The sequence below is a fragment of the Ruegeria sp. AN6 genome (assembly GCF_056540425.1).
On sequence record NZ_JBQFWR010000009.1, the window covers coordinates 1 to 197850 of the forward strand.

General features: G+C 55.9%; 193 protein-coding genes, 4 tRNA genes and 1 pseudogene. 74 read left to right on the forward strand and 124 right to left on the reverse strand.

The features are described from left to right. The coding region (locus tag ACR0MQ_RS14400; protein WP_480608939.1) for an IS6 family transposase at positions 1 to 343 on the reverse strand (343 nt) is incomplete at its 3' end. Here ACR0MQ_RS14400 and ACR0MQ_RS14405 point away from each other — a divergent pair. Continuing rightward, entirely contained in the window at positions 342 to 539 is a 198-nt protein-coding gene (locus ACR0MQ_RS14405) for a recombinase family protein (RefSeq protein ID WP_480608942.1), read from the forward strand. The genes ACR0MQ_RS14400 and ACR0MQ_RS14405 overlap by 2 nt on opposite strands. A gap of 413 nt (positions 540 to 952) precedes the next feature. Here ACR0MQ_RS14405 and ACR0MQ_RS14410 read toward each other — a convergent pair whose 3' ends face one another. Continuing rightward, a complete protein-coding gene (locus ACR0MQ_RS14410) occupies positions 953 to 1363 on the reverse strand; it encodes a hypothetical protein (protein WP_480608946.1) in 411 nt (136 codons plus the stop codon). A gap of 372 nt (positions 1364 to 1735) precedes the next feature. Beyond that, positions 1736 to 1825: transfer RNA gene (locus ACR0MQ_RS14415), tRNA-Ser, on the reverse strand. Between the two features lie 204 nt (positions 1826 to 2029). Between ACR0MQ_RS14415 and ACR0MQ_RS14420 the strand changes: the two genes are divergently transcribed. The 8 genes from ACR0MQ_RS14420 (at position 2030) to ACR0MQ_RS14455 (ending at position 9602) form a co-directional block, all read left to right on the forward strand. After that, positions 2030 to 3331, forward strand: a complete 1302-nt coding sequence (locus ACR0MQ_RS14420) for an SPOR domain-containing protein (RefSeq protein WP_170775745.1) — start codon at positions 2030 to 2032, stop codon at positions 3329 to 3331. A 19-nt stretch (positions 3332 to 3350) separates the two neighbouring features. Beyond that, positions 3351 to 4517 carry a D-alanyl-D-alanine carboxypeptidase family protein gene (locus ACR0MQ_RS14425; protein WP_480608949.1) on the forward strand — a complete coding sequence of 389 codons (1167 nt, stop codon included), beginning with the start codon at positions 3351 to 3353 and terminating at the stop codon, positions 4515 to 4517. Then, complete coding sequence (gene tmk / locus ACR0MQ_RS14430; RefSeq protein WP_480608952.1) at positions 4514 to 5140, forward strand: dTMP kinase; 627 nt, start codon at positions 4514 to 4516, stop codon at positions 5138 to 5140. Before ACR0MQ_RS14425 ends, tmk begins: the two co-directional genes overlap by 4 nt. 7 nt (positions 5141 to 5147) lie before the next feature. Beyond that, a complete protein-coding gene (locus ACR0MQ_RS14435) occupies positions 5148 to 6269 on the forward strand; it encodes a DNA polymerase III subunit delta' (RefSeq protein WP_480608955.1) in 1122 nt (373 codons plus the stop codon). Continuing rightward, on the forward strand, positions 6266 to 7072 hold the full coding sequence (locus ACR0MQ_RS14440; protein ID WP_170775736.1) for a TatD family hydrolase: 807 nt from the start codon (positions 6266 to 6268) through the stop codon (positions 7070 to 7072). Before ACR0MQ_RS14435 ends, ACR0MQ_RS14440 begins: the two co-directional genes overlap by 4 nt. Further along, the gene (locus ACR0MQ_RS14445) at positions 7069 to 7866 is read left to right on the forward strand and encodes an MBL fold metallo-hydrolase (protein WP_170775734.1); all 798 of its coding nucleotides are present in this window, start codon (positions 7069 to 7071) and stop codon (positions 7864 to 7866) included. Before ACR0MQ_RS14440 ends, ACR0MQ_RS14445 begins: the two co-directional genes overlap by 4 nt. A 44-nt stretch (positions 7867 to 7910) precedes the next feature. Then, a complete protein-coding gene (locus ACR0MQ_RS14450) occupies positions 7911 to 8843 on the forward strand; it encodes an AEC family transporter (protein WP_170775732.1) in 933 nt (310 codons plus the stop codon). Between the two features lie 72 nt (positions 8844 to 8915). Next, complete coding sequence (locus tag ACR0MQ_RS14455) at positions 8916 to 9602, forward strand: CbiX/SirB N-terminal domain-containing protein (protein ID WP_170775730.1); 687 nt, start codon at positions 8916 to 8918, stop codon at positions 9600 to 9602. Positions 9603 to 9613: 11 nt separating this feature from the next. On the opposite strand, the gene ACR0MQ_RS14460 is transcribed toward ACR0MQ_RS14455, so the two are convergent. From ACR0MQ_RS14460 to ACR0MQ_RS14480, 5 genes are all read right to left on the reverse strand, one after another. Beyond that, the gene (locus tag ACR0MQ_RS14460) at positions 9614 to 10612 is read right to left on the reverse strand and encodes a GGDEF domain-containing protein (protein ID WP_170775729.1); all 999 of its coding nucleotides are present in this window, start codon (positions 10610 to 10612) and stop codon (positions 9614 to 9616) included. Continuing rightward, positions 10609 to 11196 carry a heme NO-binding domain-containing protein gene (locus ACR0MQ_RS14465; protein WP_170775727.1) on the reverse strand — a complete coding sequence of 196 codons (588 nt, stop codon included), beginning with the start codon at positions 11194 to 11196 and terminating at the stop codon, positions 10609 to 10611. The genes ACR0MQ_RS14460 and ACR0MQ_RS14465 overlap by 4 nt, the downstream gene beginning before the upstream one ends. Before the next feature lie 123 nt (positions 11197 to 11319). Next, entirely contained in the window at positions 11320 to 12879 is a 1560-nt protein-coding gene (locus ACR0MQ_RS14470; RefSeq protein ID WP_010442744.1) for a trimethylamine methyltransferase family protein, read from the reverse strand. Between the two features lie 120 nt (positions 12880 to 12999). Continuing rightward, the gene (locus tag ACR0MQ_RS14475) at positions 13000 to 13692 is read right to left on the reverse strand and encodes an HAD family hydrolase (RefSeq protein WP_480608960.1); all 693 of its coding nucleotides are present in this window, start codon (positions 13690 to 13692) and stop codon (positions 13000 to 13002) included. Between the two features lie 19 nt (positions 13693 to 13711). Further along, entirely contained in the window at positions 13712 to 13996 is a 285-nt protein-coding gene (locus tag ACR0MQ_RS14480; RefSeq protein ID WP_170775723.1) for a DUF3572 domain-containing protein, read from the reverse strand. Positions 13997 to 14085: 89 nt separating this feature from the next. On the opposite strand from ACR0MQ_RS14480, the gene ACR0MQ_RS14485 reads away from it, so the two are divergent. Then, complete coding sequence (locus ACR0MQ_RS14485) at positions 14086 to 15486, forward strand: diguanylate cyclase (RefSeq protein WP_480608963.1); 1401 nt, start codon at positions 14086 to 14088, stop codon at positions 15484 to 15486. 4 nt (positions 15487 to 15490) lie between these two features. Here ACR0MQ_RS14485 and ACR0MQ_RS14490 read toward each other — a convergent pair whose 3' ends face one another. The 4 genes from ACR0MQ_RS14490 to ACR0MQ_RS14505 are packed head-to-tail and all read right to left on the reverse strand — an operon-like array spanning position 15491 to position 17374. Then, the gene (locus ACR0MQ_RS14490) at positions 15491 to 15964 is read right to left on the reverse strand and encodes a periplasmic heavy metal sensor (RefSeq protein ID WP_170775719.1); all 474 of its coding nucleotides are present in this window, start codon (positions 15962 to 15964) and stop codon (positions 15491 to 15493) included. Further along, a complete protein-coding gene (locus ACR0MQ_RS14495) occupies positions 15961 to 16305 on the reverse strand; it encodes a hypothetical protein (protein ID WP_170775717.1) in 345 nt (114 codons plus the stop codon). The genes ACR0MQ_RS14490 and ACR0MQ_RS14495 overlap by 4 nt, the downstream gene beginning before the upstream one ends. Beyond that, positions 16298 to 16912 (reverse strand): RNA polymerase sigma factor, encoded by a 615-nt coding sequence (locus ACR0MQ_RS14500; protein WP_170775715.1) that lies wholly within the window; start codon positions 16910 to 16912, stop codon positions 16298 to 16300. Before ACR0MQ_RS14500 ends, ACR0MQ_RS14495 begins: the two co-directional genes overlap by 8 nt. 6 nt (positions 16913 to 16918) lie before the next feature. Beyond that, positions 16919 to 17374, reverse strand: coding sequence for an EF-hand domain-containing protein (locus ACR0MQ_RS14505; protein ID WP_170775713.1), 456 nt, complete (start codon positions 17372 to 17374; stop codon positions 16919 to 16921). Positions 17375 to 17595: 221 nt separating this feature from the next. Between ACR0MQ_RS14505 and ACR0MQ_RS14510 the strand changes: the two genes are divergently transcribed. Beyond that, entirely contained in the window at positions 17596 to 17994 is a 399-nt protein-coding gene (locus tag ACR0MQ_RS14510; protein ID WP_170476512.1) for a DUF983 domain-containing protein, read from the forward strand. Continuing rightward, entirely contained in the window at positions 17991 to 18692 is a 702-nt protein-coding gene (locus ACR0MQ_RS14515; RefSeq protein ID WP_480608969.1) for an NUDIX hydrolase, read from the forward strand. Before ACR0MQ_RS14510 ends, ACR0MQ_RS14515 begins: the two co-directional genes overlap by 4 nt. Here the strand turns inward: ACR0MQ_RS14515 and ACR0MQ_RS14520 are convergent. From ACR0MQ_RS14520 to ACR0MQ_RS14680, 33 genes are all read right to left on the reverse strand, one after another. Then, the gene (locus tag ACR0MQ_RS14520) at positions 18689 to 20356 is read right to left on the reverse strand and encodes a ribonuclease J (RefSeq protein WP_170775709.1); all 1668 of its coding nucleotides are present in this window, start codon (positions 20354 to 20356) and stop codon (positions 18689 to 18691) included. The two genes, ACR0MQ_RS14515 and ACR0MQ_RS14520, sit on opposite strands and share 4 nt — an antisense overlap. Then, a complete protein-coding gene (locus ACR0MQ_RS14525; RefSeq protein ID WP_170476518.1) occupies positions 20353 to 21132 on the reverse strand; it encodes a type III pantothenate kinase in 780 nt (259 codons plus the stop codon). Before ACR0MQ_RS14525 ends, ACR0MQ_RS14520 begins: the two co-directional genes overlap by 4 nt. Before the next feature lie 11 nt (positions 21133 to 21143). After that, a complete protein-coding gene (locus ACR0MQ_RS14530) occupies positions 21144 to 21893 on the reverse strand; it encodes a biotin--[acetyl-CoA-carboxylase] ligase (RefSeq protein WP_170775707.1) in 750 nt (249 codons plus the stop codon). Positions 21894 to 21946: 53 nt separating this feature from the next. Next, positions 21947 to 23389, reverse strand: coding sequence for an NADH-quinone oxidoreductase subunit NuoN (gene nuoN, locus ACR0MQ_RS14535; RefSeq protein ID WP_170775705.1), 1443 nt, complete (start codon positions 23387 to 23389; stop codon positions 21947 to 21949). A gap of 15 nt (positions 23390 to 23404) precedes the next feature. Then, on the reverse strand, positions 23405 to 24949 hold the full coding sequence (locus ACR0MQ_RS14540) for an NADH-quinone oxidoreductase subunit M (RefSeq protein WP_480608972.1): 1545 nt from the start codon (positions 24947 to 24949) through the stop codon (positions 23405 to 23407). Then, positions 24949 to 27111, reverse strand: coding sequence for an NADH-quinone oxidoreductase subunit L (nuoL, locus tag ACR0MQ_RS14545; protein WP_480608975.1), 2163 nt, complete (start codon positions 27109 to 27111; stop codon positions 24949 to 24951). The genes ACR0MQ_RS14540 and nuoL overlap by 1 nt, the downstream gene beginning before the upstream one ends. A gap of 6 nt (positions 27112 to 27117) precedes the next feature. Further along, positions 27118 to 27423 (reverse strand): NADH-quinone oxidoreductase subunit NuoK, encoded by a 306-nt coding sequence (nuoK, locus tag ACR0MQ_RS14550; RefSeq protein WP_005984024.1) that lies wholly within the window; start codon positions 27421 to 27423, stop codon positions 27118 to 27120. Between the two features lie 4 nt (positions 27424 to 27427). Continuing rightward, entirely contained in the window at positions 27428 to 28030 is a 603-nt protein-coding gene (locus ACR0MQ_RS14555) for an NADH-quinone oxidoreductase subunit J (protein WP_170775699.1), read from the reverse strand. Next, complete coding sequence (locus ACR0MQ_RS14560; RefSeq protein ID WP_480608977.1) at positions 28027 to 28437, reverse strand: carboxymuconolactone decarboxylase family protein; 411 nt, start codon at positions 28435 to 28437, stop codon at positions 28027 to 28029. Before ACR0MQ_RS14560 ends, ACR0MQ_RS14555 begins: the two co-directional genes overlap by 4 nt. Then, entirely contained in the window at positions 28434 to 28928 is a 495-nt protein-coding gene (nuoI, locus tag ACR0MQ_RS14565) for an NADH-quinone oxidoreductase subunit NuoI (protein ID WP_039524264.1), read from the reverse strand. The genes ACR0MQ_RS14560 and nuoI overlap by 4 nt, the downstream gene beginning before the upstream one ends. A 1-nt stretch (position 28929) precedes the next feature. Next, on the reverse strand, positions 28930 to 29967 hold the full coding sequence (gene nuoH, locus ACR0MQ_RS14570; protein ID WP_010442763.1) for an NADH-quinone oxidoreductase subunit NuoH: 1038 nt from the start codon (positions 29965 to 29967) through the stop codon (positions 28930 to 28932). After that, positions 29960 to 30175 carry a hypothetical protein gene (locus ACR0MQ_RS14575; RefSeq protein WP_010442764.1) on the reverse strand — a complete coding sequence of 72 codons (216 nt, stop codon included), beginning with the start codon at positions 30173 to 30175 and terminating at the stop codon, positions 29960 to 29962. Before ACR0MQ_RS14575 ends, nuoH begins: the two co-directional genes overlap by 8 nt. Then, entirely contained in the window at positions 30172 to 32193 is a 2022-nt protein-coding gene (nuoG, locus tag ACR0MQ_RS14580; protein WP_480608981.1) for an NADH-quinone oxidoreductase subunit NuoG, read from the reverse strand. The genes ACR0MQ_RS14575 and nuoG overlap by 4 nt, the downstream gene beginning before the upstream one ends. 3 nt (positions 32194 to 32196) lie before the next feature. Continuing rightward, positions 32197 to 32601 carry a DUF5333 domain-containing protein gene (locus tag ACR0MQ_RS14585; protein WP_029622146.1) on the reverse strand — a complete coding sequence of 135 codons (405 nt, stop codon included), beginning with the start codon at positions 32599 to 32601 and terminating at the stop codon, positions 32197 to 32199. 98 nt (positions 32602 to 32699) lie between these two features. Beyond that, positions 32700 to 33056, reverse strand: coding sequence for a hypothetical protein (locus tag ACR0MQ_RS14590; protein ID WP_010442767.1), 357 nt, complete (start codon positions 33054 to 33056; stop codon positions 32700 to 32702). 75 nt (positions 33057 to 33131) lie between these two features. Continuing rightward, positions 33132 to 33635, reverse strand: coding sequence for a DUF3291 domain-containing protein (locus tag ACR0MQ_RS14595; protein ID WP_480608984.1), 504 nt, complete (start codon positions 33633 to 33635; stop codon positions 33132 to 33134). Continuing rightward, the gene (locus ACR0MQ_RS14600; RefSeq protein WP_170775690.1) at positions 33632 to 34048 is read right to left on the reverse strand and encodes an MAPEG family protein; all 417 of its coding nucleotides are present in this window, start codon (positions 34046 to 34048) and stop codon (positions 33632 to 33634) included. Before ACR0MQ_RS14600 ends, ACR0MQ_RS14595 begins: the two co-directional genes overlap by 4 nt. A 5-nt stretch (positions 34049 to 34053) precedes the next feature. Then, positions 34054 to 35352, reverse strand: coding sequence for an NADH-quinone oxidoreductase subunit NuoF (gene nuoF, locus ACR0MQ_RS14605; RefSeq protein WP_480609185.1), 1299 nt, complete (start codon positions 35350 to 35352; stop codon positions 34054 to 34056). A gap of 12 nt (positions 35353 to 35364) precedes the next feature. Next, a complete protein-coding gene (locus ACR0MQ_RS14610) occupies positions 35365 to 35586 on the reverse strand; it encodes a DUF5337 domain-containing protein (RefSeq protein WP_010442771.1) in 222 nt (73 codons plus the stop codon). Positions 35587 to 35616: 30 nt separating this feature from the next. Continuing rightward, positions 35617 to 36717 (reverse strand): NADH-quinone oxidoreductase subunit NuoE, encoded by a 1101-nt coding sequence (gene nuoE / locus ACR0MQ_RS14615; protein ID WP_480608986.1) that lies wholly within the window; start codon positions 36715 to 36717, stop codon positions 35617 to 35619. Beyond that, positions 36717 to 37940 carry an NADH-quinone oxidoreductase subunit D gene (locus ACR0MQ_RS14620; protein WP_010442773.1) on the reverse strand — a complete coding sequence of 408 codons (1224 nt, stop codon included), beginning with the start codon at positions 37938 to 37940 and terminating at the stop codon, positions 36717 to 36719. Before ACR0MQ_RS14620 ends, nuoE begins: the two co-directional genes overlap by 1 nt. Continuing rightward, positions 37940 to 38065, reverse strand: a complete 126-nt coding sequence (locus ACR0MQ_RS14625) for a hypothetical protein (RefSeq protein WP_256368965.1) — start codon at positions 38063 to 38065, stop codon at positions 37940 to 37942. The genes ACR0MQ_RS14620 and ACR0MQ_RS14625 overlap by 1 nt, the downstream gene beginning before the upstream one ends. Then, positions 38065 to 38238: a hypothetical protein gene (locus ACR0MQ_RS14630; RefSeq protein WP_010442775.1), complete on the reverse strand. Its 174-nt coding sequence runs from the start codon at positions 38236 to 38238 to the stop codon at positions 38065 to 38067. The genes ACR0MQ_RS14625 and ACR0MQ_RS14630 overlap by 1 nt, the downstream gene beginning before the upstream one ends. Beyond that, positions 38238 to 38843, reverse strand: coding sequence for an NADH-quinone oxidoreductase subunit C (locus ACR0MQ_RS14635; protein ID WP_170476545.1), 606 nt, complete (start codon positions 38841 to 38843; stop codon positions 38238 to 38240). Before ACR0MQ_RS14635 ends, ACR0MQ_RS14630 begins: the two co-directional genes overlap by 1 nt. 12 nt (positions 38844 to 38855) lie before the next feature. Further along, complete coding sequence (locus tag ACR0MQ_RS14640; RefSeq protein ID WP_010442777.1) at positions 38856 to 39389, reverse strand: NuoB/complex I 20 kDa subunit family protein; 534 nt, start codon at positions 39387 to 39389, stop codon at positions 38856 to 38858. Then, positions 39380 to 39745, reverse strand: a complete 366-nt coding sequence (locus ACR0MQ_RS14645) for an NADH-quinone oxidoreductase subunit A (RefSeq protein ID WP_480608989.1) — start codon at positions 39743 to 39745, stop codon at positions 39380 to 39382. The genes ACR0MQ_RS14640 and ACR0MQ_RS14645 overlap by 10 nt, the downstream gene beginning before the upstream one ends. A 182-nt stretch (positions 39746 to 39927) precedes the next feature. Beyond that, positions 39928 to 40710, reverse strand: coding sequence for a crotonase/enoyl-CoA hydratase family protein (locus ACR0MQ_RS14650; protein WP_480608991.1), 783 nt, complete (start codon positions 40708 to 40710; stop codon positions 39928 to 39930). A gap of 2 nt (positions 40711 to 40712) precedes the next feature. Beyond that, positions 40713 to 41567 carry a hydroxymethylglutaryl-CoA lyase gene (locus tag ACR0MQ_RS14655; RefSeq protein WP_480608993.1) on the reverse strand — a complete coding sequence of 285 codons (855 nt, stop codon included), beginning with the start codon at positions 41565 to 41567 and terminating at the stop codon, positions 40713 to 40715. A 79-nt stretch (positions 41568 to 41646) separates the two neighbouring features. Beyond that, the gene (locus ACR0MQ_RS14660; RefSeq protein ID WP_480608996.1) at positions 41647 to 43578 is read right to left on the reverse strand and encodes an acetyl/propionyl/methylcrotonyl-CoA carboxylase subunit alpha; all 1932 of its coding nucleotides are present in this window, start codon (positions 43576 to 43578) and stop codon (positions 41647 to 41649) included. Positions 43579 to 43581: 3 nt separating this feature from the next. Beyond that, positions 43582 to 44007 (reverse strand): ASCH domain-containing protein, encoded by a 426-nt coding sequence (locus ACR0MQ_RS14665; RefSeq protein ID WP_170775683.1) that lies wholly within the window; start codon positions 44005 to 44007, stop codon positions 43582 to 43584. A gap of 1 nt (position 44008) precedes the next feature. Continuing rightward, positions 44009 to 45616 (reverse strand): carboxyl transferase domain-containing protein, encoded by a 1608-nt coding sequence (locus ACR0MQ_RS14670; protein WP_170775680.1) that lies wholly within the window; start codon positions 45614 to 45616, stop codon positions 44009 to 44011. After that, positions 45613 to 46077, reverse strand: a complete 465-nt coding sequence (locus ACR0MQ_RS14675) for a lysozyme inhibitor LprI family protein (RefSeq protein ID WP_170775678.1) — start codon at positions 46075 to 46077, stop codon at positions 45613 to 45615. Before ACR0MQ_RS14675 ends, ACR0MQ_RS14670 begins: the two co-directional genes overlap by 4 nt. Next, positions 46074 to 47600 (reverse strand): AMP-binding protein, encoded by a 1527-nt coding sequence (locus ACR0MQ_RS14680; protein WP_480608999.1) that lies wholly within the window; start codon positions 47598 to 47600, stop codon positions 46074 to 46076. The genes ACR0MQ_RS14675 and ACR0MQ_RS14680 overlap by 4 nt, the downstream gene beginning before the upstream one ends. A 136-nt stretch (positions 47601 to 47736) precedes the next feature. On the opposite strand from ACR0MQ_RS14680, the gene ACR0MQ_RS14685 reads away from it, so the two are divergent. Beyond that, the gene (locus ACR0MQ_RS14685; protein ID WP_480609002.1) at positions 47737 to 48342 is read left to right on the forward strand and encodes an OmpW/AlkL family protein; all 606 of its coding nucleotides are present in this window, start codon (positions 47737 to 47739) and stop codon (positions 48340 to 48342) included. Positions 48343 to 48388: 46 nt separating this feature from the next. Here the strand turns inward: ACR0MQ_RS14685 and ACR0MQ_RS14690 are convergent, their stop codons facing one another. The 3 genes from ACR0MQ_RS14690 to ACR0MQ_RS14700 form a co-directional block, all read right to left on the reverse strand. Further along, positions 48389 to 49552 carry an isovaleryl-CoA dehydrogenase gene (locus ACR0MQ_RS14690; RefSeq protein WP_480609005.1) on the reverse strand — a complete coding sequence of 388 codons (1164 nt, stop codon included), beginning with the start codon at positions 49550 to 49552 and terminating at the stop codon, positions 48389 to 48391. A gap of 163 nt (positions 49553 to 49715) precedes the next feature. Further along, positions 49716 to 50906 (reverse strand): DegT/DnrJ/EryC1/StrS family aminotransferase, encoded by a 1191-nt coding sequence (locus ACR0MQ_RS14695; protein WP_480609008.1) that lies wholly within the window; start codon positions 50904 to 50906, stop codon positions 49716 to 49718. A gap of 39 nt (positions 50907 to 50945) precedes the next feature. Beyond that, the gene (locus tag ACR0MQ_RS14700) at positions 50946 to 51617 is read right to left on the reverse strand and encodes an HAD-IA family hydrolase (RefSeq protein ID WP_170775670.1); all 672 of its coding nucleotides are present in this window, start codon (positions 51615 to 51617) and stop codon (positions 50946 to 50948) included. Between the two features lie 134 nt (positions 51618 to 51751). Between ACR0MQ_RS14700 and glmU the strand changes: the two genes are divergently transcribed. From glmU to ACR0MQ_RS14715, 3 genes are read left to right on the forward strand one after another with little or no spacing between them, the layout of a single operon-like run. Then, positions 51752 to 53104, forward strand: a complete 1353-nt coding sequence (glmU, locus tag ACR0MQ_RS14705) for a bifunctional UDP-N-acetylglucosamine diphosphorylase/glucosamine-1-phosphate N-acetyltransferase GlmU (RefSeq protein ID WP_480609011.1) — start codon at positions 51752 to 51754, stop codon at positions 53102 to 53104. A gap of 3 nt (positions 53105 to 53107) precedes the next feature. After that, entirely contained in the window at positions 53108 to 54931 is a 1824-nt protein-coding gene (gene glmS / locus ACR0MQ_RS14710; RefSeq protein ID WP_480609014.1) for a glutamine--fructose-6-phosphate transaminase (isomerizing), read from the forward strand. 6 nt (positions 54932 to 54937) lie between these two features. After that, a complete protein-coding gene (locus tag ACR0MQ_RS14715; RefSeq protein WP_170775664.1) occupies positions 54938 to 55621 on the forward strand; it encodes a DNA alkylation repair protein in 684 nt (227 codons plus the stop codon). Here ACR0MQ_RS14715 and ACR0MQ_RS14720 read toward each other — a convergent pair. Further along, the gene (locus ACR0MQ_RS14720) at positions 55609 to 56025 is read right to left on the reverse strand and encodes a hypothetical protein (RefSeq protein WP_170775662.1); all 417 of its coding nucleotides are present in this window, start codon (positions 56023 to 56025) and stop codon (positions 55609 to 55611) included. The genes ACR0MQ_RS14715 and ACR0MQ_RS14720 overlap by 13 nt on opposite strands. 91 nt (positions 56026 to 56116) lie before the next feature. On the opposite strand from ACR0MQ_RS14720, the gene moaA reads away from it, so the two are divergent. Together moaA and ACR0MQ_RS14730 are read left to right on the forward strand one after the other, a co-directional pair. Continuing rightward, positions 56117 to 57124 (forward strand): GTP 3',8-cyclase MoaA, encoded by a 1008-nt coding sequence (moaA, locus tag ACR0MQ_RS14725; protein ID WP_010442795.1) that lies wholly within the window; start codon positions 56117 to 56119, stop codon positions 57122 to 57124. A 1-nt stretch (position 57125) separates the two neighbouring features. Beyond that, positions 57126 to 58421 carry a 3-deoxy-D-manno-octulosonic acid transferase gene (locus tag ACR0MQ_RS14730; protein ID WP_480609018.1) on the forward strand — a complete coding sequence of 432 codons (1296 nt, stop codon included), beginning with the start codon at positions 57126 to 57128 and terminating at the stop codon, positions 58419 to 58421. Positions 58422 to 58498: 77 nt separating this feature from the next. Here ACR0MQ_RS14730 and ACR0MQ_RS14735 read toward each other — a convergent pair whose 3' ends face one another. The 5 genes from ACR0MQ_RS14735 to ACR0MQ_RS14755 are packed head-to-tail and all read right to left on the reverse strand — an operon-like array spanning position 58499 to position 65037. Continuing rightward, positions 58499 to 59662: a M20 aminoacylase family protein gene (locus ACR0MQ_RS14735; protein WP_170775658.1), complete on the reverse strand. Its 1164-nt coding sequence runs from the start codon at positions 59660 to 59662 to the stop codon at positions 58499 to 58501. Positions 59663 to 59679: 17 nt separating this feature from the next. Next, complete coding sequence (locus ACR0MQ_RS14740; protein ID WP_170775657.1) at positions 59680 to 60843, reverse strand: M20 aminoacylase family protein; 1164 nt, start codon at positions 60841 to 60843, stop codon at positions 59680 to 59682. Between the two features lie 14 nt (positions 60844 to 60857). Beyond that, positions 60858 to 62024, reverse strand: coding sequence for a M20 aminoacylase family protein (locus tag ACR0MQ_RS14745; RefSeq protein WP_170775656.1), 1167 nt, complete (start codon positions 62022 to 62024; stop codon positions 60858 to 60860). A gap of 20 nt (positions 62025 to 62044) precedes the next feature. Beyond that, positions 62045 to 63211, reverse strand: a complete 1167-nt coding sequence (gene argE / locus ACR0MQ_RS14750) for an acetylornithine deacetylase (protein WP_170775655.1) — start codon at positions 63209 to 63211, stop codon at positions 62045 to 62047. A 5-nt stretch (positions 63212 to 63216) separates the two neighbouring features. Beyond that, on the reverse strand, positions 63217 to 65037 hold the full coding sequence (locus tag ACR0MQ_RS14755; RefSeq protein WP_170775654.1) for an ABC transporter ATP-binding protein: 1821 nt from the start codon (positions 65035 to 65037) through the stop codon (positions 63217 to 63219). Positions 65038 to 65322: 285 nt separating this feature from the next. On the opposite strand from ACR0MQ_RS14755, the gene ACR0MQ_RS14760 reads away from it, so the two are divergent. The 3 genes from ACR0MQ_RS14760 (at position 65323) to ACR0MQ_RS14770 (ending at position 69101) form a co-directional block, all read left to right on the forward strand. After that, positions 65323 to 67029, forward strand: a complete 1707-nt coding sequence (locus ACR0MQ_RS14760; RefSeq protein ID WP_010442802.1) for a peptide ABC transporter substrate-binding protein — start codon at positions 65323 to 65325, stop codon at positions 67027 to 67029. Between the two features lie 91 nt (positions 67030 to 67120). Then, positions 67121 to 68128 (forward strand): ABC transporter permease, encoded by a 1008-nt coding sequence (locus ACR0MQ_RS14765; protein ID WP_010442803.1) that lies wholly within the window; start codon positions 67121 to 67123, stop codon positions 68126 to 68128. Beyond that, positions 68121 to 69101 (forward strand): ABC transporter permease, encoded by a 981-nt coding sequence (locus ACR0MQ_RS14770; RefSeq protein WP_170775653.1) that lies wholly within the window; start codon positions 68121 to 68123, stop codon positions 69099 to 69101. The genes ACR0MQ_RS14765 and ACR0MQ_RS14770 overlap by 8 nt, the downstream gene beginning before the upstream one ends. A 6-nt stretch (positions 69102 to 69107) precedes the next feature. On the opposite strand, the gene ACR0MQ_RS14775 is transcribed toward ACR0MQ_RS14770, so the two are convergent. The 9 genes and pseudogenes from ACR0MQ_RS14775 to ACR0MQ_RS14815 form a co-directional block, all read right to left on the reverse strand. Continuing rightward, entirely contained in the window at positions 69108 to 70244 is a 1137-nt protein-coding gene (locus ACR0MQ_RS14775) for an MFS transporter (RefSeq protein ID WP_170775652.1), read from the reverse strand. Positions 70245 to 70313: 69 nt separating this feature from the next. Continuing rightward, the gene (locus ACR0MQ_RS14780; protein ID WP_480609023.1) at positions 70314 to 71591 is read right to left on the reverse strand and encodes a DUF3422 family protein; all 1278 of its coding nucleotides are present in this window, start codon (positions 71589 to 71591) and stop codon (positions 70314 to 70316) included. Positions 71592 to 71697: 106 nt separating this feature from the next. Continuing rightward, positions 71698 to 72054: pseudogene (locus ACR0MQ_RS14785) on the reverse strand (VOC family protein). 308 nt (positions 72055 to 72362) lie between these two features. After that, positions 72363 to 73208: a hypothetical protein gene (locus ACR0MQ_RS14790; RefSeq protein ID WP_217354360.1), complete on the reverse strand. Its 846-nt coding sequence runs from the start codon at positions 73206 to 73208 to the stop codon at positions 72363 to 72365. A 76-nt stretch (positions 73209 to 73284) separates the two neighbouring features. Further along, positions 73285 to 74931: an arylsulfatase gene (locus tag ACR0MQ_RS14795; protein ID WP_170350277.1), complete on the reverse strand. Its 1647-nt coding sequence runs from the start codon at positions 74929 to 74931 to the stop codon at positions 73285 to 73287. Positions 74932 to 75480: 549 nt separating this feature from the next. Then, on the reverse strand, positions 75481 to 76770 hold the full coding sequence (locus ACR0MQ_RS14800) for a hypothetical protein (RefSeq protein WP_480609026.1): 1290 nt from the start codon (positions 76768 to 76770) through the stop codon (positions 75481 to 75483). Positions 76771 to 77418: 648 nt separating this feature from the next. Then, on the reverse strand, positions 77419 to 78873 hold the full coding sequence (locus ACR0MQ_RS14805; RefSeq protein WP_170476605.1) for an NAD(P)(+) transhydrogenase (Re/Si-specific) subunit beta: 1455 nt from the start codon (positions 78871 to 78873) through the stop codon (positions 77419 to 77421). A gap of 13 nt (positions 78874 to 78886) precedes the next feature. Beyond that, positions 78887 to 80458 (reverse strand): Re/Si-specific NAD(P)(+) transhydrogenase subunit alpha, encoded by a 1572-nt coding sequence (locus ACR0MQ_RS14810; RefSeq protein WP_480609030.1) that lies wholly within the window; start codon positions 80456 to 80458, stop codon positions 78887 to 78889. Between the two features lie 132 nt (positions 80459 to 80590). Next, positions 80591 to 81040: a methyltransferase family protein gene (locus ACR0MQ_RS14815; RefSeq protein WP_170775648.1), complete on the reverse strand. Its 450-nt coding sequence runs from the start codon at positions 81038 to 81040 to the stop codon at positions 80591 to 80593. A gap of 218 nt (positions 81041 to 81258) precedes the next feature. Between ACR0MQ_RS14815 and kynU the strand changes: the two genes are divergently transcribed. Further along, positions 81259 to 82452: a kynureninase gene (kynU, locus tag ACR0MQ_RS14820; protein WP_170775646.1), complete on the forward strand. Its 1194-nt coding sequence runs from the start codon at positions 81259 to 81261 to the stop codon at positions 82450 to 82452. On the opposite strand, the gene ACR0MQ_RS14825 is transcribed toward kynU, so the two are convergent. Then, on the reverse strand, positions 82445 to 83023 hold the full coding sequence (locus ACR0MQ_RS14825; RefSeq protein WP_170775644.1) for a TetR/AcrR family transcriptional regulator: 579 nt from the start codon (positions 83021 to 83023) through the stop codon (positions 82445 to 82447). The genes kynU and ACR0MQ_RS14825 overlap by 8 nt on opposite strands. 99 nt (positions 83024 to 83122) lie before the next feature. Between ACR0MQ_RS14825 and ACR0MQ_RS14830 the strand changes: the two genes are divergently transcribed. Together ACR0MQ_RS14830 and ACR0MQ_RS14835 are read left to right on the forward strand one after the other, a co-directional pair. Further along, on the forward strand, positions 83123 to 83587 hold the full coding sequence (locus tag ACR0MQ_RS14830; RefSeq protein ID WP_170775642.1) for a (2Fe-2S)-binding protein: 465 nt from the start codon (positions 83123 to 83125) through the stop codon (positions 83585 to 83587). A gap of 3 nt (positions 83588 to 83590) precedes the next feature. Beyond that, positions 83591 to 85831, forward strand: coding sequence for a xanthine dehydrogenase family protein molybdopterin-binding subunit (locus ACR0MQ_RS14835; protein WP_480609033.1), 2241 nt, complete (start codon positions 83591 to 83593; stop codon positions 85829 to 85831). Between the two features lie 39 nt (positions 85832 to 85870). On the opposite strand, the gene ACR0MQ_RS14840 is transcribed toward ACR0MQ_RS14835, so the two are convergent. The 3 genes from ACR0MQ_RS14840 to ACR0MQ_RS14850 all read right to left on the reverse strand — a co-directional run bounded on the left by ACR0MQ_RS14840 (position 85871) and on the right by ACR0MQ_RS14850 (position 89467). After that, positions 85871 to 86650, reverse strand: coding sequence for a gamma-glutamyl-gamma-aminobutyrate hydrolase family protein (locus tag ACR0MQ_RS14840; RefSeq protein WP_029622151.1), 780 nt, complete (start codon positions 86648 to 86650; stop codon positions 85871 to 85873). Between the two features lie 135 nt (positions 86651 to 86785). Then, complete coding sequence (locus ACR0MQ_RS14845) at positions 86786 to 87211, reverse strand: GlcG/HbpS family heme-binding protein (RefSeq protein WP_010442816.1); 426 nt, start codon at positions 87209 to 87211, stop codon at positions 86786 to 86788. A gap of 81 nt (positions 87212 to 87292) precedes the next feature. Next, positions 87293 to 89467, reverse strand: a complete 2175-nt coding sequence (locus tag ACR0MQ_RS14850) for a malate synthase G (protein WP_480609037.1) — start codon at positions 89465 to 89467, stop codon at positions 87293 to 87295. A gap of 205 nt (positions 89468 to 89672) precedes the next feature. Between ACR0MQ_RS14850 and pepN the strand changes: the two genes are divergently transcribed. From pepN to ACR0MQ_RS14880, 6 genes are all read left to right on the forward strand, one after another. After that, a complete protein-coding gene (gene pepN, locus ACR0MQ_RS14855) occupies positions 89673 to 92225 on the forward strand; it encodes an aminopeptidase N (protein ID WP_480609040.1) in 2553 nt (850 codons plus the stop codon). A gap of 38 nt (positions 92226 to 92263) precedes the next feature. Beyond that, positions 92264 to 92650, forward strand: coding sequence for a hypothetical protein (locus ACR0MQ_RS14860; RefSeq protein WP_260022846.1), 387 nt, complete (start codon positions 92264 to 92266; stop codon positions 92648 to 92650). A gap of 126 nt (positions 92651 to 92776) precedes the next feature. Then, the gene (locus tag ACR0MQ_RS14865; RefSeq protein WP_480609042.1) at positions 92777 to 94030 is read left to right on the forward strand and encodes a hypothetical protein; all 1254 of its coding nucleotides are present in this window, start codon (positions 92777 to 92779) and stop codon (positions 94028 to 94030) included. 77 nt (positions 94031 to 94107) lie between these two features. Further along, positions 94108 to 95619 carry an Asp-tRNA(Asn)/Glu-tRNA(Gln) amidotransferase subunit GatB gene (gene gatB / locus ACR0MQ_RS14870; RefSeq protein ID WP_480609045.1) on the forward strand — a complete coding sequence of 504 codons (1512 nt, stop codon included), beginning with the start codon at positions 94108 to 94110 and terminating at the stop codon, positions 95617 to 95619. A 152-nt stretch (positions 95620 to 95771) separates the two neighbouring features. After that, positions 95772 to 97010 carry a peptidase T gene (gene pepT / locus ACR0MQ_RS14875; protein WP_480609047.1) on the forward strand — a complete coding sequence of 413 codons (1239 nt, stop codon included), beginning with the start codon at positions 95772 to 95774 and terminating at the stop codon, positions 97008 to 97010. A 98-nt stretch (positions 97011 to 97108) separates the two neighbouring features. After that, positions 97109 to 97540 (forward strand): DUF4177 domain-containing protein, encoded by a 432-nt coding sequence (locus ACR0MQ_RS14880; protein ID WP_480609049.1) that lies wholly within the window; start codon positions 97109 to 97111, stop codon positions 97538 to 97540. A 199-nt stretch (positions 97541 to 97739) separates the two neighbouring features. On the opposite strand, the gene ACR0MQ_RS14885 is transcribed toward ACR0MQ_RS14880, so the two are convergent. Next, positions 97740 to 97815: transfer RNA gene (locus ACR0MQ_RS14885), tRNA-Thr, on the reverse strand. A 179-nt stretch (positions 97816 to 97994) separates the two neighbouring features. Between ACR0MQ_RS14885 and ACR0MQ_RS14890 the strand changes: the two genes are divergently transcribed. After that, on the forward strand, positions 97995 to 98870 hold the full coding sequence (locus ACR0MQ_RS14890; protein ID WP_480609051.1) for a hypothetical protein: 876 nt from the start codon (positions 97995 to 97997) through the stop codon (positions 98868 to 98870). A 10-nt stretch (positions 98871 to 98880) separates the two neighbouring features. Here ACR0MQ_RS14890 and ACR0MQ_RS14895 read toward each other — a convergent pair whose 3' ends face one another. Beyond that, positions 98881 to 99147 carry a DUF2312 domain-containing protein gene (locus tag ACR0MQ_RS14895; protein WP_170686114.1) on the reverse strand — a complete coding sequence of 89 codons (267 nt, stop codon included), beginning with the start codon at positions 99145 to 99147 and terminating at the stop codon, positions 98881 to 98883. 147 nt (positions 99148 to 99294) lie between these two features. On the opposite strand from ACR0MQ_RS14895, the gene ACR0MQ_RS14900 reads away from it, so the two are divergent. Further along, positions 99295 to 99513: a hypothetical protein gene (locus ACR0MQ_RS14900; protein WP_170775064.1), complete on the forward strand. Its 219-nt coding sequence runs from the start codon at positions 99295 to 99297 to the stop codon at positions 99511 to 99513. Positions 99514 to 99522: 9 nt separating this feature from the next. Here ACR0MQ_RS14900 and ACR0MQ_RS14905 read toward each other — a convergent pair whose 3' ends face one another. Then, positions 99523 to 99738 carry a hypothetical protein gene (locus ACR0MQ_RS14905; protein ID WP_010443250.1) on the reverse strand — a complete coding sequence of 72 codons (216 nt, stop codon included), beginning with the start codon at positions 99736 to 99738 and terminating at the stop codon, positions 99523 to 99525. Positions 99739 to 99980: 242 nt separating this feature from the next. Between ACR0MQ_RS14905 and ACR0MQ_RS14910 the strand changes: the two genes are divergently transcribed. From ACR0MQ_RS14910 to ACR0MQ_RS14925, 4 genes are read left to right on the forward strand one after another with little or no spacing between them, the layout of a single operon-like run. Further along, entirely contained in the window at positions 99981 to 100844 is an 864-nt protein-coding gene (locus tag ACR0MQ_RS14910) for an MBL fold metallo-hydrolase (protein WP_480609055.1), read from the forward strand. Positions 100845 to 100871: 27 nt separating this feature from the next. After that, the gene (locus ACR0MQ_RS14915) at positions 100872 to 101300 is read left to right on the forward strand and encodes a YeeE/YedE family protein (RefSeq protein WP_170775069.1); all 429 of its coding nucleotides are present in this window, start codon (positions 100872 to 100874) and stop codon (positions 101298 to 101300) included. Next, positions 101300 to 101731 (forward strand): DUF6691 family protein, encoded by a 432-nt coding sequence (locus ACR0MQ_RS14920; RefSeq protein WP_170775071.1) that lies wholly within the window; start codon positions 101300 to 101302, stop codon positions 101729 to 101731. The genes ACR0MQ_RS14915 and ACR0MQ_RS14920 overlap by 1 nt, the downstream gene beginning before the upstream one ends. Before the next feature lie 9 nt (positions 101732 to 101740). Next, complete coding sequence (locus tag ACR0MQ_RS14925; protein ID WP_170775077.1) at positions 101741 to 102169, forward strand: TIGR01244 family sulfur transferase; 429 nt, start codon at positions 101741 to 101743, stop codon at positions 102167 to 102169. 5 nt (positions 102170 to 102174) lie between these two features. Here the strand turns inward: ACR0MQ_RS14925 and ACR0MQ_RS14930 are convergent, their stop codons facing one another. The 5 genes from ACR0MQ_RS14930 to ACR0MQ_RS14950 all read right to left on the reverse strand — a co-directional run bounded on the left by ACR0MQ_RS14930 (position 102175) and on the right by ACR0MQ_RS14950 (position 108087). Continuing rightward, positions 102175 to 103269 carry a FliM/FliN family flagellar motor C-terminal domain-containing protein gene (locus ACR0MQ_RS14930; RefSeq protein ID WP_480609059.1) on the reverse strand — a complete coding sequence of 365 codons (1095 nt, stop codon included), beginning with the start codon at positions 103267 to 103269 and terminating at the stop codon, positions 102175 to 102177. A 77-nt stretch (positions 103270 to 103346) separates the two neighbouring features. Continuing rightward, positions 103347 to 106028: an ATP-binding protein gene (locus ACR0MQ_RS14935; protein ID WP_170476646.1), complete on the reverse strand. Its 2682-nt coding sequence runs from the start codon at positions 106026 to 106028 to the stop codon at positions 103347 to 103349. Further along, positions 106016 to 106336, reverse strand: coding sequence for a hypothetical protein (locus tag ACR0MQ_RS14940; RefSeq protein WP_480609062.1), 321 nt, complete (start codon positions 106334 to 106336; stop codon positions 106016 to 106018). The genes ACR0MQ_RS14935 and ACR0MQ_RS14940 overlap by 13 nt, the downstream gene beginning before the upstream one ends. Continuing rightward, on the reverse strand, positions 106333 to 106713 hold the full coding sequence (locus tag ACR0MQ_RS14945) for a response regulator (protein ID WP_170775084.1): 381 nt from the start codon (positions 106711 to 106713) through the stop codon (positions 106333 to 106335). The genes ACR0MQ_RS14940 and ACR0MQ_RS14945 overlap by 4 nt, the downstream gene beginning before the upstream one ends. Before the next feature lie 78 nt (positions 106714 to 106791). Further along, positions 106792 to 108087: a helix-turn-helix transcriptional regulator gene (locus ACR0MQ_RS14950; protein WP_170775086.1), complete on the reverse strand. Its 1296-nt coding sequence runs from the start codon at positions 108085 to 108087 to the stop codon at positions 106792 to 106794. Between the two features lie 176 nt (positions 108088 to 108263). Between ACR0MQ_RS14950 and ACR0MQ_RS14955 the strand changes: the two genes are divergently transcribed. From ACR0MQ_RS14955 to aat, 4 genes are all read left to right on the forward strand, one after another. Further along, positions 108264 to 108800, forward strand: a complete 537-nt coding sequence (locus tag ACR0MQ_RS14955) for a helix-turn-helix domain-containing protein (RefSeq protein WP_010443260.1) — start codon at positions 108264 to 108266, stop codon at positions 108798 to 108800. Positions 108801 to 108950: 150 nt separating this feature from the next. Then, a complete protein-coding gene (gene accB, locus ACR0MQ_RS14960) occupies positions 108951 to 109448 on the forward strand; it encodes an acetyl-CoA carboxylase biotin carboxyl carrier protein (protein WP_170775088.1) in 498 nt (165 codons plus the stop codon). Positions 109449 to 109457: 9 nt separating this feature from the next. After that, positions 109458 to 110807, forward strand: a complete 1350-nt coding sequence (accC, locus tag ACR0MQ_RS14965) for an acetyl-CoA carboxylase biotin carboxylase subunit (RefSeq protein WP_170775090.1) — start codon at positions 109458 to 109460, stop codon at positions 110805 to 110807. A gap of 48 nt (positions 110808 to 110855) precedes the next feature. Beyond that, positions 110856 to 111488 (forward strand): leucyl/phenylalanyl-tRNA--protein transferase, encoded by a 633-nt coding sequence (aat, locus tag ACR0MQ_RS14970; protein ID WP_480609067.1) that lies wholly within the window; start codon positions 110856 to 110858, stop codon positions 111486 to 111488. On the opposite strand, the gene ACR0MQ_RS14975 is transcribed toward aat, so the two are convergent. The 6 genes from ACR0MQ_RS14975 to ACR0MQ_RS15000 all read right to left on the reverse strand — a co-directional run bounded on the left by ACR0MQ_RS14975 (position 111452) and on the right by ACR0MQ_RS15000 (position 115314). Beyond that, complete coding sequence (locus tag ACR0MQ_RS14975) at positions 111452 to 111811, reverse strand: DUF2155 domain-containing protein (protein WP_170775094.1); 360 nt, start codon at positions 111809 to 111811, stop codon at positions 111452 to 111454. The genes aat and ACR0MQ_RS14975 overlap by 37 nt on opposite strands. Beyond that, positions 111808 to 112260 carry an outer membrane lipid asymmetry maintenance protein MlaD gene (gene mlaD / locus ACR0MQ_RS14980; protein ID WP_010443265.1) on the reverse strand — a complete coding sequence of 151 codons (453 nt, stop codon included), beginning with the start codon at positions 112258 to 112260 and terminating at the stop codon, positions 111808 to 111810. The genes ACR0MQ_RS14975 and mlaD overlap by 4 nt, the downstream gene beginning before the upstream one ends. Positions 112261 to 112263: 3 nt before the next feature. Further along, complete coding sequence (locus ACR0MQ_RS14985; RefSeq protein WP_010443266.1) at positions 112264 to 112647, reverse strand: NADH:ubiquinone oxidoreductase subunit NDUFA12; 384 nt, start codon at positions 112645 to 112647, stop codon at positions 112264 to 112266. 79 nt (positions 112648 to 112726) lie between these two features. Continuing rightward, the gene (locus ACR0MQ_RS14990; RefSeq protein WP_170777120.1) at positions 112727 to 113089 is read right to left on the reverse strand and encodes a RidA family protein; all 363 of its coding nucleotides are present in this window, start codon (positions 113087 to 113089) and stop codon (positions 112727 to 112729) included. A 191-nt stretch (positions 113090 to 113280) separates the two neighbouring features. After that, complete coding sequence (gene clpX, locus ACR0MQ_RS14995) at positions 113281 to 114546, reverse strand: ATP-dependent Clp protease ATP-binding subunit ClpX (RefSeq protein ID WP_170775098.1); 1266 nt, start codon at positions 114544 to 114546, stop codon at positions 113281 to 113283. Between the two features lie 135 nt (positions 114547 to 114681). Further along, positions 114682 to 115314, reverse strand: a complete 633-nt coding sequence (locus tag ACR0MQ_RS15000; RefSeq protein ID WP_010443269.1) for an ATP-dependent Clp protease proteolytic subunit — start codon at positions 115312 to 115314, stop codon at positions 114682 to 114684. A 295-nt stretch (positions 115315 to 115609) separates the two neighbouring features. Here ACR0MQ_RS15000 and ACR0MQ_RS15005 point away from each other — a divergent pair, with 295 nt between their 5' ends. Both ACR0MQ_RS15005 and ACR0MQ_RS15010 read left to right on the forward strand, forming a co-directional pair. Further along, positions 115610 to 115951, forward strand: coding sequence for an ArsR/SmtB family transcription factor (locus ACR0MQ_RS15005; protein ID WP_480609072.1), 342 nt, complete (start codon positions 115610 to 115612; stop codon positions 115949 to 115951). 188 nt (positions 115952 to 116139) lie between these two features. Beyond that, the gene (locus tag ACR0MQ_RS15010; RefSeq protein ID WP_010443271.1) at positions 116140 to 116277 is read left to right on the forward strand and encodes an entericidin A/B family lipoprotein; all 138 of its coding nucleotides are present in this window, start codon (positions 116140 to 116142) and stop codon (positions 116275 to 116277) included. Between the two features lie 884 nt (positions 116278 to 117161). Here the strand turns inward: ACR0MQ_RS15010 and ACR0MQ_RS15015 are convergent. Continuing rightward, a complete protein-coding gene (locus ACR0MQ_RS15015) occupies positions 117162 to 117404 on the reverse strand; it encodes a hypothetical protein (RefSeq protein ID WP_480609075.1) in 243 nt (80 codons plus the stop codon). Between the two features lie 249 nt (positions 117405 to 117653). On the opposite strand from ACR0MQ_RS15015, the gene ACR0MQ_RS15020 reads away from it, so the two are divergent. Next, positions 117654 to 117866 (forward strand): hypothetical protein, encoded by a 213-nt coding sequence (locus tag ACR0MQ_RS15020; RefSeq protein ID WP_170775100.1) that lies wholly within the window; start codon positions 117654 to 117656, stop codon positions 117864 to 117866. A gap of 241 nt (positions 117867 to 118107) precedes the next feature. Continuing rightward, entirely contained in the window at positions 118108 to 118917 is an 810-nt protein-coding gene (locus ACR0MQ_RS15025) for a hypothetical protein (protein WP_480609078.1), read from the forward strand. Positions 118918 to 119386: 469 nt separating this feature from the next. On the opposite strand, the gene ACR0MQ_RS15030 is transcribed toward ACR0MQ_RS15025, so the two are convergent. The 13 genes from ACR0MQ_RS15030 to ACR0MQ_RS15090 all read right to left on the reverse strand — a co-directional run bounded on the left by ACR0MQ_RS15030 (position 119387) and on the right by ACR0MQ_RS15090 (position 134911). Beyond that, complete coding sequence (locus ACR0MQ_RS15030; RefSeq protein ID WP_480609081.1) at positions 119387 to 122527, reverse strand: efflux RND transporter permease subunit; 3141 nt, start codon at positions 122525 to 122527, stop codon at positions 119387 to 119389. 4 nt (positions 122528 to 122531) lie between these two features. After that, positions 122532 to 123659: an efflux RND transporter periplasmic adaptor subunit gene (locus tag ACR0MQ_RS15035; RefSeq protein WP_170775106.1), complete on the reverse strand. Its 1128-nt coding sequence runs from the start codon at positions 123657 to 123659 to the stop codon at positions 122532 to 122534. Between the two features lie 1093 nt (positions 123660 to 124752). Beyond that, the gene (locus ACR0MQ_RS15040) at positions 124753 to 126642 is read right to left on the reverse strand and encodes a TniQ family protein (protein WP_480609084.1); all 1890 of its coding nucleotides are present in this window, start codon (positions 126640 to 126642) and stop codon (positions 124753 to 124755) included. Next, complete coding sequence (locus ACR0MQ_RS15045) at positions 126596 to 127597, reverse strand: TniB family NTP-binding protein (RefSeq protein WP_170512582.1); 1002 nt, start codon at positions 127595 to 127597, stop codon at positions 126596 to 126598. The genes ACR0MQ_RS15040 and ACR0MQ_RS15045 overlap by 47 nt, the downstream gene beginning before the upstream one ends. After that, positions 127594 to 129855: a DDE-type integrase/transposase/recombinase gene (locus tag ACR0MQ_RS15050; RefSeq protein ID WP_480609087.1), complete on the reverse strand. Its 2262-nt coding sequence runs from the start codon at positions 129853 to 129855 to the stop codon at positions 127594 to 127596. The genes ACR0MQ_RS15045 and ACR0MQ_RS15050 overlap by 4 nt, the downstream gene beginning before the upstream one ends. A 5-nt stretch (positions 129856 to 129860) precedes the next feature. Continuing rightward, a complete protein-coding gene (locus ACR0MQ_RS15055; RefSeq protein ID WP_480609089.1) occupies positions 129861 to 130532 on the reverse strand; it encodes a hypothetical protein in 672 nt (223 codons plus the stop codon). A 1290-nt stretch (positions 130533 to 131822) separates the two neighbouring features. Further along, positions 131823 to 132386 (reverse strand): hypothetical protein, encoded by a 564-nt coding sequence (locus ACR0MQ_RS15060; protein WP_170512590.1) that lies wholly within the window; start codon positions 132384 to 132386, stop codon positions 131823 to 131825. Further along, on the reverse strand, positions 132383 to 132604 hold the full coding sequence (locus tag ACR0MQ_RS15065) for a hypothetical protein (protein ID WP_480609093.1): 222 nt from the start codon (positions 132602 to 132604) through the stop codon (positions 132383 to 132385). The genes ACR0MQ_RS15060 and ACR0MQ_RS15065 overlap by 4 nt, the downstream gene beginning before the upstream one ends. Next, positions 132597 to 133373, reverse strand: a complete 777-nt coding sequence (locus ACR0MQ_RS15070) for a hypothetical protein (RefSeq protein WP_480609096.1) — start codon at positions 133371 to 133373, stop codon at positions 132597 to 132599. The genes ACR0MQ_RS15065 and ACR0MQ_RS15070 overlap by 8 nt, the downstream gene beginning before the upstream one ends. Beyond that, the gene (locus ACR0MQ_RS15075) at positions 133373 to 133570 is read right to left on the reverse strand and encodes a hypothetical protein (protein ID WP_480609099.1); all 198 of its coding nucleotides are present in this window, start codon (positions 133568 to 133570) and stop codon (positions 133373 to 133375) included. The genes ACR0MQ_RS15070 and ACR0MQ_RS15075 overlap by 1 nt, the downstream gene beginning before the upstream one ends. After that, positions 133554 to 134288 carry a hypothetical protein gene (locus ACR0MQ_RS15080; RefSeq protein WP_480609102.1) on the reverse strand — a complete coding sequence of 245 codons (735 nt, stop codon included), beginning with the start codon at positions 134286 to 134288 and terminating at the stop codon, positions 133554 to 133556. The genes ACR0MQ_RS15075 and ACR0MQ_RS15080 overlap by 17 nt, the downstream gene beginning before the upstream one ends. A 3-nt stretch (positions 134289 to 134291) precedes the next feature. Beyond that, complete coding sequence (locus ACR0MQ_RS15085) at positions 134292 to 134798, reverse strand: hypothetical protein (protein ID WP_480609105.1); 507 nt, start codon at positions 134796 to 134798, stop codon at positions 134292 to 134294. A 19-nt stretch (positions 134799 to 134817) separates the two neighbouring features. Then, a tRNA-OTHER gene (locus ACR0MQ_RS15090) sits at positions 134818 to 134911 on the reverse strand. A gap of 618 nt (positions 134912 to 135529) precedes the next feature. Here ACR0MQ_RS15090 and ACR0MQ_RS15095 point away from each other — a divergent pair. From ACR0MQ_RS15095 to ACR0MQ_RS15150, 12 genes are all read left to right on the forward strand, one after another. Then, the gene (locus ACR0MQ_RS15095) at positions 135530 to 136204 is read left to right on the forward strand and encodes a GntR family transcriptional regulator (protein ID WP_480609107.1); all 675 of its coding nucleotides are present in this window, start codon (positions 135530 to 135532) and stop codon (positions 136202 to 136204) included. A gap of 288 nt (positions 136205 to 136492) precedes the next feature. After that, on the forward strand, positions 136493 to 137530 hold the full coding sequence (locus tag ACR0MQ_RS15100; RefSeq protein ID WP_170515330.1) for a TRAP transporter substrate-binding protein: 1038 nt from the start codon (positions 136493 to 136495) through the stop codon (positions 137528 to 137530). Positions 137531 to 137536: 6 nt separating this feature from the next. Next, the gene (locus ACR0MQ_RS15105; protein ID WP_170668275.1) at positions 137537 to 138136 is read left to right on the forward strand and encodes a TRAP transporter small permease subunit; all 600 of its coding nucleotides are present in this window, start codon (positions 137537 to 137539) and stop codon (positions 138134 to 138136) included. Then, positions 138129 to 139472: a TRAP transporter large permease gene (locus ACR0MQ_RS15110; protein ID WP_480609109.1), complete on the forward strand. Its 1344-nt coding sequence runs from the start codon at positions 138129 to 138131 to the stop codon at positions 139470 to 139472. Before ACR0MQ_RS15105 ends, ACR0MQ_RS15110 begins: the two co-directional genes overlap by 8 nt. 10 nt (positions 139473 to 139482) lie before the next feature. Further along, complete coding sequence (locus tag ACR0MQ_RS15115; RefSeq protein ID WP_170668273.1) at positions 139483 to 140301, forward strand: SDR family oxidoreductase; 819 nt, start codon at positions 139483 to 139485, stop codon at positions 140299 to 140301. Beyond that, a complete protein-coding gene (kce, locus tag ACR0MQ_RS15120) occupies positions 140298 to 141260 on the forward strand; it encodes a 3,5-dioxohexanoate:acetyl-CoA acetone transferase (RefSeq protein WP_480609111.1) in 963 nt (320 codons plus the stop codon). Before ACR0MQ_RS15115 ends, kce begins: the two co-directional genes overlap by 4 nt. Positions 141261 to 141304: 44 nt before the next feature. Beyond that, the gene (locus ACR0MQ_RS15125; RefSeq protein ID WP_480609113.1) at positions 141305 to 142243 is read left to right on the forward strand and encodes a 3-hydroxyacyl-CoA dehydrogenase; all 939 of its coding nucleotides are present in this window, start codon (positions 141305 to 141307) and stop codon (positions 142241 to 142243) included. Positions 142244 to 142297: 54 nt separating this feature from the next. After that, positions 142298 to 143824, forward strand: a complete 1527-nt coding sequence (locus ACR0MQ_RS15130) for a UxaA family hydrolase (RefSeq protein WP_480609115.1) — start codon at positions 142298 to 142300, stop codon at positions 143822 to 143824. 72 nt (positions 143825 to 143896) lie between these two features. Further along, positions 143897 to 144412, forward strand: coding sequence for a gamma carbonic anhydrase family protein (locus tag ACR0MQ_RS15135; RefSeq protein ID WP_480609117.1), 516 nt, complete (start codon positions 143897 to 143899; stop codon positions 144410 to 144412). A 25-nt stretch (positions 144413 to 144437) separates the two neighbouring features. Next, on the forward strand, positions 144438 to 145574 hold the full coding sequence (locus ACR0MQ_RS15140) for a DUF4147 domain-containing protein (protein ID WP_480609119.1): 1137 nt from the start codon (positions 144438 to 144440) through the stop codon (positions 145572 to 145574). Between the two features lie 431 nt (positions 145575 to 146005). Next, on the forward strand, positions 146006 to 146572 hold the full coding sequence (locus ACR0MQ_RS15145) for a hemerythrin domain-containing protein (RefSeq protein ID WP_480609121.1): 567 nt from the start codon (positions 146006 to 146008) through the stop codon (positions 146570 to 146572). 10 nt (positions 146573 to 146582) lie between these two features. After that, positions 146583 to 147602, forward strand: coding sequence for a glutathione S-transferase C-terminal domain-containing protein (locus tag ACR0MQ_RS15150; RefSeq protein ID WP_480609123.1), 1020 nt, complete (start codon positions 146583 to 146585; stop codon positions 147600 to 147602). A 218-nt stretch (positions 147603 to 147820) separates the two neighbouring features. On the opposite strand, the gene ACR0MQ_RS15155 is transcribed toward ACR0MQ_RS15150, so the two are convergent. The 3 genes from ACR0MQ_RS15155 to ACR0MQ_RS15165 form a co-directional block, all read right to left on the reverse strand. Further along, positions 147821 to 148321 (reverse strand): GNAT family N-acetyltransferase, encoded by a 501-nt coding sequence (locus ACR0MQ_RS15155; protein ID WP_480609125.1) that lies wholly within the window; start codon positions 148319 to 148321, stop codon positions 147821 to 147823. Positions 148322 to 148513: 192 nt separating this feature from the next. After that, positions 148514 to 149005, reverse strand: a complete 492-nt coding sequence (locus tag ACR0MQ_RS15160; RefSeq protein WP_480609127.1) for a P-loop nucleotide/nucleoside kinase family protein — start codon at positions 149003 to 149005, stop codon at positions 148514 to 148516. Positions 149006 to 149021: 16 nt separating this feature from the next. Continuing rightward, the gene (locus ACR0MQ_RS15165; RefSeq protein ID WP_480609129.1) at positions 149022 to 149921 is read right to left on the reverse strand and encodes a LysR family transcriptional regulator; all 900 of its coding nucleotides are present in this window, start codon (positions 149919 to 149921) and stop codon (positions 149022 to 149024) included. A 96-nt stretch (positions 149922 to 150017) separates the two neighbouring features. Between ACR0MQ_RS15165 and ACR0MQ_RS15170 the strand changes: the two genes are divergently transcribed. Then, the gene (locus ACR0MQ_RS15170; protein WP_475200916.1) at positions 150018 to 150665 is read left to right on the forward strand and encodes a class I SAM-dependent methyltransferase; all 648 of its coding nucleotides are present in this window, start codon (positions 150018 to 150020) and stop codon (positions 150663 to 150665) included. A gap of 346 nt (positions 150666 to 151011) precedes the next feature. On the opposite strand, the gene ACR0MQ_RS15175 is transcribed toward ACR0MQ_RS15170, so the two are convergent. Then, positions 151012 to 151812 (reverse strand): glutathione S-transferase family protein, encoded by an 801-nt coding sequence (locus ACR0MQ_RS15175; RefSeq protein WP_170780967.1) that lies wholly within the window; start codon positions 151810 to 151812, stop codon positions 151012 to 151014. Between the two features lie 4 nt (positions 151813 to 151816). Then, positions 151817 to 152260 carry a cupin domain-containing protein gene (locus tag ACR0MQ_RS15180; RefSeq protein ID WP_260023636.1) on the reverse strand — a complete coding sequence of 148 codons (444 nt, stop codon included), beginning with the start codon at positions 152258 to 152260 and terminating at the stop codon, positions 151817 to 151819. Positions 152261 to 152372: 112 nt separating this feature from the next. Here ACR0MQ_RS15180 and ACR0MQ_RS15185 point away from each other — a divergent pair, with 112 nt between their 5' ends. Further along, complete coding sequence (locus ACR0MQ_RS15185) at positions 152373 to 153305, forward strand: LysR family transcriptional regulator (RefSeq protein WP_170780965.1); 933 nt, start codon at positions 152373 to 152375, stop codon at positions 153303 to 153305. Between the two features lie 440 nt (positions 153306 to 153745). Here ACR0MQ_RS15185 and ACR0MQ_RS15190 read toward each other — a convergent pair whose 3' ends face one another. Both ACR0MQ_RS15190 and ACR0MQ_RS15195 read right to left on the reverse strand, forming a co-directional pair. Continuing rightward, entirely contained in the window at positions 153746 to 154024 is a 279-nt protein-coding gene (locus tag ACR0MQ_RS15190) for a hypothetical protein (RefSeq protein WP_480609132.1), read from the reverse strand. A gap of 321 nt (positions 154025 to 154345) precedes the next feature. Next, positions 154346 to 156628, reverse strand: a complete 2283-nt coding sequence (locus ACR0MQ_RS15195; RefSeq protein WP_480609134.1) for an adenosylcobalamin-dependent ribonucleoside-diphosphate reductase — start codon at positions 156626 to 156628, stop codon at positions 154346 to 154348. Between the two features lie 114 nt (positions 156629 to 156742). Between ACR0MQ_RS15195 and ACR0MQ_RS15200 the strand changes: the two genes are divergently transcribed. Then, positions 156743 to 157174: a DUF1489 family protein gene (locus ACR0MQ_RS15200; protein ID WP_480609136.1), complete on the forward strand. Its 432-nt coding sequence runs from the start codon at positions 156743 to 156745 to the stop codon at positions 157172 to 157174. Here ACR0MQ_RS15200 and hisG read toward each other — a convergent pair. From hisG to hisS, 3 genes are read right to left on the reverse strand one after another with little or no spacing between them, the layout of a single operon-like run. Beyond that, a complete protein-coding gene (gene hisG, locus ACR0MQ_RS15205) occupies positions 157171 to 157860 on the reverse strand; it encodes an ATP phosphoribosyltransferase (protein WP_480609138.1) in 690 nt (229 codons plus the stop codon). The two genes, ACR0MQ_RS15200 and hisG, sit on opposite strands and share 4 nt — an antisense overlap. Beyond that, positions 157857 to 158945 carry an ATP phosphoribosyltransferase regulatory subunit gene (locus tag ACR0MQ_RS15210; RefSeq protein ID WP_170476681.1) on the reverse strand — a complete coding sequence of 363 codons (1089 nt, stop codon included), beginning with the start codon at positions 158943 to 158945 and terminating at the stop codon, positions 157857 to 157859. Before ACR0MQ_RS15210 ends, hisG begins: the two co-directional genes overlap by 4 nt. A gap of 3 nt (positions 158946 to 158948) precedes the next feature. After that, a complete protein-coding gene (gene hisS / locus ACR0MQ_RS15215) occupies positions 158949 to 160436 on the reverse strand; it encodes a histidine--tRNA ligase (RefSeq protein WP_170775114.1) in 1488 nt (495 codons plus the stop codon). Positions 160437 to 160561: 125 nt separating this feature from the next. Between hisS and ACR0MQ_RS15220 the strand changes: the two genes are divergently transcribed. Continuing rightward, the gene (locus tag ACR0MQ_RS15220; RefSeq protein ID WP_480609140.1) at positions 160562 to 160756 is read left to right on the forward strand and encodes a SlyX family protein; all 195 of its coding nucleotides are present in this window, start codon (positions 160562 to 160564) and stop codon (positions 160754 to 160756) included. 4 nt (positions 160757 to 160760) lie between these two features. Here the strand turns inward: ACR0MQ_RS15220 and ACR0MQ_RS15225 are convergent, their stop codons facing one another. From ACR0MQ_RS15225 to dnaE, 3 genes are all read right to left on the reverse strand, one after another. Further along, positions 160761 to 161129 (reverse strand): hypothetical protein, encoded by a 369-nt coding sequence (locus ACR0MQ_RS15225; RefSeq protein ID WP_480609142.1) that lies wholly within the window; start codon positions 161127 to 161129, stop codon positions 160761 to 160763. Between the two features lie 5 nt (positions 161130 to 161134). Then, positions 161135 to 161344 carry a YMGG-like glycine zipper-containing protein gene (locus ACR0MQ_RS15230; RefSeq protein ID WP_010443296.1) on the reverse strand — a complete coding sequence of 70 codons (210 nt, stop codon included), beginning with the start codon at positions 161342 to 161344 and terminating at the stop codon, positions 161135 to 161137. Between the two features lie 86 nt (positions 161345 to 161430). Beyond that, complete coding sequence (gene dnaE, locus ACR0MQ_RS15235; RefSeq protein WP_480609144.1) at positions 161431 to 164931, reverse strand: DNA polymerase III subunit alpha; 3501 nt, start codon at positions 164929 to 164931, stop codon at positions 161431 to 161433. A 344-nt stretch (positions 164932 to 165275) separates the two neighbouring features. Here dnaE and xdhA point away from each other — a divergent pair, with 344 nt between their 5' ends. The 7 genes from xdhA to ACR0MQ_RS15270 all read left to right on the forward strand — a co-directional run bounded on the left by xdhA (position 165276) and on the right by ACR0MQ_RS15270 (position 174686). Further along, positions 165276 to 166637, forward strand: a complete 1362-nt coding sequence (xdhA, locus tag ACR0MQ_RS15240; RefSeq protein WP_170775121.1) for a xanthine dehydrogenase small subunit — start codon at positions 165276 to 165278, stop codon at positions 166635 to 166637. Beyond that, entirely contained in the window at positions 166634 to 169036 is a 2403-nt protein-coding gene (gene xdhB, locus ACR0MQ_RS15245) for a xanthine dehydrogenase molybdopterin binding subunit (protein ID WP_480609146.1), read from the forward strand. Before xdhA ends, xdhB begins: the two co-directional genes overlap by 4 nt. After that, a complete protein-coding gene (gene xdhC, locus ACR0MQ_RS15250) occupies positions 169036 to 170001 on the forward strand; it encodes a xanthine dehydrogenase accessory protein XdhC (protein WP_480609148.1) in 966 nt (321 codons plus the stop codon). Before xdhB ends, xdhC begins: the two co-directional genes overlap by 1 nt. Further along, positions 169998 to 171515, forward strand: coding sequence for an ABC transporter ATP-binding protein (locus ACR0MQ_RS15255; RefSeq protein WP_170476697.1), 1518 nt, complete (start codon positions 169998 to 170000; stop codon positions 171513 to 171515). Before xdhC ends, ACR0MQ_RS15255 begins: the two co-directional genes overlap by 4 nt. Before the next feature lie 63 nt (positions 171516 to 171578). Beyond that, positions 171579 to 172661, forward strand: a complete 1083-nt coding sequence (locus ACR0MQ_RS15260) for an ABC transporter permease (RefSeq protein ID WP_480609150.1) — start codon at positions 171579 to 171581, stop codon at positions 172659 to 172661. Next, a complete protein-coding gene (locus ACR0MQ_RS15265; RefSeq protein WP_170476699.1) occupies positions 172661 to 173581 on the forward strand; it encodes an ABC transporter permease in 921 nt (306 codons plus the stop codon). Before ACR0MQ_RS15260 ends, ACR0MQ_RS15265 begins: the two co-directional genes overlap by 1 nt. A gap of 31 nt (positions 173582 to 173612) precedes the next feature. Next, positions 173613 to 174686 carry a BMP family ABC transporter substrate-binding protein gene (locus ACR0MQ_RS15270; protein ID WP_170476701.1) on the forward strand — a complete coding sequence of 358 codons (1074 nt, stop codon included), beginning with the start codon at positions 173613 to 173615 and terminating at the stop codon, positions 174684 to 174686. A 64-nt stretch (positions 174687 to 174750) separates the two neighbouring features. Here the strand turns inward: ACR0MQ_RS15270 and ACR0MQ_RS15275 are convergent, their stop codons facing one another. The 3 genes from ACR0MQ_RS15275 to ACR0MQ_RS15285 form a co-directional block, all read right to left on the reverse strand. Next, positions 174751 to 175557, reverse strand: a complete 807-nt coding sequence (locus ACR0MQ_RS15275) for a class I SAM-dependent methyltransferase (RefSeq protein WP_480609153.1) — start codon at positions 175555 to 175557, stop codon at positions 174751 to 174753. A 161-nt stretch (positions 175558 to 175718) separates the two neighbouring features. Then, entirely contained in the window at positions 175719 to 176951 is a 1233-nt protein-coding gene (locus ACR0MQ_RS15280; protein ID WP_170476706.1) for an HlyD family secretion protein, read from the reverse strand. Between the two features lie 3 nt (positions 176952 to 176954). Beyond that, on the reverse strand, positions 176955 to 177380 hold the full coding sequence (locus ACR0MQ_RS15285; RefSeq protein ID WP_480609155.1) for a hypothetical protein: 426 nt from the start codon (positions 177378 to 177380) through the stop codon (positions 176955 to 176957). Between the two features lie 179 nt (positions 177381 to 177559). On the opposite strand from ACR0MQ_RS15285, the gene ACR0MQ_RS15290 reads away from it, so the two are divergent. The 3 genes from ACR0MQ_RS15290 (at position 177560) to ACR0MQ_RS15300 (ending at position 179684) form a co-directional block, all read left to right on the forward strand. After that, positions 177560 to 178627 carry an NAD(P)/FAD-dependent oxidoreductase gene (locus tag ACR0MQ_RS15290; protein WP_170775126.1) on the forward strand — a complete coding sequence of 356 codons (1068 nt, stop codon included), beginning with the start codon at positions 177560 to 177562 and terminating at the stop codon, positions 178625 to 178627. After that, positions 178624 to 179277 (forward strand): DUF938 domain-containing protein, encoded by a 654-nt coding sequence (locus ACR0MQ_RS15295; RefSeq protein ID WP_480609157.1) that lies wholly within the window; start codon positions 178624 to 178626, stop codon positions 179275 to 179277. The genes ACR0MQ_RS15290 and ACR0MQ_RS15295 overlap by 4 nt, the downstream gene beginning before the upstream one ends. A 71-nt stretch (positions 179278 to 179348) precedes the next feature. Then, complete coding sequence (locus tag ACR0MQ_RS15300) at positions 179349 to 179684, forward strand: carboxymuconolactone decarboxylase family protein (RefSeq protein WP_170775129.1); 336 nt, start codon at positions 179349 to 179351, stop codon at positions 179682 to 179684. 66 nt (positions 179685 to 179750) lie between these two features. On the opposite strand, the gene ACR0MQ_RS15305 is transcribed toward ACR0MQ_RS15300, so the two are convergent. From ACR0MQ_RS15305 to ACR0MQ_RS15320, 4 genes are all read right to left on the reverse strand, one after another. After that, complete coding sequence (locus ACR0MQ_RS15305; RefSeq protein ID WP_480609160.1) at positions 179751 to 182258, reverse strand: GcvT family protein; 2508 nt, start codon at positions 182256 to 182258, stop codon at positions 179751 to 179753. Between the two features lie 138 nt (positions 182259 to 182396). Next, on the reverse strand, positions 182397 to 183641 hold the full coding sequence (locus ACR0MQ_RS15310; RefSeq protein ID WP_170775133.1) for a hypothetical protein: 1245 nt from the start codon (positions 183639 to 183641) through the stop codon (positions 182397 to 182399). A gap of 111 nt (positions 183642 to 183752) precedes the next feature. Continuing rightward, positions 183753 to 185150: an FAD-linked oxidase C-terminal domain-containing protein gene (locus ACR0MQ_RS15315; protein ID WP_170775135.1), complete on the reverse strand. Its 1398-nt coding sequence runs from the start codon at positions 185148 to 185150 to the stop codon at positions 183753 to 183755. 27 nt (positions 185151 to 185177) lie between these two features. Further along, positions 185178 to 186164: a 2-hydroxyacid dehydrogenase gene (locus ACR0MQ_RS15320; protein WP_170775137.1), complete on the reverse strand. Its 987-nt coding sequence runs from the start codon at positions 186162 to 186164 to the stop codon at positions 185178 to 185180. 136 nt (positions 186165 to 186300) lie between these two features. On the opposite strand from ACR0MQ_RS15320, the gene ACR0MQ_RS15325 reads away from it, so the two are divergent. Next, entirely contained in the window at positions 186301 to 186822 is a 522-nt protein-coding gene (locus ACR0MQ_RS15325) for an SH3 domain-containing protein (protein WP_411353642.1), read from the forward strand. A gap of 28 nt (positions 186823 to 186850) precedes the next feature. Here the strand turns inward: ACR0MQ_RS15325 and ACR0MQ_RS15330 are convergent, their stop codons facing one another. Beyond that, on the reverse strand, positions 186851 to 187360 hold the full coding sequence (locus tag ACR0MQ_RS15330) for a ferritin (RefSeq protein ID WP_170476722.1): 510 nt from the start codon (positions 187358 to 187360) through the stop codon (positions 186851 to 186853). Positions 187361 to 187724: 364 nt separating this feature from the next. Between ACR0MQ_RS15330 and ACR0MQ_RS15335 the strand changes: the two genes are divergently transcribed. Further along, positions 187725 to 187799 (forward strand) — tRNA-Gln (locus ACR0MQ_RS15335). Between the two features lie 279 nt (positions 187800 to 188078). Here ACR0MQ_RS15335 and ACR0MQ_RS15340 read toward each other — a convergent pair. Genes ACR0MQ_RS15340 through ACR0MQ_RS15350 form a run of 3 tightly spaced genes read right to left on the reverse strand, consistent with a single transcriptional unit; the run spans position 188079 to position 190422 of the window. Next, complete coding sequence (locus ACR0MQ_RS15340) at positions 188079 to 189755, reverse strand: recombinase family protein (RefSeq protein WP_480609164.1); 1677 nt, start codon at positions 189753 to 189755, stop codon at positions 188079 to 188081. Next, positions 189752 to 190189, reverse strand: a complete 438-nt coding sequence (locus tag ACR0MQ_RS15345) for a DUF2924 domain-containing protein (RefSeq protein ID WP_480609166.1) — start codon at positions 190187 to 190189, stop codon at positions 189752 to 189754. The genes ACR0MQ_RS15340 and ACR0MQ_RS15345 overlap by 4 nt, the downstream gene beginning before the upstream one ends. Next, positions 190189 to 190422 carry a DUF3489 domain-containing protein gene (locus ACR0MQ_RS15350; RefSeq protein WP_480609168.1) on the reverse strand — a complete coding sequence of 78 codons (234 nt, stop codon included), beginning with the start codon at positions 190420 to 190422 and terminating at the stop codon, positions 190189 to 190191. Before ACR0MQ_RS15350 ends, ACR0MQ_RS15345 begins: the two co-directional genes overlap by 1 nt. 511 nt (positions 190423 to 190933) lie before the next feature. Between ACR0MQ_RS15350 and ACR0MQ_RS15355 the strand changes: the two genes are divergently transcribed. Beyond that, on the forward strand, positions 190934 to 191521 hold the full coding sequence (locus ACR0MQ_RS15355) for a PACE efflux transporter (protein WP_480609170.1): 588 nt from the start codon (positions 190934 to 190936) through the stop codon (positions 191519 to 191521). Positions 191522 to 191778: 257 nt separating this feature from the next. Here ACR0MQ_RS15355 and ACR0MQ_RS15360 read toward each other — a convergent pair whose 3' ends face one another. Continuing rightward, positions 191779 to 192186 (reverse strand): hypothetical protein, encoded by a 408-nt coding sequence (locus ACR0MQ_RS15360; protein ID WP_480609172.1) that lies wholly within the window; start codon positions 192184 to 192186, stop codon positions 191779 to 191781. Between the two features lie 568 nt (positions 192187 to 192754). On the opposite strand from ACR0MQ_RS15360, the gene ACR0MQ_RS15365 reads away from it, so the two are divergent. Next, positions 192755 to 193744, forward strand: coding sequence for a hypothetical protein (locus ACR0MQ_RS15365; RefSeq protein WP_480609174.1), 990 nt, complete (start codon positions 192755 to 192757; stop codon positions 193742 to 193744). A gap of 296 nt (positions 193745 to 194040) precedes the next feature. Here the strand turns inward: ACR0MQ_RS15365 and ACR0MQ_RS15370 are convergent, their stop codons facing one another. The 4 genes from ACR0MQ_RS15370 to ACR0MQ_RS15385 all read right to left on the reverse strand — a co-directional run bounded on the left by ACR0MQ_RS15370 (position 194041) and on the right by ACR0MQ_RS15385 (position 197635). Continuing rightward, positions 194041 to 194553, reverse strand: coding sequence for a hypothetical protein (locus tag ACR0MQ_RS15370; RefSeq protein WP_480609176.1), 513 nt, complete (start codon positions 194551 to 194553; stop codon positions 194041 to 194043). Between the two features lie 16 nt (positions 194554 to 194569). Next, positions 194570 to 195691: a calcium:cation antiporter gene (locus tag ACR0MQ_RS15375; protein ID WP_480609178.1), complete on the reverse strand. Its 1122-nt coding sequence runs from the start codon at positions 195689 to 195691 to the stop codon at positions 194570 to 194572. 8 nt (positions 195692 to 195699) lie between these two features. Further along, positions 195700 to 196959, reverse strand: coding sequence for an MFS transporter (locus ACR0MQ_RS15380; RefSeq protein WP_480609180.1), 1260 nt, complete (start codon positions 196957 to 196959; stop codon positions 195700 to 195702). A 70-nt stretch (positions 196960 to 197029) separates the two neighbouring features. Further along, on the reverse strand, positions 197030 to 197635 hold the full coding sequence (locus ACR0MQ_RS15385; RefSeq protein ID WP_480609182.1) for an SdiA-regulated domain-containing protein: 606 nt from the start codon (positions 197633 to 197635) through the stop codon (positions 197030 to 197032). Between the last annotated feature and the right edge of the window lie 215 nt (positions 197636 to 197850).

The following is a 197850-nucleotide window of genomic DNA, read 5'->3' on the forward strand; positions in this document are numbered from 1 at the left end:
GTTTGGTAACGATTGCTTCCAGCACTTCGCCCTCATGATCGACGGCCCGCCAGAGGTAGTGTCTCTTGCCATTCACCTTCACGAAAACCTCGTCCACGTGCCACTTCCATTTGGAGTAAGCTCTCAATTGCTGAACACGCTTTCTTCGGATCTCTGACGCAAACATTGGGCCAAACCTGTTCCACCGATACCGGACAGTTTCGTGGCTCACGTCGATGCCTCGCTCGTGTAACAAGTCTTCGACATTTCGAAGCGAGAGTGGGAAACGGATGTAAAGCATCACCGCAAGGCGGATGATCTGAGGGCTGGTTTTGAAATACTTGAAAGAGGCAGGTCTGGTCATGGACAAAAGCTACGCAACCACCCTGCCCGCCTCAAGACAAGTTCTTCTGACAAGACACTATTACCTGTTGCGCAACCCGGTTTATCTCGGAAAAGTCCGCCACAAGGACAAGATCTGGGGCGGACAACATCCGGCGATCATCGACCAGGAAATCTGGGACCGGGTACAGGAGAAAATGCGCCAAGCGTCGCTGTGATCCCGTGCAGACCCTACACCCAATGAGCGCCAACACTCCACTGACCCCTGGGCCTGGCTCACCGGTCTGCTGCAGGACGAAACTGGTGATCGATTGACGCCGACCCACACCACGCGCAAAGGCCGACGGTTGAGCTACTAAATCTCCAATCGACTGATCTAGGGTGGCAAGGATATCTCTGGCTGGCGACTGCCCGGCCTGGCGCTGGAACACGCGGTAATGAATGTCATCGTCAGACACCTGCAAGACGCCGCAATCACGCATCGAGTTCTGGCGCAGCCGGAGGCGGGGTCAGCGGAGGCGGTTCAGACTTCAGTTGCGGATTTAGTAACCCGCTTCAACGCCAAGCCGGTCAGGTAGGCGATGACATTCTGGCCACCGGCAGAATTGCACGAGGACAAATTGACCTCGAATTAAATCCCAAAACTCTGGCAAGCACGCTTGGCATCTCTGCCGATCATCTGCACCCGGATCTCACGCACATCACCGCATCCTTCGATCTGCGCCGCCGCGGCGTCGAGGCCAAGGTCATCGCCGGAGACATGGCACCCCAACCCGATCCCCACCTCCGGTCCATGCTGATCCGCGCCGATGGCTGGGCGCGCGATCTGAAAGCCGGGGTTCAACTGATGGAAATCGCACGCCGCGAAAGCGTCCCCGGCGCCTTCATCCGCACCCGTGCTCAGCTCGCCTTTCTCTCCCCGAAGATTCAGGCAGCGATTCTCGACGGCACACAGCCTCCCGAACTCACACTCAAGCGTCTGGTCAGCGTGACCCACCCAGTTGATTGGTCCGAACAGGAACGCCTCTTCGGCTTCTGACATCTCCAGATCCTACGTCCCTGATACGGGGTTTGCTCTCCCTGATCCGTCGGCACAATTCCCTGTTCCAATGAGAGAATTCCCTGTTCCACGTTTTAGGGAATTTGCAGGATAAACCTCTGTAAAATACTTAGTTCTGACCCGAGAAATGACGGAACTTAGACCCTTTTCGCGAAATTTCCCTGTAAATTGCAGGGTATCAGGGAAATTCGCCCCAAAGCGACCCCGCCAAAATGCGCCACTGAGACTGCGGCCGGAATTGCGCTCTGAGTGTACGATCTACTCCGTCTCTGATTGAACGCGCATGCGCCAACTCGCGGGAATTGCGGCACAATTCCGGGTCAGAAAACACAACTGAAGTGAGACGGGTATGAGTGGCGGGGAGACAGGGATTCGAACCCTGGGAACGCTCTCACGTTCAACGGTTTTCAAGACCGCCGCATTCGACCACTCTGCCACCTCCCCGCGTGCCGCAGGGTCTAAGCTGTGTTTCAGGCAGAGGCAAGCCATAAAGCGGGAAATCTTGCCTAAGCTTCAGCAGCAGTCTTTCCTTAGCCCCGTGCCCGCGTTATCATTCGCGGACAAGACCGCTAGAGACTGGCAAGAAGAACCAGCAATCACGCGGTGGGGCGCGGCCAATATGGCTTTGTCAGGCAAGGGATTGAGACAATGGAGCGAGCTACGGGCACACGCTTAGGGCCACAACGGCTGGCAATTCTGGTCGTGGGTTTGGCCGCTTTGGCTGGGTGCGAAGAAGGGTTCAGCCTGCAAGAGGCCCCTGAAGAGGAAGTTGCGACCGAAGAGGCAGACAATACCAACAGGTTCGAGTTGTTCCCGGATGCGGCACCTGCGAACCAGCGTGATGTTGAGGCACCCGATGTATTTCAGGTGACCGAAGCCGGACTTTGGGATGGACGCCCCTCTCTGGGTGGAATTTGGGTGGCACACCCTGATGTTACTCAACCCGAGCGGGTGCGGATCAAGAACACAGCCAACAACAAGACAGTTACGGGCGCATTGTTCCGTCGCGAGCGGGCTTTACCTGGACCTGCGCTACAGGTCTCTTCCTCGGCCGCAGAACAGCTCGGTATGCTGGCGGGGGCCCCAACCAAGGTTCAAGTCGTGGCGCTGCGCCGTGAGGCGATTGAAGTGCCCCCTGCCCCTGAAGAGACAGAGGCGACCGAGGACGGAGAGGTTGCGGAAGGAATCGAAGCGGCTGCGGAAACAGCTGAAGGCGAAGCGGTCGAACAGCCCGTTAAACGTAAGTGGTGGCAGAAAAAACCAACCAATGACACGAATGCTGGTGCTGCAGTCGTTGCTGGGGCAGCCGCTGGCGCCGTCGTCGCATCTTCGGACGATGAGTCGGCCCCCGCCGAAGTGCAAAGCACCGAGGTTGCCGATGCAGATCCACAAGCCACTGAGCAACCAGTCAAACGCAAATGGTGGCAGAAAAAACCAACGGATGAAGCCAACGCTGCGGCAGCAGGAGCAGCTGCTGCCGCCGTCACAGAGGCTGATGCCGCCCCGACCGAGGTGCAGTCGGCGGCATTGTCAGACCCAGAGATAACACCGCCAACTGAGAAGCCCGCTAAGCGCAAGTGGTGGCAAAAGAAAAACCCTAACGAGATCACCGAAACGCCATTGGACCCGATCGCAGGTGCTGCGGCAGCAATTGAAGCATCCGAACCGACCGCTGCAACGGCACCGGTGGCAGCAAGCACTGCAACGGCAGGAGGCTTATCCAAGCCGTATGTTCAGGCTGGAACTTTTGGCGTTGAATCCAATGCCAAGAGCGCAGCGGAAAAGATACGTCGGAATGGGATGAATGCTGACGTGTTTGAACTGAAAGGTGAAGACAAATCAGTATGGCGCGTTCTGGTTGGACCTGTTGCAACACGCAGCGAACGCCGGGCATTATTGAATGACGTCAAAGACCTTGGGTTTACTGATGCCTTCACGTCCAAGAACTGACTGAACTAGGAGGCGAATGATGCTTTCCGCTTTACGATCAACCTCTCTTGCCATTGGGCTGGCACTAACTGCGCTGCCGGCCCATGCGTTCGACACCACCGCGCGCGCTGCTTATGTGATCGATCAGAAAACCGGCACTGTGCTGTTGTCGAAAGACGCTGATCAGCCTCTGCCCCCGGCTTCTATGTCGAAACTCATGACGCTTTATGTCGCGTTTGAAGCGCTGCGCGATGGTCGCCTTACGCTGGACGAAACTCTGCCCGTATCTGAACACGCCATGAGCTATGGTGGCTCGACCATGTTCCTGAACACGCAGGACCGTGTGCGGGTCGAAGACCTTCTACGCGGGATCATTGTGCTATCTGGAAACGACGCCTGCGTCGTGATTGCCGAGGCATTGAGCCCCGACGGGACCGAAGCCGGGTTTGCCCGCTTTATGACCCAGCGCGGGCAACAGATGGGTATGAACAACTCGAACTTTGCCAATTCTAATGGCTGGCCTGCTGCGGGGCACATGATGTCTGTGCATGATCTGGCAGTTTTGGCCGATCGATTGATCACTGATTTCCCTGAATACTATCCCCTCTTTGCGGAAGAGGTTTTCGAATTCGACGGTCGTGCCCCGTCGAACGCACGCAACCGTAATCCTCTACTGAAACTGGATATCGGGGCCGACGGTCTCAAGACCGGTCACACGCAAGAAGCAGGATATGGTCTGGTTGGTTCGGCCAAACAAGGGGATCGCCGGGTTGTCTTTGTGCTCTCCGGGCTCGACAGCGTCGGCAAACGGGCAGAGGAGGCTGAGGCCGTGGTTAACTGGTCGTTTCGAAATTTTGTCGAGAGGACAGTTGCCAAATCGGAAGAACCGGTAGCGCAGGCCAAGCTTTGGATGGGTGCGGAAAAAACTGTGGGTTTGGTGCCCGAAGGTGATCTGACCCTGCTGTTTCCAGTCCTGGGCAACAAGGACATTCAGGCCGAAGTCGTCTACGAAGGCCCGATCAATGCGCCGGTCAGCAAAGGCCAACAGCTGGCTGAGTTGGTGATCAAACCCGAAGGCCTGCCGGAAATCCGCCGCCCGTTGGTGGCAGACAGGGATGTACCCCTCGGCGGGTTTGTCGTCCGCATGATGACAGTGGGCGGCATCGTTCTAAAAGACGTGATCAACAATCCGCTGGAGCAAATGTGACGGCGCGCGGCACGTTTCTTACCTTCGAAGGCATTGACGGATCAGGCAAGTCTACACAGGCCCGCCTGCTGGCCGATCACCTGCGACGTGAAGGCCGCGATGTCATTCTGACTCGGGAACCGGGTGGGTCTGCCGGCGCCGAAGAAATTCGCAATCTGGTTTTACAGGGCGACCCGGATCGTTGGTCGGCCGAAACGGAAATTCTGCTATTCACTGCAGCCCGGCGTGACCATCTGGAACGCACAATCGAACCCGCACTGGCCGCTGGAAAAGTGGTCATCTGCGACCGATTTGCCGACAGCACTCGCATGTATCAGGGGATGTCGCGTGGCGATCTTCGCAACCTCGTGGATCAGCTGCACAATTTGATGATCGAGCGCGAGCCTGACCTGACACTACTGATCGATATGGATCCGGAAACCGGTCTATCACGCGCTAAGGGTCGGCAAGGTGCCGAAGAACGGTTCGAAGATTTCGGTGTCGATCTTCAACTGCAGATGCGTGCAGGTTTTCTCGCTCTGGCGGACGAATTCCAGGATCGTTTTCGAGTGGTGAACGGCAATAGGGACATGGACAGCGTCGCGCAGGATGTGACAGACATTGTTATGACTTCTCTGCGATAGACCAGACATGAGCGACGACACCCCAACTCCGGATCAGGCCCCTGGCGCCCCACATCCGCGAGAAACCACCCGGCTTATCGGGCAGGACGCAGCACAACAGGCCTTTCTGACCGCGTACAATTCGGATCGATTGCACCATGGTTGGTTGCTGACCGGTCCTCGTGGAGTGGGCAAAGCAACACTAGCATGGCGGATCGCGCAGTTCTTGCTGGCCACGCCGCCATCTGATGATGGCGGGCTGTTCGGCGCTCCACCTCCGCCTGACACTCTGGACATCGACCCGGAACACCCGGTCGCCCATCGCATTCTTGCCGGGGCCGAACCCGGCCTTGCCGCAATTACCCGCTCTGTCAACGATCAGGGACGGCTGCGCAATGAAATCGTTGTTGATGACGTCCGCAAACTTGGGCGGTTCTTCGGCTTGTCCTCTGCTGATGGAGGGCGGCGGGTTGTCATCGTGGACTCGGCGGATGAAATGAACGTCAGCGCCGCAAACGCGCTGTTGAAAATGCTCGAAGAGCCCCCCGCGCGCACAACCCTGCTGCTGATTTCGCACCAACCCTCGCGCCTGCTGCCAACCATCCGGTCGCGTTGCCGCACACTACGGCTATCCCCTCTCTCGCCTGACGATATGCAGGCTGCGCTGTCGCAGACCGATACGGAAATTCCTAACCAGACTGACCATCTCGCAGCGCTCGCCGCCGGATCAGTGGGTGACGCCGTTCGCTTAATAAACCTCGGCGGGCTGGAACTTTATGCCGAACTGATCGCTATTTTAGGCACCCTGCCCCGGCTTGACCGCCAGCGCGCTCTAAAACTGGCCGAAACGGCTGCACAGCGTGGGGCGGCCGAACGGTTCGATCTGCTGCTTTCATTGATAGACGTGGTGCTCGCGCGCCTGGCTCTGACTGGTGCGACCGGCACCGCACTGATGCCCGAGGCCGCTCCGAATGAGGCCGAAACTTTATCGCGTCTCTCCAGCTCACCGCAAAAGGCCCGCCAATGGGCCGAAATCGCCGCCCCCATCACGGCGCGTGCGCGGCATGGGCAGGCGGTGAACCTTGACCCTGCCTCGCTTGTCCTAGATACGCTGTTCAAGATACAGGAAACCGCCGGTCACAACAGATGAGCCCCACTCCCGAAATTACCGACAGCCATTGCCATCTGGATTTCCCGGATTTTGACGGTCAGCTGGAAGAAATCGTTTCACGCGCTGCCGTCGCTGGCGTGACCCGCATGGTGACCATCTGCACACGGTTGCGTAACGAGCCCACGGTACGCGCCATCGCTGAGGCTCATGCCCCTGTCTTTTATGCCGCAGGCACCCACCCGATGAGCGCCGCTGACGAGCCGATGGCAACAGTCGATGAACTGCTCGCATTCGCCAAGCATCCGAAATTCGTGGGCATTGGGGAAAGCGGGCTTGATTATCACTACACCGCTGAGTCGGCGGATGTGCAAAAGCGTTCGCTGCGTATCCATATCGAAGCGGCGCAGCGGACCGGATTACCCCTGATTATCCATGCACGTGCCGCGGATGAGGACATGGCACGTATCTTGGCGGATGAGCATAGAAACGCTCCGTATTCCTGTGTCATGCATTGTTTTTCTTCCTCAGCCGAGCTGGCCCGAGCCGCCCTTGATCTTGGTTTCTATCTGTCCATGTCCGGCATTGCAGCATTCCCCAAAAGTCAGGAGCTGCGTGATATCTTCGCCGCCGCACCCATCGATCGTATCCTGGTTGAAACCGACGCGCCCTATCTGGCGCCGCCGCCCTATCGCGGCAAACGAAACGAACCGGCCTACACCGCGCATACAGCGCGCAAAGGGGCCGAAGTATTCGGTTTGGAGTACGCCGATTTCGCCGCCCAAACACAGGCCAATTTTGACCGGCTGTTCACCAAAGCCGCTTGCTACAAGGCCGCTGCATGAGCGAGCTGCGCTTTACAATACTTGGCTGCGGTTCGTCCGGAGGTGTACCGCGACTTGGGGGGCATTGGGGTGAATGCGATCCGGAGAACCCCAAAAACATCCGGCGTCGCTGCTCACTGTTGGTCGAACGCGATGGGTCAGAGGGTACAACCTCGGCATTGATCGATACGTCTCCTGATATGCGCAGCCAATTGCTGGGCACCGGAACAGGGCGTTTGGATGGCGTGATCTACACCCATTCCCATGCCGATCACACCAATGGCATCGACGATCTGCGGATGATTGTTTTCAACATGAAAACCCGCGTGCCTGTATGGGCGGACGGCGATACCCAGAACGATCTACTCGGTCGCTTTGGTTATGCGTTTGTTCAACCCGAAGGCTCACCCTATCCGCCCATCCTGGACCTAAAGACAATCAATGGCCCGTTTGAGATTTCCGGCCCCGGCGGCCTGATCCCCTTTCGACCATTCCGTGTGAACCATGGGTCGATTGATGCACTTGGCTTCAAGATGGGAAATCTCGTTTATCTGCCTGATGTTGCGGAGCTTTATGATGAGAGCATGGCTGAGCTTTCAGACCTCGACTGCCTGATCATCGACGCCCTGCGCCGATCCCCGCACCCAACCCATGCCCATCTGGAGAAGACACTGGGCTGGATTGAGCAATTGAAACCAAAACGTGCCGTTCTGACCAACATGCATATCGATCTGGATTATGCCACGGTTGATGCGGAAACACCGGATCATATTACACCTGCTTTTGACGGCATGGTGATCCGGCAACCGCTGTAGGGCAAGACGCTGTTCGCGCGCGCGATACCGTCGATGGCAGCGACATGTTCCAAAGCCTGATCGATGTCATCCTGCCGGTGTTTTTGGTCATCGGCGCCGGGTATACGGCAACCCGGTTCGGATATTTCCGCGAAGATCATATCGACGGGTTGATGAAATTCACGCAGGGCTTCGCCATTCCCTGTTTGTTGTTTCTGGCCATCGCCAATCTCGATCTCAGCGCAAGCTTCGACCCCAGACTATTAACCAGTTTCTATTCGGCAGCTGGCCTCTGTTTTGTCGCCGGAATGGTTGGCGCTCGCCTCATATTCGGACGCGAGTGGGAGGACTCGATCGCGATTGGCTTTTGCTGCTTGTTCTCAAATTCAGTGCTTTTAGGGCTGCCCATCACGGAACGTGCCTACGGACCGGACAATTTGACGGGAAATTTTGCGATCATCGCCTTCCATTCACCGTTTTGCTATTGCGTTGGTATCACCGTGATGGAGATCTTTCGAAACCGTGGCCATGGTGGGACGCGGATGGTGAAATCCGTATTGTCCGCAATGTTCAAGAATGCGTTGATACTGGGCATCTCACTGGGCTTTGTTGTCAATCTTACCGGGCTTGTAATACCGGGCGTGGTTGATGACGCGTTGAACCTGATCACGCGCGCGGCCCTACCCGGCGCACTATTCGCATTGGGGGGCGTACTGGTGAAGTACCGACCCGAAGGCGATTTGCGCGCCATTATCTTCGTCTGTTGCATCTCGCTGTTGCTACATCCAAGCCTCGTATGGCTATTCGGAACTTCACTAGCGCTACCGCAAGATCTGTTTCGCTCAGGTGTTCTTACCGCTGCGATGGCTCCGGGCTTCAACGCCTATATCTTTGCAAATATGTATGGGCGCGCCAAACGGGTTGCTGCATCTTCAGTTTTGATCGGCACCGCATCATCCATACTGACTGTCTGGCTTTGGTTGACCCTACTTGGATAGCCAAATCAAAAATCCTGCATTGACTCTGCGAACAAGCAGGACATCTTTCGCAGCACCATCTCGGAGCACCGCATGCCACACGCCGTTATCGTCGCACATGGACAACCGTCAAATCCGGCACCCGCCGAGGCGGCGCTTGCGCGCTTTGCCAGGCAAATAGATTCACTGTGTCATCGGGTCTCGGTTCATTCCGCCACTTTGGCTGCACCTGACACGCTTGAGACGTGCCTTGACGAATTGCCCGGCGACATAGCGATCTATCCGTTGTTCATGGCGAAGGGTTGGTTTGTGACCAAGGCTTTACCTAAGCGACTTGGTTCTCGGTCGGTCAGAATTCTGGATCCTCTGGGTATCGACCCGCAGATGCCATTTTTGGTTAAAAGCGCCCTGGATCAAAAACTTGAAAATCTAGGATGGTCAGCACCTGACACTGATCTGGTAATCGCAGCCCATGGTTCAGGGCGCAGCAATAACCCGGCAACGGTGGCCCATGGGTTTGCAGATACGCTGGGCCAATTGGTAACATTCAAAAGCACCCGAACCGGCTTTGTTGAGCAATCTCCAAGCATTGCCGAGGCTGCATCAGGATGTGGTGAAAAGGCGCTTTGCCTGCCCTTCTTTGCCTGCACTGGAGGCCATGTGCTCGAAGATGTGCCGCAAGAATTGGCCCGCGCAAACTTCGCCGGCCAAGTTATGCCAGTCATTTCTGAGCTACCCCAAGTCGAACAACATATCGCTGCGACATTGGAAGCCATTTAGGCAAGCGCATTCTATCCGGATTGTTGTGCATTCGAAAACTCGCAGTAGAACCGGTGGCAAGATCGTCCGTTTCGTTTTGCGGCGTATAGCGCTAGGTCAGCAGCATGCAGTACATCCTGCGCTTTTGGCATTTCGAACTGGGTCGACAAAGCAGTACCAACGCTCGCTGATACACTGCAGGCCGCCCCCTCGAATTTCATCGGCTGGCAAAGTTGCGCGATCAGGCGTCGGGCAATGCTGTCGAGTTTTTTCTGGTCGGTCATCCCTTTGATAATCAAGACAAACTCGTCCCCGCCGACACGAGCGACCGTATCATCACTCCGCGTTTCATCAAGCATGATCATTGCGGCTTGCTGCAGCACATAATCCCCTGCGGCATGGCCAAGACGATCATTGACCGATTTGAAAAAATCCAAATCCAGATGCATTAGTGCAAATGACGATTTCGTTGATATCAAATGCCCGAGTATATGGTCCATTGCACGCCGGTTTTTTAGCCCGGTCAGCGTGTCTGTATAGGCCTGCTCCTCAGCTGCCAGCTTTGCACCTTGCAGACGCAGGTTCAATGATCTGGAAGCCTCCATCGCGGCAGATTTAGCTTCGACCAAATACAGCAATTCGATCGACAAATCGGTGCCTGAGAAATCTGCGCTTGTCAGTGCATAGTCTCGCACCGCATCCAATATTGAAATTCCGAATGACAGGTTAACAACCGATGCACCCTTGCCAGAAAGTGGCGCGATCAGGCCCTTAAAGGCTGTTTGCGGTTGGTCTTGGAAACGAAGACGTAACCGCCCGCCTGGCGTCGAAAGCAACGTCGGAAACTCAGTGACTGAACGCGGGCGCTGCAACTCAAAGACGTCAAGAAAACGCCGCCCTGCCATGGGTTGCTCCGGGCGCAGTTTCTGCACTGTGGGGCCCACTTGAACAATTCGCCCCTCATCATTGATAAGAACATACATGGGGCAAAAAGTATCGAGAAGGGAAGCCAGATCTTCGGTTTCGATCATGATTTCCGCGCCCCAAGCTCAAAATGACGCCCTTCGGCAAAGGCGCTTTCGATCAGTGTAATCGAAATGAGCTCTGACCCATTTCGACGCTCTTCGTTCGAAAGAACAACAAGTGCGCCGTAGTCATCCGCCATAGCCCGCAAAACACCAGTCATAACACTGGAAAATCCCGGCAGCCCGGGAGAGCAATATAGTTGGTATTCCGCTGATGAATGTTCCTGCAATTCAAGGTCCGGCAGCGTGAGATCCGAAACAGCAAGGCGCACTCGATCAGACAAATCATCTAGCGAGTGCAAAAACTCGACATACGTTACGCCCCCGAAACGCAGCAATCGCCTTAGGTCCTCCATATTCGCATGTGATACGAGGTAGGTTCCCAAGTCCTCAAGAAACTCGGATTTTCGACGGTTCAATTCGGTACAAAGCACGTCCAGCACACGATCTGAAACCTCTGCCTCATAGATCAGCATCGCCTCGAATTCGACGAAATCCAATCCTGCGGCTTGGGTCGCCTGCAGCCAGCATTGGCGCCCATAAGTGGCACAAACGAATGATTGGATCGCCCTGTTAATCAGCCCATGCATGAAACAACTCGAATTGGATATCTGCTTCAGGTGACCCCAGAAAACTTAACAAACACCCAATATCCTGGCCGAGATCATGAGAATGTTAGACATTCATGACCTAATCCCCGTGGTACGGTTAGGTCAGAAATCTGTCGGCGCGCCCCCTTCAGCCTTGCGGCGGGCAACAAAGTCTTCAAGCTCTTCGCGGATCGCCTCGTCCAACGCCGGAGCTTCAAAATTGTTAACGATTTCTTTGAACATTCGATGGGCCCGTTCCGCAGTCCAGATACCGCCAGCGACCTCCCAGGCCTCAAAGTTTTTCCAATCGCTCAGAAACGGCTGATAAAACGCCGTGGTATAGCGATCCTGTGTGTGTTGAATGCCAAAGAAATGCCCGTCATTTCCCACTGAACGGATTGCTTCAAGGGCGATCTCGTCCGGTCCTGTTGCTGTCAATTCCGGCTGCATATATCGCTGAATCTGTTGCAGGATTTCGCAATCCATGATGAATTTCTCAGGACTCGCGATCAGACCGCCTTCAAGCCAACCAGCCGCGTGATAGACCATATTTGTTCCAGATTGAACAGCGGCCCACAGTGAATTTGATGTCTCCCAAATGGCCTGGCCATCTGGCACATTCGCAGCGCACACACCCGAAGAGCGCATCGGCAATCCATAGAACCGCGCCATTTGTCCGGTCATCTGCGTCGAGCGCATGTATTCCGGCGTCCCGAACGCGGGTGCTCCGGACTTCATATCAACATTCGAGGTGAACGTCCCAATCACGCACGGAATGCCGGGCCTGACATATTGGAACAGCGCAATCGCACACAATGCCTCAGCCAGCGATTGGGCGACCGCACCCGCCATCGTCACTGGGGCCATTGCGCCTGCCAGCGTAAACGGAGTTACTACGATCGCTTGCCCGCGCCGCGCCAACCTCAGACAACCATCGATCATCGGATGGTCGTGCTTGAGCGGTGAGGTCGAGTTGATGTTGGTATACATCCGAGGCGATGCCTCAAACTCTTCGTGACTCAAACCGCCTGCGATACGGACCATTTCCATCACATCTTCGACACGTTCCTTACCCAGTGAGTAGGCGTGCATCGCCTTGTCAGTCAGCGTGAGCTTGTCATAAAGCACATCAAGATGTCGGACGCTGGCATGGATATCGACAGGTTCAACCGGATAACCTCCGGCAAAATGGATGCAGTTGAAATACTGCGTCAGTTTCAGCAAATCCTGACACATCCGTCGGGTGCCGGGTACTTTTTTACCAATTTCCATGTCCCAATAGTTCGGCGGTGAAGAAACATTGCCGAACAACATGGTTTTGCCTCCAACCTCGATCTGACGGTCCAAATTGCGTGGCGTTATGGTGAATGAGCTTGGGGCTTTGCGCACCATTTCCATGACAAAGTCCCGCCCCATACGGACGTTATCACCAGAGATCGTACAGCCAGCTTCGCGCAAAATGCCAAGAGCTTCCTGATTATAGAACTCGATACCGATCTCTTCGAGGATGCGCATAGCTCCTTCGTGGATCGCCTCAATCCCCTCTGATCCCAACGGTTCTGTTGGCCGGTCTAAGTTCACAGGCGGATTCCACGGCATCTGATCGATGACTTCACTTCCGCGACGGGTGGCTGCACCAGCGCGGCCGCCGCTGCGGCGTCTGCGTGTCCTGCTGTCTTCCATAGCTGTCCTCCTGGCGCTCTCTTTCTCAAGAAAGCCCCGAAGAATTAGCTCTGGCCGCTCTATCTGCGACAAGTGGTGTCGGTTTTGTCGTTCAAACTGGCGTTTCAGAACACCGAACAATCAGATTTCTGACAACCAGCCGGGAATATGGCCGATGTCGGGTAAAACTACATCTGCCAAAGGTTCGAGCGTTTCTGTTGTGGCCAGCCCCGTAAGAACACCAATCGTCACCATGCCTGCGGCGCGACCCGCTTCAAGATCATGAAGACTGTCACCAACCATGGCGACGCGCGACGGATCAACATCGACATGTTTGGCAAATGCCAAAAGCTGTCCTGGACCGGGTTTGAAGCCATGGCCACTGTCATACCCTGCAACAAAATCGAAGTGGCCCCGAACTCCGACCGATTCGAGATGACGCAGCGCCGGTATCTCGGCGTCATTGGTCGCAACACCCAGTTTAAGCCCGGCCTTTCGCATATTTTCAAGAAAAGGTGCGAGAGGAACAGCAGGCATTTGCTCTGACGCTGCGGATGCGTCATTGAGAGTTTCGACGATTTGATGCTGAGCGATGCCAGCCAAGTGCGGCGTCAGAGCACGCGCAATTTCATCGACGGTTCCCGCAATAACGATACTTTCAGGGCTATATCTCTCCTCGGCATAATCAAAACCGATGACCTGGCCAAGTTCAGCCGCGCGCTGTGTATCACCGTCGGATAGGCGTTCAAGTGCGATACGTCCGAACGCACCCCATGTAGACGCAAAGTCAAAAAGCGTGCCGTCCTTGTCGAAGACGAGGGCGTCAATGTTCATGAAATTAGGCTCCTATTGGTCAGGTCCAGTGCATATCAGAAGTGCCGGATAACACGGCGCGGGCACGGTCCGGTTCTTCGTAGGGCACGGAATGGGCGTCACAAAAGGCGATCACCCAGGAATCGTCAAGCACCAGAAAGTCCAGTACTGAACCCAAAAACTCGCTTTCTCCTGCCCGAGAGCGCAAATCCTCTATGGAAGCGCCGGTTGCACCCAGAAAAACTGGGAGCAACTCATCATTTCCAACCAACCAATTCAGCACCCTCAGGGCCAATGTTTCAGCAGAATGGACAGAGATCGGCATTATCTGGCCCCGACGACGCTCTTGGAAAGGGTTTGTTAACCAGACTCATAAACACTTTGGTAGCGCATGCAATCTAACGGTGAACGGCAATGTCTGTACAGGGTACCATATTGGTCCTCGACGGGGTCTCGACCAATCGCATTATGCTTAAGGTCCAGCTCACCGCGGCTTGGTATCATGTTGTACAAGGGGAAAAGCTGGCCGGGTTGGGTGCTTTACTAAGGCGCACGCGTCCTGACTTGATTTTGACCGCCCAAACCTTGCCCGACGGGACCGCCTCGGATGTTAAGAAGTTAATGGCGGTTGATCCCAATTTGGCTGATATACCGATTGTTGCCATCACACCGCAAAATGATAGGGCGGCGCGATTAAAGGCCTTATCGGATGGTTTAGACGACGTGCTGGGTTACCCATTTAAGGATACTTTGCTTCTCGCGCGTGTTCGCAGCCTGTTGCGCTCACGTGCCGATCGGCAGGAACTGAGTCTTAGGGACGCCAACCAATCCATTGGTTTTGGTGAGGCGGCACAGACACCGCTTGCGCCACCTGCGATCGCGCAGATTGCGCTGTTGACCCAGACCCCACGCGCCGGAGCGCTATGGGGTAGTGCGTTGGCACAGCAAACACGATACCGCCTGTCCAATTACACTTTACCCGATCTGCACGGCGTTTTCTCTGAACCTGCTCCTGATGCCATTGTCGTCGAGCTTGCGCCCGGCGGATCAGGAGGGCACATCCTGGCCGATCTAAAATCCCGAAGCGCCACCCGAAACACCGTATTAATCGGCGTTCTGTCAAACGAGGATGCGACCCTCGCCGCCGAGGCTTTGGATAAAGGGGCGGATGCAAGTTGCATGGGAGGGTTCCACCCGGACGAAATCTCGCTCCGACTCGATACCCAGATCGCCCGCAAAACCCGCGACGACAAATTGCGCGCGTCGATACGTAAGTATCTGTCCGAATCGCTGACCGATCCCCTGACAGGGTTACACAATCGTCGTTTCGCCATGAGGGCACTTGATCAGATCGCCCACCAGGCCTTGAAAACAGGGCGTGGGTTTGCACTGATGCTGGCGGATTTAGATCACTTCAAGGCGATTAATGATCGTTTTGGTCACGCTGGCGGTGACATCGTTCTGACAGAAACAGCGCGCAGGCTTCAGGCAGCAACAGGAAAGGCCGGCTTTGTCGCACGCATTGGTGGAGAGGAATTCATGATTGGGCTTCCTCATTGCTCGGCAGAGCAGGCGTTAAAACACGCGGACATGATCTGCGAAAGCATTTGCAACAAACCGTTTTGCCTGCCCGACGAATCCGTATTGACCTCGGTCACGATCAGCGTAGGCGTAAAATGGTGTTCCTCACCTGATCTGAATATTGCAGATCGCGGAAATGCCGTCGGTCAGTTGTTCCGTTCAGCCGACCAAGCTCTTTATGCGGCGAAAAATGCGGGTCGCAACCAGGTGCATATCCGTAGTTCAGCAGCCTGACGAGTTAGTTTCGTTTCTTGTGTTTACCAGGGCCACGTCTGACGACCTCCTCCAGCCGATCTGCATATTTGACCCGCTCTTCCGCGCTCATTTGCGTGACTTGCGCAAGCCATTGCTGGTGCAGCGCTGTTTGCAGTTCTGCCGTAGCCTGCGCCTGCTTCTCAAGCAAATCTTCAACCGCAGACGGATCAAATGGCATGGCTCGCAAGGCCTGGCTAAGCGCACCAAAATCCTGTTTGCGTCGATGCGATCCTTTGCCACGCAGATCTGACAATTCACCTTTGAGAGATTTGCGATCAGATTTGGGCAGGGCATAATACAATGCTGGGCCAAATCCTGGCGGTATGGCGGCACGATCACTGCCTTTGAAACGCAAGGCTGTACCCAGGACGACTCCTGCAATCAGCAGGTTCAGAGCAAGCGAAGCGATCAGCAGAACAGGCATCCATTTGCGTTTGGGTGCAGGATTATCGCTCATTCCGCGTCCTCCAGATAGTTTTCATCTAAGTTGAGATCAGCCATCAGATAGGTTGCATCCTGCGAGACAAAATAGTCTGCAGGGTCAGGTAGAAAAGCAGGCGCAGAAAACCCGATCCAGATGCCAGCTGCACTTGCGGCCACAAGGCCACTTACCCCATGCCAGCCGCCGATGACATTCATCCGGTCCCGCCATGTTCGACGCCGTTTGCGTGCGGATCGAGCCAACCGAACCGCCTCTGCATCGGTTTCAATTCGGACGGCAAGATTGTCCGGGAACGCATCCCGAGCGTCGCGCGCTTGCGCAAACAGGTGTTCGAGTTTTTTGTCATGATCAGCCATGTTCGTACCCCAGTTCATCCCGACGCCCCGCAAGTAGTGCGGCCAGTGATCGTTTTCCACGCGCAGTCAGGCTTTCAACCGCCTCAACCGAGATATCCATAATCCCTGCGATTTCAGGGTTGGACAACTCTTCGATATGCCGCAGAACTACCGCTTGCCGTTGCCGATCCGGCAACTGATCCAATGCCGCCTGCAACGCATCCTTACGCTCGGTATCTTGCATCCGATCAACCACGCTGGCGGATTCGTCTTCTGGCTCGGCAACATTTTCGAGCGCATCAGGCCGATTTCTTCGGCGCAGATCCAGGCACAGGTTCAATGTCACACGATAAAGCCAGGTCGAAATCTGCGCCTGTCCCGGCACCCAGTCGGGCGCCATCTTCCAAAGACGCATCATCGCCTCTTGTGTCACATCTTCGGCTTCCGCCTGATTTCCCAACATTCGCAAGGCCACGGAATAGCTGCGCGGTCCAAGCCGTCCGGTCAGCAGACGGGCCGCAGCCGCATTGCCACCAGCAAACCGGCCCAACAACTCCTCGTCGCTGGGCTCGGGCACAGCAGAAAAACCGCCGTGCGCCTCGTTTGGGTAAGAGGTCAGATCCTCCATCCCGTATCAGTTGTTGTCTGTGTCCGACTTCTGGTGCCGCTTGTGTTTCCGACCCATCCTGTCTTTCGCATCCGCATATTCCTGTTCTGATATCGATCCGTTCCCATCGGCGTCGATACGCTCGAACATCTTGGAGGCACGGCGCGGTTTCGGCAATTCATCTTCGCTGAGGAAACCATCGGAGTTAGCATCGTGCTTCTCAAACATCTTAGAGACACGCTCGCCGGCTTTCGCCTGTGTTGCTGCCTGCATTTCCTCAACGCTCAGCTGCCCGTCTCCGTCCGTGTCCGCGGTCGTGAACTTCTGGTTGCGATGCGCCGCGATCTCGGCCTGCGTTACCTGCCCGTCTCCGTCGGCATCCAGTTCCTGAAACGTCGGACGCGGCCCTTTGGCCAGTGCTGAGCTGCCGGATACTGCAACTGCCGCAAGAACGATGGCGGAGATGAAAGTTTTGGTTTTCATTACAAAGTTCCCTGAATTTCGCGGCACCTTGCCGCTGTTGATACTTCTTAAAACGCAGCCCGGGCAGCTTTCCGTCGCATCGCGCACAACTTTTTTCGTCATGTTTGAAATTCGATCAGTTGCTGATACGCTGTCAGGAGTCGCCACAAAGCGACGCACCCCCCTTTTCCGACGGGTTCGAAACGGCCTATATCGCCCGAATAGAAAAGCGCGAGATTTAAATGACTGATCAGACTATCGACACTGCGGTCGAGGACGACCGCCCGACCAAACCCGCACTGATCCGTGGGTTTCGTTGCAAATGCCCGAATTGCGGGGAAGGCAAACTGTTGCACAGCTATCTCAAGGTGAATGATAGTTGCTCGGAATGCGGTCAGGAATTGTTTCACCACCGTGCCGATGATGGCCCGGCCTATCTTACCATTTTGATCGTCGGGCACCTTCTGGCACCTGCGCTGCACGTCTCATACGTACACTGGCGGCCTGACCCTTGGGTCATGGCAATTGGCTTCTCGATCGCCTGCGTTGCCCTCTCGCTGTACCTTCTGCCCCGCTTGAAAGGGGCTGTGGTCGCATATCAATGGGCGCGTCGGATGCACGGGTTCGGCAAATCTGCATGAGCGCGGACAAAACCGCCATTCGCAATGCCGCGACCGTCATCGTTCTGCGCGACAGGCTCAGCGATCCCTCGATCCTGATGGGGCAGCGTGGTGCGAAAGCCGCGTTTATGCCAAACAAATTTGTCTTTCCCGGCGGTGCAGTCGACCCTGAAGACGCGCACGTTCCACTGAGCACTCAGTTACCCGATCTCTGCTCCGAACGTCTGTCACAGCGATCCGAACCAGGGTTGCAGAATGCACTGGCGGCTGCCGCGATCCGTGAATTGTGGGAAGAAACCGGATTGATCCTTGGGCAACCGGGCGAATGGCAGGGTGAGGCCTCGAACGACTGGCAGAGCTTTGCCGCTATGGGTTACCAACCTTCCGCAGAAGCGCTGCAATTCGTGTTCCGGGCGGTCACGCCACCCGGTCGCTCACGCCGGTTTGATGCCCGGTTCTTTTTGGTCGATGCAAAAGCGATTCAAGGCGATCTGGATGACTTCACTCATGCTTCGGACGAGTTATCGCATTTGCAGTGGGTCAAAATCAGCCAGGCGCGCGAATTCGATCTGCCTTTCATCACCGAAGTCGTTCTGGCCGAAATCGCCGTGCGCGCTGCAGACCCAAGCCCGCCGGACGCAGTGCCTTTTTTCCTCAACAACGAAGAAGCCAGCCTGTTCCTGCAATTGCGCGGCTTTCCAATGCCCTACACGAGCTAACGCATCCGGCTGACGACTACCGTCACCTCGGGTTTTTTGCCGATCTCAGCTTGGGCGGTCTGGCGCGCAATCCGGCGCAACCCCTCTTCCAGCTTGTCGTCATCGCGCAGCGTTTTTGCGCCAGCGCGCATCAGGAACTGGTTCAAATCTTCTTCCAACACCTCGACCAGACCGGCACGGGACGATCCGATCTCGGGCAGTCCCATCGTGTCGCACCATGGCTCGCCCAACGGTTCGTCTTCTTCGTCCAGAATGACTGTGATTGTGATATGGCCATTCAATGCCATGCGGATACGGTCACGCACAACACCATCCAATGCGCCTATCTTGACCGTACCATCCAGATAGGTCCGGCCCGTCTCGATGTAGTCTACCACTTTCGGAGCATTTCCGGTCAGGTCCAACATGGTGCCATTCACGGCCAAAATTCCGGTCCTGCCACCCGCCTCGGCCAGTTTGGCATGTTCACGCAAATGGCGGTGCTCGCCGTGCATCGGGATGACCATTTGCGGATCAACCAGAGCATGAACCTTTTCCAGATCAGGCCGGTTCGCGTGACCCGAGACGTGATACAGCCCTGAGCTGTCATCGACCACATCCACGCCCTTTTCACTGAGCTGGTTCATAATGCGGATCACACCGCGTTCGTTTCCTGGGATAGTCTTGGACGAGAACAGGAACAGATCCCCCTCTTTCACCTCAAGCCCGCGATAGTTACCGCGCGCCAGTTGGGCGCTGGCCGCACGGCGTTCTCCCTGACTGCCAGTCACAATCAGCATCAGGTTTGCGCGCGGGATATCCAGCGCCTCTTCCGCGCTTATGACTTTCGGGAAGTCGCTGAGAATGCCCGTTTCAGTCGCCGCCTCGATCATCCGGCGCATCGCACGGCCCAGCAATACGACCGAACGCCCAGCCTTCTGGCCAGCCTCGGCAAGCGTTTTCACGCGCGCCACGTTCGATGCAAATGTGGTTGCGATAACCATGCCATTGGCATCCTGCACCAGCTGCGTGATTTCAGGTCCGACCTCGGATTCCGAGCGGCCGGGGTGGGATGAAAAGACGTTAGTACTGTCACACACCAACGCTTTGACACCCGACTTGGCCACCTCGGACCACAAGTCAGGATCAAACGGCTCACCCACAATTGGGTTGGCATCAAGTTTGAAATCACCTGTGTGCACAACGCGTCCAGCCGGAGTATCGATGACCAGCCCCGCACTTTCCGGGATCGAATGCGATACCGGCAAGAAACCAACTGTGAATGGTCCGGCATTGATCTGTTCGGGCCACGGAGATGCTGTTCGCACCGTCTTGGTCGGATGACCATGCTCCTCCATCTTGCGGCGCGCAATATTCGCCGTGAAGGCACGCGCATAAACAGGGGCACCCAGTGCCTCATAGCAATGCGCGACCGCTCCGACGTGGTCCTCATGCGCATGAGTGACAAAGACCGCTTCAAGCTGATCGGCACGCTCCTTCAGCCATGTGATATCGGCAAAGATAAGATCAACGCCGGGCGAGGTATCCATGTCCGGGAAAGCAACCCCGAGGTCCACCAGAATCAACCGCTCTTGTCCTGGTTTGCCGTAGCCATAGACATAGGCATTCATGCCGATTTCGCCTGCGCCGCCCAGCGGCAGATAGATCAGTCGTTCACTGCTCATGTTGAGCCATTTTCCTTGTTATAGCGATGGATCACGGTCAATCCGTGCATCGTCAGATCGTCCTCAAACTCGTCGAACAGGTCAGCGGCTTGCTGAAACAGGGGCGCAAGACCCCCGGTCGAGATTACTTTCATAGGCACCCCGGCCTCGGCTTTAATACGCTCGCAGATCTCGCGCACCAGGCCGACATAGCCCCAGAAGACACCGGATTGAATGCACTCTACCGTGTGGGTCCCGATCACCTTTTGTGGCTTCGATATGTCTACATGTGGCAGCGCGGCGGCTGCGAGGTGCAGTGCCTCAAGGCTAAGATTGACGCCAGGCGCGATAACTCCGCCAACATAGGCGCCGTCATGAGCGACGACATCAAATGTCGTTGCCGTACCGAAATCCACCACGACCAGATCGCCGCCAAAGCGGTCAAAGGCCCCTGCTGTATTAACCAGACGGTCCGGTCCGACTTGCGTGCCTTCGTCGACACGAGGGTAGGCGGGCAGCAGGCAGTCGGGTTTACCAACGACCAGAGGGCGGCACCCGAAGAAACGGTCTGCAAAGACCCGCAGGTTGAAAACAACACGTGGCACAGTCGAAGAGATGATGACATCTGTAATGTCCACCTCAATTCCGTAGTGCTTTACCAATGTCGAATACCACGTGAAATACGCATCGGCAGTTCGCGCGTGGTGGGTTGAGGTGCGCAGGGTGCACAGAAATTTCTCGCCATCCCAGATCGAGAAAACGGTGTTGGTATTGCCGCAATCAATCGCCAGAAGCATTTGTGCCCCCTTTAGAAATAGACGTCCGCGGCAGGAATGCTGACACGGCCCTTGGCGGTGTTTAGGACAAGGCTGCCACCCGCGTCTACCGTTTCGAAGGTTCCTACCGTCTCGGACGTTGCGGTACGCGCGGTAATAACCTCGCCCAGCCGTGCTGCGCGAGAGAGCCACGCGGTGCGGATCGGATCGAACCCATACGTCATGAACTGGGTTTCATAGTGGGCATAGGCCGAAGCCAGTTCTGCCAGAAAATCCTCAGGCGTGACATGGGAACCGGTTTCCGACAGCAACGACACCGGCCGCACGGCGCCGGGTTCGACGCTGCCAGCGGTGGGAGCCTCGGACAGATTGACGCCAATGCCGATTGCCAGATGCGAAACACCTCGTCCCTGCCCAGTGCTTTCCAGCAAGATGCCAGCCAGCTTGCCACCGTTGAGCAACACATCGTTAGGCCACTTCAGTGACAGACCCGCCGCTCGACCGGTCACCGCGACGCAGGCATCGTAAAGTGCGAGGGCCGCGACGAAACTGCGAAGCGCGGCTTGTTCCGGATCTCCAGGCGGTCGCATCAGCAAGGTCGCGGCCAGATTGCCCTTGGGGTTGGTCCAGGCACGACCACGCCGACCGCGCGCTGCGGTCTGGCGATGCGCCAAAATCCAGACGGGTCCCGAGGCGGTCGGCGCGAGTCGCGCGGCTTCGTTTAGGGTGCTGTCCACCTCCTGCAGTACATGCAGCCCGTATCCTTGCGGCCAATCACTCATGTCAAAAAGGCCCGGTACAGTGACCGAGCCCCTTTCTGTTTACGGAACCAAGATCAGTTGACAAGCGTTGTCGCCGCCGCAGCTGCAGCGCCTTCGATTCCGAACTGATAAAACACACCGATCAGCATCAGCGCGGCAGACCCCATCAGAGCGCCCCACAGAACTGGTGACGATCGCGTTTCGATCGGGTCCTCGTTCTCAGCCCCGAAATACATGTAGAACACGATCCGCAAGTAATAGAACGCACCGATGACCGAAGCGATTGCCGAGGCAATAACCAGACCGGTCAACCCGGCCTCTACACCAGCTTGCCAGACGCCAAACTTGGCGAAAAAGCCCAGCATCGGGGGCACGCCCGCAAGGCTGAACATCAGGATCAGAACAGCCAGAGCTTTCCCGGGGTCACGTTTTGAATACTGACGCAATGCATCGATATCCGTCACTGGCTTGCCATCACGCTCCATCATCAAGATGAAGGCGAATGTGCCGATGTTCATCGTCACATAGATTGCCAGATACATCAGCATGGCCTTGACGCCCATCTCGGTACCAGCGGCCAGACCAATCAGGGCATAGCCCATATGTGCAATCGAAGAGAACGCCATCAGGCGCTTGATGTCACGCTGCCCAATCGCCGCGACCGCACCCAGCAGCATCGACAGGACTGACAACAGAACGATCACCTGCTGCCAGTCTTTGACAACCCCGCCAAAGGCATCGTGCAAAACACGCGCGAACAGGGCCATCGCGGCCACTTTCGGGGCAGTGGCGAAGAACGCGGTAATGGGTGTCGGTGAGCCTTCATACACATCCGGTGTCCACATGTGGAACGGCACGGCAGAGACTTTGAATGCAAGGCCCGATATCAGCAAAACAAGGCCAAATAGCAGGCCGAGTGATACGTCGTCGTGATGCACGGTCTGGATGATGCCCGAGAACAAAGTCGTTCCGGTAAAGCCATAGACCAGCGACGCGCCGTAAAGCAGCAGGCCAGAACTGAGCGCGCCCAGAACAAAATACTTCAGTCCCGCCTCGGTCGATTTGGCACTGTCCCGACGCAGCGCGGCTACAACGTAAAGTGACAGCGATTGCAACTCGAGGCCCATATAAAGCGACATCAGATCGCCCGCGCTGACCATCATCATCATGCCAACAGCGGCCAGAGCCACAAGAAGCGGATATTCAAAACGCAACAGACCACGGCGTGCCATGTAATCCTGACTCATCAGCAGGACTGCGGCTGCAGAGAGAAGGATTGCAACTTTTGCAAACCGGGCAAATCCGTCATCCACGAACATGCCGTTGAAAGCAATGTTCGTGCCATCGCCATTGGTCGCGATCCAGATCGCCAACAACGCCATAAGCCCTGCCGTTGACCAGACCAACACCGGTGCCAGCCCATCTTTTGTTGTGTAGACAGCCCCGATCAGCGCCGCCATCGCATAGATCGCCAGAACGATTTCCGGCAGGATAATTGTCAGATCAGCCTGGATCATGTCTCCAAAGCCTCCTTAATGCGATGCGGCTGTCTGGTTCACGGCCTCAGCCGCGGCCAGAGCCGTGTCATAGTTCGAAATCAACGCAGCCGTCGAGTTGCCGATCACATCGGTCACCAGCGAAGGATAAACCCCCAGCAGAATGGTCATCACGATCAGTGGCGCAAAGATCAGCCGCTCGCGCGAGCTCATGTCGGTGATGGCCTTTAGGCTTTCCTTGATCAGGTCGCCGAATACCACACGGCGGTACAGCCAAAGTGCATAGCCGGCCGAGAAGATCACACCGGTCGCGGCCACAGCCGTTACCCATGTGTTGACCTGGAAGGTGCCCATCAGGGTCAGGAATTCTCCTATGAATCCGGACGTACCCGGCAAGCCAACATTTGCCATGGTGAACAACATGAAGACCAGCGCATAGGCGGGCATCCGGATTACCAAACCGCCATACGCCTCAATATCGCGGGTGTGCATTCGGTCATAGATAACGCCGACACACAGGAAGAGTGCGGCCGAGATGAACCCGTGGCTGAGCATCTGGAAGATCGCGCCGTCAATGCCCTGCTGGTTCGCTGCAAAGATACCCATGGTCACAAAGCCCATATGTGCGACCGAGGAATAGGCAATCAGCTTTTTCATATCTTCCTGCACCAGCGCGACCAGAGAGGTGTAGACAACCGCTATCGCCGACATCCACAGCACTACGTCCGTCATCACAGCCGAACCCACCGGGAACATCGGCAGGCTGAACCGCAGGAAGCCATAGCCGCCCATCTTCAGCAGGATCGCAGCAAGAACGACAGAGCCTGCAGTCGGAGCCTGAACGTGCGCATCCGGCAGCCAGGTATGCACCGGCCACATCGGCATCTTCACCGCGAACGACGCGAAGAAGGCTAGGAACATCAGCGTCTGCATGCCGCCGACGATATAGAATCCCAGCACGCTGAACCCTTCCGACGAGAACTGATGGCTCATCAGCGCCTCGATATCCGTGGTGCCCGCATCCGCATACATGGCAACCATCGCCACCAGCATCAGCACCGAGCCAAGGAAGGTGTAGAGGAAGAACTTGAAGCTGGCATAAATCCGGTCTTTGCCACCCCAGATACCAATGATCAGGAACATCGGGATCAGGCCCGCCTCGAAGAACAGGTAGAACAGCACCAGGTCCAGCGCCATAAACACGCCCAGCATAAGCGTTTCCAGCAGCAGGAAGGCGATCATGTATTCTTTGACTCGATCCGTGACGTTCCAGCTGGCAAGAATGGTCAGCGGCATGATGAAGGTGGTCAGCAGTACAAACAAAACGCTGATTCCATCCACACCCATCTTGTATTTTAGGCCCAGCAGCCACTCGCCCTCTTCCACCATCTGGAAGCCGGTGTTGGACGGATCAAAGCCGGTATAGATGCCGATCGAAACCAGGAAGGTCACGGTTGTGGCAACCAGCGCGACCCATTTCGCGTTGCGTTGCGCGGCTACGTCCTCACCATGCAAGAACAGGGCCAGAATGCCTGCTGCAATCGCGGGGATGAAGGTGACAATAGATAGGATATTGTCCATTAGTGAGCGCCTCCGCCGATAGACATCCAGGTGACAAGAGCGGCGATGCCCAAGACCATCCAGAAGGCGTAAGTAAAGATGTAACCGGTTTGAGCTTTCCCGGCGAGGCGCGTGAAGAAGGGCACAACGCCCATCGCGACCCCATTCAGGAAGCCGTCAATCGTGTTGCCGTCGCCGCGCTTCCACAGGAACCGGCCAAGCGCCACGGTGGGCTTGACGAAGATCGCGTCGTAGATCTCGTCAAAGTACCATTTGTTCAACAGGAACAGGTAGAGCGGACGCTGGTTCGCGGCCAAACGTGCAGGCAACGAGGTGTTCGCGATGTAGAACCAGTAAGCCACGATGAACCCGAGTAACATCGCTACAAAGGGTGAGACCTTGACCCATTTCGGGGCTGCGTGCGCATCGTCCAGCACATGGTTGTCGGGTGCCATATAAAGCGCACCTTCACCCGGTTCTCCGGCAAAGACATAGTGGTGATCGCCGCCATGCGAGTCCTTCTCACCATGCCCGTCATCCACATGGGCGGTATCGGCATGGCTATCGTCTGCGTGGCTGTCGTTCGCGTGGCTATCTTCGCCATGCGAATCCGCTTTGCTGTGATCGCCCGCCTCTGCATGCTCTGATGCCTCGGCCACTGGAATTCCGTAGAACTTGCCCACCTTGTCCGCATGGCCAAAGAAATTGCCGTACCAGATCATCCCGGCAAACACTGCACCCAGCGACAGCACGCCCAGCGGTACCAACATGGTCATCGGGCTTTCATGCGCATGTTCATGAGTATGCTTGTCGCCACGCTCCTCGCCATAGAAGGTCAGGAAGATCAGGCGCCAGCTGTAGAACGAGGTGAACATCGCAGCGATGACCAGCATCCAGAAGGCATATCCTGTGCCACCGGCATACGCGCTTTCGATAATTGCGTCTTTCGACAGGAAACCGGCGAAGCCGAAAGTGGTCAGCGGAATACCCACGCCAGTAATCGCCAGAGTGCCGATCATCATCGCCCAGAACGTATAAGGTATCTTCTTCCGCAGGCCACCATATTCGGTCATTTCCTGCTCGTGATGCATTGCATGGATGACCGAGCCTGCACCAAGGAATAGCAGCGCCTTGAAGAATGCGTGTGTCAGCAGGTGGAACATCGCTGCTGAATACATGCCGACGCCAGCGGCCACGAACATGTATCCCAGCTGAGAACAGGTCGAATAGGCGATGACGCGTTTGATGTCGGTCTGAACCAGACCCACAGTCGCAGCGAAGAACGCGGTCGATGCACCAAGGAAAGTGATGAACCCGGTCGCGCCCGGAGCGAACTCCATCAGCGGCGACATACGGCAAACCAGGAACACACCCGCAGTCACCATGGTCGCCGCGTGGATCAGCGCCGATACAGGCGTTGGACCTTCCATCGCGTCGGGCAACCAGGTGTGTAGGATCAACTGCGCCGATTTACCCATCGCGCCGATGAACAGCAGAACACAGATCACTTCGATGGCGGTCCACTCCCCCCACAGGAAGTGCAGCTTCTCTTCTGCCAACGTAGGAGCGGATGCGAAGATGTCCGAGAAGTTGATGCTGTCCGTCAGGAAGAACAGCGCGAAAATCCCGAGCGCAAAGCCAAAGTCACCGACACGGTTGACGATAAACGCTTTCATTGCAGCGGCATTGGCCGACGGCTTACGATAGTAGAAGCCGATCAACAGGTATGAGGCGACGCCCACGCCTTCCCAGCCAAAGAACATCTGCACCAGATTATCCGCCGTCACCAGCATAAGCATGGCGAAGGTGAAGAAGGACAGATAGGCAAAGAAACGCGGCTTATAGCTTTCGCCTTCGCGCCACTGCGGATCATGATCCATGTAGCCGAAGGAATAGAGGTGAACCAGCGCCGAAACAGTCGTCACCACGATCAGCATGATCGCCGTCAGACGGTCCAGACGAATAGCCCAGCTTGTCGACAAAGATCCGCTCTCGATCCAGCGCATGATCTCGATCTGTTGCGTAACCCCGTCGAACGCGAAGAATACGATCCACGACAGCAGACAGGCCAGAAGCAGCAGGCCAGTTGCGGTCCACATGGCGGCTTTCTCGCCGATAAAGCGCCAGCCAAACCCGCAGAGCAGCGCGCCCACCAGCGGGGCAAAGAGGATGGTGGTTTCCATGTTCTCTTACCCCTTCATCATATTGACGTCTTCAACCGCGATGGTGCCGCGGTTGCGGAAGAAGCAGACCAGAATGGCCAGCCCGATCGCTGCCTCGGCCGCCGCCACGGTCAGCACGAACAGTGTAAACACCTGCCCGACCAGATCGCCGAGGAAACTGGAAAATGCCACAAGGTTGATATTCACCGCCAGCAGCATCAGTTCGATGCTCATCAGTAGGATGATGACGTTCTTGCGGTTCAGGAAGAGACCGAAGATGCCGATGACAAACAGCGTCGCCGCGACCGTAAGATAGTGTTCAAGTCCGATCATCGTCTTATAGCCCCTGCCCTGGTTTCACGTCCTTTAACTCCATCGCTTTGGCCGGGTCGCGCATCATCTGGCCGATGATGTCCTGACGCTTGATGTCCTGACGGTGGCGCAGCGTCAGCACGATTGCGCCGATCATGGCCACCAGCAGGATCAGCCCCGCCAATTGGAACAGAAGGAAGTATTGATCATAGAGGATGACACCCAGCGCCTCGGTGTTGTGGCGGTCGATCGGGACCGGCTGCACCAGATTGGCCGCCGCGCCCTGAGCGCTATCCCATGCGCCAAAGGCCATGACGAACTGCATCAGAATGACCAGACCGATCAGCAAGGCCAACGGCATATAGCGCGCCATCTCGGCCTTCAGCTCGGCAAAGTCCACGTCCAGCATCATAACCACGAAGAGGAACAGCACCGCGACCGCGCCCACGTAGACGATGATCAGCAGCATCGCCACGAACTCGGCCCCCAACAGCACGAACAGCCCAGCCGAGGACAGGAAGGACAGGATCAGCCAAAGCACCGAGTGCACCGGCTGACGGCTGATCACAGTGAACAGTCCGCCGGTGATGGCGCTGATGGCAAACAGATAGAAGGCAAAGACGGTCATTGATCCTCATCCTCGTTGTCGCCCATGACCTCTTGCGCCAGATCCAGCGCACGGGTCATGGCCGGGATGCCGGCAAAGACCGACATCTGACCGATCGTTTCTACGATCTCTTGTTTCTTTGCGCCCGCTTCCAAAGCGTGGCGCACTGTCTGGCGCACCGCCGAATCCGCCTGAGCGCCCTGACAGGTCAGCCCGGCCAGCGTCAGCAGCAGGCGGGTCTTGGCGTCCAGACCGTCTTTGTTGACCGTGTTGCCGAACATCATCTCCATGACCTCTTTCGGCATGGTCGGCCACAGCGCCTCGAACCCTTTGGGCGAGAAACTCTCCATCGCCGGGTTCATCGCCTTGGCCATGTCCTGAGCCTGCTTCATCATCAGCTCAAACGGATTTTTCGGGCTATCGCTCATCGGTACGGCGCGTCCATTTCCAGATTGCGAGCGATCTCGGCTTCCCAACGTTCGCCGTTGTCAAGCAGTTTTTCCTTGTCGTAGAACAGCTCTTCGCGGGTTTCCGTGGCGAATTCAAAATTCGGGCCTTCGACGATGGCATCGACCGGGCAGGCTTCCTGACAGAAGCCGCAATAGATGCATTTGGTCATGTCGATGTCATATCGCGTTGTGCGGCGGCTGCCGTCTTCGCGCGGTTCGGCGTCGATGGTAATGGCTTGAGCCGGGCAGATCGCCTCGCAAAGTTTGCAGGCGATGCAGCGTTCCTCGCCATTCGGATAGCGGCGCAGGGCGTGTTCACCCCGGAAACGCGGCGACAGAGGTCCTTTTTCGTGCGGATAGTTCACGGTGGCTTTGGGGGCGAAGAAATACTTTAGCCCCAGCTTCATACCGACCCAGAAGTCCTGCAAAAGGAAGTATTTGGCAGCGCGGGTGTAGTCGATTTGTGTCATATCAGCCTCCTACGCTCCAACGGGCGAACGCACCCCAGAACCAGTCGAATTTCGCTGCGAAGGCCACGAAGACCACCCAAGCCAGTGAGAACGGCAGGAATACTTTCCAGCCCAGCCGCATCAGCTGGTCATAGCGGTAGCGGGGGGTAATGGCCTTGACCATCGCGAAGATGAAGAAGAAGAACGCCATCTTAGCGACCATCCACAACACGCCATCGGGCAAGCCCGGGATCGGCGACAGCCAGCCGCCGAAGAACAGCAGCGTGGTCAGGGCGCACATCAGGAAGATAGCGATGTACTCACCGGCCATGAACAGCAAGAAAGGTGTGGCTGAGTATTCGACCTGGTAACCGGCAACCAACTCCGATTCCGCTTCGGGAAGGTCGAAGGGTGGCCGGTTGGTCTCGGCCAGCGCCGAGATGAAGAACAGGAATACCATCGGGAAATGCGGCAACCAGTACCAGCTGAAGAAGCCAAACGAGCCATCCTGCGCGCGAACGATATCACCGAAGTTCATCGAACCGGTCGAAATGATGATGCCAATGATGATCAGGCCGATGGACACTTCGTATGAAATCATCTGCGCGGCTGAGCGCAGCGATCCCAGGAATGGGTACTTTGAGTTCGACGCCCAACCGCCCATAATAACGCCATAAACTTCCAGCGAGGACACGGCAAAGACATAGAGTATGGCGACATTGATATCCGACAGAACCCAGCCATCGTTGAACGGAATCACCGCCCAGGCGATCATCGCCAGAACAAAACTGGTCAATGGTGCGAGGATAAACACCGTGCGGTCGGCACCGGCGGGTATAACAACCTCTTTGACCACATATTTTAGGGCATCTGCCACCGATTGCAGCAATCCGTAGACGCCCACCACGTTGGGTCCACGGCGCATCTGGACCGCTGCCCAGATCTTGCGGTCGCCGTAAACGAGGAACAACAGCGAGATCATCACAAAGGCCACAACTGCAAGCACTTGCGCCAGAATAATGATGGCTATTCCGCCTGGGGTGTTAAAGAATTCAGCCATTGGTCCTCACACCGTGGGTATTCCGTTTTCCGCGTGCGATGCAAAGGCCAGTTGCCTGCGCAATCTGCGGCTGGGTCGGCGCGTTGGTGTAAACAGCATCTGCCGTCTTTACGCCACCCTTAATCTTCAATTTCACACGCAATTCCGGCGCGGCTAACTGCCACCCGGGCACCGCGTTTGTCTGCGATATGAAACGTGTCTGGTTCATTCCGCCGCAATCTTCTCAGTCTTGCGGGCCTGCGCTTGTGCCGATAGCTCGGCCATCAGTTGCGAGGCGCGTGCTATCGGGTTGGTTAGATAGAAATCTTTGACGGCATTGCGGAATGTCGCCTTGCCCAACGGGCCTGCGTCCAGAGCCCGAACGTCATTCTCGATCACTTCATCGATACGCGCCAGATGCGGAACCGCTTCGATCAGAACAGTGCGCAGTTGCGCCAGAGAGTCGTAGGGCAGTGTTGCACCAAGCTCGGCAGAAAGGGCACGCAGGATGGCCCAGTTCTCCTTGGCCTCACCCGGGGCGAATCCTGCACGCATCGCGAGTTGAGGTCGACCTTCCGTGTTGACGAACAGGCCGTTTTCTTCTGTGTAAGCCGCACCCGGCAGTATCACATCGGCGCGGTGCGCTCCACGATCGCCGTGACTGCCCTGATAGATCACAAATGCGCCCTCGCCGATCTCGACCTCATCGGCGCCGAGATTATAGATCACATCGGCCGCGCTTACCGCATCCATGCCGCCTTCGCTGGTCGCATCCACATCCATGGCACCCACGCGCGATGCTGCGGTGTGCAGAACGATAAGCCCACTTTCGGTATTGCTTGCAATGGTTTGTGCGGCGGCCAGAACGGCAGAGCCATCAGCCTCTTGCAGCGCGCCTTGCCCGACGATGACCAGAGAGCGCTTGCTCTTGATCTCATCATTGCCACCCATATCAACGACGGTTTGCAGCGCAGCACGGTCGTCGCCTACATGGTGATACTCGTAGGTCAGATCGATGGCGGGCCCGACCAAGGCCACCTCGGCACCGTGTGCCCATGCCTTGCGGATGCGGGCGTTCAGAACCGGCGCTTCATCACGTGGATTGGTGCCAACCAGAAGGATACGCTCGGCGCTGTCGATATCTTCAATCGCGGCTGTACCGGCATATGCCCCACGGTTACCCGCCGGCAGCTTGGCACCATCGGTGCGACATTCGACAACACCGCCCTGCCCTTCGATCATCTGTTTCAGCGCGAATGCGGCCTCGACCGGGGCCAGATCGCCCACGATGCCTGCAGGTTTATCAGCCCCTTTCAGCGCCTCGGCGGCTTTGTTCAGTGCCTCTGGCCACGACGCCGGGCGTAGTTTGCCGTTTTCCCGCACGTAAGGCCGATCCAGGCGCTGACGGCGCAGACCATCCCAGACAAAGCGGGTCTTGTCGCTGATCCATTCCTCGTTCACACCATCATGATTGCGCGGCAAGAAGCGCATCACTTCACGGCCTTTGGTATCCACGCGGATGTTCGAGCCCATGGCATCCATGACATCGATGCTTTCGGTCTTGGTCAGTTCCCAAGGGCGGGCGGTGAAGGCATACGGCTTCGAAGTCAGCGCCCCGACAGGGCACAGATCGATGATGTTGCCCTGCAGGTTCGAGTCGAGAGTCTGGTTTAGATACGACGTGATCTCGGCATCTTCCCCTCGCCCGGTCTGGCCCATTTGGGTAATCCCAGCAACCTCGGTTGTGAAACGCACGCAGCGGGTACAGCTGATGCAGCGCGTCATTGCGGTGCCAACCAGCGGGCCAAGGTCCAGATCATCCACGGCACGCTTGGCTTCTTTGAAGCGTGTGCCTGACAGACCATAGGCCATCGCCTGATCCTGCAGGTCACACTCACCGCCCTGATCGCAGATCGGGCAATCCAGCGGGTGGTTGATCAGCAGAAACTCCATCACCCCTTCGCGGGCCTTCTTGACCATGGGTGAGTTTGTCTTGACCACAGGTGCCTGCCCTTCCGGACCCGGACGCAAGTCGCGTACCTGCATCGCGCAGGAGGCCGCAGGTTTCGGCGGGCCGCCAACGACCTCGACCAGACACATCCGGCAGTTCCCGGCAATCGACAGACGCTCGTGATAGCAAAAGCGCGGCACCTCGACCCCGGCCTGCTCACAGGCTTGGATCAGTGTCATCGCGCCATCGACTTCGATTTCCTGTCCGTCGATATTGACTTTGCGGAGGTCAGACATGGTCTAGTTCGCCCTCAAATACACGCCGATGGCGCTGTTTCTTTCAATTTCCTTCTTGCCCAAAGCGCAGAAGGTTTTGGGATTTTCGTAAGATACGCCGTTCTGCGCCAGATAGCTCTCGCCCTTGGCGCGCATACGATCTTTTTCAGAATCCGAATCCACATAAGCCCGGATTTCCTTGTCCGAATATCCAAGTTTGTTCGCTTTCGAGCGCAAATCCCACATGACACCAATCGCCTTGAGCCGACGCCCGCTTATTGACGGACAATACTCCGAAATCTCGTTTGCGATCGCGATGTAATAGAGTTCGTTGTCGATCTCTTTGACTTCGCGCAAGGGTGGCTTCGCCTCAGCCAGAACCGGGAAAGATATTACGCAAATCGCGGCGACCAGTCGTATCAAAGACATAACATTTCCTTTCGTCTTGGGATTCCCAAGACGATGGTCGACGCGCTTGCTATGCAATAACAAGCCACCGGTCCTGCCGTGATATGCGATACGGTTGCTCATGGTCGTTGGCAGCGTCCGGCAAAGGTCAGTTTATCGTTCTCAATACGCAGGTTTTGCGGTTCCGTATCCGGTCCAACCTTCCAGGCAATCCTGGAAGAACCAAAATTCTGCACGCAGAACTTGGTGGCTTCGTAGCGGCCAGCTTCACGCGCACCGTCGAACGATTGCGAAACGCCGTTTACTGTCACGGTAAACTCGGAAGGTGTGGTTCTCTTGTCCACGTGTTTCGCGCTGGCCCTGAAATAAATGCCGTCAAACGCAACCCGCGTCGCCTGTGATGGCGCCTCTCCGCAGGCGGAGAGCAGTGCCCCCACCAAAACCGACATCACCAAAATTCCTCGTTTCGCCATCATGACCACTCCTGCATCGTGGCTGGCGCATGCGGTATCTGCCGGTGCGTCTGGGATATCGTGTCCATCACCATCCCCTTACTCTGCCGCGACCTGAACGCAACGGTGGTCGCGCCACTTGCTGGCCAGTTTCAATTCTGCCCATCCAAAGGCACTTTCGCTCGCACCTTTTGTGCGCAACGTCTCTAGTCGTGCCAGCGCTTCTTCCAAACTAGGCTGGTGACCTTTGGGCACCCACCACATGACAAAATGTTGCTCGCCGAGTATTTCGAACCATTCTTGCCGACGTTCGTAGAACTGCTTGTGGATGGTACCCCAAACAAACTTCTCAAGGCTGGCGACATCTTCCCAGACCGTTAGATTTGCGACGAACTGCGGATCGCTTCCGATGCTGTTTTCGGTATTTCCGGTTCCTGGTTCACCTGAACCTTCCATCATCCAGACAAAGCCCGGCATCCGCTTGCCGAGTCCGTTAACGCGGTCCAGGTTGGCCATAAACTCGGCCACGCGTGGATCGTCGGTAGGTGCCAACAGACGACCAACATTCAATTCGGCCAAGTGATATCCGTCGGGCTGGATCAAAACGCAGCCACCAATGCCATAAGGCCGAGAACGGCCATGCAGGCCCACCCAACTACATAAGACACAGAGCGAACCCCGCTATGCGGTTTGCCGATCCCGCGCAGGTGGATCACCAGCATGGCCACCCGTGCTAACAGCGCGACCGAGGCCAGCAGGTTCACCCAGAACGGGCTGACACCCAGCAGGATTGCCGCCACTGTAACGGTCAAAAACGCAGGCAGCGTTTCAGTACCGTTCAGATACGCGCGGTTCAAACGATAAGCCTTGTCAGAATAGTCCTGATCCGGGGTCGCCCCTGGTGCCAACCCCTTGCCGGCTTTTGCGAGCGCCGAAAACGGCGACATGAACAATACGATCAGGGTGAAAATCACCAATGACGCAATTGCGTGGGAATATTCGGCGTAGGCTTCCATCAGGTTTACTCCGCTGCCATCGCACCCATACGGCCCGATTTCTGAGCCTTAATGCGGTCTTCGATCTCTTCCCGGAAATTACGGATAAGGCCTTGGATTGGCCAAGCGGCGGCATCGCCAAGGGCGCAGATTGTGTGGCCCTCGACCTGTTTGGTGACGTCGAACAGCATATCGATCTCTTCCAGCTCGGCTTCGCCACGTACAAGACGATCCATCACACGCATCATCCAGCCAGTGCCTTCACGGCAAGGCGTGCACTGACCACAGCTCTCGTGCTTGTAGAATTTCGACAACCGCCAGATCGCCTTGATGATATCCGTGGACTTGTCCATCACAATCACAGCGGCTGTACCCAGACCCGAACCCAATTCTCCGCGCAGATAATCGAAATCCATGATCGCATCGCGCATGTTCTCGCCACGTACGCACGGCACCGAAGACCCGCCAGGGATCACCGCCAGCAGATTGTCCCAACCGCCACGAATACCGCCGCAATGGGTCTCGATCAGGTCTTCAAAGGAGATCGACATCGCTTCTTCGACGACACAGGGGTTGTTCACATGGCCCGAGATCGCAAACAGCTTTGTGCCCGCGTTGTTCTGACGGCCAAAGCCTGCGAACCAGTCGGCGCCACGCCGCAGGATGGTCGGCACAACGGCAATCGATTCCACATTGTTCACCGTGGTCGGGCAGCCATAAAGGCCCGCGCCAGCCGGGAACGGAGGCTTCATCCGCGGCATGCCCTTCTTGCCCTCGAGGCTTTCAATCAGAGCTGTTTCCTCGCCGCAGATATACGCGCCCGCCCCGTGATGCAGGAACAAGTCGAAATCCCAGCCGGAACCAGCGGCATTCTTGCCAAGCAGACCCGCGTCATAGGCTTCGTCAATCGCGGCCTGCAGAGCCTCACGCTCGCGGATGTATTCGCCGCGCAGGTAGATATAGCAGGTATGCGCGTTCATCGCGAAAGAGGCGATCAGGCACCCCTCGATCAGCGTGTGCGGATCATGACGCATAATCTCGCGGTCTTTGCAGGTGCCCGGCTCGGATTCATCTGCGTTCACAACCAGATAGGCCGGACGTCCGTCGCTTTCTTTGGGCATGAACGACCATTTCAAGCCGGTAGGGAAGCCCGCCCCGCCGCGACCGCGCAGCCCCGAATCCTTCATCGCCTGGATGATCCAGTCACGGCCATTTTTGATCAGGCCAGCTGTGCCGTCCCAATGCCCGCGGGCTTGCGCGCCTTTCAGCGTGCGCTCATGCATCCCGTAGATGTTGGTAAAGATCCGGTCCTGATCCTTCAGCATCATGTCTTACCTTCAGCTGTCCTGACGCATGCGCCAGAGTTGAAATATGTTCACACCTGCATAGATGAATCCCGCAAGAGCAGCGAAATCAAACAGCAGCGCATAGCGCCCCGGCAAACCCATTGCGGGGCCTATGAACAAGGTCATGCCAAGCCAAAGCACCATCGTCACGGCGATGACGATGCCTATGTGACGACCCTTGCGGGCTATGGCGTGTTCCCTGTCCTTATCCATCTCGTCCTGGTGCCCCGCATGGGCACCTGCTTAGTCCTCGTAAGTGCCATCTTCCTTGGCACGTTTAGCGAACTCAGTTTCCTCACCAGCCGCCAGTTTTGCAGCCTGTTCGATCCATCCGTCACGTTCGATCCGGCCTTTGAACTTCAGGCGCGCATCGACCCAGGCCACATGCTCTGATGTCCATGCGGCAATCTGATCGAAGTGGAAAAAGCCCAGCTCGTTCAGGGTTTCTTCCAGCTTTGGACCTACGCCCTTCAGCATTTTCAGATCATCAGGCTTGCCATCCCGCGCACCAGACAGCGTTTCGGGCTGTTCCTCTTTCGCTGCTTTCGCCTCAGCGGCCTGTTTCACTGCGGGTTTCGCCGGCGCTGGTGCTTTTGGCGGTTTCGGAGCAGCTTTGGTTGCAGCAGCTTTGCCATCCTTGTCCAGCCACGGGGTTAGGATTGGAACCTCGGTTCCATCGATACGCTTGACGGTATCGCCCAGTTCGCGCGCAAGCTGAACACTGGCGTTGTATTGCGTCCGGCCACTGTCATACTCCGTCAGGCTGGTCAGCGCTTTCAGAGGTTCCGCCGCATACCGACCATTCTGCGGACCCGGAGTTGGCACTTTACCCGACACCAGATCATCAATTATCTTGCCAAAACTCTCAGTGGTCAGGTCTTCGTAATAATCCTTGCCGATCTGAGCCATCGGCGCGTTGGTGCAGGACCCGAGGCATTCAACCTCTTCCCAGCTCAGCTTGCCGTCATCGGACAGTTCATGCGGCTTTGCAGCGATCTTTTCCTTGCATACCGCAATCAGGTCTTCCGCACCGCAGATCATGCAGGAGGTCGTGCCACACACCTGAATATGAGCGACCGAGCCAACCGGCTGCAGTTGGAACATGAAGTAGAACGAAGCAACCTCAAGCACGCGGATATAGGCCATACCCAGCATGTCGGCGACGGATTCAATCGCCGGACGGTTTAGCCAGCCCTCTTGTTCCTGCGCGCGCCACAGCAGCGGGATGACCGCGCTGGCCTGACGGCCCTCGGGGTATTTGGTTATTTGCGCTTCGGCCCATTGCTGGTTATCAGCGGTGAAGGCAAAGCTATCGGGTTGTTCGGCGTGAAGACGGCGGAGCATTAGCGGTCAATCTCTCCAAATACGACATCCATGGTGCCGATAATCGCGGCGACGTCGGCCAGTTGGTGGCCTCCGGCAACGTGGTCCATGGCTTGTAGATGCAAGAACCCCGGCGCGCGCAATTTAGCGCGATAGGGTTTGTTGGTGCCGTCGGCGACCAGATAGACGCCGAACTCGCCCTTGGGGGCTTCAACGGCGGCATAGACCTCGCCAGCGGGGACGTGGAAGCCTTCGGTATAAAGCTTGAAGTGATGGATCAGGCTTTCCATCGAAGTCTTCATGTCAGACCGTTTCGGCGGAGTAATCTTGCCGCGTGCCAGAACGTCGCCTGGGCAATCGCGGATTTTGGCGATGGCCTGACGGATGATCAGCAGCGACTGGCGCATCTCTTCCATGCGCACCAGATAGCGGTCATAGCAGTCACCGTTCTTGCCGACGGGGATCTGAAACTCGAACTCGTCATAGCATTCATAGGGCTGCGCGCGACGCAGGTCCCATGCAAGACCCGAGCCACGGACCATCACGCCCGAGAAGCCGTATTTTTGAATGTCATCCTCGGTCACCACACCGATGTCGGCATTACGCTGTTTGAAGATGCGGTTTTCGGTCAGCAGCCCGTCAATGTCGTCCAGAACGGCAGGGAACTCGTGGCTCCAAGCTTCGATATCGTCCAGCAGCTCGGGCGGCAGGTCTTGGTGCACCCCACCGGGGCGGAAATAGGCAGCGTGCAGACGGGCACCGCAGGCACGCTCATAGAACACCATCAGCTTTTCACGTTCTTCAAAGCCCCAAAGCGGTGGGGTCAGCGCGCCGACGTCCATGGCCTGAGTGGTCACGTTCAACAGGTGGTTAAGAATACGACCAATCTCGGAATAGAGGACCCGGATCAGAGAACCGCGACGCGGCACTTCAACCCCGGTCAGCTTTTCGATGGCCAGACACCACGCATGCTCCTGGTTCATCGGCGCCACGTAATCCAGCCGGTCGAAATACGGCAGGTTCTGCAGATACGTCCGGCTTTCCATCAGCTTTTCGGTGCCACGGTGCAGCAGGCCGATATGCGGATCACAACGCTCGACGATCTCGCCGTCTAGCTCAAGCACTAGACGCAGAACTCCGTGCGCCGCAGGGTGTTGCGGGCCGAAGTTGATGTTGAAGTTGCGGATCTTCTGTTCCCCGCTCAGCGCGTCCGTGCTGCCGTCATCGTATCTTGAGCCGTCCATCAACGCCCTCGTTTCTTCTTCGCATCGGCCCGAACCCGGACCTTTTCCGCCTCAGCCGCCTTAGCAGCAGCCCCGGCCAGCAGAACCCCCAGCGCCCCCAACGCGATCAGCTCCCCCAGACCCATCAGCGACGCTCCAGCTCTTGCAGTTTAAGCCCGACCCACCAGAGCAACGCGATCGTGCCAAAGGGAACCAGACAGAGCAGGCACCAGTATTTGTTGATCCCGAAAAACGGCAATATCTTCACCATCGGAATGATGGTCAGTGCAGACAGGATCAGCCACCAGATGCCACCCATTATTCAGTCTCCTGTTTTTCATCCCCCGGAAGAATGTAGTTCGCACCTTCCCACGGGGACATGAAATCAAACTGACGGTATTCCTGCACCAGCGACACAGGTTCATAGACCACGCGCTTTTGCGCCTCGTCGTAGCGAACTTCGGTGTAACCGGTGGTCGGAAAATCCTTGCGCAGCGGATAACCGCGGAACCCGTAGTCGGTCAGGATGCGCCGCAAATCGGGATGACCCGAGAACAAGATGCCGAACATGTCGAACACCTCACGCTCGAACCAGTTGGCCGAGGGGTGAACGTCGACAATTGAAGGCACCATATCTTCTTCACGGATCGACACCCGCAGGCGGATGCGCTGGTTCTGGTACATCGACAGAAAGTGATAAACCACATCAAACCGCTTGGCGCGTTCGGGGTAGTCGACACCGGTAATGTCCACCAGCGTTGAGAACTGGCAACTGCGGTCGGACTTCAGGAATTCGATGAATTCCACAAGATTCGACGGCGCCACATCGACGTTCAGCTCACCATGCGTCACGTCCCAGGACAAAACGCAATCGGTTCGTTTTAGCTCCAACTGCGCGCCGAGTTCTTTGAGTGCTTCGCTCATCTGCCCTCTCCCTCAGCGAACAATCGTGCCGGTGCGGCGGATTTTGCGTTGCAGTTGCATCAACCCATAAAGTAGCGCCTCTGCGGTCGGAGGGCAGCCGGGCACGTAGATGTCCACCGGAACAACCCGGTCACAACCGCGCACGACAGAATAGGAATAGTGGTAATAACCACCGCCATTCGCACAGGAGCCCATTGAGATCACATAGCGCGGTTCCGGCATCTGGTCGTAGACCTTGCGCAGCGCAGGGGCCATCTTGTTGGTCAGGGTTCCGGCCACGATCATCACATCCGACTGACGCGGGGACGCGCGGGGCGCAATACCAAACCGTTCCGCATCGTAGCGCGGCATCGACGTGTGCATCATCTCAACCGCGCAGCAGGCCAGACCAAAGGTCATCCAGTGCAAGCTACCGGTACGGGCCCAGTTGATGATGTCTTCGGTCGAGGTCAGCAGGAAACCTTTGTCCTGCAACTCGGCATTCAGGGCCTGGGTGGCGACTTCTTTGTCGACGCCCGCGGTGTTTGCGCCCGTCATCACTCCCATTCCAGGGCCCCTTTCTTCCATTCATAGGCAAAGCCGATGGTCAGCACCGCCAGGAACGCCATCATGGACCAAAACCCAACATCGCTGATGTCTTTGAAGCCAACGGCCCAGGGAAACAGGAAGGCGATTTCCAGATCGAAGATGATGAAGAGAATCGCGACCAGATAGAATCGGACGTCGAATTTCATCCGCGCATCGTCGAATGCGTTAAAGCCACATTCATATGCACTGACTTTTTCAGGGTCTGGATTGCGGACGGCAAGCACTACAGCAGCGAGAATCAAGACGATTCCAAGGCCTACAGCGACGGCCAGAAACACCAGGATCGGGAGGTACTCCCGCAACAGGTCTTCCACGTATAGCTCCTTTCCTGCGCATGTCCCAAAAGGGTGCGCCGTCAATTGGCGAGTTGACTGGACATTCTCTATCCCTGTGGGGTCAGAGGGTCAACCGAACAGAAACGCGCAGATGGGCATTATTACAATCGCCCAGCAGGCTATGGCTTAGAATACCTTGCAACGGCCCGACGCGGCTAAACCTACCTATTCCATGCAGGTTTTCGTTTATCGAAGAAGGCCCTGATTCCCTCTTGCGCCTCGTCGGTTTCCCAACGCGTTACCAACTGTCGAATGGTGTGGTCGATCACAGCATCGTCAATGCGTGGTCCCAACGATTGGATCAATTGCTTTGCCGAAGAAACAGCGCCTGGCGCGCAGGACAGATAGGGACGCACTTCGGCCTCGACCGCCTCTGCCAAGGCATCAGCGGGCACCGCGCGCGCCAACAAGCCCAACTCGACAGCCTCCGCTGCATCAAAGAGGCGTGCGGACATGAAGACCCTCCGCGACCTTGCCCCACCCATACGAGCAATAACATAGGGGCCAATCGTGGCCGGGATCAGGCCAAGTCGCGTTTCGGTCAGGCCCATCTTCAGGCTATCCACCCCGATCGCCACATCACAGACCGAGGCCATTCCCACTCCACCACCAAACGCATTGCCCTGCAATGCGCCAATCAGAGGCTTGGGCAGCGTATTCAGGGCATTCAGCATCTCGGCCAGCTTGCGCGCCTCGGTGAAGCGCGTATCGGGATCGGCGGCCATCTGCGCCTGCATCCAACCCAGATCACCCCCGGCGCAAAAGCTTTTGCCTGACGCGGCCAGAATCACCACCCGGACAGCTTCATCACTGGCCAGTTGCCCGGCGGCTTGTGTCAGTTCAGCAATCATCTGCGCCGACAGCGCATTGTGCTTCTCTGGTCGATCCAGCGTTAACGTGGCTACGCCGCGACCATCTGTCTTTAAAGTTATCGTTTCGTACATTTCTATTCCGCTCGCATAGCCCGCGCCATGTCTGCAGCTTCTTCCAGCACAGACGCGTCCAACCCGGTTTCATATCCCAACCGTTCCAGATGCGCGGCCACCGCTTCGGTTGCCACATTACCCGCTGCACCTGGCGCATAGGGGCAACCCCCAAGCCCGCCGACGGCGGCATCAAACACCCGTACACCCAGCGCCAAAGAAGCATCGATATTGTCGATCGCCCGCCCGTTGGTGTCATGGAAATGCCCAGCAAGCCGCGTGACCGGGACCCGTTCGCGCACTGCCAACAGCATATGCGCGATCTTGTCCGGGGTCCCTTGCCCAATCGTATCGCCCAGCGAAATCTCGTAGCAGCCATGCGCGAACAATGCGTCCGCCACCTCGGCCACCTTTTCGGGCGGGGTCGGGCCGTCATAGGGGCAATCAGTCACGCAGGACACATAACCACGCACGGGCAAATCGATATGCCGCGCGGCCTCAAGGATCGGCACGAACCGTTCGATGGATTCGGCGATGGTCGCGTTAATATTTGCCTTCGAAAATCCTTCGGAGGCCGAGGCAAACACTGCAATCTCATCCGCCTTGGCCGCCAACGCGTCCTCATACCCACGCATGTTCGGCGTCAGAGCCGCATAACGAACGCCTTCTGCCCGCTTGATCCCGGCCAGAACCTCACCGCTGCCTGCCATTTGCGGCACCCATCTCGGTGATACAAAGCTTGCAACCTCAATCCGGTTGAACCCGCCACGGCTGAGGCAATCGACCAAGGCGACTTTCTCGGCCACCGGGATCTCGCGCTGTTCGTTCTGCAGGCCATCCCGCGGACCGACCTCGAAAATCTCGACCCGTTCTTTCATCAGCGCATCCCTTCCCGGTTTCTTATCGTTTCAATTACGGATGGCCCGACTGTGCCACGCAATCCACAGGCCGAACAGATCAATCCTCGGCCAACCGAACCAGCGCTGCCCCGGCCTCGACCTGTGCTCCCGCTTCGGCCAGCACTTCTGCGACCACGCCATCGCGGGCGGCCAACAGTGAATGCTCCATCTTCATCGCTTCCAGAATGGCCAGCCGATCGCCTTCTTTCACCGCCTGCCCCGCTGAGGCAAAGACGGCTTTGACCAGACCTGGCATCGGCGCCTCGATCACATTGGTGTCACCCGCCGCGCTTGCGTCGCGGTCCAGAGGGTCAACAACCTCAAACGCCTGCCCATAGTCGTCGAATACAGTGACCTGGGACCCAGCCATGACAACATTGGGCATGGGTGTCCCATTGATGGTCCAGCCAGCGCCACGGCGTTGCGCGATTAGCTGCGTGCATCCGATCTCCCAAATCTGACGATCCGGGCCTTCGACCTGGACATCCAGATCAACAACCTCTCCTTCCCGCAGCAATTGCACAGCGCGATGTAACGGCGCCCATAGCGTAAAGCCCGTTTCCGAGACCGTCTCGGCCAGACCCAACGCCGTCATCGCTGCAGCCACGGCTGATGCGTTGCTTGCACCAGCTTCCTGCACCAGATCGTCAAGATCCCGTCCGATCAGCCCGGTATCCACGTCGCCCGACGCAAACCCGCTGTGCCGCGTCAGAGCACCAAGGAAGGCGAGGTTTGTGACAGTCCCGGCGACCTCGGTCTGGCGCAGGACGCGGTGCAGGCTTTCCAAAGCAACCGCACGCGTCGGGCCATGCACCACCACCTTGGCGATCATGGGATCGTACCAAGGGCTGATCGTATCTCCGGCCCGGACGCCACTATCGGCACGACACTCTTGCGGAAACTGCAGATGCGTCAGCGTACCCGTCGCGGGCAGAAAGCCCTTGGGCACATCTTCGGCATAAAGCCGCGCCTCAAAGGAATGCCCGCTGATCGACAAATCACCCTGCTGTTTCGGCAGGCTTTCGCACGCAGCTACCCGTAACTGCCATTCGACCAGATCGACACCCGTAATTGCCTCGGTCACCGGATGTTCGACTTGCAGGCGCGTGTTCATCTCCATGAACCAGAACCGATCAGGCCGCAGCCCGTCCGAGGCATCGACGATGAATTCAACCGTTCCTGCTCCCTTGTATCCAATCGCCTCTGCCGCACGTACCCCCGCCTGCCCCATCGCTTCGCGCATTTCAGCGGTCATGCCTGGGGCCGGAGCTTCTTCGATCACTTTCTGGTGCCGCCGTTGCAACGAACAATCGCGTTCAAACAGATGCACCGCTTGGGTGCCATCCCCAAAAACCTGCACCTCGATATGACGTGGTTTGGCGACGAATTTCTCGACCAGTACCGCATCATTACCAAAGGCCGTCTTGGCCTCACCGCGCGCGCTGTCCAAAGCAGCCGAGAATTCCTCGGGTTTCTCAACCAACCGCATCCCCTTGCCGCCGCCACCTGCAACGGCCTTGATCAGAACAGGATAACCAATGGTATCCGCCGCGCCTGCCAGGTGTTCGGGGTCTTGATTGTCGCCATGATAACCGGGCACAACCGGAACGCCTGCATTCTCCATCAACACCTTGGCCGCGTCCTTAAGGCCCATCTTTCGGATTGCGTCCGCCGATGGGCCGATGAAGGTCAGGCCTGCTGAATCAACCGCATCCACGAAGTCTGGATTCTCGGACAGAAAGCCATAGCCCGGATGGATCGCTTGCGCGCCAGTATCCAGCGCCGCCTGAATGATCAAGTCACCTTTCAGATAACTGTCACCCGGGGCCGCTCCACCGATATGCACCGCCTCATCTGCCATCTGGACATGATTGGCCGAGGCATCGGCATCCGAATAAACTGCCACGCAGGATACGCCCATCTTCTGAGCCGTTTCCATCACACGGCAAGCAATCTCGCCTCGGTTGGCAATCAGGATTTTGTTGAACATAGCTTACCCCTCTGCCGCCAGATCTTCGACAAGGCGGAACCGTTCGCACAGCAATTCCATCTCGGAATCAAATCCGCCATTTCGTTCGAAATACCGGCGATGATCCTCGCGCCAGCCCTCAAGCGTTTCATTCTCGCCCTCGGCCAACGCGAAGTCTTCGGTTACATCGCAATATCGGTAGATCGAGACCTCGACCGTTTCGATCACCAAGGCCGGGCGATCATCCCATTCCAGCGCAATATCCTGCCGCCCAACAATGGGGGTATCAGCACGGCCATCAGGGTAGTCACGCAACGCACCACAGGTTGCCGTTTTTCGGCCTGATCGCACCAACGCCAGCAGCTCAGCACTCAGCGATGCGTTGTCACCAAACTTGAAAGTCTGAGCACCCGGATAGCGGGCCATGACGTCATTCAATGAAACGCTCATCTTACATCCTGAACACGCCGAAACGTGTCTCCTCAATCGGGGCGTTCAGTGCAGCACTCAGCGACAAGGCCAACACGTCGCGGCTTTTGCGCGGGTCGATGATGCCGTCATCCCACAGCCGGGCTGAGGCATAAAGCGGGTGCGATTGCTCCTCGAACATCTCCAGCGTCGGGCGCTTGAATTCGGCCTCTTCTTCGGCGGACCACGTGCCACCCTGCCGTTCAATCCCGTCACGCTTGACTGTGGCAAGAACGCCCGCAGCCTGCTCGCCCCCCATCACCGAAATCCGCGAGTTCGGCCAGGTCCACAGGAACCGAGGCTGATAGGCGCGTCCTGCCATGCCGTAGTTTCCAGCTCCGAAAGAACCGCCGACCAGCATGGTGATCTTGGGAACGCTCGTCGTCGCCACCGCCGTAACCATCTTGGCCCCGTGGCGCGCGATGCCTTCGTTTTCGTATTTGCGGCCAACCATGAAGCCGGTGATGTTCTGCAGGAATACCAGCGGTGTTTTGCGCTGAGAACACAGCTCGACAAAATGCGCGCCCTTCTGCGCGGCCTCGGAAAACAGCACGCCATTGTTGGCGATGATCCCAACCGGGCAGCCTTTAACAAGGGCGAAACCGGTCACCAGCGTCTCACCAAAACGCGGCTTGAACTCATCAAACCGGGAGCCATCGACCAGACGCGCAATCACCTCCCGAATGTCATAGGGGGTTCTCAGATCAGCAGGGACAACGCCAAGTACCTCTTCTGGGTCGTAATCTGGCTCCTCGGATGCTTCAAACTGTAGGCGGGGCTTCAGCCCGGCACCGCCTAACGACCCCACCGCGCGACGGGCCAAGGCCAGTGCATGCGCATCATCCTCGGCCAGATAATCCGCCACACCCGACAGGCGCGTGTGTACATCACCACCGCCCAGATCCTCGGCGCTGACGACCTCTCCTGTCGCCGCCTTGACCAGAGGCGGCCCGGCCAGAAAGATTGTCCCCTGCTCTTTCACGATGATCGTCACATCGGACATCGCAGGCACATACGCCCCGCCCGCCGTGCACGACCCCATGACAACCGCGATTTGAGGGATGCCCTTCGCGCTCATCCGCGCCTGGTTATAGAAAATGCGGCCAAAGTGATCGCGGTCGGGAAAGACCTCATCCTGATTGGGCAGGTTCGCACCGCCGCTATCGACCAGATAGATGCAGGGCAGATGGTTTTCCTCGGCGATCTCCTGCGCCCGAAGATGTTTCTTGACGGTCATTGGATAATATGTGCCGCCCTTCACGGTGGCATCGTTGCACACCACCATGACCTCGCGTCCCTGCACCCTGCCAATCCCGGCGATCACCCCGGCACAGGGCGCTGCATCACCATACATTCCATGCGCCGCCGTCGCCCCGATTTCCAGAAACGGAGAGCCCGGATCAAGCAGGTTCGCTACCCGACGTCTGGGCAGCATCTTGCCCCGTGATTCATGCCGCGCGCGGGATTTCTCACCGCCACCCATGCGGGCGGCTTCGGCGGCCTCAGAGATATGTGCCAGCGCATCCAAATGTGCGGCTCGGTTCGCCTTGAACCCCTCGGAGGTTGGTATGGCTTTGGATTTTAGTTTCATTCCATCTTCCCCAAGTCGCGCAATTCCACAGCGCGTTCAGCGGTTTCGGTCAGCAAGCAATTTGCGGCTACAATCGAGCGTATCGTTCCATCAGACCATAAGACGTAGGCCAGAGCACATTCAGCATCCCGAAACCCGATCCATGCGCGTTGAGCATCTCGCAACTGGTCCGAAAGTTCGGGGCTTTGTTCAGCCAGTTCCGCTCTACGCAATTTATACTGTTCGTTCAGAAATGAATCCCAAACTTGGGTTTCGGCTTGAATACATTCGGTAATGCCAATGGTTGTTTCATTTCCCGGTATCGTTTGGCAGGTATTGGCAGCTGCGCCGAGACATAAGGACAAGCTATCGCCCTGCTGCGACTGGGAAAAACACTGTTGAATGTACGACTGGTCTACCCAAGTGCCCTGAGCGGAAACAAGCGATGGAACCAGCATCGCAGCAACTGCAATTCGCATCATGTAATTGCCTCCCCTGCAGCCCGCGCCTTCAACTCCTTGCGGATCACCTTCCCCGTCACCGTCATCGGCAACTCGTCCAGAAACGCCACCTCGCGCGGATAGGAGTACTGAGCCAGACGGTCCTTGACCCAATCCTGCAACTCCTGCTCCACAGCCTCAGCGCCCGGTTTCAATACCACATAGGCCTTCACGATCTCGGTCCGCAGCGGATCAGGCTTACCGACCACGCCCACCGTTGCCACCGCCGGGTGGGTAAGCAGGCAATCCTCGATCTCAGCGGGTCCGATGCGGTATCCGGCCGACGTGATCACGTCATCATCGCGGCCGACAAAGCGAAGATAGTCTCCCTCCCACACGCCGCGGTCTCCGGTGATCAGCCAATCACCACGGAACTTCTCAGCGGTCGCATCGGGCCGGTTCCAGTATTCCAGCATCATCGAGGCCGAGCCGCGCCGGATAGCGACGTCGCCCTCTTCATTGGTTGGCCGGCCGTCGCCATCAATCACCGCAACTTCATGCCCGGGCACCGGCTTTCCGATACAGCCGGGGTGCACTGGGAAATCCTTGGCACAGGAGGACACGACCATATTGCATTCGGTCTGGCCGTAAAATTCGTTGATCGTCAGGCCAAACGCCTTTTTACCCCAAGCCAACATCTCGGCCCCCAGAGGCTCCCCTCCGGACGCGACCGAGCGCAAACCGGGGATCGTCTGGTCCGCAGCTTTCAACATACGAAGGGCGGTCGGCGGGAAGAACACATTCCGTACCCCGCCACGCATGACGAGATCAGTGCAGGCCTCGGGAGTGAACTTATCCAACCTCGCCGCAACGACCGGTACACCCAGCGCTAGACCGGGCATCAGCACATCGAACAGACCGCCGATCCAAGCCCAGTCTGCCGGTGTCCACAGACAATCCCCCTGACGCAGATGATTGTGGCTGATCGATACGCCCGGCAGGTGACCTGTCAGCACCCGGTGCCCGTGCAGTGCCCCCTTTGGGCTACCGGTGGTGCCTGAGGTGTAGATCAATACCGCTGGGTCCTCGGGTCTGGTGTCGGCAAACGGGACAGGTGGTCCCTCTTGCCCGATCTGATCGGCAAGAACTGGTTTGGCCAGATCATCAACAAGCGCGGCCCCTTCGGGATCTGTCAGAACAAATTTTAAGCCCGCGTCACCGACACGCGATGATAGCGCATCGTGTTTGAACAACTTGAACAGTGGTACCGAAATCGCGCCGATTTTCCAGATCGCCAAATGTGCCGCCGCACACCAGGGCGACTGGCTCAGCAACACACCCACCCGATCACCGGGTCGGACGTCGTTGATCAGAGCACGCGCAATACCATCTACCATTTCACCCAAATCGCCGAACGTAACTTCACGCGGATCAGAGGCCGTCAGGTCCAGTATCGCAACCTGTTCTGAAGGCTGAGAAAGGCACTGTCGCGCCATATTCAATCGATCCGGTATGGCCCAGCATTGATCACCGCGCAGACCCGGTATGACCCTAGCAGGAGACACTCAGATTCTCCCTTATTTTACTGGCAGTTGACCCATGCTTCATCGGCGCAATTTCGATGCGAAATTGATGCAGATCAGAGTTTGGCGGCCTCGGCCCATCCACAAGGTCCATATTAACGCAACCAAAGGCATGAATATGACAAAGAAACTCGCCGCTTTGACCCTTTCCACCGCGCTTGTCGCGCTGGCTGCTCCGGTGTTCGCCCAATCTCAGGGAGATTGGACTGTTGGTGTAGGTGTCGGTTATCTGGATCCCAAATCCGACAACGGCTCGCTCGCTGGGTTTGACGCCGACGTTGACTCGGACACGCGCCCCATCTTCACCGTCGAGTACTTCGTTCAGGACAACCTCGGGATCGAACTGCTGGCCTCGACCCCCTACAAACATGACGTCACTCTTGGTGGCAGCGTTGATGCCGGAAGCGTCAAACACCTGCCGCCCACCCTTTCGCTGAACTATCATTTCCCGACCAATAGCGCATGGAAACCCTATGTCGGCGCGGGTCTGAACTACACCATCTTCTTCGAAGAGGACTCGCCCCTGGGCGATTTGGATCTGGACAATTCCTTCGGCGTCTCGCTGCAGGCCGGTCTGGACTACATGGTCACCGACAAAGGCGCTGTGCGTCTGAACGTGCGTTGGTTCGACATCGACTCGGACGTCACTTTGGACGGCAACGACATCGGCAAAGCCGAAATCGATCCCTTCCTTATTGGCGTGTCCTACGTCCATACGTTCTGATCCAATCAACAAAGCCCCGGAGTTCCTAAAACTGCGGGGCCTTCCCTCACAGCATTTCGTTCATCATCTCACGGCCGATCAGCATCCGACGGATTTCGCTGGTGCCCGCGCCGATCTCCATCAGCTTTGCATCGCGGAAGATCCGACTGACCGGCGCATCGGAAAGGAACCCGGCCCCGCCCAGCGCTTGCACCGCTTGATGCGCCTGCACCATCGCCTGTTCCGAGGCATATAGGCAGCACGCTGCCGCATCCTGTCGGGTCACATCTCCCCGATCACAGGCCTTAGCGACTTCGTAGACATAAGCCCGCGCCGAATTCATCGCGGTGTACATATCTGCGATCTTACCCTGCATCAGTTGGAAGCTGCCGATCGGCTTGCCGAACTGTTTGCGCTCGGCCAGATAGGGCATGACCTCGTCCAGACAGGCCGCCATGATACCTGTCCCGATCCCAGCCAGCACAACACGTTCGTAATCCAGACCGGACATCAGGACGGCAACGCCCCTGCCCTCTTCGCCCAGAACATTCTCAAACGGCACCTCGACGTCTTCAAAGATCAACTCAGCCGTATTCGACCCACGCATTCCCAGCTTGTCGAAATGAGGCGAGGTCGAGAATCCTTTCATCTCTTTCTCGATCAGGAAGGCTGTGATCCCTTTCGATCCGGCCTCGGGGTCTGTCTTGGCATAAACGACCAGAGTATCGGCGTCCGGCCCATTGGTGATCCAATATTTGTTGCCATTCAGGCGGTAGTGATCATTCCGCTTTTCCGCGCGCAACTTCATCGAGACCACATCCGATCCGGCCGAGGGTTCGGACATTGCAAGCGCGCCCACATGATCGCCCGAAATCAGGCGCGGCAGGTACTTCTGTTTCTGCTCATCCGTCCCATTCAGCTTGATCTGGTTCACGCACAGATTCGAATGTGCCCCATATGACAACGAGACTGAGGCCGAGGCGCGCGCCACCTCTTCCACTGCAATGGTATGCGCCAGATACGACATTCCCGCCCCACCATAATCTTCTGGCACTGTGACGCCCAGCAGGCCAAGGTCGCCCATCTCTTTCCACAGCTCATTCGGAAAGGCGTTCGAGGCATCAATCTCGGCCGCCATCGGCTTGACCCGTTCCTGCGCCCAACGGTGGACCATCTCACGTAGGGCGTTCACGTCCTCGCCCAGATCGAATTGCATTGTGGCCATAAACATGCAGGGCTCCTCCGATTGCATTAATGAACAAGTGTTCAATAATCAAATAGCAGCGATTCCCCCTTCGGTCAACGACGACGCGCAGGCCAACGCAAAACGCCGCCCGGCAAGGGACGGCGTATTCAAATAAATCGAGCGTGCGCTGAAAGCGCACTCCGTTGGATTACGACTGATAGACCGCGCTGACCTCAGCCCGGATTATGCGCGCGATTTGGCTACAATCCTCTAGCGAGAAGGTCAGCGGAACGCGCATATCCATGATCCCGGCCAATATCCGATCACTGACCGGCATAGGGGTACTGTCAGCATAGCGCCAACTGTCATAGCGTGAGGTAAAGCCCGACGGCTCGGCCCCTCCGAACCACTTCAGTTCAACCCCGCGCGCGGCACAGCGCTGGATGACCTCGGCAATACGCTCGGGCGTCCAGTCCAGCAACAGGAATTGGATCGACGAACCGACATAGGTCTCAGCATCGGGCCGTTCTACGATTTTCAAACCGGGTGTTCCCCGCAGACCATGCTCGATTTCATCATATCGTTCATTCCAGCGCTGAACCTGCCGGTCCAGATCGCGTAACTGAGGGCGTAAGATCGCCGCGCGCAGATTGTCCATCCGGCCCGAGACATTGGGGGTGGTGTATTTGATCTGCTCGAACACCTCCGGCCCGGGTGCTGCCAGATGGCGTTCATACAGCATATAGGACCCGGACAACATCGTAGCCTTGGCCGCCAGTTCCGGATCATCCGTGATCAGCAAGCCGCCCTCGCCCGAATTGACATGTTTATATGTCTGGCACGAGTAACATCCGATGGCCCCCGGCCGCCCAGACAGCTGCCCGCGCCACGCGGCACCCATAGTATGCGCGCAATCTTCGATCACGATCACACCCGCCGCATCACACATCTGCATCAGGCGATCCATATCGCACAAATGACCTCGCATGTGGCTGAGCATCAGTACCTTCGCCTGATCCAGCTTGGCCTCAAGATCATCCAGATCGATAGTCAGTGCTTCGGTCACACCAACAAAGACCGGCTTTGCGCTTACCGACGCAATCGCCCCCGGCACCGGGGCCAGAGTGAATGCGTTGGTCAGAACCGGATCACCCGGCTTTACGCCAACTGCCCGCAACGCTGTGGCCAGAGCGTAGCCCCCCGATGAGACCGCCAGACAGTATTTCGCCCCCATCTGGGCGGCGAATTCCTGTTCCAACAGCGCAGTTTCGCTCAACTCGCCAGGTGCAACGTTGTAACGATGCAACCGACCATGGCGCAGGACGGCCACGGCAGCCTCGATGGCGTCTTCGGGGATGGGCTCTTGCTGGGTGAAATTACCCGTGAATGTCTCGGTCATAGGTCTGTTTTGGTGCGGAGTCTCAAGCGGGTCAAGGGATCACGCGGCCGCTCCGATCAAATCGGAGACCAGTTTCGGTAAATCATCAAAATGATGCAGCAACGCCTCGGGCTCCAGCGCGGCCATTTCATCGCCTGACGGGCCGAAAGTCACCAGAACCGAAGGCACGCCTGCAGCCCGCGCCGTGTTCCGGTCGGTATCCGAGTCGCCGATCAGCACGCAATGATCGGGATGCCCCCCGGCGCGGCGCGCTGCTTCACGCAAAGGCTCAGGATCAGGCTTGCGCACTGGCAACGTATCGGCCCCTACCAGCGAAGCGAAACGATCGCGCGCGCCCATCCGGGACAGCAGCAGATCAGCAAGGCCTTCGGGCTTGTTGGTGCAGATACCCACGCCATAACCTGCACCTTTCAGTGCTTCGACGGCTTCAAGCGCACCGGGATAGAAATAGGTATGCGTATCGATCGCTTGCCCATAGACGTCCAGAAAGATCGGATAATAGGCTTCGACGACGTCCGCGTCATAGGCGCCGACCCGCTTCAATCCATGGGACAACATCAAGCGTGCACCGCGTACCGAAACAGCCGCATCAAGCTCGGGCATCAGTACATCCCCATGACCCATCTCGCGAAAACAGTGGTTTGCAGCGGCCAGCAAATCACCGGATGTATCCGCCAAAGTTCCATCCAGATCAAAGATTACCGTACGCATGTTTATCTCCTGAACCGGCGGGATTCCGCCATGTCGTGTTGCAAACGGCAATCTTCTTTGATGCCCGAACCGCTTGCGCCTTTGACCACAGCGGATAAAACGGGCCACAACAAAACAAAAGAGAAAATGATTTCATGAGCAATGCCCTTGTCATTCTTGCCGCCGGAAAAGGCACAAGGATGAACTCTGATGTTCCCAAAGTCCTGCATCCGATTGCCCAGGTGCCGATGCTGGTTCATGCCATGCGTGCCGGTGCTGTCCTGTCTCCCGAGCGCACCGTGATTGTTACCGGCCACGGCACGGAAGCCGTTGCACGCGTGGCTGAAGCCGAAGATGAAAACGCCAGCATTGCGGTGCAGGAAGAGCAGCTTGGCACCGCCCACGCGGTTGCGCAGGCGCGTGCCGCGCTGGATGGTTTTCAGGGGGACGTGGTCGTCCTCTATGGCGATACCCCGTTTCTGCAGCCCGACACCCTGCAGCGAATGATTGAAGCGCGCACAAAAAACGATCTGGTCATTCTTGGGTTCGAAGCTGCAGATCCCGCCCGTTATGGTCGCTTGGTCATGGATGGTGACTCGCTCGAGCGGATTGTTGAATTCAAGGATGCTACTGACGAACAACGCGCCATAACTTTCTGTAACTCAGGCCTTTTGGCGTGTGACGCTGAAACCCTTTTCTCACTGATCGATGCGGTTGGAAACGACAATGCCTCGGGTGAATATTATTTGACCGACGTCGTTGAGATAGCCCGCGACAAGGGTCTGAACGTAACTGCCGTGGCCTGCGATGAAGCGCAGACATTGGGTGTGAACTCCCGCGCGGATCTGGCGGCAGCGGATGCAGTGTTCCAAGAACAGGCGCGCTCCGAACTACTTGATCTGGGGATCACTTTGATGGCACCTGATACGGTGTATCTGGCAGCAGATACCGTGATTGGTCGCGACACTGTCATTGAACCAAACGTGGTTTTTGGCCCCGGTGTAACCGTGGAAAGCGGCGCAACGATCCGGGCGTTTTCGCATCTCGAAGGCTGCCATGTCAGCCGAGGTTCCGTGGTCGGACCCTATGCCCGCCTACGCCCGGGTGCAGAGCTGGCTGAAAACGCGAAAATCGGCAACTTTGTTGAGATCAAGAACGCCGAGATCGCAGAAGGCGCAAAGGTGAATCACCTCAGCTATATCGGCGACGCTTCGGTTGGGGCGGCTACAAATATCGGTGCTGGAACCATCACCTGCAACTATGACGGCGTGATGAAGCACAAAACGACCATCGGGGAAAACGTGTTCATCGGATCGAACACGATGCTGGTGGCCCCGGTCACTCTGGGTGACGGCGCGATGACCGCCACGGGGACCGTAGTGACCAAGGATGTTGAGCCAGACGCATTGGCCGTGGCGCGTCCCAAGCAAGAGAATAAGCCCGGCTACGCGCGCAAATTGTTTGAAATGTTGAAGGCGAAGAAGGCTCGCCGCGACAAAGGAGCCTGAATTATGTGTGGAATTGTTGGTGTTCTGGGCAGCCACGAAGCCGCCCCTATTCTGGTCGAAGCACTGAAGCGACTTGAGTATCGTGGCTATGACAGTGCGGGTATCGCTACAGTTAATGATGGCACGCTTGGGCGTCGTCGGGCTGTCGGCAAGTTGGTGAACCTGAGCGACCTTTTGGTGCATGAACCATTGGCCGGGAAATCCGGCATCGGTCATACCCGCTGGGCGACCCATGGGGCGCCATCAGTGAACAACGCGCACCCACACAAGGCGGGACCTGTCGCTGTTGTGCACAATGGTATCGTCGAAAACTATCGCGAACTGCGGGCTGAGTTGGCTGAACATGGTGTTGACTTCGTCACGGACACTGACACCGAGACCGTTGCCTTGATGACAGAACGGTACATGTCCGAAGGACAATCGCCGGTTGACGCCGCGTTCAAAACCATCGATCGGCTCAAAGGCGCATTCGCGCTCGCCTTTCTGTTCGACGGGCAAGAAGATCTGATTGTTGCGGCGCGCAAGGGCTCGCCTCTGGCGATAGGTCATGGCGATGGCGAAATGTTTGTCGGCTCGGACGCAATCGCGTTGGCATCTTTGACCGATCGCATCACCTATCTTGAAGAAGGCGATCGGGCGGTCCTGACCCGCACTTCGCTGGAGATTCGAACCGAAACCGGTGAGCTTGCCAACCGCGAAGTCCGGCAAATTCAAATCGATCAGACCCGTGCCGACAAAGGCGGCCACAAGCACTATATGGCCAAGGAAATTGCCGAGCAGCCTGTTGTGGTGGCCGAAGCCATCCGCTCGTATCTTCCGACCGGAGGCGATCAGGTGGTGTTGCCCGGTGACGATCTGGATTTCACCAAGCTGGACCGTCTGACCATGGTGGCCTGCGGTACTGCATTCTATGCCTGCCTGACGGCGAAATACTGGTTCGAACAGCTGGCCAAGATGCCAGTTGAAGTCGATATCGCCAGCGAGTTCCGCTATCGCGAGCCTCCGATCTCGGACCGGACGCTTGCGCTGTTTGTCAGCCAGTCAGGCGAAACCGCCGACACGCTTGCTGCCCTGCGCTATTGCGAAGGCAAGGCAGACAAGATCGTCTCGGTCGTCAATGTCGCCGAAAGCTCGATTGCGCGCGAAAGCGATATGGCGTTACCAATCCATGCGGGTGTTGAGATCGGTGTTGCCTCGACCAAGGCGTTCACCTGTCAGCTTAGCGTGTTGCTGATGCTTGCCCTCAAAGCCGCTGCAGATCGAGGCACGCTGAACGATGAAGAGATCGCCGATCACGCGGCCGCCCTTCGCGGCTTGCCGACAGTTCTGAATGCAGTGCTGGATCAGAACGACGCTATTCGCCAATCTGCCCAACGTCTGTCCGAGGCGCGCGACGTGCTGTTCCTGGGCCGTGGCCTCATGTACCCTCTGGCTATGGAAGGTGCGCTGAAGCTCAAGGAAATTAGCTACATCCACGCCGAAGGTTACGCTTCGGGCGAGCTGAAACACGGCCCCATCGCCCTGATCGACAAGCATATGCCGGTTGTTGTCATGGCACCGCGCGACGCAGTTTTCGACAAGACAGTTTCGAACATGCAGGAGGTGATGGCGCGTAAGGGTAAGGTTATCCTTGTCTCGGATGATGACGGTATCGCAGAGGCTGAAGATGGGGTTTGGGGTACGATCCGTGTGCCACATGTGCACACCAGCCTTGCCCCGATCCTCTATTCGGTGCCCGCGCAACTTCTAGCCTACCACACGGCGGTGGCTAAAGGTACAGATGTGGATCAGCCGCGCAATCTGGCAAAATCCGTCACGGTCGAGTGACGGCACATGCAGGCCTATCTGGATCAGATCAAAGCACATGCCGATCCTGAACGCGCAGAACAGGTGGCGGCCTATCACAAGGTTGATCGTCCGTATCTGGGTGTTCCGAATCCGGTGCTCAACGATCTGACCAAAGAGTGGCGGCGTGAACTCGAAATCACTGACCGCGTCGCCGTCGCCGACAGTTTGTGGCAGACCAACATCCATGAAGCACGGGTCGCTGCGGCAAAGCTGTTGACCCAAGCCCGAATCCACCCCGATGACGCGGTATGGGATCTGTTGCAAAGCTGGTTGCCAGAATTCGACGCCTGGGCAGTGGCTGACCATGCCAGCATGGCAATGCAAAAGCGCCTGAAAGCCGATCCGACGCGGCTGAATCAAGTCGAACAGTGGACCAAATCAAATCATATGTGGACTAAGCGTGCGGCACTGGTCGCCACCTTGCCCTGGACCAAACAGAACCACCCCAAACCGGAAGAGCTGGAGTGCCGCGACCGTATTCTTGGTTGGACTGCCAGCTATGTCCCTGACCAGGAATGGTTCATCCAGAAAGCCATCGCATGGTGGCTGCGCGAATTGTCAAAGCACGATCCACAGCGCGTCGTCGCATTTCTTGAAACGCACGGCGCAAACATGAAACCTTTTGCCCGTAAAGAAGCGGGCAAATACCTGCGCGCTCAGTCGGAATAGACTTCCAGTTCTACCAACTCATCAAACGGTACAAGCAATGCGCGCATTGCCTCTAGTGACAAACGGCTACCACCGCCTTCAGGCCCCGGCGCGGGGATAAGCGCAACATAGGCCTGCGCGCCTGTACGCGGTACAACGATACGACCATTGATTTCGGTCTTAACCAGGGGCGTCTGCAGCCAACGTCCCGGCGTATTCGGATCGCCAAGTCCTGCGACCGTCGTTTTTGCACCCGCCCAACCGACCGTAGCGACGACAGTTTCGGGCACCTCCTCAACGGTCTCTGGTGCGGCAGGCGCGGTCACAGGCGCGGTGGATGACCCACTAAACACTCGGTCCGTGGCGGACCGAACGGCATCGCAGCCAGCGACAAAAACACAAACCAAAACCAAAGCATATTTCATACTGAAAACCCTATTCTTCTAAGCTTGACTGTTCCAGCCCAAAACGCAGTTCGCCCTTGCCGTGGCCGGGCCTCCGCTTTACCTATGAGCCATGACAGCTCCGCTAATCGACCCATTTGCCCGCGCCATCACCTATCTCCGCGTCTCCGTCACGGACCGCTGTGATTTTCGCTGCGTCTATTGCATGTCCGAGGATATGAAGTTCCTCCCCAAAAAGGACCTTCTGACGCTGGAAGAACTGGACCGCATGTGCACCACGTTCGTGAACCTGGGCGTCGAAAAGCTGCGCATCACCGGAGGAGAGCCTCTGGTGCGCCGGAACATCATGTCTTTCTTCAACAGCATGACACGGCATCTGGATAGCGGCGCCCTGAAAGAGCTGACACTGACAACCAATGGTTCACAGCTGCATCGTTTCGCCGAAGAACTTTATGCGGCGGGTGTGCGACGTGTGAATGTATCGCTGGATACTCTGGACGAGGACAAATTCGCTAAGGTCACCCGCTGGGGCCGCCTCAAACAGGTACTGAACGGCATCGACGCGGCGCAAAAGGCCGGGCTGCGTGTCAAGATCAACGCTGTTGCGCTTAAAGGTTTCAACGAACCGGAACTGCCCAAGATCACTGACTGGTGTGCCGAGCGCGACATGGACCTGACCTGGATCGAGGTCATGCCCATGGGCGATATCGGCAACGAGGACCGCCTAGATCAATATTGGTCGCTCAAAGACGTCCGCAAGGAATACGAAAACCACTATGCCGTCACCGATCTGGCTGAACGCACCGGCGGTCCGGCGCGCTATGTGAGACTAGAGGAAACGGGTCAGAAAATAGGGTTCATCACACCCCTTTCGCATAATTTCTGCGAAAGCTGCAATCGCGTGCGCCTGACCTGCACGGGCGAGCTGTATATGTGCCTGGGTCAAGAAGACATGGCGGATCTGCGCGGTCCTCTGCGCGACCATCCCGATACGGAGCAACCGCTTGAAAAGGCGATCCGGGCTGCTATTAACCTCAAGCCCAAGGGTCATGACTTCGATTACTCAAGGCAGTCTATCGACGGCCAAATGAGCCGTCATATGAGCCATACAGGCGGCTGAAATGCCCGAAAGCCCACAGCCTACTCTGCTGTACAAATTGTACTGCGGCCTGATGACGACCGCCGAACCGCTGGTCTGGCGTAAAGTCCGTGGAAAACTGCAGGCTGCAGGCGTCTCCAATACTCGCCAGCAGGAACGGCTGGGCCATGCCAGTCTGCCTCGCCCGCAAGGGCAACTGATCTGGTTCCACGCCGCCAGTGTAGGTGAAAGCCTTTCGGTTCTAAGCCTGATCAATCGATTGGGAAATCGCTTGCCGGAAGCCGAATTTCTGATCACCTCAGGTACCCCGACTTCCGCGGAACTGCTCGGGAAACGCCTTCCTGCGCGCACCCGCCATCAATACCCACCGCTGGACAGCGCGGCTCCGGTGCGCCGGTTTCTGTACCATTGGCAGCCCAGTGCAGGCATCTTCGTTGAAAGCGAAATCTGGCCACGATTGATTGTTGAAGCCACCAACAATGGCGCGCCACTGGCACTGCTCAATGCCCGTCTGTCAGACAAATCAGCCACCGGATGGAAAAATCGCCCCAAAACCGCGCGCTTCATTCTGGATCAGTTCAAGCTGTTTCTAACTCAAAACACCAAAACAGCCGACAACCTGATTGCCATGGGCGCTGATGCTGATCGCGTCCAACCCGGCACAAACCTCAAAGCCATGTCTGATCCGCTGCCCGTCCACCAGGAAACACTAGACGCGATCAAGTCACAGATCGCCGGACGCCCAATGTGGATCGCCAGTTCGACGCATTCAGGTGAGGAAGAAATCGTTCTGGCGGCTCATAGGTTGTTGTTGCAGCGTTGGCCTGATCTTCTGCTGCTGCTGATCCCGCGCCACCCTGAACGTAGGGATGAGGTCATTAAACTCGCAGGCGATGCCGGCCTGTCGACTGCTCAACGCAGCACGGATCAGCCGATCAGGTCAGACACTCAGGTTTATGTCGCAGATACATTAGGCGAAACCGGAACCTGGTACGCACTTTGCCCGATCGTTTTCCTAGGTGGCTCGCTGAAGGAGATCGGAGGCCACAACCCTTTTGAACCTGCGCAAGCCGGGGCCGCAGTAATCACAGGTCCGGGCTTCTTCAATTTTGCCGAAACATTTGCACCCTTGATCGAAACCGGCGGCGCGGTCTTAGTCAATTCTGCCAGTGACCTTTCAGATTCGGTCGCCCTATGGCTGTCGGAAAAGGACGTTCTTGCCGCGGCGCAAACCGCAGCCCAATCCTGCGTCAACACGCAAAAATCCGCGTTGGATGAGGTGATCGACACACTGTGCAACCGCCTTTCACTCCACTGACCTTGGGCACCGATCCCGCTTCTTCTGGCTAAAAATATCCCGGGGAGCGCGAGGGGCTGGCCCCTCGCCTCTCATCTTCAAGCCGCAGGCATCCGTTGTTCAACAATCTCTGCCCACCAGCTGCATCCTGCAGGAATGGCTTCGTCGTTGAAATTGTACTCCGGGTGGTGAACCATCGCCGTGTCGCCATTGCCCACCAGAATATAAGCGCCCGGACGTTCTTCGAGCATAAACGCGAAATCCTCACCACCCATAACCAGAGGGGCCTCATCACAGCTTCCCGAGACCGACTTCGCCACCTCGGCAGCAAAATCCGTCTGTTCGTCGCTGTTCACCATGACCGGATACCCGCGAATATAGGTCACATCTACCGTTCCACCGAACGTTGCCGCGACACCATTGCAAATCTCATTGATCCGCTTTTCCGCCAAATCACGCATCTCTTTGCTCATGGTACGCACGGTACCTTTGATCTGCACCGTTTGCGGAATCACGTTGAATGCCTTCGAAGACGTCTCGAACGACGTCACCGACACTACAACCTGATCGATCGGGTCTGCATTGCGCGAAGCAATCGTCTGCAACGCCAACACGGCCTGAGCGGTCATGACGGTCGTGTCGATGGTCTCCTGTGGCTTCGCGGCATGGCCACCACGGCCCTCAAAGGTAATGTCGAACTGATCGGTCGCCGCAAAGAACGAGCCTGGACGGATAGCAAAACTACCGACCGGGCGGCCCGGCCAGTTGTGCATGCCGTAGACCTCTTGGATATTCCAACGCTCCATCATGCCGTCTTCGCACATCTCACGACCGCCGCCGCCACCTTCTTCGGCAGGTTGGAAAATCACAACGACTGTGCCGTCGAAATTGCGCGTCTCCGACAGATATTTCGCTGCACCAAGCAGCATTGCTGTATGACCATCATGACCACAGGCATGCATCGCCCCATCGGTTTTTGAGGCATAATCCAGCCCCGTCGCCTCATGAATCGGCAGCGCATCCATGTCCGCCCGCAGACCGATGACCTTTCCGTTGGAATCAGATTTGCCCTTGATCACACCAACAACGCCGGTGCGCCCGATCCCAGTGACGACCTCGTCACAGCCGAATTCTTTCAGCTTTTCCGCGACCAGGGCGCTGGTGCGGTGAGTTTCAAACAGAATCTCAGGGTTTTCATGAATATCACGTCGCCATTCGGTGATTTCATCCTGCAATTCTGCAAAGCGATTCTTAACTGGCATCTTTTCTCTCTCCTAATTCAAGCCGCCGGCATCCGGCGCTCGACCATTTCGGCAAACCATGAGCATCCCATCGGGATGATCTCATCGTTGAAATTGTATTCGGGGTGGTGCAGCCCGGCGCTGTCGCCATTGCCCAACACGATAAAGGCGCCGGGGCGTTCTTCCAGCATGAACGAGAAATCCTCGCCCCCCATTACCATCGGTGCTTCACCACAGTTGCCGCCTACGGAAATAGCGGCCTCAGTGGCATAGCCCGTCTGTTCCTCGGCGTTGATCGTTACCGGAACACCGCGCGTGTAGGTCACTTTGACAGTGCCACCGAAGGTGTCGGCAATGCCCTGAGCGACCTCGGTCAGCCGCGTCTCGATCAGGTCGCGCATTTCGTTCGAATGCGTCCGCACCGTACCGCGCACCTGCGCCGATTGAGGGATCACATTGAACGCTTTGGATGAGGTCTCGACCGAGGTCACAGACAGAACCGCCTGTAAGATCGGGTCCGCGTTGCGCGATACTATGGTTTGCAGCGCCACAATCAGCTGCGACAACATCACTGTCGTATCAATGGTTTCATGGGGTTTAGCCGCGTGCCCCCCCCGGCCTTCCAGATGAATGTCGAACTCATCCGCAGCCGCCAGCAGTGGTCCGGACCGGATGGCGAACTGACCCGTCGGCACACCGGGTACATTGTGCATGGCATAGACTTCCTGAATGCCGAAACGGTCCATCAGACCGTCCTTGCACATTGCCTCGGCCCCGTTGCCGCCCTCTTCCGCCGGTTGGAAGATCACGATGGCTGTGCCATCGAAATTCCGCGTCTCCGATAGGTATTTCGCCGCCCCCAGAACCATCGCGGTATGGCCATCATGCCCGCAGGCATGCATGGCGCCATCAGTCTTCGACGCATAGTCGAGACCAGTCTGCTCTTGCATTGGCAGCGCGTCCATATCGGCTCGCAGCCCGATCACGCGGCCCTGCGTGTCGGTTTTACCCTTGATCACGCCAACAACACCGGTCCGGCCAATGCCGGTCACGACCTCATCGCAACCGAACTCCTTCAGCTTTTCGGCCACCAAGGCGCTGGTGCGGTGGGTGTCATAGAGGATCTCGGGATGTTGATGGATATCCCGCCGCCAACCGGTGATTTCTTCGTGCATTTCGGCAAGTCGGTTCTTGATTGGCAACTGATCCTCCCAAATCAGGCGACGGGCATTCGTCGTTCCACCAGCTCTGCAAACCAACTGCAACCGGCGGGTATGGCGTCGTCGTCAAAATTGTATTCTGGGTGATGGCACATGGCCGTGTCCCCATTCCCGATAAAGATGTAGGCTCCGGGCCGTTCTTCAAGCATGTAAGCGAAATCTTCTGATGGCATGATCGGATCGGTACTGTCGTTGATCTTACCTGAGACCGCCTCTGCGGCTTCAGCAGCAAAAACCGTTTCAGCCTCCGAGTTCACGGTCACCGGATACCCTGGTGTCCATGTCATTTTCGCGGTTGCCCCAAAGGCCGAGGCCGTATCTTCAGCGATCCGTCGCACGCGCTCTTCCGCGATCTTGCGATATTCGGGATCAAGCGTACGAACCGTGCCTTGCAGACGTACCGTATGGGCGATCACATTCGAAGCAGCGCTGTCGGTTTCAAATGTTCCGACGGTCAGCACGACACGTTTGATCGGATCGACGGTACGCGACACAACCGATTGCAGTGCAACGACAATATGCGATGCAACCAGCGTCGTATCCACCGCATCATGCGGGGCAGCAGCATGGCCGCCTTTGCCAGTCACCACAATTTCGAACTCGTCTGATGAGGCCAGCAATGCGCCTGGGCGGATGGCGAATTCCCCAACCGGCATCCCGGGCATATTGTGCATCCCATAGACTTCTTGGATGCCCCAACGATCCATCAGCCCGTCCTGGCACATCGCCAGACCACCTGCCCCGCCTTCCTCGGCAGGTTGAAAGATCAGAACCACGGTGCCATCGAAATTCCGCGTCTCAGCGAGATATTGCGCCGCCCCCAGCAGCATCGAGGTATGCCCGTCATGGCCGCATGCATGCATCTTGCCCGTAACGGTCGAGGCATAATCAAGCCCGGTCGCCTCTTCGATCGGCAGAGCATCCATATCGGCACGCAGTCCGATAACCCGACCCTTCGTATCTTCGCGCCCTTTGATCACCGCGACAACACCAGTTTTGCCGATGCCGGGCGTGATGTCATCGACTCCGATCTCGCGTAGACGATCAACGACAAAACCCGCCGTTTCTTCGACATCGTACAACAACTCTGGGTGCATATGCAGATGGCGGCGCCACTTGGTGATTTCACCATGCATTTCGGCAAGCCGATTCTTGACGGGCATCTTAGATCTCCCTTCAGGTGTTATTTGCAGAGGCGCTGGACCAGACGCTCCATGAACTTGTGACCCGCATTGAACTGAGAAACTTCTATGAATTCATTTGGTTGATGCGCTTGCGCTATATCGCCGGGGCCGCAAATTACCGCCGAGTACCCGGCCTCTTGGAATTGTCCCGCCTCTGTGCCGTAGCTGACGACATGAGTCGCGTTGTCGCCAGTCAGAGAGCGTACAAGTATCTCAGCCTCACCTTCGGTTTCAGGCACCAATGCAGGCACAGCGAAATGATCGGACACGTCTATGCGTGCTTCGGGATGAACGGCCTGAATCTGCACCTCAGCCTGCCGAACCTGATCAAGATAGGCGTCGCGCCATTGTGCAGCTTGTTCGCCGGGCACAACCCGGAAATCCATCATGAACCGGCAATCCTTGGCGGTGATGTTATGCGCTGTGCCACCCTCGATCATGCCGACATGACATGTCGTCCACGGCGGGTCGAATACGGCGGCAATGTCTGATGGTTCCGCCGCCATATTTTCAGCGTTGCGCTGATTGGCCCAATCGATCAGCGGTGCGGCCGCCATGATCGCATTAACACCGGTATGCATGATCGAGCTGTGAACTTCGAACCCCACCACATGTGTGTCGTAGCCGAACCCGCCTTTGTGTCCGGTAACGGCCTGCATCGTTGACGGCTCGCCCACGATCACTGCCGAGCCCTTGGGTAAGACCTTCTGCATAGCCTGAATCATCGGCGGCGCACCTGTGCATCCCACCTCTTCATCAAAGCTCAGCGCCAATTGCAGGGGGCGTTTCACATCAGCGTATTGCGCCTCAACCAGAGCCCAAATCGCCAGTGCGTCAAAGCCCTTCATATCGCAGGTGCCACGCCCGTAATACTTTCCGTCTTTCTCGGTTACGACAAAAGGATCTGTATCCCAGGGTTGGCCATCGACCGGCACAACATCCGTGTGCCCCGACAGCACGATAGCACCCTCTTCCCAAGGGCCGACATGCGCGAAAATTGCCGCCTTGTGCGGCTGGTCCGGATCCGGCCAGCGATGGGAGTCGATTCCATGGCTTTGCAGATACCGCTCGACCCAATCCACCAGCGGAAGGTTTGTGTCGCGGCTGACCGTTGGGAACGAAATCAGCCGGGCCATGATTTCAAGCGGCGTCAGGCGTTCGGCCATGGGAATTAATATCCGCTGTCAGTCGTCAACACGAAGTGACCGGGCTCGACCTCATTGTACTCCGATGGCTCCGGCTCGTAACCGATTGGATGAATCGGGGACGGAATAGGCTTGAAGTTCAGATCTTTTTCAGACTTGCGCTTGTTCGGGTCCGCAATCGGAACCGCTTTCATCAAGGCTTGCGTATATGCATGCTGCGGGTTTTCGAATACGCGGGCACGCGGACCCAGTTCGACAATACGCCCCAGATACATCACACCGACATGGTGACTGACTCGCTCGACCACTGCCATATCGTGGCTGATGAACAGATAGCTGAGGCTAAGTTCGGATTGCAGCTCCATCATCAGATTCAGCACCTGTGCCTGAACCGAGACGTCCAGTGCCGATACAGCCTCATCCGCGATGATCAATTTGGGGTTCAGCGCCAGTGCGCGGGCGATCGCGATCCGTTGCCGCTGACCACCGGACATCTCATGCGGGAAGCGGCGCATGAAGCTGCGCGGTAGCTGCACTTTATCGAAAAGTTGCGCCACGCGGTTCTGCAATTCGGATCCTGACGCAACGCCATAGTTGCGCATCGGCTCGGCCACCTGATCGACCAACTGCATCTGCGGATTGAGCGAGGCGAACGGATCCTGAAAGATCATCTGCATGTCCAGCCGCGCTTTGCGCAGCCCGGCCTGATCCAGCTTCATGATGTCGACCCCGTCCAGATCAACCTCACCCGCCATCGGTTCGACCAGCCGCAGGATCGAGCGCCCTGCCGACGACTTGCCGCACCCAGATTCGCCCACGAGGCTGAGGGTCTGCCCCCGGTTCAGCGTGAACGAGACATCTTCGACCGCATGCACGTTCGAGATGGTCCGGCGCAGCAATCCGCCTTTCACCGCAAAGCGCGTGGTCAGGTTCTTGACCGTCAGCAGAACCTCGTTGGTGCCCGGGATCGGCGCGATGGTCTGGCCTTCCTCACCCAGCAGTTTCATTGGCTCAGGTGCGGCTTTGCCTTGCATCTCACCCAGTTTCGGAACCGCCGCCAACAGTGCCTTGGTGTAGTCGTGCTGCGGGTTCTCGAAGATTTCTTTGACCGTGCCTTCCTCGACCTTGTTGCCGCGGAACATGACCACAACACGATCCGCCATCTGTGCAACCACAGCCATATCGTGCGTGATGAACATCACCGCTGTGCCGGTTTCGCGCTTGAGGCGATCCATCAGCGCCAAAATCTCGGCCTGAATGGTCACGTCCAGTGCCGTTGTGGGCTCGTCCGCGATCAGAAGGCGCGGCTCACATGCCATCGCCATGGCGATTACCACGCGTTGGCGCATACCGCCGGACAGTTCATGCGGATATTGTTTCAGGCGCCGTTCGGGTTCAGGGATTCTTACCTGCCGCAGCAGCTCCAGCGCGCGGTCCTCAGCCTGCGCTTTGTTCATGTCCTTGTGGATTCGTAATCCTTCAGTCAATTGCCGTCCAACGGTGAACACCGGGTTCAAGGCCGTCATCGGCTCCTGAAAGATCATTCCGATCTCGTTTCCGCGAATCTGTTTCATCAGATCCTGATCGGCACCGGCCAAATTCATCTCTTCGCCATCTCGGCGGTCGAACAGCAATTGCCCACCTGCAATTTCGCCTCCGCCGAACTCGACCAGGCGCATCAACGACAAGGATGAGACAGACTTGCCCGACCCCGATTCGCCTACGATACAGACGGTTTCGCCCGGATTGACCTCGAACGAGACATCCTCGACGCCCACCACCGGGCCATCTTTTGTTTGGAATTCGACCCGTAGTTTTTTGATCTGGGCAATTGGCTGATCCAGCACGCGCGCTCTCCCCTTGGCGGCTTTTCGGATTGAGTGCCAAACGCTAAGGCCGAGGGATGTGAAAAGTCAAACCGATTGGTCAAAATTCGCACGGCAAGGCTTGCAATTTTCCAAAACTCTGTTTCGATACGCCGCGTAACCGTTTTGGGGAGAGGACGGAAAACTCGTGAGCGAAACTATCGTTTTCGTTTGATTCCATGTTCTTACCCCCTTTGACGGCCACGCCAAATCCGCGGGCATCGTGGAGATAATCGAGACACGTATGTGTCCAACATGGAGTGTATGATGAAAATCAAAACCCTTTTGCTTGGTGCGATTGCAAGCACGGCAATGGCCCCGATGGCCATGGCCGAGCGCGGATCGGACGGCAATGTCAGCATCATTTATTGGCAAGCACCGTCAATCCTGAACCCGTTCCTGTCGGGTGGCACCAAGGATGTGGAATCAGCTTCTTTGGTGATTGAGCCCCTGGCCCGGTACAATCAAGACGGCGAGATGGTTCCGTTTCTGGCATCCGAGATTCCAACGGTTGCAAATGGTGGCGTCAGCGAAGACCTGACCTCAATCACCTGGAAAATCGCGCCGGGAATTACTTGGTCAGACGGCACACCGTTCACCTCAGCTGACGTTGTGTTTACCGCAAATTATTGCATGGACCCAGAAGGCGGTTGTGCGCAGGTGACCAAATTTGAAGGCGTCACCAACGTTGAGGCTGTCGACGATCTGACTGTCAAAGTCACATTCGATGCGCCGACTCCGTTCCCCTATGGCCCGTTCGTGGGTGGCGAAAGCCCGATCATCCAGGCGGCCCAGTTCGCGGATTGCATGGGGGCCAAAGCACCCGAATGCACCGAGCAGAACTTTAACCCGATCGGCACCGGCCCATTTGTTGTCACCGAATTCAAGCCCAATGACGTGATCACCTTCAAGGCTAACGACAACTATCGCGACCCGGCGAAACCAGCCTTTGCAACCGTGACCTTCAAAGGCGGCGGCGACGCGACAGCAGCTGGCCGTGCGGTGATGGAAACCGGCGAGTTTGACTATGCCTGGAACCTGCAGCTGGCACCTGAAGTCATCGCGCAAATGCAGGAAGGCGGCAAAGGTACTCCGGTAGCAGGCTTTGGTCCGCTGGTTGAACGCATCATGCTGAACCAGACCAACCCATCGCCAGATCTGCCGGAAGGCGAGCGTTCAACTGCAACGCATCCGCATCCGTTCCTGCAGGATCCGGCCGTATATAAGGCGATGTCGCTGGCCATCGACCGGCCACTGCTGGTTGAAATCGGATACGGTCAGGCCGGTAAGGTCACCTGTAACTGGGTTCCCGCACCTGCGGCGGTGAATTCCGACACCTTCAGCTGCGACACGCAGGACATAGAAGGCGCGAAAAAGCTGCTGGATGATGCCGGCATCGTCGATTCCGATGGCGACGGCGTTCGTGAAAAAGACGGCGTGCCACTGAAAGTGGTCTATCAGACCTCGACCAACGCCGTCCGTCAGGACTTCCAAGCGCTGATCAAAGAGTGGTGGAGCCAGATCGGCATCGAAACCGAGCTGCGCAATATCAACGCATCTGTCTTCTTCGGCGGTGATCCGGGCTCGCCCGATACCTTCCAGAAGTTCTACGCAGACGTTGAGATGTATGCGAACACCTTCAATGGCACCGATCCGCAGTCCTATCTGGGCAACGGCCTCTGCGATAAGGCGCCCAAGCCGGAAAGCCAGTGGCAGGGTGAGAACATCAGCCGTTTCTGCAACGCAGACTATGACAAGCTGCACGCACAGCTGGCCGAAACCGCTGGCGCGGATGAGCGCGCGCAGATCGCGCGTCAGCTGAATGACATCATGGTCGAAAACGGCGGTATGATCCCGCTGGTTCACCGCGGCCGTCTGTCGGCGCACGCAAACACTCTGGGTGGTGTTGTCCTGAATGTTTGGGACAGCGAGCTGTGGAACATTGCGGACTGGTACCGCAAGACAGGTTCCTAAGCGTTAGCCTTGCAAAACCGCGCCCCGAACTTCGGGGCGCGGTCATTTGCAGACCACTCCAACAAGAAGACGCATATAAAGGCGCCTCTTAATGCTCAACTTTACCATTCGACGACTGGTGCTGGCGGTTCCGACGCTTCTGTTCATCAGCCTCGTCATCTTCCTGCTCCTCGAACTCGCACCTGGCGACCCGATGGCGCAGGTCCCGCTCACCGTTCCCCCCGAAGTCAAAGAGAAGATGCGCGAGGCGCTTGGCCTCGGTCAGCCGATGCATATCCGGTTCTGGAAATGGATCGTGCAATTCTTCTGGATTGAACCGCAGGTGCTAATCGATGCGATGTTTGGCACGACCTTTTCCGAAGGTGATCTGCGTGTGATTTCGTGGCAGACGCGTTCGCCTGTTATGGACATCGTCGTTCAGCGTATCCCGCAGACCCTGTGGGTTGTTGGCACCGCCTATGTGGTTGCCATCCTGATCGCCCTGCCCATCGGCATCTATTCCGCGTACCGCCAGTATTCCTGGTTCGACCAAATGGGCACATTCGTGTCAATGGTCGGCTTCTCGGTTCCGCCCTTCTTCTCGGGCGTGCTGGTGATCGTAATCTTCTCGGTCCAGCTGGGCTGGTTCCCGTCGATCTATGACACCACCCTAGTGGTCAACAGTTGGGACAGTTTCATGTTGCAACTTAAACAGATGATCATGCCGGTCATGGTTTTGGCGTTGCAGATCACCGCACAACTCAGCCGGTTCATGCGCGCTTCGATGCTGGACAATCTCAATCAGGATTACGTCCGTACCGCGCGTGCCAAGGGCCTCAGCGAGTACACCGTGGTCATGGTCCATGTCCTGCGCAACTCGATGATCCCCGTGGTAACCGTGATTGCACTGGGTATCCCGGCCATCTTCGGCGGCGCCATCATCACCGAGCAGGTGTTCAAGGTGAACGGTATCGGCCAATTGCTGATCGGGGCCATCCAGGCCAATGATCTGCCGATGGTGCAGACGCTAACCTTCATCTTTGCGGTGCTGATCGTGCTGTTCAACCTGATCGCCGATGTGCTCTACGGCATTCTGGACCCGAGGATTCGCTATGACTGATCATGATCGTACCGATACGCTGGTCCCGGACGAAGGACTTGCGCCCGCCTCGACCGCTCTGCCAACCACTGACGTTATGGAAGAGCTGACTACGCCACCCCGCAGCCAGTGGCGCGATGTCTGGGACCAGTTCAAAACCCACAAAGGCGCGATGATCGGAGCAATCCTGTTCATCTTCATCGTCGCTGGGGTTTATCTGGGCCCATTTCTTTGGAGCATTGATCCGACGCAAATCGACATTCGCGCGCGGAACCAAGGCCCCAGTTGGGCACATCCCTTCGGGACCGACCAATTGGGCCGCGATATTCTGGCGCGGATGATGTCGGGCGGGCAGACCTCGGTTTCAGTGGGCATCACCGCGATGCTGCTGGCGCTGTTCCTTGGATCGTTGATTGGGGTTGTTGCCGGATTCTTCAAACGCCTTGATGGGCCGCTGATGCGCCTGACCGATTTGTTCCTGGCCCTGCCTCTGTTGCCCTTGTTGCTGGTGATGATGCTGCTGTTCCGCGAGCCTTTGTCCGCTGCATTCGGACTGGAACGCGGGATCTTCATCCTGATCGTCTGTGCGATTGGTATCACCTCATGGATGCCCACCGCCCGGATCGTGCGCGGCGATGTGTTGGCAATCAAGGAACGTGAGTTCGTTCTGGCTGCACGGTCCATCGGCACCAGCAACACGCAGATCATCACGCGGCATATCCTGCCGAACGTGTTGTCTCCAATCATGGTGTCTGCAACCTTGGGTATCGCGACCGCGATCATCACAGAAAGCGCTCTATCCTTCCTCGGCCTCGGCTTCCCGCCGGACTTCCCGACATGGGGTCGCCTGCTTTTCGACGGCGTCGACTATTTGCAGCAATACCCCGAGCGCGTGTTCTGGCCCGGACTTGCAATCTCGCTGACCGTGTTGAGCGTGAACTATCTGGGCGACGGACTACGCGACGCGCTCGATCCGCGTATTCGCGGACGCTAAGCAACTTCAGTCGGCGCGCTTCAGCGCGCCGGCTAGTACAATGATCAGGACGGCCAGCGGCAACAGAACCGCAAACGCCAATCTCAAGGTCATCAATTCCGCCAAGAACCCGATCAGGGGCGGCCCGATCAACAACCCTCCGTACCCCAAAGTCGCAACACTGGCGATCGCCTGCCCCGGTGGGACACGCGGATCATTTGCGGCACGACTAAAAGCCAAAGGCATGATCACAGCATAGCCGAGCCCCATCAGGGCGAACCCTGCCAGAGCGAGCCCTGCCTCACTGGCTGATACCACGGTATACACACCCAGTGCAGCGCAGATGCCGCCAAAACGTGCCGTCGCCACGGGTCCAAATCGGGAAATTACAAAACCGCCCGCCAATCTAAACAGCACCATTGTTACCGAGAAAACAGCATAACCTAGCGCTGCAATGCTCTCAGCGGCGCCTGTCACGTCACGCAGGAAGATCGCACTCCAATCTGCCACCGCGCCCTCACCCAAAGCTCCACAGAGTGCCGTAAATCCAACCAGCACCAAAGCACCGGAAGGCAATGCAAAAACTGATCCTTTCTTGGCTTCCGACCGACGAGACGTCCATTGCACCCAGGACAAAGCCAATGCCAGCCCCACAACGATGCCCCCTGCCAGCAGGAAATGCTGAACCACGCTCAGCCCCATTTGAACCGCTGCATAGCCGCTGAGAGCCCCTAGCCCTGCGCCGAGGCTCCACATTGCATGGAACGATGACATGACTGGTTTGTCATAAGCCTGCTCAACTTCGGCGGCCCAAGCGTTCATGGCTACGTCCATCGAACCGTGAAATGCACCAAATACGAACAGGAACGCGGCCAGCGCCCAGAACCCATTCGCAAACGCCAACAGGATCAGCGAGGCAGTATAAAGAACCGCGATAATCCGCGTGATCGCCACAGCCCCAAACCGATCCGTCAGTTTCCCGGTGATAGGAAAAGAACAAACCGCTCCTGCTGCCATAAACAGTAGGCCATACCCTAGTGCCTCGTGACTTAGTTCCAGCCGGTCGCGTACCGCTGGAATGCGCGAGGCCCAAATGCCAAACAAAGCACCATTTAGGATGAACATGGCGGCGACTGCGCGCCATGCGGCCAATATACCAATCACGGATTACCCTCGAGAATTTTGCCAAATTATGACGGTTCTACAGGTCCTCCGGCATTTGGCAAATACCGTCTATTCCAACCGCTTGCGAATTTGACGTACGGCAAGCCAAACTCCCAGTACGACCGGGACTGTCACCACTGCTGTCAGGATCCCCTTGCTGATCCCGATCTTCGTCAGTGGATACAGAAAGTAGCTAACAAGCGAGACCGCATAATAGCTGATTGCCACCACTGAAAGCCCTTCGACGGTGTGCTGCAACCGCAACGCCAGATCGGCGCGTCGGTCCATGCTTTCCAGCAAGGCCTGGTTCTGCGCGCTACGCTCAACATCCACCCGGGTCCGCAACAGCTCACCCGCCCGAATGGCGCGGTCGGATAAGGCTTGCAGGCGACGTTCGGTGGCTTTCACAGTTCGGATCGCAGGGTCATACCTGCGCATCATGAAGTCAGCAAAGTTCTGACGACCCTGAAACCGTTCCTCGCGCAGAACTGTTATCCTCTGGTTGACGATCGCCTCATAGGCTCCGGTCGCCCCAAAACGGAACGAACTGCGCGCGGAAATAGTTTCCAACTCGGTCGAGGTTGACAGCAATTGCAACAACAGATCGTCGGGGGCTGCGGATTCATCGGTCATCTGGACCATCAGATCAGACAGTTTCTTATCAAGTTCACCGATGCGCGGCATCAGGTCTTTGACGCGGGCGAAGCCAAGCATGGACATCGCTTTATAGGTTTCGATTTCGCAAAGACGCTGGAGAATTCGACCTGTTCTGCGTTGACCGGCAAATTTCGAAACAAACAGCGCAAACCGCATGTGACCGGCCGGGTCGATACGAAAATCGCTGGCGCAAATCGCCGAGTCATCCAGAACGCTAGCCACAGCCAGGCTCTCAGGCTCGAACCAGTCCGACAGCGCTTGCGTGACCAGGGCATCCTCTGACCGCTCGACCACACGCATCATGATCGAGGTGATCCGCCGCCCCGGGCTAGCCATCAGCCAATCGGGCGGGAACACTTCGAAATCCGCGGGATTAAAAGCCCGATCACTGACATTCTGCGCAATGGCCGTGTATGTCACAAACTCGGTATGCTGCTCCCATTTCAGCCAATGGCGCCCGATTTGACCAGCATAATGCGTCGCGCCTGGCTGCGGGTGCTGCGCACCATGGCGATTCAGCAAGTCGATCAGATGCGCCATATCCAGATTGCGATCCCGGGCCGCTGCGGCATCCGTTTTCTTGATCGCCAGAAATACCACGGTGCAGGGTGCTGAAGCCACCGGAAAGGGTCGCGCATGCAGTTCATTGGCCAGCGCATAGCGCAGCGGATGGTCATCTATCGGAGTCATGGATCATTCCCCAAGGCTTCCGGCACTATACGCAGCTCACGGAATACATCAATTATCTTTTTATTTCATATAGTTACGAGGATACAATGGTATACAACCCGCTATGTCATTGATTTGGCTGCCAGAGCTCGATGGGGTTCCCCTCGGGATCGTGAATGCGTGCGAATTTGCCAACCTCGCTATCCCAATCAGGATGCGTATCAACCGTGATTCCGGCGCTCTTTAGCTGAGCAATCATGGCATCCAAATCATCGACACGAAAATTGATCATCCATTGCTGATCAGCCCTGCCGAAATAGTCGGTATCGTGCGCAAACGGCGCAAACACGGTATAGCCTTCACGCTGTTTCCAGGGGACGGGGTCGTAGTGATTAACTCCCAGATGCTACTCATACCACGCACTCAGAGCCTCCGGATCTTTAGCGCGAAAAAACACGCCACCTATGCCATTCACTTTCTGCATCTGAATCCTCCCAACAATCGCCCAACGTCACCGTGATACCATATCCGCTTGCTTCATCTGGCCCCAAATACTCCAGGGGGTCCAAGGGGGCAAAGCCCCCTCAATCAAAAAAGAAAAGGGCGCCCCAAGGCAAGGCCCTATAGGTAAATGTTGAAAGAGGCTGAGAGTTCAGCCTCTTTTTCTTTTTTTGCTCCGATTGAGACGATGGAAAATTGACACCAACTAACTTGCATTGGATTTTGGTGCAGCGAAAGACCTCACAACGCGAGAGCGGAAGACATGGAGGTAGTTGGAAAAAGGCATTACCTTCAAAATTGAGTATTGAAGCCAGCAAAGATCTGCCATTTTGCCTGCCCTGGCCCTTTGCTCGCAACTGAGTACTGCGGTTCGACAAATACGTTGTAGGTGATGTCCTTCTTTTTGAACACTTGCCCGATACCCAAGCCGATTGGCACATTATAGCTGTCCGATTCAAAATCGTAGGTCATTATTGGCGCTGACCTTAGGTATGTCCCTCCACCGAGTTGGTAGAACAGAAAAGGTTGAAAAGCTCCGATATTTACATCCTTTGCATCACTGTCTCCGGCAAAACTGGCTTGCCAAGTCAGAAGGTAACCGTATTGGAACTTCGGTGACGACGCATTGAACAATACGTTCGCGATACCGGCTGACCATCTTTCAGATCCAGACCCATCCGTCGAACCTGTTGGCGCGGTTAATTGAGGACCAACACCAAAGCTAACAGCCGGTTTTCCAATATCTATTAGATAAGCAGCAAAAACGTTGAGGTCACCAACGCCAGTCGTTTTCCCACTTTGTGCCGGGAATGAATTTAAAGGCAAAGAGGCCCTTATAACCCAATTTGTGTTCCCCAAGCTCAAAGGTTGCGCATACCTGAGCCAAAACTGATTGCCAGTTTGGTCCGTTCCGGAAATATCGCCAATATAGTAGTTCTGAACGTTGACCGCTTTGAAATTTGCCAGCGGATTATTCGCTTGAGCTGCTGCTGTGGCCGCGTCGTTCTCCTGTGCAACCACAGAATTGCCTGTTGCCGTAGATACTCCCAGAAAGACGAGAAGGCTAAAGAAGAACCTAGCAAGGAAATTCCGGGTCGAAGTTAAATTTGTACCTGAAGCCTTCAGATTGGTCTGCACCTTGCCACTCCTTGACCCACTCGACTGTGTCATCGAAGTGTCGAGGCGCCGCATAACGACGCCTCAACCATTTGCATCAATTCCCGGTTGGAAGGCTTAGCGAGAACCCGTCTTTTTCCAGCTGGTCTCGCACAGTCTTGAACCGGTGATACTCGGTAAGAGTAATCGGACCAGAATATGACTCGCTCTGAACTGGACGCGGCGGATACTCAATGTAGGTTTTTACCACACGTTCAAGTTCCCCCATCAGCGTTGGAACTGTCCAAGTGTTCTCACGCCCGGTTGTCATGAAGATGTCATACCGCTCCATGGGGTCTTCCCACAGGTTGAACACCTGCGGAACGGTGGCAACGTACTTTTCAGCACCGCGCCAACCCAATTCGGCTGCCGGGGCTTCAGAACCGGCCCGCGCACCGTTGTCGCCACGCATGTTGAAGACAGCTTTCCATTCGTTAACGCGCACCGCGCCCGGCGAAAGTTCATTTTCTGTAAAGTATGCCCAGGAGTTGCGCTGCGGATCAGCCTCTCCAAACAGGACTGGAGCCATATCGATGCTGTCAAAGATCGTCGGTTGACCTTCCCGGTCTTCGGTCGGCAACGGCACTCCTGCAAGGCTCGCAAAGGTGGCCATCAAGTCAGTACCACCGGTAATGTCGCTCGACTTCGAATCCGGCGCAATTTTACCTGTCCATTTGGCGAAGAACGGTACGCGGTACGCTCCTTCCCGGTCGGTTCCCTTAGTTCCGCGAAACGGTGTCATGCCAGCATCAGGATGCACATCCTGCCAGGCGCCATTATCAACAGTGTAAATGATCAGGGTATTTTCCCCAATTCCAAGATCTTCCACCTTGTCGAGGATTTGACCAGTGTGGAAATCAAGCTCGACCACCTTGTCACCGTACTTGTTCTTTACCGCCGACTTACCCACGAAATCAGGCGACGGCAGGTTGGGCTGGTGGTTTGCAGCCCAGTTGATCGACATGAAGAACGGCTTGTCCAGACCAGCAAGACGCTCCAGTTCCGCCACTGCCTTTTCTGCACCAACCTTGTCCAACGCAGCTAGATCTGCGGTTGTCATGTCTTCAATGGTCAGCACTTCTTTGGCAGGCTCACCAGCTACACCTTCAAATACGCCAGTGGTGTTCTCTTTATAAAATGCCCGCTGATCATCGGACATCTGCACATTCCAGTCGTCCAGAGCATAAGTGTACGCGTTCAAGTGATAGAGGAATGTATTCTCCATCTTGTCATAACCATGGGCAATTGGCATGGCGTAATCCGCTTCACCGAGATGCCACTTACCCATGAAGTAAGTGTTGTAATCAGCCTGTTTCAAAACAGACGCAATCGTCCATTCTGCCGCCGGCAGTCCACCGCCTTGGCCCTGAAAGGCGACCGTCGTCATGCCCGAGCGGTTCGGGTAACGCCCAGTCTGCATTGCTGCACGTCCGGGTGTGCAGGAAGATTGAGCGTAGAAGTCCGTGAACATCATCCCCTGCTTGGCCATTTGATCAAGGTTGGGGGTGTCCATGCCACGCGCTGCGCCACCATGATAGGCACCAAGGTCCCAATAACCAGTATCATCAGAAACGATCAGAATGATGTTGGGTTTGCTCCCGTAGGTCGATAGCGATGTCGGATCGAAATCCTGAGCCGTCGCGGAGATCGCAAAAGTACAAAAGAAAGCAGCCAAAGGCGTGGCAACTTGGTGAGGCTTAATCATGTTAGTCTCCTTCTCGGGAAAAGCATCAAAGTTAAGAAATAGCGCCCTTTTAACGGTCCATATACCGTGCAGGACACAACGCGCCTTGGGCTATTCCGAATAGCTTCCTATTCTTGTGGGTAGATCAGACTTTCGCAGCGCCGTTTAATCACCCTAAAAAACTAGACGATGCTTCGACTGCCTTTAGATGTTCCTGATGATCGTTTTCGGGAACTTCTTGCGTCGTTTTAATGTCCAAACCAACGATCCACTTATTTGATCGATCTAGCCCACGAATAGGGCTTGTTTTTCCCGCAAACGAGTTTGACCGCCTCATCTTAACCGAAGGTTGTCAGTGGAAAGCGGTTAAGAACCGACAACAAAGATTACAATATTTCGATTCTAGAATTTGTCAAAAAATTCCTCTTGTACGAACCCAGAAATAGACTTCGTCAAACGTGGAGGAGAAAGAACTGGGCCCACTACTACAAAAAGCGGAGAGAGATATTGGTACGAAAATTTTCGACCGCTCAAATGCTAAAGTAAACAGCGGCTTTGCGCTTGCCAAGTTCAGAAACTGAAGAGATCCCGATCATACACAAAGCCCTTCGCAATACCGAGTTTCATAGCTGGGCTTTTGTGTTCTTTTACCATGAGGTCGGTGTAGTTATGGGCAAACCTCAAGATGTCCACCAGCTTCATAACCATCACCGGATTGTAGTACTGCTTGTAGTACCAAAGACTTCTACGGCCCGAGGTTGCCAAGCCACGCTCAAATCCCATGACCTTAGTTCGTGCCCGAGCGTGATACATGTCCACCGGATGTGTTCCCGCCCGAACCGCGAACTGGGCCATGTGGGCAAAGTCTAATCGTGTTGGGTCAGTGCGGAAAATCACCCGCTTATGCGGCTCATTGATGAAGTGGAACGGATAGTGAATGCCGGCCGTTTCAGACTGACCGGTATGATCCATTAGGAGCGCCCTGATATCGGAGAGTGCCATATTGCCGAAGGAAGCTTCCAAAAGGTACTCCATGGCGCCGTCCTGTGGTCTGGGGACAGCCTGATCACCGTCTCCAGGCAAGAACCCTGCCTGACGCATCAAATACTCCACGCGCTCTAATTCCCTGTTACCATCAGCCACAAACCCCAGGCGCCGCGGATGGCTTTCATTCTTTGCTATGGTGACGTCTGCAATCCGCACCACTCTCTTCTGCACTTCATTTTTGAACACAGCCAAAAAGGCTGAAGAGACACCCGTATCGCGGTCGACTGAAAAGTTCAGCAGTCGATACTTCCGACCGATCTTCTTCTTGAGCAGCATGATATGCGCAAACTCGGCCGCGTCTTGTCGAACCCTAGCGGCCATCTCAAGGAGCCTGATATCGTCATCAAGCTCTCTCGGTTTTTTGTTACGATGCCACCTACTTGATTTTGGGTTGGTCGCCTCGTGTCGTTTGCAAATGTACTCGATGTACTCACTGGCAAACCAAATCCGAGCGTTCTCCCGCATAGAACGAGGTTTTTCTTTGTCTCCGATAATATCCATCGCCTTTTCGACGGCAAGCGGGTGAACGTCAGGATCAACATCTGTTGTAGACGCAATGACATACTTGCTGTCGCTGTGGACGGTACACATGTGGCGCACTTCTACCAGTTTACGAATACCTTTGTCGGGCCAGTTCACCTGAAGGATTTGTGTGTCCGTGGCGAAGTGAGGACAGTCACCTTCAAAAACTTCGGGCAGTCGTTTCTCCCGATCTGCTGCAAACGCTTGGCATTGCTCGTGGATGAAGTCGATCTTCGAATAGACTTCCGGAAGTGATGTATCGAGTAATCGTGAGATAGCTGAAAGCGTCACGCCATTAACCAGCGATCTAAAGACTTTACCATTTAGGTCGCTACGCTTATGTCGCCTCGTCGAGCGACCAATCGAAAAGGTCTTCTTACACGCTTTGCATTGATATCTTGGTCTCCTTTGGCCGTCTTACCGAACTTTCGATACCGGCTCGGCATAAGCTCAACGGTCGCTCCATGATTGATACATGCAACACTCGGACAACTTTCACGTTTTGTTCTTCTATTCAGGCGAGAGAGCCTTGCGTATTCTTCCGCCAGAGCCTTGTTGGACTTGAGGATGCTAGACCGTCCGCAACTTGGGCAAACATAGGTGCGTTCATCTCCAGAACCGGAGACCTTGCCCCGCGCCATGTTCGAACCAGGAGTAGCTGGTCGACCGCGCCCATCTCGTGGGTCAGGTAATACGCCGTAAAGGTCACAAATTGGATTGCGGCAAAAATTGACTGAGAAACCTCCAGGCTGGCGAGGAAGCCGAGTTCTCATTTTGTTCGCAGATTTTTGCGAAGCCTTCTTGGGTTTCGGCACGTCACAAGCTCTTATTTCTAAACGAAAACGACCAACACCCTAAATGCTGGTCGATAGCTCGTCAACATTTACCTATAGTGGCTTGGCCCCAAGGCGCCCTTTGCAATTTGGTCATGTCCCGTGATCAGTCGATCATTGGCAACAGCTTGTCCAAGGACGCCTTGGCATCGCCATAGAACATGCGGGTGTTTTCCTTGAAGAACAGCGGGTTTTCGATACCCGAATATCCGGTGCCCTGACCGCGTTTCGACACAAACACCTGTTTGGCTTTCCAGCATTCCAGAACCGGCATCCCGGCGATCGGGCTGTTGGGGTCCTCCTGCGCCGCAGGGTTCACAATGTCGTTCGAGCCGATGACGATGGCGACATCCGTGTCAGGGAAGTCATCATTGATCTCGTCCATTTCCAGAACGATATCATACGGCACCTTTGCCTCGGCCAGCAGAACGTTCATATGGCCAGGCAGACGACCAGCAACTGGGTGGATCGCAAAGCGCACGTTCTTGCCTTTGGCACGCAGCTTACGGACCAGTTCACTGACCGATTGCTGCGCCTGCGCCACGGCCATGCCGTAACCGGGGATGATGACGATGCTATCGGCGTCGTTCAGAGCCGCAGCCACGCCGTCAGCTTCAATCGCTACCTGCTCGCCTTCAACAGCCATCTGTTCACCCTGAGGGCCGCCAAAGCCGCCCAAAATCACGCTCACAAAGTGACGGTTCATCGCCTTGCACATGATGTAGGACAGGATCGCACCAGACGAGCCCACCAGCGCACCAACCACAATCAGCAGGTCGTTGCCCAGCGAGAAACCAATGGCCGCCGCTGCCCAGCCCGAATACGAGTTCAGCATCGACACAACCACCGGCATGTCGGCACCACCGATGCCCATGATCAGGTGATAGCCGATAAACAGCGCCGCCAGCGTCATCAGGAACAACGGGAAGAAGCCACCGGTCGAGGTGTACCAAACCAGGCAGATCAGCGAGAGACCCGCAGCCGCCGCGTTCAGCGCGTGACCGCCGGGTAGCTTGGTCGCAGCCGAAGTCACCTTCCCGGCCAGCTTGCCATAGGCCACGACTGAGCCAGTAAAGGTGATCGCACCAATAAAGATGCCCAAGAACAGTTCTACGTGCAGGATCGCCAGCTCGGCCGATGTTTTCTTAGCAATCAGCTTGGCAAAGGCGCCCAGATTGGACAGGTCCGCTTCTTTCGCGCTGTCAGCAATAGCCATGACTTGCGCCACGTTGCCAATCTCAAAATGCGCATTGAAACCCACGAACACAGCCGCCAGACCGACCAGCGAGTGCATCGCCGCCACAAGCTGCGGCATCTCGGTCATCTGGACGCGCTGCGCCACGTACTGACCGATCAGACCGCCGCCGACGATCAGCAGCAGCGACAGCAACCACAGGCCGGACCCCGGGCCAACCAGCGTGGCAAAGACCGCCAGCGCCATACCGACGATGCCGTACCAAACCGCGCGCTTAGCGCTTTCTTGGTTCGACAGACCGCCGAGCGAAAGGATGAACAGAACAGCCGCAACAACGTAGGCGGCAGTAGTGAAGCCAAATTCCATTTGCCCGGCCTCCTTAAGATTTCTGGAACATGGCAAGCATGCGCCGGGTTACGAGGAAGCCGCCGAAGATGTTGATCCCGGCCATGAAGACGCTAAGCGCTGCCAGCAGAATGACAAGGAAAGATCCCGATCCGATCTGCATTAAAGCCCCAACGATAATGATCGACGAGATCGCGTTGGTGATCGCCATCAGCGGAGTGTGCAAACTGTGCGAGACATTCCAGATCACTTGGAAGCCCACGAAGATCGCCAACACAAAGACGATAAAATGCTGCATGAAGCTCGCCGGAGCAACCAACCCGACCAGCAGCATCAGCGCACCACCGACTCCAAGCAGGGTGAATTGTTGCTTGGTTTGCGCCTTGAAGGCCGCGATTTCCTGCGCTTTTTTCTCTTCAGGGGTCAGTTCTTTGACTTCAGGCTTCTTCTGCGCCGCAATTGCCTGCACCTTGGGCGGTGGCGGCGGGAAGGTGATCTCACCCTCATGGGTCACGGTCGCGCCGCGGATCACGTCATCTTCCATGTCGTGATTGACTTTGCCGTCCTTCTCGGGCGTCAGGTCGGTCATCATGTGTCGGATGTTGGTCGCATACAGCGAAGAAGACTGCGCTGCCATCCGGCTGGGGAAGTCAGTATAGCCGATGATGGTCACGCCGTTGTCGGTCACGATCTTCTCATCCGGCACGGTGAGCTTACAGTTGCCGCCCTTTTCTGCAGCCAAATCAACGATGACCGAACCCGGCTTCATCGCCTCGACCATGTCCTTGGTCCAAAGCTCGGGTGCTTCGCGGTTTGGGATCAGCGCAGTGGTTATGACGATATCCATTTCCGGAGCAAGCTCGCGGAACTTGGCCAGTTGTGCCTCGCGGAATTCTTCAGACTGGACCGAGGCGTAACCACCGGTCGCCGCTCCGTCTTGCTGTTCTTCCTCGAAGTCCAGATAGACGAACTCGGCCCCCATGGATTCGACCTGCTCGGCCACTTCCGGGCGCACATCAAACGCATAGGTGATCGCACCTAACGAAGTCGACGTCCCGATCGCCGCCAGCCCCGCCACGCCAGCGCCTACGATCAGCACCTTGGCAGGCGGAACTTTACCGGCCGCCGTCACCTGACCGGTAAAGAATCGGCCAAAGTTGTTGCCCGCCTCGATCACCGCGCGGTAACCGGCGATATTGGCCATCGAAGACAGCGCGTCCATCTTCTGCGCGCGCGAAATACGCGGCACCATCTCCATCGCGATGACAGTCGCGCCCTTGGACTTTGCGGCCTCCATTCCCTCTTCGTTGCCGGCAGGGTTGAAGAAAGAAATCAGGGTCTTGTGTTTGTTCAGCCGCTTCAGCTCGGTGGCATCAGGCTGACGAACCTTGGCAATGATATCTGCCGCCTTCCAAAGCGAGGCTGCGGTCTTCATGACCTCAACGCCTGCAGCTTCATAAGCGGCATCCGAAAACCCCGCAGCAGCGCCCGCGCCTTTTTCGATCAGGCATTCAAAACCCAGTTTCTGCAACTGCACGGCCGAGTCCGGAGTCATCGCGACCCGGTTCTCGCCCTTATACGTTTCCTTTGGCGTCCCAATTTTCACCAGTCGGTTCCCCCTAATTTTAGATTCAGGCCAGGTGGGTGTTCAGCATAGAATGACAAGCAGACATGTATCCTGCGCAAGATTATTTCGCAAGCGCAGCAATTGTAGTGCTGTGTCATGATGACCACACCCTTAAATCCATCGCCGTGTTTTGCGTTCGTAGCGCGCGAAATCGGCGCGGAATGTGCGGCGCAACCGGTCTTCCTCGGGAATGATAAAACGGCGCTCCAAAAGCCAGACAAAGATCGGAAGCAACACCAACGACAACACCGCGTCGAAGCGCAAGATCAATCCCGCCAATATCAGCACATCGCCCAGATAAATCGGGTTGCGGCTGCGTTTATAGATACCGGATTGAACCATCGCCGACGGCGTTTCATGCGGAAGAACTGTGGTGCGGTGACGGCGGAATTCGACCACAGCCATGATCGCAAGAAGAATGCCGCCTCCGACAAGAATGCCGCTGAGCAAATCCGTCACCGCCCCGTTCAAAGACAGCCCCATCGGCAGCACGCGCGCTTGCACCCAAGCCAACGCGGCAAAACCCACAAGCCAAACAGGTGGAAGATCGATCCAGCGCATGGCCTTCCCCAAAGCGGTGACACACACCCACGCATGTCGTTTCTGGGCGCTGTGTTATCGCTTTCTGACTTTGAAGGCAAAAGCAAAGGTTGTCGCATCCTGAAAAGTAGGCGCACGTTCAAGCCAGCAAGGCACGAGGTGCCAAGAATGGACAGGTTGGTTCAGATCAGATAGGCCAAAGTCAAACATCCGAACCAAAGCTGTAGAAAAGAAAATCCATGACCGATTTCGCCACAACCAAATCCATGTTCAATCTACCCGAAGGCGTGTTGTATCTGGACGGCAACTCCCTGGGTCCTTTGCCGAAATCAGCGGCGAACCGCGTCGAGAGCATGTTGAAGGATGAGTGGGGGCAGATGCTCATCACCGGGTGGAACAAGGCCGGATGGATGGGTATGCCGACCGGACTGGGCGACAGGATCGGACGGCTGATCGGTGCTGAGCCTGGCAGCGTTGTGGTGGGCGATACTCTGTCGATCAAGGTGTATCAGGCGGTTGCCTCAGCGCTAGAACTGAACCCTACTCGCAGAGTAGTCCTCTCTGACAACGGCAATTTCCCGTCTGACTTATACATGGCCGACGGTCTGCTGCGGTCACTGGGGCCCGACTATGAATTGCGCGTGGTCGACCCTCAGGATGTTGCCGAGCATATCACCGAAGAGGTCGCGGTTCTGATGCTGACCGAAGTCGACTACCGCTCGGGTCGTATGCATGACATGAAAGCACTGACCGAACTCGCCCATGCCAATGGCGTCGTGACGGTTTGGGATCTGGCACACTCTGCGGGGGCCGTCCCGGTTGATCTGTCCGGCTGCAATGCGGATTTCGCCGTTGGCTGCACGTACAAATATCTCAACGGTGGCCCGGGTGCGCCCGCCTTTATCTATGTGGCCCCACGCTTGTCTGGAAAAGTGCGCCCGGCGCTTTCGGGCTGGTTGGGGCATGAAGCCCCCTTTGCTTTCGATCTCGACTATCGCCCCGGTGCCGGGATCGAGCGGATGCGAGTCGGCACCCCACCGGTCATCCAGATGGCCGCCTTGTCGGCGGCGATGGACATCTGGGATATGGCCGAAATGGCCGATGTGCGTGCCAAATCCATCGAATTGACCGAGTTGTTCATCGCTCGCGTCGAAGCCACCTGCCCCGACCTATGCCTGGCGAGCCCCCGTGATCCTGCCCAGCGCGGCAGTCAGGTCTCGTTTCATTTTGATGAAGGTTACGCTGCCATGCAGGCCTTGATCGCGCGGGGTGTGATCGGTGATTTCCGAGCGCCCGATATCATGCGTTTCGGCTTCACGCCGTTGTATATCGATGAAAGTGATGTGGAACAGGCCGCCCAAATTCTTGCCGACATCATCACCAACAAATTGTGGGACAAGCCGGAATACAAAATCCGTCAGCGCGTTACCTGATCTCAAGTGCCGCGCCCAACAGCGTGGCCAATTGCGAAATGCCCTGCTCGAATTCTTCAGCGCTGGAGGCCGTCATTTTGATGCCCTTCAGCGATGTTGTTATCGTTTTTGCGGCCTCATCCGGACCAACCGGCAAATGCGCACGACCAGCAGAGTTTTCACGACGCAACCAATCCGCGTAAAGACGCGTTAGTTTAGCCTCACCCTCCTGAACGATGTCGGCCGACATGGACTTTGTTGCATCGAGCATTTCAAGCCCATGTGGCGATGCCAAAATCTCGGCCATCCCTTGGGATTGTGCTTGGACGGCGCCTGCAAGAATTTCCGGCAAAGAGCCTTCACCGGCCAATGCCTCAGCCACCAGTATGACTTTTTCGTCGTAGTAATACTGAGTCAGCTCGCGGACGATGGCCTCTTTATTTTTGTAATGCAGATATACTGCGGGCCGCGACATCCCTGCCCCTTTGGCGATGTCATCCATGGACGTCTTGCGAAACCCATAAGCTGCGAAGGCTCGAAAAGCCGAACTCAGAATGGCCGCAGTCTTGGATTCTTCATTTGCACTCGTCATGAGAGAACCTCTGACATTTCTTGTATATTTTGTCAATTGACAAGCTGACACTTTCCATTAAATATGTCAGAGACCAGCCAAAGCTAAGAGAGGTGCGCCATGGCGACGGCCCTAAAGATCAACGGAAAGACCCATCAGGTTGATCTGCCTGATGATGTGCCCTTGCTGTGGGTGCTGCGAGATGAGGTTGGACTGACCGGCACTAAGTTCGGTTGCGGCGTGGCCGCCTGCGGTGCCTGCACAGTTCATATTGATGGTGAGGCCGTGCGGTCCTGCCAGGTGGCACTTTCGGATGTTTGGGGAGATGTCACCACGATCGAAGGGCTTGGTACGCCTGACGCCATGGCAACGATCCAGAAGGCCTGGGTTGATCACCAAGTGGCCCAATGCGGCTATTGCCAATCGGGCCAGATCATGCAGGCCGCGGCTTTGCTGGCCGAAAATTCAGCGCCAACTGACGCTGATATCGACGACGCTATGCAGGGCAACCTGTGCCGCTGCGGAACCTATCCCCGCATCCGCGCTGCCATCCACGACGCCGCATCCAAGCTGAAGGAGGCCTGATCCATGGCAAGCATCGGAAAAATCCTGCGCCGCACCTTCCTGATCGGATCAGCTGCCATTGTCGGTGGCGTGGCCTTTGGCGCCTATTATGTCACTCGTCCTGCCGCGAATCCGCTGAAGCCGCGTGAAGGTGAAACCGCGCTCAGCCCCTTTGTTCTGATCGACCAGCAGGGCGTGACCCTGTTCGCGCCGCGTGCTGAGATGGGTCAGGGCGTGATGACCACCTGGGCGGCGCTGATCGCCGAAGAATTGGATGTCGAACTGGACGATATCCGCGTGCTGCACGGTCCTGCTGCTGCGGCCTATTACAACCACGCCCTCATGGGGGAAAGCCTGCCAAACAAAGGTTATGACGTCTCGGATTTCCAGCACAATCTGGGTGAGGCACTGGGTGTTTTGGGCCGAACACTCAGCCTGCAGGTCACCGGTGGCTCGACATCGATGAAAGACGGATTCGAACGGATGCGGATGGCTGGAGCCACCGCGCGCGAGACGTTGAAACAGGCCGCAGCGGACCAGCTGGGCGTTGATCGCGACCAGCTCAAGACCAAAAATGGCGCTGTGGTCGCGCCGGACGACACCCGCATACCCTATACCAAATTAGCAGAATCCGCAGGCCTGATTGAACTACCTGAGGTCTCCTTGCGCGACCCGTCCGAGTGGCGTTTGATCGGCAAGGCCCTCCCGCGCGTTGATATTCCGGGAAAGTCCACTGGCACCGCAACCTTTGGTATCGACGTACGGCCTGAGGGGTTGAAATTCGCCTCGGTCCGCATGAACCCCAAACTGGGCGGCACCATGAACGGCTTTGACGCCAGCGCGGCAGAAACCATGCCCGGGGTCGAAAAAATCGTTGATCTGGGCACAGGTGTTGCAGTGATAGCCAACAATACATGGCTTGCCATTCAGGCGGTCGAGGCGATCGACGTAGATTGGGGCGACGCCCCCTATCCTCCCGAAACCGATGCATTGTTTGAAAAGATCGCCAAAGCGTTTGATGACGATCCGAACTCGACCATGCGCGATGATGGAGATGTAGATGTTCTGCCCGAAGGAGCCACCGAAATCACGGCGGACTACACTGTTCCTTATCTGGCCCACGCCACGATGGAACCAATGAACGCCACCGCGCTCTATACCGGCAGCAAGCTGGACCTGTGGTGCGGCAATCAGGCCCCGACGCTGATCCAGATGCGGGTGGCCAACACCGCCGGGCTTGAGACCGAGGCAGTTGAGATTCACACCACCTATTTGGGTGGTGGCTTCGGCCGTCGGGGCGAGCTGGATTTCGGCGAGATTGCAACCAAAATCGCCATGGCGATGCCCGGCACCCCGGTTCAGACCACCTGGAGCCGTGAAGAGGATATGCGCCACGATTACTACCGTCCAGGTGCGATAGCCCGAATGCGTGGTGCGGTGAAGGACGGCAAAGCCGTTCTGATCGACGGCAAGGTCGCCTCCCAATCCCCAACCCAGCAAGCCGTGAAGCGATATACCGGCTTTTCCGGCGGGGGACCCGACAAAGTCCTTGTCGAAGGTTTCTTCAACCAAACTTACGCCGTTCCGAATTATCGCATGAGCGGCCACATCGCTGATCTGGCCGTACCGGTTGGTTTCTGGCGCTCGGTCGGCAACAGCCACAATGGTTTCTTTCACGAGACCTTTTTGGACGAGATGGCCCATGCCGCCGGGCGTGATCCGCTGGACTTTCGGATTGAACTGACCAAGACCGAATTCGCCCCAGCTGCGGGATGTCTTGAAGCCGTCAAGGAGATGTCAGGTTGGACCGGCAAGACCCCAAATGGTGTCGGACGTGGCGTGGCGATGACTTACAGCTTTGGGACCCCGGTCGCGCAGGTGATCGAGGTGGTGGACGAGGATGGAACCATCCGCATCCGCAAGGCCTGGATCGCCTGCGATGTCGGCCTCGCGCTCGATCCGGCAACAGTTGAGGCGCAGATGATTGGCGGCATGATCTATGGCCTTTCGGCCGCGACCTCAGGCGAGATCACCTTCTCGGATGGTGAAGTCGAACAACTGAACTTCCCGGACTATGACGGGCTTCGGATGCATAGCACTCCGGTAACAGAAGTCCGGGTACTCGAAACCCAGAAACATCTGGGTGGTGTCGGTGAGCCGGGTACTCCTCCCTCGATGCCCGCTTTGGGGAACGCGTTGTTTGATCTGACCGGAGAGCGCGCGCGCAGCCTGCCGCTGAACAAACAGTTCAACTTAATGGTCTAAGAACGATTTGGTCCGGCGCCGCGTCGGGCCAATTCACCTTCAGGCCGTGCGCTGGAAACGAGCCGCTTCATTCCCTTCGGCCCAAGCGTGAACAGCGCGTCCGAACGCCTGGAACAGCGGCCGTGAGACCGGGTCATTCGCCGCATCCCACTCAGGATGCCACTGGACCGACAGGGTAAATCCGGGCGCGTCCTTGACATAAATCGCCTCGGGCGTTCCATCAGGGGCGTGGCCGTCAATCACCACATTCTCGCCCAATGTTTTGATCCCCTGCCCGTGAAGTGTGTTGGTCATCACTTCAGCCGCACCCAACAAGCGGTGGAAAACTCCACCTTCGGTCATCTTCACGACGTGCCGCAGGGCAAACTTTTCCTCCAACGTGCCATCGGGTGGCATGCGGTGGTTCTGGCGCCCAGGAAGATCACGAATTTCAGGATAAAGCGTGCCACCCAAGGCGACGTTCACTTCCTGAAATCCTCGGCAGATCCCAAAAAACGGCTGCCCCCGCTCGGCACAAGCCCGGACCAGAGGCAGCGTGATCGCATCCCGCGCACGGTCGAACTCACCATGCGCTTCGGTTGCGGGCTCGCCATATTCCTCAGGATGAACATTGGGGCGCCCGCCTGTCAGCAAAAAACCGTCGCAAACCTCTAGCAATTCGTCGACCGATACATAGCGCGGATCAGCAGGTATCAGCAGAGGCAGACAATCCGATACATTGGACACCGCATCAGAATTCATCGTCCCGCCCGCATGCGTCGGGTACTGATCATTCATCAAGTAAGAGTTGCCGATAATTCCAACAACAGGGCGCGCCATTCCAAGTCCTTTGTTTCGCAGGTATTCTGCAAAACCTATCGGCAGCCCGAGCCGCGCGCAACGACACAGACCCTGCATGGCAGCGCAAGCGCGTGTTCAGCCGCGCACATCACCTGTAAAATCGATCCGAGGGTTTTAGATCTCGCCCACGAGCCCGGCACCCTCAATGCCAACTAGCGCGGCTTGGGCGTCATTGTCGGACGTGTCGCCAGTGACGCCCACGGCACCAATCACTGCACCCTTACGGTCACGCACCAGAACTCCGCCTGGGACTGGTACAACCTGACCGCCGTAAACCCCGTTCACCGCCGCCATGAAATAGGCCTGCCCTTCGGCGCGCTGCATCTGCGCAGTACCCGCCATGCCCAGCATCACCGATCCGTATGCTTTGCCATGCGCAATTGCAAACCGCCCCGGCGCGGCACCGTCTTCGCGTTCAAAAGCGATCACGTGACCGCCCGCATCCAGAACCACAACCGAGAGGGGCTTCAGCTCCATCTCACGCCCTTTTTCCAGCGCTTTTCGAATGATGGTCCGCGCTTTGCGCAATGAAATAACCATGCCCGATCCCTTTCATCTGGCCCAAAATATCCTCGGGGGAGCGCGAGGGGGCAGACAGCCCCCTCGTTCCCGCCCCTACCCTTAGCGCAAGCTTGCCTTCAGTTCTAACCGGCGCGCGTGCAGCACCGGTTCAGTATATCCTGAGGGCTGCACTCGCCCACGGAATACCAGATCACACGCCGCCTGAAAGGCGATCCCGTCAAAACCCGGCGCCATCGGCTTATAGGACGGATCATCCGCATTCTGCCGATCCACTACAGCAGCCATTTTCTGCAGCGCTGCCATCACCTGCTCCTGACTGATCAGATCATGATGCAACCAGTTCGCCAACGCCTGAGACGAAATCCGGCAGGTCGCGCGGTCTTCCATCAGACCAATGTCGTTGATATCCGGCACTTTCGAGCAGCCGACGCCTTGATCGACCCAGCGCACAACATAACCCAATATGCCCTGAGCATTGTTCTCGATCTCACGGGTAATCTCCTCAGCGCTGAGATTGCGGCCACCCAACAGTGGCACCGTCAACAGATCATCCAGCGTCCCCCGAGCAGCGCCAGCGGCTAACTCGTCCTGACGCGCCAGCACATCGACCTTGTGGTAATGCGTTGCGTGCAAGGTTGCGGCAGTGGGCGAAGGCACCCAGGCGCAGGTTGCGCCCGCTTGAGGGTGACCGATCTTGGCCGCCAGCATATCCTCCATTCGATCCGGCATTGCCCACATGCCTTTTCCGATCTGTGCCTTACCCTTGAGGCCACAGGCCAATCCGATATCGACGTTGCGATCCTCGTAGGACGCAATCCAAGGCGTCTCCTTGATATCGCCCTTGGGCAGCATCGGACCCGCCTCCATCGAGGTGTGAATTTCATCCCCTGTGCGATCAAGAAAGCCAGTATTGATAAATGCCACGCGTGACTTCGCGGCGCGGATGCATTCCTTGAGGTTGGCCGAGGTGCGACGTTCCTCATCCATGATGCCCAGTTTTACGGTGTTCCGTGGCAGGCCCAGAATGTCCTCGACCATGTCAAAAATCTCGACCGCGAACGCGACCTCTTCGGGGCCGTGCATCTTGGGTTTGACCACATAGACCGAGCCGGTGACAGAGTTGCCGCCCTCACGCTTCAGATCATGCATGGCGATCAGCGTGGTGCAGAGCGCGTCCATCAGACCCTCACCAATCTCGCGCCCTTCGGCATCCAGAACGGCGGGGTTGGTCATCAGGTGGCCCACATTTCGCACCAGCATCAGCGAGCGGCCTTTCAGCACGGCTTGATCGCCGCTGGCAGTGGTGTAGCCCACATCACCCGCCAATTTGCGGGTGAAGGTGTTGCCGCCCTTGGTGACCTCTTCGGTCAGGTCACCTTTCATCAAGCCCAGCCAGTTGCCGTAGGCCACAACCTTGTCCTCGGCATCGACACAAGCGACTGAGTCTTCGCAGTCCATGATCGTCGACAGGGCGGATTCCAATCGTACATCCGCGATGCCCGCAGGGTCAGACGCACCAATGATACTGGACGGGTCGATCACTATTTCAGCGTGGAGGCCATTCTTCTCTAACAAGATCGACGACGGCGAATCCGGGTCGCCTTTGTAGCCTACAAAACGCCCCGCCCCATGCTTTTGCGATCCATATATGTACGCTCTTTCGTCATCGTCCATTGTGACGACTAGGTCCCCGTCCTCGACGGAAAAACCTACAACACTTGACCAATCGTCAATCGCTGGCGTGCAGAATAAGCCAAGATGGTGTTTGGCCCACGCAATCACCCTTGCGCCACGTTCTGCGTCATAGCCTTTGCCAGCAGGCAGATCGCCCAACGCATCGGTGCCATAAAGCGCATCATACAGACTGCCCCAACGGGCATTCGCCGCGTTCAGCGCAAAGCGTGCATTGGTGATCGGCACAACCAACTGCGGGCCTGGTGTCAGAGCGATTTCGGGGTCAACATTGGTGGTTTCGATTTCGAAATCCTCGCCTTCATCAACCAGATACCCAATCTCACGCAGGAAAGACTGGTACTCGCTGGCATTGATGGGCAGGCCGCGCCGCGCCGCATGCCAACCGTCGATACGCCCCTGAATGTCGGCACGCTTTTCCAACAGCGCGCGGTTCCTCGGTCCCAGCTCATTCACCAAACGCTCCAGACCCGACCAGAACTGATCAGCCGTGACCTTTGTGCCCGGCAGTGCCTTCTGTTCGATGAAGTCCACCAGAACCGGGTCGATCTGCAGCCCGCCGCGGATCTCTCTGCTGCTCATGTTCCGAATCCCCTACGATTGTGTGCCATTGTATGCGACCATCAATTAGGTGGTTTGTTTCCGATAGGCAACTTGTGCCCATAGGTTCAGTTTTTTCGGCCAAGCACGAAACTGTTTCAAATCTATCTGGACAATTGCCCATTGGTTGCAGCGCCAGCGCGAAGCCCCTAACGTCACGCCAGATTCCCAGATGATGAGGCCCCCGATGCGCGACGCCGCCCCCACCACGATCTATCTGAAAGACTACACCCCGTTTGGTTACCTGGTGGACAGTGTGCATCTGACTTTTGATCTGGCCCCAAATGCCACGCGCGTGACCTCTCGGATAAGATTCCGTCCGAATCCCGAAGCCACGGACCGCACATTCTTTCTGCACGGGGAAGAATTGAACCTGATCCGAGCTGCGATTGATGGCGAAGTGATTACGCCCGAGATCACCGCAGAAGGCCTCACCGCTACAGTGCCTGACGCGCCTTTCATCTGGGAGGCCGTGGTCGAGATTGATCCCGCTCACAACACCGCGCTTGAAGGTCTCTACATGTCGAACGGCATGTACTGCACCCAATGCGAGGCCGAAGGCTTTCGCAAGATCACCTATTACCCTGACCGCCCGGATGTGATGTCCACCTTTACGGTGCGCATCAACGGAGACCTGCCGGTGCTGCTGTCCAACGGCAACCCCTCGGACAAAGGGGAAGGCTGGGCGGAATGGGTCGATCCGTGGCCCAAACCCGCCTATCTGTTCGCGCTCGTCGCCGGAGAGCTTATCGCCTACCCTGGCCAGTTCACCACCAAATCCGGTCGCGACGTTGAATTGAACCTCTGGGTTCGTCCCGGAGATGAAGGCAAATGCGCCTTTGGCATGGAAGCGTTGAAGAAATCCATGAAATGGGACGAGGATGTCTATGGCCGCGAATACGATTTGGACGTGTTCAACATCGTCGCGGTCGACGATTTCAACATGGGCGCGATGGAGAATAAAGGGCTGAACATCTTCAACTCCTCCGCCGTTCTGGCAAGCCCAGAAACCTCGACCGATGTGAATTTCGAACGGATCGAGGCGATTATCGCGCATGAGTATTTCCACAACTGGACCGGCAACCGCATCACCTGCCGTGACTGGTTCCAGCTGTGTCTGAAAGAGGGGCTGACGGTGTTCCGCGACGCGCAGTTCACCTCGGACATGCGCTCGGCCCCGGTAAAACGTATTCACGACGCCATCGACCTGCGCGCGCGACAGTTCCCCGAGGACAACGGGCCTTTGTCGCACCCGGTGCGGCCCGAGAGTTTTCAGGAAATCAATAACTTCTACACCTCAACCGTATATGAGAAAGGCGCTGAGGTAATCGGTATGCTGAAATGTCTGGTGGGTGACGAGGCCTACTCAGAGGCGCTGGACCTCTATTTCGACCGCCATGACGGACAGGCCTGCACGATCGAGGACTGGCTACAAGTGTTCGAAGACACCACTGGTCGCGATCTAAGCCAGTTCAAGCGCTGGTACAGTCAATCGGGAACGCCAAGGGTCTCGGTCGCTGAAGATTGGGCCGATGGCACCTACACCCTGACCCTCAGCCAACGCACCGAACCGACGCCGGGACAAGAGGACAAGCAGCCTCAGGTCATTCCTGTCGCCGTGGGTCTGCTCGGCCCGAACGGCGATGAGGTACGCGTAACCGAAGTGTTGGAACTGACCGAAGCCGAACAGACCTTTAAGTTCACCGGTCTCGCCGCGAAACCTGTGCCTTCGATCTTGCGGGGTTTCTCGGCTCCGGTGATCCTGGAACACGATTCAACGAATGCAGAACGCGCATTCCTACTTGCTCATGACACCGACCCGTTCAACCGCTGGCAAGCGGGAAGGTCGCTGGCCGAAGACACCCTTCTGCGCATGATCACCGAGGAAGCAACACCAGAGGCCGACTACCTCGACGGTTTGTTGTCAGTCCTTCGCGATGAAACGCTGGACCCTGCTTACCGGGCGCTCATGTTGGGTCTGCCAACGCAATCAGAACTGGCTGCGGCGCTGCATGAAAAGGGGATCACCCCCAATCCGATGGCGATCTGGAGGGCAGTTGAAACCTTGCGTCAAGCCACGGCGCAACATGTACAAGACCTGCTGCCCCGGCTTCACAGTGAAACGCTGGTGGATGCGCCCTACCAACCGGACGCCGAACAATCTGGAAAGCGCGCCTTGGGCAGCGCAGCGCTGGCTCTGACTTCGCGCCTGGATGGAGGTATCAAGGCGGCCGAGGAGTATGCGCGCGCCAACAACATGACCCAGCAACTCACCTCTTTGTCCTGTCTGCTGCGCGCGAGTAAAGGTGAGGCTGAATTGGCCGCATTCTATGATCAATGGCGACATGATCGGTTGGTGATGGACAAATGGTTCGCCCTGCAGGTTTCGATGGCCGGTCCAGAAACTACGGTCGAAACCGCGCGCAAACTGACTGAGCACCCGGATTTCAATTGGAAAAACCCCAACCGCTTTCGAGCGTTGATGGGATCTCTGGTCGGAAACCATGCGGGGTTCCATCAGACCGATGGCGCAGGTTATGCATTGCTGGCAGACTGGTTGATCCGACTCGACCCGGTGAACCCGCAAACCACCGCCCGGATGTGCAGCGCGTTCCAGACCTGGAAACGCTATGACGCGAACCGTCAGGCCCTGATCCGAAAACAACTGAACCGCATCGCCGAAACTCCAGGCCTGTCTCGGGACTCAACCGAAATGGTCTCGCGCATCCTGGGCGCATGACCGCTTTCACATTCACACGACAGAACCGAAATCCGCGCATGGTTTTGATTCTAATCGGCATCTATGCGGTTCTGACCGGGCTGATCGTCCTGTTCGATGCGGTCTGGTGGCTGATAGGCCTGCTGGCCCTGACTACTCTGCCCGCGCTTTGGGATGTACTCCAAGATACCAGCGCGGGGATGGAACTGTCAGATGGCACTTTACGCTGGCATACAGGTCAGCGTCGGGGCACGCTGGATCTTTCTACAGTGAAACGCTTTCGGTTCGACACGCGATGGGACTTTTCGGTGCGGGTCTCTGCGATACTGAAATCCGAAAAACGACTGCGTCTGCCAGATGAATCACTTCCTCCGCACAAACAGCTTGAAGAGGTTCTGCAGCAGGCGGGAATCGCCGTTGAACGTCATCATTTTAGAGTATTTTGAAACGATTCATCGAATCTGAACACGATTGGTGCCTGAAATACCGGCTTGAGGTAGTGTCTCTTTGAATTGAACACAATTTTTGGCAAACTGAACGCGTTACTAATTTGTTCCAGTTCGAGTTCTGCCATGTTTTGGTCTATCAAGGCTTTTGCCGCCCGTTTTTTCGGTTCCTCCCCTTCAACGCCCCTGCCTGCGTCAGTCGCTGATGCCACCGCCTGGCTTGTCGCATCGGGCCAATTGAATGTCCCTATCGTCGAAACGGACGAACAGGATGCAAACGGACATCACGTGATTGAACGCGGTCGCTATCTGGCGCGGCAGGATATGTGGGCCGAACTTTCGCAAGAGATGCGCGCTGCAGATCAGGCACGCAAATCCACGCCCTGCGGACAGCCCATAACAGACCTGTTGGCCTTTGGCGCCCGTTCAGATGTCGTGCTGGCTGTCGAGCACGCGCTGTCAGATGGCAAGGCGATGTCAGACTACGATCTGCTGGGTGGAATTTTCGAGCTGGAAGGCGAGATCCAAAACCATCCCAACGATCCGATGATCACGCTGGTCGTTGCACTGGCCCATATTGATCTTGCCTGGGCATGGCGCGGCGATGCGCATCCAGAGGCGCTGCCTTCATTGCATCAATCTCGCTGTGCGGCGCATTTCGACCGTGCGGCAGCATTGCTGCCACTTTGCCGTTCTGCAATGCCAGACAGCCCTGCGATTGCCGCAGCCGATTGTGCTTTGCTGGCAGGTCACGTCGATCCGCGCACCCGTGTGGCAGATAAGTATGAACACTTGATCACTCTAGACATTCAGAACCATCGCCATATGCGCGCGATGGGCAGCCACCTGCTGCCGCGCTGGTTCGGGAGCTATGAAGAGCTTGAAGTTCAAGCATTGCGCAACGCGGCGCGGACCCAGAAAACATGGGGCGCAGGCGGATACACTTGGGTCCAGTTCGACGCCATCGCATTGGATGACGAGGCCTGCGCACGGGTGGATGTGGAATATTTCCTTGAGGGTCTGCGGGATATCGTAGCGCGTCGCCCGGATCAGCAAACTATCAACTTACTCGCGGCCTATTGCGCGATCACCCAGCAGAACCGAATGGGGCAAAACCCTCAGGCGGATATCGCCCGCAAACAGATTTGTGAGGCTGCCAATTGGCTGATCCGCGACCACCTGACCGAACTGCACCCACTGATATGGGCCCATGCAGCAAACGGGTTCAACAATAGCCTTCGCGTCAACTCATCCGAGCGATTTGCTGCACGCGGTCGCCGCGATGCGTTAAAGGCCATCGCCAACCTGTTACGCGAAGAACTGCGCAGCGGGCAAAGTGTGACGTTCACTCCCTCAGGGCTGCAGTTCTCGGGGAACTAAACCGCCATTGCCCCTTGCCCCTTCGGCGCGCCGGGCCTAATACGCAGGCTTAGACTTCTGCGGAAATGAGGCGCGCCATGCTCGACCTGACATACGAAATGCCCAAACCCAAAACCATTGCCGGGGCCAAGCACGATTGGGAACTGGTGATCGGGATGGAGGTGCACGCTCAGGTCTCATCCAATGCCAAGCTGTTCTCGGGCGCGTCTACCCAATTCGGGGCCGAGCCGAATTCGAACGTGGCGTTTGTGGACGCCGCGATGCCGGGGATGCTGCCGGTGATCAACGAGTATTGCGTTGAACAGGCCGTGCGCACCGGGCTGGGATTGAAAGCGGATATCAACCTGAAATCGGCCTTTGACCGTAAGAACTATTTCTATCCTGACCTGCCACAAGGGTACCAAATTTCCCAGCTTTATCAGCCTATTGTGGGTGAAGGGGAAGTTCTGGTCGAGATGGGTGACGGCACTGCGCGCATGGTTCGGATCGAACGCATCCACATGGAACAGGATGCGGGCAAATCGATCCACGACATGGACCCGCATATGTCTTTCGTCGACCTGAACCGGACCGGTGTCTGCCTGATGGAGATCGTCAGCCGCCCCGATATTCGTGGCCCGGAAGAGGCAGCCGCCTATATCGCCAAGCTGCGTCAGATCATGCGCTACCTAGGAACCTGCGACGGCAACATGCAGAACGGCAACCTGCGGGCGGACGTGAATGTCTCGATCTGTTTGCCGGGTGCTTATGAGAAGTATCAGGAAACACAGGACTTTTCGCATCTGGGCACGCGCTGTGAGATCAAGAACATGAACTCGATGCGCTTTATCCAGCAGGCGATTGAGGTCGAGGCCCGCCGTCAGATTGCCATTGTCGAAGCGGGTGGGACCATCGATCAGGAAACCCGCCTGTATGATCCGGACAAGGGCGAGACGCGGTCCATGCGGTCGAAGGAAGAAGCGCATGATTACCGCTATTTCCCCGACCCCGACCTGCTGCCGCTGGAGATCGAGCAGGCGTGGGTCGATGATATCGCTGCCAAGCTTCCGGAACTGCCTGACGACAAAAAATCCCGCTTTATCAGCGAGTTCGGACTGACCGACTATGACGCATCGGTGCTGACCGCCGAGGTGGAATCGGCTGCCTATTTCGAAGAGGTCGCTAAGGGCCGCGGCGGCAAGCTGGCTGCAAACTGGGTGATCAACGAGCTGTTTGGCCGGTTGAAGAAAGAAGACCATGACATCACCGAGTCTCCAGTGTCTCCCGCTCAGTTGGCGGGAATCATTGATCTGATTTCGTCGGATGCAATCTCGGGCAAGATCGCCAAGGACCTGTTCGAGATTGTCTATACCGAAGGCGGCGATCCAGCACAGATCGTCGAAGAGCGCGGCATGAAACAGGTGACCGATACCGGCGCCATCGAGGCTGCTTTGGACGAGATCATCGCCGCCAATCCGGCGCAAGTTGAGAAGGCCAAGGTGAACCCTAAACTGGCGGGCTGGTTCGTCGGTCAGGTGATGAAGGCCACCGGCGGCAAGGCCAATCCGAAGGCCGTTAACGAATTGGTCAGCAAGAAGCTGGGTTCGTAAATCTTCCAAGTTGAACAAACCCCGCACAGGGGTTTGTTCAACTTGTACATAACGAAAAGTTAATTTCAGGCTGCTCAAAACGGGCAGGCCTTCAGCTTGACTCCCCGACCGAATGAGCATTCTTCTTCCCGCAACGCGGAGAGGAAGCAGACATGAAAAATCGGTTTGATCAGGAACTGGAAACCCGGCTGGTACGCTACGCAGCCATCGACAGTCAGAGCGATGAGACCTCGCCCTCGACCCCCAGCACCGAAATCCAGTTCGACATACTAAACCTGCTGCGGCAAGAGCTGACCGAGATCGGTGCGCAGGATGTCGAGATGACCGGTGACAGCGTTGTCGTGGCAACCATCCCCGGCACGGCCGACGGACCAACGATCGGTTTTCTCGCGCATGTGGACACGGCCCCTCAGTTCAACGCAACCGGGGTCAAGCCGCGGGTGATCAAAGGGTATAATGGTGGCGAGATTACCTTCCCCGATGATCCCGATCTGGTGCTGTCACCCGAAGAACATCCTTATCTGGCCGAGAAGATCGGGCATGATCTGATCACCGCCTCGGGCACCACCCTGTTGGGGGCTGATGATAAGGCAGGCGTTTCGATCCTGATGACGATGGCGAGGCACTTGCTGGAGAACAATGACATCCCCCACGGTCCGATTCGCATCGCCTTTACCCCGGATGAAGAAATCGGGCGCGGCGTTACCGAACAGCTGCCCAAGGATCTGGGCGCGGATTTTGCCTATACGCTGGACGGACAGGAACTGGGTGAGATCGAATACGAAAGCTTCTCGGCGGACCGAGCCGTGGTCAAGATCACCGGCGTGTCGATCCACCCCGGTTTGGCCAAGGACAAAATGGTAAACGCGGCGCATCTGGCGGCAAAGATCGTGCAGACACTGCCTCAGGCGACGATGACGCCCGAGGTCACCGACGGGCGTCAGGGGTTCATCCATGTCACCGATATGAATGGCGGTTCGTCCGAGATGGAGATCAAGCTGATCCTACGCGATTTCGAAATGGAAGCGTTGGAAGCCCAGCGCGAAATTGTCCGTCAGGTCTGTGCTGCCGTTCAGGCCACCGAACCGCGCGCGACCATCACCTGCGACATCTCCCATCAATACCGCAACATGCGCTATTGGCTGGAAAAGGACATGACCCCTGTCGATCTGGCGCGCGAAGCCTGCCGCGAACAGGGGATCGAGCCCGTTTCAGTGCCGATCCGAGGTGGCACCGATGGCTCGCGCCTAACCGAATTCGGCACACCCACACCCAACATATTTACGGGCATGCAGTGTATTCATGGTCCACTGGAGTGGATCTCGGTGCAGGACATGGCGATCGCAACCGAAACCTGTCTGTCGCTTGTGGGCAAAGCCGCGCGGAGCTAAAGCCACAGTGCGGGCCGAAATTCGCCAATGCGTGATCTTGGCTTTCACCCGCCTGTCAAAATGTTAATTTGCCCGGGTTACGCAATTAGGACCAATTGATGCAGCGCTACGAATATAAAGTTGTCCCCGCTCCGCAAAAGGGAACCAAGGCGAAGGGCGTGAAAACACCCGAGGGCCGGTTCGCCACCTCAATTGAGCAGTTGTTGAACCAACTGGGCCAAGAGGGTTGGGAATATCAGCGCGCAGAATTGCTGCCCAGCGAGGAACGCACAGGTTTGACGGGTTCAACCACCAACTGGCGAAATGTGCTGGTATTTCGCAGGGTGCTCGCTCCAGATGAGCCGGATTCGAAAAACCCGGTTGAAGAAGGCGCCACCCCGACCGCGCGCCCGGTTCCCGGACCTGACGATGGACTGACAGAACCTCCGGCCGCCCCTGCCCCGATCTCAGAAGAGCCGGAAGACCCGCCATTGTCGCTGAAGCCCTCGGATGAAACGGCAGAAAAAGATCAGACCGGGCCTTCGCGCTAGCGTGACTTCGAGAGTTCTAATTGGCTGGCTTGCATTGAATGTGATCAGCTCTACCAATGATATTTGTGCGCGATCAGGATAAATCCACATCAACCCTGACACATCGCGCCAACCTCTTGCGATGAGCCCCAACCGGATGTTCGAAACTGTCTGAATTCGTACGAACGAAGTGGTGGATGTGGTCGCACCTAGGTTTGAATGGTGCCCCCACACGGACTCGAACCGCGGACCTACTGATTACAAATCAGTTGCTCTACCAGCTGAGCTATAGGGGCACTGGGTGTCGATTAATCGCTCGGAACAGGGACTGCAAGCCCGAATTTTCGCGTCGCCTTAACTTTGTGATGGTTTGCCTTAGGATAACCTAATAATTAGGCCTCATCCAAATTTGACTGCGCCGGGGACAGGTTGTAACCCAAGCGATAATTTCGCCCGAGGCAAGGACAATTCCAATATGCAGATGGTCATCCAAGCCGGAGCACACTTTACCGACCACGACCCGCTGCTCAATCTGCTTCAGGCGAACGTCCAGCTTGTCGCTGAGAGCCATGCGGCATTTTGGGGGATGCGTCCGTTCAGAAAGATCTTTCGGCCAGCACTGAAGCCTGCGGCTGACCGCCCTTCGCACCAAGATACGCGGGCAAGGTTTCAGAAATTAATGCCTCAGGGGCAACAAGTTGATCGAGCGATCCTGTCAAGTGCGCTGTATCTTGGTGAACGGGCATCAATCATCATGGATGGGCAGTTCTATGCGGATGCGGGTCAAAGGATGTCCTATATGGACCACCTGTTCAGCGATTCGTCTGTCGAACTGTTTGTGGGGCTGCGCAATCCCGGCAGCTTTATTCCGAAGGTATTGATGTTGCTATCGGCCCCGGAGCGCGAACATATAGTTGCGACGACCGATCTGAGTTGCCTGAGTTGGCTTGCGATGGTTGAGGACATTCGCGATCTTGCTCCAGACGTCAAGATCACCTTGTGGAGTAACGAGGATTCTCCTCTGATCCTTGGTGACATTGCGCGCGCACTTGTCGGACTACCCGCGGACACGCAGCTTGATCAGGAATACGCGCTGCTATCCTCGCTCATCTCGGATCTGGGTAAGCAGGAGCTGCAAAGGTTGATGGAACAACAACGCCCACCCAACGATCCCATTCTCAGAGGAAGGTTAGCACAGATCTTTCAGCAGCATGCGCTGACAGAGGCGATCGAGGAAGAGGTGGAACTGCCCGGCTGGAGCGAAGACATTATCGCGGCGTTTACCGAACTTTATGAGCAGGATCTAGCACGGCTTCGGACCATGCCAGATCTCCGTTTTTTGGACCCGTAAGCGGCTGAAGTTACATCCCCAGCGCTTCTTTGTACATTTCAAGAACCGCTTCTTCCTCGGCAATATCGTCCTTGTCGCGCTTGCGCAGGGCGACGACCTTGCGCATGACTTTGGTATCGTAGCCACGGGCTTTGGCCTCGGCCATGACTTCTTTCTGCTGGTCGGCAATATCTTTCTTTTCGGCTTCAAGACGCTCGAAACGCTCGATGAACTGGCGCAACTCGCCTGCGGTCACTCGGTAATTTGCTGCGGCCTGATCTTCGGTGATGTCTTCCATCTGCGTCTCTCCCAAGGGCTGAAAATAAGCAGCCGGATACATCGGCACCGACCCGATCGCAAGCAGACAATCCATACGGCGGGCTTGTCTGAATGGTATCGATCCGCTAAGCGCAACGACGGGTTCAACGGGTGAGCGTAAACAACTATGTTCGACATTATCGTCTGGGGCGGTGCCGCCCTGTCCATGGCCGGGCTGATCGGTCTGGTCTGGTGCATCTTGCGGGTGATGAAAGCGCGCAAAGCTAACCTGACCGATGAGGAACTCCGCGTTGCGGTTCAGGGCGTATTACCCTGGAATCTTGCATCCCTTTTCCTGTCGGTTCTGGGGCTAATGATGGTTATCCTCGGAATTTCTTTTAGTTAACCGAACAGATCACACGGGCATATTGTCGAACCGCGCCTCTAACGCATCTTCGCACAGCGCCGCATCTAACCGCCGCAAGCGCGAAGGTATCTGAACACGCTGCGCGCGCATTTTATCCAGAACCTGACTGACACGGGGCTGAAGAGCCAGCCGAGTCTCCAAGCATGCACCATGTAGCCTTTCTTCCAGCCGTTCCGCCTCTGTATAAAGATCCTGAGCAGTCATTTGCATCCTCCCATACAATGCCAGTCTGCCTGATATTGGTAACAAGATTAAGACCAGCACGAGACCGGGCCAAAACACCGCGGAATCTTGCCTGTGAGGGCCAAATACCGTCAATATGACCTTGGTCGCCCAAAACATATGCTCAATTCGCGAGATTTGCTTTGACAGACATCAATTCGTGATTTGGCACTTTAATCACATTCCAGTATTGATATATGAGATAGAGCCGAACGGAGGATCCCATGACGCCCATAGTGAAAGCTTTTTTTGACCCTCAGACCTTCACAGTCTCATATGTGGTGCAGGAGCCCGAAGGACAGGCCTGCGCCATCATCGACAGCGTTTTGGATTTTGATCACGCCTCGGGTCGCACTGACACCAGTTCGGCCGATCAGATTGTCGAATATGTGACCGACAACGGGTTGAAGGTGGAATGGATACTGGAAAGCCATGTCCATGCCGACCACCTGTCAGCAGCGCCCTATCTGCAGGAAAAGCTAGGGGGAAAAATCGGGATCGGTGAGAATATCGTAGTCGTGCAGGACACATTCGGCAAAGTGTTCAACGAAGGGACCGAGTTCCAGCGTGATGGCAGCCAGTTCGATGCTCTGTTTACGGAAGGGGCCAGCTTTCACATCGGCCAGATGCGCGGGGACGTCCTGCATACGCCGGGTCATACTCCGGCCTGCATGACCTATGTGATCGGCGACGCAGCATTCGTTGGCGATACATTGTTCATGCCGGATTTTGGAACCGCACGCTGCGATTTCCCGGGCGGATCTTCGGAGGATCTATTTGCCTCAATCCAAAAGATTTTAGCATTACGCGACGAAACACGGGTATTCGTAGGGCATGACTATAAGGCACCCGGACGAGATGAATTTGCCTGGGAAACGACGGTAGGCGAACAGAAGGCGTTAAATGTCCACATCGGACAAGGCCGAAGCGTTGAGGAATTTGTCGAGATGCGCGATGCGCGGGATGCGACCTTGGCAATGCCACGTCTGATTTTACCCTCTCTGCAGGTCAATATGCGGGCCGGTCAGATGCCACCGGCGGATGAACAAGGTGATGTTTTCATGAAAATTCCGGTCAACAAGCTTTGACACGGAATATCGGGTGAGGAACTAGAAATGAATGTGGAGTGGATGTGGGGTCTTGCGGGTGGCCTGCTGATCGGGCTGGGTGCCGCTGTATATCTTCTGTGCAATGGTCGGATCATGGGAGCCAGTGGCATTCTTGGCGGATTGATTGAGCGCAGCGACCGCAGTGCAATGACGGAACGTTTAGCCTTTGTTGTTGGGCTGATCGGGATGCCTTTCTTGCTGCGCCCTTTGATTGCACCACAGACTCAGACTCATCTGACCCCGGATTTAGCAATTGTGATCCTGGCCGGGTTACTGGTCGGTGTGGGCACGCGGATTGCAAATGGGTGCACCTCGGGTCACGGCGTCTGCGGGATTTCTCGCTTCTCCCTGCGCGGGATTGTCGCCACGGTTTTCTATATCCTTGCTGGCGGGTTAACGGTTGTTCTGTTTCGCCAAGTTCTGGGGGTGATCTGATGCGCTCAGTATTTGCTTTTCTCGCCGGAGGTTTGTTTGGTATCGGGCTGCTGATCTCGGGCATGACCAACACCACCAAGGTGCAGGGATGGCTGGATGTGTTCGGCAACTGGGACCCGACGCTGGCCTTTGTCATGGGCGGGGCGATCCTGCCCATGTTGGTGGCGTGGCAAATGACCCGGAACCGAACGCCGCTGGTAGGTGGCAAATTTCCTGCTCCACCTCGTGTTGAGCTGGATCGTCGGCTTATCGTTGGTTCGGTTCTGTTCGGGGTTGGCTGGGGGTTGGCAGGTCTGTGCCCGGGCCCGGCGATGGCCTCGCTCAGTTATGGTGGTGTTGGCGGAATTGTGTTCCTGATCGCAATGATTGCGGGCATGTTGGCCGCGCCAAAACTGGGCGCACAACTGGACAGGATGGCTGACGCGGCCTAATCAGTTGTCATGGAGATTCGACCGATTACCCCCCGCTATGCCGTCTCACCCCAGATCACGGTTGAGGACGTGCCAGCCATCGCCAAGGCAGGTTTCGTCAAGGTGATTTGCAACCGTCCTAATACCGAGGTGCCGCCAGATCAGCAGTCTGATGCCATCGGGCAGGCCGTGCGCGAGGCCGGAATGGAATACGAGGTATTGGAACTGACGCACCAGACTATGACGCCAGAGAATGTCGCCCTGCAGCGCGATCTGGCCGAAAGCTGCCGCGGGCCTGTCCTGGCCTATTGCGCATCCGGTACCCGTTGCTCGGTTGTTTGGGCGCTGGGACAGTGCAACCGGCTAAGCACGGATGAAATTCTGGACGCGACGGGTAAGGCTGGCTATTCGCTCGACGGGCTTCGCCCAGCGCTGGAGCAGTTGCGCGCACAGGACTAAGCCACCTAGTACGGCCCATCGCCCTCAGGCGCTGGCAGTCCAGCAAGATGTGAAATCTCGGCAACGCGTTGGTCAGGATTCGATGGCAAAATATCATCCGGGTTAAGCAGAGTATCATTCATTGCCTGTTCGCTGGTCACAATTTCTTCGTCCAGCAACGCTGACTTTTCGTCATCGTCCAGTTTGGAAACTGGGCCAGACTTGCGAGCCAGAAAGGACTGTTCGTCCTTCGTTGGCAATGTCGCGACCGGATTGTGTTCATTTATCCGAACCGCGCGCATCCCACCGCATTGGCCCAACCGACCAATCGCTATACGGGCACGGTCGATTGACAGAACTTCAACCCGATCCACACGCGCGCCTTGCAACGGAAGGACGTCGCCAACAGTCAACTCTGACAGAGCAGTCAACGGCAGTGAAATACGGCTGATTACAGCGTTCAGTTCAGCGCGCATCACGCCGGATGCCTGATCGAGGTTCTTACCCGCAAGACTGTTTTCCGCCTCCTGCTCCGCATCAGATAGAGGTCGGTCAGGCAACAACACGCAAACTTCCCCCTGTCGGCTACCGCCAGCCAACTCGACTGTCAGATCGAATACACGATATGCCTCATCCACCAGCGCCAGTGTCAGGCTGCGCCGATCTTCAGCCCGCGATGTGAACTCAAACCCCGACAGGCTGGCCATATCCGCCGCGGATTCGACCAGCTTCTGCGCCCGGCCCAGCATATCCTCGATTAAGGGGGCGACCATGGCGGCGTCAGTATCCGTAAACATTCGCTCCGACGGTGGATCAGAGGTGACAATTGCGATCGTTTGCTGCTGAATCACGGCCGACACGCATCCCGGGTCCAGACATACTGCCGCCATGCTACCTTGATCCGAGCCAAAGAGCAGCATCAACCAACCCTGTTTCAATCGCGCGGTCGCGTCCTCCTGCGCACGCAACGCCTGTTTGGCCCCGATGACTGCCAGCGCTAGCCCCATGCCATCACCTGCCGCCCGCGCCAAACCAAGCCGCAGGGCACATAGAATTGAACGGGGCGTATCAACTTCACCCTGCCTCGCCGATAGTTTGCGTGCCAATGCTGATTTGGTCATCGCCCCGCACTGCCGTCTTAGAATACACCTAGGAATTGTGTAACCCGCAGATCGTTACAAATATCTTTATGACATCCTCATTGCGCGGCCTGCCGATAAGCAAGAGGCAGACTGACACGGAAGGCGGCTCCTGCCTGCCCCGGCAAATAGGCGACTTCGCCCCCTAGGCGCTGCATGATCTCGCGACAAATCGCCAAACCCAACCCGGCCCCACCCGCCTTGTCCGAGCCAACGCGGGCAAATTTCTCGAACACCAGCGATTGCGCCTCAGTCGGGATGCCGTCGCCATTGTCGATGAAATCAATCACCACCTGCCCGCCAACGTCATGCGCCGATATCGTCAGCACCGGTTCATCAGCGTCGCAGTATTTCTGAGCATTCGAGATCAAATTTATGAAAACCTGCCCCAGCCGATCCAGATCAGTGTAGAGCGGGATGCGTTCGTTGGCGCGCACCCGCCGCACACCAATCTTGCGATCACTGCCTGCCAGAGCGCTTGAGACAGCGCGATCCAATACCTCGTTCAGCGTTGCGTCATCCATATTCAGGCTGACCTGCCCGCTTTCCAGGACGCTCAAATCCAGCAGATCGTCCAGCAGCCGGGTCAGACGCAGCGACTCGTCATGAATGATCGCAGCATAGCGGGTCTGCTCATCTGCGCTCAGGCCCTCGGCGTCGCGCAGGATTTCGGAAAATGCGCGGATCGAGGTCATCGGCGTGCGCAATTCGTGGCTGACCTGACTGAGAAAGGCGTCTTTCTGCTTTGATACTTGGGTGAGCTTGGCGTTGGCCTCCCTTAACTGGCGCGCAGTGCGGCTGAGTTCAGCCGATTTCGCTTCGAGCTGGCTGGAGTATTCCAGCATCTGAGCGGATTCGTCGGCTACGGCCAGCAGGTCCTCGACCGAAACAGACGCACCACCCACGATCTGACCAATCATCGCATGGGCGGTTGCGGCACCTACCGAACCGCTGAGTTCACGTTCCAGCCGTTCCAGAAACTGCGGAGTTGGTTCGGGGAGACGTCCAGGCCGGCCATTCTGCCGTTCCGCTTCGGCCTGAAAGAATTCCTGCGCGGGTATGGTGCCCAAAATCCGCTGGGTCATGATCATCAGATCTTCGCTTTGCGCGACTGACCCGGTCCAGCCGCGCGCCGAAACCGAGTGGTCGAAGACATTGACGAATTGTGCACCCTGCAGGCGTTCCAGCGGGCTTGGAAAGCTGAGCATCGAAGCGACGCAGAAGGCGATTGTGTTCAATGACAGCGACCACATGACCGTATGCACCATAGGATCAATTCCTTCGATCCCAAAGAGCGCTTGCGGGCGTAGCCAACCCCAGCCGAAAGGTCCGTTTTCGATCACCGACGCCGGGATGATACCACCTTCCATGCCGGGCAGCAGCAGAGTGTAAATCCACAGGAAGAACCCAACACTGAGCCCCACCAACGCCCCGGTTCTGGTCGCACCGCGCCAGAACAAACCACCCACCAGAGCGGGCAGAATCTGAGAGATCCCGGCAAAGGCCACCAGACCGATTGAAGCCAGTGCAGCCCCGCCACCTGACAAGCTATAGTAGAAATAGCCCAGTGCCATGATCACAGCGATCGAGACACGGCGGGCCATCAGAACGATGGTCCGGACATCACCGGATACCGAGGCGGTGCCTTCCTGCGTATTCAGCCAGATCGGCATGACCACGTGGTTCGAGACCATGGTCGACAGCGCCATGGCCGTGACGATCACCATCGACGTAGCCGAGGAGAACCCGCCGATGAAAGACAGCATCGCCAGCCAGTCATTGCCCTGCGACAGCGGCACGGTCAGCACAAACAGGTCCGGGTTCGATCCCTCAGGCATCAGGTCCAGCCCGACCACCGCAATCGGCACCACAAAAAGGCTCATAAGTAGCAGATAAAGCGGAAAGGCCCAGGCTGCAGTGCGCAGGTGGCCTTCGTCATCATTCTCGACCACCATGACCTGAAACATCCTTGGCAGGCAGACAAAAGCCGCTGCCGAGAGGAAGATGAAAGTGGTCCAGCGCCCGGCATCCACATGCCACTGACCAATCTCAGACGCGTCGATCTGGTCCATCATCGGCCCCAGCCCCCCCGCGACGCCCCAGACGACAAAGATACCAACCGCCAGAAGCGCAAAGAGTTTAACGACTGATTCCAAGGCAATAGCCGTGACAACGCCGTGGTGGCGCTCATTTGCGTCCAGATTGCGAGTGCCGAAGAGGATCGCAAAGACCGCCAGACCGGCAGCGACCCAGAATACGCTGGATCCCTCGCGGTAAAGGCCGGTTGGGTCAGCCTCGGCAAAGATCGAAAAGGACAGCGTGATCGACTGCAATTGCAGCGCGATATACGGCGTGCCACCCAGCACCGCCAAGATCGTCACGCAAACCGCCAGGGTGTTGGACTTACCGTAACGCGACGAGATCAAGTCAGCGATGGAGGTCACGCGCTGGCTGCGTCCGATACGAACCAACTTGCGCAGGCCCCACCACCAGCTGATCATTACCAGAGTTGGACCCAAATAGATGGTCACAAATTCCAGTCCAGAACGCGCGGCGTTGCCGACCGCGCCATAGAATGTCCAGGCGGTGCAATAGATCGACAGAGACAGCGTATAGATCAGCGGGGACCGAAGCCATTTCCCACCTCCGCGTGCCGCAACCCGATCAGCGGTAAAGGCCACGCCGAACAGCAGCACCACGTAGCCCAGACAGACCAGGATCAGGACATTCAGCGTCGCCATGACTCGGCCCCGGGCTCGGCGCTCTCGCGTGCTGCCATACGCCTGGCAGCAATGCCAAAGACCACACTGATCAGAATCAGAACCCCCCAGCAGGCAAAGATGTAGAACATGGCTGAGGAAAGCGACAACGCCTCGGCACTTTCACTTTCATCAGGCCACAGAAGCGGTAGCGCAAGCAGGGCGGCCCCCAGAAATGGCAGCAGCCGCGCCGCATCAGCCAGTCTGCGCCGACGATAACCCTGCCGCTCGAGAAACAGAGACGGTCGGGCCGGCGAGGGCCGGTCTTTGCCGTCGTCCGGGGAATTCATGACTGTGACGCCTGCGCATGCAGGTCACGCACCGCCGTCAAAACCTCGGTATTCGAGAACGGCTTGGTCATGAAACGACTAACCCCGGCCTGTTCGGCCATCTCCCGGTCACGGGATTGCCCGCGTGCGGTCAGCATCAGGACGGGCAATGCCTTCATCTCCTCATGCTCGCGCAGATCACGCAGCACATCCATTCCGCTTTTACCCGGCAACATCACATCCAGAATCACCAAATCGGGCTGAGCGGACAGGATTATCTGCACCGCGTCCGTTCCCTCGGCATGCGTTTCAACCTGCCACCCTTCACGCGTCAGCAAAAAACGGATCGCCTCGGTGATATTGGGTTCATCCTCGATCAACAGAACCTTACGGCTCATATTTGTACTTCCTCCCCAGGACCGGTTGCACGTCCGGCCACCTGTCCAGACCAGCTTAAGCGCAGCGTCACGAAACTGTCAAAACCCTTCGCTCAAGATCGACGGTTCCCGACGTGCGCCGCAATCTCGTTTGGGGCAAATCCGACAACTGACCCCGACTTGCGCCGCGTTCTCCGTCGGCCGCACGGTGTCTTCAACCGGCAGCACCAACATGACCGAACGGTAGACCGGCTCGGCTCCGAACGCCTCGGCCGGTTGGGGGGAGGCGATGGCGAAACATTCAAACTGGGCGGCGGTGCGGCCAAGCTGCACGACGCGCTTGCGGATCGGCACCAGAGGACGGTTCAGCGCCGTGAACAAAGGCCAGAGCGGGCACGCCTCGCCATGGCGCGGCAGGGCAAAGCCCGGCGCAGGCTTATAGAAAAGAACGCTGCCCGAGGCGTCGCAGATCACCAGCCCTGCAGGACGTGCCAGCGTGCCTTCGGGCAGAAAGGCCAACCGTCGCAGCACCGTAACCAAATCCACCGAAAATGCTGCCGCCAGGGCCAGCGGGTCAGGATCTGTTGTATCAAGCGCGGAGCGCACCTGATCCAACGGCATGGCCAGCGCATCGGCTGCGTAAAGGTTCAGCAAGCCCGAGGCTACGGCGTTGGCGGCGGAGGACTCGAGCCCATCCAGCAGCACATCGGTTAATTCCCCTCCGGCTTCGAGTTCCGGGAAATGATATCCCTGTTCAGCAAAAAAGGCCTCGACCGCATCAAGGGGGATGCCACGCAGATCGCGTTGCCCGTCACTGTCATCAAGATAGGCCACAAGCGCTTTGGAGCTTTCAGCGAGCCGCTCGGCATCCTGATGCAGATTGCGATGGAAGCGGTCGCGCCATTCGGCCTCGATCTCTCCGGGTTCGGCCAGAATCGCGGCAGTTGAGCGGATGGCGGCAGCGGTCGACAGCACCTCATGCATCGAAGCGGCCAGATGTGGGTCATGGGTCAAACGATCCGAAAGGGTTTCGACTGTACGTTCCAATGTCACTACGCGGCGATGCATCTGTGCCAGAACACCGGACCAGCCAGGAAAACGCCCGGCGAATTCTTCGAGCCCGTCAACCTCGGCCTTTTGACCAACCGAATCTGCCGCCGCCTCGCGCAGGGCAGAGATGAGCGTATCTTCTATCCCTTGCGTCAGCAGCGATGGTTCCACTGACAATGCCGCCGCAATATCAATCAGAAGCTTGCCACCAATGCGGCGGCGATTGTGTTCGATCAGGTTCAGATACGATGCCGAAATCCCCACCTGCCGCGCCAGTTCCGCCTGTCGCAACCCAGAGATTTGCCGCCTTTCGCGTATCCGGCTGCCGGTAAGGGTATCTCGCATCTTGTTTGTATCCTTGACGACTGCAAACTGATTTGCAGAATAACTTCATGATTTTTAACCCTTGGCGAAGAATTATCAAAGAAGATTTACAACTTTGACAGAGACAACAGAAAGAAACCCACCCTTTCCCGCCACCTGCTCTTCTAATTCAACGCAATACCCGTCACGATAAGTACATGAGCGATCCCGCCTTCGAATACGCCCCTATCGGCCTTGTTGAGCTTGAGAACCGGATCATCCGGCGGTGCAATTTGCAATTTGCGCGGACCTTTGGCGGGGATGAAGCTGATTACCGCAACATGCCCTTGCTACATCTTTATCCCTCGGTTGCCGACTGGGAGCGGATTGGAGCACGCAGCCTGCAAGTGATGCGCGACACCGGGTACTATACGGATGAACGAGTTATGCGGAGGCGCGACGGGGACCTGTTTTGGTGCCGTGCACGAGGGCGGTCCCTTACGCCCGACGATCCGTTTCGTCACGGGATATGGAGCTTTTCGGATATCTCTGAAGAACGCCCACTTGTGCAATTGACCACCCGCGAACGCGAAGTCGCCATCCTGTCCTGCCGCGGCCTGTCTGCAAAAGAAATCGGAGTGGAATTGGGGCTGAGTTATCGCACAATCGAGGCCTATCGCGCTCGTCTTCTAGAGAAATATGGCGCTCGAAAGCTGCCCGAGTTGGTGGCAAAACTGTCAGGGACGCCGCTGTAATTGCAGCGCCCCTCGAACTTGAAGCGAAAACCCCTATTTAACGGGCTCAGTCGACGCTTTTCATGGGCGTCTGCATAGCTTATAACCCTGCGTAATCAGACCAAGCCCGCAGGGAACAGACGGGCCATAGGGGAACCTTCGAGGACACTCATGACAGATACCAAACACGAAGCGGATGTCGCGTTTATCAAGGCACTGGCCGAACTGCTGCGCGAAAACGACCTGACCGAACTGCAGGTCAAACGCGAATATGGCGATGACGACAGCCTGAATGTCCGCGTCAGCCGTATGTCGCAGACTGTTGCCGCTCCGGTTCAGGTGGCGGTTCCTGCGGCAGCACCCGCAGCCGCACCTGCTGCTGCACCCGCACCAGCCGCAGAGGCGCCTGCTGCGATGGACGATCCCGCCAGCCACCCCGGCGCGGTGACTTCGCCCATGGTCGGCACCGTTTACATGCAGCCCGAACCGGGCGCGCCTGCATTTATCTCGATTGGTGCGTCGGTATCCGAAGGCGACACGCTGCTGATCGTCGAAGCCATGAAGACCATGAACCACATCCACGCACCCAAGTCGGGCACCATCAAGCGCATTCTGGTCGGCGATGGTGATGCCGTGGAATTCGGCACGCCTCTGGTCATCGTTGAGTAAGGCGGGCCCATGTTCGACAAAATCCTGATTGCCAACCGAGGCGAGATCGCCCTACGCGTGATCCGTGCTGCCCGCGAGATGGGGATCAAGACGGTCGCCGTGCATTCCACCGCCGACAGCGACGCGATGCATGTGCGCATGGCGGACGAATCGGTCTGCATTGGCCCACCGCCCGGCCCGCAAAGCTATCTGTCCGTGCCCGCGATCATCTCGGCCTGTGAAATCACCGGCGCGCAGGCGATCCATCCTGGCTATGGCTTCCTGTCCGAGAATGCCGAATTTGTGCAGATCGTCGAAGATCACGGCATCACCTTCATCGGACCCACCGCGGAACATATTCGCGTCATGGGCGATAAGATTACCGCCAAGGACACGATGAAGGAACTGGGCGTGCCTTGCGTTCCCGGCTCCGATGGCGGCGTTCCCACACTGGAAGATGCCAAGCGCATCGGCGAAGAGTTCGGCTATCCCGTCATCATCAAAGCCACCGCCGGCGGCGGTGGTCGCGGCATGAAAGTCGCGATGACCGCAGATGAGATGGAAAGCGCCTTCATGACCGCGCGCGCCGAAGGCAAAGCAGCCTTTGGCAATGATGAGGTCTATATCGAGAAATACCTGACGACGCCGCGCCACATCGAGATTCAGGTCTTTGGCGACGGCAAGGGCAAGGCGGTTCATCTGGGCGAGCGCGACTGCTCGCTGCAGCGTCGCCACCAGAAAGTGTTCGAAGAGGCCCCCGGCCCATGCATCACCCCTGAAGAACGCGCCAAGATCGGTAAGGTTTGCGCCGACGCGGTGGCCAAGATCAACTATATCGGCGCTGGCACCATCGAGTTCCTCTATGAGAATGGCGAGTTCTACTTCATCGAGATGAATACCCGTCTGCAGGTGGAACATCCGGTGACCGAAGGCATCTTTGGCGTCGATCTGGTACGAGAGCAGATCCTTGTCGCCGCTGGTGAGGACATGTCGTTCGGTCAGGACGATTTGGAGATCAACGGTCACGCCATTGAGGTTCGTATCAACGCGGAAAAACTGCCGAACTTCTCGCCTTGCCCCGGTAAGATCACGGCCTATCACGCGCCGGGTGGTCTGGGTGTGCGGATGGATTCGGCGCTCTATGATGGCTACTCGATCCCGCCGTACTACGACTCGCTGATCGCAAAGCTGATCGTGCAAGGCCGCGACCGAGCTGAAGCATTGGCCCGTCTGGAACGCGCGTTGGGAGAGCTAATCGTCGACGGCATCGACACCACCGTGCCGCTGTTCCACGCGCTGTTACAGGAACCAGACCTGCATAGCGGTGACTACAACATCCACTGGCTGGAGCACTGGCTTGCGGAGAACATGGCCCAATAGGAAAACGGGATCAGAGGGCTACGGCCCTCTGGTCCCGGGGCACCCGGCATGAGCCTTTCCCCTGAACTTCTGCTGCATGGCTACTCCATCGGCATCTTTCCGATGGCAGAGCACCGCGATGACCCCGAGCTGTTCTGGGTCGATCCGAAGATTCGCGGCGTGTTCCCGCTGGATGGCTTTCACATCTCACGTAGTCTGGCGCGTCGCTTGCGGGCGTGTGGGTTCACGATAAGCATCAATCGCGATTTTGCGGGCGTGGTGGATGGTTGCGCCGACCGATCGGAAACCTGGATCAATCCTGAACTGCGCCGCCTGTATCAGGAACTACATCGGGCAGGCCGCGCGCATTCCCTCGAAGTCTGGGAGGGTGCTTCGCTGATTGGCGGGGTCTATGGTGTGGTTCTGGGCGCAGCCTTTTTTGGCGAAAGCATGTTTTCGCGCCGCACGGACGCATCAAAGATCGCACTTGCCTATCTGGTGGATCGGTTGCGCCAAACCGGGTTCACGCTGTTCGATACGCAGTTTTTGACCGCGCATCTGGCCTCATTGGGCGCGATCGAAATCCCGCGTGCAGTTTATCACAGCGAGTTGAAACAAGCGATTGATCTAAAAGCGGATTTCACCACTGATCTGCAGCAGACGCCTCAGGGTGTGATACAGCGGATCACCCAGACATCGTAACGCGCATGGTCCAGCGCGTTCAGCGCGGGTGAGGTCGCGATCATCCAGCCATCAAATAACTGCTGCGCCTTGCCCTGTTCCCAGATAGTCAGATAGGCAAAGGCGTCGCCTGTGGGGTTGTCAGCCGGGTAGCGGCAATCGCCCAGTGCAACGTCCAACCCGAACACGGTCGCCGTCTGTCCGTTCTGAACCTCGATATCCAAGGTCTGCCCGCTAACCTTATCCAGCCCGCGCAGCATGGCGCCCGGACCGGATTCTACCTTTTGCTGTGCAGCCGCAGCAGTCACGGTGACCAGCAGCGCAGCGAGGGCCGCACGGATCATTCGCTGCCGTCCCCTGCAACAAACTTGACCAACAATGAGATCAGGCTGACCGCGCCCTGCGTGTCCTCGATCTCATCACCCGGCTCAAAATAGAACGGAGAGCCGCCGGGCATCACCTCAACAAAATTGCCTCCCAGCAAACCTTCTGAGGAAATTACAACTGCGCTGTCATCCGGGATCAGAATGCCATCCGCCACAGAAAATTGTGTATCGGCACGGTAGGTGTCAGAATTCAGTGTAACGCCCGTTACTGTACCGATTTTCACACCGGCTAGGCGCACATCAGTTCCAACGCCGACACCTTCAAGAGAACGAAAAGACGCGCCCAGCTCGTATCCTGCGCTGGACTGGGACAGGCCAGTGGACTGGCTGGCATAGACGCCAAAAGCAATGGCGCAGGCCAGCACGGCACCGCCGACAATAACTTCGGTCTTGGTATGAGCTGACATTGCTTATTCCGGGCTCCACGCCTCGTAATCCGAGCGCTCTACCGGATCAGCACGGCGCAGCGACCCTGCCGGAGCATAGGCCAGCGCGGTTCCCGTCAGGTTTTCCTGATGCGGTTTCTCCCAGGATTTGTGGGCCAGAGGTTTGTCGGTTGGCGGTTCATCCCAAGTGCGATGCAGCCATCCATGCCAATCAGGGTCAATCCGGCTGGCCTCGGCCTCACCATTGAAGATCACCCAACGTTTGCTGTCGTCTGCGTTACGATAGAACACGTTGCCTTCATCGTCTTCACCGACCTTGATCCCTTTGCGCGCAGTGTAGAACTGCGTGTTCAGGGTGGCTCCGTTCCACCAGGTCACGGCCCGCAAAAGACTGTTCAGGATTCCCATCGGCTGCCTCCGGCATTTCTGTCCCCGAAGATATGGACCAAAGGCACGCTGAGGTCCAGTGCCACCGGGCTTGCCTGCGTCATTCCGGCAGAATAGCGGTAACTTCAATTTCAATCCGGTATTTCGGATCGATCAACCCGCATTCAATCATCGTGGCTGCGGGAGGGTTCGCGCCAAACGTCTCGGCCAAAACAGGCCAGCAAGGCTCAAACTCGGTGCGATCCGGCAACATATAGGTGACGCGCACGACGTCTGAGAATGATGAGCCAGCCTCGATAAGCGCATTTTCGATAATCGACAGAGCCGAGCGACATTGGTCAACCACCGTGTCCCCCTGACCTACAGTCCCCGCGACATGAACCCAGCCTCTAGTGACAACTGCGCGGCAATAGCCGGCCTTGGCCTCGAATTCGCCGCCAGAAGATATCCGTTTGATTGCCATGGTCGCCTACTAAAATTGCCTCAATGACCTCAAAGCCGATTCAATGCGAGGCTCTGCCTCGCGCTCCGAAGCATTTATAGCCAGATGAAGAGCGGACCCCTGCTTCATCTGGCTATAAATACCTCGGGGGGTCACCCAACGGCGACGGGGACAGAGCCCCCTAACCAGTGCCGCGGGCAATCAGCCTCGGCTCAACCAGCGGAAGCAGATTCAGCTGTGTCAGCGTAGATGATCAGCGGTTGCGACTCTGACGTCACCGCCTCTTCGTTGACCACAACTTCGGTCACATTCTTCATGCCCGGCAGCTCGAACATCGTATCCAGCAGGATATCTTCGAGGATCGAGCGCAAGCCACGTGCGCCGGTTTTGCGTTCAATAGCCTTCTTGGCGATGGCTTTCAGCGCGTCATCGGTAAAGCCCAGTTCGGCGTCTTCCAGTTCGAACAGGCGCTGGTATTGCTTGACCAAAGCGTTCTTGGGGCTGGTCAAGATGGTAACCAGCGCATCTTCGTCCAGATCTTCGAGTGTTGCCAGAACCGGCAGACGACCAACAAATTCAGGGATCAGGCCAAACTTCAGCAGATCCTCGGGTTCAAGATCCTTGAAGATCTCGCCCACACCTCGTTCGTCATTGTCGCGGACATCAGCCCCAAAGCCCATAGCCGAGCCCTTGCCGCGCTGCGCAATGATCTTGTCGAGGCCTGCAAAGGCACCACCACAGATAAACAGGATATTTGTGGTATCCACCTGCAAGAATTCCTGCTGGGGATGCTTACGGCCACCCTGCGGCGGAACGCTGGCCACGGTGCCTTCCATCAGCTTCAGCAGCGCCTGCTGCACACCCTCACCCGAGACATCGCGAGTGATCGATGGATTCTCGGACTTACGAGTGATCTTGTCGACTTCGTCGATATAGACGATGCCGCGTTGTGCGCGTTCGACATTGTATTCGCTGGCTTGAAGCAGCTTAAGAATGATGTTTTCGACATCCTCACCCACGTAGCCGGCTTCCGTCAGCGTGGTTGCGTCCGCCATCGTAAACGGCACATCCAGAATCCGTGCCAGCGTTTGCGCCAGCAAGGTCTTTCCGCAACCGGTGGGACCGATCAACAGGATGTTGGATTTGGCAAGCTCGATATCACTGCCCGCTTTCTGGGCGTGATTCAGACGCTTGTAGTGGTTGTGTACCGCAACCGACAGAACCCGCTTGGCGGTGGCCTGACCGATCACATAATCATCCAACACTTCGCAGATATCCTTGGGCGTTGGCACGCCGTCCGAGGATTTCAGGCCGCTGGCCTTGGTCTCTTCACGGATGATATCCATGCACAGCTCGACACATTCGTCGCAAATGAACACGGTCGGGCCTGCGATCAGCTTACGCACCTCATGCTGGCTTTTGCCGCAAAAGCTACAATAGAGCGTGTTCTTGCCGTCACCGCCTGAATTCGTCGCCATGCTTTACCCCTCGGGCTCCGTCTCAGCAGCCCGTCTCGGGGCCGCGCTTGCCGTATATGCCTGCAGCTTAGGCCAGCCCTCTGGCAGCTACAATCTCAAAATCAATCCTCACGCCTGACGCGCGCGGATTTGAACCTAGGCGTCGTCGCCGTCCATTTTGGCGCGGTTTTCGACGATCTCGTCGATGTGACCCCACTCCTTGGCCTCTTCCGGGCTCATAAAATTGTCGCGATCCAGAGCCTTTTCAACCGCCTTTTTTGTCTGACCCGTATGACGAACATAGATATCATACAGGCGATCCTTCAGCTTTTGGGTCTCTGCTGCGTGAATCATAATGTCGCTGGCTTGACCTTGATATCCACCGCTGGGCTGATGCACCATGATCCGGCTGTTGGGCAGAGAAAACCGCATTCCCTTCTCGCCACCAGCCAAAAGAACGGACCCCATCGAAGCCGCCTGACCGATCACCAATGTAGAACATTTCGGCTTGATATACTGCATTGTGTCGTAAATCGACAAACCGCTAGTGACCACGCCACCGGGCGAATTGATGTAGATCGAGATTTCCTTGTTCGGGTTTTCAGCCTCGAGATGCAGCAGCTGAGCGACGACCAGATGGCTCATTCCATCGTGGATCGGTCCGTTGATGAAAATAATTCGCTCTTTCAGAAGGCGCGAGAAAATATCATACGCGCGTTCGCCCCGGCTGGTCTGCTCGACGACCATGGGGACGAGAGTGTTCATATATGTTTCAACTGGATCGAACATTCGGAACCTGCCTGCTTTGCGATGGATCGGGACTTTACCCGAAGAAGAGTTACCCGAGTCTTAGTGCTGCTGTTGGGGGGCTGCAAGGGGGGCTGAGCGTTCCGAGGAATTCCTTCGGTTTCCGAAACTCCTCCACGAGAGGTCTGGCAAACCGACAGGAATATACCATATAACATCACGTTATTTTGATCCGTGCATATAGTGATACATGCCTAGTAGTTGTACCAATTGCACTTTCAACCTAGTAACTTCAGACAATCTCGAACTTGGGCGAATATAATCGAGGAACACGATCATGGCTTTGCCGCAAATGACCGAAGATTTGTCACAGTCCGAACTTGAGCGGATGGTTGAAAACGCAACCCGTGCGTCGAATTTTCTCAAGGCGATCAGCCACGAAGGGCGTTTAATGATCCTGTGCCACCTTGTTTCCGGCGAGAAATCCGTGACCGAGTTAGAGCGGCTGCTGTCGGCCCGGCAGGCGGCCGTCTCACAGCAGTTGTCACGCCTCAGATTGGAGGGGCTTGTCGTTCCCAGACGGGAGGGCAAGACAATCTACTACCGATTAGCGGACGAAAGACCCGCGCGGATACTTGAGGTGGTGTACGAGCTGTTCTGTAGTCCGGAAGCAGGCTAATCCTTGTAAATCTGGCTAAAATCCAAGGTGTAACTGGAAACGGGCCCAAGGCCTTCTCCGTAGTCTTGAGGTCGTATTTACGCGCCGTTCGCTATACGAGCGATGTAAGCGACGGAGCCTTTAAAATCAGTGGCTCTGATACATAAAAACTGCTACCCAATTCGAGACAATCACTTATGGAGCAATCGATGATCCGAGCAATTCTAATTGGCCTGGCCCTATTCACACTTACCGCTTGCGAGACCGCAAAGGGTGCGGGCAAAGACATCGAAAATGCAGGCGATGCTATCCAGAACGCGGCTGAGGACGTTCAGGAAAACATCTGATTGCGACGGGATGTTGCGGTTTAGCAACGCCTAATCCGCAATATGTAGTTGCCAGACCCAAACAACAGGCGTAGTGTCGTCCGCACAGGTGCATAGACGCGGCATTGCATTTCTGACACTTCTACGGGGTTCTTTTGCGCAAGCAAAAGAACCCCGTTCCGTTCCGGAGGTTTGTGCGTGGTAGCCTGTATGAACCTTAAGTTCTAAAAAAGGAAAAGGCGCCAGGTGCTCAGACGCGGTCTTTGCATGCATCCTTACGGACACTCCTGACGCCTTGCCGGTTCGAACCGCCCGAGGGGCGTCCCGATCCAGTTGCCTCTGCCCCCGAAGAGGCATTGGCGACTGCCACACGCGCTATGTCGCGTCGCAGCCCGCGCAGACCTTCTGAGAAGCTGACCACCTAATCCGAACCGAAGCCCAGTTTATCTGATCCACTACCGGTAAACCATTGCAACCAAGAGCAAATCCTAAAACCTGCCTTTGTCGCCGTGGCCCCCTTGGCCTTTGCGTCCAGCCCCTGTTCCGAAGATCAGAAGCCGTATCCAGACTTTTGCATCAGGACCCTGTTCGGGCAAGAAAATAGCACTGCAGCATGAAAATTAGACGGGGATAAACTGTTGATATCCGGCGGGAGATAATTGTGGATAACCCGAGAATTTGCGTCATGACACAGGCTTGGACGCAGACAAATTAAAAAGCGTACTACGAGCCCGATATCACCCAGTTTCTGCACTTGCGAAGGTTCTGAGCGTTGTTCTTGAGGTGCTGAACCAAAGGAATCGGTATTCTGAACCCCGATTTTTCGAATCGAAGAACCAATGATTCCTTAGCGCACGTGACAATTCCATTCACTTGCGATCCTCAGGACGAGTTGGCATGCCGGATTAACGTAACCCCATCTGATTGCGCGCAAACGCATTGGTGAAATCACCTCTTCCGAAATCGGCCAAGTGTTCATCATTTCTAATGCGCTTTTGGGCAGCCCTGTATTGCGCAAATACTTTTTGTATTCTGTAAACTAATGCGCATGGCACCTGTTTCGTATTGGGATCCGACAGGAGCAGGCATTCACTTGAACTGCCACCAATCGCCAATGTCACAATAGTGCCAAAAACACGGTAGTGCATTGGCGGTTCATGTTAAGACCGAAACGTCATAGGCTGCGAAATGGGCTGCAAACGGAGGAACCAATCATTATACGAACAATCGTACTCGCGTTTGTGGCAAGCGTCATTGCAAGCCCTTCTTTTGCGACGTTTCTTGTGTCCTGTGAAGCACCTGATGAGTCAGGCGTTGCGGTAGCATTTGGCTTTGGATCCGTACCCGGCCTTGCGATTGTCAGCGCGACTATCCACGCGGATGGACAGGACTGGAGCATGACAGAGACAGAAGGTGCCCTGCCCCTTGTTTTGGCGCAGGGGGCTGCGGAGAACACGCACACATTGCTGGATTTCACCGATCCTGAGTTTGACCGCATTGTTGCATCAGTGCGGCTGATAACGGCTGTTGAAGGCGACGACCAAATCACCGTTGGCACGCTCAAGATCACGGAGGTCGGGGTCTTTCCGCTGGTCTGCGAAGGACCATGACCCACATCTTCGCTAGGAACGTGTGGGCGGGCACAGGGAGAGTACCAATGCCTCTGAACTAGTGAACGAACATCCAGTAATAGCTTCATTTTCCGTTTTTTAGCGATCTCAACCCGCACCTGGCCTATAGACATGAGGTTAACCCCCGGGACATGTTCAGAAGTGGCATTTTCTAGCTACATTCCAGACTACGCCCGTCCGGCAACCTTCTAACGGCCGTGCCACCGCAGGAGACAGTCGCATGATCCAAGAAATACATCGACCCGGAGATCCAGTAGCTGACATTCTCTTCAATTGGCTTCCATTTCTTGGGATGGTTGCGCTCGGCGTAGTAGGATTGGTCATCACTGCGCGGGGCTATCGGCACTATCTGAATTCGACATATTTGAAGCGAGCCGGTCGACCTGGGCAGGCGCGTGTGACCGACAAGTGGGTCAAGAAGGGCCACGTTGCTCGCGACGAACGGAATCGCACGAAACCTTCGAAACGTCACTTTTTGCGCTTCCAACTTTTGGATGACCCGCGCGCATTTTCCCTAAAAGAAATCGCTCCGATAGACCTTTGGAACGCGGTCGAGGTCGGCGACATGGTCGACGTGCTCTATCACCCGCAGCGGCGCTTGATGCGCCTTGCTGCCTGGACGAACTACAGCGGGACAAACGCAGGTGCAGCCCAGATGGCAATTGGTGCGGTCATGCTGTCAGCAGCCGTCGCTTCTGTTGCAGAAGGCGCAGTCTCGGCTTTGCGAAGTCCTGAGCAGCGCATTGCTGGCGAAAAATGGGTTCGTAGCAAGGCAGAGGTTTTGAACATGGGCAAGCCCGCGGATCCGTATCTGCGCATGTTTGCTCCAGGGTCCCGGATGATCCGCGTCGTGTTCGGAGAAACCCATGGAGGCGCATTCTTAGGGAATGAGCGCATTATCCATGTCACTCCAGCAGAAATCGAAACTTACGACATCGACGAAGGCGCGATCCTAGGTGCCTGGATGGACCCGGAGAATGAATTCAATGCTGTTCTGGACCTTGAGCGGCGTGACACAGATTTGCGTTGATTGTTTTGGATCGAATTGTACGGCGACAAATACACTCAGATGGTGGGTTTGTCCCGGATTGTGTGATTGATCGCGGTTGCAAAGAAAGTGCAGTCTTGATTCTGAAAAAGTCGAAGTACTGAATGACCAAATTTGCAACGCGAGCATCGGCATCGCTTTGTGTCTACCGCATATGAAAACATGCTGCGACAGCGCTCTCTGAATTTCAAAAGTCTAGAAGCTCCGCGAGTTGCACGTTGATGATTGATCTGATGCTGCGTTGTCGATGAATGTCGGCAATGTGGGCTACGACCGTAGCATACGAATTGGCCGGTGAATGTTTCTTTTCGGCCGTGTGATCGGGTAATAAATTCGATATAAAAGTTATTTTGAATAATACATAATGATGAAAAGAGCCGCATGAGAACTTGGTTTTTAAGAAAGGGCTCAGCCGTAACTCGGATTGCTAAATCCTGCTTTTCTGAAAGTTCTAAACAGCGTTTTCGCCACCTCCCTCATTCATTTTGCCATGTACTTTCTCCCTGAACCGTTGCGCGATGATGTAAAGGGGCGGGATGACAAATATGCCCACAAGAGCAGCTGCGATCATCCCTCCGAAAACCGGCGTACCTACACCTCTGCGGGCGAGCATAGAGGCACCGTCGGCCACAATCAGCGGGTAGAGTCCGGCAATAAATGCAAAGCTGGTCATCATGACCGCGCGGAAACGCGCACGGGCGCCCTGAATGGCTGCATCCACGGCGTTCAGACCTTGCCGGTACCGATCCATTGCGAATTCGACGATCAAAATTGCATTTTTGGCGGCAAGCGCTATCAGGACCACCAATCCGATCTGGGCGTAGAGGTTGTTCTGGAGACCCAGCAACAGCAGCGCACCCAACGCGCCGCACACCGCAAAGGTGACCGAGAAAAGGACCGCAAGCGGTATCGTCCAACTCTCGTAAAGCGCAACAAGGAAGAGATATGCGAACAGCAAAGCAAGCCCCAGAACAATTGGTGTCTTTCCGGCGGCCTCAATCTCTTGCTGCGCGGTTCCGGTCCAATCGTAGCTGTAGCCTTCTGGCAGAGTCTGGGCTGCAATTTCTTCCATCGCCGCGATGGCCTCGCCCATTGATACGCCCGGAGACGGTCCACCGTTTATGGTGACGGCCCGAAAATTATTGTAGCGGGCGAGCAATTGCGGACCCAGAATGAGTTCTACCTTCGCCACGGCGCGCACTGGCACCATATCTCCGTCGTGATTTCGGACATGAATACGAGCAATATCTCCGACATTGGCCCGGTATTTCTCATCTGCTTGTAAGTTGACCTGCCACGTCCGACCGAACAGGTTCATGTCATTCACGTGATACCCGCCCAAAGTGACCTGCATGGCCCGGAACAGGTCGTCGACATCCACGCCAAGCGTCTGCAGCCTTTTACGATCGAGATCGAGATTCAGTTTTGGCGACTGCGCAGAGAATGTCGTGTAAACGCCCGACAACCGTGGGTCGGCGTTGGCGGTTGTGACGAACCCCGCCGCAGTTGCACCAAGATCTGAAACGCTGTCGCCATGCAAGTCCAAAAGCTCGAACTCGAACCCGGCACCAGTGCCCAGACCAAGGATCGGGGGCAGATTGAAAGGAAAGGCAATGGCGTCCTCCAAACCGGCAAACTCGCGCCGGACATGCCGGATCGAGGATCTTACGGATAAGGCCGGATCGGTTCGATCTTCAAACGGTTGCATGATCGCGATGCCAAACCCACTGTTCGACTTGTTCAGGCCGTCGACAAAGCTAAAGCCCGTGACTGTCATGACATCCTGTACGCCCGGTGCGGATTTGATGATGGCCGAAACGTCCTCCATCACTTTGGATGTGCGATTGATCGAGGCGCCTTCGGGTAGCGCGACTTCAACGAAATAGGCCCCTTGATCTTCGACGGGAAGAAACCCGGAAGGTGTGGTCTTGAACAGCCATCCTGCGCCAAAAAGTGCAAAACCGAGCAGTAAAACAGCCAGGACTGTCCGTCGGGCGAGGATTGAGACCGCATAGGCATAGCCATCGCGCGCGTTGTCTATACGGCGCGATATCCAGGCCAGCGGTCCACGCCTAGGGGCGCTCTCACGGCGCAGCAGCACCGCGCACAGGGCCGGGCTGAGTGTCAGGGCGTTCAAAGCAGAAATAAGCATTGAAAAGGAAACAGCCACAGCGAATTGTTGGAACATCGTTCCCGTAATGCCGGGAATGAATGCAACCGGTACAAACACCGACAGCAGCACACAGGTTATGGCCAAAATGGGGGCCGTAATCTGTTTCATTGCCTCGCCGGTGGCTTCGGCCACGGTCATCTCAGGGTTTTCGCCCATTACCTTTTCGACGTTTTCGATCACCACGATCGCATCGTCCACGACGATGCCGATCGCAAGTACCAGCGCCAGCAACGAGACGGTATTGAGCGAAAAACCCAATGCCAAAATGAACGCCAGTGCGCCAACAAGCGATACCGGAACCGCGATCAGCGGGATCAGCGCCATCCGCAGGTTGCCCAGAAACAAAAAGACGACAATCACTACCAGAGCAAACGCCTGTATCAGCGTTTTCACAACTTCATCGATACTGGCGCGGACGAAGGTCACCGAGTTGTAGGGCACACTCCAGTTAACCCCATCGGGAAAGGCGCTCTGCAATCCAGTCAGCGCCTTTTTTATGGCCTCTGATGTGTCCAGGGCATTCGCGCCCGGCTCAAGGTAGACACCGATCATTGCGGCTGGCTTATTGTCAAAAGAAGAAAAGGAATCCCGGGTCTTTGCCCCAAGATCTACTCGTGCGATATCACTGATCAGAACGAATGAGCCGTCTGGACGAGCCCGCACGACAATCTCTTCGAACTCTGCGACGGTGCTCAACCGGCCTTGCGTCTGAATACTCAGCTGAAAAGTCGGGTCATTTGTCATCGGCTGCGCACCGACGCGCCCCACCGCTGCCTGAACGTTTTGCGCATTCAGCGCGGCAATCACATCGTCGACGGTCACCGAAAGACTGGTCATCTTGTCGATGTCGAGCCAGATACGCATGGAGTAATCAAGCGCCCCGAACAGCGTCGCGTCCCCTACCCCGGGTGATCTTTTGATGCTGTCCAGAACGTTGATTGTCGCAAAATTCGACAGAAACAATTCGTCGTTCTTCGGGTCGTCCGACGTAATGGCCACGACCTGCAACAGAGCCGAGGACTTCTTTTTGGTGTTGACGCCTGCGCGTGTGACCTCTTCAGGCAATGCGGACATGGCCAGGCTGACACGGTTCTGCACATTGACGGCGTTGATATCGGGGTCCGTTCCAGGCTCGAAAGTGACCTGCAGGTTATAGCTGCCATCCGAACCGCTCGTCGATTCCATATACAGCATGTCACTGACCCCGATCACCTGTTCTTCGATGATCTGGGCAACGGTCGACTCGACAACTTCAGCCCCAGCCCCGGGGTAACTGGTAGTAACCTGAACCTGCGGCGGGACAATGTCGGGCAGTTGCTCCACCGGCAGCAGTGTAATGGAAATCAACCCGGCCAGCGTAATCACCACCGAGATGACAATTGCAAATCTGGGGCGGCGGATAAACAGTTGCGAGATCATGGGATCAGTTTCCGCTGGTGGCTGACGATGTGTTCTGGGGTGTGGAGATACTGACCTCGACGCCCGCATGAACGCGCTGAAGGCCGTCGGTGACAACCTGGTCCCCTTCGGTCAGACCGCTCGAAATGACGGCTTCGGCCCCTTCGGTCCGTCCCAATTGAATCGGCTTCTTTTCAACCTTGTCGTCGCTTCCGACCGTGAAGACAAAGTAACCCGACTGATCTTTTTGCAAAGCCTTGGCGGGGATCACCAGCGATTTGTCCTGCGTGGGATCTGTGACAAGAACCCGCACCAGCTGATTATCAATGAGTGACCCATCCGCATTAGGAAAAGACCCCCGGACCAGAACGGTATCCGTGCCCGACTGCACCTGCGTGTCAGCCACTTCAATGCTGCCTGTTGCACCGTATGTCGTGCCATCGGCAAGAATCAGCTGCAGTTTCAGCGGTTCAGAGTCTGACGCCTTGGCACGGCGGGCGCGAAACTCAAGCAGTTCGGCTTCGGTTACCGGAAAGGTTACATTGATGGGATCGATGCTGGACAGCGACAACAGGGTTCCACCCTCTGGGCTGACGAATGCGCCCACGGACAAGTCCGTCAGTCCGATCCTGCCATCAAAGGGCGCGGTTATCTTTGTATAAGACAGGTCAAGCTGAGCGTTTTGGAGGCTGCCCTGTAGTTCCAGCACATGCCCATCCGCCTCACCTTGCTGCGCTTCCGCTTTCTGAACGACAGCCTGAGGTGTGTCGCCTTTGGCGTATAGCTTTTGCTGTCGATCAAGCTCGATATCGGCAATTTTCTTTCCCGCTTGTGCCGCTTGGATTTGTCCTTGAATTTCCGTGACGGTCGCCTCGTAGGAATCCGGTTCGATCTCGATCAGGACATCCGCCGCTTTAACGCTTGAGCCGTCCTTGAAATTAATGGACTTCACAAATCCAGGTACGCGCGCGATCAGGTCGACACGATCCAACGCCTCGATCCGGCCAGTGAACACTTCGGTCAAAGATACCTGTTTCATCTCTGCCGACGTCACGGTCACCTTAGGCTTCGTTTGGCTGTCCTGCGCAATGACAACAGAAGGGTTCAGACCAAAGTTCAAAATCACTGCGGTGACTAACAGCCTTACTGACAAATTACATCCTCCAGAAGAGTTTCGTCTGTGCTCTCGTCGAAACCAAGGTAACGTAATGCTATTGAAAATCCAGCAATCACATTGAGTGCATTTTCCACCGACTCAACCAATTGGAAGTCTTTACAAATTAAGCAAGGCGCCTTGGTCTCATAATGCAGTCGACAATACGTCGAGACTTTTGAGCAATCTATAAGTTCAATAAGTTTCTGATCCCGCAGGCGCAGCGAATGTCAGGAGAGAGGGCTGCAACTGCAGCATGGCAATGGTATGACGAATGTCCGAATAGGCCATTCCAAGAAATTCATGCTCCTCGCAAAAGCCAGTCGCTGTCTCTGGCGGTGAAGTGCGTGCTAAGGCGTAATTCCAGAACAGCAAAATCTGCCTCGCGAAGGTACTCCGACGCGTCATCTGCCGATTTAAAGAACTGTGCATTGTCTTTGAACATTCGGTCGTTGCTCGTGGGAAAATATTTATCGGCGTTCTCTGCCATCGCGTTTCGACGCGTACGGTCGTTTGCATAAACTCAAAAGGTGTTGGGAAATCATCTTTTGACTACGCGCCACTCACATTTCTTGGTTTTGCATTGAGACCGCAGCCTCAACCGAACCGTGTCCAGACGGTATGGCAATCTCTGGCAATCAAAGTTGGTGCAACTAATGCTTCGGGTGGAAGAAACTCTAATATGAATGACTGCTTTCCAAGATTCGCATCTGGATTTCGCATCCACGGTGAATGTCTGCTCCCAGCCCAACCTTTCAAGCAAATTGAATTAGTCAACGTCCCAAGTATTGGGCTTTGGCAGCTGAAGTCCTCCGTTTGAGACAATGGCAAACTTATGAGCTCAAAATGGCAATCCCTAGGGCCAAAATGGCAATACTATGGGTACGTCAACAATGTTCCGTTGGGCATAAATAACCCATAATCGGCAGGCGACAAAATTTAAATCATTGATTTTTATAGATGTTTAATATCACGCTTGATTGTGCCGCGGCCACTTCGCCCATCTTGACAACTCATTGTCGCCCACAAAAAAATTTGGGCAACAAAAAAAAGCCGCCCCAAAGGGCGGCTGCTACTTCAGCTTTTTGTTCTTCTAGAATTCTGAGGTTCTGTAGAGCTCCACTCCCGCCGCTTTGGGTTCCCAAACTGGCAAGATCCCTCGAGATTTTAACTTCCTTCGAGCTTCCGGAACTGTTGTTGCCATTCTCGTCGCAACGTCGGTGATCTTTTGGTAGTCCACCTTGAAACGGTCCACGCTAGCAGGGCTAACAAGATCGCGCATCTGCCCCATGTGTCTAGTTTGTCCGCAAATTTTCAGAACCGGTTCCATTCCGTCTGGTGGAGTTCGAAGAAGGAAGTCGACTGAGGTGGCAGAAAGGCCAAGCTTTCGTGCGACATCCGAAATCGATTTCCCGGGAGAACCAGTTCGGCAACCGAGTTTTTCACCCACTTCTGCCACGTCAACAAGTACAGATTGGTAACGCAGTTCTTCGTCGAGAAGCTGAACTCCAGTTAGTTGCCTTTGGAGCAACAGTTCGACAATCTTGACAGCAGGCACTTTCAAGGCTTCAGCCGCATTGGCAATTCCCAACACACCCTCTGAGTGTTCTGATACGGGCTGTCCGAAACTTCGCAAGCGGTTCACGAAATTGTCCAGGTCGTTGGCGTCAACTCCCTGAGCAATGCTCCTTCGGCGATCTCTACAGCCCGCGATTGGTTTAAGCATCCCAGCTTCGATGAGCTGCGTCACTTGGGGCCGTTTGCAGCCTAGATATTTTGGAACCTCAGAAATCGCTACCGAACGCCGCATCCTCCTAAGAAGGTCTTCAGCACATGCAACATCAATGGCTCCGAAATCCCGTTTCGCATCATAGTCCGCAGGCAGCAGATCGGCGACCATCAGCGCATTTTGAACAGTTCTGGGATGCACACCAAACTTCTGGCTCAGTGACACTACAGAATGACGCCGCCGCTGCAAAACGGGTTCTCCAAACAGAATCGTTCCGGCACCAATTGGCATGGTTTCCAGAATATGTTCACGGAAAACCTCCCGAAATGGCCCAATCGGTTTTCGGTTTTTTTTGAACTGAATCCACTTATATAGAACACCGAACACACCTTGCGGCCCGGCTTGGACCTTGGAGCATGGCGTCTTCTTCTGCACCGCTTCAAGACCTTCTCGAACGCCTTCAGGGCCACGTTTTGTAAACTCGTAACCAACCGCCCCGGCCAAGTCCCAATCCGCTTGCGACAGATTTGGAAGATTGGCGTTTGGACCAAATGCGATACACGCACCAAGCATTTCAGTTGCACGTGAGGCTAGGTCAATCAGTTGCCCGTCCAGCCACTCCGGCCCAGGGCGCCCTTCAAGTCTGGCTTCAAGGTAAGTTTGCAGTTCAGAGACGCGCCTCTGCTTCCCATTTTCGGCCAGCTTCGCCAATCGTGCTTCGTCAGGCATATGGGCAGCCAAGTCCAGAAAGAGATTGCCTCGGCCTCTCCCAGACTCTCGCACCAAAGGAAGGGAGTGAACGGGACAAGTTCTCACAGGTGAAAAAGCCCAATTGATCTTCCCAACCGGCATTCTCAACGACTGATGGCAGTCCGAGATGTCGTTCAAGATGCATTGCGGGCAATAACTTACCCGATTGCCCGCAACGAATTCTGAATGAAACTCTTCAGCTCGATGCTTGTAGTAGCGAAAGGCAAGCTGTTTGTATCCGCCCTGCGTAAGTCGCTCCGCAGGAATGCCGGTCAGCTGATGCATCTGCTCAACCGCGTTGTCTCGGGTCCTGGCGAGGTCCTGAAGCGGAATACGCACAAAAGAAGAAAACTCTTTCGCAGACATATCACATTGAACACGGGCGAACCGGCTGACCCATGAAACAAAGCTCTCACCTGGCAAAATGGGCATCATTGGCAAAATTGTACTCAATGAATCACCCCCGTCCAACTTGCTGATGTTGCCGCCGGGTTCGTTTTGCATCAAACTCTTCGGCGTCGCTATCGATCTCCAGCGCCGCCCAATCATTGATCTCGAACACGTTTTGATCCCAAGAGCAGCCTTCTTGGATGCTCCAAGCTTCCGCAAAATGAGATCGCTTCAAACGGCAGCTCTCTTCGTAGAGGGCTTGTTCGATGGCCGCGAGGATAGTCTCGATTGCTCTTCCGAACAGACCCCGGCTGCCATGGATAAGTCGCCTCAGTGTATCGGTTTCGATGTCGGGTCGGATGCCGGCCATCTGACAGTATGTATCAATCAAGCCTTGAAGATTTTGTTCGTGGTGGCCCACGACGAGCGGTCGAGACATGATTTTTCTGAACCGTCTGTCAACTTGCTGATCATAACGCGCCACCTCAAGAAGCCGGTCAGTGCCACTGAGAACGAGAACCACTGCTTGGTCTCCTTGCATCAGCGATTTAAGCGTTTTGAGCATGTCGTCAATCTCACGTGCTGAGCGTGACAGGAAAACGTCTTGGGCTTCATCGATCCAAAGCACGACGATGCCCAACAACGACAAGCGATGCTTCACGACACGCCAGATGTCCCAAGCGGGGGCCCGCTCTGAAACGTCGTTCATTCCAAGTGCTCCGAGAATGGCGCGGCCCAGGCTTTTGAGTGTCGCTGGACTTGGCACCTGAATGCGGATGTACCGAGGCGAGTCCTGCCCCGTCGCCGCTTGCAGCGCCGGGTGGCGGCTCAGGACCCTGTGAACCGCGGTAGTTTTGCCATCCCCCGGCTTTGCAACAACCATAAGCCCCCTGGCCTCAAGCCCTCCTGCATGGAGTTCCGGAGCAGGCAACCTACCACCTTGCTGATCGGGTTGAAGCAAACGGTCAAGTTCACGCGTAATTTGGTGGTGCCGATTGTTTGTGAAGTACTTGGCCCGCAACGACTGCATAACAGTCTGAGGGTCGATAACTGGGTTGGTGTGGTTCATTTGTCACCCTCCTCGTCGCTCTCCCAAACATCTTTTTCAACGGGTGGATGACGGTCCTGGTTACCCTCGTCCTCGGACAAGTAGTCCGGTTTTTTCGGAGCAACGGTAATGCCAAACTGCGTTGGCCCCTGTTCCAGCCGTGTCTCAGACGAGGAAACGGTAAATCCAACAAACAGTTCCTTTTCCAACGCCTCCATGCGTGTCTCAGAGTAGACCTGTGAAACCAGACCGAACTCGAGCGATTTTTTGAGGTTCATTGCGTCAATGGCTTCAAGCGCATTTGCGACGACATTTTGTTCCCACGCTCTTTGGCGCGGTTCAGCACTCTTCATCTTGCGTCGAGCTGCAACCCACTGTTGTGCATGAACACTGTCGAATTCTTCGTAAACCGCTGGGACTTCATGCCAGTGTTCCCCAAGCTTCACAGAGATCGTCCCAATATTCTCAGGCAACCAGCTGACTTGCAGATCCTGCTTGCCACGATGCGCAAACCACTCCGCCAGTTGCTCTGAGTGGTACTGAACACCCAAAACTGTGACACCTGATTTGCTCAGGGTCCGTTCGAGTTTCTTTCCAAAAATCAGCCGCCTCTTGCGCATATCAGGCGTTGCCTGAGCGGGGAAGTTGCCGTCCGCGATGTCTTTGTTCCACTGCTCGAGCGGTGTCCGGCCGTGCAGACCTTCATGAGGTGTATTATGGTAAACGTCCACAATCCAGCGCACCAGCGCAAAGCAAAGATCTTCTGTGTTCAAGCAGGTGCGCTCCTCTGTCGGATGATCTCCGCGTTCAACCGAATTCGAAAACGTGCGACCATGAAGTCGGGCAGCAAGCCCCGTCGATGCAGTCTTGAAAAACCTTTCGACTGTTCCGCGCATACCAGGCATGCCGGCGATGGTTTTTTCGACGGTAATACCCAGATCCAGGCAAGTGCTGATGAACTCTTGAGATTTGAAGGCAGCTCCATTGTCCGTAACAAGGACTTCCGGCAAACCAAACATGTCCCAAGCCGCTTCGGCGCCTACGGCATCCACCCAAGCACCTTTGTCCTGTACCGCCATTTGCAAGCAATCGATTGCTGTGGCGGATTTAGGGTTCTTCGTCAGCTTCATCGCAAGAATGCAGCGGCTGCGGCAATCAATAATGACAGACAACCACCAACGTGTGCTCTTTGCCCCCTTTTCGCCTAGCAAACCAAGGTCCTCGAGCTCTTTCTGATTGAACAGTTGGCCAAGACTTGTGCTGTTCACAAGGGTGCAAAGATCGACCCGCCATTCATCCATTTGAGCCTTTTGGAGCAATCGAGAAGTCTCAATTCCCCGCCCCACCGGCTTGCAGCGTTTCATCGCTTCGTCGTACCCGTACCGGTGCAGCAAAACTTCGAACTCACTATAGCTCTTGATGCATCGGCGCACTGCATCGCGACTAGGCACGCGGAATGGGGTCAGACCCTCTTTTTCACGTTCCTCGTTGACCCTTTCAAACGCTCGCTGAACGTCTTCGGTAGTCTTCTTTTGAGTCGGTCGGTTGAGATTGAAGTAACTTTTTCGCGTTTCTGCATCGAGCAATTTTTTCTCTTCGGAACTGAAGTAACTAAACCGATTTCCGCGGTTATGGACGCTATCGATAAGACCAAGCTTGCCGTTTCGACGATATGCAGTCACCCACTTCCTCAGGGTGGTCGCATGGACGGGCTCAACGCTCCCTACAATCCGTCCGCCGCCATGACGACGCCGCCGCTTTCCAGACCGAATTTCTTCGTCGCGCATGCACTCTTCTGGGGATGGCATCTCTTCCGAGGCAATTGTTGCGGCCAATTGACAAATTTCCGCCATACACTCCTTGATCGACTTGTCATTTGGTGAGACACGATCCTCGCTTTCCAGCTCCAGATAAGCGCTTACCAAGCTGTAGCGTTTCCAGAACCGCTCTTTCTGCTTTTCCGTCAAATCGAACAGCGAGATAGAGTTGTTAGAGTTTTGATTGCGATCCGCCTTGGGCAGGAAGTGGTTGCGCTCATGCACAATTTCGCCAGAGGCGTTGCGACGGCTCAATTCTTCATAACCAAAAAACTCGGCAAGTCCTGATCCAGAAGTTGGGTAAAGGACATAGCCATTTGCCGTTTTGCCGGCCAACCGCATACGTTTCCCTGCAATCGTTACGCGGTCATGCATCGAGATTTCGAAGCGGCTTTTTGTTGAAGTGCTTGCGGTATTCTTCGCTTCAGCCATTTTCTTGATCAGATCATAGTGAACAGTCATGGGAATTATCCTTTCCGTTGGACAAGTGTTTGGGGGTCGATGATTTCACGGGTAAGCGGCACAAGGTGTTGCGCGGAAACCAAGCGCACGAGCGCTCGCCAACCGTCGGCACCAAGTCCGGTTTTGATTGTCAGGTCACGCAGCGAGGCTGCGCCCAGAAGGCTTTGCGCCACATTCCAGGCTACGTCGTCAGCACTTGGCATAGGATGCCGCACGGCCCAGAAAAGCTGTGCATTCTGCTGCTCAATCTGATCTGCGCTGCATTCCGTCAGGATACGTACTTCATCGCAAAAGCCAGACTGAACGGAGAACCACGCAACCTCCTGCATTTTTTCTGCAAATTCCGATTTCGCAGCCTGAAAACTTGGCTTTACAGCGAAAGCAACTTTGGAGCCTCCACGGATGTGCGCCACGTAATCAAACACGTGCTCTCGCACCTTTTCGCTGAAGCCATTCCAACGGAACCGCACTTGATCGAAGATGTCTTCAACCTCGAGCTGCGCGTGCATTACCAGCAGATTGACCAACTCAAGATGAGACTCCGCCTGAACCCTTACACCCGGGTTTGAACCGATCACGGTGTAAGCAGTGCAATGGCGTGTCGCGGCCTTCGCAATGGCACGGTCTGAACGAAAATCTGACGGGAGCCGGATTCCATCAGGAAAGCTTTTCTTCATGTGAATACCTCACGTCTTATCGAGCCCACCGAACGCGTTCGGTAGAAAAACTCGTGATTTGAATTTTGGTGGGAAGCAGGCGGCCGAAACCGCCCGATCACACGGCTATTCGCGTGAGATTCAAGAAACGCGGAGCAAAAGAAGGAATGATGTCGCGATGGCTATCGCAACACGTCTTCAAGAACCCCAAAAGTTTTGTAGTAAACGCCATGACAAGCGCCTCATATCGACTTAGTGCCTATAGGAGCTCACAGCATAAGCAGGATATGTAAACCTATCGCTGAAGAGAGCTAACAACGGATCGGAAACTCAGAAAACCCGTATCTGATTGGGCGCGATATGATGGACAGCATTTTGCATGGGCGTTTCTCGTACTCAAAACTCGGAGGTCTGCGCAAGCGAAAAGATGCGAGTGTGGATGATGTGACTTCTACGCCAATTAAATGTGACAAATTTGTCAGATCAGTCGACCGCGCTTCAAGCAACTGGCAGCCTCATTGATTAGCCGATTTGTGCATTTCGTCTTTTTCAACGAAAAGGCGCCTCCGACCTCAGTACTGCGCTACCGGCAGCAAATTTTTCTACAACGAATGGCATATCTCTCACCCTCGCTTTCATTTCGTGCACCCCCCAATTTGGGATAGGTTCGACACGCCAATCAGCATACCAAATTCCTGCGGGTTTCTCAATAACATACTGTTTTTAAACATTTATCCTTGGGCGCACTTGCGTTGCAAAATGCGGCCCTGAATTAGGCTCTGCCTAATTCACTTCTTGCGAGTAAGGATAAATTCAAAGAGAGATAGCTGTCGTTGCGGCATGAGAGAGCGCTCAAGTGTAAGAATAGAATTCTTTCACTTTCGTCTGGTCAAATGGCCTCAACAGCCAAATCACCCGTGTCCTGTGCGAGGTGATTCGCCGCTTGTTGAAACTGCGCCCGGGCTCTTTGGAACCCACGGCAGTCTCCGCTCAATGTGCTCCGACACTATCGCAGTCAATCAATCGGGACGGTTTCGCGGCAGTTAGTCCAATAGTGATATTGCGCGGATTGCCCTGCAAGTCATCAACGGCAGAAATGTTCACTTCCCGGAGCTGTCGAATGCACGCACCGGTTTTGCAGCAAAAAGCCGGGATTTAATGAATTTATTCAGGTCGCGAAAGTACTGCATTTGCAGTATCGCGATCTCGCATCCTGCGGACCCGATCAGTGTTTTGAATAATCCCATTTCAATGCGATTGGCCTTTTCGCCGCGTTGCTTGATGATCTTCAACAGGCATCGTCCGTCGCACTCATCGCTGATCTCCTTCCTTTGAGGCCTTCACTGCTTGATAGCAGGCCCACAACCGCTCCACCTCGTCGCGCGGATTGTCAGATGTCCGCTTGTGTGATTTCAGCTGCTGTTTCATCGCTCGACGAGATGCTTCATCTTGCATGATTTGGTCCGTGCGAAGTACGTCGACTTTGTGGAGATGCCCAACCTCTGCTTCAGCCAATAGACGCTCCAACAATCCTGAGGTTGCTGAAGAATCCGAGTAGATCCATCCGGCTTCACAGCGCTCGATGAGACCGAGTATTTGGTTTGCTACTTCCTCAGCGGCCGGAGCCGTCGACAGGTCGATTGGAGACGCATCCAGAACCTGTTGTGGCCATGATTGGGCAGGGTAAATCGGCGAGCTCCAAATGTGTGGCTTGTCATCGATCACCCTCAAAACCGCAATCTCAATCGGGTAAAAACTGTCTTGGAAGCCGACGATCCTTAAGTCGCAGAATAGGTGGCTGACGATTGGTTCCGGGAGGCCAAGGTCTTGATAGACGCTACCAGATCCTTCTGTGATTTTGTCTTTTTCGGTCATTTTGGCCACTTATTCTCTTTAATCCAGATGTCTGTCCACTCTGCCGATCCATCAGCTGGAGCAGCGTCCACGATGTGCTCTTGTACAGTCGTCAGAAGTGCTGGCCATGCATCTGAACCCTCTTTCAGTCGTGCTTTCAGCTCATAAATCAGGTCATCCAGAGGGATCGACTCCAACGGACGTCCAAAGATCTCTTCATCGGAAAACTCATCACTCATCGAAGGGGTTCCAATCGCCTTGCTCCTGACAGTGTGCACACAGGGCGGTTGCCCTGTGCTTCTTCCGAACGATATCACCCACATGGCCACATCTTGCGCATGTTCGCTTGCTGTCCAGTACGAGACGTTTGAGCGGGAGATCCAGGCATTGATCGTACCGACGGAAGATGATCTGGATTGAACCGTCTGAGCCCGTCGTCACATCCGAGATCTGCACTTGAAACGGTGTCTCAAAGGTCTCTCGAACAAGATGCTCCGCCTCTGCGAGGAACCGGCCAAGCAAGACCAGCCTGCCCGGACCAATGCTTGGCCACAATGAGGCCGTATCAGCGCTCACCAGGTCTGGAAAGCGATTTGCTACGTTGAGCTCAAGATCCGTTGGCCACCTCGCCTCAGCATCTTCAAATCGATCTTCGAGGTAGCTGTTGTAGCACCAGCAACATAGGGTGACTAAATATCCCCTGACGTTTTGGATTTCGGCAGAATTTACGCATCTCTCACACGTCTTCTCGATCTCTTCGACACGCGTCTCCAGCTCGTCGAAGATGTTTCGATTGCATTCTCGTGTGTAGACGCGCAATCCGCCGAGTTTTTGCTTGATCTGCACGACCACCGGCAGCTCACTCCCAAAGATTTCGGGGTGTTGAGCAACACTGCGCTTCACATCTTCCAACACTAGTGCGAGCTGATCAGCCCAGCTTGCGCGATGCTCACCAAGCGCTTTTAGAACGCTTGTTTGGATGTCATTCCAGTCGACAACCTGTTTCATCACCCATCTTTCAGCGCGTCAGCTGTCTCATGAACAACACGCCTGATTTCTTCGTCCGTCAGATCTTCTATACGTTCGAAATCGGCGGTTGAGATTGGGGCCACAACGCTGCTTTCACTGTCGTTAACCGCAAATGCCATCTTCAGGAATCGAAGATCTTCGGTATCTTTGAAAATTGGCTCAATTGTCCTGGTCATCATCGTCACCCAATCGACGTTTGTGCGCTGCAATGTGCTCGGCTAGGTCTCCAACAAGATTGCCTGCTGCGATGTCCTTTTCCAAAAGCTCAAGGAAAGCTTCGATGGCTGGATCTGTATGCTCGTCCTCGCCCTGGTCCTCGCCATTTACTTCACTAGCAATGCGCTCATCCAATTCGCGAATGCTCGTCCGAATCTGCGACAGCAATTCGTTGTCACTACCTTCATGTACCTTGCGCGCTCTGATCTCATCTGCGGAAATCGGATCAGATAGTTTTGCCCGGCCAAGTGCGATCCTTGCCTCTTGCAATGCCAAAAGCGCCCTGGTCAGTGGATCAATCTCGACGTCAGCAGCGAGCGCGTCGAACTCCTCTGCGCCAACCGGATCTGACAGCGATGCTTGTCCGGCGAGAAACTCGGCCTTCTTTAGCTTCAGGAATGCGCGCGTCACCTCATCAGCCTTAGGGCGGGACTCTCGCGCACCGGTCTTCTCCAGCCACGTGGCGGCGATCTTCTCAACGAGCGCCCACACCGTCTGCCTGCGATTATGCTGCGAGATACCGAAGCGTACTGCTTTCTCTTCGATACCGAGCTCCTCGGACTCTCGTTCGTTCACGCGCACTTCGTAGTCGCAGAGACCATCGGTGTCATCGCTGACGTTTCCAGCATGTGCCCGGGCGATCTCTCTTTCGTTTGCGTAGACAACGATTTTGAGCATCACTCACCACCCTTTCGTCACACATGCAGGACAGCGTCCGCGGTCATCAGATCGGTCGATCTGACCGAAATATCCACAAACTGAGCAGGTCATTCGATCTCGAACAGACTTTTTCCGAACACCAAAAAGCCTCTTCCTTTCGGGGTGGCGCTTGCTCGCGACGTCATGCGCGCACCAGCAGCAAAGTGTCGTGTACCAACCGTCGAGAAGTTGGGTCTCAGCAGCGTTTGAGCATCGCTCACAGGTACGGTTTGCTCGTGCAATTGTGGCGGTGATCATTGACTGGATGTGTCGATCATCACACCTGTGGTAGATGCAGAGCTCGCCTAGTTTCTCTTTGATCTGGAGGATGAAGGGGTAGGTGGCATCCTTCAGATCGCAATATTCCTTGACCTCTGTGAAGAGCGTCGTGACCAAGCCAGACCAGCCTTCGGGTGTGCGGCCGAGGTTCTCCTCGACCGATTTCTTGATATCGTTGAAATCAATTGCGTTCGCAACGTCGTCCGCCATGTCGGACTCCTCCTGAGGATGGTAGGAGGCGTCGGAATCGAACCGACTCGTGCACTCTAATCTGGAGCAATTACAAGGATATAAGCCTCGCCCGCATACCAATGCTGCCTCCCACGGATTTCGCGTGGGTTATCGACCTCAGGCCGATATTCGATGGCAGTGGATGCGTGAGTACGTCATGACCTGAAGCTGAACCAGTTCGTGTCACTATGTCAAGACGGAGTGCGCTGCACTTCGAAATTCACCGCGTAGTTTCGGGAACCTTCTCGCTACACGAGTGCCAAATAGGTTGTCCGCATCGCAGAATTGTAAGCACTGTTGGCATGGCCCGCCTAAGGCTTCCTCTAACCACATATACGGAAGTCAGCGACGGTCGTTACCGAGTCCAAGTTGACTGATGCCGCGCGAAGCTCCAATGACAGCGATGCGCAGAAAGCGGACTTTGCAAGGTTTAACGAACGACCCAAAACGTGGTGGGCCTGTTACGTTGCGAACCACCGAAAAGAACCCCTTAGCAGACTCTAGAAGGGTCATTGCAATAGTGTGCTTACTGCCCACTACGCCGAAATTTGCTACATTCTTTTTTTTGCAAGGCTGGCCCTACTTGAATTCACAGTTTGCGCGGTGGAAGGGGCGGTCAACTCCTCTTGTCCGATACCCGCTGTATTGGGTGACATGGAGTGGTAATGTAAGGTGGATTTCCTCACTGAATGTGTGCGAATAGATGGGTCATGCTCAAAAATGCCAAACCGATTCAGAAAGAGAAATTTCACGATCAGGTCTATGATCAATTGTGCACTCTTTTGCGCGAAGGTGAATTCACCCCTGGCCAGGCGGTGCATGTCGCTCGGGTCGCTGAAGCGTTTGGCGTGAGCGCCATGCCTGTTCGCGAGGCGCTCACGCGCCTCCAGGCGATTGGTGTGGTAGCAAATGTATCGGGGCGTTCGCTGGGCGTTCCCAGCCTCGGATATGACGAACTGACTGACCTGCGCGATGTGCGCCTGGAAGTTGAAACGTTGGCTGTCAAATGGGCGCTGTCCAATCGTGACGATGCGTTTTTGACCGAGCTCGAGGTACTGCTGAAGCAGTTGGAGGCAGCTGAGCAATCCGACGATGTACAGGGATATATCAAGGCCAACTACGAGTTTCATCTAAGGATATATCAACAGTCGCACTCTGCGGTTTTGATCGACATCATCAACACGCTTTGGTTACGGGTCAGCCCGCATCTGTATCAACTGGAGCGAAAAAATCAGTACAAAGTGTCCAACAATCATCACCGGAAAATTGTGCAAGCCATTCGCGACGGCGACGAACCAACCGCCACGCAGGAACTGTTTCTCGACATTTCGGATGCTTATGACGTGCTGGTGAAAACTTTGTTTGATGATGGCACGCCTGCCTGAAGCATGCAGCAAGAACGCGGTGTCGATTTTGCAGAGTGTCGAATGCCCAAGATGCACATCGTGATAGGCGATGTTCAGGAATTTCATTTTCGGCCTCGATTCTTAGAATCGTAGTGTTAGGTGAGGTCCCCAAGTCAGCCTAAACCTATCCAACCAATTGGAATCATGCGCAACAATGGGTAATTATTATTAAGTTGATTTTTGATCAATAATCAAAATATCATGCACCAGCCTTACGAACTGGCCGCTATGGATGTTCGTGTCGGGCATAGTTACGGGAGGAATACAGTGAAATATTCGAAAATTGCCGCGAGCCTTGTTGCCGGCTCTATGGCTTATGGCGCGACTTCGGCATCCGCAGATATTCTGGACGTCCACATGAGCATTCCAAAGGATCTGACGTTCCTGGCAGACAGTGCTAAGATCATGGATGAAACCTTGCGCAACATGAGCGACGGCGATGTTGGTCTGCAACTCTATGGATCAGGCGAACTGGTTCCCGCAGGTGAGATTCTTGATAACGTTAGCTCCGGGGCGATCCCGGCGGGATGGAGCTTCCTTGGTCAATGGGGCGGCAAAATCCCAGTGGCTCAGATCGGGGCAACCCCCTTTGGGGCCGGACCAGATGCGTTGGCGGCTTGGCTGCATGTGGGCGGTGGTCTCGAAATCGTTCAGCGCGGGTTTGACGATTTGAACATTAAGGTACTGGCCTGCCACATCACCGCGCCCGAACCGGGCGGCTGGTTCAACAAAGAGATCAATTCAGTCGAAGATTTTAATGGTCTGAAGATGCGCATGGGTGGCGTTGGTGCACGTGTTCTCAACGAATTTGGCGCATCAGCTCAGTTCATGCCCGCAGGCGAAATCTATCTTGCGTTGGAACGTGGCCGCATCGATGCGACCGAGTTTTCCTTGCCAATTATCGACAAGGATTTTGGCTTCAACCAGATCGCAAAATATCAATACTATCCGGGATGGCACCAGCCGGGCAGCGTCGATGTGCTGATGATCAATATGGATGTCTGGAATGGCATGAGCGCGGCTGAACAGGCGATGTATGAAGCGGCCTGTCAGGTCAGTATGGCCTGGACGTTGCAATATGCCCCTGCGGCCCAAACGCCGCAGATCGAAGTGTTCGAGGGGGGTGGCACCATTGTCAAATCCTTCCCAGACGAAGTTCTTGCGGAACTGCGGATTGCTACAGAACGTGTGCTTAGTGCCGAAGCCGAGAAAGATGCGCTTTATGGCGAGGCCTACCACTCGATGAAGGACTTCGTGGCGTCGTCGGGACGCTGGACCGGCCTGCAAACTCTCCCCGCCGAGTAAGCCAAAATGGCACACGATATGGACGCTCCACCGAGTGATCCAAATCGTGGTATCGGCCCTGTCCATACGGTTCTTCGCGGGATCGTATGGATAGGTCGGGCCGCGGCTTGGCTCATTATTCCCATCCTCATTCTGGTTCTTATTGGCGTGACGCTGTCAGCAGCCAAGGTCGGTACAATCCTTCGGTGGGAAAATGACATTTTCCTGTTTGGGTCCAAGCTGACACTTTCTAGTATCGGCGATTTGCAATGGCACCTTTTTGGAATCATGCTGATGCTCACAATGGCCGGAGCAATCGTCAGCGACCGTCACGTGCGCGTCGATTTCCTACGTCAGCATTTTAGTAAAAAAACGAAGGACATCATTGAGGTGATAGGCCATCTGGCTCTGTTGATGCCTCTTTGCGTCATCGTAGTTTTCCACGGTTATGACTTCACATTGCGGTCATTCAACATGGGTGAAGGTTCGGATTATGACGGTATGTATGACCGGTTTTTTCTGAAGGCGTTTCTTCCCATCGGCTTTGGTTTGATGCTGATTGCCGGTCTCGGCCTGACTATCCAAAAACTCAAAAGCCTGTTCGGGAAGGGGGATTCCCATGATTGAACACATCATTCCCCTATCCATGGTCATTTGTTTGCTTTTGGGAATTTTCAGTGGCTATCCGGTTGCCTTTGTTCTCGGCGGCATCGGAATTCTGTTTTCTTTTGTCGGCGGTTTGCCATTTGCATTCCTCAAAATTGGCGTCTCGCGCATCTACGCAGGCGTTATTGAAAACTGGCTTTTGCTTGCGGTGCCCCTGTTCGTCTTCATGGGTGCGATGCTCGACAAATCCGGTTTAGCTCAAAACCTTCTCTATTCGCTTGAGCGCGCATTGGGTCGGAGACGCGGCGGGCTGGCCATTTCCGTGGCCTTGTTGGGCATCATCATGGCGGCCAGCACTGGCATCGTTGGTGCTTCGGTGGTCATGCTGAGCACACTGGCTCTGCCCATTATGTTGCGCGAGAAATACAAGCCGGAGCTGGCTGTTGGCACCATTGCGGCCTCGGGCACTCTAGGAATTCTGATTCCGCCTTCGATCATGCTGGTTCTGGTGGGCGATATTCTTCAGATTTCCGTTGGCGAGCTGTTCCTGGGGGCCGTAGTTCCTGGCCTGCTGTTGGGTGGCCTGTACATCGGCTATATTGTATTCGTTGCGTTGACGAAGCCAACCGATGCCCCTGTATCAACACAGGTTCCAGCCGAAGGATCCCTAGCACTGGCGCTGCTGCGCGACTTGTTTGCACCGCTTGTTCTTATCCTGACTGTTCTTGGGTCGATTGCCACGGGTACGGCCACCCCGACCGAAGCCGCAGGTCTAGGCGCGATTTGTGCGATGATCCTCGCGGCCATCAATCGCAAATTGACCTTTAAAACCCTGTCCGGCTGCGTCCGAGAAACAGGCAATACTTCTGCGATGATACTAGGCGTATTAGTTGGCGCCACGATCTTTGGCATGGTCTTCAAGGGCCTCAAGGGTGACAAGATGATCGAGAACGCAATCCTGTTCTTCGATCTTGGTGCTTACGGCACACTGGGCATCCTGCTTCTGCTGATCTTCATCATGGGGTTCTTCCTGGAATGGGTCGAGATCAGCTTTATCGTCCTTCCACTTTTTGCGCCTATCGTAGCGGGCTTGGACTTTGGGCTAGGGATATCCCGTGAACAACAACTTTTGTGGTTCGCCATGCTTGTGGCGGTCAATCTGCAAACCAGTTTCCTGACGCCACCCTTCGGCTATTCACTATTCTACGTCAAAGGCGTCGCCCCACCCGAAATCTCTATCCGCATCATCTATCGCGGCATCATCCCTTTTGTAGCGCTGCAACTGGCTGGTCTTGCCCTTCTGATCATTTGGCCAAGCCTTGTGCTCTGGGTCCCGGATGCGGTCTTCGGCAAGTAGAGGCGGTGACATGACCACTAACTCATCTAGTAACCAGACAGAGGCAAGGCAGATGTCCCTGCCGGGGTTGGAGGGCAAGAAAGTCGTGATCACAGCCGGTGCCAGCGGAATCGGGTTCAGCATAGCAAGGATGCTCAATTCACAAGGTGCCCTGATCGCGATTTGTGATGTCGATACAGACGCGCTGCGTCGATCTTGCGTTGAGCTTGAGGGATGCATCGCGGTTGAAGCGGACGTTTCGAACGAAAAAGCGATAGATGGCTTTTTTGACGAGGTTCAGGAAGCTTTTGGCGGGCTGGACGCGTTGGTGAACAATGCTGGAATTGCCGGGCCCACCGGCAATCTCGAAGACCTTTCGCCCGCAGACTGGCGTCGGTGCATCGACATCTGCCTGACCGGTCAGTTCCTGGCCGCTCGAAGGGCGATACCCATGATCAAAGCAAGGGGCGGCGGCGCGCTTGTCAACATGGCCTCTGCTGCTGCCAAGCATGGTTACGCCAGACGCTCCCCGTACTCAGCAGCCAAATTCGGCGTCATCGGCCTAACCCAAAGCCTCGCCAAAGAGTTAGGCCCCTCCAATATTCGCGTAAACGCTATTCTGCCCGGGTTCGTCGAAGGGCCGAGGATGGAAAAGGTGATCCACGATCAGGCTGTCGCCACGGGTGTCAGCGATGCGGTCATGAAGGACGAATATCTCAACAAGATTTCCATGCGTCGCATGGTGAGCCCCGATGATGTCGCGGCAACTGTCGCATTCCTCATCTCGGACGCTGGCGTGAACTTGTCAGGGCAATCTCTTGCCGTAGACGGAAATGTGGTAACACTATGACACTCAATGTAAAATCAACAGAGAATAGAAACAACGGCGCAGGCAAAGTCATCATCACATGTGCCGTAACCGGCGCGATTCACACGCCGTCCATGTCGCCCCACTTGCCGGTGACGCCGGAAGAAATCATCGATGATTCCCTCGCCGCCGCCGAAGCCGGAGCCGCGATACTTCACCTGCACGCGCGCCATCCTGACGGGCGGCCTGACCAAAGCCCCGAAGGGTTCGCCGCGTTCCTGCCTCAAATCAAGCAAAGCTCAGGCGCTGTGGTCAACATCACAACCGGTGGCAGCCCGTATATGAGCGTCAAAGAACGCGCCGCACCCGCTGCGACATATCAACCCGAGCTGGCCTCGTTAAACATGGGGTCTATGAACTTTGGCCTCTATCCTATGCTAAACCGGTTCCAGACCTTCGAACATGCATGGGAACGCGAGCATCTGGAGGGTTCCCGCGATCTCGTATTCCGCAATTCGTTCAAGGACATCGAGTATGTTCTGGAAACCTGCTATGGCAACGGTACGCGGTTCGAGTTCGAATGCTACGATACCTCCCACCTCTACAACCTTGCGCATTTTGCGGATCGCGGCTTGGTCAAAGCGCCGTTTTTCGTTCAGTCAGTCTTTGGCTTGCTGGGAGGCATCGGTCCCCACCACGAAGACGTCCTTCACATGAAACGCACGGCTGATCGTCTGTTCGGAGACGACTATCGCTGGTCCGTTCTCGGCGCTGGCGCGAACCAGTTCCGCATCGCGACGCAGGCGGCAACCTTGGGCGGCAATGTTCGCGTTGGGCTAGAAGACAGCCTTTGGGCCGGCCGCGGCGAACTTGCCCAATCCAACGCGGTACAGGTTCGCAAGATCCGGACCATCGTTGAAGGGCTTGGCCTTCAAGTCGCCACACCCGATGAAGCCCGTGAAATTCTGGGCCTCAAAGGCGGCGACCAGGTGTCCTTCTAAGCAATTCCTGACACCGATATTCCTCACACCATGGACGAAAACTTATGAGCAAAATCGCTATTATAGGCGCAGGGTTGATTGGGCAGGGTTGGGCAGCGGTATTTGCACAGGCCGGGTACGATGTTGCGATGTATGATCTGTCGCCTGAGGCCGCGCAAAACGCTTTAAAGGCAATGGAAAAGCGTATCGCGGATCTGGCCGAATTCGAACTCATAGATGCCTCTGATGCCCCGACAATCCTGCGGCGCATCTCCGTTGCCTCTGAGCTTGAGAACGCTGTGCAGGGCGCGATCTACGTGCAGGAGAACGGCCCCGAAAACGTCGAGATCAAACGAGAGATCACGCTGGCAATCGACGCCATCGCAGGCGCAGATGTGCCCATCGGAAGCTCAACCTCGGGCATTTCCGCGTCGCGTTATTGCGAACACATCCCGGGCAGACAGCGGTGTCTGGTCGTACACCCCATCAACCCGCCACATTTGCATCCTGCTGTCGAACTTGTGCCGTCGCCATGGACTGATCTGCGCGCTGTTGAAACAGTGAACGAGTTGATGATCAAATGTCAGCGCGAAACCATCGTGCTGAGTCAGGAGATCGACGGTTTCGTTGTGAACCGCCTGCAAGGCGCGCTTTTGGAAGAGGCGTTCAGCCTGGTCAGCAACGGCATCGTAACTGCCACCGATCTCGACAAGGCAATCTGCGACGGGCTTGGACTGCGCTGGTCAATCATGGGCCCAATGCAGACCATTCATCTCAACGCTCCCGGCGGCGTAACCGACTATGTTGCGCGCTACGGGGCAATGTACCGGGGCTTTGGCATCGGTTCGTACGAGAACATCGACTGGACCAGCGTGGCAAATGACAAGCTGGCCACCGAACTGTCAGCGCGAACGCCGGTTGAAGATATCCCTGCCGCACAGGTCAGTCGTGACCGCAAACTGATGTCCCTGCTACGCCACAAGAAACACACTCAGGAATGCTAACTCCGCCGTTCCAGCAAGACCACATTCTCAACGCCAAAACTTAGTGGAACCCCCATGACGCAACAGCGCATTCTCACCCTGAGCGACCACGACAACATCGCGGTTGCGCTGCAAGACATCGAACCTGGCACCGCACTTTCGTCCCTCGACCTGGTCACCCCATCAGCAATCCCTTCGGGCCACAAAATCGCCCTCTCAGACATCACGCGCGGTGAAGAGATCATCAAATACGGGCGTGTCATTGGTCTTGCCACCCAAGACATCCTGCGCGGTGAACATGTACACGTCCACAACGTTGAAATGGCGCAATTTCACCGCTCCCAATCCTTCGGAGCCAAAGCGAGTGAAACAGATTTTGTCCCGCTGTCTCAACGCGCCACCTTTCAAGGTTTTCGTAGAGAAGACGGCAAGGTCGGAACCCGCAACTACGTCGGCATTGTTACCTCGGTCAACTGTTCCGCCTCGGCTGCCAAACACTTGGCCCGCGAAGCCGAGCGTTCAGGCCTCTTGGATCAGTATCCCGGCGTTGACGGCATCGTTCCGATTGTGCACGGAGCTGGCTGCTGCATCGGCACAGATGACGAAGCATTTCGGAAGCTGCAATGCGCGATCTGGGGCTACGCCACCCATCCGAATTTTGCATCCGTTCTGATGCTGGGCCTTGGATGTGAGGCCAACCAGATCCCGCTTATGCTGGAAGCCTATGGCAGGCCTCAGAGCAAGAACTTTCAATACTACACGCTGCAAAGCGCGGGCGGTACACGCAAATCGGTTGAAAAAGGCTTGCTGTGGCTTGAAAGCGCATTGGAACAAGCCGCCAAGGCCAAACGCGAAACCGTTGACGCCTCCCACCTCAGCGTGGCGCTGCAATGTGGTGGATCAGACGGATACTCCGGGATCACGGCCAATCCGGCCCTTGGCCACGCTGTTGACCTGCTAGTCAGGCATGGTGGCACCGCGGCCCTGGCTGAAACCCCCGAGATTTACGGTGCCGAGCACCTGCTGACAGATCGGGCGGCATCCCCGGCAATTGGCCAAAAACTAGTCGATCTTCTTGAGTGGTGGGAAGATTACGCCGCCAAACATGGGTCCGAAATGAACAATAATCCGACACCGGGCAACAAGACTGGCGGACTGACCACGATTCTGGAAAAGTCGCTGGGGGCCGTGGCAAAGGCAGGCAGCACCAATTTGAACGGTGTCTATAAATACGGGGAAAAGATCACCGCCAATGGTTTGGTGTTCGTAGACAGCCCCGGTTACGATCCCGTCTCGATCACTGGACAAGTCGCCTCGGGTTGCAACATGGTCTGTTTCACGACAGGTCGCGGTTCTTGTTACGGAAACAAGCCAGCGCCATCGATCAAGATCGCGTCCAACTCAGCGATGTACGACCGTATGCAAGACGATATGGATTTGAACTGCGGGACAATTGCCCAAGGTGACGAATCCGTGGCTGAGGCCGGTCAGCGGATCTTCGAAACCATCCTCGAAACAGCCTCCGGGACCAAGACCCGTTCCGAAGAATTGGACGTTGGTGAAGCAGAATTTGCACCGTGGCAAACCTACGCCCAAATGTAGTGGGCAATTCGGGCGGGGCCTGTCCGCAAGCGCGCCACCCAAGTACTCGACGGTCAAAGAAAAGGAAATATAATGATTCATTCTTTGGACGGTTTGGAGCCGAACATAGCGGAGGGCGTTTTTGTCGCCCCGGGGTCTCATGTCATCGGCAATGTCGAAATTGCAGCAAAGGCCAGCGTCTGGTTCGGCGTTGTCATCCGAGCTGATAATGACCCGATGTACATTGGCGAAGGAAGCAATATTCAGGACAACAGCGTTTTACACTCCGACCCCGGATACCCGCTGGTCATTGGACGGAATTGTACAATCGGACACGGCGCAATTGTCCATGGTTGCAAGATCGGTGGCGGCTCGTTGATTGGAATGGGGGCCACCATTCTAAACGGTGCAACGATTGGCCGAAACTGTTTGATCGGCGCAGGCGCGTTGGTCACAGAAAACACGACAATTCCTGACAATTCTCTGGTCGTCGGGACACCTGCAAAGATCAAACGGGAACTGAGTGAAGAACAGATCGAGGGCCTTCGCCAAAACGCGCGGCATTATCAGGCCAACGCGATACGGTTTGGCAGAGGTCTTTCCCGTTAATTCTCTGATCTTAAAATAAAATAACATGACAGACAGCCACAGAAACACACTTTTGACTCTATTTAGGGCAGCCGTGTCGTCCGTGAAGGGAGACATTTGCGTGCGTAGGTGGGCGTCAAACCCCGATCTCAAACGCCCTACGCATATTGTTGCCGTTGGCAAAGCAGCCGCCGCTATGTTTGACGGTCTGCCGGGCGATTGGCGACACACGATACCTACATATCTAGTCACCAAGACCAACCATCTAGAGAACAGGGTTTTTACAAATAGCGTCAAGACTTTCGAAACCAGTCACCCTGTACCGGATCAGTCATCTTTGAAGGCCGGCAAGGGCCTTCGGAACTTTGTGGAGAACTGCCCAGTTGGCAGCCATCTTTTGATGCTCGTTTCAGGCGGCGCATCGTCGCTTGTTGAACATCTGAGACAAGGAGTTAGCCTCACCGATCTTGTGACCCTGACAGAAGTCGCGCTGGCCGAAGGTGCTGACATCAAAGAAGTGAACAAGCGCCGAAGAGCCATCTCTGAAATCAAGGGAGGCGGCTTACTCGCAACTTTCAAAGGGCAACAAGTTGACGTACTCGCAATTTCGGATGTCGCCGGAGACAGTATTTCAGTTATCGGTTCCGGGATCGGTGCCCCGGGCGGGCGCGCCAGTTTTACCCATGAATGCAACATTGTCGCTTCGAACGCCGTGGCGCGTGATGCAGTGGAGCAAGCTGGAAAATCAGCCGGTATCTTGACGATCACCAACCAAGAAAACATGTACGCGGACGTGGCCGATGTCGCGTCGCGGATCGCGCAAGAGATTACAGATGGGCCGGAAGGTTTGTACATTTTCGGCGGAGAGCCAACTGTCGTTCTCCCCCGAAACCACGGCTTGGGCGGCCGCAATCAGGCACTTGCTCTGGAGCTGGCGCGACACTTCCTGGGCCATAGAGATATCGTTGGACTGGTCGCAGGAACTGATGGAACGGACGGCGACACGTGTGCTGCTGGATCGTTTGTGGACGGCAACACATACACAAAAATGCCCGGCGCTTTGGAGGCACAAAAGAACTTCGATTCAAATAGCTACCTTTCCCGATCCGGAGACGCGCTTATCACAGGGCCAACCGGCACAAACGTAATGGACTTGGCAATTTTCCTGAAACAGAGCAGTTGAACATTGTTGTCACAGGAACGTCAGGATTATCCGTACCAGCTGGTATCCTTCCGAATGGCGGTGCCAGACATTGCGCGCGGTTCTTCCATACTGGTCACGTTCGCGCCTGCAATCCAACACTTCCCAAGCCGGTTCGTTACTGCCAAGCGATGGAGACGAGAACATCATGCTTTCGAGAGTGCCTGAAACTGGCTTTCAGCATTGTGGTTTGACAGCTTCGCGCCCCGAAAAACTCCCGTTTCCCGCCCGCACTTATAGCCGTCAAGGCCTGCAAGGTTCATCCAGCACGGCATCGAACCCTAAAAGCGCAAGATCACTGGTTTGGGCGGCATCGACTTCGCGGGGGTTCGTTGACGCATAGTGATTGTGCGTTTTCGCTACTGGCGGACAGTTGTCTGACCTCCCACTTTTACCCCGAAAGGAGACAACCGATGCTCGATACACACGTCATCCGCCAAGACGACATGCCCCAAGAAATGCGGTTTCTCTTGGACCATTACCCCCGTGACAGTTGGGAAGCCCATCCAGGTTTCAGAGAAAAAACCAAGCATTGGCTCGGCGCGCATGAGATGTTCCGCCGTGTGGCGAAACTTGTCCGCCTAGATACAGAAGGGGTTTTGAGCAACGAGATGGGGTTGGACGACTACGTGGGGCGGCTGTCCTACTATGGCGGCAACCTGATTGGGAACCTGCATGGTCATCACGGCTGGGAAGATCACAATTATTTTCCTGAGCTGTCGGCTGCGGACCCGCGTTTTGATGCGGGGCTTAAGTTGCTTGAACAGGATCACTTCGATCTGGATAAGGTGCTGAGTGACTTCACCCGCACGGCGAACCGTGTGATCAAGCTATCCGCACTTGATGAGGCGCAAGCTTACGATGAAGCCGGACAGCTCCATGCGTCAAGCAACACGATTGAAGCGTTCCTGAAACGGCATCTCAGCGATGAAGAAGAATTGGCCGTGCCAATCATCTTGCATCACCGGCTCAGAGGATGATGCTGACGTCATGACCAACACGTCTACCGAAGAAGACCAAACTGATATCAACAAGCGCCGCGCACGGGGTGAATTCGTGCGCGGTGTAAGCGGTTTTCGCCACGCTATTGGCGATCCAGTGTTTCCGGCAGAACCTGATCGCTATCACCTTTTCGTAGCACTGAATTGTCCGTGGTGTCACAGAGTGACGCTGGCGCGAAATGTGTTGGGCCTTCGAAACAGCATCACGATGGACGTTGCATTTCCAAACCGCACCGGCGACGACGATCCAGAGGCGCCAAACCTGTGGGAGTTTGCACCTGATCGGATTGCATCGCTCACAGGTGAGACTTTGCCAGAATGCACGAGTGAAACCGGCACCGGCAAAGGATTGCGACTTGCCAAAGAGATCTATCGTGCCGAAGGCTCTGAAGAGCAATCCCTTCCAATCCTTTATGACAAGATACAAGGACGCATTGTTAATAACGAAAGCGCTGAAATTGTTCGAATGCTGGACGCCTCAGCAGATTATCTCGGCAGCACAATCCCGGAAGCAGAACGCGCCAGGCTTTACCCCGACGAAGTGCCGCGTCAACAAAGCCAAGACCTGAACGAACGCATCTACACGGCGATTAACAATGGCGCCTACAAGGCCGGTTTTTCGTCTGATCAAACGGTCTATAAAGCAGCCTTTGACGCCTATTTTGAGACACTCGAATATTTGGAGGAGCATCTCTCAGATGGCAGGCCCTATTTGACAGGCAACCACTTTTCAGAAGTAGATCTTCGCCTGTTCCCAACTCTCTATCGTCACGATCCCGTCTATTATGTGCGAATGAAGCTTAATGGTGCGAGAATCCTAGATTACCCATACTTGTGGCGGTGGCTGTGCCGAGTATACGCGTTGCCCGGAATTGCCGAGGCAGGGTCTCTTGTACACTGCCGCCAGGGTTATTTCGGACGCAGTTGGAATAGCGTAGTGCCCAATGGGCCATTCAAGCCAATGTCATACCCAGAGGCCTATCGCCACCCTGACCTTGCAACACTGTAGGCCTCGTCTAGGTGTATTCGAAAGTCCCGATTCCAAAACCAAACGTTACTATTTTGGAATACGGACGCGCGTTTTCTCCGCACTAGGGAAACTGCAAAGTTCAGTTGTGAATGTCCGGTTTGGGGCTGCGACCCGCCAACCGTGCAAACCGTAGAGAAAGGCAATATTGAGCCCGAAGGGGACACGCAATACGCCGAAAGAATTGCCTGATCTGATAACTAACGGGCTATGCCAAGTTCGAAATAATCATAACCCTCAGGAGGATTGGGGTCCCACGGTGAGACAATCCTGAAGCCAAGCCTCTCATACAATCTCCGAGCGGGAAGTTGGCGTTCCCCGGTTGTCAGCCTTACAGTGCTGTAACCCTGCGACTCGGCAAGTTCGATCACTTTTTTGCAAAGCGCTGATGCAACTCCTCTGCTCCTGAACTGGGGCTCAACAAACATGGACTTTAGCTCGCAATGCTTGTCATCCATTCGATAGATAGCCACAGTTCCCGCAGATTTGCCATCCAAGTAGGCAACGAGCACGTCTCCCTGCGGGGGGCAGTATTCGGTTGGGATTCTCGGCGAAGCCTCAAAGAACCACGCCCCGCGATAGTAGTCCTCAATGGTTTGAAGATCGTTGTCATAAAGAGATTTGTTCGCCTCATACAAACCGCGCATGAGGGCCGCGGCATCATCAACTTCCGGCTGTGAACGCGCCTCGACGATGTTCATAGAATGAACTCCCAGCAAAAAAACAACAACTCAAACATAGCAAAAAAACATAGTCCCAAACAGAATGAGCGAATGTCGCCTTCGTCCGCATAACAGTCGTTCACTGAATTTATCCGAATGACCGCTTCGAGCCCAAAGCAGTCGTTCATCTGTCGATGCAGAGTAGGTGCTCGAAACATGTTTGCCGCGCCGCTACTGACGGTGAGTTATGATGTTAAAACCTTCTTCGGGTGATGGTGGCACGAAATGCCGCGCAATACGGCGATATTGATCTTCTGTTGGGGCAAAGGCATGCGCGCCTTCTCTGTTGCGCTTATGCAGCCGGTGCAGACAAACCTCATCTGGCAAATCCAAAAAGTGAAGGTGGTGCTGCGCAGTAGTGTCTTTCAGCAAGTCGCGCATCCAAGCTCTATTTTCAAATGTGTTAGCTGGAAAATCGAGAACCACTGAAACGCCAGCCTTCAGCAAAGAAGCCACGTGACACCCCATGACCGGTCGCAGTTTCAAAGCGCAATTCACGTAGTCCTCCAGGGACTTCATCTGGTCGCCAAACAGGGCGCTAAGCCATTCATCTTCCGAAATGAGCACGACTGCGTCTCTTTTCGCTAGTTCCGCTGCCAGAGTGGATTTTCCAGAAGCGACTTTGCCGCATAGCAAGTGGAGCGTTGGAATGGCCTGTGACATAAAGCGAACTCCTGGTTTACCTGATGGTCCCTGAGCTAAGTTGGTCCGCGAGTTGATCAAACACCAGTCTGATCCTTCGTGCAGTATGTAACTCGGAGTGCGTCGCCAGCCAAATCGGGAACTTAAACGGCTCGCGGTCGGGAAGCACGCGCTCCACGCCTGGTGTTAAGGCAGCCACATCATCCGACATCACACTTATGCCAAAACCTTGGCGCACCAGTTCCCAGGATACAATCCCGCTTTGTGAGCCAATCCTGAAGCTTTTACGGGTGACATTTATGCCCGCCGGATCGAGAAAGCCGATCATCGTGTCGATGTCCCCAAACCCGACAAAGTCCAATTTCGCAAGTTCGTTTTCATTTTTTGGCCGTCCCACCTGATCAAGATACGACGGTGCCGCGTAAAAATGAGCCGTGGCCTCGGCGACGAGCTTTGCTGTCAGATCCGGCTGCGTCGGACGTACATGTCGGATGGCGATATCAGCCTCACGTCGCTGTATGTCGCGTATGTCATTTGCAGCAACGATGTCTATCTCCAGTCGCGGTGCCGCAAGTCGGATCTTCTTCAGGATAGGCGGCAGCTGATAGGCAGACATCACATCGGACGCGGTAATCCTGACTTGCCCTTCAACAGCTTGCGACTGACTTGTTGCGGTAAGAGAAATCCTGTTTGCCACATCCGCCATTTCTCTGACATGCAACAAAAGCTCGGCGCCAGCAGTCGTCAAATTAAGCGATTTTCCGACTCTTTCAAACAGGGTGATGCCAAGCGCCGTTTCCAGCGCAGCAACTTGACGGCCGACAGTGGGTTGAGTTTGCTCAAGAACGCGCGCCGCCGCAGAAAACGAGCCTTCTTCGGCTGTCGCAAGAAAGGACCGCACTTGATTCCAGTCGAAATTGATGGCTTTCCAGTTCATGCATTTATGCATAACACTTCTGCAAATTGCGGCAATTCCATAAATGATTGTTTGGAAGTAAAGCATACGACAACGACCTTGTAAGAGAGTGATGAAATGGCTGCTTTGTCCAAGGATGCCGCGTTCTGGAGCAAAATCTCGCAAAAGTATGCGGCAGACCCAATCCGCAACATGGAAGGGTATCTGAAAACGCTCGAGGTTACGAAGTCGTACCTGAAAGCAGAGGACAACGTACTGGAAATCGGGTGCGGAACGGGTTCAACCGCGCTGCTGCTTGCACCGCATGTTGCCCATATCACTGCCACGGATCTCGCTCCGGGCATGATCGAGATTGCCGACGACAAGCGTGCTAAAGAAGGATTGGAGAATGTCACTTTCAAGGTGGCTGAAGTTCTCGAGCACGGTCTTGATGAAGGTTCTTACGACGTGGTCTTGGCGCATAATTTGCTTCATCTCCTGCCCGATTTGGACAAAGCGCTCCAGCACATTTCCGCGCTTACAAAACCCGGTGGGTTTTTCATATCCAAAACCGTCTGCGCACCTGAGAGCGGTGGTTTCAAGTATGCGATGATCAGTCGGATCGCTATCCCAGTCATGCAGGCTCTTGGGAAAGCCCCGTTTGTGCATTTTGTGTCTGGATCAATGCTTGAAAGGAAAATCGCGTCCGCAGGCTTCGACGTGCATTATACTTCTGATCAAGCCTCAATGCTCCAGAGCCGCTATATTATCGCGCAAAAATCTTGAAGTTTTAATTCGTTTAGCTGCATCCGTTGAAACGATCTTTGCGTAAACTTGCACGATACTTTCATACTGGAAGGAACGGAGTTACCTCGGTCTGCTTGTACCTTAAGAGTGTTGTTGCGAAAGGCCGTTTTGTCCCGCGACTCGGACATTCGGCGATTTTTTACGAACGGCTACTGCTGGTGAAAAGCCGACACTCGGGCAGGAAATTTCAAATCGACGGCTTCGAACGGCTGTTAAAAGCGACACAGCAGACACTCACCAAAATTGGGCCTAGGTCTGCTCAGAGCCCATTTTGTCCGATGCCGGTCGGCGCATGAATGTCCGGTGTAGGCTATCTACTACATGGTCAGGCGACAAGTCCCAGCTCTTTGTCGGTGGCTGTCGCTGCATATTTTTCCCTTGGGGGCATGGGTCTCGATTGCCACGGCGGTTCGAAGGCGAAACTTGAAACGCTGCGACCGGCAGGTAGGGCGCCGTTTCCAGCCCCGAGCGCGTAGTCGTAGTAGAGTTTGACGATCTCTTCTTCAGTCACCTGCGATGTTTCTGGATGCGCCATACATGCATCACGCCACGCTCGTACCCGGTCATAATCTTTGCCAACGGGTAGTTTGAACCCTTCGTAGTAGTCAAGGAACCAAAACCGCTTGAACATCGGGGTAAAAACAGCCTCTGCCAAACCGAAGTCATCGAACAGGAATGGGCCAGTCGGATTATGATGAGCTAAGAAATCATCAAGGTCTCGATAGAGCGCGAGGAGTTTATTCAAGTGCTCATCTCGGCGCGCCTGATCCTGATTCATGACAAAGAGATAGCCTGCCATTGTAAACGGTCCTTCGCGGGCGATCAGCATCGACTCAATGGCGTGCTCGGCAGGATCACTGCGGCGCAATGGAGCACCTGGTAGAGCCTCATCAAGATAGCGCAGGATCACGAGGCTTTCTTTTAATATGCGGCCGTCGCTGGTTTCCAGCACGGGCAAGGCTGTCGTACCTCGGGTCTTGGCTAGCAATTCGGGATCGCGCGGCTTGGTGATGTCTACGACACGAAACTCCACGGCATCCGTCAGTCCGCGCAGCGCCAGTAGGATTTCCAGTCGCTGCGAGAAGGGACAGACGGGGATATGATAGACGATGTGTTTGCCAGTCATGGTATTAATCCAACGGCGGGCCAGTGAAGGCCATGTTGTGGCGCTTGGCGCTCTCTTCAATAGCAGGCATGTCCTCGGGAATGCGGCACTGACCGGCTGCCATGTCGGAAAAGAAGCCTTCGAATCCGCCGGGTGTCAGGATCACGAGATGGCGGCAAGGTTCGTCGTCTGTAACTTTGAAGGTATGTTCCTTGCCTCGTGGGATGAATACGCTTTCGCCGGCCCCTGCGGTGAACTCCTCACCTTCCAACCAGAACCTGCATGTGCCGGTCAGGATTACAAAGGTTTCGTCTTCGTTTTGATGCACATGGCGCGGAGGGCCGCTACCCGCAGGGGACCAGCTGTCGACGATGGACATAGCGCCGCCTGTCTGTTCTGGGCTGAGGATGGTTTTGTATTTTACGCCGAGCCATTCGATGGCTCCGTCGATTTGGGCCAGGTCTTTCATCGTTTCTCTCCATTAGCATCGGATTGAAACGAAAGCGCTTCCGTTGACAGAAACTTACCCGAAGTCCAACCTATCAGGCAAACCGCAATATCTAATATAGGATATCGGCCAGGTGAATTTCGCTACACTGGACCTCAATCTTTTGCGCGTGTTGGACGCCCTCTTTAACGAAGGCTCAACCGTCAAGGCGGCCGACAAGCTCGCCATGTCGCAATCCGCAGTTTCCGGTGCATTGTCGCGTCTTCGTCATGCCTTGGACGACCCACTTTTTGTCCGGCAGGGAAACCGTTTGGTCGCTACCGATTACGCGTCCAGGATTGAATCCGGTTTGCGGGAAGAACTCGAACGTCTTGAGGCTTTGCTAGCTCCGCCAGCTACTTTTGATCCGCGAACCGCTGAAGGCACTTTCCGGATTGCTGCCAGCGATTTTTTCGCGGAACTCCTGATGCCGCCTTTGGGTGATTTACTACAAAAGTCGGCGCCCAATCTACGAGCGCAGCTGGTTGATCTGGTTCCGAATGACTATGTGGCCAGCCTTGAACGACGCAACGCTGACATTGCGCTGATCCCGGATTTGGCGCTTCCGGACTGGGTCAATCGAGAGCCGCTCTTCCATTCGCCGTTCCACGTTATCGCGCGCAAGGGAAATCCAAGGATTGCGGGGCTAAAGGAAGGGGCGCAGATGCACATGGATACATTCTGCGTTCTCCACCATGTCTTGTTCTCCCCTGAAGGGAATCTGGCTGCGATGGGCGATGCTGCCCTTAATCGCGTCGGAAAAAAGCGACAGGTTGCTATGACAGTGCCTGTCTTTAGTGGCGTTTGCCGTGCGGTTAGCGAAAGCGACCTTATCGCGCTTGTACCCGCGCAGCTTGCAAAGAAAGTGGCCAAGACATTCGGATTGAACGTGTTCGAACCTCCGATGCATATTGAACCAGCGTTGATCATCGGCATCTGGCACAAGCGTTCAGACAACGCCCCGATGGCGGCCTGGATGCGCAGCCAGGTCTTCGAATTGATGAAGGCGTTGGAAATTAACAGTTAGTCAAACTGTTCTAAGCAGCGCCTTTCGGGCAGATACAAGTTGAAGATTCGAATAACAGAATCGAAATAGGTTCAATCAGCCAATGCAGACATTCGAGCAGCCGCAGCGAACAACCGCTTTGTCCCGCAACGCGGAATTGCAAAGGCTCGGATTTGATTGTCCGCTTCGGGCTGCGACCGGTTATTGATTTGTAAAGTAGCGAGAGGCGGCAACGAGCCCATTTTGCTCAAGCGACGCCGTGCAGCGAATGTCTGGTTGTCTACGGGCTGCGACCCGCCGATGCTGCGCATTGAAGAGAAAAACGGGAGTAGCTTAGAACAACGTGTTTGTTGTTTAGCTGGAGAGTGCGCAGAGAAGTGACCGTAGAGTTTATGTGAGATTCAGGAATGACTCATCGTCAAAGCGGATCGGTCTACGCGTCAGCTTTTCGCCTTCCGGCGTCATTCGTCTTGTAGCACCGAGCCCGCTTCGGGGCGGAGAAGTACAGACAATACTCGGCGTTGAATACGATCCTGATCGTAATCGGTTAGTTCTAAACCTTCAGTCATCCGCGCTTTGAATGACTGAAAGTCTCCGCCAGTGATCTCGTCCCGGTTTTTGTCGTCTCCTGCAAGTTGCTGCGCGAGTTTTTCCTTTCGGAAGTCCAGCAGAAAACGGGAAAATCGAGCTTTCAATTCAGAGTATTGAGGGGACTCCTCGATAGGTGGTTTGTTTTTCATTAATTCGGTATCCGATAGCTATGGAACTGCCCGAGTGGTTTTGCTCGGCAAGTACAACATTCTGGTCAGCTTTTACGTGTGACGCGTATGAGACGATTTGGATCCATGGCCACAGTCTTGAGATTTTCCGGTCTTGGTCAATAGCGCGAATGTTATCGATGGTCGCCCAACGCAGTACAATCTAAAACTCCAATGGAAACTTTTTTATTTTATTTCAAAGTCTTAAGAATCTGTGGGTATTAAAGACTGTTCAAATGGGCGCAAAAATCAACCCTATGGGCTATTTATGCCCACCCGCACAAACAACTATGTACCCTGAATCTAACCGCATTTCGAATGGCCGCAACTTCTGCAGGTCATGCAGCCTTCGATCATCACCATGTCAAACTGACCACAGGACGGGCATGCTTTGCCGCGTGGAGTGTCGATATTGACAACTTGCGCCTGGGGGTCCGACTTTAGGCCCATTCCTTCACCTTCGAGAAATCCGATTACAACCATATGCTGCTCGATCACGCCACCGATTGCAGCAAGAATTGAGGGGATGTACTTGCCCTTGACCCAAGCCCCGCCGCGCGGATCAAAGACGGCTTTCAGTTCTTCTACAACAAACGAAACATCTCCGCCCCGTCGGAAAACGGCGGAAATCATCCGCGTCAGGGCCAGCGTCCAGGCATAGTGCTCCATGTTCTTCGAATTGATGAATACTTCGAACGGTCTACGACGACCACTGATGACAATGTCGTTGATCGTCAGATAGATCGCGTGTTCGCTGTCGGGCCATTTCAGCTTGTATGTCGACCCTTCCAGAGATTGCGGACGATCCAGCGGCTCTGACATATAGACGACTTCGCCGCCATCAACCTCCTGCGGCGCAGCGGCACTTTCACCTGGTGCTGTATCTGTACTCTCTGAGACGGTCAGAACGGAACCCGTCACATCGTTGGGGCGATAGGTCGTACAGCCTTTGCAGCCTTGATCCCAAGCCTGCATGTAGACATCCTTGAAGGCGTCAAAGCTTATATCTTCGGGGCAGTTGATGGTCTTCGAAATCGAGCTGTCGATCCACTTCTGCGCCGCGGCCTGCATCTTGACGTGATCAGACGGCGACAGCGTTTGTGCGTTGACGAAAAAGTCTGGCAGCTCCGTATCCCCGAACTTATGGCGCCACAACTGGACGGCATAGTCGACTACTTCTTCTTCAGTGCGCGAACCGTCTTTCTGCAGCACCTTGCGCGTGTAAGCATACGCAAAGACCGGCTCGATCCCTGATGAGACGTTCCCGGCATAAAGCGAAATCGTACCAGTCGGCGCGATCGACGTCAGCAGCGCGTTGCGGATGCCGTGTTCGCGGATCGCATCGCGCACATCGTCATCCATCTGTTGCATCGTGCCACTGGCCAAATATTTCTCAGCATCGAACAAAGGAAACGCGCCTTTCTCCTTTGCCAAGTCCACCGACGCCAGATACGCAGCGCGGGCAATCGCGTGCAGCCAGCGCTCGGTTTGACGCGCCGCCTCGTCCGAGCCATAGCGCAGGCCCAGCATCAGCAGTGCATCCGCCAGACCCGTCACGCCCAGCCCGATACGGCGTTTGTCTTGAGCTTCCGCCTCTTGTTCAACCAGCGGGAATTTCGACGCGTCGACCACGTTATCCATCATACGAACGGCGGTGGCGACCAGCTCTTGCAAAGCGTCCTCATCCAGATGCGCCGCATCCTCAAAGGGCTCGGCCACCAACCGTGCCAGATTGATCGAGCCCAACAGGCAAGCACCATAAGGTGGCAACGGCTGTTCGCCGCATGGATTGGTCGCAGCAATCGTCTCAACGTAACTGAGGTTGTTGGCAGTGTTGATGCGGTCGATGAAGATCACACCTGGCTCGGCATAGTCATAGGTCGCCTGCATGATCTTGTTCCACAGATCACGGGCCTGAACGGTGTGATAGACTTTACCGTCAAACACCAGATCCCACGGGCCATCGGCTTTGACCGCTTCCATGAACGGATCCGTCACTAGAACCGACATGTTGAACATGCGTAGCCGCGCCGGGTCGGATTTGGCGGTGATGAACTGTTCGATATCTGGGTGGTCACAGCGCATGGTCGCCATCATCGCCCCACGGCGCGAGCCTGCGGACATGATCGTCCGACACATGGCGTCCCACACATCCATAAAGCTCAGCGGGCCAGATGCGTCGGCGGCAACACCTTTCACATCTGCACCGCGCGGGCGGATGGTAGAGAAATCGTAACCGATCCCCCCACCCTGCTGCATGGTTAGAGCGGCCTCTTTCAGCATATCGAAGATACCGCCCATGCTGTCGGGGATCGTGCCCATCACAAAGCAGTTGAACAGGGTCACTTGACGTGCGGTACCCGCCCCAGCGGTGATGCGACCAGCAGGGAGGTATTTGAAATCCTCAAGCGCGGTGTAGAACTTTTCTTCCCAACGCGCCGGGTCCTGTTCCACCCGCGCCAGATCACGTGCAATTCGCCGCCAACTGTCCTCGACCGTCTGATCGATGGGTGTGCCATCCGCCTGTTTGAAGCGGTATTTCATGTCCCAGATCTGCTCGGCGATGGGGGCGGCAAAGCGGCTCATTGGTGATTCCCTGTGCTGAAAGAGGTATTCAGACTATCATCCACAACACCTTGATGACAATCGCGCATGAGCTACAATGGATAGATAGTCGATGAACGACTCTGTGGGAAAGCTGTGGATAAGTACGTAAACCTCATCAAACTTTCGGTCGGATCAGAAAGCGTCGACACGCTGATCGCATGGCAGGACAGCCGAAAACCTCTCTATGAGGACGGATGCCCGCGCCATGTCACACGTATGTGGCCCAAACGTGAATGCGAGATTTTGAATGGCGGATCAATCTATTGGGTGATCAAAGGAGTCGTCCAATGCCGTCAGCAGATTCTACGGCTGGACGAGGTGCGCGGTGAGGATGGAATCCGCCGCTGTGCCATCGTTCTCGACCCCGAGGTGCATCGCACGCAGAACGCTCTGAAACGCCCGTTCCAAGGTTGGCGCTATCTAAACCCCGAGGATACTCCGGCCGACTTGCCCAGAGGACGCGAGCAAGACGATGCCCTACCCGACGACCTGAACCGTGCCCTGGCGGATATCGGCGTGCTTTAGCGCAACCGATCCAGCAGGTCGTTCAGAATCGTCTTCTCGGATGCGTTATAGGTTGCCACCCGGCTGCGCCACAAAGTCGCTTGCGACTGCAAGATCAACCCATCTGATAGGATTTTCAGGTGGTTGGCCCGCAGAGTTTCGCCAGTTGACGTAATATCAGCAATCGCCTCGGCGGTTTCGTTCACCACCGTGCCCTCAGTCGCGCCTTGGCTATCGACCAGCGTGTAGTCGGCCACGCCCGCTTCTGTCAGGAATTCACGAACCAAACGGTGATACTTGGTGGCGATACGGAGCCGGTGCCCGTGCGCCTTTCGGAAACTCGCAGCTGCCGCGTCCAAATCGTCCAACGTATCCACATCGACCCAGCAGGCAGGTGTTGCGATGATCAAGTCAGCCTTGCCGAACCCCAGTGGCGCAACTTCTTCCACCTGCTGTTCCCAGCGCGGCAGTTTCTCTTGCACCAGATCAATTCCGGTCACGCCCAGATGAACGCGCCCAGCGGCAAGCTCGCGCGGTATTTCTCCGGCGGATAGCAGGATCAGCGAGACGCCATCAATCCCCTCAACTTTGCCCGCATATTCCCGATCCGATCCGCTGCGCGAAAGGGTGATACCGCGCTTTTCAAACCACGCGAAGGTCTTGTCCATCAATCGGCCCTTAGAGGGCACGCCCAGTTTCAGGCTCATTGCGCGGCCTCCTCGATTTCGAGCATCAGGTCCGGGCGGATCACGCCGCCAATAGCCGGAATCTCGGCCCCACCTCCCAATTGCCGGGTCAGCGCATCATAGCGCCCACCGGTTGCGACCGGTGGCAGATCAGGGCGGCCTTCGGCGTAAAAACCGAATACAAAACCGTCGTAATACTCCATCGAGGTTCTGCCATAAGACGCCTCAAAATCCAGTGTATTCACGTCCACGCCCCGCGCCTGCAGGGCTGCGATACGGGCTTCCAAACGATCCAGCGCGGGCGTGATCTGCGGCAGGTCAACCGCCACGTCGCGCAATTGTTCCAGCGCAAAAGGCATGGTTTCGCGCACATTCAGCAGTGTCTCCAAACCGGCCAGTTCATTGTCCGAGATCGGCGGCGCGGCGCGGTCTTCGCGTAGGGCTTCAATCCGGTCGAGGATTTCCGGCGCGCGGCGTTTACCGATCATAGGCACGTCAATCGCCAATGGGTCAGCTGCGTCAAGCAGAGCATCGCGCCCCTCAAGGCCCGCTTTGCGCCCGGCGTATCGGTCCAGCAGAACGCGGAACCGGCGAGGCCGCCAGAGATGCCGCATCAGCGCGGCCTTGCGGCGGTCAGTTGTCTTCAGGCCCGCGACAGCGGCGATCAGAATGCCGATATCACCGGTCGCTGCCCGCAAGGGTAGCCCGCGTAGTTGCAGGGCAAACAGCGAAAAAACCTCGGCATCTGCCCCAGCAGGGTCTTCGCGATCAAAGACTTCGTAACCGACCTGGATATACTCATTAGCCCGGTCCGGATCGTGTTCCTGACGACGGAACACTTCGCCGGAATAGGTGTATCTTGCAGGTTCAGCCCCTTCGGACATGTGCATCTGCACCACTGGCAAGGTGAAGTCCGGGCGCAGCATCTGCTCACCCCGCAGCGCGTCCGAGGTCACATAGGCGCGCGCGCGGATATCTTCACCGTAGAGGTCCAGCAACGTACCCGCAGGTTGCAACAAAGGTGTGTCCACCACATGCGCACCCGCTGCCTCGAACCGGACGCGCATCATTGCGGCGCGGGCCTGTATCTGGGAACGATTGGGCATGGGTCAGTCCTGACTGTCCAAAATTTCGCGCACCTTGGCGACCAGATCTCCGCGTAGCACTTCAAACTGGCTGGGTCGTTCTTTCCATTCCTCAAGCGTGGCGCTTTCGGCAATCTTGGCGCCAAGAATCAGGTCCTTAATTTGCACAATTCCCTTGTCTTTTTCGTCACCACCTTCGATCACAGCGATCGGAGAGTTCCGCTTGTCCGCGTATTTCAGTTGGTTGCCAAAGTTTTTGGGGTTGCCCAGATACACCTCGGCCCGGATACCTGCATTGCGCAGCTCAGTTACCATGGCCTGATAGTCGGCCATCCGATCCCGATCCATGACGGTGACGACCACCGGACCGGTGGCTTGCGCTGCGATCCGACCCTTTTCGCGGAGCGCGGCCAGTAAACGATCAACACCGATCGAAATACCCGTCGCAGGCACTTCCTGTCCGGTAAAACGCTTGACCAGATCGTCATAGCGACCACCGCCTGAGACCGACCCGAATTGCCGCTTGCGGCCTTTCTCGTCGAATATCTCGAAGGTCAGTTCGGCCTCATAAACCGGCCCAGTGTAGTAGCCGAGGCCACGGACAACCGAGGGATCAATCTCGATCCGGTCCGATCCATACCCACCCGCATCCAGCAGGGCACCGATCTGCTCCAGCTCGGCAATGCCATCCGCGCCAATCTTGCTGTCGCCCACGGCGGCGCGCAGGTTGGCCAGCGTACCAGCGGTGTCGGTAGCTTTCGAGGTCAGGAACGCGATCACAGGTTCGGCCTGATCTTCGCTGAGACCAACACCATCAATGAACGCCCCAGAGGCATCCAGTCGGCCCTTGGTCAGCAGCTCTCGCACACCCGCCTCACCGACCTTGTCGAACTTATCGATAGTGCGCAGAACATTATCGCGGGCGGCCAAGTCTTCGCCCAGCCCCATCGCCTCAAGCACACCATTCAGGACCTTGCGGTTATTGACGCGCACAAGATAGTCACCGCGCGGGATGCCAACGGTTTCCAGCGTGTCCGACAGCATCGCGCAAATCTCGGCATCGGCAGCCATCGACGCCGTGCCCACCGTATCCGCATCACATTGATAAAACTGACGATACCGCCCCGGCCCCGGTTTCTCGTTCCGCCAAACCGGACCCATCGCATAACGACGATAGGGCGTCGGCAAATCGTTGCGGTGCTGCGCATAGACGCGGGCCAAAGGCGCAGTCAGGTCATAACGCAGGGCCATCCAGTCGCCGTTACCGCCCTCGTCGAATTCCTGCCATGCAAACACGCCCTCGTTTGGGCGATCTACATCTGGAAGGAACTTGCCCAGCGCTTCGACGGTCTCAACCGCGCTGCTTTCCAAGGCATCGAACCCGTAACGATGATAGACGCCCGCAATCGTCCGCAGCATTTCGGTGCGCTGCGTGACTTCCTCGCCGAAATAGTCACGGAACCCTTTCGGCGTCACGGCCTTGGGGCGGGGCTGTTTCTTGGGCTTGGCCATGTGGGGCGTCCTTGGGATTTAGTGTTCCGCGCGCGGTCTATCCCATGGCCACCATCGGAGCAAGGCGGGGTTTCTCTGGTCAGGGCGTCACAGGGTCGCTATGAGACGACTATAAGGAGAGCCCCATGCTGCATCTGGAAGAGCAGATCGCCCATCTGACCCGCACGGTCGAAGAGCTGAACTCGGTCGTCACAAACCAACAAAGCGAGATCGACCGCCTGACCCGTCGTGTCGAGATGTTACTGCAGCGCGAGGCCGAACGGGCGCAGGAAGGCTCAGGCGGAGTTGTGTTCGGCGACGAACGTCCGCCGCATTACTGAGTGATCACAACCCCAGTGTCGACTTAACCGCGTTATCGACCACGCCGCCCAGAAGGGCGTTTTTGTCGGCGGCACAGCCCTCGGACAAGGCAGCGATGAAGGCTTCGCGCAGCTGCGCCTTTTCCTCGTCGGTGGCTGCATGATCCTCGATATTGATCTGACGATTGTAAAGCGAGAGGGCCGTCATCTTTCCAACTACGGCCACGACAAATTCTTCGTCGCCATCAGCGTCTTCAGCGATCGATGCGCATGTATAGTGCATCACGGGCAAGGCATCCTGCACCAATTGCTCTGCAGAATCGTCAGCCACAGCAAATGTCGGAAGGACAAAAAGCGCGGCACAGGCGGTGGATTTGATGGAATTTTTCAGCATTATGATCACTTCCAGTTATGTCCGATAATAGCCCCGGCGACACCGCCGACTGCGGCCCCCTTGCCGTCTCCGACTAAAGCACCGACGCCTGCACCAACCAGAGCGCCAGTAACAGTGTTTTTCTTCTTGTCGTCTGCTTGAACGGCAGTGGCCAACGCCAAAGCACATGCCACCGCTAGGCTAAGTGATCTGAAATCAATACCTGAATTCGTCATTTCGGAACCCTCCTGTGAAATGACCCCTAAGGTTATTCAGTCAGCCTAACTGGGCACATCGCTCAAGGCAACAATTCGGTTTGTGGTCAAACTTCCTCGATCTCCGAGATTCCCTCAAGCGATTTGAGGGCACCTTTGATCTGGGGATTGATCGCATAGTTTCGTCCCAGATCCAATTCGACCTCACCCGGCAAACCGGGATCAAGCAGGCATACGTAAACTGGGCCTTTGGCAGCCCTTTTGGCGTTGCTATCTGCGTCTTCCAACACTTTCGCAATGCTTGGCAAAACCTTTGAATCTTCCACAAATACACGCAGGCCTGTGGCCCCAGCCTCGGCGACCACCACGTCGACCGGACCAACTGACCGACCCAACAGCTTGAGCTGATCCGCCTCCATCGTCGCTTCGGCGGTCAGCACCACCTGCGCGCCGGTTTCCAGAAACTCTCGGGATTTCTCTAGTGTTTCCGAGAATAGCGTGACCTCGAATGCTCCGGTGGGGTCAGAGAGCTGAGCAAATGCGAACCGATTGCCACGCGCAGACTTTCGCTCTTGCCGTCCGGCGACGACACCTGCCATCTTTGCAATAAACGGACCAGAGCGCGCCTTTTCAGTCACCTGATCTAGTGTCAGCACCTGTTTTCGCTTCAATGCGGGCATATAATCATCCAGCGGATGGCCGGACAGATAGAACCCGATGGCCTTGAATTCTTCGCTCAATCTCTCGGCGGGCAGCCAGTCTGGTGCGGGTGACAGCCGAGGTTCGGGCAGGTCATCTCCTGCCTCACCAAACAGCGACACCTGGTTTGAGTTTTTCTGATCGTGGATGGCGGCTGAATATTGCACTAGCGGGTCCAGGCTTTCAAACACGCGACGGCGATTCTTGTCGAGTTCATCGAACGCACCGGCACGCGCCAGCATCTCTAGCGGGCGCTTGCCGACTTTTTTCAGATCAATACGGCGAGCAAAATCGAAGAGGGTCACAAATGGCTTATCCGCGCGCCCATCGACGACGAGGTTCATCGCCTCAACACCCACGTTTTTTAGCGCACCCAGCGCATAGACCAGATGCCCTTCCACCACGTCAAACGTCGCCTGAGATCGGTTCACGCAGGGCGGCACATAGGGCAGTTCCAACCCCTTTCGGACCTCTTCAAAATAGACGGCCAGCTTGTCGGTCAGATGGATATCGCAGTTCATGACGCCTGCCATGAACTCGACCGGATGGTTCGCCTTCAGCCAGCCCGTCTGGTAGCTGACGACCGCATAGGCGGCAGCATGGGATTTGTTGAAACCATAGTTGGCGAACTTTTCCAGCAGGTCGAAGACCTCCGACGCCTTCTTGGCATCAACTCCATTCTCGCCCGCGCCCTTTTCAAATTTCGGGCGCTCGGCGTCCATCGCTTCTTTGATCTTCTTGCCCATCGCACGGCGCAGCAGATCGGCACCGCCCAGGCTGTACCCAGCCATGACCTGCGCGATCTGCATCACCTGTTCCTGATAGACGATGATGCCTTGGGTTTCCTCAAGGATATGGTCGATCAGAGGATGCACGGATTCGATTTTGCGCAGCCCGTTCTTGACCTCGCAATAGGTCGGGATGTTCTCCATCGGGCCGGGACGATAGAGCGCCACAAGGGCCACGATGTCCTCAATGCAGGTGGGTTTCATACGCTTGAGCGCATCCATCATGCCCGAGGATTCCACCTGGAACACCGCCACGGTCTTGGCCGCCGAGTAGAGTTTGTATGTCACCTCGTCATCCAGCGGGATGGCGTTGATCTGGTTTACCGCTCCTTCGGCAGGTTCATAGAGTTCCCTGCCGTCGGGCGCGATATGCAAATCCCGCCCAGACTTGAAGATCAAATCCATAGCATTCTGGATCACAGTCAGCGTTTTCAGGCCCAGAAAGTCGAATTTTACTAACCCGGCCTGTTCTACCCATTTCATGTTGAACTGGGTCGCGGGCATGTCCGAGCGCGGATCCTGATAGATCGGCACCAGTGCATCCAAAGGACGGTCGCCAATCACCACACCAGCCGCGTGGGTTGAGGCGTTGCGCAGCAATCCTTCGACCTGCTGGCCGTAAGTTAAAAGGCGGTCGACAACTTCTTCGCTGCGTGCCTCTTCCCGTAGGCGCGGTTCATCCTTCAATGCCTTTTCAATGGAAACGGGTTTAACGCCTTCGACCGGGATCATCTTGGAAAGTCGATCCACCTGCCCGTAGGGCATTTGCAGGACCCGCCCGATATCACGCACGGCAGCTTTCGACAGGAGTGCACCGAAGGTGATAATCTGACCTACCTTGTCGCGGCCGTATTTCTGCTGCACATAGCGGATCACCTCTTCGCGGCGGTCCATGCAGAAATCGATATCAAAGTCTGGCATCGAGACCCGCTCGGGGTTCAGGAACCGTTCGAACAGCAGCGAATAACGTAGTGGGTCAAGGTCGGTGATCGTCAGCGCATAGGCCACCAGCGAGCCCGCACCCGAGCCACGTCCCGGACCAACCGGGATGTCTTCATCCTTTGCCCACTGGATAAAGTCAGCAACGATCAGGAAGTAGCCGGGGAACCCCATTCCTTCGATGATGTCGAGTTCGAAATCCAGACGCTCTTGATATTCTTCCGGTGTCACCGCATGCGGGATCACCGCCAGACGCTTCTGCAAGCCCTCATTCGCAATGCGGCGCAATTCTGCCACTTCGTCATCAGCAAATTTTGGCAGGATCGGATCGCGGCGATAGGCCATAAACGCGCAGCGCTTGGCGATCTCAATCGTGTTTTCAATCGCCTCGGGCAGATCGGCAAATAGGGTCACCATCTCTTGCTGCGACTTGAAATAGTGCTGTGCGGTCAGGCGGCGGCGGCCTTCCTGCTGGTCAACATAGGCACCTTCGGCGATGCAGATCAGCGCGTCATGCGCCTCGTACATGTCCGTGGTCGGGAAATAGACATCGTTTGTGGCGACCAGCGGCAGGTTCTTGGCATAAGCCATCTCGACATGGCCGCGCTCGGTCAGGCGTTCGGCCTCGGGCTGACCATCTTCACCTGGGTGTCGCTGAAGTTCGACATAAAGCCTGTCTGGGAACATCGCGGCCAGTCGATCCATCAGAGCCTCGGCCGCTGGGCGCTGGCCTTGTTGCAACAACATCCCAACCGGCCCATCCGGCCCACCCGTCAAGCAGATCAAGCCGTCCGAGTGCTTTGACAATTCGTCTAATGTAACCTGCGGCAACTGCCCGCCCTTGTCCACGTAAAGGCACGAGCTGAGCTTCATCAGGTTTTCATAACCGACCTCGGATTGTGCCAGAAGAACCAAGGGCGCAGGCGCCTTCGGCTTCTCACCCGGCTGTGCTTGTACGTAGGTCAGATCAACTTGACAGCCCATAATCGGCTGAATGCCCGCCCCGCTGGCGGTCACGGCGAACTCCAGCGCCGAGAACATGGAATTGGTGTCGGTCACCGCAACGGCGGGCATTTCCATCTTCTCGCAAAGACCCGGCAGCTTTTTTAGCCGCACGGCACCTTCCAGCAGAGAATATTCGGTGTGAACGCGGAGGTGAATGAATCGGGGATGGCTGCTCATTCCTGCAAGCTATCCCAGCAAACAGGGATGCAAAAGCAGGAACCCACCCCATGGATTCGGCAAAATAATCGCGCGGATTATTCGGATATTTCTGAAGGTGCTTCTGAACTCCCGCGAGCCCGATCCAAGAAAATACTTTAATTTCAGAGCACTGAACGATAGATAGATGCGGCAATTGACCACAATTCGCGCCATATGATGTATCACAGAGACAGTTTTTCTTGCCAGATCGCACAGCCTGTTTCTAACATCAGATGGCAAGCTACACGCCCGCCACTCTTTCTACGTCGCATCGAAGGAGAGCATCCAAAGGGCGCAACTGGGTAACGCGACGGGTTTCACTCATGAATATCACGTTTCTTCTGAACGGAGAGACAGTGGAGCTGGAGGATATCGATCCGACGGCGACCTTGCTGGATTGGTTGCGCGAGGATCGCGGCCTTACCGGCACCAAAGAGGGCTGCAACGAAGGTGATTGCGGAGCCTGCACTGTCATGGTGACCGATGAGGACGGTGCCAAGGCGGTGAATTCCTGCATCATGTTCCTGCCGCAACTTCACGGTAAAGCGGTGCGCACTGTCGAAGGCGCGAGCGGCCCAGACGGAGACGCTCACCCGGTTCAGAAGACAATGGTGGATCTGCATGGCTCGCAATGCGGGTTCTGTACGCCTGGCTTTGTGATGTCGATGGTGGCAAGTCACACCAATGGCGCGACGGATCACGACAATCAACTGGCCGGAAACCTGTGTCGCTGCACGGGCTATGCACCAATCATCCGGGCGGCTGAGGCCGCCGAAGCACATCCAGTTCCCGTGTGGGTCAAAGATAAGCCGGTGTCTATCCAGTCGACCCCTGCCAGGTTGCCTGGTTCGTCGGATGAACTCGCCAAGATTTACTCTGAAAATCCAAATGCTACTTTAGTTGCCGGGGCAACGGATGTCGGACTTTGGGTCACGAAGCAGCTGCGCGACCTTGATCTCGTAATCTTTCTTAATCGTTGTGAAGATCTGAAAGAGATCACGATCACCGATGAAGAAATCCGCTTTGGCGCAATGGTCGACATGAACCGCATGGGCGATGCGCTTGCCGATCTGCATCCGTCTTATGCAGAAATGGTTCGGCGCTATGCTAGCGTTCAGGTCCGAAACGCGGCAACAGTTGGTGGCAACATCGCCAATGGCTCGCCCATCGGAGATAACCCTCCTGCCCTTATTGCTTTGGGAGCAACACTGCACCTGCGCAAGGGTGACGCCCGCCGGTCAATCCATTTGGAAGAGTTCTTCATTGACTACGGCAAACAAGATCGCGCGCCGGGCGAGTTTGTCGAGGCCGTCAGCTTCCCGCGTCAGGCTGATCGGTTGAAGTGCTACAAACTCAGCAAACGGTTCGATCAGGATATCTCGGCCGTTTGTGGGTGTTTCAACATCACCGTAACCAACGGCACAGTCGAACAGGTTCGCGTTGCTTTTGGCGGCATGGCTGGAACTCCAAAACGTGCAACGGCAGTCGAGGCTGCGCTAACCGGCCAGCCATGGACGCGCGAAACAATTAACGCCGCATTGCCTGCTTTTGCGGAAGATTACGCGCCGATGACCGATATGCGGGCCTCGGCCACGTATCGTCTGGAAACAGCCAAGGCGATGCTTGTCAGATACTACAACGAGGATCAGGGCAAACTGTCCAATGTACTGGAGGTGTCGGCATGAGTGTCGCCAAATCCCTTCCGCACGACACCGGACCACTGCATGTGGCCGGCACAGCGCGCTATGTCGACGACATCCCGACACCAAAGGGATCGTTGCATCTTGCGTTTGGACTAAGCCCGATCGCCAAAGGTAAAATCAGCGCCATGGATCTGTCTGCCGTAAAGGCTGCTGGCGGTGTGGAGACGGTGATCACCGCTGATGACCTGCCCTTTGCGAACGACGTATCCCCATCAATCCATGATGAGCCGCTTTTGTCGGATGGAACGGTGCACTATATCGGTCAACCGGTATTTCTGGTCGTCGCCACCAGCCATCTGGCTGCCAGAAAAGCGGCCCGGCTGGGCAAGATCGACTATGCTGAGGAAGCACCGATTCTGACAGTCGAGGAGGCCCTTGCCGCTGACAGCCGATTCGAGGACGGCCCGCGTATCTACGCCAAGGGCGATGCAGAGGCCGCCATCGCAGGTGCGGCTCATATCGTCGAAGATACGTTTGAAATCGGCGGGCAGGAACATTTCTATCTGGAAAGTCAGGCCGCCCTGGCCGTGCCGAATGAGGGCGCGGATATGCTGGTGCACAGTTCGACTCAGCACCCGACCGAGATACAGCACAAGGTGGCCGATGCACTGGGTGTTCCCATGCACGCAGTCCGGGTTGAAACACGGCGGATGGGCGGAGGTTTTGGCGGTAAGGAGAGCCAGGGCAACGCTTTGGCCGTCGCCTGCGCCATCGCCGCACGTGCGACTGGCAAGGCCTGCAAGATGCGCTATGACCGTGATGACGATATGACGATCACGGGCAAGCGCCATGGCTTCCGGATTTCGTACAAAGCCGGGTTCGATGAAAACGGACATATTCAGGGCGTTTCCTTTATACACTATGCCTTGTGCGGTTGGGCGCAGGATCTGTCTCTTCCGGTAGCAGATCGCGCCATGCTGCATGCGGACAATTCATATTTGCTGCCAAATGCCCGGATCGAAAGCCATCGGCTGAAGACCAACATCCAGTCTGCCACGGCCTATCGTGGGTTTGGCGGTCCGCAAGGGATCGTTGGGATTGAACGCGTAATGGACCACGCGGCGCATGTTATGGGGCTGGACCCGATCGAGCTGCGCCGCCGGAACTACTATGAACCGGCGCATGAGGTGGCCGATCCCACGGTACCGCAGCAACCTCTGGGTCATCCTGACCCGCATGAGGACCTCACCAGCCGAGGCGCGGTCGAGATGGGCGATGCACCAGTTCGCCCGGTACCCGCAGGCGGCAACACCACGCCTTATGGGATGGAAGTCAGCGATTGCGAACTGCATGGCATGACAACAGCTTTGCTGAAGTCTAGCGACTATGCAGCCCGCAAGCAGGCGGTTGGCGCATGGAATGCCGAGAATAGCGTGATCAAGAAGGGAATTGGTTTTTCCCCGGTGAAGTTTGGCATTTCCTTTACACTGACCCACCTGAACCAAGCCGGTGCGCTGGTGCATGTTTATCAAGACGGCTCGGTCCACCTGAACCACGGTGGCACCGAGATGGGCCAGGGGTTGTTCCAAAAGGTCGCTCAGGTTGCAGCGTCGCGTTTTGGCATACCACTTGAGCTGGTGAAAATTACCGCCACGGATACGGCCAAGGTACCGAATACATCCGCCACCGCGGCCTCGTCAGGAAGTGACCTGAACGGCATGGCGGTCAAAGCAGCCTGCGACACCATCCGTGACCGGATGGCGGATTATTTGGCGGAACGACATCAGGCCGACCCCACGACCGTGACATTTGCGGACGGGCAAGTTGCAGTGGGCGAAGAAAGCTATAGCTTCGCCGAAGCCGCAGCGTTGGCCTATCAGGGGCGCATCAGCCTGTCCGCAACCGGATTCTATAAAACTCCGAAGGTCGAATGGGACCGGATCAAAGGCCATGGGCGCCCCTTCTTTTACTTTGCCTATGGCGCAGCCATCACTGAGGTGGCTGTCGATACACTGACCGGTGAAAACCGTATCTTGCGCACCGATATCCTGCATGATGCGGGCGCGTCCCTGAACCCGGCGTTGGATATCGGGCAGGTCGAGGGTGCTTATGTTCAGGGCGCGGGCTGGCTGACGACAGAGGAGTTGGTCTGGGACGGCAAAGGCAATCTACGCACTCACGCACCGTCCACCTACAAGATACCGGCCTGTTCTGACCGACCCGATATTTTCAATGTCGCGCTTTGGGATGGTGAGAACCGCGAGGACACGATCTATCGTTCGAAAGCGGTTGGTGAGCCACCCTTCAATCTAGGCATATCAGCCTGGTTGGCCCTATCAAACGCGGTGGCCGCATGTGGAACCGGCTATCCCGCGCTGAATGCGCCTGCCACCGCAGAAGAAGTCTGGCGTGGAATTCAAAGGGTAAAGGGAGATACCTGATGGGATTTGACAGGGAGGCTTTGAGGGAGGCGGTCAAAACCCACGGCAAGGTGGTTCGGGTCGTCATTGCCGGGATCAAGGGATCATCACCGCGCGAAGTTGGCGCTTCGATGCTGGTATGGAAAGACGGGCAAAGCGGCACCATCGGCGGCGGCACGCTGGAATATCAGGCCGCTGAAGCTGCACGTCACCAAACCAAGCCGTCACGGTTGAGCCAGCATGCACTTGGCCCTGATTTGGGCCAATGCTGCGGCGGAGCGGTTTCGCTACTTTCGGAGATATATGACAACGCTTCTTCAACGCATGTTGAAGGTACGGTCGTCGCACGACCTGTGACCCAGGAATGCGAAAAAGAGGACCCGCTAGATACTCAGGTTCAGCCTATGGCGGTTAAACGCGTATTAGCGCGGTCTCGCGCTCAAGGCGTCGCACCCGAGCCACAGCTGATCGAGGGATGGATGATCGAACCCATCCACGAACCCACCCGCAACCTCTGGATTTGGGGTGCAGGGCATGTTGGCCGTGCGTTGGTGGATGTTCTTTCCCCCCTGCCCGATCTTGCAATCACATGGGTTGATACCGGTCCCGAGCGTTTTCCCAGCAGCATTCCGTCGGGGGTGACTACCGTGCCGGCGGCCAAGCCTGCAGAACTGGTGCGACATGCACCGCCTGAGGCCGAGCATTTGGTGCTTACTTATTCACACAATCTGGATCTGGAACTGTGCAACAGGTTGCTTTTGCACGATTTCCGTTTTGTCGGGCTGATTGGTTCAGCTACTAAATGGGCGCGATTCCGGTCGCGACTGGCGGCGCTTGGACATCCGCCCGCACGTATAGGCCGGATTACCTGCCCGATTGGCGACCCCAATCTGGGCAAACACCCGCAGATGATCGCCGTTGGGGTCGCAGCACAACTTCTGCGCCCGGCCCGGCAGAATGAACTGAAGAAGGACCTGAGCGCGTGACCACTCCACTTCTAAGTCTTCAAGGGCTGACCAAAGCCTATCCCGGCGTCGTGGCCAATGATCAGGTGTCTTTCGACATCGGAGAGGGCGAGGTTCACGCCTTGCTGGGCGAGAACGGCGCGGGCAAATCGACGCTGGTCAAGATGATCTATGGCCTGGTGAAGCCCGACAGCGGTTCGATGCTACTGCGTGGCCAGTCTTTTGCACCGCCTGAACCTCGGGCAGCGCGCTCTGATGGGATCGCGATGGTGTTCCAGCACTTTTCATTGTTCGATGCCCTGAACGTCGCCGAAAACATCGCGCTTGGTATGGAAAACCCTCCTGCCATGGGTGATCTAGCGTCCCGCATCCGCGAGGTGTCGGAAACTTATGGCCTGCCGCTGGATCCGTATCGCACAGTGGGCGACCTGTCTGCGGGAGAGCGTCAGCGGGTCGAGATCATCCGTTGCCTGCTGCAAGACCCCAAGCTGTTGATCATGGATGAACCAACATCGGTTCTGACCCCTCAGGAAGTCGATATCCTTTTTGAAACGCTGAACAAATTGCGCTCCGAAGGCACCTCGATCCTGTATATCTCACACAAGCTTGAAGAAATCAGAACGCTGTGTGACCACGCCACGATCCTACGTCTGGGCAAGAATGTAGGCGAGTGTGTGCCCGCCGAAACCTCCGCCCGTGACATGGCCGAAATGATGGTCGGCTCGACGTTGCAAACGCCAGAACGATCCGGTCGGGAGTTTGGCGAAGTCGCGCTGGATGTAAGTGGCCTTTCGGTGCCATCGCCTTCGGAATTTGGCACAGCGTTGCGCAATGTTCACATGACCGTCCGCAAGGGCGAAGTTCTGGGCATCGGTGGCGTTGCCGGAAACGGTCAGGACGAATTGCTGGGTGTTCTGTCAGGAGAGATTCCAACTGCTGCGGATGCGATCAAGTTCAATGGTCAAGCGATTGGCAAGCTCGGTCCGACGGCCCGGCGGAAACTTGGTGTGCTGACCGCCCCCGAAGAACGGCTGGGCCACGCAGCTGCCCCTGATATGAGTCTGACTGAAAATGCCCTACTCACCGGATCGATCCGCGAAGGGTTGGAAAGCAACGGCTTTCTAAAGTGGAACGAAACCAAAGAGTTCGCCGAGAAAATCATCAGCGCTTTCGACGTTCGGACGCCCGGACCTGAGAATGCAGCACGCTCGCTTTCGGGTGGGAACCTGCAGAAATTTGTGATCGGGCGCGAGGTGTTACAGAATCCCGATGTGTTGGTGGTGAACCAGCCAACCTGGGGCGTGGACGCTGCTGCTGCTGCATCGATCAGACAGGCGATCCTGGATCTTGCGGCCAAGGGAACGGCAGTGATCTGTATTTCCCAAGACCTTGATGAGCTTATGGAAATCTCGGACAGCTTTGCCGCGTTGAACGAAGGGCGTCTGAGTGCGCCGCGTGAGACCACCGGCCTGACGGTTGATGAGATTGGCCTGATGATGGGCGGAGCACATGGCATGGAGGTGGCGCATGTCTGACGTGTTGAACTGCCTTCTACGAGAATATTTTCAAAAAGATGAAGAAAGCGGGGGGATAATCGGGTGATTGTGCTGGAGAAACGACCTCAGCCATCCAAGGCTTGGTCATATGCGACCCCCTTGGTGGCGGTGTTGGCCACGATGGTTTTTGGCGGATTGCTGTTCGCTATACTGGGCAAAAATCCGGTTGAGGCGATCGGAACAATTTTCTGGGAACCGCTGTTTGGCGAGTTCGCATTCTACTACCGCCCTCAACTGTTGGTCAAAGGTGCGCCTTTGGTGCTGATTGCGATTGGCCTGTCTTTGGGTTTTCGCGCAGGTATCTGGAATATCGGTGCTGAGGGTCAATATATCATGGGAGCCATCTTCGGGGCGGGTGCTGGACTGGCATTCTATCCGATGGATGCGTTCTTCATCTTTCCCATCATGGTGATCGCAGGCGCGTTTGGCGGCTGGCTGTGGGCAATGATTCCGGCCTTTCTTAAGGTTCGGTTCGGAACCAACGAAATCCTCGTCTCTCTGATGCTGGTCTATGTGGCCGAGCAGTTTTTGGCCTCGGTTTCGCTGGGTCTGCTCAAGAACCCCGAAGGGTTTGGCTTTCCCGGATCGCGCAACCTGCAAAGTTATGAAAGTGCACACAATGCGGAACTGATCGCAGGTTCAGGTATGCACTGGGGTGTAGTTGCGGCATTTATTGCAGTGCTCTTCTCATATGTCCTGCTGAACCGGCACATGCTGGGCTTTCACATTCGTCTGACGGGTGAGGCGCCTCGTGCAGCCAAATTTGCAGGCGTGAACCCAGCACGTTTGATCCTGTTCTGTCTTGGCCTGTCAGGTGCACTTGCCGGTCTGGCAGGTATGTTCGAGGTCTCAGGCCCGTCGGGCGTGGTTAGCATCGACTTTAATGTCGGCTATGGCTTCACCGCGATCATCGTGGCCTTTCTGGGCCGTCTGCACCCGGTAGGTATCCTGCTGGCAGGCGGGCTGATGGCACTGACCTATATCGGTGGTGAAATTGCGCAGTCTCAACTAGGCCTGCCTGCCGCCGCGATACAGGTGTTTCAGGGAATGCTGCTGTTCTTCTTGTTGGCATTCGATCTTTTGACAAATTACCGCATCCGTGCGGCACGTAGCGAGGTGGCATAATGGACCTTGGTGAGATTAACCCCGTCCTTCTGGTCGCTTCGCTGATGGTAGCGGCAACGCCACTGCTTCTGGCCGCGATTGGTGAACTGGTCGTCGAAAAGGCGGGCGTTCTGAACCTCGGCGTCGAGGGTATGATGATTGTAGGCGCGATCAGTGGTTTTGCGATCTCGGTTGAAACCGGTTCACCCTGGCTGGGCTTTATCGCGGCAGCCATCGGAGGCGCGGTGCTATCGCTGCTATTCGTGCTATTGACGCAGTTTGCGCTGGCCAATCAGGTCGCCAGCGGTCTTGCCCTGACCCTGTTCGGATTGGGCTTCAGCGCGCTCATGGGGCAGAGCTATGTGGGCATCAAACCCCCCAGCATGGGCGACATACATATCCCGCTGCTCAGCGACATTCCGGTCGTCGGTCCGATCCTGTTCCAACACGATCCGATCCTCTATGTCGGCATCGCGATAATCGCCGCCGTCTGGGCCACGCTCAAATACACCCGTGTTGGACTTATCCTGCGTGCTGTGGGTGAAAACCATGACGCCGCCCACGCGCTTGGCTACAAAGTCATAAAGATCCGCATCATGGCGATCCTGTTTGGCGGGGCCTGCGCAGGACTTGGCGGTGCCTATATCAGCCTGATCCGAGTCCCTCAGTGGACCGAGGGTATGACCGCCGGTGTTGGTTGGATCGCTCTTGCACTGGTGGTGTTCGCCAGTTGGAAACCATGGCGTGTTCTGCTGGGTGCCTATTTGTTCGGCGGAATCACTGTGTTGCAACTGAATTTACAGGCGGCGGGCGTTGCCATCCCGGTCGAGTATCTGGCAATGTCGCCCTACATTATCACGATCCTTGTGCTTGTGATCCTTTCGGCCGACAAGAGCAGCGCACCTGCCTCACTGGGCCGTACATTCCATGCCTCGCTCTAGGGGCTAACTAAACCAACTTGGGGAGTAACACATGAAATTCACTACACTTTTGGCAAGCGCCGCCATGGCGCTGGGTCTGGCCACCGGTGCCATGGCCCAAGACAAGACCAAAGTCGGGTTCGTCTATGTCGGCCCGGTGGGCGACGGTGGCTGGACCTATGAACACAACAAGGGTCGCCTTGCAGTCGAGGAAGAGTTCGGCGACAAGGTTGAGACTGTGTTCGTTGAATCGGTCCCGGAAGGCCCAGACGCCGAGCGCGTGATGACTCAGATGGCGTTGGAAGGTGCTGACCTTATCTTCACCACCTCATTCGGATACATGGACCCGACAATCAATGTCGCCAAGAAATTCCCGAATGTGAAGTTCGAGCACGCGACCGGCTACAAAACCGCAGACAACGTTTCGGTCTACTCGGCCCGTTTCTACGAAGGACGCGCGGTCCAAGGGCACATTGCGGGCAACATGACTAAGTCCAATGTCATTGGCTACATCGGGTCGTACCCTATCCCCGAAGTGATCCGTGGTATCAATTCAGCCTATTTGCACGCCAAAAAGGTGAACCCGGATGTCGAGTTCAAAATCGTCTGGGCCTACACATGGTTTGATCCCGCTAAAGAGGCTGACGCCGCCAAGGTTCTGATCGAACAGGGCGCGGACGTTATTCTGCAGCACACCGACTCGACCGCACCGCAAGCTGCTGCGCAGGAAGCTGGCAATGTGGTAACCTTCGGTCAGGCCTCTGACATGAGCGAATACGCCCCCTTCCCGCGTGTGTCATCGATCATCGATGATTGGGCACCCTACTACATCGCGCGGACACAGGCGGTCATGGATGGCACCTGGGAGAGTGTAAATACCTGGGACGGCATCCGGGAAGGAATGGTCGCAATCGGTGAGATTTCCGACGCGGTACCGGCTGATGTCAAAGAAGAGGCGCTGGCCCTGAAAGCCGCGATGGCGGCAGGTGAATATCACCCCTTCACCGGCCCGATCAACAAACAGGACGGCAGCGCCTGGCTGGCTGAAGGCGAAGTTGCTGATGACGGCACGCTGGCCGGGATGAACTTTTACATCGAGGGGCTGGAAGGCGACATTCCGCAGTAAAGTCTAACCCAGTAAGATAAGATCAAGGCTCGCAGAATCCTGCGGGCCTTTTTTGGTCATCCGTTCAAGGAGACACCATCTGGAAGAAATGGGCTTTCAGCGGTATCGCCGACGGCTCTGAACCAAAACGTGCACGCATATTGTGTGCGAGATCTCTGGCAATTTCATCATGGTTTCCATTGCGTTCGAGAACCTCAAAATAGGCTGGGCTGCCAAGCATCAGGCCCAGCGCAAAATTATCAAAACTCGCAACAGTTGAGGCATGTTCGACGTATTCGTGGCGTGGCTCGACAAACCCTGCTTGCGCAACCTCATCCAGAATCGCGGCAGCATCGTGTAGCGAGAACGGGACTTTCATGAAACCGGGAGGATGACCATCAAATGCAGCGGATAATGTTTCGATGACCAGTTCAGAATATGGGTTCTCGGCGTTCGTGCCCCAAGTCGAAAACAAATAAATGCCACCCGTTTTCAACACCCGGAGCGCTTCGGCGTAGGCTTTGGCACGATCAGGGAAGAACATATGACCGAACTGGCAGATGACCGCGTCGAAACTTGCGTCATCGAATGGAAGCTCCTGCGCATCTGCAGTTTGAAAACTCACGTTATCCGTCTCGCTGAACTTGGTGCGTGCGATATCAAGCATCGGTTCGTTGAGGTCTGTGACCACAATATGCCCATCTTCCAACGCACTAGACACGTGCCGGGTCACGATCCCTGTGCCTGCAGCGAGTTCTAACACCTGTCTGGGCGAAACGGCCGCTGTTTTCTGCGCCATAATGCGGGCCATATGATCGAATATCACCGGCCCCATCTCTCGATCGTAATTTCCCGGGATATCTCCTACAAATGCAGAATTTGTATCAACCATCGTAACCTCCATGCACCGAAAAATCCCCAGCCGATCATGGCCAGCTGAGGATATGCTGAGGCATGGTAGCACAGACTGCGCAAGTTCAGCGACATAACCACGTTGAACACATGGCTGCCAGGGACCGGGTCAAACACCAAGCAATGGATTAGGAGCCGGTTTTAGTGTCCAGTCAAAACCAGAGTGTTCACCGGCATCAGGATCAACCGCAACCGCAAGCCCGCAGCGTGGACAACGCCAATGGTGTCGACCACATGCAGGAATGACTTTTCCCAGAACCCAAGGTTTTCGTCTTCCAGCTTGGCGTGGTTATCCGTGTAGACATTGGCCAGACAGTTGCTTCCCGGCGGCACATCATCGACCATGCTTTCATAAAGCGGCTCGAGATAGACGAGGATCGAGCCTGGCTTGGTATTGGTCTGGACGTCACGCAATTCATCGGTTGGCCTGATCTGACCTGAAGGGATCACATCTTGTACCTCGACGACGACGACAGGGATCACTGTGAAGGGTTTTGTCATGCACCCAATTTCACCGATCATGCCTGGTTTGATCACTTGCGCTGAAAGCTGGTTGAACGCAGCCTGAAACCGGTCGTGCCCCGAAGAAGACGGCACAAGGATGCCTGCCGGCCGCAATAACGGGCTCACGTAATCGCCGACCTGCAGCCCAAATTGTTCGATGCGACCGGTGACACCTGCGCTGATTATGGTCTTGTCCAGCTCGGTCAATGCCGCGTCAAGCTGGGCATTCGCGCTGGCAAGCTGGGCAGGGATCAGTTCCTCGATCTGCTGCACCACAGCAGCGCGCTTGGATGTGGCGGCCGTGACTTGAGCCTCACGCTCGGCAACCAAATTCTCAAGCCGGTCGATCTCGGCCAGGCGCACGGCACTGGACCCTTCGTCGCGCAATGTTGTATTCCGCTCGAGATCTTCAAGCGCCTGATCCAAAGCGGCGCGTGCACCTGCAATGCCTGCCTCTGCCTCGGCCAGATCGGTTTCCGCCACTTTTAATGAGGCTTGAACCTGCGCGATTTGCGCATGGGCAGCTTCAACCTGTGCTGTTTGCGTGAAATCCTCAATCCGGAAAATCGGCTGCCCTGCTGTCACCTGCTCATTGTTGCGCACATAAACTTCGGAAACGCGGCCGCCGAGCTGTGGAAGGATCGTGACCGTCCGGAAGTACGAGGCTGCCGTTTTGCTGGCCGGATGGAAGTAAAACAAAGTGGTGATCACCGTCAGTGCCAGAATAGCGCAGGTCGTTAACCCCCAACGCAGTTCATACCACATGGTGAACAGAGTAATCTCATGCCCGATCCGTTTGCCCTGAACAAAGCGGCGGAACAGATAATCGGGAAGCACGGTGATCAGTGCGCACAGCATCGTCTCAATCATGGTTCAGTGCCCCTGCGTTGCCGGTTCTGAGGGTTCGGGCTCAATTTCCGGTTCGGGTGGATCAGGAACCACGGCTTTATCCTGCCCCGGTGCCAGGGATCGGATGGCATCTGCAATCGACCGTAACGGAGCAGCAAAATCGGGGAACTGAAAACCCGCGACAAGAATTGCCGCAATCCAGAATATTCCGTTGTGGGTAAACAAAGCCAACAGCGCGAGTATTCCAACCAGCTGAAACTGTGGATGGTTATTCTCATGCGCCATTTTTTCCGGGATCGAATGCAGCGTAAAATACGCGACCCCGATCAGAACCACCAAACCGACGGTGAAAATGACCATAAAGGTAAAGAGGTAGTCGCTACCGTCCGCCTGCGTTACATAAGAGGGTATATGCCCCGTTGCCATCGGGTGAATGTCTGCCGAGTTCACGTCCGCCTCCGAATCTCGCTTTGATTGCACTAAGAGCAGGCTGATCGCTTGCGATCAAGTTTCCTGTGCATGGTGCTTGCGTCTTTTCGTTTGAAGGCACGCGTGCCATGGTCAGCACAGGTCACGGGTATATTATGCGTCACACTGATCATCCCGCGGCCGGAAGCGAAAGAACACGTATGATTGATTTCCTGATTATCGGCGGCGGTATCGCCGGGTTAAGCTCGGGTGCCCGCCTGTCCAAGCACGGCACCGTCACGGTGTTAGAAGCAGAGGATGCGTTGGGCTATCACACCTCAGGTCGGTCCGCCGCCCTGTTTGAAAAGGGATATGGGCCGCCCTCCGTCAAAGCTCTGAACGAAAAGAGCGCTGCTTTCTTTGAAGTCAATGAATACCTGACACCGCGTGGATTGATGCTGGTGGGTGCCAAGGATCAACAAGAGTTGTTCCTGAAGGAAGCTCAAGACCTTGGAGTTCAGCAAATTTCTCTGGACGAGGCCACAAAGCAAATCCCGATCCTGAATGCCGACACCGTAGGACATGTTGCCATCAGCAATACTGCCTTTGACATAGATACGGACCGGATGTTGCAGGATTTTGCACGGATCATCCGACGTAACGGTGGATCAGTCCTGACCCGAGAGAAGGTCGGCAGCATTCGCAAGTCCGGTCACTGGGTCGTTGAAGCCTCTGACACCTTTGAAGCCCGCAACTTGGTAAATGCCGCTGGCGCATGGGTGGACGAAGTGGCGCAAATGGTAGAAATCCAGCCAATCGGTATTACTCCATTTCGTCGATCCATGGCCCGCCTACCATCGCCTGGAGGGCATGATGTGAAAAACTGGCCCATGATGCTGGGGGTCGCTGAAACCTGGTATGCCAAACCCGATGCCGGAAAGTTACTCGTTTCACCTTGCGAGACCGACCTGACCTCACCCCATGATGCCTATGCCGACGACATGGTTCTGGCAGAAGGTTTGGCACGGTACGAGGCCATGGTGACAGAACCGGTGACACGTGTTGAAACAAACTGGGCCGGGCTGCGCAGCTTTGTATCGGATGGCACTTTGGTTCTGGGGCCAGATCCCACAGACCGAACCTTTATCTGGTCTGCCGCGCAGGGCGGATACGGGTTTCAGACGGCCCCGGCTGCCTCGCAACTTGTGGCAGATCTTGTAACAGGTACTGAACCATCACTTGATGCCACAACTGTGCAAATGCTGAAGCCCGAAAGGTTGCGCAGATGACGCTGCGTAAACTGCCCCCCAATGCAAGCGTCGCCACAGAAGGTGATGACGGCATGCTTGTCGCCCCAGCAGCAAGCCGAAACGCGGCGGTGCTTTGTGATCTGATTGCGCGTGTTGCCCCATCATCGGGCCGCGCGTTGGAACTGGCCAGTGGCACAGGTCAGCATGTATCGGCCTTTGCCCGGCGGTTGCCCGGACTTCATTGGCAACCCAGCGAAGTCACCTCGGAACGGCGCGCTAGTATTGACGCCTATTCGACCGGGCTGAGAAACACTTCCCCTGCACTTCATCTGGATGCAACCGCGGCAGGTTGGCACAAAACCATAGCAAGGCAAGATTTGGTTGTGCTGGTCAACCTCTTACATCTGATCAGCTTACTCGAGGCTGAAACCTTGATTGCCGAAGCCGCGCGCGTTTTGAACTTGGGCGGGCGTTTGGTGCTATATGGCCCTTTCAAACGTCATGGGCGCTTGACCAGCGAAGGCGACCAGAGATTTCACGACGCATTGGTTCATCAGGATCCAGAGATTGGCTACAAAGATGACACCCAGATAATGGCGCTGTTCTCTGAAAATGACCTCGAACTGGTCGAGGTCGTTCAGATGCCAGCGAACAACTTGGCATTCATAGGCCAAAAGGCAGCAATCTGATCAGGATCAAAGCCGGTCGCCTTCTTATGTATCATATGCAATTTATCATATGTTTTAAGAAGGATGTTGTAATGAGCTGGCACGAAGCACTAGACGGGACCCGCAAAAGCCTGCGCAATCTCAACGGTGCCATTCCCGATACCGCCCGAGCCTTTGGTGCCTTGGGGAAATCGGTCAAAGAAGGTGGGATCCTGGACTACAAAACCAAGGAATTCATCGCGTTAGGCATGTCGATCGCCGTTCGGTGCGAGCCTTGCATCACCCTTCATACCGAGGCGTTGGTCAAAGCAGGCGCCACTCGCGATGAGGTTTCGGATGTGTTGGCGATGGCGGTGCAGATGGGTGGCGGGCCATCTATGATGTATGCGGCGAAAGCCCTAGACTGCTTTGATGAGTTGAACGCATAATAAAAGCCCACCAGAGGCGGGCTTTTGGGGGAAGGCGGTACAGGTTTGTGCCGCCTTTCTAAGTTATTAGCCGTCCTTACGGATGGTTTCATTCTTTGGATCGTAGGGGCTGTCGCATGTGACGACCGCATCCCACAGTTTGTCCTGAATTTTGACTTGAAGCTTAGTACCTTCGACCGCCAGTTCAGGCTTCACATAGCCCATGCCGATGGACTTCTCGAAGGCCACCGAATAGCCACCGGAGGTCAGACGACCGACGCGCTCGCCTTCCGGCGTGTACAGCGCCTCGCGGCCCCATGGATCGGCATCGCCCGGCCCGTCGATCAGCAGAGTGCAGCATTTCACGCGTACGCCGGTCTCTTCCAGCTTGGCCTTGCCGTAGAAGTCTTTCGACAGATCAACAAAGCGTGGCAGGTCAGCTTCCAGAGGGGTTGCGTCACGGCCCAGTTCTGTACCAAACGCGCGATAGGATTTCTCCTGACGCAGCCAGTTCTGGGCGCGCGCGCCGACCAGCTTCATACCGTGCTTCTCACCGGCTTTTTCCAGCAGGTCGAACAGGTAATTCTGCATCTCGATCGGGTGGTGCAGTTCCCAACCCAGTTCACCGGTATAGGCCACACGGATCGCGTTCACGGGGCACATGCCGAGTTCGATCTGACGGGCCGACAACCACGGGAAGCGCTTGTTGGACAGTGCAGTTTCCGGATCGGCGTCCTTGATGACCTCCTTCAGCACGTCACGCGACTTGGGTCCGGCGATGGCGAATACGCCCCACTGGGTGGTCACGTCCTGGATCTCGATATAACCGAACTCCTCCATCTTGTCCTCGGCCGCCTTGCGCAGATAGTCGGCGTCGTACTCGGTCCAGGCACCGGCAGAGACGATGTAGTAGTTGTTCTCGCCGTTGCGGACGATGGTGTATTCGGTGCGGGTGGTGCCGTGCGAAGTCAGCGCGTAGGTCAGGTTGATGCGACCAACCTTGGGCAGCTTGTTGCAGGTGAACCAGTCCAGGAACTGGGTCGCACCGGGGCCTTTGACGACATGCTTGGTAAAGGCCGACGCGTCGATCAGGCCAACGCCTTCTCGGATCGCTTTGGCTTCTTCGACGGCATACTGCCACCAGCCACCACGACGGAACGAGCGGCTTTCCTTGTCGAAGTTGTCTGGCGCGTCGAGTGGGCCGAAATAGTTCGGACGTTCCCAGCCGTTGACCCAGCCAAACTGAGCGCCACGGGCTTTCTGCCGGTCATAAGCCGGAACAGTACGCAGTGGACGGCAGGCTTCACGCTCTTCATCCGGGTGGTGCAGGATGTAGACGTGCTCATAGCACTCTTCGTTCTTGCGCGCCGCAAATTCGGTGGTCATCCAGTTGGACGAGTAACGCTTGGGGTCCAGCGAAGCCATGTCGATCTCGGCTTCGCCATCGACCATCATCTGTGCCAGATAATAGCCGGTGCCGCCTGCAGCGGTGATGCCGAACGAGAAACCCTCGGCCAGCCACATGTTGCGCAGGCCCGGAGCCGGACCAACCAGCGGGTTGCCGTCGGGGGTGTAGCAGATTGGACCATTGAAATCGTCTTTCAAACCGGATTCGGCGCAGGAGGGAACACGCTCTGCCATCGCCATGTACTGATCGGCAATCCGGTCCAGATCCAGCGGGAACAGGTCAGCGCGAAAGCTGTCCGGCACGCCATGTTCGAACTGCGCAGGAGCGCCATGTTCGTAGATACCCAGTATCCAGCCGCCACGTTCTTCGCGTGCGTAGGATTCGTTGTCGGCATCGCGGACAACAGGGTGTTCGGGGTTGCCCGCTTCGCGCCATTTGACCAGTTCGGGGTCTTTGTCCATGACGATGAAGGTATGCTCGACCGGGATGGCAGGCATCTTGATGCCCAACATCTTGGCAGTGCGCTGCGCGTGGTTGCCTGATGCGGTCACCACATGCTCGGCAGTGATCACAACCTGCTCATCTGAAGGAACGAGGTTGCCGCCCTTTTCGACCATCTTGGTGCAGGTGACTTCCCAGTGGGTGCCGTTCCAATGGAACGCATCGGCCTGCATCTTGCGAACAATGTCGACGCCGCGTTGACGAGCACCCTTGGCCATCGCCTGCGTTACGTCGGCAGGGTTAATATAGCCGTCCTCAGTGTGATAAATTGCACCCTTCAGGTCCGAGGTTTCGATCAGCGGCCAGCGCTCTTTGATTTGGTCAGGGGTAAGCCATTCGTAGGCAACATCACAGGTCTCGGCTGTGGACGCATAGAGCATGTATTCGTCCATACGCTCTTGCGTCTGTGCCATGCGCAGGTTGCCGACCACAGCGAAACCGGCATTTAGCCCGGTTTCTTCCTCAAGCGTCTTGTAGAAATCGACCGAGTATTTGTGGATGTGGGTCGTCGCATAGGACATGTTGAACAACGGCAACAGGCCCGCTGCGTGCCAGGTGGAACCGGATGTCAGTTCGTCCCGCTCGATTAGCATCACATCATCCCAGCCTGCCTTGGCCAGGTGATAGGCAATCGAGGTTCCGACGGCGCCGCCGCCGACAACCAGTGCTTTGACTTGGGTTTTCATAGCCGGGTGTCTCCCCTTGGAATCTGTTGACACCATATGGCGCATTTGTGGCGCCCGGCGCGACATTCATCCGACCAGTGATAATAGAAAAACGACCCACAATTGATGCAGGTTCGTTGTTCGGGCGTGACAATCCGATCAGTTTTTACCGAAGGTGCAGCGTTTAGAGCTTCCACTCATTGCGCAGGAAGATCCTTCGTTTCCTTTTCGAACACGGACGTCTGAGCGTCCTGCGTTTGCCGCAGTGGCGACGGCGCCGCCGCCTAATGCCCCAAAATCGGGGATTTTCTGTAGCAATCCATTGATAAAACCGCCACCCGTGTCAGTCGGGCTGGCGTCGGCTTGACGTTGATCCGAATGCAAAATCAACTCAAGCGCCTTTCCATAGGCCATCTGCAAATTGTCCTGATTTTCAAAGACTTTGCCGCCAGTGATATCGGCCAGACCTTCTGCGTTGAAATCCGTCGCTGTGAGCGTGTTCAACATCACAGCTCCGATATCCATGTTCTCGAGTTTCTGCTGTGTCACCTTGTCCTGCATAGCCACCATTTTGCCATAGAGGTTCAGCATTTTTCCTGCCATTTCAGGCTGTTCATCCAGTGGAACATAAATACCCTGCCCTGTCGCAACCGAGGGAAATTCCAACAGTGCATTCAGCCCAGCCAAATCGACTGAATTCAAAAACTGCCGGATCGTGGCATCGCTTGCATTGGTGTGCAGACGCAACACAACTTCTTCATCAAATCCGATGCGACCTTTGATCTTACGGATGTCGCTTTCTTGAAGCTCGCCAGAAAGACCCTCGGTCACTTCCGCAAACGCCACGCCATCAATGACGGCATATCCGTTAGAAAACTGCATCGCGTTCATAAAGTCGGCCTGTCGCCCCAGTGCCAGACCAACCAGAGTATTGCGTGCTTTCTTAGGCTTCAAAGTGATGTCAAACCAGACGATTTCACCATCTTTTTCATAAATATAACCCGACTCTGCCAGCTTACGTATCAGACCCTCGCGCCCCTCATTCGTGAGGCGCTGCAATTCAGCCTGACCGGAAATAGAGCTGATCATGGGCGAGATTTCATACCCCGACAGAACCGCCTGAACCGGCTTGCTATCGGCATCTATTAGATCATAGCGGCTCCAACCCTCGGGGGGAGATGGCAAAAAGGATTTTGTGCCCGCATCCCAGCTTTTCTTGCGCTCACGTTCGGCCTGCTTGGCGACCTGCTCGGCCTTATACAAGCCGAAACGATCATTGATCGTTTCGATATAACCTGCAAAGGACAATGTATCGTCGTGCTTTTTATCCTGCTGGTAATAGTCAAGACCCGCGATAACAATCGCCGCGATCAGCAAAAATCCAATGAACCGCAAGGCGCCCATAAATCAACCTCAGAATCAATTAGTGCTCTGAAGAGATTCAATCCTATGAAATTTGGGCGTGGATATGACCGATCCTTGGAATTATCTGTCCGTCGACATACAGCTTATATACTAAAGAATCTTCCCCGGATTCATGATGTTATCAGGATCCAGCGCCGATTTTATCGCCGCCATATAGGCCGTGGCTGCACCCAGTTCTTTCACCAGATAAGGGCGTTTTCCTTGCCCTATTCCGTGCTCCCCAGTGCAGGTGCCTTCCATCGAAATAGCCATATCGTTCAGCCATCCAACGAAATCCTCAGCGCTCGCGACTTCAGTCGGGTTGTCCATATCGATCAACAACAGAGTATGGAAGTTTCCGTCTCCGACATGACCCACAATCGGGGCCAGCAATCCCAACTCAGCGGCTTTGTCCTGTGCGGCTGTCACACAATCGGCCAGGCGCGAGATCGGAACGCAAATATCCGTTGAGATCCCCTGCGCGCCCGGTCGCAATTGCAGGCTGGCCCAGTACATGTCGTGCCGGGCTTGCCACAGCTTGTTGCGCTCTTCGGTTGTCGAGGTGGTGGTGATATCGCTGCCACCGAATTCTTCCGCGATTTGCCCAAAGGTCTCGGCCTGCTCAGCCGCTCCGCTGTCCGAGCCGTGAAACTCCAACAGCAACAGCGGCGCTTCAGGCAAATCAAGTCCTGAATAGGCGTTTGCCGCTTTGACAGACATCTGATCCAGCAGTTCGATCCGGGCAACAGGGATGCCATATTGAATCGTCAGCATCACAGCTTGGCATGCCGCATCCACTGTTGGAAATGAACAACGCGCTGAACTGATGGCCTCCGGTATACCATGCAGACGCAAAGTGATCTCAGTGATGATGCCTAACGTCCCCTCGGCACCAATCAACAGACGCGTCAAATCATACCCGGCCGAGGACTTGCGGGCCCGATGTCCAGTGCGGATCACTTGCCCGTCAGGCATCACGGCCTCAAGGCTAAGCACGTTGTCTTTCATTGTCCCATATCGCACTGCGTTGGTGCCAGACGCGCGCGTCGCGGCCATGCCACCCAGAGACGCATTCGCGCCGGGATCAATGGGGAAAAACAGCCCCTGATCCCGCAGATGGGTGTTCAGATCGGCGCGGGTGACACCCGGCTGTACAACGCAATCCAGATCACCGACGTTGACTGCCAGTATCTTGTCCATCTGGCTCAGATCGACGGAAATCCCACCGGCAGGCGCATTCACATGCCCCTCAAGCGAAGTGCCTGTACCGAAAGGGATTACCGGCACTTTATGCGCGGCACAGACCTTAACGATATTCGCAACTTCTTCGGTAGAGTGCGGAAAGACCACCGCATCAGGGCTCTGGTTCTCGATCCAGGTCGTAGTGTGCCCGTGCTGCTCACGGATCGCAGCACCGGTCTGCAGCCGGTCCCCAAATCTTTGTTTCAGAACTCCGACAGCGGTTTCTATTCCGGATTCATTTCGCTGCAAAGCGGCTGCCTGCACCATTGCGTTCCCTTTCCTTCAGGCCGCGGCCTATAGCATTGCAGGCACAACCTGATCAGGCGGCCGATGGCCGTCCTCGAATGTCTTGATGTTAATGATGACCTTCTCACCCATCTCGATCCGACCTTCGAGCGTGGCAGAGCCCATATGAGGTAACAAAACTACATTTGGCAGTTGCCGAAGGCGAGGATTAACGTCCGTGCCCTGCTCATAAACATCCAAGCCCGCGCCTGCAATTTCCCCCGCACGGATCATCCGGGTCAACGCGTTTTCGTCTACAACTTCACCACGTGAAGTATTCACGATCACTGCCGAGGGTTTCATCAATTTCAAGCGCCGCGCATTCATCAGGTGAAATGTCGAAGGCGTCGACGGGCAGTTGACCGAGATGACGTCCATGCGCGCAACCATCTGGTCCAAACTTTCCCAGTAGGTCGCTTCCAACTCTTGCTCAATCTCTGGGCGCAGGCGGCGGCGATTGTGATAGTGCACCTGCATTCCAAAGGCACTGGCACGGCGGGCAACCGCCTGCCCGATCCGGCCCATGCCAAGAATACCCAACCGGCGTCCACCAACCCTGCCACCCAGCAAGGCAGTCGGAGCCCACCCGGCCCAATCGCCTTTTTGCATGACGCCCAGCCCCTCAGGGATACGCCGGGTCACCGCCAGGATCAGTGCCATCGTCATATCTGCGGTATCGTCGGTCAGTACGCCTGGAGTATTGGAAACAAGAATGCCGCGCTGCCGCGCTGTTGCTACATCTATATTGTCGACACCCGCACCGTAGTTCGCAATCAAGCGCAAATTCTCGCCTGCCTGCCCCAAAATACCACCATCAATGATATCGGTGATGGTTGGGACCAGCACATCTGCTTCTTTCACTGCGGCAGTCAGTTCTTCGCGTGTCATGGGATCATCGTTGTCCCGCAGCTTTACATCGAAAAGTTCGCTCAACCGGGTTTCCACCGCTTCGGGTAACCGTCGCGTAACGACAACACTCAGACGTTCTCTTGGCACCTTAGCCCTCCTACCGCTTTGCAAACAGCCGCGCGCCATGGCATCGTGGCGCAGGATTACACGGGGCACAAGAACCCCTTGGGCATCGTCTCAACCTTTTTTACGCACGATCGACAGGCATAAGAGCAGACAGGCAGTGAGTGCTAGTTTTTCAGTGAATCGCCATTTTGTGGCGTTGATCTCGGTGTTTCTTCTCGCGTTTGGCGCTGTGGCCGCGTCTGCGCAGGAAAAACGTGGCCAAGTCACGAATCTGCCTCTACCCCGATATGTCTCAATGAAAGCGGCCGAGGGTAATGTGCGCCGCGGCCCATCTCTGACCCACCGAATCGACTGGGTGTTCAAGCGACGCGGCATGCCGCTGCAGATCACGGCTGAATACGGAAACTGGCGCAAAGTGCAGGACCACGACGGCGCAGGGGGTTGGGTTCACTACGCTCTGCTTTCAGGCGTGCGGACTGTTCTCATAGAATCCGACTTGCTGCCGGTTTACACCCTGCCCGACCAAAATTCGCAGGTGAACGCGCATTTCGAAACCGGGGTTGTCGCCCGACTAGAGCAATGTACACCGGATTGGTGCCGCATTTCGGCCGGAGGCTATCGTGGCTGGACCCTCAAGAACAATCTTTGGGGGGTCGATCCCTCTGAAATTCGGGAATAACCACCCCTTATCCTGAATTCTGTGTTGGTTAACCCTCGGCTTGCCCGTTGCCGCGCTTGGCCAGTTCCTGATCCAGCAGCAATAGATTCCAGCGATCTCCGTTGGCCGCCTTGGCCTTATCCAATATCGAAGTGAACAAATCCTCTTCCTCGATCTGCTCTGCCAGAAACCAGTTCAGCATATTCTGCGTACTGAATTCCTTGACCTCGTGCGCCAGCTCGAACAACGCATTGATCTGCCCGGTTACTGTCTGTTCCTGCACCAGAGCCTGTTCGAGCACATCAACAGGCGATTCATATTCCTTTTGCGGCTTGGCGATGCCCTCCAGGTTGATCCGGCCACCCCGTTTGGCGATAAAGTCGAAAATACGCATTGCATGAGTATCTTCTTCTGCGGAATGCCCCCGGAACCAACTGGCGAAACCTGGCAGGTCCTGCGCCTCGAAATAGGCCGACATCGCCAGATAGGTATACGAAGCATGAAGCTCATTATTTATTTGCTTGTTCAATGCCTCTGCAACTTGCAAGTTCAGCTTCATAATAGGCTCCTTTTTTGGATAGCGGACAATAATCACCTAGGTGAGTGATCGGGAATTTTCAATCGTCATATTTTTATTTTAACACAATATTTCAACAGTTTAATAGGCGCATTACGCAATTGAAACGCAGTCGCAGGTTGAAGTTCACATACATAGACCAAAATCTGCGCCTTTGCCAAGAAATCCAAGAAACACTCACCTGAACCAATCGTTGGAATTCACCATCTTTCAATACTTCGAGCAGTTTCCCAATAGCGGTAGACATCACCAAACCGCTGTCAGAAAAATTTGCAGATCGATATGATATTTGTCCAAAAAAGCCCTTGAACCCCGAAAGCAACAGTCGTAGACAGCCGCTCACCGTTGGGGTGTAGCCAAGTGGTAAGGCAGCGGTTTTTGGTACCGTGTATCGTAGGTTCGAATCCTACCACCCCAGCCACCATCACCTAAGCTATTGATATAATGTAGATTTCTGGAGTTCAGCGCGTCATTTCGGGCGCTTTCAGAGGTGTCAATTTACCCCAGATCGACAGAACTGCGATATCCTGCCCGTTTCCCTCAAAAGTCTGGAATCGCGATTTCCGCGCTAGCAGTTTGGTGGATTTCGATGGTGAGACCATCGCCGTTCATGCGGTCATAACCTAGTGGCGTATCGCCGGAAGCCGAAGCAGGCGACGATCAGCGCCGCAGGCGCATGAATTGATCTTGATGCTGTAGCTTAAGTTGCGGCGAAAGCGTTGCGCTGCTCTGTCCAGATCGGTGAGAAGGAATGTCTGATCAGGCGGTCAGATGTCATGCCAACGGGCTGCCGACCTTCGCGGATGGCTCTGATGATATCCGGTGCCAAGAAGGCCAGTTCGATGACTTGCTGAATACGGCGTTTCGAGACGCCTTCGGATTCCGCGATCTCAACAAAGGTTTTTCCCGACCGGACCAGATCAAAGTACCGATGCGCGCGGGCGACGTTGCGCAGCAGGGTTGCATCGATCTCTGGCTGCGCGTCGCCGATGATCAGTTTGGTTTCCACGCCCCGCTTGCGGTGCTGGAACGCTGAGGTGACAGTTAGCAGGTCTTCGTTGATGCGCGCCGCATCCACATCAAGATGATGTGCGAGATGTTCGCCTGACAAGGTGATGAGGATATCGCCGGGCGCGATATCGATGCGGGCGACCAGATCAAGGCAGTGGCGCATCGTATCTTTGTCTGCGGCAGCGTCGACCGTGAACCGGCGGGACAAACGGGTTCCGATCACGGCGGTTTCATCTGCGGTCGCGTCGCATAAAATGCCTGCGAGAACTTCCGGTTCTTTCAAATGATGCCTGACCAGATCAGCGACCTTGTCTTCCAGCTCCGCAGCCGGCAACCGCCACCCTGACGGGTCGCGCGGCGCCGTTCCCCGGACCAGGCGATGCGAGACATAGTATCTGAGTTTGCGACCCTTCGCCGTTTTTGAATGACTGGGCGTGAGGCGATCCCCGGTCTGATCAAAGATCTTGCCGGCCAGTGGTGAAGCTGATGCTCTGGCACCATCCCGGTTCCGCTTCGTGAAGGTTCGGTCTTTTGCTGCATCCGATCTGAGCTGTTCCTGGATGCTGTCCCAGACCTCCGGATCGATCAGCGGCGGGTGCTGGCCGGGATAGACTTTGGCGTGGTGCCGGATGCGACCGGCATAGACCGGGTTCGTCAGGATATAGTGTATATGGCCATAGCTAAATTGCGCGCCGCCTTTCACCCTGCCCGAGATCAGCGTTCTGACAGGGGTCTTCAGACCGAGGACATCAACCGCTTCTTTAACGATGCGCGTGTTCCGGTGATTAAGGTAGAGGTCATAGATCGTGCGGATCACCCCGGCATCCGGCTCGGCGATCTTGAGAGACCGCCCATCAGCGGCATAGCCCAGGGGCACCGTTGCGCCCATCCAAAGGCCCTTCTTCTTGGATGCCGCGATCTTGTCCCGAATCCTTTCCGCTGTGACCTCACGCTCGAACTGGGCGAATGACAGCAGCATGTTCAGTGTCAGCCGCCCCATACTGGTGCCGGTGTTGAAGGACTGCGTGACGGAGACAAACGACGTCCCCGCCACATCCAGCTGCTCGACCATCTTGGCAAAGTCTGCCAGCGAGCGCGTCAACCGGTCAATCTTGTAAACAAGGATCTGATCCACAGCACCCCGGTCGATATCGGCCAGCAACTGTTGCAGTCCGGGCCGTTCCATGCTGCCCCCCGAGAGACCGCCATCATCGTACCTGTCTGGCAACAGCACCCAGCCTTCCGCCTTTTGGCTGGCGATGTAGGCAGCACAAGCCTCGTATTGCGCATCCAGCGAGTTGAACTCCTGTTCCAACCCTTCTTCCGAGCTTTTGCGGGTGTAAATGGCACAGCGGATCTTCTTCATATATCCGTCCCTGCCCTGCCGTTGAGACCAAAGAACCGCGGTCCCGACCAGCTGGTGCCGGTAATCTGCAGCGCAATGGCGGACAGCGATTTATAATGATCACCGTTCATCACGAAGCCGTCGTCCCGGACCTCGACCTGGTACCGCCTGCCGTTCCATTCGCGTACCAGCTGTGTTCCAGGTTTGATCGCGGGCGCCGGTGGCCTGACCGATTTGCCGCCCGCGGCAGACTTCAGCGCGCGTTTCACCTCGGTGGTCAGCCCACCAAAGGCCTGACATTGTGCATGCCAGATCAGCGCCTTGCGCATGAAGATCATCGACAGGAAGTGCGGCGGGGCGTCGCCAAACGCCGCCGCCCAGGCCACGCGCAGAACTGCCCGATCCATCTGGCCGAGGTCTGCCCAGCGCGCAGCGATGTCCGTATTGTCCACCATCAGGCGGCATCCGCCGGTAGGGCGGTGATGCGGTAGCTCAAAGGCTTGCCCTCGCCCGGTTTCTCGGCGGAGATCTCGAACCCCGCCTTGCGCAGACCCGTCAGCGCCGCCCGAGTCGTATGGGACTGCCAGCCGAGCTTGTCGCTGATCGTCGCAACGTCGGCGCCGGCTTTCCGGGTCAGCATCTGGATAAGCTGTGCTTTCTTGGTTTTGGGTTTCGGTGACTTTGTCATAGGTCTTCTCCATTTTGTTCAGGCAGGTCGGAAGTGACCCTGCTACTGAGCAGAGCCCGGAGGCCCGGGCGGAGAAGGCGGCGCGCGGCGCCAGGTGCGTCGCGGCACAGACAGTACCGCTCTGTTTGGCGCGCAAGTCCAGTGGAATTACGGCCGCTTAACGCAGAAAAGCCGTCATCTGATAAAAAGACCCGGATGACCGAGGCGAGCCCAATGCGGTCGTTAAAAGCGAACTTGTGTTTGACAGTCGGCCAACGTGTTTAACTCAACCTATTCGTTGAGGTCGACTAACTTTTTCAGGAAGTTCGCGAATTGATGGTCAAACAGAACCGCACTGCAGCAAACCGTATTGTTGAGAGCAGATGTCCAGTTTTTCGTTAAAATTGTCCAGTGTGACTGACTTCACAGCTAAATCATCTTCACTGGTCAATCATCATCATTGAAGCGGCGAAAGCAGGCTGCTCGGGAAACGTGCTCAGCGTCCGGGTGGGTCATTTTCCTGAGTGAGCAGATGCCTTTTTTGATGTGGCAAGAACTACTGTATTGGAGCAGAAAAATGACACTTAGGTCAGTTAAAGAACGCGTCATTCAGACTTCAAGTTTTGAGTTAGTAGGTATTTTTTTTGTTTCCCCCATTTATGCCCAACTGGCCGGGTCATCAATGGTACATGGGTTTGCAACAATTGCCGTATTATCTATCGCAGTAATGGTCTGGTCGCCGATCTTTAATACCTTTTTTGACGTGATTGATAGACATTTTACCAACCGACTGGCCTGCAAACGCCCACACAGGCTTAGAGTTTTACACGCTACACTGCATGAAGTTTCAGCGATTTTGATAACTTGTCCGCTTCTTATGTGGATCGGCGGGCATACACTGTCAGCCGCCTTAGCATTCAATCTGGGCTTGACGTTAACCTATTCGATTTACACATATTTTTTTCACATGATTTACGATCGTTTGCGTCCTGTAGAAAGACAAACACATGTCGAAACTAAAAAGCAAATACCGGCGCTTAGCTCGACCTTTGCGACGGATTTTCCGCAAGTCGGCTTGATTGAAGCAGAAGCCAAATTCGGAGTAGACCGTAGATCCTGAGTGTGACACGAACCGTAAAATGGCTGCTGTGTTGGAACACTGTTGAAGTCTGCTTTGTCCGCAAAGCAGATGTTGAGCAGATTTCACGAAATGTCCGCTCCGAGCCCAATGCGGACATGCATCCAACGCCAGTATGACAGGCTGCAGCTAGCTGTTGCGGCACGACCGAAATGCGTGATCAGGCGCAAACTCAAAAAGACCGTTGCCAGCAAAACCAGTAAACCGGCAATCTCCCGCCAGCTGCGTCTGTTTGGTTTTCAATTTACGATAGTTACTTCGAAAACAGCGTGATCAACATTCGCCCAATATGCTTCTTGGCAGCGGGGTGGCAACTTACCGATCTCTTGTGGAATTGCTTCAGCTTGCTGCTCAATTTTCACGAGCTCCTCTTCGTGAATTGGAGAAGGTTGCTTAAAAAAATCTGTTTCGAAAATGACGTGCACAGTGAACCTCCATGCCTTTTCAACGGTCAACATGTCCGCGGCAGTACAGTGTGGCTGAAGTACTCCATAGAATTTTGGGGAGACAGCTTGATAGGCTTCCTCTGCTCCCTCGGAAAAGGTCACATCAGGGATTTTAACCTCGGGCTCAGCATACGCAGCTTCTATGGGACCTGTCGCGATTAGAAAGGCGGCCGCCAAAAGAACCGCTACCAATCTGAACATTGCCATCTCAGCCTGCAGGTATCTTGCATAGTGGCACCTCTCGACATTTCAATTTGAGAGTGCAAGGTTTTCAGAAGGTTCAAATATTGTCTTTGATGAATATCAAATTGCGCAAAAAGCTATACATTTGCAGCGGCTTAGAATTTGCAGTTGGAGGCGCACGCTCTGCAAATCGAAATGACTGCAAAGTCCGCATACCAGTCATTGATGCACCGCGCCGTTAACGGCAACTATGAGCCCAAACTTCCCAAATGCTGCAGGTTGCGTGAAGGTCGGCTTTGATCATTTCTGCACGATCAGGGGGCCTAGACATGGCCGTAGCCCAATAATCATGGCAGCGGCATCGCGTACCCCTAATCTGTTCTTGCTCAACACGACAAAAGCGCTACTGTCGGCCTATGGGACAAAAAAGCCTTCTTTCCGTGCGATCATCTGCGGAAAACGCAGCACTGCGTTTGCTTGCAGTGCGCTCAAGGCGTCCGGGTCGAATTCCTTTTGCCAGAATGCGTGCGGGGCCGGGTTACAAGTAACCAGATTCACCACATCAAAGCATTCAAAAGGAAATATCATGTCATCACATGACCGTTCACTCTATCTGCGCTATGCAGAGGCCCTAAGGCATCCAAACGATTTTTCTGGCGCAATTGCCGCGTTCTTCGCTGCGGACGCCAACATCAATGTTGTCCACCCTTTCAACGAACTGCACGGGGCAGACAAATACCTCGACACGTTCTTGCGTCCTTTACAGCAGTCTTTTGACGGACTTTATAGACGGGACGACATTTTCATGGCGGGTCAATTTGAAGGACAGGACTGGATCAGTTCCACAGGCTACTATGTCGGACAGTTTGCCCAAGACTGGATCGGCATCAAGGCAACCGGCACGCTAAGCTATCTGCGCTATGGCGAGTTTCACCGCATCGAGAAAGGCAAGGTGGTCGAAAGCTATATCTACCTCGACATTCCGGAATTGATGATCGGGTGCAATCAATGGCCCTTGCCCATGGGGCCGGGATTATCGCGCGGCTACACAGGGCTAATCCAAGGACCGGCGAGCGGAGACGGCGTCCTTAAGGATGTCACCGATCTGGCCGAGGGCCAACGCAGTTATCAGATCGTGACGGATATGCTCAACAAACTGGCGACCGAAGATGAGGCGTGGCGACCTTACTGGCACGACAACATGATGTGGTATGGCCCGGGCGCCTTTGGAAGCTTTGTGGGTATTGAGGAATTTGCATCGTTCCAAGTCCCTTTTGAATCGCAGTTTGAAGGATGGTCGGGTGGAACGAAAAACAATGGGATGACCAAGCATTTCACAAGGTATGGAGACGGAAATTACACGTGCTCAGGTGGTTGGCCGTCCCTGACTGGTGTCAACGTGAAACCATTCTTGGGTCAGAGTCCCACAAACGAGAGGGTCTTTATGCGGGTCTGCGACTGGTGGCGTCGGGAAGATAGCCTTCTTGTTGAAAACTGGGTATTCGTGGATGTTCCGCACGTCTTGCTGCAATTGGGATTTGATCCATTACCAAACTGGCAGAGTGGTCAAAACTAATGCCCTTAACTTGATCAGTTAAAAAATTCGTCGGTAAATCTCGCCACGGACTTCAGAATGTCTGCAGCCATTGCGGACATTCAAATTGAACCGGGCTATGGCAACTACGTCCGCAAAGCGGTCATTCACGACAAGTGCAGCGAACGACTGTTTTGAGCCCAAAACTGCCGTTGATCCTACCGTTGGGCGCTGCTCCGCGGCAAACGGCTGCTCTAAGCTCGCAGAGGTTGTTCTTCTTAAGCAGGCAGACTAGCCGATTGTCTTTGCACTTTAAGACATTCCGAATTTGGTGGCTGCTAGGACTCCTGTTTTTTTACGCTCCTGCGAGTTCGCAAGTGTGCCAGACCGATTGCAAATGGGATCAGCAAAAAAAGCCAAGGCCAATCGTTGGCCGCAAAGGGCAAAATTAATCCACCGGCCGCAACTGCGACGAGGTCGGCTGACTGAAAACCATCTGAAAGACGTTCCGGCAGAATTCCGATCAGGCTCCCAAGAAAGCCCGCAGCAAGAATTGCCACCAACCCCCACAGTGTTGCTGAAATCCAACCTGTAAGCCCTGGACGACCGAATCTTCCAGCAAGTAAGTATCCTGCGACGGCTCCACCTGCGGTCATGGATAGGAGGTAGCGATAAATCAGTGGCCAAGGCAGTTGGTCAACTTCTCGGCCGGCAAAGCTTGAGATATCGTTGTATAGGACGACCATGAATAGCAAAGCTGCGAGGGCAGCCATTGTTAAACTTATCTCCAGCCGCTCGCGTATTGTACGTTGGATTCGAATTTGACCGGACATGATCTCAGCCTCGCTCATTCGTTTTGATACTAATCTAACTGTCGAATATCAGTACAACAAACGTGAGAAACGCGGCCAGATGCACGACCCCCTGCAGCGAGTTTGTGCGCGTTCCAACAAATGTGACAATGCTAACTGCAAGTGTGAGAGCGAGCAGGACGATTTCCGGGGCATCAAGGCCCAGTTCGATTGGTCTGCCGACAATACCCGACGCGATCAGAACGGCCGGGACAGTCAATCCAATGGTAGCCACGGCTGAACCAAGGCAAATGTTCACCGCGCGCTGAAGTTGATTACTCCTTGCAGCATCCAGCGCTGCCAGAGCTTCAGGCGTTAAAATCATAGTCGCGACGAGAAAACCCCCAAGTGCAACAGGCGCGCCAAGCTCTGCAATCTTGAAGTCAACATAGACCGCAAGCATCTTCGACAGCAGGACAATAGGCAACATAGCCAGCAACAGCCCCGCGACGTGATAGGCAATTCCTTTCGGTTCAAGATCATGGACAGATGATCCACCGGTGGTGGGGATATCTTCGACCGGTTGCCGGAAAATCTCCGGTTTTCCGAGGGTTTGGTAGGCTAGAAAGATGCCGTAGAGCACCAAAGACATTACCACTTGAAACCCTGCTTGAAGTGGCGACAACCCTCCGCCCTCAGCTGAGGTTGTAAAGCTGGGAAGGACGAGGCTCGTTAACGCAATCGGTAGCAGTACGACAAGGTAAGCGTTGGCACCTGAAAGGTTGAAGACCTGAAGACCGTGACTGAGACCGCCGATCAACAAGCTCAGGCCAACGAGACCGTTCATAACGATCATCAGAACAGAGAACATCGTGTCCCGTGCCAGGGTTGGGTTGTTATCGCCATTCAACATGACGGCGGTAATAAGGGCGACTTCGATGCCGATAACCGAGAGCGTCAGGATCAGCGTACCAAAAGGTTCGCCGAAAATGATCGCCAGGCATTCGGCATGATGAACAACTCGAAAGACAGTGGCGAGCATAACTGCGAAAATCGCGCCCAGCATGATCCAGGAAGCGCCCGAACCGATAACATCAGGCTTTAGCGCACTTCCAATCAAAGTCATCACGACAAACGTCAACCAGATAAGCCCGGTTGGCCACTCGGCTCTAAGTGTGTTTCCGCCTCCATGAGTCATTTTTTTTCCTATCTCTTTGCTTCCGGTGTTAGCTCGACACTGGTTGTTTGAGCGACTTCATGGTGCGTTTTCTCAGCGTTGGCTGCAGCATCCTTCCGAGTGAGCCTGAGACCCGCGAAACCGGCGTAACTTACTGTAATCATTACAAGAAACCAGAATAGTGAGATGTCGCCAAAAACTCCCGAAACAGCACCAGCCACAAGAGGTCCAACGATCGCACCCACAGTGTTCACAAACAGCATTGTAACGGAAGCAGACGCTACAAAAACCGGTGGCGTACGGTCCATCGCGTGAGCGGCGAGCAATGAGTACAAGGTCAGCAGAGTTCCTCCTAAAAGGAGGAATGCGGCCAGTTGCAACAATTGCCAACCGGGTCCGGCAGCCAGGATGTATGCGGTATCGTCGCCAGATCCAAGAGCCGCAACACTTGCCAACAGAAGTGCTGCTAGAACACTGCTCACCAGAATGACTAAGCGACGATCCATTCGGTCGGACAGGTTGCCCAGCGGATACATGAACACGATCCGCCCGAGGTAAAGTATTCCGATTGCAAGCCCGATTTCCCTTGTTTCGATGCCAAGGACCGCGGCGCGATATGGCGCAACACTTAATAGAGTCGTAGCGACCATACCGACCACAAATGCACCGACCCATGCCGTGGGCGAGTCTTGCAACAGCGCCTTTATCCGAACATTTGCACTTGACTTCAGGGGCGGTGGATCGGTTCGGGCGGCGGAGAAGACAACGATCGCGAGACAATACAGCATGGAGATGAACACAAAGGCCTCGTCTAGATCGTCGGGCAGCACCTGAATCAAGAATTGACTGGCCACTGACATTGTGCCCATGACGATCGCATAGACAGCAAGCAGCCTTCCGCGGCTCGCCTTGTCGGCAGACTCGCTTATCCAGGCATCTCCAATCGCGAACAATCCAGCCGTTGCGACACCGGTCGCAAAACGAACGATCAGAAGGAATGGCACCAATTCGCTTACGGAAAAGGTCAGTGCAGAGGCCGTACAAATGGCGGCTCCGGCCGCGAACGATCGCCTACGACCGATCGCGCCAAGCCATCCGGCGATGTAGAAGCATCCAACGAGAAAGCCCAAGGAATAAAATGCCGGAGCGAGCGTTGCGATTTCTTGTGACGCGCCTGTTTCGGCGAAGTACAATGCGACAAGCGTCGCAGATGCGGCCGTTACGACCTGAACCGACGCCATCGCAACGAAGAGCGACCTCAGAGTCAGAAGTTTTTCGTTAAAGTTCATTGGCACCTGTTTTCGACTACCGCAGCTCCCAGCCCGGTTTTCCTATTTGTTAAGTCTTGCAGTTTCTCGCTCACGCGGCAAACTTGGGCATTCGGGAGGCATTTGAACCCCCTATTCCGCCAATGCCAACGAAGACCCGCCCGGATTCCGGGTCAACGGTGATACCTTCGGGTCCCTTGTTTGATGGGTTGCCGACGAGTAATTCAGCGGCGGCCGGGTAACCTTTAAGAGATGTGAGAGGTATTGTTGTAAATTGAATGGGGTCAGTCGGGTGAACGACTAGGATTGATCGATCAGTTTCCTGAAGCACCAAAACAGACCCATCTTTTCGCGATGCGACGCCCTCCAGATCTGATCCCGCCAACGATGGAAGCTTGATAGAGTTTCCTAATGCCCCGTCGACTCCAAGTAGGTGCAGTCTAGGTTCAGCGTCGCTTACTGACCACAAGAAGCCTTCGGCGTTGGACAGAGACAATCCGGAAGGCTCCGAGAAGCCTTCCGATTTGTCCGCCACCTTGAATGAGTCGATGAGAGTCAAACCGGGACTATCGGCGTGGGCGAGCTCGATCCATGCCAGAAATGCAACAGTAGCGCTTGCAAAAGAAGCCAGTGTTCCAAGCTTGGGGAAGCACCGTGAAAACCCAAGTTCCGACCGAAGCAGCTTGTGTTCTGACATTGGATTTTCTCGCGCTTGGACCACATCCCTGTATCAGCGTTCGTATCACAGTCCGGATGCGATGTCCGAAGAATGCATGGTAATCTCTTTACCTGATCCCGCCTGTTGCGATTGAATTGGACAAGATGTGCCTTTGGCGGAACGCAATCTGCTAGAGTAAGCAGGAAGGAAGTTAAGTTGAACAAGACTTTCCCACTTATGGCAGGGTTATTGAT

Bases quoted from the DNA above. Each gene is read 5' to 3' on its own strand.
- ACR0MQ_RS14405 (WP_480608942.1), top strand. From the start codon at position 342: ATGGACAAAAGCTACGCAACCACCCTGCCCGCCTCAAGACAAGTTCTT.
- ACR0MQ_RS14410 (WP_480608946.1), bottom strand. From the start codon at position 1,363: ATGTCAGAAGCCGAAGAGGCGTTCCTGTTCGGACCAATCAACTGGGTG.
- ACR0MQ_RS14420 (WP_170775745.1), top strand. From the start codon at position 2,030: ATGGAGCGAGCTACGGGCACACGCTTAGGGCCACAACGGCTGGCAATT.
- ACR0MQ_RS14425 (WP_480608949.1), top strand. From the start codon at position 3,351: ATGCTTTCCGCTTTACGATCAACCTCTCTTGCCATTGGGCTGGCACTA.
- ACR0MQ_RS14435 (WP_480608955.1), top strand. From the start codon at position 5,148: ATGAGCGACGACACCCCAACTCCGGATCAGGCCCCTGGCGCCCCACAT.
- ACR0MQ_RS14440 (WP_170775736.1), top strand. From the start codon at position 6,266: ATGAGCCCCACTCCCGAAATTACCGACAGCCATTGCCATCTGGATTTC.
- ACR0MQ_RS14445 (WP_170775734.1), top strand. From the start codon at position 7,069: ATGAGCGAGCTGCGCTTTACAATACTTGGCTGCGGTTCGTCCGGAGGT.
- ACR0MQ_RS14450 (WP_170775732.1), top strand. From the start codon at position 7,911: ATGTTCCAAAGCCTGATCGATGTCATCCTGCCGGTGTTTTTGGTCATC.
- ACR0MQ_RS14455 (WP_170775730.1), top strand. From the start codon at position 8,916: ATGCCACACGCCGTTATCGTCGCACATGGACAACCGTCAAATCCGGCA.
- ACR0MQ_RS14460 (WP_170775729.1), bottom strand. From the start codon at position 10,612: ATGATCGAAACCGAAGATCTGGCTTCCCTTCTCGATACTTTTTGCCCC.
- ACR0MQ_RS14465 (WP_170775727.1), bottom strand. From the start codon at position 11,196: ATGCATGGGCTGATTAACAGGGCGATCCAATCATTCGTTTGTGCCACT.
- ACR0MQ_RS14470 (WP_010442744.1), bottom strand. From the start codon at position 12,879: ATGGAAGACAGCAGGACACGCAGACGCCGCAGCGGCGGCCGCGCTGGT.
- ACR0MQ_RS14475 (WP_480608960.1), bottom strand. From the start codon at position 13,692: ATGAACATTGACGCCCTCGTCTTCGACAAGGACGGCACGCTTTTTGAC.
- ACR0MQ_RS14480 (WP_170775723.1), bottom strand. From the start codon at position 13,996: ATGCCGATCTCTGTCCATTCTGCTGAAACATTGGCCCTGAGGGTGCTG.
- ACR0MQ_RS14485 (WP_480608963.1), top strand. From the start codon at position 14,086: ATGTCTGTACAGGGTACCATATTGGTCCTCGACGGGGTCTCGACCAAT.
- ACR0MQ_RS14490 (WP_170775719.1), bottom strand. From the start codon at position 15,964: ATGAGCGATAATCCTGCACCCAAACGCAAATGGATGCCTGTTCTGCTG.
- ACR0MQ_RS14495 (WP_170775717.1), bottom strand. From the start codon at position 16,305: ATGGCTGATCATGACAAAAAACTCGAACACCTGTTTGCGCAAGCGCGC.
- ACR0MQ_RS14500 (WP_170775715.1), bottom strand. From the start codon at position 16,912: ATGGAGGATCTGACCTCTTACCCAAACGAGGCGCACGGCGGTTTTTCT.
- ACR0MQ_RS14505 (WP_170775713.1), bottom strand. From the start codon at position 17,374: ATGAAAACCAAAACTTTCATCTCCGCCATCGTTCTTGCGGCAGTTGCA.
- ACR0MQ_RS14510 (WP_170476512.1), top strand. From the start codon at position 17,596: ATGACTGATCAGACTATCGACACTGCGGTCGAGGACGACCGCCCGACC.
- ACR0MQ_RS14515 (WP_480608969.1), top strand. From the start codon at position 17,991: ATGAGCGCGGACAAAACCGCCATTCGCAATGCCGCGACCGTCATCGTT.
- ACR0MQ_RS14520 (WP_170775709.1), bottom strand. From the start codon at position 20,356: ATGAGCAGTGAACGACTGATCTATCTGCCGCTGGGCGGCGCAGGCGAA.
- ACR0MQ_RS14525 (WP_170476518.1), bottom strand. From the start codon at position 21,132: ATGCTTCTGGCGATTGATTGCGGCAATACCAACACCGTTTTCTCGATC.
- ACR0MQ_RS14530 (WP_170775707.1), bottom strand. From the start codon at position 21,893: ATGAGTGATTGGCCGCAAGGATACGGGCTGCATGTACTGCAGGAGGTG.
- nuoN (WP_170775705.1), bottom strand. From the start codon at position 23,389: ATGATCCAGGCTGATCTGACAATTATCCTGCCGGAAATCGTTCTGGCG.
- ACR0MQ_RS14540 (WP_480608972.1), bottom strand. From the start codon at position 24,949: ATGGACAATATCCTATCTATTGTCACCTTCATCCCCGCGATTGCAGCA.
- nuoL (WP_480608975.1), bottom strand. From the start codon at position 27,111: ATGGAAACCACCATCCTCTTTGCCCCGCTGGTGGGCGCGCTGCTCTGC.
- nuoK (WP_005984024.1), bottom strand. From the start codon at position 27,423: ATGATCGGACTTGAACACTATCTTACGGTCGCGGCGACGCTGTTTGTC.
- ACR0MQ_RS14555 (WP_170775699.1), bottom strand. From the start codon at position 28,030: ATGACCGTCTTTGCCTTCTATCTGTTTGCCATCAGCGCCATCACCGGC.
- ACR0MQ_RS14560 (WP_480608977.1), bottom strand. From the start codon at position 28,437: ATGAGCGATAGCCCGAAAAATCCGTTTGAGCTGATGATGAAGCAGGCT.
- nuoI (WP_039524264.1), bottom strand. From the start codon at position 28,928: ATGACACAAATCGACTACACCCGCGCTGCCAAATACTTCCTTTTGCAG.
- nuoH (WP_010442763.1), bottom strand. From the start codon at position 29,967: ATGGCTGAATTCTTTAACACCCCAGGCGGAATAGCCATCATTATTCTG.
- ACR0MQ_RS14575 (WP_010442764.1), bottom strand. From the start codon at position 30,175: ATGAACCAGACACGTTTCATATCGCAGACAAACGCGGTGCCCGGGTGG.
- nuoG (WP_480608981.1), bottom strand. From the start codon at position 32,193: ATGTCTGACCTCCGCAAAGTCAATATCGACGGACAGGAAATCGAAGTC.
- ACR0MQ_RS14585 (WP_029622146.1), bottom strand. From the start codon at position 32,601: ATGTCTTTGATACGACTGGTCGCCGCGATTTGCGTAATATCTTTCCCG.
- ACR0MQ_RS14590 (WP_010442767.1), bottom strand. From the start codon at position 33,056: ATGATGGCGAAACGAGGAATTTTGGTGATGTCGGTTTTGGTGGGGGCA.
- ACR0MQ_RS14600 (WP_170775690.1), bottom strand. From the start codon at position 34,048: ATGGAAGCCTACGCCGAATATTCCCACGCAATTGCGTCATTGGTGATT.
- nuoF (WP_480609185.1), bottom strand. From the start codon at position 35,352: ATGCTGAAGGATCAGGACCGGATCTTTACCAACATCTACGGGATGCAT.
- ACR0MQ_RS14610 (WP_010442771.1), bottom strand. From the start codon at position 35,586: ATGGATAAGGACAGGGAACACGCCATAGCCCGCAAGGGTCGTCACATA.
- nuoE (WP_480608986.1), bottom strand. From the start codon at position 36,717: ATGCTCCGCCGTCTTCACGCCGAACAACCCGATAGCTTTGCCTTCACC.
- ACR0MQ_RS14620 (WP_010442773.1), bottom strand. From the start codon at position 37,940: ATGGACGGCTCAAGATACGATGACGGCAGCACGGACGCGCTGAGCGGG.
- ACR0MQ_RS14625 (WP_256368965.1), bottom strand. From the start codon at position 38,065: ATGGGTCTGGGGGAGCTGATCGCGTTGGGGGCGCTGGGGGTTCTGCTG.
- ACR0MQ_RS14630 (WP_010442775.1), bottom strand. From the start codon at position 38,238: ATGGGTGGCATCTGGTGGCTGATCCTGTCTGCACTGACCATCATTCCG.
- ACR0MQ_RS14635 (WP_170476545.1), bottom strand. From the start codon at position 38,843: ATGAGCGAAGCACTCAAAGAACTCGGCGCGCAGTTGGAGCTAAAACGA.
- ACR0MQ_RS14640 (WP_010442777.1), bottom strand. From the start codon at position 39,389: ATGGGAGTGATGACGGGCGCAAACACCGCGGGCGTCGACAAAGAAGTC.
- ACR0MQ_RS14650 (WP_480608991.1), bottom strand. From the start codon at position 40,710: ATGTACGAAACGATAACTTTAAAGACAGATGGTCGCGGCGTAGCCACG.
- ACR0MQ_RS14655 (WP_480608993.1), bottom strand. From the start codon at position 41,567: ATGAAAGAACGGGTCGAGATTTTCGAGGTCGGTCCGCGGGATGGCCTG.
- ACR0MQ_RS14660 (WP_480608996.1), bottom strand. From the start codon at position 43,578: ATGTTCAACAAAATCCTGATTGCCAACCGAGGCGAGATTGCTTGCCGT.
- ACR0MQ_RS14665 (WP_170775683.1), bottom strand. From the start codon at position 44,007: ATGAGCGTTTCATTGAATGACGTCATGGCCCGCTATCCGGGTGCTCAG.
- ACR0MQ_RS14670 (WP_170775680.1), bottom strand. From the start codon at position 45,616: ATGAAACTAAAATCCAAAGCCATACCAACCTCCGAGGGGTTCAAGGCG.
- ACR0MQ_RS14675 (WP_170775678.1), bottom strand. From the start codon at position 46,077: ATGATGCGAATTGCAGTTGCTGCGATGCTGGTTCCATCGCTTGTTTCC.
- ACR0MQ_RS14685 (WP_480609002.1), top strand. From the start codon at position 47,737: ATGACAAAGAAACTCGCCGCTTTGACCCTTTCCACCGCGCTTGTCGCG.
- ACR0MQ_RS14690 (WP_480609005.1), bottom strand. From the start codon at position 49,552: ATGTTTATGGCCACAATGCAATTCGATCTGGGCGAGGACGTGAACGCC.
- ACR0MQ_RS14695 (WP_480609008.1), bottom strand. From the start codon at position 50,906: ATGACCGAGACATTCACGGGTAATTTCACCCAGCAAGAGCCCATCCCC.
- ACR0MQ_RS14700 (WP_170775670.1), bottom strand. From the start codon at position 51,617: ATGCGTACGGTAATCTTTGATCTGGATGGAACTTTGGCGGATACATCC.
- glmU (WP_480609011.1), top strand. From the start codon at position 51,752: ATGAGCAATGCCCTTGTCATTCTTGCCGCCGGAAAAGGCACAAGGATG.
- glmS (WP_480609014.1), top strand. From the start codon at position 53,108: ATGTGTGGAATTGTTGGTGTTCTGGGCAGCCACGAAGCCGCCCCTATT.
- ACR0MQ_RS14715 (WP_170775664.1), top strand. From the start codon at position 54,938: ATGCAGGCCTATCTGGATCAGATCAAAGCACATGCCGATCCTGAACGC.
- ACR0MQ_RS14720 (WP_170775662.1), bottom strand. From the start codon at position 56,025: ATGAAATATGCTTTGGTTTTGGTTTGTGTTTTTGTCGCTGGCTGCGAT.
- moaA (WP_010442795.1), top strand. From the start codon at position 56,117: ATGACAGCTCCGCTAATCGACCCATTTGCCCGCGCCATCACCTATCTC.
- ACR0MQ_RS14730 (WP_480609018.1), top strand. From the start codon at position 57,126: ATGCCCGAAAGCCCACAGCCTACTCTGCTGTACAAATTGTACTGCGGC.
- ACR0MQ_RS14735 (WP_170775658.1), bottom strand. From the start codon at position 59,662: ATGCCAGTTAAGAATCGCTTTGCAGAATTGCAGGATGAAATCACCGAA.
- ACR0MQ_RS14745 (WP_170775656.1), bottom strand. From the start codon at position 62,024: ATGCCCGTCAAGAATCGGCTTGCCGAAATGCATGGTGAAATCACCAAG.
- argE (WP_170775655.1), bottom strand. From the start codon at position 63,211: ATGGCCGAACGCCTGACGCCGCTTGAAATCATGGCCCGGCTGATTTCG.
- ACR0MQ_RS14760 (WP_010442802.1), top strand. From the start codon at position 65,323: ATGAAAATCAAAACCCTTTTGCTTGGTGCGATTGCAAGCACGGCAATG.
- ACR0MQ_RS14765 (WP_010442803.1), top strand. From the start codon at position 67,121: ATGCTCAACTTTACCATTCGACGACTGGTGCTGGCGGTTCCGACGCTT.
- ACR0MQ_RS14770 (WP_170775653.1), top strand. From the start codon at position 68,121: ATGACTGATCATGATCGTACCGATACGCTGGTCCCGGACGAAGGACTT.
- ACR0MQ_RS14780 (WP_480609023.1), bottom strand. From the start codon at position 71,591: ATGACTCCGATAGATGACCATCCGCTGCGCTATGCGCTGGCCAATGAA.
- ACR0MQ_RS14795 (WP_170350277.1), bottom strand. From the start codon at position 74,931: ATGATTAAGCCTCACCAAGTTGCCACGCCTTTGGCTGCTTTCTTTTGT.
- ACR0MQ_RS14805 (WP_170476605.1), bottom strand. From the start codon at position 78,873: ATGGAATTTGGCTTCACTACTGCCGCCTACGTTGTTGCGGCTGTTCTG.
- ACR0MQ_RS14815 (WP_170775648.1), bottom strand. From the start codon at position 81,040: ATGCGCTGGATCGATCTTCCACCTGTTTGGCTTGTGGGTTTTGCCGCG.
- kynU (WP_170775646.1), top strand. From the start codon at position 81,259: ATGACCGATTTCGCCACAACCAAATCCATGTTCAATCTACCCGAAGGC.
- ACR0MQ_RS14825 (WP_170775644.1), bottom strand. From the start codon at position 83,023: ATGACGAGTGCAAATGAAGAATCCAAGACTGCGGCCATTCTGAGTTCG.
- ACR0MQ_RS14830 (WP_170775642.1), top strand. From the start codon at position 83,123: ATGGCGACGGCCCTAAAGATCAACGGAAAGACCCATCAGGTTGATCTG.
- ACR0MQ_RS14835 (WP_480609033.1), top strand. From the start codon at position 83,591: ATGGCAAGCATCGGAAAAATCCTGCGCCGCACCTTCCTGATCGGATCA.
- ACR0MQ_RS14840 (WP_029622151.1), bottom strand. From the start codon at position 86,650: ATGGCGCGCCCTGTTGTTGGAATTATCGGCAACTCTTACTTGATGAAT.
- ACR0MQ_RS14845 (WP_010442816.1), bottom strand. From the start codon at position 87,211: ATGGTTATTTCATTGCGCAAAGCGCGGACCATCATTCGAAAAGCGCTG.
- ACR0MQ_RS14850 (WP_480609037.1), bottom strand. From the start codon at position 89,467: ATGAGCAGCAGAGAGATCCGCGGCGGGCTGCAGATCGACCCGGTTCTG.
- pepN (WP_480609040.1), top strand. From the start codon at position 89,673: ATGCGCGACGCCGCCCCCACCACGATCTATCTGAAAGACTACACCCCG.
- ACR0MQ_RS14860 (WP_260022846.1), top strand. From the start codon at position 92,264: ATGGTTTTGATTCTAATCGGCATCTATGCGGTTCTGACCGGGCTGATC.
- ACR0MQ_RS14865 (WP_480609042.1), top strand. From the start codon at position 92,777: ATGTTTTGGTCTATCAAGGCTTTTGCCGCCCGTTTTTTCGGTTCCTCC.
- gatB (WP_480609045.1), top strand. From the start codon at position 94,108: ATGCTCGACCTGACATACGAAATGCCCAAACCCAAAACCATTGCCGGG.
- pepT (WP_480609047.1), top strand. From the start codon at position 95,772: ATGAAAAATCGGTTTGATCAGGAACTGGAAACCCGGCTGGTACGCTAC.
- ACR0MQ_RS14880 (WP_480609049.1), top strand. From the start codon at position 97,109: ATGCAGCGCTACGAATATAAAGTTGTCCCCGCTCCGCAAAAGGGAACC.
- ACR0MQ_RS14890 (WP_480609051.1), top strand. From the start codon at position 97,995: ATGCAGATGGTCATCCAAGCCGGAGCACACTTTACCGACCACGACCCG.
- ACR0MQ_RS14895 (WP_170686114.1), bottom strand. From the start codon at position 99,147: ATGGAAGACATCACCGAAGATCAGGCCGCAGCAAATTACCGAGTGACC.
- ACR0MQ_RS14900 (WP_170775064.1), top strand. From the start codon at position 99,295: ATGTTCGACATTATCGTCTGGGGCGGTGCCGCCCTGTCCATGGCCGGG.
- ACR0MQ_RS14905 (WP_010443250.1), bottom strand. From the start codon at position 99,738: ATGACTGCTCAGGATCTTTATACAGAGGCGGAACGGCTGGAAGAAAGG.
- ACR0MQ_RS14910 (WP_480609055.1), top strand. From the start codon at position 99,981: ATGACGCCCATAGTGAAAGCTTTTTTTGACCCTCAGACCTTCACAGTC.
- ACR0MQ_RS14915 (WP_170775069.1), top strand. From the start codon at position 100,872: ATGAATGTGGAGTGGATGTGGGGTCTTGCGGGTGGCCTGCTGATCGGG.
- ACR0MQ_RS14920 (WP_170775071.1), top strand. From the start codon at position 101,300: ATGCGCTCAGTATTTGCTTTTCTCGCCGGAGGTTTGTTTGGTATCGGG.
- ACR0MQ_RS14925 (WP_170775077.1), top strand. From the start codon at position 101,741: ATGGAGATTCGACCGATTACCCCCCGCTATGCCGTCTCACCCCAGATC.
- ACR0MQ_RS14930 (WP_480609059.1), bottom strand. From the start codon at position 103,269: ATGACCAAATCAGCATTGGCACGCAAACTATCGGCGAGGCAGGGTGAA.
- ACR0MQ_RS14935 (WP_170476646.1), bottom strand. From the start codon at position 106,028: ATGGCGACGCTGAATGTCCTGATCCTGGTCTGTCTGGGCTACGTGGTG.
- ACR0MQ_RS14940 (WP_480609062.1), bottom strand. From the start codon at position 106,336: ATGAATTCCCCGGACGACGGCAAAGACCGGCCCTCGCCGGCCCGACCG.
- ACR0MQ_RS14945 (WP_170775084.1), bottom strand. From the start codon at position 106,713: ATGAGCCGTAAGGTTCTGTTGATCGAGGATGAACCCAATATCACCGAG.
- ACR0MQ_RS14950 (WP_170775086.1), bottom strand. From the start codon at position 108,087: ATGCGAGATACCCTTACCGGCAGCCGGATACGCGAAAGGCGGCAAATC.
- ACR0MQ_RS14955 (WP_010443260.1), top strand. From the start codon at position 108,264: ATGAGCGATCCCGCCTTCGAATACGCCCCTATCGGCCTTGTTGAGCTT.
- accB (WP_170775088.1), top strand. From the start codon at position 108,951: ATGACAGATACCAAACACGAAGCGGATGTCGCGTTTATCAAGGCACTG.
- accC (WP_170775090.1), top strand. From the start codon at position 109,458: ATGTTCGACAAAATCCTGATTGCCAACCGAGGCGAGATCGCCCTACGC.
- aat (WP_480609067.1), top strand. From the start codon at position 110,856: ATGAGCCTTTCCCCTGAACTTCTGCTGCATGGCTACTCCATCGGCATC.
- ACR0MQ_RS14975 (WP_170775094.1), bottom strand. From the start codon at position 111,811: ATGATCCGTGCGGCCCTCGCTGCGCTGCTGGTCACCGTGACTGCTGCG.
- mlaD (WP_010443265.1), bottom strand. From the start codon at position 112,260: ATGTCAGCTCATACCAAGACCGAAGTTATTGTCGGCGGTGCCGTGCTG.
- ACR0MQ_RS14985 (WP_010443266.1), bottom strand. From the start codon at position 112,647: ATGGGAATCCTGAACAGTCTTTTGCGGGCCGTGACCTGGTGGAACGGA.
- ACR0MQ_RS14990 (WP_170777120.1), bottom strand. From the start codon at position 113,089: ATGGCAATCAAACGGATATCTTCTGGCGGCGAATTCGAGGCCAAGGCC.
- clpX (WP_170775098.1), bottom strand. From the start codon at position 114,546: ATGGCGACGAATTCAGGCGGTGACGGCAAGAACACGCTCTATTGTAGC.
- ACR0MQ_RS15000 (WP_010443269.1), bottom strand. From the start codon at position 115,314: ATGTTCGATCCAGTTGAAACATATATGAACACTCTCGTCCCCATGGTC.
- ACR0MQ_RS15005 (WP_480609072.1), top strand. From the start codon at position 115,610: ATGGCTTTGCCGCAAATGACCGAAGATTTGTCACAGTCCGAACTTGAG.
- ACR0MQ_RS15010 (WP_010443271.1), top strand. From the start codon at position 116,140: ATGATCCGAGCAATTCTAATTGGCCTGGCCCTATTCACACTTACCGCT.
- ACR0MQ_RS15015 (WP_480609075.1), bottom strand. From the start codon at position 117,404: ATGCACTACCGTGTTTTTGGCACTATTGTGACATTGGCGATTGGTGGC.
- ACR0MQ_RS15020 (WP_170775100.1), top strand. From the start codon at position 117,654: ATGACAGAGACAGAAGGTGCCCTGCCCCTTGTTTTGGCGCAGGGGGCT.
- ACR0MQ_RS15025 (WP_480609078.1), top strand. From the start codon at position 118,108: ATGATCCAAGAAATACATCGACCCGGAGATCCAGTAGCTGACATTCTC.
- ACR0MQ_RS15030 (WP_480609081.1), bottom strand. From the start codon at position 122,527: ATGATCTCGCAACTGTTTATCCGCCGCCCCAGATTTGCAATTGTCATC.
- ACR0MQ_RS15040 (WP_480609084.1), bottom strand. From the start codon at position 126,642: ATGCAAAACGAACCCGGCGGCAACATCAGCAAGTTGGACGGGGGTGAT.
- ACR0MQ_RS15045 (WP_170512582.1), bottom strand. From the start codon at position 127,597: ATGAACCACACCAACCCAGTTATCGACCCTCAGACTGTTATGCAGTCG.
- ACR0MQ_RS15050 (WP_480609087.1), bottom strand. From the start codon at position 129,855: ATGACTGTTCACTATGATCTGATCAAGAAAATGGCTGAAGCGAAGAAT.
- ACR0MQ_RS15055 (WP_480609089.1), bottom strand. From the start codon at position 130,532: ATGAAGAAAAGCTTTCCTGATGGAATCCGGCTCCCGTCAGATTTTCGT.
- ACR0MQ_RS15060 (WP_170512590.1), bottom strand. From the start codon at position 132,386: ATGACCGAAAAAGACAAAATCACAGAAGGATCTGGTAGCGTCTATCAA.
- ACR0MQ_RS15065 (WP_480609093.1), bottom strand. From the start codon at position 132,604: ATGAGTGATGAGTTTTCCGATGAAGAGATCTTTGGACGTCCGTTGGAG.
- ACR0MQ_RS15070 (WP_480609096.1), bottom strand. From the start codon at position 133,373: ATGAAACAGGTTGTCGACTGGAATGACATCCAAACAAGCGTTCTAAAA.
- ACR0MQ_RS15075 (WP_480609099.1), bottom strand. From the start codon at position 133,570: ATGACCAGGACAATTGAGCCAATTTTCAAAGATACCGAAGATCTTCGA.
- ACR0MQ_RS15080 (WP_480609102.1), bottom strand. From the start codon at position 134,288: ATGCTCAAAATCGTTGTCTACGCAAACGAAAGAGAGATCGCCCGGGCA.
- ACR0MQ_RS15085 (WP_480609105.1), bottom strand. From the start codon at position 134,798: ATGGCGGACGACGTTGCGAACGCAATTGATTTCAACGATATCAAGAAA.
- ACR0MQ_RS15095 (WP_480609107.1), top strand. From the start codon at position 135,530: ATGCTCAAAAATGCCAAACCGATTCAGAAAGAGAAATTTCACGATCAG.
- ACR0MQ_RS15105 (WP_170668275.1), top strand. From the start codon at position 137,537: ATGGCACACGATATGGACGCTCCACCGAGTGATCCAAATCGTGGTATC.
- ACR0MQ_RS15110 (WP_480609109.1), top strand. From the start codon at position 138,129: ATGATTGAACACATCATTCCCCTATCCATGGTCATTTGTTTGCTTTTG.
- ACR0MQ_RS15115 (WP_170668273.1), top strand. From the start codon at position 139,483: ATGACCACTAACTCATCTAGTAACCAGACAGAGGCAAGGCAGATGTCC.
- kce (WP_480609111.1), top strand. From the start codon at position 140,298: ATGACACTCAATGTAAAATCAACAGAGAATAGAAACAACGGCGCAGGC.
- ACR0MQ_RS15125 (WP_480609113.1), top strand. From the start codon at position 141,305: ATGAGCAAAATCGCTATTATAGGCGCAGGGTTGATTGGGCAGGGTTGG.
- ACR0MQ_RS15130 (WP_480609115.1), top strand. From the start codon at position 142,298: ATGACGCAACAGCGCATTCTCACCCTGAGCGACCACGACAACATCGCG.
- ACR0MQ_RS15135 (WP_480609117.1), top strand. From the start codon at position 143,897: ATGATTCATTCTTTGGACGGTTTGGAGCCGAACATAGCGGAGGGCGTT.
- ACR0MQ_RS15140 (WP_480609119.1), top strand. From the start codon at position 144,438: ATGACAGACAGCCACAGAAACACACTTTTGACTCTATTTAGGGCAGCC.
- ACR0MQ_RS15145 (WP_480609121.1), top strand. From the start codon at position 146,006: ATGCTCGATACACACGTCATCCGCCAAGACGACATGCCCCAAGAAATG.
- ACR0MQ_RS15150 (WP_480609123.1), top strand. From the start codon at position 146,583: ATGACCAACACGTCTACCGAAGAAGACCAAACTGATATCAACAAGCGC.
- ACR0MQ_RS15155 (WP_480609125.1), bottom strand. From the start codon at position 148,321: ATGAACATCGTCGAGGCGCGTTCACAGCCGGAAGTTGATGATGCCGCG.
- ACR0MQ_RS15160 (WP_480609127.1), bottom strand. From the start codon at position 149,005: ATGTCACAGGCCATTCCAACGCTCCACTTGCTATGCGGCAAAGTCGCT.
- ACR0MQ_RS15165 (WP_480609129.1), bottom strand. From the start codon at position 149,921: ATGAACTGGAAAGCCATCAATTTCGACTGGAATCAAGTGCGGTCCTTT.
- ACR0MQ_RS15170 (WP_475200916.1), top strand. From the start codon at position 150,018: ATGGCTGCTTTGTCCAAGGATGCCGCGTTCTGGAGCAAAATCTCGCAA.
- ACR0MQ_RS15175 (WP_170780967.1), bottom strand. From the start codon at position 151,812: ATGACTGGCAAACACATCGTCTATCATATCCCCGTCTGTCCCTTCTCG.
- ACR0MQ_RS15180 (WP_260023636.1), bottom strand. From the start codon at position 152,260: ATGAAAGACCTGGCCCAAATCGACGGAGCCATCGAATGGCTCGGCGTA.
- ACR0MQ_RS15190 (WP_480609132.1), bottom strand. From the start codon at position 154,024: ATGAAAAACAAACCACCTATCGAGGAGTCCCCTCAATACTCTGAATTG.
- ACR0MQ_RS15195 (WP_480609134.1), bottom strand. From the start codon at position 156,628: ATGAGCCGCTTTGCCGCCCCCATCGCCGAGCAGATCTGGGACATGAAA.
- hisG (WP_480609138.1), bottom strand. From the start codon at position 157,860: ATGAGCCTGAAACTGGGCGTGCCCTCTAAGGGCCGATTGATGGACAAG.
- ACR0MQ_RS15210 (WP_170476681.1), bottom strand. From the start codon at position 158,945: ATGCCCAATCGTTCCCAGATACAGGCCCGCGCCGCAATGATGCGCGTC.
- hisS (WP_170775114.1), bottom strand. From the start codon at position 160,436: ATGGCCAAGCCCAAGAAACAGCCCCGCCCCAAGGCCGTGACGCCGAAA.
- ACR0MQ_RS15220 (WP_480609140.1), top strand. From the start codon at position 160,562: ATGCTGCATCTGGAAGAGCAGATCGCCCATCTGACCCGCACGGTCGAA.
- ACR0MQ_RS15225 (WP_480609142.1), bottom strand. From the start codon at position 161,129: ATGCTGAAAAATTCCATCAAATCCACCGCCTGTGCCGCGCTTTTTGTC.
- ACR0MQ_RS15230 (WP_010443296.1), bottom strand. From the start codon at position 161,344: ATGACGAATTCAGGTATTGATTTCAGATCACTTAGCCTAGCGGTGGCA.
- dnaE (WP_480609144.1), bottom strand. From the start codon at position 164,931: ATGAGCAGCCATCCCCGATTCATTCACCTCCGCGTTCACACCGAATAT.
- xdhA (WP_170775121.1), top strand. From the start codon at position 165,276: ATGAATATCACGTTTCTTCTGAACGGAGAGACAGTGGAGCTGGAGGAT.
- xdhB (WP_480609146.1), top strand. From the start codon at position 166,634: ATGAGTGTCGCCAAATCCCTTCCGCACGACACCGGACCACTGCATGTG.
- xdhC (WP_480609148.1), top strand. From the start codon at position 169,036: ATGGGATTTGACAGGGAGGCTTTGAGGGAGGCGGTCAAAACCCACGGC.
- ACR0MQ_RS15265 (WP_170476699.1), top strand. From the start codon at position 172,661: ATGGACCTTGGTGAGATTAACCCCGTCCTTCTGGTCGCTTCGCTGATG.
- ACR0MQ_RS15270 (WP_170476701.1), top strand. From the start codon at position 173,613: ATGAAATTCACTACACTTTTGGCAAGCGCCGCCATGGCGCTGGGTCTG.
- ACR0MQ_RS15275 (WP_480609153.1), bottom strand. From the start codon at position 175,557: ATGGTTGATACAAATTCTGCATTTGTAGGAGATATCCCGGGAAATTAC.
- ACR0MQ_RS15280 (WP_170476706.1), bottom strand. From the start codon at position 176,951: ATGATTGAGACGATGCTGTGCGCACTGATCACCGTGCTTCCCGATTAT.
- ACR0MQ_RS15290 (WP_170775126.1), top strand. From the start codon at position 177,560: ATGATTGATTTCCTGATTATCGGCGGCGGTATCGCCGGGTTAAGCTCG.
- ACR0MQ_RS15295 (WP_480609157.1), top strand. From the start codon at position 178,624: ATGACGCTGCGTAAACTGCCCCCCAATGCAAGCGTCGCCACAGAAGGT.
- ACR0MQ_RS15300 (WP_170775129.1), top strand. From the start codon at position 179,349: ATGAGCTGGCACGAAGCACTAGACGGGACCCGCAAAAGCCTGCGCAAT.
- ACR0MQ_RS15305 (WP_480609160.1), bottom strand. From the start codon at position 182,258: ATGAAAACCCAAGTCAAAGCACTGGTTGTCGGCGGCGGCGCCGTCGGA.
- ACR0MQ_RS15310 (WP_170775133.1), bottom strand. From the start codon at position 183,641: ATGGGCGCCTTGCGGTTCATTGGATTTTTGCTGATCGCGGCGATTGTT.
- ACR0MQ_RS15315 (WP_170775135.1), bottom strand. From the start codon at position 185,150: ATGGTGCAGGCAGCCGCTTTGCAGCGAAATGAATCCGGAATAGAAACC.
- ACR0MQ_RS15330 (WP_170476722.1), bottom strand. From the start codon at position 187,360: ATGAAGCTGAACTTGCAAGTTGCAGAGGCATTGAACAAGCAAATAAAT.
- ACR0MQ_RS15340 (WP_480609164.1), bottom strand. From the start codon at position 189,755: ATGAAGAAGATCCGCTGTGCCATTTACACCCGCAAAAGCTCGGAAGAA.
- ACR0MQ_RS15345 (WP_480609166.1), bottom strand. From the start codon at position 190,189: ATGGTGGACAATACGGACATCGCTGCGCGCTGGGCAGACCTCGGCCAG.
- ACR0MQ_RS15350 (WP_480609168.1), bottom strand. From the start codon at position 190,422: ATGACAAAGTCACCGAAACCCAAAACCAAGAAAGCACAGCTTATCCAG.
- ACR0MQ_RS15355 (WP_480609170.1), top strand. From the start codon at position 190,934: ATGCCTTTTTTGATGTGGCAAGAACTACTGTATTGGAGCAGAAAAATG.
- ACR0MQ_RS15360 (WP_480609172.1), bottom strand. From the start codon at position 192,186: ATGTTCAGATTGGTAGCGGTTCTTTTGGCGGCCGCCTTTCTAATCGCG.
- ACR0MQ_RS15365 (WP_480609174.1), top strand. From the start codon at position 192,755: ATGTCATCACATGACCGTTCACTCTATCTGCGCTATGCAGAGGCCCTA.
- ACR0MQ_RS15370 (WP_480609176.1), bottom strand. From the start codon at position 194,553: ATGAGCGAGGCTGAGATCATGTCCGGTCAAATTCGAATCCAACGTACA.
- ACR0MQ_RS15375 (WP_480609178.1), bottom strand. From the start codon at position 195,691: ATGACTCATGGAGGCGGAAACACACTTAGAGCCGAGTGGCCAACCGGG.
- ACR0MQ_RS15380 (WP_480609180.1), bottom strand. From the start codon at position 196,959: ATGAACTTTAACGAAAAACTTCTGACTCTGAGGTCGCTCTTCGTTGCG.
- ACR0MQ_RS15385 (WP_480609182.1), bottom strand. From the start codon at position 197,635: ATGTCAGAACACAAGCTGCTTCGGTCGGAACTTGGGTTTTCACGGTGC.